Source organism: Bauldia litoralis (genome assembly GCF_900104485.1).
GTDB lineage: Bacteria > Pseudomonadota > Alphaproteobacteria > Rhizobiales > Kaistiaceae > Bauldia > Bauldia litoralis.
Genome location: NZ_FMXQ01000002.1, coordinates 114,912 through 345,597 on the forward strand (window position 1 = coordinate 114,912; position 230,686 = coordinate 345,597).

A 230,686-nucleotide genomic window follows, 5' to 3' on the forward strand; every position below is an offset into this window, starting at 1 on the left:
GGCACGGTCCAGGTTCGCCAGCGGCTGACCGATATCCAGCCGTTCCGGGACGCGGAGGGGATCGGGCGGTGCCGGCTGATGCTCGAGCCGAAACTCGTCGCCACCGAATGGCAGCCGCGCCGTCCGTTCCAGGGGTGGCGCTATCTCGAGGCAAAGGACGCGCCGGCCGACCTGAAGCAGGGCAAGGGCCAGTCGCTGCCGCCCGAACTGGCGGCGGAACTGGCCGAGCTCGGCGTTCGCTAGACGGGCTGCACCCGATTACACCGCAATGTTGTCGATCAGGCGGGTCTTGCCGAGCCTTGCGGCGGCGAGGAGCCGAAGCGGTTCGGCGGCTGGATTGGTCACGACGTCCAGCGTCTCGGCGTTGCGGAGTTCGACATAGTCGACGACGAATCCTGCATCGGCGAGCGCGGCGCGCGCGGCATCGAGCGCTTGCGCCGGGTTTCCGCCGGTTGTGATCGCCTGAGCGGCGGTCTGCAGAGCCCGGTGGAGGACGGGCGCTGTCTCTCTCTCGCCCGGCGTGAGGTAGGCGTTGCGCGAGGAGAGGGCGAGACCGTCGGATTCGCGCACGGTCGCAAAACCGTCGATGCGGACCGGGATGGTCAGGTCGGCGACCATGCGGCGGATCACCATCAGTTGCTGGTAGTCCTTCTCGCCGAAGATGGCGATGTCCGGTTGCGTCGCCAGCAGAAGCTTGGCGACCACGGTGGCGACGCCCTGGAAATGGGTCGGCCGGAAGTCGGTTTCCAGTCCCTCGCCAGGACCGGCAACGGCGATGGTGGTGGCGAAACCCGGCGGATACACCTCCGCGGTTTCCGGCATGAAGACGGCGTCGACGCCGAGGGCCGCAAGTTTCGCGAGGTCGGTGTCATGGTCCCGAGGGTAGCTGGCGAAATCCTCGGTCGGCGCGAACTGGGTCGGGTTGACGAAGATCGAGACGACCACCCGGTCCGCCCGCTCCCTGGCGGCGCGGACAAGCGCCAGATGCCCCTCGTGCAGCGCGCCCATGGTCGGGACGAGGGCGCTGGTCAACCGGTCCATCCGCCAACCCGCGGCGCGCTGCTGCGCGTCGGCGGCCGTCCGGTCGATCCGGGGGGGTGCGGGGGGCGTTTCGGCAGGCTGGCTCATTGCGTCTCAGTCGATGCTGCGGTGCGGCGGGCGAAGCTAACAGAGCCGCCGCGCGACGCCAATTTGCATTTCGGGGGGCCCGGATTGGTGTTTGTTGACAAAATCTTGGCTTTTTCGCCGCATGATCCCCAGTCGCTGAGAATCGATCCTTGTTACGGGGCAAATTGCGATGCGTTTCGAGTCCGCCAGGCAGAGGTCGGCCCACGTCATCGTTCTTGGCAACGAGAAGGGCGGCTCGGGCAAGTCGACCACCGCGATGCACCTGATCGTCGCGCTGCTGAAGGCCGGCCACAAGGTCGCTTCGGTGGACACCGACAGCCGTCAGCGCTCTCTGACCCGGTATATCGAGAACCGGGCCCGCTGGGCCCGCACCCGCAATCTCGACCTCGAAATGCCCGAGCATTTCGTTGCCAGACTGGCGGCCGGCGAGACCGTGCGCGAGATCGAGGCGCAGGAATTCGCGACCTATGCCGACATCGTCGATCGTGTCGAAAACGACTTCGACTACGTGGTCGTCGATACGCCGGCCAACGACTCCTACCTGATGCGGCTCAGCCATGCGCTGGCCGATACGCTGGTGACGCCGGTCAATGACAGCTTCGTCGATCTCGACATCTTCGGTGAGGTCGACCCCGACAATCTCGCGATCACCCGGATGAGCCACTACGCCGACCTGGTGCAGACCGCTCGACAGCAACGGCGCGAGGTCGACGGGGTGACGATGGACTGGATCGTCGTCCGTAACCGGATCTCGATGCTCGCCAGCCGCAACCAGCAGAACCTGCTGGCCGTGCTGAAACGGCTGGCACCGACACTGGGCTTCCGCCTCGGCGACGGAATTTCCGAGCGGGTCGTGTTTCGCGAGTTTTTTCCCAATGGCCTGACCGCGCTCGACGCGCTGGACATCAAGACCCATGGTTCGGAGCCCTCGATGTCCCATGTGTCGGCCCGGAACGAGATTCGGGATCTCGCGGCGCTCCTCAGCCTGCCGGAGCCGAAAAGGCGCGACCCCATGTTCACCGCGCCTGGCGCGAAAGCGCGGCCGGCGCGCCTCCTGGAGCTGGTGACCGAATAGCGGTTGCTTCCGCCCCGATCAGTGCCACATTTCCTGACAGGATCACCGCGTCACGCGGTAGACGCCGCGCGACGATGCGGGGTTGATGGAGAAAGGCACGTTCAGTCATGGTCGCGGACGACAAGACGACGCCGGCGAAGCGCAACCCCGGCAAACAGCCGGCGGAGCGTTCGGCGCCGAACGATATCGACGCTTTTCTCAAACAGGCGCGGATCCTCGGTGGTGCGGGCGAGGGACGTGGACGGCTGATCTTTGCGCTCGACGCGACGATGAGCCGCCAGCCGACCTGGGACACCGCTTGCCGCCTTCAGGCGCAGATGTTCGAGGAAGCCGGCAAGGTCGGCGGCCTCGATGTGCAGCTTCTTTATTATCGCGGCTTCAATGAATGCCGGGCGAGCAAGTGGGTCAGCAACACCACCGCGCTCCGCGACCTGATGACCGGCATCCAGGTCCGCGGCGGGCATACGCAGATCGGCAAGGTGCTCAGCCACGCGCGGCGGGAGAACGGCAAGCGCAAGATCGGCGCCCTGGTTTTCGTCGGCGATGCGATCGAGGAGCCGATCGACACACTGGCCGCCCGCGCCGGCGAACTCGGCCTGCTCGGCGTCAAGGCCTTCGTCTTCCAGGAGGGGCGCGATTCCACCGTCGAGTCCGGCTTCCGCGAGATCGCCCGGTTGACCGGCGGCGCCTATGCGCGGTTTGATACCAACGCGGCGGGCCAGCTCGCGGACCTGCTCAGGGCAGCCGCCATCTACGCCGCGGGCGGGATGAAGGCGCTGGAGACGAGCAGCGGCCGTGGCGGCCAGTTGCTCCTGGAGCAGATGCGAAGCCGCTGATGGTCTATTTCATTACCGGTGTCGGCGCTCTCATCGCGCTTCTCGTGCTCGCACGCGCCTTCGTCGGCGCAAATCCCCGTATGCTGCTCCGGCTGATCCGCTACGCCGTCGGTGGGGTGATGGTGGTGTTCGGGCTTGGCCTGAGCCTGGCGCGCCGGGTCGACATCGGCCTGCCGCTGATCGTCCTCGGCGCCTCGGCGATCTTCATGGGCCGGATCGGGCCGATCGATCTCGGCGGATCGAGTCGGACGCCCGGCTCGACGTCGAAAGTGACGTCGGCCTTTCTCGAGATGGAACTGGACCACGACACCGGCAAGCTTGGCGGGCGGGTGGTCGGCGGCGCCTATGCCGGACGTCGGCTCGACGACCTCGACGTGCCGGACCTGCGGAAGCTCTCGCGCGAACTGGCGATCGACCGCGAGAGCCTGGCGCTATTCGAAGCTTATCTCGACAGCCGAATTCCCGGCTGGCGTGAAGACGTCGAGGGTGATGGCGCAGCGGGGGCGGGCAGCCCGGCGGATGCGGGCCCCATGACTGACGAGCAGGCCTATGAGATCCTTGGCCTTGCGCCCGGCGCCGGTGAGGCGGAAATCAGGCGTGCGCACCGACAGTTGATGAAGGGAGTTCACCCCGACCAGGGCGGCTCGACGTTCCTGGCGGCGAAAATCAACGAAGCTAAGGACAGGCTTTTGAGCGGTCATAGATGAGTCCAATACACGTTACACAAAGGGACCCCGGGACAGGCATTTCACGCCATCGCAGCGCAGATAATCACTCCGAGATGGCGTAGCAGGCGAACTTCTGCTTGGTCAGATAGGCGCAAGCGGCGCGGGCTTCCGACTTGCCGGCGAACCCGGCAAAACGCGCGCGATACAGCGTGAGCGACTCCTTGACCACCGGTTCGGTGTAAGGCGCGGCGCTGGCCAGAACCGTGCCGCCCTTGGACTTGGCGTCGCTGAGCAGTTCCATCGCTGCCGCCTCGGTGGGCGTGGCGGCGATCTGGATCTTCCAGCCGGAGGTCACCACGGGCGCGGGCTGGGCTTCCTCGATGATGACGTCATCGGAAATGTCGCCCTGCGAGCGGAACTCCTGCGGGATAACGGAAGCGGCCGCCGTTACCACCGAGCCGGTCTCGATCTCGATATCGCCGTCCGGACGCGTGCGCGGGGTCGGGACATTGGCGGCAAAGACGGTGGCGCCGGAGGGCAGGATGCGCTTGGCAATCTGGAAGCCGGTCGATGCCTTCGGCACGTAGGTCTTCAGCAGTTCGGCCATCCTCGCGTCGCGCGAACTGCCGCTCGAACCACCGAGGACCACGGCGACGACACGGCGGTTCGACTGGTTGACCGAAGTCACGAGGTTGAAGCCGGAGGCGCGGATATAGCCGGTCTTGATGCCGTCGACGCCGGGATACCGGCCGAGCAGCCGATTATGGTTGCCGATCTTCGTGCCCTTGTAGGTGAAGCTCGAGACCTTGAAATAGGTGAAGTAGTTCGGGAAGCGGTCCTGAACCGCGCGACCGAGGATCGCCATGTCGCGGGCGGTGGTGACCTGGCCGCCATCGGGCAGGCCCGAGGCGTTGCGGAAAGTCGTGCTCTTCATGCCGAGCTGGCGCGCCCGCGTCGTCATCAGGGCGGCGAAGCCGCTCTCTGTTCCGCCGAGATGCTCGCCGATCGCGGCGGCAATGTCGTTGGCCGAGCGGGTGACGAGCGACAGGATCGCGTCCTTGACCGAAATCGACTGGCCGGGCTTCAGGCCGAGCTTCGACGGCGGCTGCGACGCGGCATGCTTCGATACGGTGATCTCCGAGGAGAGGGTGACCCGGCCACTGTCGAGAGCCTCGAACAGCATGTAGAGGGTCATGATCTTGGTCAGCGACGCGGGATAGGTCCGCGTGTCGGCGTTGCTGGAATAGAGGACCTTGCCGGTCTTCGCGTCGACAACGATGGCAGCGCTGACGACAGCCTCGGCGCTGCCCGCACCGATCGCCGCCATCGCGGCGCCCGCCGCAATCAATGTCCGCAGCCAGGTGGCGCCCCGTCGATGAAGCGCCCGAAGTCGCATCGTCATGAATTCCAACTCCGCACCCTGACGACACATACCATGAGTCGTCCGTCCCAAAATCACTCGGCAGTCGGGCGTCGACGCGACACCACAGCAGACTCTTGTTGTCCCCGCACGATTTGCGGGACGCGAACGCTGAGCCGTGGACCTGAACGCCGATCGAATCGCCAGTAAAGTCCCCACGCATACCGGCTGCCGGTCTCGTCAAGGACAGTATGGAGGCGAAGTTACAAATCCGTAAAGCCCCTCCGTCCGCGGCAATCCGTATCGATATTGTGCAATGCACAAAAACGCCTTGACGCGGATGTTGCAGTGCACATATTACGGTGTATCACCATCCGGTCGCCACCAGCGCCGCGCAAACTCAGGGGATGAATGACATGATCAGCGGGTTCGAAGACTTTCAGAAGTTCAGCAAGGGCAACGCCGACGTCGCCATGGAAAGCGCCAACGCCGTGACCAAGGGCATCCAGGCGCTCGCCTCCGAGACTGCCGACTATTCGAAGAATGCCTTCGAAGCCGGTAGCAAGGCTTTCGAGCAGATGGTCTCCGCCGGGACGCTCGACAAGGCGATGGAAGTCCAGACCGACTTCGTTCGCTCCGCCTACGAGGGCTATGTCGGCCAGGCCACCAAGGTCGGTGAGATTTTCACCGGCATGGCCCAGGCAGCCTACAAGCCCTACGAGGGCCTGTTCGGCCAGTTCGGCAAGTAAGCCAACCACAGATGCGAAAGTGGCTCGCGGCATGACCGCGGGCCGGAAGGGCCCGGCTTTGTCGGGCCCTTCTTTTTTGCGCGACGCTGCCCGTTGGAATCGTCCCGGCCGGTACCTAGATAGGGTGGCACCGGGCCGTATCTCCTCCTTCCTTCATCGGACAACCAACATTAAATTTGACGCCGATGGATTGCGCGGTCGAGACTTTGTCGTCAGGATTCGAGAATGCATGGATTGGTGAGCCGACAAGATGAGCAATTCGAACCGGCGACCCGATGATGGCGATTCCGGGACTGGTGTTGTCACAAAGACCAAGCCCAAGACGAAACGCCCGAACCTCTATCGGGTCCTCATTCTCAATGACGACTACACACCGATGGAGTTCGTGGTCCATGTGCTGGAGCGCTTCTTTCAGAAAGGGCGGGAGGACGCGACCCAGATAATGCTGCATGTGCATCAGCACGGCGTTGGGGAATGCGGCGTCTACACGTTTGAAATAGCGGAAACCAAGGTGACGCAGGTAATGGATTTCGCCAGGAAGAACCAGCATCCGTTACAGTGCGTCATGGAAAAGAAATGAGGTCCCCCGTGCCGTCGTTCTCCCGCAACCTCGAAAAAGCGCTCCACCAGGCATTGGCCCTGGCGAGCGAGCGTCATCAGGAATACGCGACGCTCGAGCACCTGCTGCTGGCCCTGGTCGACGACCAGGACGCGGCCGCGGTGATGCGTGCCTGCAACCTCGACCTCGACATCCTGCGGCGCAGCCTTGTCGAATATATCGATACCGAGCTCGCCAACCAGGCGACCGGGTCGGAAGAGGATTCCAAGCCGACCGCCGGATTCCAGCGCGTCATCCAGCGCGCCGTCATCCATGTCCAGTCGTCGGGCCGTGAAGAGGTGACCGGCGCCAATGTGCTGGTCGCGATCTTCGCCGAACGGGAAAGCCACGCTGCCTATTTCCTGCAGGAGCAGGACATGACCCGCTACGACGCGGTCAACTACATCAGCCACGGCATCGCCAAGCGGGCCGGCATGTCGGAGTCGCGCCCGGTGCGTGGCGTCGATGACGACGCCGCGACCTCCGAGGGCCGCGAGGACAGCAAGAAGAAGGCCGACGCGCTCGAGGCCTATTGCGTCAACCTCAACGAGAAGGCGCGCAAGGGACGGATCGATCCGCTGATCGGCCGCGACTCCGAGATCAACCGCACGATCCAGGTGCTGTGCCGGCGGCAGAAGAACAACCCGCTCTTCGTCGGCGATCCGGGCGTCGGCAAGACCGCCATCGCCGAGGGGCTCGCCAAGCGGATCACCGACGGCGACGTGCCGGAGGTGCTGAAGGACTCGACGGTCTTCTCGCTCGACATGGGCACGCTGCTTGCGGGCACGCGCTATCGCGGCGACTTCGAGGAACGCCTCAAGCAGGTGATCAAGGAGATCGAGGACTATCCCGGCGCGATCATGTTCATCGACGAGATCCATACGGTGATTGGCGCCGGCGCGACCTCGGGCGGTGCGATGGATGCGTCGAACCTTTTGAAGCCGGCGCTCGCCTCGGGCACCGTCCGCTGCATCGGCTCGACCACCTACAAGGAATATCGGCAGTTCTTCGAGAAGGACCGGGCGCTGGTCCGTCGCTTCCAGAAGATCGACGTCAACGAGCCGACGATCCCGGACGCGATCGAGATCCTCAAGGGCCTCAAGCCCTATTTCGAGGACTATCACAAGGTCCGCTACACCGGCGACGCGATCAGGACGGCGGTCGAACTGTCGGCCCGCTACATCAACGACCGCAAGCTGCCGGACAAGGCGATCGACGTGATCGACGAGACGGGCGCCTCGCAGATGCTGTTGCCGCCGACCAAGCGGCGCAAGACCATCGGCGTCAAGGAAATCGAGGGAACCATCGCCACGATGGCGCGGATCCCGCCGAAGTCCGTCTCGAAGGACGATGCCGAGGTGCTGCGCAACCTCGACACCGTGCTGCGTCGCGTCGTCTATGGCCAGGACAAGGCGATCGAGCGCGTCGCGTCGGCGATCAAGCTGTCACGCGCCGGATTGCGGGAGCCGGAGAAGCCGATCGGCTGCTACCTGTTCTCGGGCCCGACCGGCGTCGGCAAGACCGAGGTCGCGCGGCAACTGGCCAACTCGCTCGGCGTCGAACTCCTGCGCTTCGACATGTCGGAATATATGGAGCGCCACACGGTCTCGCGCCTGATCGGCGCGCCTCCCGGCTATGTCGGCTTCGACCAGGGTGGGTTGCTGACCGACGGCGTCGACCAGCATCCGCATTGCGTGCTGCTGCTCGACGAGATCGAGAAGGCGCATCCGGACCTGTTCAACATCCTCCTGCAGGTGATGGACCACGGCAAGCTGACCGACCACAACGGCAAGAAGGTCGACTTCCGCAACGTCATCCTGATCATGACGACCAATGCCGGCGCCGCCGAACTCGCGAAGCCGGCGATCGGCTTCGGCAAGTCCGAGCGGGACGCCGACGACCAGGAAGCGATCAACCGGATGTTCACTCCGGAGTTCCGCAACCGGCTCGATGCGGTCGTCCCCTTCGGCAGCCTGCCGCCGGAGGTGGTCAACGAGGTGGTGCGGAAGTTCGTCCTGCAACTCGAGGCCCAGCTGGCCGACCGCGGCGTCACCTTCGACCTGACGGACGGGGCCGTGACGTGGCTTGCCGAGCGGGGCTATGACAGCCGCATGGGTGCGCGGCCGCTCGCGCGGACGATCCAGGAGCACATCAAGCAGCCGTTGGCCGACGAGGTGCTCTTCGGCAAGCTGAAGAAGGGCGGCACCGTCAAGGTATCGGTCAAGGAAGACGGCAGCGGTCTCGATCTCGACGCGATCGAGGACGGTCCGGTCAAGCCCAAGCCGGAGCCGGTTCCGAAGCCGCGGCGTCCGCGCAAGCGAAAAGCCGCGGCCGCCGCGAAAAAGCCGCCAAGCAATGGAAAACCCTCCGGCGGTAGTGGACGCGGCCTTGTGCCGAAGGTGCCGTTGAAGACGAGCTAGTCGCTTCGACACGGCGTTGTCTGGTAATACGGGGCATCGGCATCCTTCGGGATTCCGGTGCCCGCCTACAGGAGGAGGGCGATCGCATCCTGGAGGCAGTCGATGCAGGTTGATTGGAACGGACGGACACGGGCCCTGAAGGTGGCAGGCGTCGCCGCGCTTCTCATGGTGGCGGGCGCTGCAAGCCCGGTCATGGCAGACGAAGCCTGGGACAAGTGCACCTCGCCGGAGCCCGATATAGGGATCGCCGGCTGCACCGAAGTCCTGTCGCGTGGCACCCAGGAAACCCAGCGGGACCGCGCCATCGCCTTCCGCAATCGCGGTCTGTCCTACAAGGACAAGGGCGACTACGACGCCGCCATCATCGACTATGGCGAGGCGATCGCGCTCTATCCCGAATATGTTTCGGCCTATAACGATCTCGGCATCGCGTATCTGGCGAAGAACGACCTCGAGCGGGCGATTGCCGCCTACAGCGCCGCGGTCAGGCTCGATCCGGACTATTCCTATGGCTACAACAATCGCGGCAACGCCTACCGGGACACCGGCGAGACGGCCCTCGCGATTGCTGATTACACGCAGGCCATCCGCATCGATCCCGACTACGTTTACGCCTATAACGGTCGGGGCAACGCCTACCAGGACCAGGCCCAGTACGAGGAGGCCATCGCGGATTACACCGAGGCCGTGCGCATCGATCCGGAATATGCGCCAGCCTATAACGGGCGCGGCAATGCCTATCGCGACCTCGGCGAGAACGACCTGGCAATTGCCGACTATGATCGCGCCATAGCAGCCAGTCCGGATTACGTGCTGCCCTACAACGGGCGTGGCAACGCCTACAAGGACCTCGGCCAGCTGGACCTTGCGATCGCCGACTACAACAAGGCGATCGAACTCGATCCCAACTATTCCTTTGCCTATAACGGCCGGGCCAATGCCTATGCCGAGAAGGGCGACTACGAACTCGCCATAGCCGACTACACGCAGTCGCTTCGCCTCGACCGGAACTATGCCGTCGCCTACCGGAATCGCGGCCTTGCCTATGACGAAATCGGCAACACCGACCTGGCCCTCAGGGACTTCGACATGGCGATCAGGCTCAACCCGAACTACGCCTACGCCTACAACGACCGCGGCATCATCTACGACAGCCAGGGCGACTACGAGAAGGCGATCAAGGACTATACGGCCGCGATCGAGATCGATCCGAACTACACCTTCGCCTACAACAATCGCGGCGTTGCCTACCAGAACATGGGTAATCCGCGGCGCGCCGTCGACGACTACGAGGCAGCCCTCAACATCGAGCCGGGCTATACGCGGGCCAAGGAAAATCTCGATTCCGTGCTGGCAGAACTTGGTGGCACCGGTTCCAAGACGGAGATGGCGTCACCCGAAACAAACCGGTCCCAGGTTCCGTCCGGCGGCAAGAGCGTCCAGCCGGCAAGCAGTGGCCCGAACCGCAGCGGCGAAAGCCTTTTCCAGCTCTAGGGCGTCGGTGAGCCAGCGGGCAGGGCGGCCCTGATTTTCTCGGCCCCGGCCGCCAGCACGTCGTCGGCTTCCATGTCGCCGCTGTGCGGTCTGAGGGCGACGCCCTCGAAGCGCGGGATGACGTGGACGTGGAGATGGAAGACCGACTGTCCGGCCGGCGCTTCATTGAACTGCGTGATCGTCACGCCGTCGGCATCGAAGGCGGCCTTCACCGCCCGGGCCACCGTCTGGACCGCCTGCGCCAGGCCTCCGAGCGAGGCCGTGTCCGCGTCGAGCAGGTTGCGCGACGGCGACTTCGGGATGACCAGCGTGTGGCCGCGACCCTGCGGCATGACATCCATGATCGCGATGGCCGCGTCGTCCTCGTAGACCTTGTGGGCGGGAATCTCGCCGCGCAGGATCCGGGCAAAGATGTTCTGGTCGTCGTAGGCCTGAGCGCTCATTGGTCGGGCTCCCTGGGTTCCTCGTGGCGAAAAGGCAGATACGACGACAGGACCTCGCTGTCACGGTTCACCTGCTGTCGCTCCTGGCGCAGGTAATCCGCGATCGCCTTCCGGAAGCTGGAATTGGCGATCAGATGTGCCGAATAGGTCGTCGTCGGGCGATAGCCCCGCGCCAGCTTGTGCTCGCCCTGCGCTCCGGCCTCGACCCGCCCGAGCCCGTGCGCGATCGCCCAGTCGATCGCCTGGTAGTAGCAGACCTCGAAGTGCAGGAAGGGGTGATCCTCGACCGCTCCCCAGTAGCGTCCATAGAGGGCATCCGAGCCGATGAAGTTGAGCGCGCCGGCGATGGCGCGACCGTCTCGCTTCGCCAACATCAGGAGGATGTGGTCGCCCATGCGCTCGCCGATCAGCGAGAAGAACATCCGGTTGAGATATGGCCGTCCCCATTTGCGCGCGCCGGTGTCCATGTAGAATTCGTAGAAGGTGTCCCAGTCCGCCTCGGTCAGGTCTTTGCCGGTAAGGTGGACGACCTCAATGCCGTCGGCCAGCGCCTCCCGTCGCTCCCGCCGAATGGCCTTGCGCTTGCGGGAGGCGAGGGCCGACAGGAAGTCGTCAAAGGTCCGATAGCCGTCGTTGAAGAAGTGATACTGCTGGTCGGTGCGCTGCAGGAATCCCGCCTCGCCGAGCAGCGTCCATTCGTCTTCGGTGGCGAAGGTCACATGCGCGGACGAAACGCCGAGGTTGGAAGCGAGGCTCGCCAGGCCATGGACGAGGATCGTGCGGTTTCGGTCGGCATCGGGGCCGGGACGGACCAGCAGGCGGCGACCGGTCGCCGGCGTGAAGGGAACCGAGACCTGCAATTTCGGATAATAGCGGCCGCCGGCCTGCTCGAAGGCATTGGCCCAACCGCCGTCGAAGACATATTCGCCCATCGAATGCGACTTGAGATAGCAGGGGAGGACCGCCGTCGGGCTCCCGTCCGCGTCGGCGAGCACGAGGTGCTGGCCGAGCCATCCGGTCTTGCCAGTCGCCGAACCGGATTCTTCCAGCGACCACAGGAAATCGTGGGAGAGGAAGGGATTGTACTCGACGGTGCCACCAGCGGATGTCGCCCCGGCGGGATTGGCGCAGGCATCCCAGTCGTCACGCGAAATCTCGCTGAGCGACGACACGACGGCTACTGTCGCTTCGGATCGGTCACTGTCTGTCACGGGATGGATTCACTCAAGATTCAGGCCATCCCATCATCTAGGTGGGCGGACTGCAAGCTCAACCGTCTGCGTCGGCCAATGGATCGACTTTGATGTCGCAACAGGCGAGTGTTGCCATGGAACGAACGCAAGGAGGCGCCTCGTGAAAACCGCTCTCGGCCTGACAATGGCGGTCGCCCTCGCATCCGCCTGTCCGGCGATGGCCGCCCCTAAAATGGTGACCGGGGCAGTCGTCTACGACCTCACCCTGGAGGACAAGGGCGGCATGCTGAGCGGGGTGACCGGCAGCATGACGGCGCAGATGACTCGCGACTGCGACACCTACTGGACGGAATCGAGCCTCTCCGCCGAGTTCGAGGGACCGACCGGGGCCATGACCATGGAGATGAGTTCGGTTGTCTCGGAGACTGCCGACAGTCTCGGCTTCGATATCCTCGGCAAATTCGCTTCCATCGAAGTCGATCGCGCCGAGGGGACCGCCATTCGGACGGCAGATGGCGTCAGCGTCGCACTCAGCGAGCCGGAAACCGGAACCCATACGGTCGCGGGCGACGTCGTTTTCCCGCTCGGGATGATCACCGGATCGATCGAAGCGGCCAAGGCGGGTGAGTCGCTCGCCAGCTTTGTCGTCTATGACGGGTCGGGGCACGGCCGCGACGTGTGGCTCGTCTCCGTCGTCATCGGGGCGCCGATGGAGCCGGCCAGCGACGAGGACGAGGAGGCATTGTTCGCCGCCGGTCTCGGCTTCGCGGACATGGGCCGCTGGCAGATGGTGTTCAGCTATTTTCCACGCGATGCGAGCGGCGACCAGACGCCGGTCTTCACCTCGATGGCGGTCGTCTACGAGAATGGATTCGTCCAGGCGGCGTCCTACGACTTCGGCGAGTTTGCCATCCGCCTGACGCTGGAGGAATTCAGCCCAATTCCGCCGACGCCCTGTCCGTACGATCGAAATCCTCGAAGATGATCTGGTCGGCATAGCGTGCCGCGGTCGTGCGCTCCGCCGGGGTCCGGACGGTCCAGGTGAGGAGTGGCAGGCCGAGGTGACGGAGAAGGAGCGGGGCGTTGGCCGGCAGCGCGCGGACGCCGTAGGCGATGAAGTCCGGCCGCACCATCGGCGCCCAGGCGAGATGCCGAAGGGCGAGGCGCCGCAGCGGCGACAGCGATTCACTTTCGGCATCGTCGAACCGGTCGGCCACCATGCCGCGCGGCAGGTGCGGGGCGAGCGAGCGCATGGCCCGGACCGAGCGTGGGTCGAAGGACATCACGGCAATCGGGCCGGAATAGCCTTCGAGGATGGACGTTGTCCGCCGTTCCAGGGCATCGCCGCCCGGCTGCGGCTTGAGTTCGATGATCAGCGGGACGCTTCCGGCGATCTCGGCCAGCAGGTCTGCCAGGGTCGGGATGCGGTCGTCGGTTCCCGAAAGGCTGGCGGCCCGGATTTCGGCCAGGCTCCGGTCGCGGACTGGCCCGGTGCTATCGGTCAGGCGGTCAAGGGTATCGTCGTGAAAGACAACCGCCTCGCCATCGGCGGTCAATTGCAGGTCGCACTCGATGGCGAAGCCGCGGTCGACCGCGGCGGCCGCCGCCGAAAGTGTGTTCTCGACCCTTCCGGCGGCAATATCGTGAAAGCCGCGATGGGCGACAGGTCGTTCGGTGAGGAAACGCCCGCGTCCCACGGCCGTGCCTCAGCGGATCTCGGCGATCGCCTCGACCTCGACGGCAACGCCAAGGGGCAGGGTGCCCATGCCGATGGCCGAACGGGCGTGCTTGCCGATGTCGTCGCCGAAGACTTCCGTGATCAAGTCGGAAGCGCCGTTGATGACCTTGTGGACGTCGGTGAAGTCCGGCACGGCGTTGACGAAGCCGAGGACCTTGACGACCCGCGAAATCCGGTCGAGATCGCCGACGGCTGCCTTCAGCATGCCGAGGATGTTGACGGCGCAAAGCCGGGCGGCCTGCTGGCCTTCCTCGATGCCGTATTCCTGGCCGAGCTTGCCGACGAACTTGACGCCATCCGGCGCCAGCGGAACCTGTCCTGAAATGAAGACAAGGTTTCCGGTGATCACAAACGGGACATAATTTGCCCCCGGTTTGCCGGGGGTCGGCAATTCGATGCCGAGCGCTGCAAGCCGCGCCTCGATTTCGCTGGCCATAACATACTCCTCATGGGAACCATTCAAGGCGGGCTTGTGTGGCGTAAATCGCCGATGGCGGCAAGGGCCAATCCCCTTGTTTCCGCCACGCTTGCGAGGCATGGAGTGGTCGAGAGGGATTTGTCTTTGCACAACTGGTTGAAAATTGCGGTCCTGGCCATGGCCGCCGGCGCACCGGCGATTGCCGAGGCTGCTCCGATGAGCCTCGCCGCGCACCGCGCCGTCTACGACATCTCGCTTCTCGACATCGACGATGGCGTTGATATCTCGACGATTTCCGGTCGGCTTGTGCTGGAGTTCACGGGATCGGCCTGCGCCGGCTATTCGTCCAAGCTGCGGTTTGTCACCCAGACCGAGGACCCCGAAGGCGTGCGCCAGATCACCGACGCGCGATCCACCACCTTCGAGTCGGCCGACGGGCGTAGCCTCGACTTCGCCAACGAAACCTATGCCGGCGCGATCCTGGCGGAGCAATCCGAAGGGACGGCGAGTCGCGACGCGGACGGGATTTCGGTCAAGTTGCGGAAGCCCGAGAAAAAGGCTCTCGATATCTCCGGGCCGATGGTGTTTCCGACCGACCAGATGGAGCGCATTCTCGATTCGGCGCAGCGTGGCGACGCCTTCCTGGCGATGGAGGTCTATGACGGGTCGGAAGACGGCGAGACCGTTTTCGAAACCGCCGGCGTCATCGGCCGGGTGTCCACCGCCTCCGACGATATCGGCAAGGAAACCGCGATCTCAGATGCGGGCATCGCGGCGCTCCGCCATTGGCCGCTGACATTGAGCTACTTCGACAAGTCAGTGACCGGCGACGATACGCCGTTCTACACGCTGTCCTTCGTCATCTATGAGAATGGCGTCGGGCGGACGATGAAGATCGACTACGGCGACTTCGCCCTGGCGGGTACGCTGACCGGGCTGGAACTGCTGCCGTCGGCGCCCTGTCCCTGACGGCGCGTCGCCGCGTCGCCGGTTTGCTCCGACATCAGGGCCAGCGTTGCCTCGACCGCGTCGAGATCCTCGTCGGTTTCCGGATTGAGCAGGCGGGTCAAACGCTCATGGAGCAGCTCGCGGCTGGCCGTGAAGCCGTTTCCGGGCACGGCGCAGACATTGTAATTCTCGCCATCGGCCAGCACGTCGAGGCAGAGCGGCACCGGGCCCCATAGCGGCGGGATGCCGAAGGTCGCGCTGACCGAGCGCCCGCCGAGGACCAGCCGGCGCGGCATCGGGATCAGCGTCGCCATCGCATCGAAATTTGTGTACCAGATGCGCATCATCAGCCGGGCAATCGGACGCGGCGCGAGCGCCACCAGCCATTGCGTGATCGGCAGGTCCTGCGCGCGGGCAAGCCCCGGGATGGTGAACCGCTTCTCCTTCGGCTTCTCCTTGGTCGAAACGGTGACCATCTTCAGATGGTTGCCGACGCCGTTCTGCGGGCCCCGGCGACGAACGAAGCGCGTGCGTCCGACATTGCCGCGCAGCGGCTGGGCGTTGGGGAAGAGTGTCGGGTCCGCGACCAGCGTTGCCGCAACGGCAGCCAGGCGTTCGCTCGAATCGCCGTCACGAACCATGCCGCGACGCGGGATCTGGAGCAGCGAAAAACCGGGATCGTGGACGGTGATCGGCGAGGCGAAATCGAGCGGCTCGACGCTCGGTATCCGGGCAGCCAGCGCGCGGTGCGCGGCGGTCGCCTCGTAGCGACCCATCCGGGAGAGAATCTGGAGGCCGCGAATGGCATCCGCCATCCCGTGGCGAACCTGCATGAAAAGCGCGGAAAGCGGCGGCTCTCCATCGATGTCCTTGCCGGGTTCGGCCGGGTTGAGAACGAAGACCCGCCACGGCGGGCCGTCGATCCGGATCGGGCTGCGTCGCTGCTTGTCGAGGCGCGGCACGATCTGCTCAAACCGCGTAATCGACGGGTCGCGGATAACTGAAACGTGCCTGGTCAGGTCGACCTGTCCCGAGGTCCGCTTGGCGAAGGTCCAGAGGCCGATGCGCTTCGACTGCTCGGTGAGGGCGGGCATCGCCTCGATGACGCCTTCCATCTCGGCCAGCAGCACCGCGAGATCGCACGGTCCGTCAAGCACGGCGGCTGCGTTCATGTAGCAGTCGCCGAGATTGTAGAAGATCGTGTCGCTGAGGCTGAGACGCCTCATGGCTCTGCTCCCGCCGACCGAGTTGTGCTGCCCCAGGAAGACGTCAGTTTAGGGCATTTGCCGGACGATTTCCAATACACGGCGCTTGCAAAGGTTCCGCGACCCATCGGCGCGGCTCGTCCAATTGGCGGTTTTCCGGGCTTCCGGGTAGTCGGCCTTTTTTGCGTGGCATCGGCGCACGGACGGACGGTCCCATTCGCCTGAGCCCGTTGCCGACCGCCGACGACGCCGGCTGGCCCCGGTGGTCGGTGAATCGCCTCGATCGCCGCCGCGACCCTGAAGCAATCGACCTGACGCAACGACCATGGCGATGCCGGCGCGCCGTTACAAAGCTGTGATATTCGTCACAGACCAAGCATAAATTCGGTATTATTACATATTTGACGAACATAATTCGGTAATGGCACATCAACGCAGGCCCGATGAGGGCCTCCGCCGAGGCGGCTGCGCTTCGGGACGGGCAAGGACGTCAACCTCGCTCACCCCGCCGCTGACAGACACGCCCGGCCTGACGGAGCGCACTGACAATGGCAAAGCTTACAGGGAACAAGAAAGCCAACAAGCTGAAGGGCACGAACCACGACGACAAGATCTTCGGGCTCGGTGGTCATGACCTGCTCACCGGCAGGGGTGGCAAGGACAAGCTGATCGGCGGGGACGGCAACGATATCCTCGACGGTGGCAAAGGCGCCGACACCTACAACGGTGGCGCGGGAAACGACCTGATGCACACCCGCGACGATGCGGTCGCCGACAAGTTCTTCGGTGGCGCCGGCACCGATACCGTCAGCTACGCGAAGAGCAAGATCGGGGCGGTGGTCGACCTTCTGCTCAACACGGGCAGCGGCGCGGCACAGGCCGACAGATTTTATTTCATCGAGAACATCGACGGTACGGCCCATGCCGACCAGTTGACCGGCGACGCCGGCGCCAACCGCCTCCGTGGCCTTGGCGGCGACGACAAGCTGTTCGGGGGACTCGGCAACGACACCCTCGACGGCGGCGACGGCAATGACTTCATGGAGGGCGGTGCCGGCGCCGACACATTCATCGGCGGCGCCGGTGTCGATACGGTCTCCTACATTCGCGAGACATCGGGGGTGACGGTGTACCTTGCCGGCGGCTCCAGCAGCGGCGCTGCGGCCGGCGACAAGTTCCAGGGCGTCGAGAATGTCGAGGGGACCGCCTACAGCGACTACATCCTGGGCGACGGCGCAGCGAACAAGCTCTCGGGCCTTGGCGGCAAGGACTACCTCTTCGGTGGCGCCGGCAACGATCGTCTCGAGGGCGGCGACGGCAATGACCTGATGGAGGGGGGAAGCGGCGCCGACGCCTTCTTCGGCGGCGCGGGGATCGATATGGTCTCGTATTTCCACGAGAAATCGGGCGTCAACGTCTACCTCTTTGGCGCGCCCAATGGCGGCGCGGCGGCCGGCGATACCTTCAACGGAATCGAGAATATAGAGGGGTCGATCTACAGCGACGTCATCCAGGGTGACGGCCAGGTGAACGCCCTTTATGGGCTGTCCGGCGCGGACGTCATCAATGGCGGCGGCGGCAACGACATCCTCGACGGAGGGGACGGCGCCGACATCCTCGACGGCGGCGCCGGTAACGACCGCATCTATGCGGCGGACGACACCACGTTTTCACCCGACATCATCGTTGGCGGCAGCGGAAACGACACGGTCGACTATTTCGGGTCGATGGGCGGCGTCCACGTCGATCTGACCGCCAACACGGCTTCCGGCGCCGCGATTGGAGACACCTTCACTGCCGTGGAGAACGTCAATGGCTACTATTATGACGACACCCTGAGGCCCGGCGCCAACGGTCATGCCTTCGGCGACAGGGGCAACGACGTGCTCTACGATTCGACCGGAACGGAGGTCCTTCGGGGCGGGCGCGGCACCGATATCCTGTCGGATAACAAGTTCGGCGAAGACGGCCTCAGGGACATCTTTGTCCTGGAGAACGGGTTTGGTTCCGATGTGGTGTTTGGCTTCAACTCGGGCGACACCGCCAACAGCGACCGGTTCTGGTTGCCCGAGGACATGTTTGCCGGTCTGAACCACAACGCCTCCGGCGTTCTTTCCCTTGGCTATTTCGTCAATAAAGACAGCGATCACAACGCCACGGCGGCTCACGCCCAACTCATCTACCAGGGCGATACACATGCCATCTGGTACGACGAGGACGGTACGGGCGGCGGCGCAGCGGTGCAGATCGCGACCCTTGTGCTTGGCCCGGACAAGCTCAAGAGCAGCGATTTCCTGATGGTCGATATCTAGCGCGAAGGACGCGGCTGGCGGCCCGACCGGGCCGTCAGCCTGCCCAGGCTGGCGGATCGGTGGCCAGCGTCGCGGTTTCCTTGGGCGACGAAAGCACGATCAGCGTTTCCGTGCGTTCGATGCCGTCGACGGACTTGATGACCGCGGCGAGGAACGCCTCCAGCATCCGCGTGTTGCGGACGCGGACCTTCAACAGATAGTTCCACGCCCCCGTCACGTGGTGACATTCGAGCACGGCCGGCTCTTCGGCAACCCGGTCGAGAAACCGCTTCTCGACATCGGGCGCGCTCCAGCCGACGAAGACGACGGCAAGGAGGTCGAGCCCGAGGGCCTCGGGCGAGACGCTGGCATGGACGCCGGTGATCACGCCGCGCTCGCCGAGCTTCCGGACGCGCTCATTGACCGAGGAGACGGCGAGCCCGACCACCCTGGCGAGTTCGGCATGCGGAGTTCGGCCATCGGCCTGGAGCAGGGCGAGAAGCCTGCGATCGATCGCATCGGGTTCGGCCATGGGCGGGGAAGACCTCGGTTGGACGCTTGGCGGGAAGGTAGCAAGCCGCCGCGGCCCGGGAAAGCGGACGAAGGCGGGCAACACGGCGTGGGTGACCGCGAAGGCCGCGGGCCGTGACTGCCCGAAGGGGCACGGCCACCGGGAAGACCTGCTCAACCGCATGCAATCGGTTAAGGTCGGGGGAATTCCGGAGGCCCTGCGTTGGACGACAGCGACACCTTCATCCGGCTCGGCCTGGCGTTGGCGATTGGGTTTCTGATCGGCGTCGAGCGCGGTTGGCGTGAACGCGGCGAAGCCGACGGCGAACGGGCCGCCGGATTGCGGACCTTCGCGCTGATCGGGCTGTTCGGAGGCATATGGGGCCTGCTCGCTCGCGAAATCGGCCCAGCGCCGCTGGGGCTCGCCTTCCTGGCGATTGCCGGGGCTTTGACCCTCTTCCGGTGGCGGGAGACGCAGGCCGAGGGCAGCCACGGCATGACGACGCTGGTCGCCGGGCTGATCACCGTCTCGCTCGGCGCTTATGCGGTGCTCGGCAACATGGCGGTCGCCGCCGCCGCGGGTGTCGCCACCGCTGCGCTTCTCGCCGCGAAGGAATGGCTGCACGCCTGGCTGCGGGTGTTGACCTGGCAGGAACTGCGGGCGGCGCTGATCCTGCTTGCCATGACCTTCGTCGCGCTGCCGGTTCTGCCGAACCGTGGCTTCGGGCCGTACGACGCGCTCAACCCCTACGAGATCTGGCTGATGACGGTGGCCGTCGCTGGCGTTTCGTTCATCGGTTACGTCGCGGTCAAGGCGGCGGGCAAGCGCTATGGATCGCTGATTGCCGGATTGGCTGGTGGGCTGGTGTCCTCCACGGCGACGACGCTCGCGCTCGCACGGCGCGTCCGTGCCGAGCCGGCCGGGTGGCGGTTGCCGTTGTCGGGGGCGCTGGCTGCCTCGACGATCATGTTCGTTCGAGTCGTGGTGGTCGTGGCGCTGTTCGGGCCAACGCTGCTTGGCCGGTTGGCCGGTCCGCTGGCCGCCGCGGCCCTGGTCTGCGCGGTCGCATCGCTGGTCTTCAACAAGCCGGGTTCCGAGGCGAAAGGAGAGGGGGTCGAGCCCGTTGACGATCCGCGATTGCAGAACCCCTTCGAACTACGCCAGGTCATCGGCTTCGGCCTGTTGCTGGCTTCCATCTTCATCGTCACCCGTGCCCTGACCGAGGCCTTTGGCGTCGAGAGCAGCGTCGCCCTGGCGGCGGTCGCCGGGCTCGCCGATGTCGACGCGATCACCTTGTCGATGACCAAGCTCACCGGCACCGACACGTATGCCACGGCCACCTTGGCGATCCTGGTCGCCGCGGCCGCCAATTCATTGTCGAAGTCGGCGCTGGCCCTGTTCGCCGGCGGGCGCACCTTCGGCATGGCCTACCTCGCCGTTACCCTCGCGGCGCTGGCTGCCGGCGGTCTGGTCGCGATGGTTCAGCCGTGATCGGCGGGGTCGCCGGAATTGTCCGGTTGCCCGCGCTCGGTAAGCCGGCATAGAAAAGCGTCAGGGGGAAACGCCTTGCCGATGTTCGAAAAAATCCTGATCGCCAACCGCGGCGAGATTGCCGTCCGCGTCATTCGCACCGCGCGACGGCTGGGCATCGCCACGGTCGCCGTCTATTGCGACGCGGATCGCGACGCCTTGCATGTCGAAATGGCCGACGAGGCGATCAATATCGGCCCACCGCCGGCGTCGTCCTCCTATCTCGTCATCGATCATATCCTCGACGCCTGCCGGCAGACCGGCGCCGATGCCGTGCACCCGGGCTACGGTTTCCTCTCCGAGCGCGAGGATTTCGCCATCGCCCTCGAGGGCGCCGGCATCGTCTTCATCGGCCCGAACCGTAGGGCGATCGGCGCGATGGGTGACAAGATCGAGTCCAAGAAGCTCGCCGCCGTGTCGGGCGTCTCGACCATCCCCGGGCATGTCGGGGCGATCGCAACGGCCGAGGAGGCGGTCGCCATCGCTGCCGACGTCGGCTTCCCGGTGATGCTCAAGGCATCGGCCGGCGGCGGTGGCAAGGGCATGCGGATTGCCCGGTCTGTCGACGAAGTCGCGGAAGGCTTCAATGCCTCGCAATCAGAAGCGCGTTCCTCCTTCGGCGACGATCGCATCCTGATCGAGCGCTTCATCGAGTCGCCGCGCCATGTCGAGATCCAGGTGCTTGGCGACAAGCATGGCAACGTCATCCATCTCGGCGAGCGGGAATGTTCGATCCAGCGGCGCAACCAGAAGATCATCGAGGAGGCGCCGTCGGCGGCGGTCGATGACGCGTTGCGCGCCGAGATGGGCGGGCAGGCGGTCGCTCTTGCCGAGGCCGTCGGCTACGATTCCGCCGGCACGGTCGAGTTCATCATGGACCCGGACCGGCGGTTCTATTTCCTCGAAATGAACACGCGGCTCCAGGTCGAGCATCCGGTCACCGAACTGGTGACGGGCATCGACCTCGTCGAGCAGATGATCCGTGTCGCCGCCGGCGAGACGCTGGCAATCCGCCAGGACGATGTCCGCTTCCACGGCTGGGCTGTGGAATCGCGGGTCTATGCAGAGGATCCGCATCGCGGCTTCCTGCCGTCGATCGGCCGGCTCGGCCGCTACCGGCCGCCAGCGGAAGGCGAGGACGGCGGCGCGACGGTGCGGATCGATGGCGGGGTCGCGGAAGGATCGGAAATCTCGATCTACTTCGATCCGCTGATTGCCAAGCTGATTACCTACGGACCTGACCGGCTCGCGGCGGTCGATGCGATGCAGGCGGCCCTCGATCGCTACCTGATTGACGGCATCGCCCACAACGTCCCGTTCCTGGCGGCACTGATGGCGCATCCGCGCTGGCGGGAGGGGCGACTGTCGACCGGCTTCATCGACGAGGAATACCCGGAGGGTTTCGCCGCGGTCGAGCCGGATGATGCAGTTCGTGGCCGGCTGGCGGTCGTCGCGCTGGCGATCGAGCGGGCAAAGAGCGCCCGGATGACGGCGATGCCGGGGCGCCTGAATGGCGAGCATGCCTTCGGGCGGCGCGACTGGGTCGTGCGCGTCGGCAAGGAACAGGTGGCGCTCGGGGTTGCCGAGGCGGCCGAGCCGTCGCCGACACGTTTTTCGGTTACGGTGCACGGCAGCACCGAGGCGCTGTCCGTCGCTTCCGACTGGCGCCCGGGCGATCCGCTCTGGACCGGGACCATCGGCGGGAAGGAGATCACTGTTCAGGTTCGGCAGGCGACGGGCGCGGTCCGTCTCGCGTGGCGCGGTGTCGATGTCGTGGCGCGGGCGATGACGCCCCGGGTCGCCGCGCTCGACGCCCTGATGCCTGAGGAGGCCGCCGGCGACTCCGCCAAGACCCTGAAATGCCCGATGCCCGGGCTGGTGGTGTCCATCCTCGTCGAACCCGGGCAGGCCGTCAGCGCCGGAGCGCCGCTCGCGGTGGTCGAGGCGATGAAGATGGAAAATATCCTGCGCGCCGAACGCAACGTTGTCGTCGCCAGCCTTCATGCTGCCCCGGGCGACGTGCTGGCGGTCGACGCGGTGATCATGGAATTCAAGGTCGAAGACTAGGAACCCGTTGCCGGCTGCCGCGCGGTCAGGGACGAACCGCGGACGATGAGCCTGCCTTTGAACAGCTTGCTGGTCGGCAGGCGGCCGGGGTCGCGCCCCTCGGCGAGCATGATTTCGGCGCCGACGTCGATCATCTCCTCGACAGGCTGGTGGATCGTCGTGAGGTTGTAGCCCGGCCACGCCGCCGGCGGCGCGTCGTCGAAACCGACGATGGAGAGCTGACGCGGTATCTCGAGGCCGAGCTGGTAGCGAGCGGCGTCCATGGCGCCCATTGCCATGACATCGTTGGCGCAGAAGATCGCGGTCAGGTCAGGGGACCGGGCCATCAGATCGATAAGCGCGCCTGCTGCGCCTGTATAGGAATTGTCGCCCCAGCCGACGACCGGCGGATCGATGCCGCGTTCGGCGAGCCTTGTCGAAAAGCCGTCGAAGCGATCGCCGTCCGTTGCCGATCCACGCGCGCCGTGCAGGTAGCCGATCCGGCGATGCCCTTCGCCGGCCAGCAGGTCGGCGACCGTGCGACCGCCGGCGAGATTGTCGGTATAGACGGTGGAGGCCTTGAGGCCGGGAAGGGCGCTGTTGAACAGCAGCACCGTGGCGTCGGAGGTCCCGTATTTTCGCGCGAGATCGCGTGGCAGGTGCGGGCTGATGACGAAGCAGCCATCGACCCGGTATTCGGCGAGCGCTGGCAAGGCAGCGCCGACTTCGTGCTCGTTGTCGACAGTGATCAGGAACGGTTTCAGCCCGGCCGCCCGTAGCCGATGCGACAGCCGTTCGAGGGCATCGGAGAGGAACGGATTGCTCATCTGGGAAATGACGACACCGACGATGCCGGATTTCTGCGTACTCAGGCCCCGGGCCAGCGCGTTGGGCCGGTAGCCGAGCCGCTCCGCGGCGGCGAAGATCCGCCCGCGCGTCTCTTCCGAGACGCCGCTGCGGCCGGCGAAGGCACGAGACACGGCCGATTGCGACACGTCGGCGTCGCGCGCCACCTGCCAGGCGGTAACGCGCATCTTGCCATTTTCCGCGGCTGTCCGTTTTTGCGCCAGAACCCTTGCTCCGCTTGACTAGTCGCGCCGCTCGGTGCGACAGTCACCTTAACGCATACGTATGCGTGCGTTAATGCCTTTTGCGCCGAAAGGTCAACGGGTGGGACGGCTGTGGCATGGCGCTTGGCGGTCGTTCCGGTTCTTTGGGAGGAACAATTATGGAAATGAAGTTTCTGAAGAAGGTCATGCCGGCCGCTGCTGTCGCGGCGCTGCTGAGCACCGGCGTGCAGGCCCAGGATCTGACCATTGCGACATCGGTTCCGAGCCTTGGCTTCCCGTTCTTCGTCCACATGCAGAAGGAACTGGCGGCAGGGGCCGAGGCTCTTGGCGGCATCAGCCTGATTTCGACGGACGGCGAGAACAAGACGCCGAAGCAGACCGCCGACGTCGAGGCCGCCATCATTCAGGGCGTCGACGGCATCGTCATCAGCCCGATCGACGCGGTTGCCATGGCTCCGGCGCTGCAGCAAGCGGTTGACGCCGGCGTGCCGGTCGTCACCATCGACCGTGCGGTCCAGGGCGTGCCCGGTATCCTGGCGCATGTCGGCGCCGACAACGTCAAGGGCGGCGAGGCTCAGGCCAACCTGATCGTCGAGCTGTTCCCGGACGGCGCTAACATCGTCAACCTGCAGGGGCAGCCCGGCGCCAGCCCGGCCATCGACCGCAACAAGGGCGTTCATAACGTCCTCGATGGCATGGCCGACAAGTACAAGTTCGTCGCCGAGCAGACCGCCAACTTCGCCCGCGAAGAGGGCGCGTCGGTCACGGAAGCGATCCTTGCCGGTCTCGACAGCCCGCCGGACGTGATCGTCGCCGCCAACGACGACATGGCCCTCGGTGCCCTTCAGGTCACCAGCGAGCAGGGTCTGGATATCCCGATCATCGGCTTCGATGCGCTTCCCGAGGCTCTCGGCAGCGTGCGCGATGGCGGCCTTGCCGCGACCATCGAGCAGTTCCCCGGCGGCCAGAGCCGTGGGGCGATGGATGCGCTGGTGAAGTACCTTCGTGACGGCACCAAGCCGGAGGCAGTCATCCTCCTGACCCCGATTGCCATTACCAAGGACAACATCAACGACGCCGAGCGTCTTGGCGAGCTCAACTAGACAGCGTTAGATTGAAGCGGGCCGGACGTGAGTCCGGCCCGCTTTTTTCCTTGGGGATGGGCGGCTCCCAGCGGGGTCGATCGGGCGTCTTATGAGCAATCCAGTATTGTCCGACCTGGAAGAGCCGGCGCGGAAGGTCTTTGACCCCGTGCAGACGGCGGCGAAGTATGCCGCGCCGTTGTTCCTGATCTTCCTGATCGTGATCTTCGCGCTCCTCCATCCGAATTTTCTTCACCCGCTCAACATTTTCAACGTCCTGCGGCAGGTCTCGATCTCGGGCCTGATCGCCATCGGCATGACCTTTGTCATCCTGACGGCGGGCATCGATCTTTCGGTCGGTTCGCTGCTGGCGCTGGCCGGTCTGGTCGCCGGCTACGTCGCCAAGGGCGGGCTCGCCGATCGCTTCGCCATCGGCGACAGCGTCGCCTCCGGCAATCCGGTCTACATGGCGGTTGCGGCCGCCGTCGCGGTCGGCGTGGTCGGTGGACTGATCCAGGGGCTGGTGATTACCCGCCTGCGCGTTCCACCTTTCGTGGCGACGCTCGGCGGACTGACGGCCTTTCGCGGCGCTGCGCTGTGGTTCTCGGAAGGCGGCCCGATCAGCGGTTTCACACCCGACTTCACCTGGTGGGGGCAGGGCCGCATCGGCCAGGTCCCGATCCCGGTGATCATCTTTCTCGCCGCCGCCGTGGTCGCGATGTTCATCCTCGCCTACACACGGTTCGGCCGTTACGTCTACGCGATCGGCGACAACGCCAACGCCGCGGCGTTGAACGGCGTGCCGGTCAGGCGCATCACCATCCTGGTCTATGTGATCTCGGGGCTTTCCTGCGGGCTGGCCGGCTTCCTGCTGGCGGCGCGGCTCAATTCGGCGGAAGCGGTTGCGGGTATCAGTCTCGAACTGACGGTCATTGCTTCGGTGGTGATTGGCGGAACCAGCCTGTTCGGCGGCGTCGGCGGCGTCTTCGGCACCGTGATCGGGGCGCTGCTGATCGGCGTGCTGACCAACGGCCTCGTGCTTCTCAATGTCTCGTCCTTCATCCAGCAGATCGTTATCGGCATCATCCTTGTCGCAGCCGTGGCCTTCGACCAGTTCGCGGCGTCGCGCCGTCCCGGGTGAGCCGGCCAGCGGCGTTCGGACATCGCAGCGGCTTCGCGACTTGCGCTAGACTGCCGCCATGCAGTGGACGGATGAAGGCATCATCATCGGCACCCGGCGACATGGCGAGACCAGCCTGATCGTCGAGTTGATGACGGCCGAACACGGCCGGCATCTCGGCATGGTGCGGGGAGGGCGGTCGCGCAAGCAGCAGCCGCTGCTGCAGCCGGGCAATTCGGTCACCGCCACATGGCGCGCCCGGCTCGACGAGCATCTCGGCAATTTCACGCTCGAAGCCACGACCCAGCGCGCTGCGCTGCTGATGGAAAGCCAGTCCGGCCTCTACGGCGTCCAGATCCTCGGCGCCCTGGTTCGCCTTCTGCCCGAGCGCGACCCGCATGCGCAGGTCTATGCAGCGCTCGAGGCGATCCTCGGCTGGCTCGGGAAGCCTGTCGCCGGCGGGGCGCTGATCGTCCGCTTCGAGGTGCTGATGCTGGAGGAACTCGGCTTCGGCCTCGATCTCCACCAATGCGCCGCGACCGGCGTCACCGAGGACCTTGCCTATGTCTCGCCGAAATCGGGACGGGCCGTCAGCCGGAGTGCCGGCGAGCCATGGCGCGACCGCATGCTGCCGTTGCCAGGCTTCCTCCGCGAAACGCCGGTTGAAACGCCAGCCAGTGGCGACATCGTCGACGCGTTCCGGCTGACCGGCTACTTCCTCGACCGCCACGTCTACGGGCCGAGGGGCATGGAGCCGCCGGACGCACGGGAGCGATTCGTCGCGCTGGTGGCGCGCTCCGACGCGGCGCGCCTCGCCGGGGCATGAGCCGCCGGTCGCCGCATGGTCGGCCCAGAGTTCCCATTCCCTAGAGTTGCAAGGACTTACGTAACCGCTTCTTTTGGAATTGATGGTTGTGTGGCGGTCAATCCAGAATCAGAAAAGGTGCCAGATTGGTCAAGATCGTTGCCCACCAGCCGATTAGCCGCGACTTCTTCGAGTGGCTCGGCCCCGCCGTCGACAGTGGTCCGGCGGATATCCACCACAAGTCCTCCGGCGGCTTCACCGTCACCCAGGGCCGGAAGGTGGTTCTCGACTTCATGTTTGAAGGGAAGGGGATCAAGTATATTGCCGGCGTGCCCTTTCAGGGGACCATCGACAAGGTGGTCGTCGATCTCGACGGCAAGCAGGCCTACAAGTTCACCGGCGAGAAATTCTCGGTCGCCAAGGGCCTCGATCTCTACCTGCAGAACGATCCCGAAAAGATCATCAAGGCGCTGACCCGCGGCGACGACAAGATCAAGCTCTCCAACTACGACGACGACATGACGTCCGGGAAGGGCGACGACAAGGTCTTCGGCAAGGGTGGCGACGACGTCATCAAGGGCAGCGGCGGCAAGGACGACCTGCGCGGCGGTGAAGGGGCCGACACCCTCATCGGCGGCGGTGGCAAGGACAAGCTCGACGGCGGCGCCGGCTTCAACCTCCTGTCGGGCGGTGGCGGCAAGGACACCTACGTGTTCAAGGACGCGCCGCTGAGCGGCATGAGCACCATCGCCAGTTTCAAGCACGGCGAGACCATCGCCCTCGACCGGCATGACTTCACCGGCCTCGGTGGCAAGGGAACCCTCAAGGCGGCCTATTTCCACGAGGGCGCCGACGCCGTCGATGCCGACGACCGCTTCCTCTACGACAGCGAGACCGGCGCGATCTATTATGACGCCGACGGAAACGGGGCGACGACCAAGGTCCAGTTCGCCCAGATCGACGCCGGCTTCGCGCTCACCAACGAGCATATCCTGCTGGTCTGATCGCGCCGAACTCCCTCGGGCGGCGGCGCAGCCGTTCCCGAGGGGCATCCCGCCTGCTGCCAGGGGGTGGTCCGCCTGCCGTTTGCGGGGGCTGGCCGTCGAAATCGGCCTGCCCCTTTCACACCGGCAGCGCGTACCATATCTATGGGGCCGGATTCGCGGCGACAGGATTCGTGTCGGCGCACCGCCCTCCTCAATGCAAGCCACCAGAAACAGGTCGGGATTCCCATGAAAGACGCCATCGACACCTACATGAACCTCGTCCCCATGGTGGTCGAGCAGACGAATCGCGGCGAGCGCGCCTACGACATCTATTCGCGGCTCCTCAAGGAGCGGGTGATCTTCATCACCGGTCCGATCGAGGACCACATGGCGACGCTGATCACGGCGCAGCTTCTCTTTCTCGAGTCGGAGAACCCGAAGAAGGAAATTTCGATCTACATCAACTCGCCGGGCGGCGTGGTGACGGCCGGAATGGCCATCTACGACACCATGCAGTTCATCAAGCCGGCGGTTTCGACGCTCTGCATCGGCCTGGCCGCTTCGATGGGCTCGCTGCTCCTGACCGCGGGCGCGAGCGGCATGCGCTTCGCGCTGCCGAATGCACGCATCCTTCTTCACCAGCCGTCGGGCGGCTTCCAGGGGCAGGCGTCCGATATCGAGCGCCACGCCGAGGACATCGTCAAGATGAAGCGCCGGCTCAATGAAATCTACGTCAAGCACACCGGCAAGGACTATGAAACGATCGAGCGGACGCTGGACCGCGACTATTTCCTCACCGCTACCGAATCAGAGGAATTCGGCCTGATCGACAAGGTTCTGACGTCGCGGGATGCGCTTGAGACTGCGGTTAAGCCGGAGGGCAGCTGAAAAAGGCCTGATTCCGGCCGATAATTGGTGCTTGACTACCGCGCGCAGGCGTTAAGTATCTCTTGAACAAATCACGCCTAGCATGATTGGATCGGGCGTGGTGAGTTGCCTCATGAGAGGTGTTGTTTAAAGTCCTGATCGAATCCCCGGGGCGGTGGGGCGATGAGAAGGGCGTAGAGCCGCCCGCATCGGGTGGCGCAAGGAAGACGGATGAGCAAAGTCAACGGCAGCGAAAGCAAGAACACTCTCTACTGCTCCTTCTGCGGCAAGAGCCAGCATGAGGTGCGTAAACTGATCGCCGGCCCAACCGTCTTTATCTGCGACGAGTGTGTCGAACTCTGCATGGACATCATCCGCGAGGAAAACAAATCCTCGCTGGTCAAGTCGCGGGACGGCGTGCCGACTCCGACGGAGATCTGCAATGTCCTCGACGACTATGTGATCGGCCAGTTCCATGCCAAGCGTGTTCTGTCGGTCGCCGTCCACAATCACTACAAGCGCCTGAACCACGCCGCCAAGAGCAACGACGTCGAACTCGCCAAGTCGAACATCCTGCTGATCGGCCCGACGGGTTGCGGCAAGACGCTGCTTGCGCAGACGCTCGCCCGCATCCTCGACGTGCCCTTCACCATGGCCGACGCCACGACCCTGACCGAGGCGGGCTATGTCGGCGAGGATGTCGAAAACATAATCCTCAAGCTGCTCCAGTCGGCCGACTATAATGTCGAGCGCGCCCAGCGCGGCATCGTCTATATCGACGAGGTCGACAAGATCAGCCGTAAGTCGGACAACCCCTCGATCACCCGCGACGTGTCGGGCGAGGGCGTCCAGCAGGCGCTTCTGAAGATCATGGAAGGCACCGTGGCGAGCGTTCCGCCCCAGGGCGGCCGCAAGCATCCGCAGCAGGAATTCCTGCAGGTCGACACGACCAACATCCTGTTCATCTGCGGCGGCGCCTTTTCCGGGCTGGAGAAGATCATCTCCGATCGCGGCCGCAAGACCTCGATCGGTTTCTCGGCCAACGTCTCGGCCGCCGAGGACCGCAAGACCGGCGAACTGTTCCGCGGCGTCGAGCCCGAGGATCTGCTGAAATTCGGCCTGATCCCGGAATTCGTCGGTCGTTTGCCGGTTCTGGCGACGCTGGAGGATCTCGACAACGAGGCGCTGGTCAAGATCCTGACCGAGCCGAAGAACGCGCTGGTGAAGCAGTATCAGCGGCTCTTCGACATGGAGAGTGTCGAGTTGTCGATCCATCCGGATGCGCTCAATGCGATCGCCAAGCGGGCGATCGAGCGCAAGACCGGCGCGCGTGGTCTGCGCTCGATCATGGAAGCCATTCTGCTCGAGACGATGTACGATCTGCCGACCCTCGATGGCGTGCAGGAAGTCGTCATCTCCGCCGATGTCATCGAAGGCAAGTCGCGGCCGCTCTATATCTACGCGGATCGCCAGGAAGAGGTGGGGTCGTCGGCCTGAGCCGGCTGACCGATTTTGCGCCTTCTCTGCCGGAAAGCCGGGCAAAACCGACGTCTGTCATGGATCTACGGCCGCCGCGTGCGGCCGTATCCTTGACACCCCCAGTCGGCGACGCCACCTAATGCACCTCAGGCAAGCGCTGATGTGATTCACACGGGTTGCTCGCGTTCCTCCCTGCCTGACCCTGCCTAGTGAGCCGGGCGAGCGATAATCGCCTGGCGGTCGAAAGGAAAAGAACATGGCCGAGCAATCGGGTCCGATCGGGGTTCAAACCGGCGACGGCGCCTATCCGGTGCTGCCGCTTCGGGACATCGTCGTTTTTCCGCACATGATCGTGCCGCTCTTCGTCGGGCGCGAGAAGTCGATCCGCGCCCTTGAAGAGGTAATGCGCGCCGACAAGCAGATTCTGCTCGCAACCCAGCAGAATCCGAGCGAGGACGAGCCGACCCCGGAAACAATCTACAACGTCGGCACCCTTGCCTCCGTCCTGCAACTGCTGAAGCTGCCGGATGGGACGGTGAAGGTGCTCGTCGAGGGCATCGGCCGCGCCGAGATCCTGCGCTACACCGACAACGAAGCCTATTACGAGGCACAGGCCAGCAAGCTTGGCGACGAGACCGGCGACGAGGTCGAGGTCGAGGCGCTGGCGCGTTCGGTGATCGCAGAGTTCGAGAATTACGTGAAGCTGAACAAGAAGGTCTCGCCCGAGGTTGTCGGCGCGGTGACGCAGCTTGACGACTATTCGAAGGTCGCAGACACGGTCGCCTCGCACCTGGCGATCAAGATCCCGGAGAAGCAGGAATTGCTGGCGCTACCGACCGTGGTCGAGCGGCTGGAGCGTGTCCTTGGCCTGATGGAGAGCGAGATTTCCGTCCTCCAGGTCGAGAAGCGCATCCGTTCGCGCGTCAAGCGGCAGATGGAGAAGACCCAGCGCGAGTACTATCTCAACGAGCAGATGAAGGCGATCCAGAAGGAGCTTGGCGACTCCGAGGACGGACGCGACGAACTTCAGGAGCTCGAGGAGAAGATTGCCAAGACCCGCTTCTCCAAGGAAGCCCGCGAAAAGGCCCAGAACGAGCTGAAGAAGCTGCGCCAGATGTCGCCGATGTCGGCGGAAGCGACGGTCGTGCGGAATTACCTCGACTGGCTGCTCAGCATTCCGTGGGGCAAGAAGACCAAGGTCAAGAACGACCTGAACTTTGCCCAGGAGGTTCTCGACGCGGACCACTTCGGGCTCGAGAAGGTGAAGGACCGGATCGTCGAGTACCTGGCGGTCCAGACCCGGGCCAACAAGCTGCGCGGTCCCATCCTGTGCCTCGTCGGCCCGCCCGGCGTCGGCAAGACCTCGCTCGGCAAGTCGATCGCGCGGGCCACTGGCCGCGAGTTCGTCCGCATGTCGCTCGGCGGCGTGCGCGACGAGGCGGAGATTCGTGGCCACCGGCGGACCTATATCGGCTCGATGCCGGGCAAGGTCATCCAGTCGATGCGCAAGGCCAAGAAGACCAACCCGCTGTTCCTGCTCGACGAGATCGACAAGATCGGCATGGACTTCCGCGGCGACCCGTCGTCGGCGCTCCTCGAGGTGCTGGATCCGGAGCAGAATTCGAGCTTCAACGATCACTATCTCGAGGTCGACTACGACCTGTCGAACGTGATGTTCATCACCACGGCCAACACGCTGAACATTCCCGCGCCGCTGATGGACCGGATGGAGATCATCCGGATCGCCGGCTACACGGAGGATGAGAAGATCGAGATTTCTCGCCGGCACCTGCTGCCCAAGACGATCCGGGAGCATGTGCTGACCGAGAAGGAATTCTCGGTCGACGACGAGGCGTTGAAGCTGGTGATCCGTCGCTATACGCGGGAGGCCGGCGTCCGGAACCTTGAGCGTGAACTGGCGACCCTGGCGCGAAAGAGCGTCAAGGAGCTGATCCTGTCGAAGAAGAAGTCGATCAAGATCACGGTCAAGAACATCGAGGACTTCCTCGGCGTTCCCAAGTACCGCTACGGCGAGGCCGAGCACGAGGATCTGGTCGGTGTCGTGACCGGCCTTGCCTGGACCGAAGTCGGCGGCGAATTACTGACCGTCGAAGGCGTGATGATGCCGGGCAAGGGCAAGATGACCGTGACCGGCAACCTTCGCGACGTGATGAAGGAGTCGATTTCGGCGGCGGCGTCCTACGTCCGCAGCCGGGCCGTCGACTTCGGCATCGAGCCGCCGTTGTTTGACCGGAGGGACATCCACGTCCACGTGCCGGAGGGCGCAACCCCGAAGGACGGTCCTTCGGCCGGCGTTGCGATGATCACCTCGATCGTCTCCATCATGACCGGGATCCCGGTCAGGAAGGATATCGCGATGACGGGCGAGATCACGCTGCGCGGTCGCGTGTTGCCGATCGGCGGGTTGAAGGAGAAGCTCCTGGCGGCGCTTCGCGGCGGCATCAAGACGGTGCTGATTCCCGAGGACAACGCCAAGGACCTCGCCGACATCCCCGAAAACGTGAAGAACGGCCTCGACATCATCCCCGTTTCGCGGATGGACGATGTGATCCGGCAGGCGCTGGTGCGCCCGCCCGAGCCGATCGAGTGGGACGAAAGCAAGGAGCCGGCCCGGCCCTCGGTTTCGGAAGAAGACGCCGCCGCGGCTCTGACGGCCCATTAAGTCACTGGAATAGCAAACGAAACGGCGTCCGCCACAAGGCGGGCGCCGTTGTCTTGTTGAACAGCCTGCTTACATCAAAATCGCGGAAATCCGCCGTTTTTGACTTGCCACGGGCCGGATTTAGCAGGAGTGTCCGGCGTGGAGCCGATGATGCGATTCGCCTTCGGCTCAAATCAATGAAAGGGATGTGACATGAACAAGAATGATCTCATCGCGTCCGTCGCGGAACGCACCGGGATGTCCAAGGCTGGCGCCGGTCAGGCTGTGGATGCGACGTTCGAGGCGATCGAGGGCGCGCTGAAGTCCGGCCAGGAAGTCAAGATCATCGGCTTCGGCAATTTCAGCGTTGCCAATCGTGCAGCCAGCACCGGCCGCAACCCGCGGACCGGCGAGTCGATCAAGATCGCGGCCTCCAAGACGCCGAAGTTCAAGGCCGGCAAGGGCCTGAAGGACGCGGTCAACCGCTGAGGCGGCAACACCGCTCCACCCCGTCGTTCCCACATTCCGGCCAGGCCGCCCCTAACCGGGCGGTTCGGTCGGGCTGGGGTCTTGCAGCACTTGCGCGGCGGAGGCCTACCGCATAAATCGTGTGCGGGACGAGGGGGCGGTTAGCTCAGCTGGTAGAGCGCCACGTTTACACCGTGGATGTCGGGAGTTCGAGCCTCTCACCGCCCACCAGTCCTCATGCTTTTGCTGTTCCTCGCGGGCTTGTCGTAGCCAAGTCCACAGGAAATGGAATTTGATGGGCAGGGAAGTGAAAAGAACCGACGTTGGTTCTTGACTTGATTCCCGCGAACGTCCTAATTGCCGTCCGCACCCGATACCGGGTTTCGGGGGTGTAGCTCAGTTGGTTAGAGCGCTGGCCTGTCACGCCAGAGGTCGCGGGTTCGAGTCCCGTCACTCCCGCCATTCCCCCTGAAATAAATCGCAGACTGCGCCACCCGGTGGATGATCGGGGGAGGGGCCTTTCCGCACTTGCCACCCCGGCTTCGCTCCGTTAAGCCTCGACCCGTTCGGGACATTTTAGAACGTATCGACAATCGTTCCGGATCGCCTTGCGAACGGACACTTGTCGAGCCGTTGCGCTGCAGCATTTATGGGGGTAAGCCGTTGTCGGCCCACAGTCGGGCGGGCGGTTCGAGGACGAGATGGAGCAGCTTCTCAGCGAATATCTGCCGTTGGTTATTTTTGTCGGCGTCGCTCTCGCGCTGGGCCTCATCCTTCTGATTGCGCCCTTCATCGTCGCCTACAAGAATCCCGACCCCGAGAAGCTCTCGGCCTATGAGTGCGGCTTCGCGCCTTTCGACGACGCCCGCATGAAGTTCGACATCCGCTTCTACCTGGTGGCGATCCTCTTCATCATCTTCGATCTCGAGGTCGCCTTCCTGTTCCCCTGGGCGGTGGTCTTCCACGATATCGGCTGGTTCGGCTTCTGGTCGGTGATCATCTTCCTCGGTGTCCTGACCATCGGTTTCATCTACGAATGGCGTAAGGGAGCGCTGGAATGGGATTGAGCGCCCCCAGACAAGGCAGCGCGGCGAGTGTGCAACCGGCCGAGGATCCGTTCTTCCTCGAGGTTAATAACGAACTCGCCGACAAGGGCTTCCTGGTCACCTCGACCGATGACCTGATCACCTGGGCGCGCACTGGCTCGCTGATGTGGATGACCTTCGGTCTTGCCTGCTGCGCCGTCGAGATGATGCAGATGTCGATGCCGCGCTACGACGCCGAACGATTCGGTTTCGCGCCGCGCGCCTCGCCGCGCCAGTCCGACGTGATGATCGTCGCCGGCACGCTGACCAACAAGATGGCGCCGGCCCTGCGCAAGGTCTACGACCAGATGCCGGAGCCGCGCTATGTGATCTCGATGGGATCCTGCGCCAACGGCGGCGGCTACTACCACTATTCCTACTCTGTCGTCCGCGGCTGCGATCGGATCGTGCCGGTGGATATCTATGTGCCAGGCTGTCCGCCGACCGCGGAAGCGCTCCTCTACGGTGTCCTGCTTCTCCAGAAGAAGATCAGGCGCACCGGGACCATCGAGCGCTAAGCCAGGAGCGGACCGAATTCATGGACGAGACGCTGAAGGATCTAGCGGAATACATCGCGTCGGAACGCGCCGAGGCGATCGTCGGTTGGCACGTCCTTCACGGCGAGCTGACGATGACGATCGCGCTCGCCGATATCGAGGCCTTCGTCCAGTTTCTCTATGACGACCCGCGCCTCGGCTTCGTCAACCTGACTGACATCTGCGGCGTCGACTGGCCGAGCCGGGAGAAGCGCTTCGATGTCGTCTACCATCTGCTGTCGCCCCGCCAGAACACGCGGATCCGGCTGAAGGTCCAGACCGACGAGGCGACCGCGGTTCCGTCCTTGTGCGCGATCTTTCCCGCCGCCGACTGGTTCGAGCGCGAGGCTTACGACTTTTACGGGATCCGGTTCACCGGTCATCCCGACCTGCGGCGCATCCTCACCGACTACGGGTTCGAGGGGCATCCCTTGCGCAAGGATTTCCCGTTGACCGGTTTTGTCGAGGTCCGCTACGACGACGAACAGAAGCGCGTGGTCTACGAGCCGGTTCGACTGGCGCAGCAGTTCCGCGATTTCGATTTCGAGTCGCCCTGGGAAGGGACTGAATATGTCCTGCCCGGCGACGAGAAGGCGAATTAGGGCGAACTGAAATGGCTGAAACCGAAGTCCGCACCTTCAACATCAATTTCGGGCCGCAGCATCCGGCCGCGCATGGCGTGCTGCGCCTTGTGCTCGAACTGGACGGCGAGGTCGTCGAGCGCGTCGATCCGCATATCGGCCTCCTGCATCGCGGCACCGAGAAGCTGATCGAGCACAAGACTTACCTCCAGGCGGTGCCCTATTTCGACCGGCTCGACTATGTCGCGCCGATGAACCAGGAACACGCCTTTGCGCTCGCGACCGAGCGGCTGCTCGACATCGAGGTGCCGCGCCGCGGCCAGCTGATCCGGGTGCTCTATTGCGAGATCGGCCGCCTGCTGTCCCATCTCCTCAACGTCACCACCCAGGCGCTGGATGTCGGCGCCCTGACGCCGCCGCTCTGGGGCTTCGAGGAACGCGAAAAGCTCATGGTCTTCTATGAGCGCGCCAGCGGCAGCCGCATGCATGCGGCCTATTTCCGCCCCGGCGGCGTTCACCAGGATCTGCCGCAGAAGCTGGTCGACGACATCGGTGCCTTCTGTGACCCCTTCCTCAAGGTCTGCGACGACATCGAGGGCCTGCTGACCCACAACCGGATCTTCAAGCAGCGCAACGTCGATATCGGTGTCGTTACCCTCGAGGAAGCCTGGAAATGGGGCTTCTCCGGCGTGATGGTCCGCGGCTCGGGCGCCGCCTGGGACCTCCGCAAGTCGCAGCCCTACGAGTGCTACGAGGAAATGGACTTCGACATTCCGATCGGCAAGAACGGCGACTGCTATGACCGCTACCTGATCCGCATGGAGGAGATGCGCCAGTCCATCCGGATCATGAAGCAGTGCGTCGAGAAGCTGAATTCGGCCGATGGCAAGGGACCGGTCAGTTCCCAGGACGGCAAGATCGTGCCGCCGAAGCGGGGTGAGATGAAGCGCTCGATGGAGGGTCTCATCCACCACTTCAAGCTCTACACCGAGGGTTACCACGTGCCGGAAGGCGAAGTTTACGCGGCGGTCGAGGCGCCGAAGGGCGAGTTCGGCGTCTACCTGGTCTCCGACGGCTCCAACAAGCCGTATCGCTGCAAGGTTCGCGCGCCGGGCTTCCCGCATCTCTCGGCGATGGACTTCATGTGCCGCGGCCACATGCTGGCGGATGTCTCGGCCATTCTCGGCTCGCTCGACATCGTGTTCGGGGAGGTCGATCGCTGATGTCCGTTCGCCGCCTCGCAGACGTCCAGCCCGAGAGCTTCGCCTTCAGCGACGCCAACATGGCGTGGGCGAAGAAGGAAATCGCCAAGTATCCCGAGGGCCGGCAGGCCTCGGCCGTGATCTCGCTGCTGTGGCGGGCGCAGGACCAGGAAGGCTGGGTCACTGAGCCGGCGATCGACGCCGTTGCCGCGATGCTCGACATGCCGAAGATCCGCGTTCTCGAGGTCGCGACCTTCTATACCCAGTTCAACCTCGCGCCGGTCGGTGACGTCGCCCATATCCAGGTCTGCGGCACGACGCCTTGCTGGCTGCGCGGCGCCAACGACATCAAGGACGTGTGCAAGCGACGCATCCATGCCGACCAGCATCATCGTTCCTCGGACGGCAAGTTCTCGTGGGAGGAGGTCGAGTGCCTCGGCGCCTGCGTCAACGCGCCGATGGTGCTGATCGGGTCCGATACCTTCGAGGACCTGACTGCCGAGACCTTCGACCGGTTGATCGACGATATGGCCGCGGGCAAGCGGGTCGAGCCCGGGCCACAGGTCGACCGCCAGTTCGCGGCCCCCATGGGCGGCCCGACAACGCTGACCGATCCGTCGCTTTTCAGTCGCGAGGCGCGTGACGACGGCGAGCCACGCGTCGAAGTGGTCGAGCCGCAGAACGATGCAGACGACGCGCCCGTCGCGACGGTCGAGAAGTCCGATACGTCGGAGCTTTCGGACGCCGACCGACCGGAGACGCTGAGCGAAGCGCGGGACGGCAAGCCGGACGATCTCAAGCGGATTTCCGGCGTTGGCCCCAAGATCGAGGGTATTCTCCATTCGCTCGGCATCTACCATTTCGACCAGATCGCGGCATGGCAGCCGCGCGAGGTCGAGTGGGTCGACGCCCAGCTGAAATTCAAGGGACGCATCGCGCGGGAAAACTGGATCGATCAGGCGAAGGCGCTGGGCGGTGGCGAGGCCGCGACATCCGGCGACAAGCCGGAAGTCCTGGCCAATTCTGACCAGGCGCCGATCGCCGCCGGCAAGCCGAACGCGGCCGCGCCGTCTCCGCCCGACCCGGACGGATCGATTTCCCAGGCGGCCGAGAAGAAGATCGACGGCCAGTCGACCGAGGAAAAGCGTCAGGAAAAGATTGAGGATACCGAGGCGCACGAAGCCGCGGACAAGGACTCGGCAGACTGATGAGTCAGGCTGGGGAAATGGCGATGATCGAACCGATGAACGAGTTGACCGACGAAGTCTTGAAGTCGGTGCAAAGGCGGCTCCTCGCGGTCGAGGGCGAAGTCGCCGAAATTCGTGCCGAACTGGCCGATCTCCGGCGCGAGATGGATGCCGCCAGGCTCGGTCAACCTGAAATCAGTGTCCCGCCCACCGGCATCGAAAGCCGGGTCGCGCGCATCGAGCGCTGGCTGGATTCCGTCGATGCAGCGGTGAAATAGCGACATGCTGGACGACAAGGACCGGATCTTCACCAACCTTTACGGCCTCCATGACTGGGGCCTGAAGGGCGCGATGGCGCGCGGCCAGTGGGACAACACCAAGGCGCTGCTCGACAAGGGGCGTGAGTGGATCGTCGACGAGATGAAGGCGTCGGGGCTTCGCGGCCGTGGCGGCGCCGGTTTCCCGACCGGGCTGAAGTGGTCCTTCATGCCGAAGGAATCCGACGGCCGGCCGGCCTATCTGGTTGTCAACGCGGACGAATCCGAGCCAGGCACCTGCAAGGACCGCGAGATCATGCGGCACGACCCGCATACGCTGGTCGAGGGATGTCTCGTCGCCAGCTTCGCGATGGGCGCCCATACCGCGATCATCTATGTGCGCGGCGAATTCATCCGTGAGCGGGAGCGGCTTCAGGCGGCGGTCGATCAGGCCTATGAGGCGAAGCTGATCGGCAAGAACAACAAGAACGGCTGGGACTTCGACATCATCGTCCATCACGGCGCCGGCGCCTATATCTGCGGCGAGGAGACGGCGTTGCTCGAGTCGCTTGAAGGCAAGAAGGGCATGCCGCGCCTGAAGCCGCCATTCCCGGCGAGCGTTGGCGTCTATGGCTGCCCGACGACGGTCAACAATGTCGAGTCGATCGCGGTTGGCCCGACGATCCTGCGTCGCGGCGCCGCCTGGTTCTCTGGCATCGGCCGGCCGAAGAATGTCGGCACCAAGCTGTTCTGCATTTCCGGGCATGTCGAGAAGCCCTGCACCGTCGAGGAGGAGATGGGAATCCCGCTTCGCGAACTCATCGAGCGCCACTGCGGTGGCGTGCGCGGCGGCTGGGACAACCTTCTTGCGGTGATCCCGGGCGGGGCGTCGGTGCCGTGTCTGCCGGCGTCGCAATGCGACGACCTTTTCATGGACTTCGACACCCTGCGCGAACTGAAGTCGGGCCTCGGCACGGCGGCTGTGATCGTCATGGACAAGTCGACCGACATGATCCGGGCGATCGCCCGGCTGGCGTATTTCTACAAGCATGAGAGTTGCGGCCAGTGCACGCCGTGCCGGGAAGGTACCGGCTGGATGTGGCGGGTGCTGGAGCGGATGGCAGAGGGCCGCGCCGAGAAGCGCGAGATCGACATGCTGCTCGAGGTCACCTACCAGGTCGAGGGCCACACGATCTGTGCCCTCGGCGACGCGGCCGCCTGGCCGGTCCAGGGCTTGATCCGCCACTTCCGTCATGTGATCGAGGAGCGGATCGACCAGTATGCGGCGAAACCTGCGGTCGGTGATCCGCTCATGGTAGAGGCGGCCGAATAATGCCCCTGATCAAGGTCGACGGCCAGGAAATCGAAGTACCGGCTGAGTACACGCTGCTGCAGGCATGCGAGGCGGCCGGAGCCGAGATTCCGCGCTTCTGCTACCACGAGCGGCTTTCCATCGCCGGCAATTGCCGCATGTGCCTGATCGAGGTGAAGGGCGGACCGCCCAAGCCCGTCGCGTCCTGCGCGATGAACGTTCGCGACCTCAGGCCCGGCCCGGAAGGCCAGCCGCCGGAGATGTTCACCAAGTCGAAGATGGTGAAGAAGGCGCGCGAAGGCGTGATGGAATTCCTGCTGATCAACCATCCGCTCGACTGCCCGATCTGCGATCAGGGCGGCGAGTGCGACCTGCAGGACCAGGCGATGGCCTATGGCGTCGATGGCAGCCGCTTCAAGGAGAACAAGCGCGCCGTCGAGGACAAGTATATCGGCCCGCTGGTCAAGACGATCATGACGCGCTGCATCCATTGCACGCGCTGCATCCGCTTCTCGGCCGAGGTCGCCGGCGTGCCCGAACTCGGGGCGACCGGCCGCGGCGAGGACATGGAGATCACCACCTATCTCGAAAAGGCGATGAGCTCCGAGCTGCAGGGCAATGTCATCGACCTTTGCCCGGTCGGTGCGCTGACCTCGCGCCCCTATGCCTTCCAGGCGCGGCCCTGGGAACTGACCAAGACCGAATCCGTCGACGTCATGGACGCGGTGGGATCGGCTATCCGCGTCGATACGCGCGGCCGGGCCGTGATGCGGATCATGCCGCGCCTCAACGAATCGGTGAACGCCGAATGGATTTCGGACAAGACCCGGTTCATCTGGGACGGGCTTGGCGCGCAGCGGCTCGACCGCCCCTATATCCGGCGGAATGGCCGGCTTGAGCCCGCGACATGGGCGCAGGCCTTCAGCGCGATTGCCGAGAAGACAGCAAATATCGACCCGAATCGTATCGCGGCGATTGCCGGCGATCTGGCCGGCGTCGAGGAGATGTACGCCCTCAAGGGGCTGATGGATGCCTTCGGCTCGCCGCATATCGACTGCCGCCAGGACGGGGCGAAGCTCGATCCGGCCGCCGGCCGCGCCAGCTACATCTTCAACCCGACGATCGACGGGATCGATACTGCCGACGCCATCCTGATCGTCGGCTCGAACCCGCGCCAGGAGGCTGCCGTCCTCAATGCCCGGATCCGGGATCGCTGGCGGCGCGGCAAGGTCAAGGTCGCGCTGATCGGCGAGCAGGTCGATCTGACCTATTCCTACGACTATCTCGGCGCCGGCCCGGACACCCTGTCGAGCCTGGTTGCAGGCGACCACAGCTTTGCCGAGACGCTTGCCGGCGCCAAGCGGCCGATGGTGATCGTCGGGCAGGGCGCGCTGGCCCGGCCGGATGGCGATGTCGTGCTGAAGCTCGCCGCCAAGCTGGCCGCGGGTGGCGAACACGACGAGGGCTGGAACGGCCTCGCGGTGCTCCATACCGCCGCTTCACGAGTCGGAGGACTCGATCTCGGCTTTGTGCCGGGGGACGATGGCCACGACGTCATCGGCATGGTTGCGGCAGCGGCCGCCGGCGAGATCGACGTGATGTTCCTGCTCGGCGCCGACGAAATCACCGTGAACGCGCTCGGCGAGACCTTTGTCGTCTATATCGGCAGCCACGGCGATGCCGGCGCACACCGCGCCGATGTCATCCTGCCGGCCGCCGCCTATACCGAGAAATCGGCGACCTACGTCAATACCGAAGGCCGCGTGCAGATGGCGGCCCGGGCAGCGTTCCCGCCCGGCGAAGCGCGCGAGGACTGGGCCATCCTGCGGGCGCTTTCCGATGTGCTCGGCCACAAGCTGCCATTCGACTCGCTGGCCGAGTTGCGGGCGGCGCTCTATCGCGACAAGCCGCATTTCCTGCGTGTCGATCAGATCGAGCCCGGCTCGGTGGACGATGTCGCGGCGCTCGGTTCTGACCCCGGCAATCCGTCGTCCGGCGCCTTCCGCAATGCCATTGACGACTTCTACCTGACCAATCCGATCGCCCGCGCCTCGGCAGTGATGGCGGAATGCTCGGCGCTCGCCGCCGACCGGCCGGCAAGCGCGGCGGAGTAGGGCGGATGGGCGAATTCTTCAACGACTACGTGGTGCCGGCCGCGATCATGATCGGCCAGAGCCTGCTGCTGCTGGTCGTGCTGCTGATCTTCGTTGCCTATATCCTCTATGCCGATCGCAAGATCTGGGCGGCGGTCCAGATGCGCCGCGGGCCGAACGTCGTCGGTCCCTGGGGGCTGCTCCAGTCCTTCGCCGACCTGATCAAGTTCGTTCTCAAGGAGCCGGTCATTCCGGCCGGCGCCAACAAGGGCGTCTTCCTTCTCGCGCCGCTGGTGACGACGGTTCTCGCGTTGTCGGCCTGGGCGGTTGTGCCGGTCGCCGCCGGCTGGGTGATCGCCGACATCAACGTCGGCATCCTCTACATTTTCGCGATCTCCTCGCTTGGCGTCTACGGCGTCATCATGGCCGGCTGGTCGTCGAATTCGAAATATCCCTTCCTCAGCGCCTTGCGCTCCGCTGCGCAGATGGTCTCCTACGAGGTCTCGATCGGCTTCGTCATCGTCACCGTGCTGTTGTGCGTGGGGTCGCTCAATCTCACTGACATCGTCCTGGCGCAGGGCAAGGGGCTCGGGACGGAGCTTGGCCTTCCGAGCAGCTTCCTCGACTGGCACTGGCTCGTCCTGCTGCCGATGTTCGTGATCTTCTTCATTTCGGCGCTGGCCGAGACCAACCGCCCGCCCTTCGACCTGGTCGAGGCGGAATCGGAACTCGTCGCCGGCTTCATGGTCGAATATTCGTCCTCCCCCTACATGCTGTTCATGCTCGGGGAATACGTGGCGATCGTGCTGATGTGCGCGCTGACCACGATCCTGTTCCTCGGCGGCTGGCTGCCGCCGGTCGACGTCGTGCCCTTCACCTGGGTGCCGGGCGTGATCTGGTTCATCCTGAAGGTCAGCGCGGTTTTCTTTATGTTTGCCATGGTGAAGGCCTTCGTTCCGCGCTACCGCTTCGACCAGTTGATGCGACTCGGCTGGAAGGTCTTCCTGCCGATCTCGCTGTTCATGGTCGTCGCGGTCGCTTTCGTCCTGCAACTGACCGGTTGGGGAGCCTGAGATGAGACTCGATCAGGCAGCCAAGTCACTCTTCATGACCGAGTTTCTCTCGGCCTTCTGGATGTCGATGGGATATTTCTTCAGCAAGAAGGCGACGCTGAACTATCCATTTGAAAAGGGGCCGGTTTCTCCTCGTTTCCGTGGAGAGCATGCGCTGCGCCGCTATCCCAATGGCGAGGAGCGCTGCATCGCCTGCAAGCTCTGCGAGGCGATTTGCCCGGCCCAGGCGATCACCATCGAGGCCGGTCCGCGGCGCAACGACGGCACCCGCCGGACGACCCGCTACGACATCGATATGGTCAAGTGCATCTATTGCGGCTTCTGCCAGGAGGCATGCCCGGTCGACGCGATCGTCGAGGGCCCGAACTTCGAATTCGCCACCGAGACGCGCGAAGAGTTGTACTACGACAAGGACAAGCTGCTCGCCAACGGCGACCGTTGGGAGCGCGATATCGCCTCCAATCTTGCGGCGGACGCGCAATACCGATGAAGCATTGGACGGGGGCGGACCAAATGTCTAAGACACCGGCGCTTGCAAGCGACGGCCAACGGGTGAAACGCTGACATGGTTCTCGGCGCGATCTTCTTTTATCTCTTTTCCGCCTTGGTCATCGCCTCGGGGGTGATGGTGATCGGTTCGCGGAACCCGGTCCACTCGGTGCTGTTCCTGATCCTTGCCTTCGTCAACGCCGCCGGCCTGTTCGTTCTGCTCGGCGCCGAATTCCTGGCGATGATCCTGATCGTCGTCTATGTCGGCGCGGTGGCGGTGCTCTTCCTGTTCGTTGTCATGATGCTCGACGTCGATTTCGTCGAACTGCGGCAGGGCTTCCTCGACTACCTGCCGATCGGCGCCCTGATCGGCATCGTCCTGCTCGCCGAACTGCTGCTCGTCATCGTCGGCTGGACCTTCGCCAGCGATGCGATGGTGACGGCGCCGCCGCCATCCGGCATGACCAATACGGAAGCGCTCGGCGCGATCCTCTACACGCGCTACGTCTACTTCTTCCAGGCAGCGGGCATGGTGCTGCTGGTCGCGATGGTCGGCGCCATCGTGCTGACGCTGCGCCATCGCGAGAACGTCAAGCGCCAGTCGATTCCCGACCAGGTCGCGCGTTCGCCGGCAACGTCGGTTGAGGTTCGCAAGGTCGAATCGGGGAAGGGAATCTGATGGCGATCGGGCTCGGCCATTACCTCGCGGTCGCCGCGATCCTGTTCACGCTCGGGATCTTCGGCATTTTCATCAACCGCAAGAACGTCATCGTCATCCTGATGTCGATCGAACTGATCCTGCTGGCGGTCAACATCAACCTCGTGGCGTTTTCATCCTTCCTGGGCGACATGGTCGGCCAGGTCTTCGCGCTTCTCGTTCTCACCGTCGCCGCCGCCGAGGCAGCGATCGGACTTGCAATTCTTGTCGTCTTCTATCGCAACCGCGGTTCGATCGCGGTCGAAGACGTAAACCTGATGAAGGGTTGAGGGCGGCATGTACTCGGCCATCGTCTTCCTTCCGCTGATCGGCGCGATCATTGCCGGCGCGATCTCGATCTATGGCGCCCATGGCCGCACCGCGCCGGCCGCCGCCAACGGTCCCGGCCATCGCGCTCCGTCGCGCGGCCACGCCGAGAGCGAGAACGGCGCCGACGACCACGGACACGACCACGAGCCTGCAGCCGTCGGTTCGCGGCCGGCGGAGGTCATCACCTCGGGATTGCTGATCATCACGGCGATCCTTTCGTGGATCGCCTTCTTCTCGGTCGGCCTGAGCGACGACGCGGTCCAGCGTATCCCGGTCTTCACCTGGTTCGATTCCGGCACGCTGGCCGTCGACTGGGCGCTGCGGATCGACACGCTGACCGTCGTGATGATGGCGCTGGTGACCACCGTGTCAGCGGTCGTTCACGTCTATTCCTTCGGCTACATGGCGCACGATCCATACCGGCCGCGCTTCTTCGCCTACCTGTCTCTGTTCACCTTCGCCATGCTGGCGCTGGTGACCTCAGACAATCTCGTTCAGCTCTTCTTCGGCTGGGAGGGCGTCGGTCTCGCCTCCTATCTGCTGATCGGCTTCTGGTACCAGCGGCCGGCGGCCAACGCCGCCGCGATCAAGGCCTTCGTCGTCAACCGGGTCGGCGATTTCGGCTTCGCGCTCGGTATCTTCGGCATTTTCGTCGTGTTCAATTCGGTCGAATACGAGACGATCTTCGCCAACGCGCCGACCATTGCCGGGACGACATTCCACTTCCTGTCGTGGGAACTCGACGCGCTGACCGTCATCTGCCTGCTGCTGTTCATGGGCGCGATGGGCAAGTCGGCGCAGTTCATGCTGCACACCTGGCTGCCGGACGCGATGGAAGGCCCGACCCCGGTCTCGGCGCTGATCCATGCCGCGACCATGGTCACCGCCGGCGTCTTCATGGTGGCGCGGCTGTCGCCGGTGTTCGAGCTCTCGCCGTTCGCGCTGATCTTCGTCACCTTCATCGGCGCCACGACCTGTTTCTTCGCCGCCACGATCGCCATCGTCCAGAACGACATCAAGCGGGTAGTCGCCTATTCGACCTGTTCGCAGCTCGGCTACATGTTCGCCGCCCTCGGGGTTGGCGCCTACTCGGTCGGCATCTTCCACCTCTTCACCCACGGCTTCTTCAAGGCCCTGCTGTTCCTCGCCTGCGGATCGGTGATCCACGCGATGGAAGACGAGCAGGACATGCGGAAGATGGGCGGCCTGCGGAAGCAGATCCCGATCACTTACGCGATGATGGTGATTGGCGGACTGGCGCTGACCGGCTTCCCGTTCACCGCCGGCTATTTCTCGAAGGACGCCATCATCGAGGCGACCGAGGTCGCGACGAATCCGATGGCAGGCTACGCTTACGTCCTGACGCTGGGGGCGGCGCTGCTGACCGCGCTCTATACGTGGCGGCTGATCTTCATGACCTTCCACGGCAAGACCCGGATCGCCGGCGACCTGCTGAAGCGGGTCCATGAGCAGCCCTGGGTGATGCTGGGTCCGATGATGGTGCTGGCCTTCGGTGCATTGTTCGGCGGTCTCATCTTCCATGGCCTGTTCATCGGCGATGAGCACAACGCCTTCTGGAAGAGCGCGCTCGACCTGGTGACCGAGAACCACCTGCTCAAGGAGATGCATCACCTGCCGTTCACGGCGACCATCCTGCCGACGGTGATGATGGTGATCGGATTTGGCCTTGCCTACTACTTCTACATGGTCAACCTGGACGGGCCGAAGCGGCTCGCCGCGCGCCACGACTGGCTCTACCGGTTCCTGCTCAACAAGTGGTATTTCGACGAGCTCTACGACTTCCTCTTCGTGCGGTCGCTGAAGTGGCTCGGCCGCTTCTTGTGGCGCAAGGGCGACGGCTGGCTGATCGACGGCTTCGGGCCGGATGGCGTCTCGTCATGGGTGCTCGGCGCCACGTCACGGATCGTGCGGCTGCAGACCGGCTATCTCTACCATTACGCCTTCGCCATGCTGATCGGTGTCGCGCTGTTGGTCACCTATCTGATGTTCGCGGCGTGAGGACCGACCGATGAGCGAATGGCCGATCCTTTCCACCATCATCTTCCTGCCTCTGGTCGGGGCGTTGTTGGTGCTCGTCATCCGCGGCGACGACGACATCGCGCGCCGCAACATCTTCAATGTCGCGCTGTGGACCACCAGCGTCACCTTCGTGCTGTCGCTGTTCGTCTGGTTCAATTTCGACAGCGCCAATCCCGGCTTCCAGATGGTGGAGCGGGTGGACTGGCTGGGTGCCGGCATCAGCTACCAGATGGGCGTCGACGGCATCTCGATGCTGTTCGTCATCCTCACCACCTTCCTGATGCCGCTGTGCATCCTGGCCAGCAAGCGAACCGTAAAGCACCAGTTCAAGGCCTACATGGTCGCCTTCCTGGTGATGGAAACGCTGATGATCGGCGTTTTCTGCTCCCTCGACCTGGTGCTTTTCTACCTGTTCTTCGAGGGCGGCCTGATTCCGATGTTCCTGATCATCGGCATCTGGGGCGGTCCGCGCCGGGTCTATGCGAGCTTCAAGTTCTTCCTCTACACGCTGCTCGGCTCCGTCCTGATGCTGCTCGCGATTATGGCGATGTACTGGTATTCGGGCACCGTCGTTCCCTGCGACCCGGCGGCCGGCGGCATCGCCGCGACCTGCTCGACGACGGACATCGTCAAGCTGATGGATGTCCAGTTCCCGGCCGGGATGCAGACCTGGCTGTGGATCGGCTTCTTCGCCAGCTTCGCGGTCAAGATGCCGATGTGGCCGGTCCATACCTGGTTGCCGGACGCCCATGTCGAGGCGCCGACGGCCGGTTCCGTCATCCTGGCGGCCATCCTGCTGAAAATGGGCGGCTACGGTTTCCTGCGCTTCTCGCTGCCGATGTTCCCGCTCGCCTCGGCCGACTTCGCGCCCTTCATCTTCACGCTCTCGGTGGTGGCGATCATCTACACCTCGATCGTTGCGCTGATGCAGAAGGACATGAAGAAGCTGATCGCCTATTCGTCCGTCGCCCATATGGGCTTCGTGACCATGGGTATGTTCGCGATGACGACGCAGGGCGTACAGGGCAGCATCTTCCTGATGCTGTCGCACGGCCTGATTTCCGGCGCGCTGTTCCTGTGCGTCGGTGTGGTCTACGACCGCATGCATACCCGCGAGATCGCCGCCTATGGCGGGCTGGTGAACCGCATGCCTCTCTATGCCGCCGCCTTCATGCTCTTCACCATGGCCAATGTCGGTTTGCCGGGGACGATGGGCTTCGTCGGAGAGTTCCTCACCCTGATCGGTACCTACCAGGTCAACACCTGGGCCGCTTTCCTCGCAACGACCGGCATCATCCTTTCGGCCGCCTATGCGTTGTGGCTTTACCGGCGGGTGGTTTTCGGAAAGCTCGAGAAAGGCAGCCTCAAGGACATTCTCGACCTGTCGCCACGGGAACAGTTGATCCTCGGGCCGCTTGTCGTGCTGACGCTGCTCTTCGGTTTCTATCCCGCACCCATTCTGGATGTGACCGCGGCTTCGGTCGATCAGTTGGTCGCGAACTACCAGGCGGCGTTGTCCGCCGCCGGCAAACTCGCCGTGGCCGCGCCATGACGATACTGCGCGGAGAAGTCAGTTGATGATGTTCCCGGACCTCATTCCGGCGCTGCCGGAGATCATCCTCGCGGTCGGGGCGCTCGCGCTGCTGATGATCGGTGTTTTCGTCGGCGAGCGGTCGACCCCGCTGATCAACGGCCTGTCGATCGCGCTGCTCGTCGTTGCCGGCATTGCCCTTGTCGCATCGCCGTCGGAAGGCGTCACCTTCAGCGGCGCCTTCATCCTCGATCCGTTCGCCCACTTCATGAAGCTGCTTGCGCTGCTGGGATCGGCGGTCGCCATCGTCATGTCGATCGGTTACGCGCGGGCCCACAAGTTCGAGCGCTTCGAGTACCCCGTGCTGATCGTCATCGCGACGCTCGGCATGATGATGATGATCTCGGCGAACGACTTGATCGCCGTTTATCTCGGCCTCGAACTGCAGTCGCTCGCGCTTTACGTCATCGCGGCGATCAACCGGGATTCCGTCCGGTCCACCGAGGCCGGCCTGAAATACTTCGTCCTCGGGGCGCTGTCCTCCGGCATGCTCCTCTATGGCGCATCGCTGGTCTATGGCTTCACCGGAACGACGACCTTCCCGGGTATCGCGACCGCGCTGTCGGACGGCACGCCGTCGCTCGGGCTGGTCTTCGGGCTGGTCTTCCTGATCGCCGGCCTGGCGTTCAAGATCTCGGCCGTCCCGTTCCACATGTGGACGCCGGACGTCTACGAAGGTGCGCCGACGCCGGTCACCGCCTTCTTCGCCGCCGCGCCAAAGGTCGCCGCCATGGCGCTGTTCATCCGGGTCGTGGTCAGCCCCTTTGCGCCGATTACCGCCGACTGGCAGCAGATCCTTTCCTTCATCGCCATCGCGTCGATGGTGCTTGGCGCCTTTGCGGCGATCGGCCAGCGCAACATCAAGCGGCTGATGGCCTATTCGTCGATCGGCCATATGGGCTACGCCCTGGTTGGCCTCGCCGCCGGGACCGAGGCCGGCGTGCAGGGCGTCATCATCTACATCACCATCTACCTGGCGATGACCATTGGCGCGTTCGCGGTCATTCTCTCGATGCGGCGGCGTGAGGGGATGGTCTACGAGATCGGTGACCTCGCCGGGCTGTCGAAGACGCATCCGATCATGGCTTTCATGCTGGCGGCGATCATGTTCTCGCTGGCCGGCATTCCGCCGCTCGCCGGCTTCTTCGCCAAGTTCTACGTCTTCCTCGCCGCGATCGAGGCCGGGCTTTACGTCCTTGCCGTCATTGGCGTGGTCGCCAGTGTCGTCGGCGCCTACTACTATCTGCGCATTATCAAGATCATGTATTTCGACGATCCGGCGACCGGCTTCGAGCCTATGCCGACCGAATTGCGAGTCATCCTCGGGGTCAGCACCGCGTTCATCGTCTTCTTCGTGATCGTTGCCGGCCCGGTCGGCAGTGCCGCGGGATTGGCCGCCCAGACCTTCTTCCCGACGGGGTAATGGAAACGACGGGGCTTCCATCCGGGTACCGCCGCGAGGCGCATGACAGTGTTCCATCCACCAGTTCCCTCGCGCTGGAGCGCGCCCGGACTGGCGACCCGGGCAACCTCTGGATCACCGCAGGGGAACAGACCGCGGGACGCGGCCGGCGGGGCAGGGCGTGGACGACGGGGCGCGGCAATCTTGCGGCGTCGCTCCTCCTGGTCGATCCGGCGCCTCAGGCGGTCGCAGCGACGATATCCTTCGTCGCCGGGCTTGCTCTTCACCGCGCGATCATCGACCTCACCGGGCCGGCGCCCTCGGCAGGGCTCAAGCTGAAATGGCCGAATGACCTGCTGCTCGCCGGGCGGAAGGTGTCCGGCATCCTGGTCGAGGGCGAGAAGCTCGCCGACGGGCGGTTCGCGCTCGCGGTCGGTATCGGCGTCAACTGCCGCTCCCACCCGGAGGAAGGCACCGTCCACGCTGCTGGCGATCTCGTCTCGGCCGGCGTCGTCGTCGAGTGCGAGACGTTGTTCGAGCGCTTGGCGCTGAACATGGCGGAGGAAATCCGCCGCTGGGACAGGGGGGCCGGATTCGCGGACATCCGGTCGGCATGGCTCGATCGCGCCTTCGGTGTCGGCGAGCCGATAACAGTCAACCTCGCGGACCGGTCGATCGAGGGGCGTTTCGATACGCTCGACGACGCCGGTCGCCTGGTGCTCGGTCGGCCGGACGGCGGCTGCGAAACAATCAGTGCGGGCGACCTGTTCTTCGCCGGCCGGGGGTAACGAGGCAGCAATTGGCACGCAGACAGGAAGAACTGGTATTTCTGCCCCTCGGCGGCGTCGGCGAGATCGGGATGAATCTCGGCCTCTACGGCTACGGCCCGGAGCACCATCGCACCTGGATCGCCGTCGATTTCGGCATCGGCTTCCCGGGCGAGGAGGCACCGGGCGCCGACGTGATCTTTCCCGATATCTCCTACCTCGAAGAGGAGCGGATCAACCTCGCCGGAATCCTGATCACGCATGCCCATGAGGACCACTACGGCGCGTTGATCGAGCTGTGGCCGCGACTGCGCGTGCCCGTCTTCGCCACCGCCTTCACGGCCGGTCTCCTCAACGCCAAGGCGGCCTCGGAGCCGGGCGCCGAGGTAATCCCGGTGACCATTGTCGCGCCCGGCGGGCGGTTCAAGGCGGGGCCGTTCGAGATCGAATACATCAACGTCGCCCACTCGATTCCCGAGGCGAATGCGCTGGCGATCCGGACGCCGCTTGGCCTCGTGCTGCATAGCGGCGACTGGAAGCTTGACGATACGCCCGTGGTCGGGCTGCCGACCGACGAGGCGCGCCTGCGCGAAATCGGCGAGGAGGGGGTGCTGGCGCTGGTCAGCGACTCGACCAATGCCTATCGCGAGGGGCGCAGTCCGAGCGAGCAGGAAGTCGCCCACGAGATCGCCGATGTCGTCGCCAGCGCCAAGGGGAGGGTGGCCTTCACGACCTTCTCCTCCAATGTCGGGCGGATCCGGTCGATCACGCTGGCCGCGGCCAGGGCGGGGCGCGAGGTCGTGGTCGTCGGACGGTCGCTGCGACGGATGATCGACGTGGCCAGCGAGTTGGGCATTCTGGCGGGCTTGCCGCCGTTTCTCGACGAGGAAGCCTTCCAGCACCTGCCGCGCAACAAGGTGCTTGCGCTGCTGACCGGCAGCCAGGGCGAGGGGCGGGCGGCCCTGGCCCGGATCGCGGCCGACGATCATCGCCAGGTGAGCTTCGACAAGGGTGACCTGGTCGTCTTCTCGTCACGCGCCATTCCCGGCAACGAGGTGCCGATCAACCGCATCGTCAATGCGCTGGTGAAGCGGGGCATCCGGGTGATGACCGATCGCGACCGGCTCGTGCATGTGTCCGGTCACCCCCGGCGCGAGGAAATGCGCCACTTCTATGGCTGGCTCAAGCCGGAGATCGCGGTGCCGGTGCATGGCGAGGCAATGCATCTCGAAGCCCATGCCGAGCTGGCCGAGGAACTTGGCGTCAAGACGGTTCTCAGGATCGAGAATGGCACGATGATCCGGCTGGCGCCGGAGGCCCCGGGCGTCGTCGACGAGATCGCCGCCGGTCGCCTCTACCGCGACGGACGGCTGATCGGAACGATGGAGGGCATGGGGATCGCGGCGCGGCGGCGGCTTGCCTTCGCCGGGCATGTCTCGGTTTCGGTGGTCATGGATGCCAAGGGGGCGATGCTTGGCGATCCGGCCGTGGCGCTGGTTGGGCTGCCGGATGAGGACATGGCTGGTGAGTCACTCGCCGAGAGCGTCCTCGACGCGGCGCTTGGCGCCATCGAGTCGATTCCCCGCCGCCGCAGGCAGGCCGACACCGTCCGCGAGGCGGTTCGCCGCGCCGTGCGCGCCGAGGTCGCGGCGATATGGGGCAAAAAGCCGAATTGCACGGTCTTCCTGACGGTCGTATGACGGGACCGTCATGATCGGTCGCCTCAATCACGTCGCCATCGCGGTGCCGGACCTCGCCGCCGCGACCGCGCTCTATCGCGATCGTCTCGGCGCCCGCGTATCGGAGCCGGCTCCCCAGCCGGAGCACGGCGTCACCACGGTCTTCGTCGAGCTGCCGAACACCAAGATCGAACTGCTCGAACCGCTGGGCGCCGACTCGCCGCTCGCCCGGTTCCTCGAACGGAATCCCGATGGCGGGATCCACCATCTCTGCTACGAGGTCGACGACATCGCAGCTGCGAGCAAACAGCTTGAAGCAGCCGGTACCCGGATCCTGGGATCAGGCCAGCCGCGACCCGGCGCCCATGGCAAGCCGGTGCTGTTTCTTCATCCGAAGGATTTTCTCGGGACGCTGATCGAACTGGAACAGGCATAGGATCGCGATCGTCATGAGTGTCGTCAGTATCATCGCGATCTTTTTCGTCGTCTGGTGGATCGTCCTTTTCGCGGTCCTGCCCTGGGGCATGCGGACGCAGGACGACGAGGGCGAGGTGATTCTGGGGACGGTGTCCAGCGCCCCGCACAACCCAAGAATGTTGCGCAAGGCGATTGCAACGACGGTCGTCGCGGCGATCGTCACGGCGATCATCTGGTATGTGGTGGATCAGCTCGGCTTCGGGGTGGAAGGCATCGCCGATTACTTCCTGCCGCGGCAATAAAAAAAGCAAGGCTTTTCAGCCTTGCTTGCAGAGTTCCGCGTCATAACCCTTATTGCCTAACTCAATGACTCAATTGGCTGATTGAGCCTTTCCTCAGAGTTGGGCGGCAGCAACCGATTGGCGCGCCCAAAGGGATCTTCCTCCCAAGACTTAGACCGCGATGCCTTTTCTTATTCGGGTGAATGAGAGGCTTTTTGATCAGCCTGTTCCCATCTCCCTTTATGTTAAAGACCGTAGCGAAACTCGAACGGCTTGTCATCTATTTGTGCGACGACGGCTCAATTTTTTTGCATACGGACCGGATGCCGGATCTCCCCGCCCGTCAAGGGGGGGGCGCCAGCATCAAGAGCTTTGCCGGCTCAGCACGACTGCCCGGGCGAATCCCGGGGCTTGTCTTTTGGGCAGCGTCTCGATTGACTGCCGCCCGTCAATCCTCCTGAGGAATCGCCATTCGCCATGCGCCTGTCCCGCTACTTTCTCCCGATCCTTCGCGAGACTCCGAAAGAGGCCGAGATCGTCTCACACCGGCTGATGCTGCGCGCCGGCCTGGTCCGCCAGCAAGCCGCCGGAATCTACTCCTGGCTGCCGCTCGGCCAGCGGGTGCTGTCGCGCATCGAGCGCATCGTGCGCGAGGAGCAGGACCGCGCCGGCGCCGTCGAAATCCTGATGCCGACCATCCAGCCGGCCGATCTGTGGCGGGAGAGCGGGCGCTATGACGACTACGGCAAGGAGATGCTGCGGATTGTCGATCGCCACGAGCGCGACATGCTCTACGGCCCGACCAACGAGGAGATGGTGACGGAGATCTTCCGTTCCTACGTCTCGTCCTACAAGGCCCTGCCGCTCAATCTCTATCATATCCAGTGGAAGTTTCGCGACGAGGTCCGGCCGCGCTTCGGCGTCATGCGGGGTCGCGAGTTCCTGATGAAGGATGCCTATTCCTTCGACATCGACGAGGCTGCGGCCCGCATCTCCTACAACAAGATGTTCGTCGCCTACCTGCGCACCTTCGCCCGCATGGGCCTGACCGCCATCCCGATGCGGGCCGAGACCGGGCCAATTGGCGGCGACCTCAGCCACGAGTTCCTGGTGCTGGCGGAAACCGGCGAATCGGGCGTCTATTGCCACAAGGATGTGCTCGACCAGCCGGTGCCCGGCGAGGGTTTCGACTACAGTGGCGATCTCGACGCCGCGATCGCCCCCTGGACCGCCTATTATGCGGCGACGGAAGACGTGCATGACCAGGAGCGGTTCGAGCGCGAGGTACCCGAAGACAAGCGGTTGCACACTCGTGGAATCGAGGTCGGCCAGGTCTTCTACTTCGGCACGAAATACTCGGCGCCGATGAAGGCGACCGTCGCCGGACCGGACGGGGTGGAGCGGCCGGTGCACAGCGGTTCCTACGGTGTCGGCGTTTCGCGACTCGCCGGCGCCATCATCGAGGCCTCGCACGACGACGACGGGATCATCTGGCCGGACAGCGTCGCACCCTTCGCAGTCGGGCTGATCAACCTCAAGCCTGTCGACGAGGCGACCAGCGCCGCCGCCGAGGGAATCTACGAGCGCCTCACGAAAGCCGGAATCGATGTCCTATACGATGATGTCGACAATCGCGCCGGGGCAAAATTCGCGACAATGGATTTGATTGGCCTGCCCTGGCAGGTCATTGTCGGTCCAAAGGGAATCGCTTCGGGTGAGGTCGAGATCAAGCGGCGTGCAACCGGCGAACGAGAGACGCTGACGATTGATGCTGCAATCAACCGACTCGTTGCCGGGTAACCCGACGGACGCTCTTCCCGAGCGGCCGGACAGTCGCAAGACCCGGGCCGCGCGGCCGAAACCGTTGCCGGCCGGGACCGGACCATTTTCGCGCTTCGAGTGGATGCTGGCTGGCCGCTACCTGCGGGCCCGCAGGCGCGAGGCGTTCATATCGGTGATCGCCGGCTTTTCCTTCATCGGCATCATGCTCGGGGTCGCGACCCTGATCATCGTCATGGCGGTGATGAACGGATTCCGCGCCCAGCTGATCGACAAGATCCTTGGCCTGAACGGCCACCTGATCATCCAGGCGATGGATTCGCCACTGACCGATTACGACGCGGTCTCGTCGCGAATCGTGATGGTCGATGGGGTCGCCTCGGCAATTCCGCTCGTCGAGGGACAGGCCCTGGCCAGCGGCACGAACAGTTCCAGCGGCGTGCTGGCGCGCGGCATCCGCGATGTCGACCTGCCGAACGTGCGCGGTGTCGCCGAGAATATCCAGCTTGGCAGCCTCGTCGATTTCGAGGCCGCCGGGGGCGTCGCCATAGGCACGCGCCTTGCGGCGTCGCTCGGGCTGACGATCGGCAGCAACCTGACCCTTGTGTCGCCGAACGGCAACGTGACGCCGCTTGGCGTGACGCCGCGAATCAAGGCCTATCCGGTCACAGCGATCTTCGAGATCGGCATGTCCGAATACGATTCGAGCTTCGTCTTCATGCCGTTTGGAGAGGCCCAGGCCTTCTTCAACCTCGGCGACGAGGCCAGTGCGATCGAGATCTATCTCGACAACGCGGATCTCGTCGGCGAATTGCGGCCGGCGATCGAACGGGCGGCCGACCGGCAGATTCTTTTGACCGACTGGCAGCAGCGCAACGTCACCTTCTTCTCGGCGCTCGAGATCGAACGCAACGTCATGTTCCTGATCCTCAGCCTGATCATCCTCATCGCCGCCCTGAACATCATTTCCGGGCTGACGATGCTGGTGAAGGAGAAGGGTCACGCCATTGCGATCCTCAGGACGATGGGCGCGACGCGCGGGGCGATCATGCGGATCTTCTTCATCATCGGGTCGTCGATCGGCGCCATCGGCACGTTTGCCGGTTTCCTGCTCGGGGTGCTTATCTCGGTCAATATCGAGACCATCCGTGAGTGGATCGCCTCGCTGTTCACCACCGACGTCTTTTCATCCGAGCTCTATTTTCTCAGCCAGCTTCCCGCTGACCTTGATTTCGGCGAGACGGCGTCGGTGATCGTCATGACTCTCGGCCTGTCCTTCCTGGCCACGCTCTATCCGGCCTGGAGCGCGGCGCGGCTCGATCCGGTCGAAGCGCTGCGCTACGAATGAGCACGGTCGCGCCGGCGGATCGGGAGAGGGCGTCGATCCTTCGGTTGCGCGGGGTGGAGCGGCATTTCAACGAAGGTGCCAGCCGCCTGACCGTGCTGTCGGGCGCCGATTTCGACCTTTATCCTGGGGAACTGGTGGCGCTTGCCGCGCCCTCGGGCGCCGGCAAGTCGACGCTTCTCCAGATCGCCGGACTGCTGGAGAAGCCGGACGAGGGCGAAGTCATCATCGCCGGCCGGGCCGCCGGCAAGCTGTCCGACGCGGACCGCACCGCGATCCGACGTGTCCAGATCGGCTTCGTCTACCAGTTCCACCATCTGCTCGGCGAATTCAGTGCGCTCGAAAACGTCGTCATCCCGCAGTTGATCCGTGGCCTGTCCAAGCCTGTCGCTACCCAGCGGGCGATGCAATTGCTGAACTACATGCGGGTCAAGGAGCGCGCCAGCCACCGGCCGTCCGAGCTCTCAGGTGGCGAGCAGCAGCGTGTCGCCATTGCCCGCGCCGTCGCCAACGCGCCGCGGTTGCTGTTGGCCGATGAGCCGACAGGAAACCTCGACCCGACCACCGCCGGCTACGTCTTCGATGGATTGACGCGGCTCGTGCGCGCATCGAAACTCGGCGCATTGATCGCGACCCACAATCACGACCTCGCCGCCCGGATGGATCGGCGCATTACCCTGCAAGGGGGCAAGGTCGTCGAACTGGAGTAGCAGCAATGCTGCGACCGGTACTCGCGGCAATCCTCATCACGTTCGCCTGCCTTGCCGAGGCGGAAGAATCCGCGCCTCCCGTGGCGACCGACGTGCTGGAGGACGCCGCCGCCACCGAAGAAGCGGCCGATGACGATCCGCAGACGATCTGTGCCCTGATCGAGGCAGCCGCCGGGACCCACCGGCTGCCGATTGACTACTTCACCCGGTTGATCTGGAAGGAAAGCAGTTTTCGGGCGGACGCAGTCAGCCCGAAGGGAGCCCAGGGCATTGCCCAGTTCATGCCGGGCACGGCCGCATTGCGCAAGCTGACGGATCCGTTCGATCCGATCGAGGCGATCCCGGCTTCCGCCCATTATCTCCGCGACCTCACCGACAAGTTCGGCAATCTCGGGCTGGCGGCTGCGGCTTACAATTCGGGCGAGCGACGCGTCGAGAACTGGCTCGCCGACTCAGGCGGCCTGCCGTTTGAAACCCGCAGGTATGTCGTCTCGATCACCGGCCGCACGGCCGAGGAGTGGAAGGCGCCCGAGCCCGAAATCCCGGCGAAACCCGGGACAGCGGCGGAAACCGGGGAGGGGTGCCTGGAACTCGCCGCCCGCCTCGCCAGACCCGGCGCCGGCGCTGAACTCGTGGTGCGCGTCGACAAGGCCGATTGGGCGCCCTGGGGTGTCCAGGTCGCCGGCAACTTCTCGCTCAACCGGGCGATGGCCGCCTACAGCCGCCAGCAACAGCGCTTCGCCACGGTACTGGGCGGGCAGGCGCCGATGGTGGTCCGTGACGTCAATCGCAGTCGTGGCAACGCGCCCGTCTTCCAGATTCGCGTTCCCGCGCAGACGCGGGACGAGGCCGCCGGCATCTGCGAGCGCCTGCAACAGGCGGGCGGCGCTTGCCTTGTGCTGAAGACCGGCCGCTGACGGTGGCGGCATCGCGGCGCGGGGCGAACCACTGGATCGAACGCTTGCCGCGGCCCATGCCCTAATGGCCGCTCTACCCACAAGACGGAGGCGAAGATGCTCTATCTGCTGATCAAGGCGCTAGTGTCGGGCGCCATCGTCGCCACCGTCTCGGAGGTCGCCAAGCGTAGCCCCGCACTTGGCGCGCTGGTCGTCTCCCTGCCGCTCACCTCGCTGCTCGCCTTCGTCTGGTTCTATCGCGACGCGGGGGACACCGAGAGCATCGCGGCGTTGTCTCAGTCCACCTTCTGGTTCATCCTGCCAAGCCTGCCGATGTTCCTCGTCCTGCCCGTTCTGCTCCGCGCGGGCCTCGGTTTCTGGCTCGCCCTCGGGCTTTGCTGCCTGCTTACCGTCTCGCTGTATTTCGCCATGTCCTGGGCGCTTGCCCGGTTCGGTATTTCCCTGTGATTTCAAACTGAGACACGACCCCGATACCGGGTGCCTTGACAAGAGAACAAAACAAGAACATAGTGCGATCCCAACAAGAGAGGGATCGGAAAATGACCGCTTTCATCAAGGACATAACCGCTTTGATCGTCGTCACCACCTTCATCGCCTCGATCGGTGTCATGTCGGAGGCTGTTCGCCTCGTGATGTGACGATACTGCCCGGTGAAAACCGGGGAGCGGCGTGGACATGAGGTGGGCCGTCCGCGACACTTGGTGCGAAGAGGATCGCGCCATGAGTCGCATTGCCGAGGATGTCGGCTTCGTCCATCTGCGGGTACATACCGCATGTTCGCTGCTGGAAGGCGCGCTGCCGCTGAAGAAGCTGGCAGCGCTTGCCGTGGCCGACCGCATGCCGGCCCTTGCGATCACCGATACGGGCAACCTGTTCGGCGCGCTCGAATTCTCCGAGAAGATCGCTTCCGAGGGAATCCAGCCGATCGTCGGTTGCCAGATGGCCATCGATTTCGGCGAGGCGGGCGAGGGCGACCGGTTGCCCGGCGGGCCACCGCAACAGAAGCGCCTCTCGGACATCGTACTGATCGCCGCCAGCGAGCAAGGATACTGGAATCTCGTCCGGCTGGTTTCGTCCTCGTTCATGGATGCCGAGCCCGGCGACAAGCCGCACCTGACGCTTGATCGGCTCGCTGCCGATGCCGAAGGACTGGTCGCGCTCACAGGGGGGCCGGGCGGACCGGTCGACCGCGCGATCGCCGCGGGACAGGTCGCGGTTGCCGCCGGCCAGCTCGACCGGTTGAAGGCGATCTTCGCCGATGACCTCTATGTCGAACTCCAGCGCCATGGCCTGTCGAGCGAGCAGTTCGTCGAGCCGCAACTGGTCGAGCTGGCCTATGCCCGCAACCTGCCGCTAGTAGCGACCAACGAATGCTTTTTCCCCGCCCGCGAGGACTATGAGGCGCATGATGCCCTGATCTGCATCGCCGAAGGCGCGGTGATCGGCGAGGACAACCGCCGGCGGCTGACCCCGGAGCACTATTTCAAGAGCCGGGCCGAAATGGTCGAGCTGTTCAGCGACCTGCCGGAGGCGACCGCCAACACGGTCGAGATCGCCATGCGCTCGGCCTACTGGCCGTCGGTGCGTCGACCGATCCTGCCGCGGTTCGCCGGCGCCGGCGCCGACCCCGAGACTGCCGATGCCGCCGAGGCGCAGGCATTGCGGGAGAAGGCGCGGACCGGGTTGGAGAAGCGGCTTGCGGTCCACGGCCTGGCGCCGGGGCTTACCGTCGACGACTACAATGAGCGGCTCGAGTTCGAACTCGGCGTCATCGAGCGGATGAAGTATCCCGGCTACTTCCTGATCGTTGCCGATTTCATCCAGTGGGCGAAGGCCCAGTCGATTCCCGTCGGTCCCGGCCGTGGTTCGGGCGCCGGCTCGCTGGTCGCCTGGGTCCTGACCATCACCGACCTCGACCCGTTGCGGTTCGGGCTGATTTTCGAGCGCTTCCTCAATCCCGACCGCGTCTCGATGCCGGATTTCGACATCGATTTCTGCCAGAACCGGCGCGACGAGGTGATCCACTACGTCCAGCAGAAATACGGCGCCGATCATGTGGCGCAGATCATCACCTTCGGAAGCCTGCAGGCGCGGGCCTGCCTGCGCGACGTCGGGCGCGTCCTGCAGATGCCATACGGGCAGGTCGACCGCATCGCCAAGATGATTCCGTTCAACCCGGCCGCCCCGGTATCGCTGGAAAAGGCGGTCGCCGACGAGCCGCGGCTCCAGGAGATGCGCGAGGAGGAGCCGGTCGTCGACCGGCTACTGACCATCGCCAACAAGCTGGAGGGGCTTTACCGGCACGCCTCGACCCACGCCGCCGGCATCGTCATCGGCGATCGGCCGCTGAACCAGCTTGTTCCCCTCTACCGCGACCCGCGCTCAGGCATGCAGGTCACCCAGTTCAACATGAAGTGGGTGGAGAATGCCGGGCTGGTGAAGTTCGACTTCCTCGGCCTCAAGACGCTGACCGTCCTCGACATCGCGGCGCGCATGGTGCGGGAGCGGGGCATTGAGCTCGATCTCCTGCGCATCCCGCTGGACGACAAGAAGACCTTCGACATGCTGGCGCTCGGCGAGACCGTCGGCGTGTTCCAGGTTGAAAGCGCCGGCATGCGACGGGCGCTGGTCGACATGCGGCCGGATCGCTTCGAGGACCTGATTGCCCTGGTCGCGCTCTACCGGCCGGGCCCGATGGCCAATATCCCGAGCTATTGCGCCCGCAAGCTCGGCGTCGAGCAGGTTGAGTTCTTCCACCCCAAGCTCGAGCCGATTCTGGCGCCGACCTACGGGATCATCACCTATCAGGAGCAGGTTCAGCAGATCGCCCGGGTGCTGGCCGGCTACAGCCTGGCGGAGGCGGATCTTCTCCGCCGCGCCATGGGCAAGAAGATCAAGGCGGAGATGGACGCCCAGCGCGGCCGCTTCCTCGAGGGCGCCACCGAGCGCGGCATCGACCGGAGCCTGGCCAATGTCATCTTCGACGCCTGCGCCAAGTTCGCTGAATACGGTTTCAACAAGTCGCATTCCGCACCTTACGCGTTCATCACCTACCAGACCGCCTATATGAAGGCCAACTACCCGGCCGAGTTCCTGGCCGCCTCGATGACCCTGGACACCGGCAATACCGAGAAGGTGGCTGAATTCCGCCGCGAGGCGATCCGCCTCGACATCGCGGTCGAGGCGCCGTCGGTCAATCGCTCCGGCGTCGAGTTCAACGTCGAGGACGGGCGCATCCTGTATTCGCTTTGCGCCATCAAGGGCGTCGGCGCGCAGGCGGTCGAGCATCTGGTCGACGCGCGCGCCAGCGGCCCGTTCACCGACCTGGCGGATTTCGCCGGGCGCATCAATCCGAAGCTGTTCAACAAGCGGTCGCTGGAAAGCCTTGTCGCCGCAGGCGCTTTTGACGAGATCGAGCCTGACCGGGCTCGCGTCCATGCCGGCGTCGACCGGGTGATGGGGCTCGCCACGCGCCGGCAGGACAGCGCCGCGGTCGGCCAGTCCGAACTGTTCGGCGGCCCCGGCGCGGTGGCCGAGCCGGTGGTCCTGCCGGTTGTCGAGCCATGGCTGGCGGCGGAAGAGCTCAAGCGCGAGCACGATGCGGTCGGCTTTTACCTCTCGGCCCATCCGCTCGACGAGTATGCCTCGGTGCTGGAGCGATTGCGGGTGCAGAACTGGGGGACCTTTGTCGAGTCGGTCCAGCGCGGCGCGACGGCCGGCAGGCTTGCCGGTACCGTCACCTCCAAGCAGGAGCGCCGCACCCGGACCGGCAACCGCATGGGAGTCGTCCAACTCTCGGATCCAAGCGGTTCCTACGAGGCGGTAATCTTCTCGGAAAACCTCGCCAAGTATCGCGAACTACTTGAATCAGGCCGCTCGGTTGTCGTCCTGGTCAGTGCCGAGGACCGGCCGGAAGGGATCAGCCTTCAGATCCAATCCGTTGAGCCGATTGAAAAATTCGTGTCGAGCCTGAAGCAGATCCGGGTCTATATGCGGGACGGGCAGCCGCTGCCGAGTGTCCAGCGGCACCTTGCGCCAACCGGCGACGGCTCGGTCAGTCTGGTTCTCCTTCTGGAGGATGGGCGGCGCGAGATCGAGATGAACCTGCCGGGCCGTTACACCGTCAGCCCGCAAATCGCCAGCGCCCTCAGGGCTGTACAGGGAATTGTTCAAGTAGAGCTTGTGTAAGGCGCGGCAGAAAGCGCCGATCCCGACCGAGCTTTCGCATAGCCTATTGCACCGGGCCGTTGCGATCCCTATAAGACCGCCATCACACACGCGGGGGTTTGGCCCGTTCGTTCGGCTTGTCCGGGCGAAATGGTCCGACCGGTGCCTGATCTCAGGCTTGCGGCATCTGCCGCGTCCCCGCGGAGGCAGAACCGGTGAAGGAGATAGGTAGTCATGGCACTGCCCGATTTTACTATGCGTCAGCTTCTCGAAGCTGGAGTTCACTTCGGCCACCAGAAGCATCGCTGGAATCCGAAAATGGCACCGTTCATTTTCGGTGTCCGCAACAACATTCACGTCATCGATCTCGCGCAGACAGTGCCGATGCTGCATCGGGCCCTGCAGACCGTCAGCGACTCCGTCGCTCAGGGTGGCCGGGTGCTGTTCGTTGGCACCAAGCGCCAGGCGACCGATCCGGTGGCCGCGGCCGCGACGCGATGCGCGCAGTATTACGTCAATTCGCGCTGGCTCGGCGGCATGCTGACCAACTGGAAGACCATGTCGCGGTCGATCCAGCGGCTTCGGGAAGTGGATGAGGTTCTCTCGGGTGAGGCGACCGGCCTGACCAAGAAAGAGCGCCTGACCCTGACCCGCGAGCGGGACAAGCTCGAGAAGGCGCTTGGCGGCATCAAGGACATGGGCGGCGTCCCGGACCTGATCTTTGTCATCGACACCAACAAGGAAGCGATCGCGATCAAGGAAGCGAACCGCCTCGGCATCCCGATCGCCGCGGTCGTCGATTCCAACTGCGATCCGGACAACATCCAGTTCCCGATCCCGGGCAACGACGATGCCGGCCGGGCGATCACCCTCTACTGCGACCTGATCGCGCGCGCCGCGATCGACGGTATTTCGCGGGCGCAGGGCGATTCCGGCCTCGATGTCGGCGCTGCCGAAGAGGTGCTTGAGCCCGTTCTTGCCGAAGCCGCGCCGGTCAATGGCGCCGGCGACGTGACCATGGCCCAGGCCGAAGCGGTCGAACCGCCGACCGTCGAGACGCTTCGCGCCGCCGCGGCCGAGGCCCCGGCAGCAGAACAGCAGGCGGCCGAGGAAGAAGAGCAGACCGGCCCGCTGTTCGTGACGCCGGAAGGCGAGCCCGACGACCTGAAGAAGATCTCCGGTGTCGGTCCCGTCCTCGAGCAGAAGCTCAACAGCCTCGGCATCACCAAGCTCGATCAGGTGGCGAACTTCACCGACGAAGAGATTGAAAAAGTCGACGACGCCCTCAACTTCAAGGGGCGTATTCAGCGCGACGACTGGATCGGTCAGGCCAAGACCCTGATCGGCGAAGCGTAATCCGAAGGCAAGTTTTGATATGGCGATTTCAGCAGCACAGGTGAAAGAACTCCGCGACCAGACCGGTGCGGGGATGATGGACTGCAAGGCGGCCCTCACCGAGACCAATGGCGATATCGAGGCCGCGATCGACTGGCTTCGGACTAAGGGTCTTTCCAAGGCTGCCAAGAAGGCCGACCGCGTGGCCGCTGAGGGACTGATTGGCGTCGCCACCGGCGACGGCAAGGCCGTGATGGTCGAGGTCAATTCCGAGACCGACTTCGTCGCGCGCAATGCCGAGTTCCAGGCCCTGGTGGCCGGGATCGCGGAAGCCGCGCTGTCCACCGATGGCTCCATCGCGGCGATCAACGCCGCGAAGATGCCGTCCGGAGACAAGACGGTCGAGGAAGCGATCAGCAACGCCATCGCCACCATCGGCGAGAACATGACGCTGCGTCGTGCCGCGGAGATCGCGGTCAGCCCGGGCGTCGTGGCGAGCTATGTCCACAATGCGGTTGCGCCGAATCTCGGCAAGATCGGCGTGCTGGTCGGCGTCCAGTCGAGCGGCGACGCGGAGAAGGTCTCGGCCCTCGGTCGCCAGGTAGCGATGCATGTCGCCGCGGCGGCGCCGCTGGCCGTCCGCGAGGACGAGGTCGACCCGGCCGTTGTCGAACGCGAGCGGGCGATCTTCATCGAGCAGGCGCGCGAGTCGGGCAAGCCGGACTCGATCATCGAGAAGATGGTCGAGGGACGGATCCGCAAGTTCCACCAGGAAGTTGTTCTGCTGTCGCAGGCGTTCGTCGTCGACACCGAGAAGACCGTCGCCGAGGCGCTCAAGGCGGCTGAGGACGGCGCGACCATCGAGGTCACCGAGTTTGTCGTCTTCCGGCTGGGCGAGGGCGTCGAGAAGCAGGAAAGCGACTTCGCAGCCGAGGTCGCAGCAGCGGCGGGGAGCTGAAGCCGGCCGGTGTCCTTCAAGTGACATCAAACCGGTCATCGTGTATCGGGGAGGCCCTTGGGCAACCCCTTGCGAATCGAGACGAATGACCGGTCGACCGCTGTACGAGAAAGTCCTCCTCAAGCTCTCCGGCGAAGTTCTCGCCGGAGACGGCGGCACTGGAATTGATCGCGCGGTCGTCGAACGACTGAGTGACGAAATCGCCGAAGCTTCGCGGCGCGGAGTCAAGGTCGGCGTCGTTGCCGGCGGCGGCAATTTCCTTCGCGGCGCTGCCTTCGCGGGCGAGGGCGGTGACCGCGTTGCAGGCGATCAGATGGGCATGCTCGGCACCATCATGAACGCCATCGCCTTTCGCGAGGCCCTGACCCGGCGCGGCATTGCCGCCCGCGTCTTCTCCGCGGTGCCGGTTCCCACCATCTGCGAGACCTTTACCCAGCGCGATGCGGATCGCGCCTTCGAAGCGGGCGAGGTTCTGCTTTTTGCGGGTGGAACCGGCAATCCCTTCTTCACGACCGATACCGGGGCAGCGCTCAGGGCCGCCGAGATGGGCTGCGATGCCCTGTTCAAGGGAACCCAGGTCGACGGAATCTACTCGGCCGACCCCAAGCTCGATCCGGACGCTGTCCGGTTCGACCGGATGACCCACGAAGAGGTCCTCGCAAAGGGCCTCGAGGTGATGGACGCGGCAGCCGTGTCACTTGCCCGCGACAACGGTATTCCGGTAATCGTCTTTTCCATCCTTCAACCCGGCGCAATCGTTGCTATTCTGGACGGCAAGGGAAAGTCGACGATCGTCACCGACACCTGAAGCGGACCGGGAGCGACGCTCCGCCGGATCGTCAGACGATAGGAAATCGAAATGGACCTCAGTGATCTCGACCGCCGCATGAATGGCGCCATCTCCGTCCTCAAGACCGAATTGACGGGTTTGCGGACCGGCCGAGCCTCGGTCAACCTGCTCGAGCCGATTCATGTCGACGTCTATGGCGCGTCGATGCCCCTCAACCAGGTCGCGACGGTCAGCGTGCCGGAATCGCGCATGCTGTCGGTCCAGGTCTGGGACCGGGCCAACGTCCAGGCTGTCGACCGCGCCATCCGGGAGTCAAACCTCGGCCTCAATCCGATCGGCGAGGGGCAGCTCCTGCGCATTCCGATTCCGGAGCTGAACGCTGAGCGGCGCCAGGAACTGGTCAAGATCGCCCACAAATATGCCGAACAGGCCAAGGTCGCGGTACGCCACGTCAGGCGCGACGGTCTCGACACCTTGAAGAAGGAAGAGAAGGACGGCGGCATGGGCGAGGATGAAAGCCACAGCGTCGCCGACCAGATCCAGAAGCTCACCGACGCGGCGATCGCCGAAATCGACGAGATGCTCGTCAAGAAGGAAGCCGAGATCACTCAGGTCTGAGGGTGGTTCGGCTGGGCTCCGCGATGGAACCGCAAGCCAGAAAGCAGACCGTGGTCACGGATTCGAAAGCGACAGGCGGCGGTCCACCGGCGCATGTCGCAATCATCATGGACGGGAATGGCCGCTGGGCTGAAGCGCGTGGCCTGCCGCGCAGCGAAGGTCATAGGCGTGGCGTTGAGGCTGTCCGGCGGACGGTCACCGCCGCTTCCGACCTCGGCATCGGCTACCTGACGCTGTTCAGCTTTTCGTCCGAGAACTGGTCGCGCCCGCCGGCCGAGGTCGAGTTCCTGTTCGGCCTGCTGCGGATGTTCATCCGGCGCGACCTTGCCCGCCTGCATCGCCGGGGTGTCCGCATCCAGGTGATCGGCTCACGCGACTCCCTGCCAGACGATATCGCAGCCCTGATCGGCGAAGCCGAAGCCAAGACCGCCGACAACACCGGCCTGTGCATGGTCGTTGCCTTTAATTATGGCGGCCGGGACGAGATCACCCGGGCTGCCAGGCGCATTGCCCGCAAGGTCGCCGAAGGCGGCGTCGATCCAGACGAGATCGACGAAACCATGATCTCCGCCCATCTCGACACCGCCAACATGCCGGATCCGGAACTGGTGATCCGGACGAGTGGCGAAATGCGATTCAGCAATTTCCTCCTCTGGCAGTCGGCTTATTCCGAGTTCGTCTTCCTGCCGATGCATTGGCCGGACTTCGACGGCGAGGCGCTGCAGTCCGCGCTGGCGCAATTCGCCAGCCGATCGCGCCGCTTCGGCGGAAGCGTGAAGTGATGCTGCCGGTCGCGGAGCGGCCTTCTCCTCGATGATCGGTGGCCGGGACCTCCTGCCGCGCGTCGCCTCCGCCATCGTGCTGGCGGCAATCGCCATTCTTGGCGCCTGGTTGGGCGGTATCGCCACCGCGATCCTGGTCGCCGTCGCGGCCGGGATCGTCCATCTCGAATGGACGGGCGTGACCGAGGGGAGCCAGCGCGCCGCACTTGCCTTTTCAGTGCTGATTGCGGTCGTCATGCTGGTTGCCGGGATCGGCGAGGTCGAAATCGCCGCCGGTATTGCGGTCGCAGCCGTAGTCGCGGCGGGCGTGACAGGCCCGCGCCCCTGGCGGCCGGCGGGCGTCGTCTACGCCGCGGTCTTCGGACTGGCGCTGCTCATCCTGCGCGAAGGGGACCTGGGGCTTGCGGCAATCGCCTTCGTCTTCGCGGTGGTTTGGGCGACGGATATCGGCGCCTATTTTGCCGGCAGGGCGATTGGCGGACCCAAGCTATGGCCGGCAGTCTCACCTAAGAAGACCTGGGCCGGCGCGATCGGCGGGCTTGTCGCCGCCATCATTGCCGGGCTGGCGACCGCCGCCGTCGTCGGCCTTCCGCTCGCCGGCGCGCTGGTTATCGTGATCGTCGTGATGTCCGTCGCGGGGCAGGCGGGCGATTTCTTCGAGTCGTTCATCAAGCGCCGCTTCGGCGTCAAGGATTCCGGCACGATCATTCCCGGCCACGGCGGCATGATGGACCGGGTCGACGGCCTCGTCTTCGCCGCGGCGGTCGCCGTTTTGATCGGCTTCCTGCATAGTGGCGCGACCGATGTGGCAAGAGGTCTGATTTCGTGGTGAGCACTCCCGTTCCTACCCCGTCGGAGGAGACGCCCGAGCCAGTTCGGGATCGTCCGCGTCGCATCTCGATCTTCGGCGCCACCGGCTCCATCGGCACCAGCACGGTGGCCGTGCTCGCCGATCGGCCGGGAGAATTCGAGGTCGAGGCCGTGACGGCCTTCGGAAACGCCGGCAATCTCGCGCGTGTGGCAAAGGAAGTGGGCGCCAAGGTCGCGGTGATCGCGGACCGCAATAGCTTCGAGACCCTCAAGGAGGCGCTGGAGGGAACCGGCATCGAGGCCGCTGCCGGCGACAAGGGGATCGAGGAAGCGGCGTCCCGTCCGGTCGATGTGGTTGTCGCCGGGATCGTCGGTGCCGCCGGCCTGTCGCCGACGCTGGCCGCGATACGGGCCGGGTCGAACATCGCCCTGGCCAACAAGGAATGCCTGGTTTGCGCCGGCGAACTCTTCGTCGCCGAGGCGCGACAGGCCGGTGTCCGTATCCTGCCGATGGATTCGGAACACAACGCCATTTTCCAGGCGCTTGGCGACAACCGGATGGAGGATGTCGACAAGATCATCCTCACCGCCTCCGGTGGCCCGTTTCGCGAATGGACCAAACAGGCGATGGCCGCGGCCGAACCGGCCGAGGCGCTCAAGCACCCGAACTGGTCGATGGGGCCGAAAATTACTATCGATTCGGCGACCCTGATGAACAAGGGCCTCGAACTGATCGAGGCCCATCACCTGTTCGACGTCGGCAACGACCGCCTCGACGTCTTGGTCCATCCGCAATCGATCATTCATGGCATCGTCGCCTTCAAGGACGGCACCATGATCGCGACGATGAGCGCCCCGGACATGCGGATGCCGATTGGCCACTGCCTGTCCTGGCCGAAGCGCGGCGGCGATGTCGGCCTTGGCCTCGACCTCGCCAAGGTCGCCAAGCTGACCTTCACCAAGCCGGATGTCGACCGCTTCCCGGCGTTGCGGGTCGCCCGGGAGGCTCTGGAGGCAGGCGGTTGGGCCACCAATGCGCTGAACGCCGCGAACGAGATTGCCGTGGCGGCTTATCTTGCCGGCAACATCGGGTTCCTCGAAATCGCCCGATTGGTCGAGGATACCATCGCCGACGTCGCGGCTGCCGGATTCGACAGGACGCCAGAGACTATCAAGGACGCGCTTGCTCTTGATAAGGAGGGGCGGCGGATCGCGACCGGGCTTATCGCCCGACACACGGCAAGGCAGCCCTCTCGCTAAAGGACAGTACGGCGTATGGAGTCTCTCGGCTTTCTCGGAAGTTTCGGTTCGACGGCCCTCGGCTATGTCGTGCCGTTCCTGTTTGTCCTGACGATCGTCGTCTTCGTTCACGAACTCGGCCATTTCCTCGCCGCTCGCTGGTGTGGCGTCGGCGTTCGGGTCTTTTCGGTCGGTTTCGGCCCCGAACTCTTCGGCTTCTACGACCGCCGGGGCACCCGGTGGCGCCTGTCGATGATTCCGCTCGGCGGCTACGTCAAGTTCGTCGGTGACGAGAACGAGGCGAGCAAGACAGATGCCGAGGCTCTCGCCCGCATGGACGAAAGCGAGCGTAGCCGCGCGTTTGCCGCCAAGGGCGTGGGCGCGCGGGCAATCATCGTCGCCGCCGGCCCGATCGCCAATTTCGTCCTGGCGATCGCGATTTTCACGGCGATCTTCACGCTTTACGGTCGCCAGGTCACGACGCCGAGGATCGACGACGTCGTCGTCGGCAGCCCGGCGGAACGGGCGGGCTTCCAGGCCGGCGACATCATCATCGAGATCGACGGCGAGCCGATCGGCGACTTTTCGCAGTTGCAGCGGATCGTCAGCGTCAGCGCCGACACGCCGCTGGACTTCGTCGTCACCCGTGGCGACGAGACCGTGGCGCTGACAGCCACCCCGGAGCGCCAGGAGATTACGGATCGCTTCGGCAACAAGCACCGGGTCGGGATCCTTGGCATCCAGCGGAATACGACCGGGGACGATATCACCGTCGAGGACTATTCGCCGCCCCAGGCACTGGGGCTGGCGGTTTCCGAAACCTGGTTCGTGACCGAGCGGACGCTGACCTACCTGTTCGCCGTGATTATCGGCAAGGAATCGGCCGATCAACTCGGAGGGCCACTCAGGGTTGCGGAAGTGTCAGCGCAGGTTGCGACGATCGGCTTCGTGGCGCTGATCAATCTGGCGGCAATCTTGTCCATCTCGATCGGGCTGATCAATCTCTTCCCGATCCCGATGCTCGATGGCGGCCATTTGCTGTTTTTCGCGGTTGAAGCAATTCGCGGGCGCCCCTTGAGCGAGAAAGCCCAGGATGTTGGTTTCCGAATTGGGTTCGCGGCCGTTCTGATGTTAATGATTTTCGCAACATGGAACGATATTATTCATTTGAGTTCCTTGTGAAAAAGGGCTTCGATGCGTGTCGTCGGAGCAACGCTAAGGCAGATTCGGCGGCCAGGCTTGGGGGCAGGGTTGCGTGCGTATCAAAAGGCTGTAAATCTCGCGGCCGAATGTTGGGGCAAGCCGAATCTGGGTAGCGTTCGACGGGACTGGGCGCTGGGAGCACGGGGTTTTTCTAACCAAATGAATTCATTGATGTATTTAGTACGAAAGATGGCCGTTGCCCTGGTCCTTTCGCTGGTTGCGTTGGGGGGCATGAACGCGACCGGGTTGGGGCCGTCGAGCGCCGAGGCCGCGGTCGTGTCCGGCATCACCGTGCGGGGCAATACCCGTGTCGATGCGGAAACCGTCCGCAGCTACGTCCTCATTGTGCCCGGCAAGTCCTTCTCCAATGCCGATATCGACGAATCCGTTAAGGCCCTCTACGGCACTGGGCTCTTTTCGGACGTCAACATCTCGATTGGCGGCAGTCAGTTGGTCGTCGTCGTTGTCGAGAACCAGGTGGTGAATTCGGTCATCATCAAGGGCAACAAGAAGATCAAGAATGACGAACTCCTCCGATTGCTGCAGACGGAAACGCGCGGCGTCGTGACGGAGGCCAAGCTGCAGGGCGATGTGCAGCGGATGATGGACTACTATTCCAGCCAGGGACGGAGTGCCGCTTCGATCGATTACGAGGTGACGGAACTCGACGGAAATCGGGTGAATGTCGTCTTCATCATCGACGAGGGCGACAGGACCGCCATTGGCCGGATTACCTTTGTCGGTAACGATGCATTCTCCGAGTCGCGCCTGCGCAGCGTCATCAACTCGCGCAAACGCAGTGTCTTCACGCTGCTGAACCGCAAGGATGTATTCAACGAGGCGAAGCTTGCCGCCGATCAGGAAGCCCTGCGTCGCTTCTACATGAGCCACGGCTACGCCGACTTCCGCGTCATCTCTGCAGACTGGGATTTCGACGAGGCCAGCGGTCGCTATTCCGTCGTGTTCACGCTCGATGAGGGCAACCTCTACCGGTATTCGTCGATCGACATCGACTCGACCATCCCGGGCGTCGATACCCGCACCCTGACGCGGCACATCGACACCAAGCCGGGCCGGATTTTCGACTCCAACGATGTCGAGGCGTCGGTCGAGAACCTGACGATTGCCCTTTCGCGCGCCGGCTACACCTTCGTGCAGGTCCGGCCGCGCGGCGACCGTGATTATGCGAACAACACCATCTCGATCACCTACTTGATCGACGAGGGTCCGCGGATCTACGTCGAGCGGATCGAAATTCTCGGCAATACCAAGACCCGCGACTACGTCATTCGTCGGGAATTCGATATCGCCGAAGGTGACCCATACAATCGGGTGCTGATTGATCGGGCCGAGCGGCAACTGCGTGACCTTGGCTTCTTCAAGTCGGTCGAGATCGTGACCGAGCCGGGCTCGGCGCCTGACAAGGTGATCGTGGTCGTCCGCGTTGACGAAGAGTCGACCGGTGAGTTCTCGATCGGTGCCGGTGTGTCGACGACCGGCTTGGTTGCCGAAATCTCGCTGGACGAACGGAACTTCCTTGGTCGCGGGCAACACCTTCGTGTCGCCGTCGGCTTCGGGTCCGATCAGCAGAACTATACGGTTTCCTTCACGGACCCGTACTTCCTTGGCTATAACGTCTCGGCTGGTGTCGACGCCTACAAGACGGTGCAGAACCGGTCGTCCTATCGGCCATACCAGAGTGACGTGATTGGCGGTGGCGTGCGCCTCGGCCTGCCGATTACCGATGACCTGCGGCTGAACCTGAACTACACGCTCAGCCAGCAGACCATCACCCAGACCAAGAAGAGCACGGCCGCCTATTTCCCGAACGGCGTCTACCTGACGTCGGCCGCAGGCTACAATTTCACTTACTCGACGCTCGACAATTTCGGCGATCCGCGTGAGGGGATGTTCCTGAAGGTCGGGCAGGACTTCGCCGGACTGGGTGGCGACGTCCACTACATGAAGTCGTCCGGTGAGGCGCGTTACTACCAGACGCTGCTTCCGAATGCTGATGTGGTCGGCCTGGTGCGTGTCGCCGGTGGCAGCATCACCGGCCTTGGCGAGGACGTCCCGGTCTACGACAACTTCTTCCTTGGCGGCGAGACGATCCGCGGCTTTGCCAACTACGGGTATGGCCCGGTTGACATCGCGACCGGCACGCATGTCGGCGGCAAGAACTACTGGGTTGCCAACGCCGAGATTCAGTTCCCCTTCCCGGGCATTTCGCCAGACTTCGGTTTCCGTGGCGCCGTCTTCGCCGACGCGGGTAACCTTCTGGATGTCGATGTGCCGAAGGGCGCGGGGCCGGTGGGTGAAGCCAACCAGATCCGGTCGTCGGTTGGTGGTTCTATTCTCTGGTCCTCGCCGATCGGAACGCTTCGGGCAGACTTTGCGTATGTCCTGACCAAAGCGGCTACCGACGAGGAACAGTGGTTCCGGTTCAGCGCCGGCAGGAAATTTTGATCCACGGGAATTCGGTTAAGGGGTCGCCGGCTTATCGGCGGCCCCTTTTTCATTTTGGGCACGGGTGAGATGGATCCCGGTTTTTTCGACAAGCCGACACCAATCACCCTTGAGCGCATCGCGGTGGTGACGGGTGCCGTTATCGCGGATCCGACGCAGACCGATCGTCTGGTGCATGGCGTCGCGCCGCTCGATCTCGCTGGTCCCGACGACGTAACCTACCTGGACAATCGCCGCCTCGCCGATGCATTGGCCGGAACCCGTGCCGCTGCCTGCTTCATCGCGGAGCGTGATGTCCTGCTGGCGCCGCAATCGACCGTGGTCCTCGTCACCGCCTCGCCGGACCGGGCGTTCGCGATCCTCACCGGTTATTTCTATCCCGCCTCCCTGCGGCCCATGCCGATCCAGGGCGACGACGGTGTATCGCCCGGGGCTCACATTGCCGACAGTGTCCGGCTCGAGGCCAACGTCACGGTTGAAGCCGGGGCCGTGGTCGGGCCGGGTGCGGAGATCGGCTCCGGAACCCTGATTGCCGCCGGAGCCGTCATCGGCGCCGGTGTGAAAATCGGGCGGGAGTGCTCGATCGGTCCCGGAGCCAGCCTCATCCACGCCCTGATCGGCAACCGGGTCGTGGCTCATCCGGGTGTCAGGGTCGGCCAGGATGGCTTCGGCTATGTGCCGGGCTCGTCAGGCCATCTCAAGATCCCGCAGATCGGTCGGGTGATCATCCAGGACGACGTCGAGATAGGCGCCAATACGACAATCGACCGCGGCAGCAACCGCGACACGATGATCGGCGAGGGGACCAAGATCGACAATCAGGTCCAGATCGGCCACAACGTCGTCATCGGCCGGCACTGTTTGATTGCGGGCAAGGTCGGAATCTCCGGCAGCGTCAGGATGGGAGATTTCGTCATGATCGGCGGGGGCGCCGGGATTCGGGATCACGTCGTTGTCGGCAACGGGGTCAAGATCGCCGCCGCTGCCGCCGTGCATTCGAATGTACCCGACGGCGAGACATGGGCGGGCTATCCTGCGGTACAGATCGATCGGTTCTATCGGCAGATGAGGACATTGCAGCGTCTGGTGCGTGGCGAGAACGCACGTGGCTCCGCTGGCGCGAAGGATCGTGAAAATGACGAATGATGCGAACGCGCTGGTGAACCTGGACATTCAGCAGATTTTCGAACTGCTGCCCCATCGGTATCCCTTCCTGATGGTCGACAGGATCATCGATATCGATGGCGACAACTCGGCCATTGGCATCAAGAACGTGACGGTCAACGAGCCGCATTTCGCTGGCCATTTTCCCGAGAAGCCGATCATGCCGGGGGTCCTGTTGATCGAGGGAATGGCGCAGACTGCCGGGGCGATCTGCATCCTCTCCCGAGGCAAGGACAGCCCGAAGGTGGTCTACTTCATGACCATCGATCAGGCGAAGTTTCGTCGGCCGGTCTATCCGGGCGACAAGGTCGAGTATCACGTCAAGAAGATCCGTAACCGCAGCAACATCTGGAAGTTCGCGGCGGAAGCGATCGTCGACGGCAACAAGGTCGCCCAGGCGACGATCAGCGCGCTGATAGCGGACGAGTAACCTCCCATATGGCAGAAATCCACCCCACGGCGATTGTCGCGGACGGTGCCCGTCTTGGCGCGAATGTCAGTATCGGTCCCTTCAGCATCGTTGGCGCCGACGTCGTTCTTGAGGATGACGTCGCTGTCCACGGACATGTCCTGATCGACGGGCACACGACCATCGGCGCGCGGACGACGGTATTCTCCTACGCGGCGATCGGCGGGCCGCCGCAGGACACCAGCTACAGGGGCGAACCGACGCAAGTGATCATCGGCGCGGATTGCATCATCCGCGAACAGGTCACCATCCACCGCGGCACGGCGCGCGGTCGGGGCAAGACTGTTGTCGGCAACAAGTGCTTCCTGATGATCGGCTGCCACGTCGCGCATGATTGCGTCGTGGGCAACGAGGTGGTGATGGTCAACAGCGCGACGCTTGGCGGTCATACTGAGATCGGCGAACACGCGATTCTCGGTGGTCTGTCGGCGATCCAGCAGCATTGCCGGATCGGCGCCCATGCCTTCGTCGGGGGACTGTCCGGCATTACCACCGATGTGATTCCCTTCGTCTCGGCGATCGGCGACCGGGCGGAAATCGGCGGGCTGAACATTGTCGGCCTGAAGCGGCGCGGCTTTGACCGCCCCACCATCCACGCGTTGCGCGCCGCCTACAAGGCGGTCTTCGAGGGTGGCGGTACTCGCGAGGACCGGGTAGCAAGGGTGGCAGACGCCTATGCCGATGTGCCGGCTGTTCTGATGATCGTCGATTTCATCAGGGCCGGGGGCGACAGGCCCCTCTGCATGCCGCGCGATTGAGCGGCAACGCGCCAGGACGAACTGCGATGGCCGCTGATCAGGGCGAACCTATCGGGATCGTGGCCGGCGGCGGCACCGTGCCGCTGCACGTCGCCGAGGCGGCAATTCGCGCCGGACGGCGCCCGTTCATCGTTGCGATCGACGGAGAAGCCGACCCCGGTATCGCCGCTTACCCTCACGAAGTTCTCAAATGGGGCCAGATCGGCCGCATGCAGGCTGTCTTCGTCGAGCATGGCGTCAAGGAACTGGTGATGATCGGCAACATCCGTGTCCGTCCCGATTTCAGCACCTTCAAGCTCGACCTCGGCGCCCTGCGGGTCATTCCAAAGGTTCTCGCGCTGCTCGCCAATGGCGACGCAGACCTGCTGAGTGGTGTCGTCGCGCTGATGGGACAGCTTGGCTTCACGGTCGTCGGTGCGCACGAAGTCGCGCCCGACCTTGTGGCGAACAAGGGCCCGCTCGGCCGCCATACGCCTGACAAGGGCGCGCGGCGGGACATCGCCCGGGCGATGCGGGCGGCGCGCGCGATCGGCGTCATCGATGCGGGGCAGGGCGCCGTGGCGGTCAACGGACGAGTGGTAGCGATGGAAGCGGCCGAGGGCACGGACGGCATGATCGATCGCGTCGGAGCGCTGCGAGCGGCCGGCCGGCTCAAGTGGAGTGGCCGGGCCGGCGTGCTGGCAAAATGCGCCAAGCCGCAGCAGGACTTGCGGGTCGACATGCCGACGATCGGGCCCAAGACGGTGACGGCCGCCGCCTCGGCAGGCCTCGCCGGCATTGCCGTCGAGGCGGGGCGCGTAATGATCGTCGACCGACGCGAAGTCATCGATCTGGCGGATCGATCGGGCATCTTCCTGGTGGGTGAAGTGACGCAACCGGAGCCGGTGGCATGACCGGCAAGGTGTTCACGGCCTTTCTGATTGCCGGGGAAGAATCGGGCGATCACCTTGGCGCGCGACTGATGGAAGCGATGAAGGAGCGGCTCGGAGACGACGTCCGCTTCGTCGGGGTCGGTGGCTCCCGTATGGAAGCGCACGGCATGACATCGCAATTCCCGATGCATGAGATCGCCTATCACGGCGTCTCGGCGATCATCGCCAACGTGCATCGGATCCTGGCCAAGATGCATCGAACGGCCAAGGCCGTGACAACGGCCAATCCCGATGTGCTGGTGATCATCGATTGTCCCGGGTTCAATCTCGGCGTGGCCAGGCGCGTCAGGAAGTGGGCGCCGACGATTCCGATCGTCGAGTATGTGTCTCCCACGGTCTGGGTGTGGCGCCCCGGCCGGGCGCCGTGGATCTCCGGCTTCGTCGATCACCTGCTTGCCATCCTTCCCTTCGAGCCGGCGGTGCATGAACGGCTCGGCGGCCCCGCCTGCACCTATGTCGGCCACCCGCTGACCCAGCGGCTCGACCGGATCCGGCCGGCAAGCGGCGAGCGGATCCCGGTCGCCGAGGCCGAGCGACCGACCCTGATCGTCCTTCCGGGCAGCCGTCATGGCGAGATATCGCGGCTGATGGAGCCCTTTGGCGAGGCGGTGTCGGAACTCGTCGCCAGGCATGGTCCGGTGGAGGTCGTGCTGCCGGCGGTCGCCCGGCTGGCCGATGAGATCAGGACGCGCGCCGAATCATGGAAGGTCAAGCCGACGATCATCGTCGGCGAGGAAGAGAAATATGCCGCCTTCCGGCGGGCCAATCTCGCGCTTGCGGCGTCGGGCACAGTGACGCTCGAACTGGCGCTGTCCGGCGTCCCGATGGTGGTCGCCTACAAGACCGACTTCATCGTCAGGCCGTTCAAGCGCTCGCTGTCGCGGATCAACTCCTTTGTCCTGGCGAATCTGATCACCGGGACCAACGAGATACCGGAATTCCTCGATGGAACCGCTACACCGCGCAATCTGGCCGATGCGCTCGGCAAGCTCACCACGGATTCGCCCGAACGTCAGGCGCAGCTGACGGCCTTTGCCCGGATTGACGACCTGATGCGGCTCGAAAAAGGCACGCCCAGCGGGCTGGCGGCCGATATCGTCATCGAAACCGCCCGCCGGGGACCGACCGCGCGCCGGACCAGGCGCGGCGCGCGGCGTCCGGTTCAGCGGCGCTTGGAGACCGGCACGTAGTCGCGCTGCACTTCGCCGGTATAGAGCTGGCGCGGCCGCCCGATCTTCTGCGACGGATCCTCGACCATCTCCTTCCACTGAGCGATCCAGCCGACCGTACGGGCCAGCGCGAAGAGCACGGTGAACATCGTGGTCGGGAAGCCGAGCGCCTTGAGCGTGATGCCCGAGTAGAAGTCGATATTCGGGTAGAGCTTCTTCTCGATGAAATACTCGTCGGTCAGCGCGATCCGCTCGAGTTCCATGGCGACCTCGAGGAGAGGATCGTCCTGGATGCCGAGCTCGGACAGGACCTCATGCGAGGTCTGCTGCATGATCTTCGCCCGCGGATCGTAGTTCTTGTAGACCCGGTGACCGAAGCCCATCAGCCGGAACGGATCGTCCTTGTCCTTGGCGCGGGCGATGAATTCCGGGATGCGGTCGGCGGTCCCGATTTCCTGCAGCATGTTGAGCGCCGCTTCGTTGGCGCCGCCATGGGCGGGCCCCCACAAACAGGCGATGCCCGCCGCGACGCAGGCGAACGGATTGGCCCCGGACGATCCGGCAAGCCGCACGGTCGATGTCGAGGCGTTCTGCTCGTGGTCGGCATGGAGGATGAAGATCCGGTCCATGGCGCGCGAAAGGACCGGGTTGACCTTGTACTCCTCGCACGGCACCGCGAAGCACATCCGCAGGAAGTTCGACGAATAGTCGAGCGAATTCAGCGGGTAAACGAACGGCTGCCCGACATGATACTTGAACGCCATCGCGGCGATCGTCGGCATCTTGGCGATCATCCGCAGCGAGGCGACCATCCGCTGGTAGGGGTCCGAGATGTCGGTCGAGTCGTGATAGAAGGCCGACATCGCGCCGACGACGCCGCACATGATCGCCATCGGATGGGCGTCACGGCGGAAGCCGGTGAAGAACCGGTTCATCTGCTCGTGGACCATCGTGTGATAGGTCACGCGGTGATCGAAATCCGCCTTCTGCGCGGCCGTCGGCAATTCGCCGTAGAGCAGCAGGTAGCAGGTCTCCAGAAAATCGCCATGCTCGGCAAGTTGCTCGATCGGGTAACCCCGGTAGAGCAACACGCCCTTGTCACCATCGATGAAGGTGATCTTGGACTCGCAGGAAGCGGTCGAGGTGAAGCCCGGATCGTAGGTGAAGCGACCGGTCTCGCGATAGAGCGACGAGATGTCGACGACCTGCGGGCCCAGCGTTCCATCCTTCAGGGTGAAGCCGTAATTTTCCGAATCCACCGTGAGGGTGGCCTGTTTCGATTTGTCCGCTGCCGCGGATTGCTGCGGTGTCGCAGGGGCTTCCATTTCGCTCGCGTTGGCCACGGCAGCCTCCATTTTTTTGGGGTGAGTGGGATTTGCCGGGGATTATATTGCTGCGGCGCGGCAAGTCCATGCAGCGAACGCAAAATCAGCCCGGTCAGGTGGCCGTCTGATCGGCAATCCGGCCGAGAGATTCAACACGGCCAAGCACTTCAAGGACTTCGAAGATCCCCGGTGATGTCGTTGTGCCGGTCAATGCAGCACGCAGAGGTTGGGCAATCTTGCCAAGCTTGAGCGAGATCTCCTCGGCATAGGCTTTCACGACGCTTTCCAGCGTCGGCGCGGACCAGTCGTCGATCGCTTCCAGCCGCGGCAGAAGGTCGCCAAGGGTGGCCCGCGCTTCCTCGGTCAGCAGGGCATCGGCCTTCTCGTCGATGGCCAGCGGCCGCTCGGCAACCAGGAATCCGGCGCGATCGATCAGGTCGATCAGCGTCTTGGCCCGATCCTTCAAGAGCGGCATCGCCTTGCGCAGGCGGCCGAGGCGTTCCTCGTCGAGTGTGGCGCCGAACGCATCGCCATCCGGCAGGTGCGGCAATTCCTGAATCAGCGTCGCCAGCAGGTCCGCGTCATCCTTTTCCCGAATGTACTGGGCGTTGACGTTTTCCAGCTTGGCGAAGTCGAACCGGGCGGCGCCGCGGCCGATGCCGTCGAGATCGAACCAGGCGATCATCTCGTCGGTCGACATGATCTCGTCGTCGCCGTGGCTCCAGCCGAGTCGCACGAGATAATTGCGCAACGCCTCCGGCAGGTATCCCATCGCCCGATACGCCTCGACGCCGAGCGCGCCGTGTCGCTTCGACAGCTTGGCGCCATCGGGGCCGTGGATCAGGGGGATATGCGCAAGCTCGGGCAGGGTCCATCCGAGCGCGTCGTAGAGGATCTTCTGGCGTGCGCCATTGGTCAGGTGGTCGTCGCCGCGAATGATGTGGGTCACGCCCATGTCGTGGTCGTCGACGACGACCGCCAGCATGTAGGTCGGCGTGCCATCCGATCGCAGGATGACGAAGTCGTCGAGATCGGCATTCGGAAAGGCGACGCGGCCCTGGACATGGTCCTGGATGATGGTCTCGCCGTCCTGCGGCGCCCTGATGCGAATCGACGGGGTGACGCCGGCGGGCGCCTCGGAAGGATCGCGATCCCGCCACCGGCCGTCATAGCCGGCCGACCGACCCTCGGTCCGCGCGGTCTCCCGCATTTCCTTCAACTCTTCGGCCGTCGCATAGCAGCGGTAGGCCATCCCCCGGGCGACCAGATCCTCGGCGACTTCGCGATGCCGGGCCGCGCCGGCGAACTGGTGGACCGGCTCTCCCGACCAATCCAGCCCGAGCCAGGTCATGCCCTCCAGGATCGCGGCAATCGCGGCGTCGGTGGAGCGCTCGCGATCCGTATCCTCGATGCGAAGGAGCATCTTGCCGCCGGTGTGCCTCGCGTAAAGCCAGTTGAACAAAGCCGTTCTGGCGCCACCGATATGCAGGTAACCGGTGGGTGAGGGAGCGAAACGGGTAACGACGGGGGTGGTCATGGTCTGTTCATCTGGCCTTTGAAATCCGCGGCCCGTGTAGCACATGCCGCCCTGCCGTTGTCAGGACAATTCCGGTCAAGGTCGTGCATTTGGCCCATTCCGACAGGAAAACTTGGCGTTTGCGCGGGGATTTGGCACATAGGCCGCAGCACACGGCCGGGCGTCTCGTCGGGCCGGAACAGGAACGCATCAATGTCATCGACCGAAACGCCACCGGAAGCCGGACACGACTTCATTCGCGACATCGTTCGTCGCGACGTCGAAGCCGGCAGGACCCGCGAAATCGTCACCCGGTTTCCGCCGGAGCCCAATGGCTACCTCCACATCGGCCACGCCAAGTCGATCTGCCTCAATTTCGGGGTCGCGGCGGAATTTGGCGGCCGATGCAACCTGCGCTTCGACGACACCAACCCGACCAAGGAAGAGCAGGAATACATCGACGGTATCCAGCGCGACGTCCGTTGGCTGGGTTTCGACTGGGGCGACAGCGTCCGCTACGCGTCGGACTATTTCGAGCAGCTTTATGCCTGGGCGATCGAACTCATCCGCGCCGGCAAGGCCTATGTCGACGACCAGACCCAGGAAGAGATGCGCGCGGCCCGCGGCACGCTGACCGAGCCCGGCACCGCCAGCCCGTGGCGCGACCGGCCGGTTGACGAGAATCTCGACCTGTTGGCCCGGATGCGCGCGGGCGAATTCCCCAACGGCGCCCGTGTGTTGCGCGCTAGGATCGACATGGCCTCCGGCAATATCAACCTTCGCGACCCGGTCCTCTACCGGATCCTCCACGCCAGCCACCCACGCACCGGGACCGACTGGTGCATCTACCCGAGCTACGATTTCGCCCACGGCCAGTCCGACGCCATCGAGGGCGTCACGCACTCGCTCTGCACCCTGGAATTCGCCGATCACCGGCCGTTGTATGAGTGGCTGCTGGCGAACCTGCCGGTGCCGTCGGAGCCGCATCAGTACGAGTTCGCTCGGCTGAACCTCACCCACACGCTGCTGTCGAAGCGCGTCCTCACCGAGTTGGTGCGCGGCGGGCATGTCAACGGTTGGGACGATCCGCGCATGCCGACGCTCGCCGGCTATCGCCGTCGCGGCGTACCGCCCGAGGCGATCCGTGACTTCATCCAGAGGATCGGCGTCGCCCGTGCCGACAGCATGGTCGATGTCGCCATGTTCGAAGCCGCCATCCGCGACGCGCTCAACGCGAGCGCGCCGCGTCGCATGGCCGTTCTGAACCCGCTGAAGATCGTCATCGAGAACTATCCCGAAGGTGAGACCGAGGAACTTGAGGCGGTGAACAACCCCTCGGACCCTGCGGCGGGGTCCCGCCCGGTGACCTTCGGTCGCGAGATCTATGTCGAGCGTGACGACTTCATGGAAGATCCGCCGAAGAAGTTCTTCCGCCTCTCGCCCGGCCGCGAGGTTCGCCTCCGCTACGCCTATTTCGTCACCTGCAAGGAGGTGGTGAAGGACGCCGACGGCGAGGTGGTCGAACTGCGCTGCACCTATGACCCGGAGACCCGGGGCGGCAACACGCCGCCCGACGGCCGCAAGGTCAAGGCGACGCTGCACTGGGTGTCGGCGGTGGATTCCGTGCCGGCCGAGGTCCGTCTCTTCGAGCCGCTCTTCACCGATCCGGAGCCCGACGCCGGGTCCTTCGCGACGGGCCTCAATCCGGACTCGCGCCATGTCCTGCAGGAATGCCGTCTTGAACCGGCAATCGTCGAGGCGAACAGCGACGCACCGGTCCAGTTCGAGCGCCTCGGCTATTTTGTCCGCGATCCCGATTCGACCGCCGACCAGCCGGTATTCAACCGGACCGTCGGCCTGCGCGACAGTTGGGCAAAGGCGGCTGGAAAATAACCTGACGGTGCAATTCTCATGGGCTGCTCGCTGATGTAGCATCCATGGTCGGGGAGGGGGCACCTCCGGCCATGAGCGATCTGCAGCGCGAGACGAGACAATCCGGACGCATTGGGCGCCCGCGCCGTCTCGTCGTGCCCGGCGGAGGGCGATACGCCCATGGGCTCGACGCGTTCCGGCTCTCGCTGGCCGCGACATTCGAGCGCGAGATGGAGGCAGGCCGGGGCTTCCTGTGGCTTCCAGTTCTTTTCGGCGCCGGCATCGTCATCTACTTCGCGCTGCCGGCCGAGCCTTCCGGACTGGCGCTGGCCGTCGTCTCGGCCTTGCTCGCCGTCGCGGCTTGGCGAAGCCGGCAACGCATCGCGGTCTTCAGGCTGCTCGCCGCGCTGACTGCCGTTGCCGCGGGATGCGCCGTGATGAAGGCGCGCACCGATATCGCTGGCGCGCCCGTCATTCCCCGTGAGATGACGACAACTGTCACCGGCTGGGTCGCAGAGCGTGAAGCGGCCGCCCGGGGCGGGGCGCGGGTGCTGCTGCGCGTCGACGGCATCGACAAGGTGGCGAAGAAACAGGCGCCGGAGAATGTCCGGATCACCATCCGCAGCAAGGCCGATACGATCACCGTCGGCGATGCGCTGACCGTCCTTGCCCGGATCAGGCCGCCCAGTGGCCCGACGATTCCCGGCGGCTACGATTTCGCCCGCGCCGACTACTATGCCCGTGTCGGCGCTGTCGGGTTTGCCTACGGAGCCGCGAAACCCGCCGATATCGGCGACCCGCCCTTCGGCATCCGGCTGGCGATGCCCGTTGCCCATGTCCGGCAGGGGATCCGCGACCGTATCGTTGCCGCACTCCCGGGCGACAATGGACAGATCGCCGCCGCGCTGGTGATGGGCGACCGCCGGGGCATATCCGAGAAGACGCAGGAGGCGATGCGCGCCTCCGGACTGGGACATATCCTGGCGATCTCCGGCCTCCACATGGCGCTGGTCGCCGGTTCCGCCTTCTGGGTGATCCGCGCCTTGCTGGCCCTGTCGCCGTCGCTGGCGATCAACCGGCCGATCCGCAAATGGGCGGCGGGCGGTGCGCTTCTGATCGCCGCGGTCTACCTCGGGATCTCCGGGGCCGGCGTCTCGACCCAGCGGGCTTTCGTCATGCTGGCGGTGATGCTTGTCGCGGTGATGATCGACCGCCGGGCGATCTCCCTGCGCAATGTTGCGCTGGCGGCATTGATCGTTCTGCTCATCGAACCGCAGAGCATCCTGACCGCCAGCTTCCAGATGTCCTTTGCCGCAACGCTGGCGCTGGTTGCTGGCTATGAGGCCATTCGCGCCAATGCCGACCGGCGGCTTCGCCTGGCCGGTTTGGCCGACCGGGGGATAGGCGCGCGTCTGGTGGTTTCCGCCCGGGGGCTCTTCCTGACCTCGCTGATCGCCGGCCTTGCGACCACGCCTTTCGCCGTCTACCACTTCCAGCGGGCCGCGCCCTTGACCCTCGTCGCCAACCTGCTGGCGATGCCCGTCGTCGGGCTGATTGTCATGCCGATGGCCTTCTTCTCGGTCCTGCTGATGCCCTTCGGTCTTGAGTCCCTGCCGCTCACCGTCATGGGGTGGGGGCTGGACTGGATCGTGCTGGTCGCGCGAACCACCGCCGACTGGTCGCAGGACTGGGGCGGCATCCCGATGGCGCCAGCCGCCGCGTTGCTGCTGTTGGTTGCTGGCTTTCTGTGGACCTCGCTGTGGCAGGAACGATGGCGCCTGTTCGGCCTGGTGCCGTTGATCGCGGCCATTCCGATCGCCTTCATCGCACCGCGCCCAGCTATCCTGATCGATCCGAACGGCACCACCGCCGCCGTCAGGGGAGCCGACGGTCGCTTCGCAATCATCGGCCTGAAGGCCAACCGCTTCGCCGCCGGGACATGGCTGCGGGCCGATGCCGATCCGCGACCGGCGACAGATGAAGTAACCGAAGGGGTTCCCTGCGATCCGGTCGGCTGTGTCGCGACCCTGTCAAACGGGATGATCGCCGCCGTCAGCCTGAAACCGGCGGCCTTCGCTGACGATTGCCGATTGGCACAGGTCGTCATCAGCCGCTTCGCGACACCGGCGCGCTGCAACGACGTCGCTACCGTCATCGATGGCGACGACCTGAAGCGCGGCGGGGCGCACGCCCTCTACCTCCATTCGGATCAGGGTGGCGAGCCGGCGTTTCGAATAGAAACCGCATACCCCGCAACCCGCCGGGCCTTCATGCCGCCCGCGCCTCAGTAGCGGCGCAGCAGTCCGACCAGCTTGCCCTGGATGCGCACGCGGTCCGGCCCGAAGATCCGGGTCTCATAGGCCGGGTTGGCGGCCTCAAGCGCCACCGACGCGCCTTTGCGCCGCAGGCGCTTCAAGGTTGCTTCCTCGTCGTCGACGAGGGCGACGACGATATCGCCGGTCTCTGCCGTGTCGGACTTGCGGATCAGCACCGTGTCTCCGTCGAGAATGCCGGCCTCGATCATCGAGTCGCCGCGGATGTCGAGGGCGAAATGCTCGCCCGGTGACAGCATGTCTGGCGGGATGGGAATGGAGTGGCTGTGGGTCTGGATCGCCTCGATCGGCGTACCGGCCGCGATCCGGCCCATCACCGGGATCATCACAGGGTCCGTGCCTGTCCCATCGTGACTGACAGGCTTCACCCGGCCGAGGCTTCCCTCGATGACGCTGGGGGAGAAGCCGCGGGGCCTCTGGGCCGCCGGTGTTGACGCTTCCGGCATCCTCACGATTTCGATCGCCCGCGCCCGGTTCGGCAGGCGACGGATGAACCCACGCTCCTCAAGCGCCCGGATCAGACGGTGAATCCCCGACTTGGACCGGAGGTCGAGCGCGTCCTTCATCTCGTCGAACGACGGTGGAACGCCTGATTCCTTCAGGCGTTCGTGGATGAACATCAGGAGTTCATGCTGCTTGCGGGTGAGCATCGGCTTGTCCGGTACATTTCGAGCACAGAAGAATCAAGTACAAAACACGAACAAAGTATCCTGTTCTATATGTGTTCCGCAACACTGAATATTCCGTAAAGCCGGCTCGTTGGAGAATTCCCTCTGAAGTCCGGGTGTTGCCGGCGATGACAGCGCCTTCGGCTTCGCCTGTCGCCGGTTTGTTCCTGCCCGTCATGCGTGCGTCGGACAAGACTGCGCCGGAATCTTGCGAGCCGGTTCAGCGCAACCGAATGATGTGGCAGGCGTCGCCGGCCCTGGCGGCAGTGGCTCCGGGCGCCCGGACCAGCAGGCAGTCAGCCGCCGCCAGTGTGGAGAGCATGGCGCTGTCCTGGATCGGCAAGGGCGCCACGAGCGGCAGGCCGGAATGGCCGGCCGCGATGGTGGCGCGGACGTAGTCCTGGCGACGATCGTTGGCCGGTATGTCGGCGGCCAGAACAGCCGGTTCGCTCTGATCGCCATGGGCATGGCCAAGCAAGGCATGAACGAGAGGCCGAAGGAAAAGCAGGCCGCAAACGAAAGCCGACACCGGGTTGCCGGGGAGTCCCAGGACACGTTGCGCGCCGAGGCGGCCATACATCAGGGGCTTGCCCGGCCGCATGGCGATCCGCCAGAAGTCCAGCGTCATGCCGCTCGTTACGAGTGCTTCCTTGACGAGGTCGTGGTCGCCGACCGAGGCGCCGCCGATGGTGACCAGGATATCGGCGGGGAGGGCCGCGGCACGGGCGATGGCATCCCCGATGGCCTGCCGGTCGTCAGCGACGATGCCGAGATCGATCGCCTCGCCGCCGCAGGAGCGGATCATCGCCGCGAGGCCGACTGCATTGGAGGAGATGATCTGGTCGGGTCCCGGCATGTCGCCGGGCGGCACCAGTTCGTCGCCGGTTGCAATCATTGCCACCCGTGGTCGACGGCGCACCGGGACGGTCCCGTGTCCCATCGCGGCGGCGAGCGACAATTCCCTTGCGCCGAGGCGGGTGCCGACGGCGATCAGCGTATCCCCGGCGGCGAAATCGAGCGCCGCCCGCCGAACATGCCGACCGGCCGACACCGGTTCCCGGACGAGAATAGTGGTCGCGTCGATCCGCTCGGCGTTTTCCTGGATCAGGATCGTGTCGGCGCCGATGGGTACGGGGGCGCCCGTGAAGATGCGCACCGTCTCGCCGGCTGACACCTGGCCGGCAAAGCCATGCCCGGCCGCGGCCGTTCCGATGACGGTCAGCCGCATGCCTTCTGTCGCGTCTTCGGCCCGCAGGGCGTAACCGTCCATGGCCGAGGCGGGGAAGGGCGGTTGCGACCGCTTGGATGCCAGGTCTTCGGCGAGCGTTCGCCCGTCGGCTTCGTCGAGCCGCACCGTCTCGGCCGCCAGCGGCGCGGAGGCGTCCCCGAGAATCCGGGCAATCGCCTCGTCGACCGACAGCAGGCTCATGGCGTCGTCGCCTGCCAGTCGCCGGAGCGTCCACCGCGCTTCTCGACCAGCCGGATGCCTGTGATGACCATGCCGCGATCGACGGCCTTCGCCATGTCGTAGATGGTCAGGCAGGCGACCGAGACGGCCGTCAGCGCTTCCATCTCGACGCCGGTCCGGTCGGCGACCTTCGTCGTCGCCCGGACGCGCACGCCCGGCAAGGCGTCGTCAGCCTCGATGTCGACCGTCACCTTCGACAATCCGATCGGATGGCAAAGGGGGATGAGTTCGTGGGTTTTCTTGGCCGCCATGATCCCGGCTATGCGGGCGGTGCCGATGACGTCGCCCTTCTTGGCGTCGCCGGACCGGATCAGGTCCAGCGTTTCACGGCTCATCACTACCGCGCCTTCGGCGACGGCGGTTCGCTCCGTTACCGGCTTGGCCGATACGTCGACCATGTTCGCCGCGCCGGCCTTGTCGAGGTGACTGAGCCCTTGTTCGCTCATTCAAGATCCAGCCGCATGAAGGCCCGTCGCTCGACCTCCAGTCCGTGCTGCTTTTCGAGCTTGTGCAGGATGTGAAGCGCCGGGGTCCATTCGGCCCGGCTGAGATAGCGGAAGCCGAGTTGCTCGTAGAGCGGGCCGTTCCACGCGACGTTGTGGAAAGTCGACAGGGTCAGGGCATTGACGCCCTCGGCACCGGCGAAGCGCGAAGCCTCCTCGATCAGCATGCGGCCGATACCCTGGCGTCCGTACTCCTCGGCGACCGAGATTTCGTAGATATGCGCGGCCTTGTCGAGCAGCCCGACGAGAATGAAACCGACCGGATAGTCGTCCTCCGGGCGAGCGGCGACAAAGGCTCCACCAAAGGCCGCAACCGTGCCGATGAACTCGGGGTCGGTCGGCTCGGCCTCGGCGATCGACTGCATGCCGATTTCGACAAAGCGCTGTGCCGCGCTCCGCTCGACATCGGCCAGAAGGTCGGCCTCGTCGAAATTGACCGGGCGGATGTTGAATTCCATGGCGTTCAGGCTCCCACCGTCGTGCCAAGCAGGGTGGCCGTGGCGGAGGCCACGTCGTCCTGCCGCATCAGGCTCTCACCGACGAGGAAGGCGCCGATGCCGACTTTCGCCAGGCGGTCGATGTCGGCTGGCGTGAAGATGCCGCTCTCGCCGACGACCAGCCTGTCGTCGGGAATCGTCGGGGCAAGACGCTCGCTGACAGCCAGTGACGTCTCAAAAGTCCGCAGGTCGCGGTTGTTGATGCCGATCAGGGGCGACGCCAGGGTCAACGCGCGCGCCAGTTCGGCGGCATTGTGCACCTCGACGAGGACATCCATCCCCAGTCCGTGCGCGGCGGCTTCGATGGCGCCAGCGTCAGCGTCGCTGACCGCGGCCATGATGATGAGGATGCAATCCGCTCCCATCGCCCGCGATTCATGGACCTGGTACGGCTCGTAGATGAAATCCTTGCGGAGCACCGGAAGGCTGACATTGTCCCGGGCGGCGATCAGAAAGTCCGGCGCACCCTGGAAGAACGGCCCGTCGGTCAGCACCGACAGGCAGGTCGCGCCGCCGATCTCATAGGCCCGGGCCAGCGACGGCGGATCGAAGTCGGCGCGGATCAGTCCCTTCGACGGGCTGGCTTTCTTGATCTCGGCGATCAGCGCCGGCCGGCCAGCGTCGACGGTCTTGCGCAGCGCCGCGGTGAAGCCGCGCGGCGGCGGCGCGGCGCGGGCCCGTCGCTCCATCTCGGCCGGCGCGATCGCGTCCTTGGCGGCGGCGATCTCGGCGCGCTTGCTGGTTTCGATTGTGCGGAGGATGTCGGTCATGGCCCTAGCCGTTCGATGCCGCGACGAGCCGGTCAAGTCGCTCCCGCGCCTTGCCCGTATCGATCGCTTCCGCCGCCTTGGCGACACCGCCAGCGAGATCGTCCGCCAGCCCCGCGACGACAAGCGCCGCGCCGGCATTGAGGAGGACGGTGTCGCGGTAGGCGCCCGTCGCGCCTTCGAGAACCTGCCGCAGCGCCTCGGCGTTATGCGCGGCGTCACCGCCCTTGATCGCCTCGACAGGCGAGGGCGACAGGTCGGCATCCTCCGGGCGGATGGTGAAGACCGTGACCGTGCCGTTTTCCAGCGAGGCGACCTTTGTCTCGCCCGATGGCGAGATTTCGTCGAGCCCGCCATCGCCATGGACGACCCAGGCGCGCTCGGCGCCGAGGCTCCCCAGCACGTTGGCGAGTGGCTCGACCCAATCCGGCGAGTAGACGCCGAGCAGGTAGCGCTTGACGCTCGCCGGGTTCGACAGCGGTCCGATCAGGTTGAAGATGGTCCGGAAGCCGAGTTCGGCGCGCACCGGGCCGACATGCTTCATCGCCGCGTGGTGGGCCGGCGCGAACATGAAGCCGATGCCGGCGTCGCGCACGCATGCCCCGATCTGGTCGGGCGTCAGCTCGATGTTGACGCCAAGCGCCGCCAGCGTGTCGGCGGCGCCGGACTTCGAGGTGAGGGCGCGGTTGCCGTGCTTGGCCACCGGTACCCCTGCGCCCGCCACGACGAAGGCCGCGGTGGTCGAGATGTTGTAGCTGCCCGAGGCGTCGCCGCCGGTGCCGACCACGTCGATCGCATCGGCCGGCGCGGCGACCGGCGTCATCTTGGCCCGCATCGTCGATACCGCGCCGGCGATCTCGTCGACGGTCTCGCCGCGCAGGCGCAACGCGGTGAGGAAGGCGGCGATCTGCGGCGGGCTCGCCTCGCCCGACATGATGATGTCGAAGGCGTCGCGCGACTCCTCGCGGCTGAGCGTTTCGCCCGCCGCGACCTTGCCGATGGTCGCTTTCAGGTCAGGCATCTTTCCTCCTCAGGCGACCGAACGCTCGACACGATGCGTGGCGTTCCACGCCGCCGCGATGTCGAGGAAGTTCTTCAGGATCCGGTGGCCGTGCTCGGAGGCGATCGACTCGGGATGGAACTGCACGCCATGCACCGGGTGGGTCTTGTGCATCGCCCCCATGATGACGCCGTCATCGGCCGTCGCGGTCACCTCCATCACCTCCGGCATGCTCTCCGGCGCGATGGTCAGCGAGTGGTAGCGCGTCGCCTGGAAATCGTCGTTGATGCCGCGAAACACCGACTGGCCGGTGTGGTGGATGGTGCTGAGCTTGCCATGCATCAGGCTCGGCGCCCGTACCACCGTGCCGCCATAGACCTGGCCGATCGCCTGGTGACCGAGACAGACGCCGAAGATCGGCAGCTCCGCCCCGACCCGCTCGATCAGCGAGAGGCAGATACCGGCTTCGTTCGGCGTGCAGGGCCCGGGCGAGATGACGATCGCCTCCGGGTCCATGGCAACCGCCTCGTCGACGGTGATCTTGTCGTTGCGGCGCACGGCGAGCTTCGCCCCCAGCTCGCCGAGAAAATGGACGAGGTTGTAGGTGAAGCTGTCGTAGTTATCGATGACGAGGATGGTCATTGTCCGACCCTCATTGTCCTCTGCCGACGCCGGACGCGAACCTTACCGCTTCTTCGGCCGCGCGGAAAAGGGCGCGCGACTTGGCGACACATTCGGCATGCTCCTTCTCCGGCACGGAGTCGGCGACGATGCCGGCCCCGGCCTGCACATACATCTTGCCGTCCTTGATGATCGAGGTCCTGAGGATGATGCAGGAATCCATGTCGCCATTGGCGGTGAAATAGCCGACGCAGCCGGCATAGATGCTGCGCTTTTCAAGCTCGAGTTCGTCGATGATCTCCATCGCCCGGACCTTGGGCGCGCCGGATACAGTGCCGGCCGGAAACCCTGCCGCGAGCGCCGACAACGCGTCGTGCTCGGGCGACAGCTTGCCCACCACGTTCGAGACGATGTGCATCACGTGGCTGTAGTATTCGGGGAAGAACTGCCCGGTGACCTCGACGCTGCCGATCTCGGCGACGCGGCCGACGTCATTGCGGCCCAGGTCGAGCAGCATCAGGTGCTCGGCCCGTTCCTTGGGGTCGGCGAGAAGTTCCGCCTCCAGCGCCTTGTCCTCTTCCGGATTGCCGCCGCGCGGCCGGGTCCCGGCGATCGGCCGGATCGTCACCTCGCCGTCGCGGACCCGCACGAGGATCTCGGGGCTGGAGCCGGCAACGGCGAAATCGCCGAAGTCGAGGTAGTAGAGATAGGGCGACGGGTTCACCCGGCGGAGCGCCCGGTAGAGCGCAAAGGGGGGCAGCGAGAAGGGGGCCTCGAACCGCTGGGAGAGCACCACCTGGAAGATGTCGCCGGCGGCGATGTAGTCCTTCGCCCGCGCCACCATCTCGAGGTAGCGTTCGGGCGGCGTATTGGAGACGACCGGCATGTCCGGATCGACATCGACGGCCTCGAAGGACTTGTCGAGCGGCATGTCGAGGGCTTCGACGACCTCGGTCAGCCGGTCGATGGCACGGGCGTAGTCGGTGGCGGGACTGACGTCGGTGGACGGTCGGACCGGCGTCACCACGGTGATCTCGTCACGAACGGAATCGAATACGACGATCACCGTCGGCCGCAGGAGGATGGTGTCGGGGAAACCCAGCGGATCCGGGTTCGGCGACGGCAGCTCTTCCATCTGCCGCACCATGTCGTAGCCGAGATACCCGTAGATTCCGGCGGCCATCGGGGGCAGGTCCTCGGGAAGTTCGATCCGGGACTCTTCGATCAGGCCGCGCAGTGCCGTCAGCGGCGGCTCCGGCAGCGGCTCGAAAACATCCGGCGTCGTGCGGGCGTTGCGATTGATCTCGACCCGCTCGCCGAAGGTACGGAAGATGAGGTCTGGTTCGATTCCGATGATCGAGTAGCGGCCGCGCACCGCGCCGCCTTCGACCGATTCAAGCAGGAAGCAGTTGGCCCGCCCGGCCGACAGCTTCAGCATCGCCGAAACCGGGGTTTCGAGATCGGCCACCAGCCGCGTCCAGCAGACCTGCGCCTTGCCGGCGCCGTGGACGCGCGCAAAGTCCGTTTCTGCGGGTTCGACCAGCATCGGCTTTCATGTCCGCCCGGATCAGACGCCGGGATCGGTCGCGCCGATCAACTGCTGCAACGTCGCCTGGTTGACCGAGACGCCCAGCCGATCCTGCAACTGGGCGATATACTGCTGGAGGAGATCGTTGGTGAGGTCGCCGGACAGGCGCTGTTCGGTCTCGGCCATCTCCGGCGCGCCGGAGAAATACGGCGGCACGGTCACGTCCGTGACGACCAGGACGATCTTGGCATCGTCCGCACCCGGGGCGACCCCGGCATAGCCTTTCGGGCCGTTGAAAGCCTCCTGGATCGCCTGGGCGGTCAGGGCGCCCGATGCCTGGGTGGAGCGCTTGATGGCGTCCGCGGTCGCGGGCTCGACACCGATCTCGGTCGCCACGTCATCGATGGCGTCGCCACGGGCGAGCCGGTCACGGTTCTGCTCGGCAAGTTCGGTCAGCTTTTCGTCGACCTTGGCCGTCTTGAAGGCGGTGATGACCTTCTCGCGGACCTCCGACAATTCGCGGTCGCGGTCGGCGCTGACCGCCGTGACGTCATACCAGACGTATCCGCCCTCGATCGGGATCGCGTTGTTCTCGAGGCCGACATCCGACTCGAAAACCGCCGAAACCAGCTCGTTTCCGCCCGGAAGATCGGCAATCGCGACGCCGTCGACGTTGTTGCCGGTCGCGTCGATACCCGGATAGGTGACCAGCTTGAGGCCATAATTCGAGGCGATTTCCTGGAGCGTCGCGCCGCCGGCACGGGCATCCTCGATCACGTCGAACTGGTCGGTGATCTCCTGCGCGGCGCGGGCCGCGGCCAGTTCCTGCTTGATCTCGGCCTTGGCGTCTTCGAAGCTGGTGACGACCTCGGGCTCGATGGCGGTCACCCGCACGATGACCGGTCCGAACCGCCCTTCGACGATGCCGCTGACGCTGCCCTCGGTCAGCGAGAAGGCGGCCTCGGCGACGTCCGGGTCGGAGATCTTGTCGCGGGTGATCAGGCCGAGGTCGACATCCGCGTCCGTCAGGCCGCGATCGGCCTTCAACGCGTCGAAGGTCTTGCCATCGGCAAGCGCCGATGCGGCTTCGGTGGCGTCCGCCATGTCCTTGAAGACGATCTGCTCGACCTGCCGGCGTTCCGGCTCGGTAAAGCGCGTCGCCAGTTGGGAGTCATAGACCTTCTGGGCTTCTTCGTCGGACACATCGCCGGTATTGGCCATGTCCTCCGGCGTCATCCGGACGACGCTGACCGAACGAAGCTCAGGCGTCCGCCAGTCGCTCTTGTTCTCGTTGAAGAAGGTGGTGAGTTCGGTCTCCGTCGGATCGGCGACCGCGCCGACCTGATCGGGCGTCAGCACCAGATAGGCGATGCTCCGCTCTTCGTTGAGATAGTCGTGGAAGGCCCGCAGATAGGCATCCGGCGGCTCCATCGCGCCGACGACGGCCGATGCAAGCTGCTGGCGAACGTAGCTTTTCTGGAGCTCGGCAACGAACTGATCCTCCGTCATCCCGGCATTGTTGATCACCTGGATGAAGCGGTTGCGATCGAAGCTGCCGGTCGGACCCTGGAACGTCGGGTCGTCCTTGATCTGCGTGGCCAGTGTCTCTCCCGAGACGCCGAGGCCCAGCGTGTCGGCTTCGTCATTGAGGGTTGCTTCGGTGACCAGTCGGCCGAGGACCTGGCCCGGGATTCCGAAGAGCCGCGCCTGCTCGTCAGTGACCGCCTGGCCGATCTGCTGGCCAAGCCGGCGCTTGGCGAGATCGTATTCGCGGAAGAATTGCTGGGCCGAAACATCGGTCTTGCCGACCGTGGCGACGGTGTCGCCCTGGAAACCGGTCAGGAAACCCGAGACCCCCCAGACGGCGAAACTGACCACCAGAAGGGCGATGAACAACTGGGCGATCCAGCCCCCGGCGCCTTTGCGCAGCGCATTAAGCATCGGTATTCCTTACAAATCGGCGGCACACGATCCTCGCGCGCCGCCCCCACGAATTCGGCCGGATAATAGGCAGGGCTCCGATCCGCCGCAAGGCGAGCGCACTTTGAATTCCCGCCGGATTTTGATACCGCTCCCGTCATTCCGAAAAGGGGAGCTTCGAAATGGCCGTCAACAGGCCGCTGATCGCGGGCAACTGGAAGATGAACGGGGTGAGGGCAAACCTCGCTGAAATCGATGCGTTGGTTGCCGGAATCGCCGGTGCGGACTGCGATGTCGCCATCTGTCCGCCAGCCACGCTGATCTCGGAGGCAGCCGGGAGGGCCGGGGATTCGGGCCTGATGATCGGCGGTCAGGACTGCCATACCGCCGCCAATGGCGCCCATACCGGCGATACCGCCGCCGAAATGATCGCCGATGCCGGCGGCAAGCTGGTCATCGTCGGCCACTCGGAGCGCCGCGCCGACCATGGCGAAGGCGACGCCCTGGTGCGCGCCAAGGCGGAAGCCGGCTGGCGGGCCGGGCTGCTGGTCATCCTGTGTGTCGGCGAGACCGAAGCGCACCGGCGTGCCGACCAGACCCTCGACGTGCTTTCCCAGCAGCTTGCCGGCTCGGTGCCGGACGGCGCCACGGCCGACAAGCTGGTCGTTGCCTATGAGCCGGTCTGGGCGATCGGAACCGGGCTGACGCCATCAAATGATGACATCCAGGCGGCCCATGCCCATATACGCGGCGAACTGGTTGCTCGCCTCGGCCCGGAAGCGGCTGGAATCCGACTTCTCTACGGTGGTTCGGTCAAGCCGGGCAATGCTTCGGAAATCCTGCCGTTGCCGGATGTCGATGGTGCATTGGTTGGCGGAGCAAGCCTCAAAGCCGCCGATTTCCTAGGTATTATCGCGGCGGCCGGATAACGCAGGCAAGCGGGTGGCAAGGCAGAGCGGCTTCGTGTACAAGGCGCTGACTTCAAGGACAGTTTGATCAATGGAAACCGTAATCATCGTCATTCACCTGATGGTGATCGTGGCGCTTATCGCAGTGGTCCTCCTTCAGCGCTCCGAAGGTGGTGCGCTGGGAATTGGTGGTGGTGGCGGCGGCAACTTCATGTCGACCCGCGGCCAGACCAACGTTCTGACGCGCACGACCGCAATCCTTGCCGCCGCGTTCTTCGCGACCTCGATCGCGTTGACGATCCTGTCGCGGTACCAGGCAGGCCCCGCCTCGATTCTCGACAACGTCGAGTCGACCCCGGCGCCGATCAGCACCGAGGACACCGGCGGCGGTTCCGACGGTTCCGGCAGCGGCACGTCAGGACCGGGCATTCTCGACGAATTGCAGGCGATCACGCCGGTTCCGACCGGGGAATCCGACGCTCCGGCCGCGGATCCTGCCAGTCCGCAGGTCCCGACCGACTAGTGTCGACACGCGAATGCGGCCGACCTGGCGTGAAGCTTTCCGCCGGGTCGACCGCTTTTTTTCATCAATGGCCGTTTTCGACTCTGCGAATCAGCCCCTGACCGATTAGGGTAGTCGCCCATGGCGCGGTACGTTTTCATCACCGGCGGCGTGGTCTCATCCCTCGGCAAAGGTATCGCTTCGGCGGCCCTGGCCGCGCTCCTGCAGGCGCGCGGCTACAAGGTGCGGCTGCGCAAGCTCGACCCCTATCTGAACGTCGATCCCGGGACGATGAGCCCGTATCAGCACGGCGAGGTCTTCGTCACCGACGACGGGGCCGAGACCGATCTCGACCTCGGCCACTACGAGCGGTTCACCGGCCGGCCGGCGACGCAGGCCGACAACATCACCACCGGCCGCATCTACCAGAACATCATCACCAAGGAGCGCCGCGGCGATTATCTCGGCGCCACCGTCCAGGTGATTCCCCACGTCACCGACGCGATCAAGCAGTTCGTCCTCGACGGCAACGAGGACGAGGATTTCGTTCTTTGCGAGATCGGCGGGACGGTGGGCGATATCGAGGGACTGCCGTTCTTCGAGGCGATCCGCCAGCTTGGCAACGATCTGCCGCGCGGCCATGCCGTCTATATCCACCTGACCCTGATGCCGTGGATCGCCTCTGCCGGCGAATTGAAGACCAAGCCGACCCAGCACTCGGTCCGCGACCTGCGCGAAATCGGTATCCAGCCGGACATCCTGTTGGTCCGCGCCGACCGGCCGATCCCGAGCGAGGAACGGCGCAAGCTCTCGCTGTTCTGCAACGTTCGCCCGAGCGCCGTCATCCAGGCGCTTGACGTCGCCGACATCTACGACGTGCCGATCGCCTATCACTCGGAAGGCCTCGACGACGAGGTCCTGGCGGCGTTCGGGATCACCGACGCGCCGATGCCGGAACTGACGCGCTGGCACGATATCGGCCGGGCCCTGCGGGAGCACGAGGGCGAGGTCACCATCGCCATCGTCGGCAAGTATACGGGCCTCCAGGACGCCTACAAATCGCTGGTCCAGGCGCTCCACCACGGCGGCATCGCCAACACGGTCAAGGTCAACATTGACTGGATCGAGTCCGAGACCCTGGAGGAGGACGGCGCCATGCTCCGCCGGCTTGAGGATGTCGACGGAATCCTTGTACCAGGCGGCTTTGGCAAGCGTGGTTCGGAAGGCATGATCGCGGCGACGCGGTTTGCCCGCGAGCGGAAATTACCCTTTCTCGGCATATGCTTCGGCATGCAGCTGGCAATGGTCGAGGCCGCCCGCAATGTCGCCGGTCTGACAGACGCCAGTTCGAGCGAGTTCGGGCCGACGCCGGAGCCGATCGTCGGGTTGATGACCGAATGGGTGCGCGGCAACCAGCTCGAAAAGCGTGGCGACGACAGCGATCTCGGCGGCACCATGCGGCTCGGGACCTATCCGGCGACCCTGCGGCCGGGGTCGCGGATCGCCGAGATCTATGGCGCCACGGAGATCACCGAGCGCCATCGGCACCGCTACGAGATCAACATCGCCTACCGCGAACCCCTTGAAGAAAAAGGGCTTTGCTTCGCCGGCCTGTCGCCGGACGGGGTGCTGCCGGAGACCATCGAATACGCCGACCACCCCTGGTTCATCGGCGTTCAGTTCCATCCGGAGCTGAAGTCGCGGCCATTCGCGCCGCATCCGCTCTTCGCCTCTTTCATCGCCGCGGCGCTGGAGAAATCCCGGCTGGTCTAGGAACGTCGGCGGTGTCCCGGGCTGCCCCGGAGACGCGTTCGGACGGCCACGGGCGGTGTCAGAAACGCTGCGCGGCAGGCGAGGGCGGCGGCGAATCACGGCACGGGACGGGCTGAATCAGCCGCGCCCCATCGAGACGCTGTCTCGCTGCCGTCGCAAACCGTGTCCCAACCGCCACAGCTTTCGGTTGCCTTCGGCTGATCATTTTCCGGCCCAGTTCCCGCCGGATTGGCGGGTCACGTTCCGCGTCGTGCCGGGGGGCACACCGGAGGGATTGATCACCATGCGACGCCAGCTCCCCGCTCAGACAAAAACGATTCTCGCCCTTTCGCTGCTCCTGTCCGCGACCGCGCTGACCGCGGCAAGGGTCACCGCCGCCGATCGGGTCAGGCCGCAGCACGATGGCCTGCCGACGGCGGCGACCTGCGCCGAGCTCGGCTTCCCGCAGCAACGCGCCGACGAGGACGGTGCGACCGGGAAGATCCAGGGTCTTTTCCAGAAGAGGGTCCGGTCGTCCGTCGCGCCGCTTGCGCCGTCACCCGCGCCGACGATGGAGATGGAGGCGATGGCGCCGGTGGGTGGCGCGGTCGCGGCCGCCGACGCGATCGGCGGCGAACTGCCTTACGACACGGAGAAATATCCCGACGCGACGTCCAACCCGATCAAGCAGGTCGATGCCGAGCCGGTCTCGACCTTCTCGATCGACGTCGACACCGCCTCCTATGCCAATGTCCGCCGCTTCCTCAACGACGGCACGCTGCCGCCACGCGACGCGGTGCGGGTCGAGGAGATGGTCAACTATTTCGACTACGGCTACGCGCCGCCGACCGACCCGGCCGTGCCGTTTGCCATCCACACCTCGGTGGTGCCGTCGCCCTGGGCGGACGGCAAGGAGATCGTCCATATCGGCCTGCAGGGCTACGACCTCGCCGAAGACAACCGGCCGCCGCTCAATCTCGTCTTCCTGATGGACGTCTCGGGCTCGATGAACGACCCGACCAAGCTGCCGCTGGTCCAGAAGGCGCTGAACCTGCTGATCGACGAATTGCGGCCGGAGGATCACGTCTCGATCGCCGTCTATGCGGGGGCGGCCGGCGCCGTGCTCCAGCCGACGCCCGGCGACCAGAAACTCAAGATCCGCTGCGCCGTCGACGCGATGCGGGCCGGCGGCTCGACCGCCGGCGGCGAGGGGCTGGCGCTGGCCTATCAGATGGCCGAGCAGTCGCACCAGAAGGATTCGGTCACCCGCGTCATCCTGATGACCGACGGCGACTTCAACGTCGGCATCGCCGATCCCGAGAAGCTCGAGGACTTCGTCGCCGAGAAGCGCGACACCGGTGTCTACCTCTCGGTCTACGGCTTCGGCCGCGGCAACTACAACGACGTGATGATGCAGACCCTGTCGCAGACCGGCAACGGCACGGCCGCCTATATCGACACGCTGCAGGAGGCCCGCAAGCTCTTCCGCGACGACTTCTCAGGCTCGCTCTTCCCGATCGCCGACGACGTCAAGATCCAGGTCGAGTTCAATCCCGACCGCGTCGCCGAATACCGCTTGATCGGCTACGAGACCCGGCTGCTCAACCGCGAGGACTTCAACAACGACCAGGTCGACGCCGGCGAGGTCGGCGCAGGGGCTTCTGTTACAGCGCTCTACGAGATCACGCCGGCCGGCGGCAAGCTGTCGGTCGACCCGCTGCGCTACGAGGACGCGCCGAAAAAGGTCAGCTACGAGCCGGACGCGGAACTCGCCTACGTCAAGGTCCGCTACAAGCTGCCGGGCGCCGACACCTCGGAACTGATCGAACAGCCGATCGCCGACGCCGACCGGCCGGCAGCACTTGCGGAAGCCCCGGAAGCGACCCGCTGGGCGCTTGCCGTCGCCGCCTATGGCCAGAAACTCCGCGGCGACCCGTGGATGGACCGGTCCTTCGACTGGACGGCGATCGGCGACCTCGCACAAGGCGCGCGTGGGCAGGACCCGTTCGGGATCAGGGCGGAGTTCGTCCAGCTGGTGCGGGCGGCGGACCGGGCGAAGTCGGTGAACGAGTAGGGGGCGCGTTTGCCGAGCAACTGCCTTCGGCGAGGCGGGTGCACCACCGCCGCCTCCATCACAGCGTCATGCCCGGGCTTGACCCGGGCATCCATGCCAGTGCGTTTGCCGGCCGCTCATCGGGTTGGACCGAACCGCATGGCCATGGCGTGGATGGCCGAGGCAAGCCCGGCCATGACGGTGAGGGGAGGCGGACGGGAGGAGCGCGGGCGAACGTCCATGATGGGCGGTGGAGCGAGCACCGTGAGGTGGCTTCGTGCATGTTTCAGATTGGCGGCGCGCCGCAGCCCGCCGGGGTTAGCCGGCGTAGGCGACCCAGCCCCTGAGGCTCAAACCTGCGTAGAAGAGGCTGGCAACCGGGAATCCCGCCTGGCCGAGCATCGCGACCTCGTCCTCGGGGGAGAGGATGGTGAGCCGGCTTGCGATTGCCTGGCGGGCGCTTTCGGCGTGGGCGGGGTCGGTGCCGTTCGACAGGCCGAAGGCGACGTGGCGGGCGATCCATGTCGACCGATCGGGCTCGGTCTGCGGGAAGCTCAGGTGGACAAGGACGAGCGGGGCGCCGGTCTTCAGGCGGCGGTGGAGGTGCCGCAAGGTAGCGAGGCGCTCATCGGCCGGGATGAAATGGAAAGTGAGGATCGACGTGGCGGCGTCGAAGGGGCCGGCCGGAGCGGCGTCTATGGTGCCTTCATGGAGTCGGATGCGTTCGCGATGCGGCGCCGCCACCTCATCGGCGAGGCGAAGCATGTCGACGGACGGGTCGACGCCGTCGAATAACCATCCCGAATGAGCCTCCGCCAGCGCCTTCAGTTCCTGTCCGCCGCCGGCTCCGAGGACAAGCACGCGGCCGTCCGACGGAGTGCGCTCGGCGAGGAGCAGCGACACCATGCGGTGCAGGCTGGCATAGCCCGGGACCTGTCGCGGCGGGCCTTCCGCATAGGAACGGGCCGAGGCGGTGTCGAAGGCGTGCGGGTTCATACGGCGCCGCCGTGAAGGCTTGCATCGTCGAGCGCGCCGGGACGACGGCCGGACGTGGGCAGGTCCGCGGCGAGATCGGCGAGGGTGATCGCGCCCAGCCGGTCGACAAGCAGGTCCTCGGCCGCACGCACAGTCCGGTCCAGACGCGCGTTGACGGCCTTCTCGACCAGGCAGTCCGGGGCGTCGGACCGGTTGCCGATCGCGAACAGGGTCGGACTGCCGAGCGCCACGTAGATGTTGCGCATCGTCACCTCGGAGAGATCGCAGGACAGCGTCCAGCCGCCGCCATGGCCCTTGCCGGAGCGGACGTATCCGTGCTCGCGCAGGCCAGCCATGGTCCGGCGAACGACCGCAGGGTTGGTACGAAGCACCTTCGCCAGGCCCGCGGAGGTGACCGGACCCGACTGGTGGGCCATGTGGAGAAGGACGTGGAGCACGTCCGACAGGCGATGATCGGATTTCATGTAACATTCAATGATGCATGAGAGGAAATGTGTCAAGCGGGGAGCCGCGATGGGCAGGAGTGGCGCCGGGCGGGCTGCTCCGCGGGCTTTCCTTCACCAACGCCAGCGTCAAGCCCGGGCTTGACCCGGGGCATCCATGCCAGTGCGTTTGCCGGTCGCTCGTCGGGTTGGTTTGAACCGCAGGGTCATGGCGTGGATGGCCGGGACAGGCCCGGCCATGACGGTGAGGGGGGACGGCGGGACGGTGGGCGGACGGCCCCGTTGACGAACCCGCGACAGGCTGATGGACCCACCGGGGACGCGCGGTCAGTCCCACACGCCAGCGTCATGCCCGGGCCTGAAGGTGGAGGGCGCCCCGCGGCCAGTGCCCGCGCTGCCGGTGGCACACCACCGCCATCGACGCCGGACGGGGACTCGGCCATGATCGGGTGGGGGAGAGACCAATGTCCAAGGGCACAGGCGCACCCGCGGCTCCCGAAGCCGCGGCGACCGGGCGGGTGACGAAGTGGCTTGTCGGCATCGCGGCCGTGGCGATGCTGGCCGGGCTTCTGTTCGGCTACGACCAGGGCATCATCGCCGGGGCGCTGGCGGGCATCGAAAAGGACTTTCATCCGAGCACTCTGGTCATCGAGATCATCACCAGCTGGGTGACGCTCGGCGCGCTGGCGGGGGCGCTCGTCGCCGGGACGCTGGCCGACGAACTCGGGCGGCGGCAAACGATCATCCTGGCGGCGGTGCTGTTCGCCGGCGGGGCGGTGATCGAGGCCGCGGCGCCGGGGTCCTGGGTGCTGCTTGTCGGGCGTCTGGTGGTCGGCTTCGGCGTCGGCGTCGCCTCGGTGGCGGCGCCGCTCTATGCCTCGGAGATGGCGCCGCCCCGGCTGCGCGGCGCCTTCGTCTCGATGTACCAGCTGGCGATCACGCTGGGCATCTTCGTCGCCTATCTCGGGACGCAGGAGCTTGCCGCCGCCGACTTCTCCTGGCGGCTGATGCTCGGCCTGTCGATCGTCCCGGGGATCCTGCTGGCGGTGGCGATGTTCCCCCTGCCGGACTCGCCGGTCTGGTACATAAAGGAAGGACGGCGGAAGGAGGCGGCGAAGACGGTCCACGACATGCGCCCGCATGCGGATGTCGACGCGGACCTGCGCGCCATCACCGATGGCCTCGGGACGAAACAGGTCTCCTGGGGCGAGGTGTTCACCCGGAACTGGCGCAAGCCCCTAATGCTGGGCGTCGGACTCGCCATCCTCCAGCAGCTCACCGGCATCAACGCGGTGATCTATTACGCCGACCGGATATTCGCCGCCGCGGGATTCCAGAGCGCCGCGGCGCAACTGACGGCAACGACCGGGTCGATCGGCGCGGTCAACGTGCTCCTGACCTTCGTCGCAGTCGCCTTCGTCGACCGGCTGGGACGCCGGCCGCTGCTGCTATGGGGCCTTGTCGGCATGGGCATTTCGCTGGTGGCGATGGGCGCCAGCTTCCAGTGGCTCGACGACGGGGCGGTGGCCAACGCCACGGCGGCCGGCCAGCCGACGACGACGGCGATCGTGCTGCTGGTGGCGATGATGGTGTTCATCGGCAGCTTCGCCTTCTCGCTCGGCCCGGTGGTCTGGACGGTGATCAACGAGATCTACCCGAGCACCGTGCGGGGCCGCGGCGTCGCCGTCGCCACCGCCGCCAACTGGGGGGCGGCCTGGATCGTCGCCCAGTTCTTCCTCAGCCTCACCACGTGGATCGGCGAAGGGCCGACCTTCTACCTGTTTGCCGCCATGTGCGTGGTCAGCTTCGCCTTCGTCTGGTTCCTGCTGCCGGAGACCAAGGGCAAGACCCTCGACCAGATCCAGCAGATGTGGCTGGGTCGCGTCGAGGGAGGCGCAGACGCGGCGCCAACCAACTAAAGGTGGGAAGCGCCCGCCGCCGCCCGTCGACGAAGCGCGATGCGGTCAAGGCGTGACGGCGAGCCGGTCCTTGAACGAGACGAGCTTTCGGGCCTTCTCGTCCCAAAGGGCGAGGGTTGCGCAGCGCAGGCTCTGCAGGAAGGTGAGGCGGCCGACGCCGGCCAGCGTCGGGTGGTCGCGGAGGACCTCGGGCAGGCGGTAGAACGGAATGCGGCTGGCCAGGTGGTGGACATGGTGGACGCCGATATTGCCGGTGAACCAAGCGAGGACCCGCGGCAGGTCGTAGTGCGAACTGCCGTTGAGGGCCGCCTCGTGGAAGCTCCATTCGCCGTCATGCGTCCACAAGGTGTCCTCGAACTGGTGCTGGACGTAGAAGAACCAGACTGCGAGCGTCGCGCTGACGAAAATGACCGGTCCTTCGACGAGAAGGAAGGGGCCGACGCCCATCACCGCCATGAGGCCGCCGACGACGATGACGATCGCGGCGTTGGTGCCCATCGTGCTCAACCAGGGCTGCCGGCCGGCCTTCATGAGTCCGAAAGGCAAACGGTAATGAAAGACGAAAAGATAGGTCGGGATCACGCCGAACATGACGATCGGGCTTCGATAAAGCCGATAGAGGGCCCGACGGACCGGGCCAAGCGCGGCATACTCATCCGTGGTGAGAGTGGTGATGTCGCCCATGCCGCGATGATCGAGATTGCCGGCATTGGCGTGGTGAGCCGCATGGGTGCGCAGCCACAGGCCGTATGGGGTCAATGTCACCACGCCGAGACTCCGCCCGACCCAGTCGTTCGCCCGGCGGCCGGGAAACAGGGCGCCATGGCCGCAGTCGTGCTGGATCATGAACAGGCGCATCATGAAGCAGGCGGTCGGAATGGCGAGGAGGAGGACGAGTGCGTAGTGGACCTGAAGCGCCGCGACCATCAGCACCCAGAACACGACGAAACCCATAACGGTGATCAGAAGTTCGACGACGCTGCGGGACACGGTCGGGACGCGGTAGCCCGCGAGGATGGCGTTGAGGGCGCGGGGCTTGCTCTTCGACGGATCGGTCAGAATGTCCTGCATTGTCGTGGCGCCTCGCTCGCGTGCGCGGCCGACCATCGCTGATGGACCACGGGAGTCCCGGTTGGTTTCACGACTGGCCGATGGGGCGGCTGAGTTCACGGTGAGCGCGGAAGCTCCGGAACAAGGCAGGTTTCATGTAACCGCTGCGGCCATGAATAATCTGCGGCCGTGAATAATCGCAGAACACTCAAATAATAAACCTGAAAAATATTACAAGTGCGGCCGATTGTTTCTGCGGTTTTACTTGCCGGACGGCTACGTCACGCCGGCAAGCTCGCGGCGCCCGACGGACGTCGTCGCCGGGTCAGGCCGGCGATCCGTGTGCGTCACGCCGGGAGGACCACCACCGGGGCGCCGACCTTGACGCGGCCGTAGAGGTCGATGACCTGCTCGTTGGTCATGCGGATGCAGCCGTTGGAGGCCGCCTGGCCGATCGAGTCGGGCTCGTTGGTGCCGTGGATGCGGTAGCGGGTGTCCTTGCCGTCGCGATAGAGGTAGAGGGCGCGGGCGCCGAGCGGGTTGCCGGGGCCGCCGCGGATGCCCTTGGCGAGGCCGGCGAAGCGATCGGGGTTGCGCTTGATCATGTTGGCGCTCGGACGCCAGCGCGGCCATTCCGCCTTGCGGCCGACGATCGCCGTGCCGGTGAAGCCGAGACCCTCCTGGCCGACGCCGACGCCGTAGCGGATCGCAGTACTGTTCGCGGTGACGTAGTAGAGAAAGAAGTTGCGCGGATCGACGACGATGGTGCCGCCCGGATAATCCGTATAGCGCACGCCCTGTCGCTCGAATTGCGAGTCGAGCGCGGCCGCGACGGTGGGCTTTGCCAGGAGTAGGGCGGTCGCACCGGACAGGAGGCTTCGGCGATTGAGCATGGTTCACGAATCCCGGTTTCGAGGCCTGTCCCGTAAGTCCGGCCTGGCGGCGGGCGACGACAGCCATTGGGCCGCTTCGCCCCGAGGCGCGGGGAACGGCGGACGATGGCGCTGCAGTGCAGCACGCGAAGGCGCGAGTGTCTCCCAATCCCCGGAAGCGGTCAACATCGCGGGCATTGGGCCGGCGCCGCGGCCGGTCGGCCGGTGCGGCGCGGTGCGGCGGCGTCGTCCACCGCCGACCCCGTCGCGGGCCGGCGGTGGGACCGTCGGCTACTGGCCGGTGTCGCGATCCTCGTCCGGGTCGAGGTTGGTGTTGGCTTCATCGCAGGCGGCGATCGCCTTCATCTCCTCGGTGGCTTCCGCCTCGCTGGCGTAGCCCTTGCTGACCGCGTCCTCGCCCGCGCTTTTCTGATCGGTGACGAAGCAGCCGTCGGCGCCGCGAATGACGAACCATTCGGCCGCGAAGCCGGGCGCCGTCATCGCCACGGTGAAACCGGCGACCAACATGATGTTCCTGAGCATTTTTTTGAGTCTCCTTCCCTGATCCGCCTTTCGGTCCGGGGCGGTCATGCTGCGGGCGAAATCGATCGAAATTGCGACGGGCGGGTGGCAGCGTTCAAGTCACCGGCGGGCAGAGAAGGACGTCACAGGCAGCGCTTCGGGGAGTGTGATAGAGACCGCGTGGCCGGCGACTCGTGGGTGAAGCGCCCGGCGAAGCAGGGCGCGACATGTCATTGCCATTGATCGGGCTGTTTCTGGCAGCTTTCGCCGTCGGAACCGCCGAATTTATCGTTGCCGGGCTGCTCCCGGCGCTCGCCGCCGACCTCGGCGTCGACATCCCGACGGCCGGGCTGCTGATCACCGGCTATGCGATCGGCGTGGCGATCGGCGGGCCGTTGCTCGCCATCTTCACCGGATCGGTGCCGCGGCGGCCGCTGCTGCTGGCGCTGATGGTCACCTTCATCTTCGGCAACATGCTTTGCGCGCTGGCAACCGACTACTGGCTGCTGCTCGGCGCGCGGCTGGTGGTCGCCTGCGCCCACGGGCTGTTCTTCGGCACCGCGATGGTCGTCGCGACGCGACTTGTGCCGCGCGGGCGCCAGTCGACGGCGGTGTCGATTGTCATCGCCGGCATCACCGTCGCCAACGTGCTGGGCGCGCCGGCCGGCGCCGCGATCGGCTACCGTTTCGGCTGGCAGATGAGCTTCTGGGCAATTGCCGCGCTCGGCATCGTGGCGACGGGGGCGCTGGCCGTGCTGCTGCCGAAAAGCGCGCCGGAGGGCGAGCCGAAGCAGGCCAGCCTGTGGTCGGAGGTGCGGGTTCTCGGCCGGCCGGTGGTCTTGCTGTCCTATGCGATGATCGCGCTGGCGATGACCGCCTTCTTCGTGCCCTTCTCCTACATCGTGCCGATCCTGACCGAGGTCACCGGCATCTCGACGGCCAACGTGCCGTGGCTACTGTTCATCTCGGGCGTCGGCGGCATCTTCGGCAACCTGATCGGCGGGCGGCTCGGCGACTGGAAGCCGATGCCGGCGCTGGTGGTGATCTTCACGCTCGGGCTGGCGCTCTACCTTGCGGGGCTGCTCGCGGTCCACGATCCGGTGGCGATGACCATTGTCTTCTTCTTCTGGGCGCTGGTCGGATTCTCGTTTGCCGCGCCGGTGCAGACCCGCATCCTGACCGCCGCCAGCGACGCGCCGAACCTGGCCTCGACGCTGATCTCGACGGCTTTCAATATCGGCATCGCGGCCGGCGCCTGGCTTGGTGGCATGGCGCTGACCTTCGGCTGGGACTATGCCGAACTGCCATGGATCAGCGCCGGATTCCTGGCCATCACGCTGGTCGTCGCGCTGCTGTCCTGGAGCCTCGAACGGCGGGGCGCGGCGGGATCGGCAGTCGCCGCCGGGCAGGCCGGGACCGGCGGGTAGCGGAGCGGCGCCTCAGAGGTCCTGGTTCTGCGGCAACAGGACGAGGTCGCGGACCGTGGCATTCGGCGGACGGCTCAGCATGAAGTGCAGGGCGTCGGCGACATCCTCGCTGCGCAGGCCGGTATGGGCGGCGACGCGCGCCTCGATCTCGGCCGGGTCGGTCAGGCCCCAGAGCTCGTTGAGCACCATGCCCGGCGCCAGCGAGCCGATCCGCACATTATGCGGTGCGACCTGGCGGCGGACGCCGTGGACGAAGCTCTGCACCGCGTGCTTGGTTGCGCTGTAGATCGGCTCCCAGTGAATCGCCTGGTGGCCGGAGATCGAACTGGTAACGACGACGTCGCCGCTGCGGGCCTCGATCATCGCCGGCAGCACGCCGCGCACGAGGCGGAAGACGCTGTTGACGTTGAGCAGGATCATCGCGTCCCAGTCGTCGGGATTGTCCTCGACGATCTCGCCGGAGATGTAGGTGCCGGCATTGGCGAAGAGGATATCGACGCGGCCGAAGCGGTCGAGCGTGCGGGCGGCGATGGCGTCGACCTCGGCAGGTTTCGTCATGTCGGCGGGAATGACGAACGCGCCGCCGCCGATCTCGCCGGCCAGCGCCTCGAGCTTGTCGGTCGAGCGGGCGGTCAGCACGAGCTGCGCGCCGAGCCCGGCGAACTGCCGCGCTACGGCGCGCCCGATGCCGGAACTCGCCCCGGTGACGATCATCACCTTGCCCTTGAAATCGTTGGTCATTCTTGTCTCCGCCCGATTTTCCGGCCATTCCGCGTCGTCGAGGATCGCAACGACGCAGCCTGGACACTATTGTTGTTGCCGCACCATCTCCCGGCAGCCGCCCGGACGCAACATGACCGCCGAAACATTCATCGCAAGACAAGTCCGGAAGCCCGCCTGATGGCACCGATCGTCGTCGATCCCGACAAGGTCCGTGAATTCGCGGACGCCGCGAGCTTCTACGCGTGGCTTGCCGCGAACCATGACACCGCCGACGAGGTGTGGATCAAGCTCCACAAGGTCGGGTCCGGGCTGCCGTCGATCACGCCGAAGGAGGCGATCGACGCTGCGCTGTGCTGGGGATGGATCGACGCGGTGCGCAAGCGCTTCGACGACAGGAGCTACCTTCAGCGCTACACGCCGCGCGGGCGCAAGAGCGTGTGGAGCAAGATCAACGTCGACAACGTCGCGCGGCTGGTCGAGGAGGGCCGGATGACCGAGCACGGGCAACGGCACGTCGCGGCGGCCAAGGCCGACGGGCGCTGGGACCGGGCCTATGGCGGCGCCGCTGAGATGACGATCCCCGACGACCTGCAAGCCGCGATCGATGCGGTGCCGGAAGCGAAGGCGATGCTGGCGACGCTGAGCGCCCAGAACCGCTTCGCGCTGGCTTTCCGTGTGCACAACCTGAAGACCGAGGCCGGCCGGAAGAAGCGCATCGCCGCCTTTCTCGAAATGCTGAAGCGTGGCGAGACGATTTACCCGCAGGGCGGCAAGCGGGGAAAGCCAGGCAAAAGGACAGGGCGGTAGACGATGCGACCGGGCGGATCGGTTCGGCAAGTTCTGCGGTGCAGGGAAGGAAGCGGGTGGAACCGACCCGGGGGCGATGGTACCAATCGGGCGTAGTCGCCACGATTGCCCGAGGAGGCCCTTCGATGCCGACGCCGCTCGACGTCCTGTTCGCCGATCCCGACAACCTCCCCGATGACGGTCCGCTGCCGCAGGCGGTGATCGACGAGATGGCCGCCTATGCGGACTATCTCGACGCCACCGTGCCGCCGAAGCGGGTGGTCGATCGCAACCTGCTGATCGCCACCTGGAACGCCTGCCACTTCAATTCGCTGACCAAGAAATGGAGCCTTCCCAAGAAGACCAGGGTGAGCCCGAAGCGCGACTACCGCTGCCTCTGGGCAATGACCGAGGTGATCTCGCGCTTCGATGTGGTGGCGCTGCAGGAGGTGGGTGGCGACCTGCGGGCGCTGCGCTATGCGATGAAGGTGCTCGGCCCGAACTGGAGCTTCCTGATGACCGATGTCGCCGCCGGGGCTGGCGGCAACCACGAGCGGATCGCCTTCATTTTCGATACCAGCCGCGTTTCGCTGTCGGGGCTCGCCTGCGAACTCGTCATCCCGGACGAGGCGGAGGAATTCGGCTTCACCGAAGGGGCGTTCAAGAAGCAGTTCGCCCGCAATCTCTATGCGGTGAGCTTCGCAACGCCGGACACGACCTTCATCCTCGTCACCACCCATATCGACTTCGGCAACGAGGATACCGAGCGGCTGCCGGAACTGCGCGGCATCGCCAAGTGGATGCAGGACTGGGCGGCCGACGCCAATCGCTGGCACCACAATTTTCTCGTCCTTGGCGACTTCAACCTCGACCGGGTCGGCAACAAGCTCTACGACGCCTTCGTCGAGACCGGGCTCGAGGTGCCCTTTGTCCTGCAGGCCCATCCGCGGACGATCTACGGCCGCAACGACAACCCGACGGGGTCGAGTTATCACGACCAGATCGCCTGGTTCTCCAAGGGCAAGTCGAAGCTGATGGACCTCGAACTGGCCGGCGGCGGGATCTGCGAGATCTGGGGACGGCTGTTGACCGATGTCGGCCTGACCAAGGGGAGTTTCGCCGCCCGCATCTCCGACCATAACCCGCTCTGGGTCGAATTCCGCCTGCCGGCCTGACGCCCGTCGAAATCTGCCGCCGAAGGTGGTTAGATTGGAAAATGTCGAAACAAGCCCTCTCTCCGATTCGCCCGATCGACCATCTGGTCATCGCCGTCCACGACCTCGATGCGGCGCGCGCCGTCTATGACCGGCTCGGCTTCACGCTGACCCCGGAAGCCCGCCACCCGTTCGGCACGGTGAATTCGCTGGTCCAGCTCAATGGCGGGTTCCTCGAACTGCTGGCCGTGGCCGACGAGGCGGCGACGACCAAGCCGGAGGAGGAGGTCTTTGTCGGCTTCAACATGAACTATCTCGACGACCGCGAGGGGCTGTCAATGCTGGCGCTCAGGAGCGACGATCCGGCCGCCGACCGCGCCGATTTCGCCCGCCATGGCCTGCCGGTCTTCGCGCCGTTCCGCTTCGAGCGGACGGGGCGTGGGCCGGACGGGGCGGAGCGGGACCTTGCCTTCGCGCTGACCTTCACCCGCAACGCCCGCATCCGCGACGCGATGTTCTTCACCTGCCACAACGAGCGGCCGGAGAATTTCTGGTCGCCGGTCTACCAGACCCACGCCAATGGCGCATCGCGGATCGAGGCGGTGACGATGGTCGCCCGCGACCCGGCGGATTTCCATGAGTTCTTCTATTACTTCACGGGCCAGCACGACATGCGTTCGGACAGCCTGACCGTTACCTTCGACCTCGGCGGCGGCAAGCTCGAACTGATGTCGCCGGTCGGCGTGCGCGGCTTCTTCGGCGAGGCAATCGAACGGGACCCCAATCCTCGTTTCGTTGCGCTGCGGGTCGCCGTGCCGAGTCTCGACCGGGTGCGGGCGGTGCTCGGCGAGAATGGCGTCGCGTTCAGCGAATTGCTCGGCCGGGTCGTCGTGCCGGCGAGCGAGGCCTGCGGCGTGGCGGTGGCGTTCAGCGAGGCAGAGTAGCCCCGGGGGCGCAGTGCCCGCTCCCTTGGGTCAGGCGAGACAAACCCTTGCTTCATTGAGGCCGGACGTGGCGGACCAACCGCCACGCCGCCACGTCCGTGTATTGTCAACGCGTCCGGTCAGAGAACGAAATCGTTGTCGTGAAGCGTGTGGATCCCATCAAGTTTGATCGCCAGATCAGTCTTGCCGTCGCCGTTCTTGTCGACGTAAACGGCGGTAAAATCCTTCTTGGCTTTTGTCTTGTACCGAACTTCCGGGTCGCCGTCGTCGTGGAATTTCTTCTTTCCGATGAAATCGAATTTGGTTTTTGACAGTTTGCTTATGTCGATCTTGTCCTTCTTGTCCCAGTCTCCGATAACGTCGGCGTCCTTCAATTTCTTTGAAGAGGAACTGTTCTTGGCAAAAACGAACTTGTCCCGCGATATGGAAACCGCAAGGAGGCCGGTATCGGTCCCGTCCTGATCGCCGAACAGGATATCGAATCCGTTATTCGCGATCAGCTTATCCTTGCCGGCGGATCCGAACAGGATGTTGTCGGCGTTCTTCAGCGCCTTGAGCGTGTCCTTTCCCTCGGTCCCGAGGACCTCGTTGACAATCCCGGTAAGGCTCAGGGAACTCCCCTTGATGTTCGAGACGAAGATACCGGAATCGTAGAGGGAATCCCCGGTGTCAGCGATAGCGATCTTGATGTCGTTCACGCCTGGCTTGACTTCGGCGATAACCTTCAGCTTCTTGCTGAGACCATCATATTCAATCGTGATCCCACCCCCCGTATTGTCCTGGAAGTAAGCGACGTTGTTGTCGAGGACACTGAGCGGGCTGTCGGCGTTTCCACCAAACAGCGCAACGTTCTTGCCGTTCACGAAGATTGCGGCGATATCGACGAATGTGGAGCTTGAGAATTCCGGATACTCGTCCGATCCGAACACCACTTCGAACGAAACTGACTTGACCCCGGCTGCGGCCATGATCTGGAATTCGAGAATCGATGCGTCGCGGGTCGACCCTGCGCCCGGAAACGCATTCTGGACTTCCGTGTTCAACTGCGTATCGCCGTTTTCTCCGGTCGAGAGCGTGTAGCTACTTGAAGTATTGATCAATGCCGGCGAGCCATCGCCACTGGTCAACAGGATTCCCTTGTTGCTGACGACCGCTTGTCCGAGGTTAAGGTTGTCGAAGAAGGACGATGATTGCGGCCTCCCCGTATATTTTGCCGAGCCGTTGACGTAGCTGATCCCGGAGGGCGAAACAAAAAGCGCCTTCGCCAGCAAGTCATCGTTGCCACCGGTATATTCAGTGAACGCGTTGGTCATCGTCCAAGCCTCCCTGTTGATGCACCGTTCCGGCGATGGATCAAGATCGGCCAAATGGCAGCGGCACCGCCGAATTGCGTTGGAACCCAACACCGGACCAAAAAAAGGCGATCTCGGGTGTTTCAGTTATTCTATTTTTACACAACTTTTTAATCACTATGGCGCTTAAGACAACTTGAATCAAGCTGGGGTCCCTCTGGGTACCCCCCACTAGTATCAATCAGGAGTGCGCAGGCGGCCGCACCGCCGGAGAATGATTATCTCCGGGCCGTCTGGCTTCGCTCAAGCACCCGGCGCATCAGGTAGAGGCTGAGGCAGGCGATGGCCGTGCAGACGACGCTGAGGAGGATGGCGGCCTGCAGGAAGTCCGCCGTTTCCGCGGGGCCGGCGACCTTGAAATAGGCGTAGAGCCCGGCGCCGGCGACGGCGAGCACCGCGAGCGGCAGGAAGAAGCGATCGACGAAGCGGTGGAGCGGCGAGGCCAGCACCAGCGCGGCGGCCAGGAAGGGCAGGGAGGCGAAGAAGGCGATCGGCAGCAGCACCATGCCGAAGGCGCCACCCAACGCGGCGACGAGAAGATGCCCGCCGAACAGGCCGATGCCCCAGGCCACAAGGATCTGGGCCGCCATGACGATGATCTGGAGCATTGCAGTCGATCCGTAAGCGGCGCCGGCGGGAGGGGCCGGTTGGCGCGTTACGTCCGGCCGGCGGCATTCTCGTCAAGATACTCGAAGGCGCCGATATTGCGCAGCGCTTTGTACGAATAGCAGATAAGCGGAACGCCGATGCCCGTCGCCACCACCGAAAACAGGAAGCCGCTGATCGAAACGACGGCGAGGTACGTCTGGAGCGCGTCGCCTGCCGACCGGAACGGATCATCGGAGGCGGCGGCCCACTCGTCGACGCCGGCAAGGTAGAAGCGCGTGAAAAGAAGGGTCGCGACGCCGCCGACAATCATCACGGGCAGCATTCCGAGCGTCCCGACCGCGACGAGGCGCCAGAAGTTCCCCTTCGAGAGCGCGAAGGCCTCACGGAAGCTGAACCGGCCCTCGACCACGATGATCGGATAGATCGGCCAAAGGCGCACGACGAGATATGCGCCGATGCCGAGGAGAGTGACGCCGATCAGGATCCCTGCGGCGCTGGCGCCGGTGTTGGCGGCCAGAACGGCTGGAATGGCGACTGCGACGATCGCCACGAGGCCAATGAGGAAGGAAAGCCCGATGAAAAGGCGCTCCGGCCGCTTCAGCGAAAACAGCAGCCAGGTTCCCGGCAGGCGGTCGTTGAAGAGGATGACGCGGTGCAGCGCGACGGCGGTCATCGCAAAGGCGACGATCGAAACGATCTGGACCAGGAGATTGAAGATCGCGGCGCTTGGCGGTTCGTAAGTGAAATCGGCAGCCGCCACTTTCGCCTCGATGCCGAGGTAGCCCTGGGCAAAGCCGAGGAGGGCGACAATCGCCAGCGGAAACCACACCAGCCGGAAGATGGTGCCGAATTCATGAAAGAGGAACAGGTACGCGAACTTGACGACCTCGAGGACCGGTACTCTTCGCATGGCGTTCCCCTGCGTTGACCGACTCGCGAGCCAGCAACCTTCGACCCCTCGGTACAGGCGCGAACCCGCCCGGGCAATCGCAGGATGGGCGCGTGGTGAAGACCGAAGGGGTTGGCGGTCAGCCGGCCGGCGCCCGCATCGCCGCTGCCACCACCGCCGGGGGCGGCAGCGTTGCGTAGCGCTGAAGATACTGGTGGACGAAGGCGATGGCCATGCTGCCTTCGCCGACCGCGGCGGCGACGCGCTTGACGGGTCCGAGCCGGACGTCGCCGCAGGCGAAGAAGCCGGGGACACTGGTTTCCAGCAGGTATGGGTCGCGGTCCTGCGACCAGCGGCCCGCCTTGACCAGGTCCTCGCCGGTCAGCACGAAGCCGCGCGGATCGCGCGCGATTTCCGCCGGAAGCCAGCCGGTCTCGGCATCGGCGCCGATGAAGACGAAGAGACCGCCACACGCCTCGCGGCGAACGTCGCCGGTGGCGCGGTCGACTAGATCGATGCTCGTCAGGTGGTCGTCGCCATCGACGCCCCGGACCTCGGTTTGCAGGGCGACCCGGATGTTGGTCTTTCCCTGGATCTGGTCGATCAGGTAGCGCGACATGCTCTTTTCGAGGGAGTCGCCCCGGACCACCAGAGTTACGGTCGCGGCGTGGTTGGCGAAGAACATGGCGGCCTGGCCGGCCGAGTTGCCGGCGCCGATCAGGTGGATGTCGAGGCCCTGGGTGACGCCGGCCTCGCTGCGGGCGGCGCCGTAGTAGATGCCCTTGCCGATCAGCCGGTCGAAACCGTCGATGGTCATCCGGCGCCAACTGACGCCGGTGGCGAGGATGACGGTACGGCCGTGGATGACGTCGCCGCCGTCGAGCGTGATGGAACGCGCGTCGGTATCGATGGCATCGATCGTCCGGGTGATCAGGATCTCGGCGCCCAGCCGCCTTGCCTGGCGGAGGGCGCGGCTCGCCAGTTCATGGCCGGAAATTCCGCTCGGGAAGCCGAGGTAGTTCTCGATCCGCGACGAGGTGCCGGCCTGTCCGCCCGGCGCTTCGCGCTCGACCACCAGCGTGCGCAGGCCCTCGGAGGCGCCGTAGACGGCGGCGGCGAGGCCGGCGGGGCCACCGCCGACGATGACGGTGTCGTATTCCTCCAAACGCGGGTTTGTCGTCAGGCCGAGGCGGGTGGCGACCTCGCGCGGCCGTGGCTTGACCAGCAACGAACCATCGGTGAGGCGCAGCACCGGCAGGTCTTCCTCCGCCACGGGCGGACCCTGCCAGCGGGCGGCGAAATCGGGCGCGTCCGAGGGGAGGGAATCGAAGACGATCTGGTTGCTGGCAAGGAAATGGCGCAGCGCAAGGCAGGCAGCGTCCCAGCGGTGGCCGACGATGGTTACCTGAGCCGGATGCGGTTCGGCGGCGATGCCGCGGAGGCCGCCAAGCCGCTCGCGGGCGAGGTCGCCGACCGCCTTCGTGATCTCCGGCGACGTGTCCGCGATGGCATGGAACTGGCGGGAACTGACCTTCATCACCCGCGTCGGCCCCGCGGCGCGACCGCCGGCCTGGAAGGGACTGCCATACATCAGCGGGATCTCGCCGTGCATCTTGCCGGCCGCGCGCTCGCCGATCTTGCGCTCGATGCCGTCGACCAGCTTCATCACGTCGAGCGTGCCTGAGAGCACAAGCAGGAACGACGGTTCCTCGCCTTCGTGGACGACATATTCGCCGTCGCCGAGGCGAATATCGGCGGCAACCTGCGCGAGTTGGGCGAGATCGGACGGCTGGAGCGTCGCGAAAAGGGGAATGGCGGCGAGTTCTTCAACCGTGATCATGGCCTTGCGATCCGCCCTCAAGCGGTCGACGCGCCACCGGCAGGCCGCAATCGACCGAACCTCGCTTCATCAGATCGCGCGCAAAGTGCACCTGTTTCGCGAAATTGGCGACAGGAATCTGCTGGCGCGAGCCCGGCCTAGGAAGGAGGCGACAAGGCGCTTTCCCTTTGCCCGGCGATCCGTATGATCCCGCCATCATGACAAAGCCCAACCCCCATGTTTCGGCCGGCGCCGCCACTTTTGGCAACGACCTGCCGCTCGCCCTGATCGCCGGCCCCTGCCAGCTCGAATCCCGCGACCACGCCTTCGACATGGCGGGGCGGCTGAAGGAGATGACGGCGGGGCTGGGGATCGGCTTCGTCTACAAGACCTCCTACGACAAGGCCAACCGCACCAGCCTCGGCGGCAAGCGCGGCGTCGGGCTGGACGATGCGCTGCCGATCTTCGCCGACCTGCGGGCCGAGCTTGGCGTGCCGATCCTCACCGACGTCCACGAGCGCGAGCACTGCGCGCGGGTGGCGGAGAGCGTCGATATCCTGCAGATCCCGGCCTTCCTTTGCCGGCAAACCGACCTGCTGATCGCCGCCGCCGCGACCGGCAAGGTGGTCAACGTCAAGAAGGGGCAATTCCTCGCGCCCTGGGACATGAAGAACGTGCTGGCCAAGATCGTCGACAGCGGCAACCCGAACGTCATGCTGACCGAGCGCGGGGCCAGCTTCGGCTACAACACGCTGGTCTCGGACATGCGGGCGCTGCCGATCATGGCGGCGATGGGCGCGCCGGTGATCTTCGACGCCACCCATTCGGTGCAGCAGCCGGGCGGGCAGGGGACCGCCAGCGGCGGCGACCGGCGGATGGTGCCGGTGCTGGCCCGGGCCGCCGTCGCGGTCGGTGTCGCCGGCGTCTTCATCGAGACCCACCAGGACCCGGACAACGCACCGTCCGACGGGCCCAACATGATCCAGATTGACCAGTTGCCGGCGCTGCTCGAGACGCTGATGGCGCTCGACCGGGTGGCGAAGGGCTGAGGGGAGAATCTAGCCCCGGCCCCGGTAGGGCGGGATGCCCTGGTCGGTGATCCAGGCGTCGGCGGGCGGGGCGCCGGTCTGCCAGAAGACGTCGATCGGCATGCCGCCGCGCGGGTTGAAATAGCCGCCGATGCGCAGCCATTGCGGCTTGAGCAGGTCGACGATGGCGGCGCCGATCGCCACCGTGCAGTCCTCGTGGAAGGCACCGTGGTTGCGGAAGGACTGGAGGTAGAGCTTCAGCGATTTCGATTCCACGAGCCATTTGTCCGGCACGTAGTCGATCATCAGGATGCCGAAATCCGGCTGGCCGGTGACCGGGCAGATCGAGGTGAATTCCGGGAAGGTGAAGCGCGCGACATAGGTCTTGTCGGCGTGCGGATTGGGGACGCGGTCGAGGGTCGCGTGCTCGGGATCCGGCGGAATCGGGACGGAACGGCCGAGTTGCGGCTTCTTGCTAGCCATGGAGCTGGAGTCCGGTGCTGGGGGGGAGGAGCGTGGTCGAGGCCCGCTCATAGCGCCAGACGTCCCGGCCTTTCAAGCGCGTTCCCGCCCACCAGCGGTCGAGGCCGTTCAACGCGACATGGTCGGCCTCGCCGGCAAGCACCGCCCGGCCGGCCTCCGTCAACGTCAGTGTAGGCAACGCAAGGGTCTCGCGGGGATCGTCGACGCCGGTGACGGGCGTGTAGCCGGCAATCAGCGGGGTATCGGCGAAGGCGAGGGCGCCGAGCATGGCGAAGAAACTCGCGTCGCCCATGAAAGCCGCTTGCTCCTTGGCGAGAACCGCGCCGAACAGGCGACCCGGCGCGGCGGTGCCGGCAGCGATGGCGGCCAGCGCGGCTTCCTCGGTCCGGGACAGGCCGTTCGGCCCCGGCAGTTCCTCGAGGAAGCGCAGCAGCGCCGGTGCGACGAAGGGAAGACGGTTGAGCGGCTGCCCAAGGCGGCGGACGACATAGTCCGGCGTCGGCATGGCGAGATCGGCCCAGACGAGGTCGCCGATCTCGAGCTCAGCCTCGCCAATGGCGCGAGCCCGCTCGGCGAAGCGCAGGATGGTCTGCGGCCGCTGGTGGCCGAGGAAATCGTCGGCCTGGACGAGCACGACGCCGGCGCTGCGGTCCTCGTCGGCGAGGAAGGAAAGGATCTGGACGAGCTGGAGCTGATCGTAAAGATCGTGCTCGAACCACAGCTCGATCCGGTCGAAGGCGGCGTGGCGGCGCATCACCGCGTCCCGCTCGGCAAACGTCGCGGCGACCTCCTCCACCGGAAGATCGAACTGGCCGGCAAGGAAGGCGGCCCGTTCGGCGGAATTTTCCTCCAGCGTGCCGGCGCGGATGCGGCCTTCATGCAGCACATCGCGCCACGGCAGGATTTCGCCGTCGCGTCCAGCCGCGGCAAGCAGGTCGGCGGCGCTGTCGCCGTTGGTGATGATCAGAGTGGCCATGACCGGAAAACATGGCGATCCTTCATCGGAATGTCACGTCAATTCCCCTTCCGCAGCCGGGCCTGCTCGGGTAGAAGCGGGCACAAACACCGCTTAGGAGAGCATGACATGACCGCGATCATCGACATCATCGCCCGGGAAATTCTCGACAGCCGTGGCAATCCAACAGTCGAGGTCGACGTCATTCTCGAAGACGGTTCGCTCGGCCGGGCGGCCGTGCCCTCCGGCGCTTCGACCGGCGCCCATGAGGCAGTCGAACTGCGCGACGGCGATGAAGGCCGCTACCTCGGCAAGGGCGTCCAGAAGGCGGTCGACGCGGTCAACAACGAGATCTTCGACGCCATCGGCGGGATGGAGGCCGAAGGCCAGATCCATATCGACCGGACGCTGATCGAACTCGACGGCACGCCGAACAAGGCGCGCCTCGGCGCCAACGCCATTCTCGGCGTGTCGCTGGCGGTCGCCAAGGCGGCGGCCGACGCGGCCGGTTTCCCGCTCTACCGCTATGTCGGCGGCGTCAACGCCCATGTCCTGCCGGTGCCGATGATGAACATCATCAATGGCGGCATGCATGCCGATAACCCGATCGACTTCCAGGAATTCATGATCCTGCCGGTCGGCGCGGAGAACTTCGCAGAAGCGGTGCGGATGGGCGCCGAGGTCTTCCACACGCTGAAGAAGGCGCTGAAGGCCGAGGGTCACAACACCAATGTCGGCGACGAGGGCGGCTTCGCCCCCAACCTGCCGTCGGCGGAAGCCGCGCTCGACTTCGCTCTTCAGGCGATCGAGAAGGCCGGCTATACGCCCGGCGACGACATCTGCCTCGGCCTCGACTGCGCCGCGACCGAGTTCTTCAAGGACGGCAACTACGTCTATTCCGGCGAAGGCGTCACCCGCGACCGGGCAGCCCAGGTCGATTATCTCGCAGCGCTTGCCGCCAAGTACCCGATCATCAGCATCGAGGACGGCATGGCAGAGGACGACTGGGAGGGCTGGAAGGCGCTGACCGACAAGATCGGCGACACCTGCCAACTCGTCGGCGACGATCTCTTCGTCACCAACACCGAACGGCTCGGCCGCGGCATCGAGGGCGGCATCGCCAACTCAGTCCTCGTCAAGGTCAACCAGATCGGCTCGCTGAGCGAGACGCTCGACGCGGTCGGCATGGCGCTCGGCGCCGGCTATACGGCGGTGATGTCGCATCGTTCGGGCGAGACCGAGGATACGACGATCGCCGACCTAGCGGTGGCGACCGGCTGCGGCCAGATCAAGACCGGTTCGCTGGCCCGCTCCGACCGGCTGGCCAAGTACAACCAGCTCATCCGCATCGAGGAAGAGCTCGGCACCCAGGCGGTCTACGCCGGACGGAGTGCTTTCAAGCGCTGATCCCTGGCTTCGGACGCCTCTCCGAAACCATCCATTAAGCCTATTTCGGCAAGGTGCTCCCGGACCAGGGCCCGGGAGACTCATTCGTGTATACGCGCCAGCGCCGCCAGTCTCCGCTTCGGCTCTTGTGGTTGCCGCTCGCGACGGCGGCTTTCGTCGGCTATTTCGGCTACCACGCCTATAGCGGTGTCTACGGCGTGCCGGCGCTCAAGCGCATGCAGGGCGAGGTCGTCGAATTGAAGACGCGTCTTGACAACCTGCGCGAGCAACGCGCCGTGCTTGAAAAGCGTGTTTCGTACCTTAAGCCCGACAGTCTCGACGCGGATATTCTGGATATCGAGGCCCGTACGTCGCTTAATCTGGTTCGACCAGATGAAGTCGTGATCTCGTTTGGTGCAGTGCAGCATTCGCGTGACAAATCACTCGACTGAGCGATCCATACCATTTCAGCATACTTGCAATGCGGGAAAGACAGGCCTCCAGTTCTTGGATTGCCTCTCGCCTTCGGCTAGTCTCGCCCCAAATTAACAAGCAGCACCCCAAGGGGAGGAGTCCTGCATGCCAAAAGCCGCACGGAAGGCCGACAAATCGGCTCCGGTATCCGAGCCGCCGAAAAAGACACGGCCGACCGTCGTCTCGAATCGCAGCGACAAGCTCGCCAAGCTGACCAACGAACAGGAAGTCACGGCATTCGAGCAGATGCTGATGATCCGGCGGTTCGAGGAACGCGCCGGCCAGATGTACGGCATGGGACTGATCGGCGGCTTCTGCCACCTCTATATCGGCCAGGAAGCGGTCGTCGTCGGCATGCAGATGGCGATCGAGGACGGTGACCAGGTCATCACCGGCTACCGCGACCACGGCCACATGTTGGCCTGCGGCATGGACCCGAAGGGCGTGATGGCCGAACTGACCGGCCGCAGCACGGGCTATTCCGAGGGCAAGGGCGGCTCGATGCACATGTTTTCCCGCGAGAAGAATTTCTTCGGCGGGCACGGCATCGTCGCCGCACAGGTACCGCTTGGCACCGGCATCGCCTTCGCCAATCGCTATCGCCGCAACAACCGGGTCTGCCTGACCTATTTCGGCGACGGCGCGGCCAACCAGGGCCAGGTCTACGAGAGCTTCAACATGGCGGAGCTGTGGAAGCTCCCCGTGGTCTACATCATCGAGAACAACCGCTACGCCATGGGCACCTCGGTCGCCCGGTCGTCGGCACAGACCGACTTCTCCAAGCGCGGCGCCTCGTTCGGCATTCCCGGCGAGCAGGTCGACGGCATGGACGTGCGGGCGGTCAAGGCGGCGGGCGACAAGGCGGTGGCCTGGTGCCGCGCCGGCAAGGGCCCCTTCATCCTTGAGATGATGACGTATCGCTATCGCGGCCACTCGATGTCGGACCCGGCCAAGTACCGGTCCCGCGACGAGGTGAACAAGATCCGTGAAGAGAGCGACCCGATCGAGATGGCCCGCAAGCGGATCGTCGACGGCGGCATCATGGACGAGGACGCCCTCAAGAAGATCGAGAAGAGCGTGCGGGATACGGTGACCGAGGCCGCGGAATTCGCCCAGGCAGGCCCGGAACCGGATCCGGCCGAACTCTGGACCGATATCTACCGCTGAGCCGGCGCGTGACCATGTTCATGCCCCGCCTCCCGCTTTCGACAAACACGCCGCTCAGCTTCGACCGGTGCGCGGATCGCCGCCGCCCGGTCGCGCCGCGCCGCCTGACCGCCAAGGGACGTATCTGACCATGCCGATCGACATCCTGATGCCGGCGCTTTCGCCAACGATGGAAGAGGGCACGCTGGCCAAGTGGCTGAAAAAGGAAGGTGATTCCGTTCAGCCCGGCGACGTCATCGCCGAAATCGAGACCGACAAGGCGACCATGGAGGTCGAGGCGATCGACGAGGGATCGCTGGCCCGCATCCTGGTCGCCGAGGGCACCGAGAACGTCAAGGTCAACACGCCGATCGCGATGCTGACGGTCGAGGGCGAGGACGATGTCGGCGAAGCGCCGCCGGCCGCCGACAAGACGGCGGAGAACGGCGCGGCCAAGGCCGAGGCGCCTGCCGTGGACGAGGATGAGGCGGACGCCTCCGTGCCGGCCCGGCCGAAGACCGCCGTCCCGGCCGAGACCGACGTGCCGGAGGGCACCGAGATGGTGACGATGAGCGTCCGCGAGGCGCTTCGCGACGCGATGGCCGAGGAAATGCGCCGCGACGACGAAGTCTTCGTCATGGGCGAGGAAGTCGCCGAATACCAGGGCGCCTACAAGGTCACCCAGGGGCTGCTCGCCGAATTCGGCGCCGACCGGGTGGTCGATACGCCGATCACCGAGCACGGTTTTGCCGGCCTCGGCGTTGGCGCGGCACTCGCCGGCCTGCGGCCGATCGTCGAGTTCATGACCTGGAACTTCGCCATGCAGGCGATGGACCAGATCGTCAATTCCGCCGCCAAGACGCTTTATATGTCCGGTGGCCAGATGGGCTGCCCGATCGTCTTCCGCGGACCGAATGGCGCCGCCGCCCGCGTCGCCGCCCAGCACAGCCAGGATTACTCGGCCTGGTACAGCCAGGTGCCGGGCCTCAAGGTGGTGCAGCCCTATTCGGCCGCCGACGCCAAGGGGCTGCTCAAGTCGGCGATCCGCGATGCCAATCCGGTCGTCTTCCTCGAGAACGAGATTCTCTACGGCCAGTCCTTCGAGGTGCCCAAACTCGACGATTTCACCGTGCCGATCGGCAAGGCCAAGGTTGCCCGGGCCGGCAAGGACGTGACGATCGTCTCCTTCGGCATCGGCATGTCCTATGCGCTGAAGGCGGCCGCTGAACTGGAAGGCGAGGGGATCGACGCCGAGGTCATCGACCTGCGGACGCTCCGCCCGCTCGACATGGAAACGGTGATCGAGTCGATCAAGAAGACCAACCGCTGCATCACGGTCGAGGAGGGCTGGCCGGTTGCCTCGATCGGCAGCTACGTCGCGTCCGAAATCACGATGCAGGCCTTCGACTATCTCGACGCGCCGGTGATCAAGGTCTCCGGCAAGGACGTGCCGATGCCTTATGCGGCCAACCTGGAAAAGCTTGCCTTGCCGACGGTGGCCGACGCCATCGCCGCGGCCAAGGCGGCCACCTACAGGACCTGAACGACACGCGTCGCCCAGACTAGAAGCGGAACAGAGCCATGCCGATCAACATCCTGATGCCCGCGCTGTCGCCGACGATGGAAGTCGGCAACCTTGCCAAGTGGCTCAAGAAGGAGGGCGACACGGTCAAGGCCGGCGACGTCATCGCCGAGATCGAGACCGACAAGGCGACGATGGAAGTCGAGGCGGTCGACGAGGGGACGATCGGCAAGATCCTCGTCGCCGAGGGCGCCCAGGACGTCCCGGTCAACGAGACCATCGCGGTGCTCTTGGAAGAGGGCGAGGACGCCAGCGCGATCAAGGATGGCGGCGCCGCCGCTCCGGCCGCGAAGAAAGCCGAAGCGAAGAAGGACGATGCGCCGGCGAAGGAAGCCGCGCCCGCGGCGAAAAGCGAAAGCAAGCCGGCTAAGGAAGAGGCGCCCGCCAAGGCGACGCAGCCCAGCCAGCCGGCGAAGGGCGCCAATGGCAGCGGCGGCCGCGTCTTCGCTTCACCGCTGGCGCGACGGCTCGCCAGGGACGGCGGAATCGACCTGTCGCAGGTCAAGGGATCCGGCCCGCATGGTCGCGTCATCCAGGCCGATATCGAGGCGGTGAAGTCGGGCAAGACGCCGCTCGCCGCGCCGGCCTCCGCCGGTGGCGCGCCGGCCGCGGCGCCGAGCATGACCGATGCCCAGGTGATGAAGCTCTTCGAAGAGGGCTCCTACGACATCGTTCCGCACGACAACGTCCGCAAGATCATCGCGCGGCGACTGGTCGAGGCCAAGACCACGATCCCGCATTTCTACCTGACCGTCGATACCGAGATCGACGAGTTGCTGAAGCTGCGGGCCGAGATCAATTCCGCCGCGCCGATGGGCGACGACGATAAGCCGGCCTGGAAGGTTTCGGTCAACGACATGGTGATCAAGGCGATGGCGATGGCGCTGCAGCGCGTGCCGGACGCCAATGTGACCTGGACCGAAGGCGGCATGCTGCGCCATACCCGCTCGGACATCGGCGTCGCCGTGTCGATCCCGGGCGGCCTGATCACGCCGGTGGTGCGTCACGCCGAAGAAAAGCGCCTCTCGGAAATTTCCAACGAAATGAAGGACCTGGCGGCACGGGCCCGGACCCGCAAGCTGGCGCCGCAGGAATACCAGGGCGGCTCGACGGCGATCTCCAACCTCGGCATGTTCGGGATCAAGGACTTCGCCGCCGTCATCAACCCGCCCCATGCCTCCATTCTCGCGGTCGGCGCCGGAATCGAGACCGCGGTCGTTCGCGACGGCAAGGTCGAGGCGCGGACGATCATGTCGATCACGCTCTCGACCGACCACCGCGCCGTCGATGGTGCGCTCGGCGCCAAGCTGATCAACGCCGTCAAGACGCTGATCGAGAAGCCGGCGGGCATGCTGGCCTAGGTTCAGGGTTGGGTGCGGCGGCGGACGGCGTCCTGGCGGACGCTGTACGGCGACGATTGGCGATCCATTCGCGACTTCGGGCCAGGCGACCTTTGTTTCAAGGACGAGTGAATGACGGTCACACGGCAGGAAGAACTCGACGCGTTGAAGGAGATCGGGCGGATCGTCGCCGACACCATGCACGCCATGGCGAAGGCGATGCAGCCCGGCATGACGACGCGGGAACTGGACGCGATCGGCGCCGCGTTGCTGGAGCGTGAGGGCGCGGTGTCCGCGCCGCAGTCCAGTTACGATTTCCCCGGGGCGACCTGCATTAGCGTCAACGAAGAGATCGCCCACGGCATCCCGGGCGACCGCGTGATCGCGCGGGGTGACCTCGTCAACATCGACGTCTCGGCATCGAAGAACGGCTTTTTCGCTGATACCGGGGCGACGTTCCGTGTCTCGCCCGTGCACCCCTCGCTGGATCGTCTCTGCCGCGACGGCAAGCGCGCCATGTGGACGGGAATTGCACAAGTCGGCAGCGAAAACCCGCTTGCAGGCATCGGAAACGCAATCGGGCGGTTCGCCGCGGGTCGGGGCTACACCCTGATCCAGAACCTCGCCAGCCACGGAGTCGGCCGGTCGTTGCACGAGGAGCCCGAGCAGATCGCGACCTGGCCGACGCGAAATGACAAGCGGCGCATCACCAAGGGACTTGTGTTCACCGTCGAGCCCTTCCTGTCGAAGGGCGGTCAATGGGCCGCAGACGGCGACGACGGATGGACCCTCTACAGCGAACCGCGCGCGCCCGTCGTGCAGTACGAACATACGGTCGTCGCCACGGATGGCGGGGCCATCGTCGTCACGCTGCCGAGCTAGCCACCCGCATTCGCTCGAACAGTCTGGTGGGAGCACCATGTCGGCACCCTCGATACGATCAGCGACGATCCGGGACGCGACTCATCTCGCCGCGCTGGTCGATATCGCCGGGGAGGGGTTCGCCTCGTATTTCTGGGGGCAGATGGCCGGGCCGGGCCAGTCGCCCTTCGAGATCGGACGGATGCGCGCCCGGCGCGACGAAGGCTCCTTCACCTGGCGGAATGCGGTGATTGCCGAAGCTGACGGCGACGTTGCCGGTGCGCTGGTCGGCTACCGGATAGCGGACAGCACCGATCCCGCCGATATCGCCGAAGCGCCGGCGATCGTCCGGCCGATGGTCGAACTCGAGGCCGAGGCGCCGGGCCACTGGTATGTCAACGTGCTGGCGGTCTTCCCGGAGTATCGCGGCAAGGGGATCGGCGGCGCCTTGCTCGCCCGCGCCGACGACATCGGCAGGGCGGTGGCGCCGGCCGGTATGGCGATCATCGTTGCCTCGGAGAATGAGGGCGCGGTGCGGCTCTACGAGCGCTGCGGCTATCGCGAGGTGGCCCGGCGGCCGATCGTCGGGTTTCCGGGCTATCTGCGTGAAGGCGACTGGGTTCTGTTGACCCGGCCGCATTCCTGAATTGCGCCAGCCGACTAGGGGGGGCGGGCGCATCATGCTAAGGAAAAGCGACAAGAACGACCGCTACGGGAAGCGGCCTTGGGGAAGGGAACGATCGTGCAAAGACCGATCCTGGCGAACATAACCGCGCTTGCCGCAGCGCTGGTCGTCATCATCGCCGTCAGCGCATTGTGGATCGTCAACCTGCGGATGGGGCCGCCGCTCGAGGCCTTCACCGGCGGCGCGATGGTCATCTACCTGCCGGCGATGCTCCTGATCCTCACGGTGCTGTGGGTCGTGCTGCGCGCCCTGTTTGTCGGCGGCCGCGCGCTGGCGGTGTGGATGCCCTTTGTCGGCGGCGCGGTACTGGCGCTGATCGTCGTGGTCGCCAATTGCGGACCGACCAGATGTTTCGTGCCGGGCAACGAGCGCCTGCTTGGCTGGTTCGCGGTCGGTGGCGCAGGGCTGGCGGCGCTGACCCATCACCTTGTGCTTCGGCGTTTCGCGGGAGAGGCCAATGCGACGTAAGCGGACCGCCGTCGTTGTCGGGCTCGGAATGGCAGCCATGCTGGCCGGCATTTGCTCGGCAAGCGCCGCGCTCCCACCTTATTGGCAGCGCGCCAGGGAAATCGAGCGGATCGTCGGCGACCAGGGCGTCAACGAAGCGCTGAATTCCTCGCCGATCGTCTCTATCGCCGTGACCGGCGACGACGTCTACGAGGTGCGCAGCGAGACCTGCCGGCTGACGGTGACGATCGTCGACGTACCGCAGGATGAAGGGATGATGGGGCCGCGCAAGTTCGATCTCGAACTCGGCCAGGCCGAATGCCAGTGACAGCAACACCCCAAGACAACGGATAGACTGATTATGGCGAATGCATACGACATTATCGTGATCGGCGCCGGACCCGGCGGCTACGTGGCGGCCATTCGTGCGGCGCAGCTCGGCCTCAAGGTGGCGGTCGTCGAGAAGAACCACCTCGGCGGCATCTGTCTCAACTGGGGCTGCATCCCGACCAAGGCGCTGCTGCGTTCGGCCGAGATTTACCACTATCTCGAGAATGCCGATGCCTATGGCGTGTCGGCCAAGGGCGTCAGCTTCGACCCGGCCGCCGTGGTCAAGCGCTCGCGCGGCGTCGCCTCGCAGCTCGCCACCGGGGTCGGCTTCCTGCTCAAGAAGAACAAGGTCGACGTGATCTGGGGCGAGGCGACGGTGACGGCGCCCGGCAAGCTTACCGTCAAGGCGGCCGACAACGCGCCCAAGGGCGCGCTCGGCGGCGGCGACTACCAGGCAAAGAACATCATCGTCGCCACCGGCGCACGGCCGCGGCCGTTGCCCGGCATGGAACCGGACAAGAAGCTGATCTGGACCTATTTCGAGGCGATGGTGCCGGAGAAGATGCCGAAGTCGCTGCTGGTCGTCGGCTCCGGGGCGATCGGCATCGAATTCGCGTCCTTCTACCACACCATGGGCGTCGACGTGACGGTGGTCGAGATCCTCCCGCAGATCCTGCCGGTCGAGGACGAGGAGATCGCGGCCCACGCCCGCAAGCGCTTCGAGAAGCAGGGGATCAAGATCCTCACCGACGCCAAGGTCGCCTCGCTCAAGAAGGGCAAGGATTCGATCACCGCGACGATCGAGACCAAGGATGGCAAGAAGCAGGAGATCACCGCCGACCGGATGATCTCGGCCGCCGGCGTCGTCGGCAATATCGAGAATCTCGGCCTCGAGAAGCTCGGCGTGAAAACCGACCGCGGCTGCATCGTCATCGACGCGATGGGCAAGACCAACGTCCCGGGCATCTACGCCATCGGCGATGTCGCCGGGCCGCCGATGCTCGCCCACAAGGCCGAGCATGAAGGCGTCATCTGCGTCGAGGGCATCGCCGGCAAGCATCCGCATGCCATGGACAAGCTGAAGATCCCGGGCTGCACCTACTGCAACCCGCAGATCGCCTCCGTCGGCCTGACCGAGAAGAAGGCCAAGGAAGCCGGCTACGACATCAAAGTCGGCCGCTTCCCCTTCATCGGCAACGGCAAGGCGATCGCGCTCGGCGAGCCGGAGGGCATGGTCAAGACGATCTTCGACAAGAAGACCGGCCAGTTGCTCGGCGCCCATATGGTTGGCGCCGAGGTGACCGAACTGATCCAGGGCTTCGTCATCGCGATGAACCTCGAAACGACGGAGGAAGACCTGATCAACTCGGTCTTCCCGCATCCCACCTTGTCCGAAATGATGCATGAGAGCGTCATGGCGGCCTATGGACGCGTGATCCACGCCTGAGCAGGCCGGCCGGGCACCCCGCCCGGCCGCTCGCACGCGCATCCTGCAATCAGTTTCCGGAAGGCAGCAAACGATGGCGAAAGTCGTTCAGGTCGGGCTCGGCCGGTGGGGATTCGACTGGACGAAGGAGATCCTGCCGACGGTGCCGCAGGCCGAGATGGTCGGCTATGTCGACACCTCGGCCGAGGCGCTGGCCCGCGTCCAGGGCGAACTCGGCATTCCGGTCGACAAGTGCTTCACCAGCCTCGACGCGGCCCTGGCGGCGGTCGACTGCGACCTCGTGCTGGGAACGCTGCGCACCGAAGCGCACTTTCCCGTGGCGAAACAGGTACTTGAGGCCGGGATCAATGTCATGGTCGAGAAGCCCTTCGCCTCGACGATCAGCGAGGCCAAGGCGCTGATCGCGATCGCCCGGGCGCAAGGCAAGCTGCTCGCGGTCAGCCAGAATTACCGCTTCTTTCCCGCGCCGATCCTCGCCGCACGGCTTCTGGCCGAACAGGCGCTCGGCCCGAGCGATATCGTCCGGCTGGAATTCCGGCAGCACGGGCCGACCGTCGGCCACAACTACATGGAAATGCCCGATCCGCTGCTCGCCGACATGTCGATCCACCATTTCGACCTGATGCGCATGGTGCTCAATTCCGAGCCGGCGCGGCTGAGTTGCCGGACCTGGAACCCGGTCGAGAGCCCGTTCCACTCGGATCCGGCCGGCGTGGCGCTGATCGAGTTCGAGAATGGCACCATGGTCAACTACCAGGCGTCCTGGATGAGTGGCGGCCCGCGGACGGCCTGGGCCGGCGCGTGGACGATGGATTGCGCCGAGGGCGACATCTGGTGGACCTCGCGCGATCATTTCGGCCCGGAAAAGGCAGAAGATCGCCTGATCGTCAGGCGTCGCGGCGCGGAACCGGTGGTGCCGGACCTGCCGGCGGTGCCCTTCATCGACCGCGCCGGGTCGCTTGCCGCGGCCGTCGAGGCAGTCGATACCGGCAAGCTGCCGCCGCGCTTTCCGTCGGGCGAGGACAATCTCAAAAGCCTCGCACTGGTCGCCGCGGCCATTCTTTCCGCCAAGCGCGACGGCGCCTGGGTGGAAATTGACGAGGTACTGGAGTAAGCCCGAAGGGCTGGCAGACGCCTGACGGCCATTCGCGGCCAACAGTGCAGGCGCATCCGAGGAGTCTACCATGAGCGTCGCGACGGGTTTGCGGTTTCGGTCGAGGCTTGCGGTTGGCGGCGTGCTCGCCGCGGCCGTGATCGGTCTCGGGCTGCTGGCCTCCGGGCCATCCGCCACGGACGCCCTGGCGGCATCCGGCAAGACAAGCAAGACCGGTGCTGCGGTCCAGATCACCGGCAATGGCGAGAAGGTCGACGCCTCCGGGGCCAGCGTCGTCATCCGCGGCACCGCGAGCAAGATCAGCGCCGGCGGCGCGCTCGTCGATATCCAGGCCAAGGTTGACGGCGACGTCGAGGCCGGCGGCGCCCAGGTGTCGATCGATGGCGATATCGGCGGCGACCTCCATGTTGGTGGCGGTCTTGTCGAGATCAGCGGCTCCGTCGGCGGCGAGGCCTATGTCGGTGGCGCGGTCGTCCGCTTCAACGCGACGGCCGCCAAGGACGTCAAGGCCGGCGCCGCAACGCTGGAGATCGGCTCCGACGCCAAGATCGCCGGCGCTCTGTACGGTGGGGGCGCCAGCGTTACCCTCGACGGGGCGGTCGACGGGGTCGTCGACGTGTGGGGCGCGGCCGTCATCATCAACGGCAAGGCCGGCGGCGACGTCACCGTCAGCGCCGACCAGGTCATCGTCGCGTCGACCGCGACGATTGCCGGCGACCTGATCGTCCGCTCGAAGAACGATCCCGTCATCGAGGACGGCGCGTCGATCACCGGGCAGGTGCGGATCGAGGAGCCGCGGCCGTGGTTCGTCGTGCCGGACTGGCTGCTCGCCGTCGGTGCTGCGCTGATCGCCATTGCCGGTGCGATCCTTGCCGGCGCGATCCTGCTGCTGATCGGCCGCGGGGCATTCGAGGAGGGCCTCGGCAAGGCCGCTTTCCGGCCGGTTTCCAGCGGGCTGATCGGGCTGGCGCTGCTGATCATCCTGCCGATCATCGCGGTCATCCTGATGACGACCGTCATCGGCCTTTCCTTCGGCGTCGCGCTGCTGATGGTCCTGCCATTCCTGCTGGTCGCCGGCCACGCGGTAGCCGCCGGCTGCATCGGCATGTGGATCCTTGACCGCTCGGGCGGCCCACGGAGCGCCGGGCGGCTGATCGTCTTCATCATCCTCGGGGCGGTGATTCTCGGCGTGATCTGGCTGATCCCGGTCGCCGGGCCGATCGTCGCCTTCCTGGCGATGCTGATCGGCACCGGCGCCTACCTGCGCACGCTCCTCCACCGGATGCGGCATGGTGCGGGGTTGCCGCCGGTCTGAAGGCACACCTTGGGCTGAGGCAGATCAGCGGCTAAACTGACGGGATGCCGCCCTGCGAGTCGGTTTCCGGGCGGCGAGAGGGGAACGGATCATGAGCGAGCAAACCAAATCGATCATCGCCTGGGTCGTCATAGGCCTGATCGCCGGCCTCGTTGCCAGCCTGATCGTCGGCGGCGCCGGAGGGATCATCGGATGGCTGATCGCCGGCCTGATCGGCTCGGTCGTCGGCGGCTTCCTGGCCCGCCAGCTCAATATCAAGCTAAACACCGGCAACGCCTTTCTCGATCAGGTCGTCATCGCCATCGTCGGCGCGATCATCGTCCTGATCATCGCCCGCATCATCACCTGACGGGATCGCCCGTCAGGACACACATCTGGCGACCGTTTGTGCGCCGTCCATTCCGGTGGCACGTCGACGGTTTCCAGATCATCTACCCGTGATTTTCGCGCCAGGATAACAAGAGGAGACGGCCATGACGCCGGCAAAGAAGGCTTTTCGTTGGGTTTTCGGGATTTGCCTGGGGCTTGGCGTGCTGCTCGGCCTGGTCAAGCTGGTCGCCCCGGATGCCGCCAGCGTTACCTGGAACGGCGCCGAGATGACCGGTCTCGGGGCAATCGCCGTGGCGGGCGGCATCGGTGCGTTTTTCGGCCTGATCTTCGGGCTGATCATTGCCGGGATCGTCAAGCTCGCCACCCGCGGTTCGGCCAAGGCCTGACCGGCGGGCGGCTGCCTTGCACGTCGGGCATTGGTCCTCGCCGCATCATTCAACTATATGATGGGCAACGACAAGATCGGGCAGGCAATCGGCCCGGCGTGGAGGCACAGGGATAATTCATGGTCGTCGTACTCGACACGGTAGGCAGTGCGCCGCAGCGCCCCCGGCATCCGGAAAAGGCGCACCGGCCGGATTCGGCTATCGCCCGCAAGCCGGACTGGATCCGGGTCAAGGCGCCGAATTCGCCGGTCTTCAAGGAAACCACCGCGATCGTCCGCGAGCACGGCCTCGTGACCGTGTGCGAGGAGGCCGGCTGCCCGAATATCGGCGAATGCTGGTCGAAGAAGCACGCGACCTTCATGATCATGGGCGATACCTGCACCCGCGCCTGCGCCTTCTGCAACGTCCGCACCGGCCAGCCGGGCCCGCTCGACCCCGACGAACCCGAGAAGGTCGCCGATGCGACCGCCAAGCTCGGCCTGCAGCATGTCGTCATCACCTCGGTCGACCGTGACGACCTCGCCGACGGCGGCGCCGAGCATTTCGCCCGGACCATCGCCGCCATCCGCCGCGCCTGCCCGACGACCATCGAGGTGCTGACCCCCGACTTCCTGCGCAAGGACGGCGCGATCGAGACCGTGGTCGCCGCCAAGCCGGACGTCTTCAACCACAACCTCGAGACGGTTCCCTCCAAGTATCTCAAGGTCCGGCCGGGCGCGCGCTACTTCGCCTCGCTGCGGCTGCTCCAGAAGGTCAAGGAGCAGGACCCGACGATGTTCACCAAGTCCGGCATCATGGTCGGGCTCGGCGAGGAGCGGAACGAGGTGCTCCAGCTGATGGACGACCTGCGCTCGGCCGATGTCGATTTCCTGACCATCGGCCAGTATCTGCAGCCGACCCGCAAGCATCATCCGGTGATGGGCTTCGTCAGCCCGGAGGAATTCCGCGCCTACGAGACCATCGCCTATGCCAAGGGCTTCCTGATGGTCTCGGCGACCCCGCTGACCCGCTCGTCGCACCATGCCGGCGAGGATTTCGCCAAGCTGCGCGCGGCGCGGGCGGCGAAGCAGGGCAACTGAGGCCAGCCGGCGGCGATGCCGCAATTCACCACGACGCGGCGGATCCCGCATAGCGCCACCGACATGTTCGACCTGGTGGCGAATGTCGAAGCCTATCCGCAATTCCTGCCGCTCTGCGAAAGCCTGGTCGTGCGTTCGCGCCGGCAGGACGGATCGCGCGAAACTCTCGTCGCGACGATGACCATCGCCTACAAGCTGATCCGCGAATCCTTCACCACCAAGGTGGTGCTCGACCGGGAGGCGATGACGATCCGCGCCGAGTATCTCGACGGGCCGTTCAGCCACCTGGAGAATGTCTGGCGCTTCGAGCCGCACGGGCGCGGCGACTGCATCGTCTATTTCGACATCGACTACGCGTTCCGCTCAAGAATGCTCGGCGTGGTGATGGGTGCGGTGTTCGACCGGGCGTTTCGCAAGTTCACCGAGGCGTTCGAGGAACGCGCCGACGAAGTCTACGGCGCACCGGCCTGACGCCATGGTTCAGATCAGGTCGCGCAGCATCCTGAGCGCCTGGTCGACCGAAGCGAGGCGGACGCCGGAGCGGTCGAGCCCCGCGTAGACGTGGGTAAAGTGGCCCGCGGGCATGCCGCGGCGACCCGACGCGAAATGGACCAGCCCCACTGGCTTGTCGGCGCTGCCGCCGCCGGGACCGGCGATGCCGGTGATCGAGACGGCAAGGTCGGCGCGGGAGTGATCGAGGGCGCCCGTCACCATAGCGCGGGCGACCTCCTCGCTGACGGCACCGAGTCGGTCGATCAGATCGGCCGGCACACCCAGCACCTCATTCTTGGCCGCGTTCGAATAGGTGACGAAGCCGCGATCGACCACCACCGAGGAGCCGGCGATTTCGGTCAGCGTGCCGGCGACCAGTCCACCGGTGCAGGATTCCGCCGTGGCGACCATGAGGTTCGCCGCCGAGCAGCGTTCGACGATTTCACGGGCGAGTGGGAGGAGAGGCGTGAGGTCGGTCATGGCGCGGCCCTGAAAGGAAGGCGGATGGTGGCGGTCGCCGTGGCGGTGATCCCCTCGCCACGGCCGATGAAGCCGAGCCGTTCGCTGGTCGTCGCCTTGATCGCGACCCGATCGGTGGAGAGCCCGCAGATCGCGGCGATCCGGGTCCGCATCGCCTCGCGATGGGTCGATATGCGCGGCGCCTCGGTGATGATGGTGACGTCGAGATTGGCGATCGCACCACCGCGCGCGACGACCCGCTCGACCGCGAAGCGCAGGAAGATGTCGGAGGACGCATGCCGCCATTGCGGGTCCGACGGCGGGAAGTGGTCGCCGATATCGCCGTCGGCAAGCGCGCCGAGGATGGCGTCGGTCAGGGCATGAAGCGCGACATCGCCATCCGAATGGGCAACGATGCCGTGGCTGTGAGGGATAACGATGCCGCCGATGGCGACGGTGTCGCCGGGTCCGAAGGCGTGAACGTCGTAACCGGTGCCGACCCGCACGTCGCCGAGCGCCAGCGCCGCCTCGGCCTGGAGGCGGTGGTCGGCGGCGGCGATCTCGTCAGCCGTTGTCAGCTTGATGTTGCCGGTCTCGCCCTCGGCGACCCGGACCGGAATGCCCGCCCATTCGGCAACGGCCGCGTCGTCGGTGAAGGAGAGGCCGGAATCGGCGGCGAGGTTGTGCGCCTTGAGGATGGCGTCGAAGCGGAAGCCCTGGGGCGTCTCGGCGGCGCGCAGGCGTTCGCGCGGCACGGTACCGGTGACCAGTCCGCTATCGTCGACCGACTTGAGCGTCGCGGTAACGGGGGAGGCGGGCAAGACCGCATCGGCGTGGTCGAGGCCGGCGATCACCCTGTCGATCAGCGCGTTCGACGCGAAGGGGCGCACGGCGTCGTGGATCAGGATCCGCTCCGGCGGATCGTCGGCGAGCCGGAGCAGGCCGCGTCGAACCGAGTCCTGACGGTTGTCGCCGCCGATGACCCAGGGCAGAAGCCTGTCGTCGGACGGCGCCACGGCATCGAACATCTCTGCGTCTCCAGCGCCGATGACGACGAGCACGGTCATGCGGCTCGGATGGGAGAGGAACCGATCGAGCGTAAGTCGTATGACAGGAATGCCACCGATCTGTCTGTATTGCTTGGGATAATCGCCGCCACCCGCCCGGACGCCGCGTCCCCCGGCGACGATCAGTACGGTTGTGTCGCCTGTTGTCACGCCCTATTCCCGTGAGTCTGGTTATTGGGCGGGCAGATCATAACAGCCATGTTGCGGCGCAAAGCGATTCTCCTTGCGGCCTGAGGTGAGTTGATTACAATATATGCAAACATCGGTGTGCCTAACGAATATGCAGTTGCGTCATTCCATCAAGTCTCTGGCCGAGCCCCTGGCGATTGGACCAGTCGTCGTGCCGAACCGGGTGTTCCTGGCGCCGATGTCGGGGATATCCGATCGGCCGTTCCGCCAGCTTGCCCTCGGTTTCGGCGCGGGACTCGTCGTGTCGGAAATGACGGTGGGCGAAAAACTGGCGCAGGGCAATGCCGAGGCATGTCTGCGGGCGGAAAGGGCCGGGCAGGGGCCGCATGTGATCCAGCTTGCCGGCCGCGAGGCCCACTGGATGGCCGAAGGCGCTCGCGCGGCCGAGGACGCCGGCGCCGACATCGTCGACATCAACATGGGCTGCCCGGCCAAGAAGGTGACGGGCGGCTATTCGGGCTCGGCGCTGATGCGCGACCTCGATCACGCCCTCGGCCTGATCGAGGCGACGGTCGGTGCCACCACGCGGCCGGTGACGCTGAAGATGCGGCTTGGCTGGGACGACTCGTCGATCAACGCGCCGGAACTGGCGCGCCGCGCCGAGGCGGCCGGCGTGCGGATGGTCACCGTCCACGGTCGCACCCGCTGCCAGTTCTATACCGGCAGCGCCGACTGGTCCGGAATCCGCGCTGTGAAGGACGCGGTGTCGATCCCGGTCGTGGCGAATGGCGACCTGGTGCGACCGGGGGACCTCGGCCGCATGCTCGAACTGTCCGGCGCCGACGCGGTGATGGTCGGCCGCGGCGCTTACGGGCGGCCGTGGTTTCCCGGCTTCGTCGCGTCCTATGCCGCGACCGGCACGATGCCGGTGGCGCCGGGCGGACGGGCGCTGGCGGACCTGGTGGTCGGTCACTATGAGGCGATGATCGGCCACTACGGCGAGCGCAACGGCTCCCGCGCCGCGCGAAAGCACCTCGGCTGGTATCTCGACGGTCTCGACGGAGCGGCGCCGGCTACCATGCGACGGGCGATCCTGACCGAGAAGCGACCTGACGCAGTCATCACGATGCTGCGCGCCGTCCTCGACGACGGGCCGGTGAGGAGGGCTGCGTGACAGCTGAAGCGATGACCGAATCGCGTCCGGCGGGCGACGTCAACGCATGGGCCTTGCTCAATGCGCTGCCTCACCCGGTGGTTCTGGTGGAGGGCGACGACCGTATCGGCGCGGCCAATAATGCCGCCGAACTGTTTTTCCAGGCGTCGGTGAGCGTTCTCAAACGCCACCGGCTTGAGGACTTCATCCCCTTCGGCAGTCCGCTGCTCTCGCTGATGGAGCAGGTCCGCGAACGCGGTTCCGCGGTTGCCGAGTATCGCGTCGATGTCGGCACGCCGCGCAACGGCGCCGAGCGGGTGGTCGACATCTACGCCTCACCAGTCGGCGACGACCAACGCAGCATCGTCCTCCTCCTTCAGGAACGGACGATGACCGACAAGATCGATCGCCAGTTGACCCATCGCGGCGCGGCGCGTTCGGTGACCGGCCTTGCCGCGATGCTCGCCCACGAGATCAAGAACCCGCTTTCCGGCATCCGCGGCGCAGCGCAGCTTCTGGAAACCTCCGTCGAGAATGACGACCGGGCCCTGACCCGCCTGATCCGCGACGAGGCCGACCGGATCGTCAAGCTGGTCGACCGGATGGAGGTCTTTTCCGACGAGCGGCCGATCGAGCGCGAGCCGGTCAATATCCACGTCGTCCTCGACCGGGTGCGTGGCGTCGCCCGCTCCGGCTTCGCCCGCAACATCAAGATCGTCGACGAATACGACCCGTCGCTGCCGCCCGTGTATGCCAACCATGACCAGCTCGTTCAGGTCTTCCTCAACCTGGTCAAGAACGCCGCCGAGGCGATCGGCAACCAGCCGGATGGCGAGATCGTGTTGTCCACCGCCTTCCGGCCGGGCGTTCGCCTCTCCGTCGCCGGCAACAGCGACAAGGTCAGCCTGCCGCTCGAATTCTGCGTGCGCGACAACGGCGGCGGGGTCCCGCCCGACATGATCCCGCATCTCTTCGATCCCTTCGTTACCTCGAAGGCGAATGGAACCGGGCTTGGTCTGGCGCTGGTGGCGAAGATCGTCGGCGATCATGGCGGCGTGATCGAATGCGAATCCCAGGGTCGGAAGACCGTTTTCCGGGTGCTGATGCCGGCCTTTCCCAGCCGGTCGGCGCCAGTGAAGGATCAATAGAATGCCGCTTGGAAATATCCTGGTCGCCGACGACGACGCCGCGATCCGCACCGTGCTCAACCAGGCACTGTCGCGGGCCGGCTACTCGGTCCGGCTGACATCGAACGCTGCCACCCTGTGGCGCTGGATCAGCGCCGGGGAGGGCGACCTCGTCATCACCGACGTGGTGATGCCCGACGAGAACGCCTTCGACCTCCTGCCGCGGATCAAGCGCATCCGGCCCGACCTGCCGGTCGTCGTGATGAGCGCCCAGAACACCTTCATGACCGCGATCCGCGCCTCCGAGCGCGGCGCGTACGAATACCTGCCGAAACCGTTCGACCTCAAGGAACTGACGACGATCGTCGGTCGCGCCCTCGCCGAGCCCAAGGCGCGTCGCCTCGAGCCGGAAGGCGGCGATCCGGGGGAGAATATCCCGCTGGTCGGTCGCTCGCCGGCGATGCAGGACATCTACCGCGTTCTCGCCCGGTTGATGCAGACCGACCTGACGGTGATGATTGCCGGCGAGTCCGGCACCGGCAAGGAACTCGTCGCCCGCGCCCTGCACGATTACGGCAAGCGGCGCACCGGTCCCTTTGTCGCGATCAACATGGCGGCAATTCCGCGCGACCTGATCGAAGCCGAGCTTTTCGGGCATGAGAAGGGGGCCTTCACTGGTGCCCAGGCGCGAAGCTCCGGCCGCTTCGAGCAGGCGGAGAGCGGCACGCTGTTCCTCGACGAGATCGGCGACATGCCGATGGAGGCGCAGACCCGTTTGCTCCGGGTGCTGCAGCAGGGCGAATACACCACCGTCGGCGGCCGGACCTCAATCAAGACCGACGTGCGGATCATCGCAGCGACCAACAAGGACCTGCGGATCCTGATCAATCAGGGGCTGTTCCGCGAGGACCTCTTCTTCCGTCTCAACGTCGTACCGATACGCCTGCCGCCGCTGCGCGAGCGGAGCGAGGACGTCCCGGACCTGGTTCGCCACTTCTTCGCGATCGTCGAGAAGGAGGGCCTGCCGACCAAGCGCGTCGAGGTCGCGGCGATGGAGCGGATGAAGCGTTATCGCTGGCCGGGCAATGTCCGCGAACTGGAGAACCTGGTTCGCCGGCTGGCGGCGCTCTATCCGCAGGAGACGATTACCGACAACATCATCGAGGCCGAGGTCGACCAGCCGGCGGCGTCCGTTTCCGGAGGCGACGGCGAGGAGGACGAGAGCCTGTCGGTATCGGTCGAGCGGCACCTGGCGACCTACTTCCAGGGATTCGGCGAGACATTGCCGCCGCCGGGCCTCTACCACCGTATCCTGCGCGAGGTGGAAAATCCGCTGATCAGCGTCGCGCTGGCCGCGACCCGCGGCAACCAGATCAAGGCAGCCGAACTTCTCGGTGTGAACCGCAATACGCTGCGCAAGAAGATTCGCGACCTCGACATCCAGATCATCAGGGGCGGACGCTAGGGGGCGTCGAGCCCGGGTTTTCCCCTGTTGTTTTTCAATCACAATGTTGTTGCAATTTAACCGCAGGCTGCCGTAGTTCGATCCTCTTGAGCCGGCGGCCTCAGCCCGTCGGCGGTGTGGCCCAAGGGTGCAATGACGGCCGAAACCCCATTTCCTCTCAGCACGCCGCTGAACCGCCGGACATTCGAGATGTCTCGTCTCGTCAGGGCCAGCGGCTATGTCGGCGTTGTCTCGGCCTTGATTGTCGCGGCCGCGACCTTCTTCATCCTGATGGGCCTGACGCCCATCGAGCCGACCCAGTATGTCGTCCTGACGGTCTTGATCGTCAACGGCGCGCTGGCGGTCTTCCTGGTGCTTGTCATCGGCTGGGAGATTGCGGCGCTGGTTCTCGCCCGGCGACGGCGGCGGGCGGCGGCCCGGCTGCATATCCGGATCGTGGCGCTGTTCAGCATCGTCGCAGCGACGCCCGCGATCCTCGTTGCCGTCGTTGCCAGCGTCACGCTCGACCGCGGCCTCGACAACTGGTTCTCGACCAGTACCCGCGCCATCGTCGAAAACTCGGCCGCCATCGCCCAGTCCTTCATCGATCAGCAGGTCGACCTGCTCGACCGTGACATCCTCGGCCTCGAGTCGGAGCTCGAACGGGCCCGGTCCCTCCTGATCGACGACCCTGACCGCTTCCAGACATTCCTTGCCGCCAACGCCCAGGAGCGGAACCTGCCCGGCGCGTTTCTGGTCAAGGGCGACGGGAGCATCGTCGCGGAGGCGCGTGTCGGTTCGCAGGCCCAGTTCCCGCCGCCGCCACCTTCGGCAATCGCCCGCGCCGCGGCAGAACCGAGCCAGCCGGCGCTGATCACCCCGGGGTCGACCAACATGGTTGGCGGTGTCGCCAAGCTGGACGACTACGACGACGTCTTCATCTACGCGCTGCGCCCGATCGCCCCCGAGGCCCTCCACCAGGTGACGCTGGCGAGCGAGAACGTCACCCAGTACCGGGCGCTCGAGGCGACGCGGTTCGGCATCCAGCTTGCCTTCGGCATTCTCTATCTCGGCGTCGCGCTGGTCGTCCTGCTCTCGGCCATCTGGCTGGGCATCAGCTTTGCCAACCGCCTGGTGGCGCCGATCCGCCGCCTGATCGACGCTGCCAAGCAGGTCTCGGCCGGCAACCTGGCGGTACGGGTGCCGTCCAAGAAATCCGAGGGCGACCTCGGCGACCTGAGCGATACCTTCAACACGATGACCGCCCAGCTGCGCGGCCAGCGCGAGGAACTGCTGTCCGCCAACGAACAGATCGACAGCCGGCGCCGCTTCACCGAGGCGGTGCTCTCCGGCGTGACGGCGGGCGTCATCGGCATCGACGGGGAAGGGCGGATTACCATCGCCAACCGGACGGCCCTGCGGATGCTCAACGTCAACAAGGGCTCGGTCGAGCGGCGGCCGATCACCGAGATCATGCCGGAACTCGGCCCGGTGGTCGCCGCGGCGCTGCGCGGCGAACGGCCGGAGCAGCGCGACCAGATTTCGGTCAACACCGTCAACCGTGAGCGGACAATCAACGTGCGGGTGACGACCGAGGGCTCCAGCGAGCGCGCCCACGGCTACGTCATTACCCTCGACGACATCACCGACCTTGTTTCGGCCCAGCGCAGCTCTGCCTGGGCCGACGTTGCCCGGCGCATCGCCCACGAGATCAAGAACCCGCTGACGCCGATCCAGCTTTCGGCCGAACGGCTGCGCCGCAAGTTCGGCAAGGTCGTCCAGGAAGACCGCGAGATCTTCGAGCAGTGCACCGACACCATCATTCGCCAGGTCGGCGACATCGGTCGGATGGTCGACGAGTTCTCCTCCTTCGCAAGGATGCCGAAGCCGACGATCGAGCGGAAGAATCTCGCCGAATCGATCCGTGAGGCGGTGTTCCTGCTCGAGGTCGCCCATCCGGAGATAACTTTCGCCCTCGACCTTCCGGCGGAGCCTCTGCTTGGCGATTTCGACGCCCGGCTGATGTCCCAGGCTTTCACCAACATCGTCAAGAACGGCACCGAAGCGATCGCCGGGCTGCCGGCCGACGAGAAGACCGGCGCCAAGCTGACGGTGTCCGGACGGATCGAAGACAACTGGATCGTCGTTGACGTGGTCGATACGGGCATCGGCCTTCCGGCGGAAAACCGGCATCGGCTTCTTGAGCCCTACATGACGACTCGCGAGAAAGGCACGGGACTTGGACTGGCGATAGTGACCAAGATCATTGCCGAACACGGCGGACGCATAGAACTGATGGACTCCCCGGAGGTCGCGCATGGCGGGCATGGAGCGCTCGTCCGGGTGCGGCTGCCGGGCGCTCGCGGCGGCGCGGAGGAATCGGCAACGGCCGAGTCCGAAGAGTCGATGGCCGAGTAGGGGCGAAACAGGACAAGCATGGCTTCAGACATTCTCATCATCGACGACGAGGCGGATATCCGGGACATCGTTTCCGGCATCCTGTCGGACGAAGGACACGGAACGCGGACGGCCGCCGACGCCGATACGGCGATTGCCGAAATCGCCAAGCGCCGGCCGTCGCTGATCTTTCTCGACATCTGGCTGCAGGGTAGCCGCATGGACGGCCTGCAACTGCTCGACGAAATCAAGCGCGACCATCCGGACCTGCCGGTGGTGATGATTTCCGGCCATGGCAACATCGAGACCGCCGTTTCGGCGATCAAGCGCGGCGCTTACGATTATATCGAGAAACCGTTCAAGGCCGACCGGCTGGTGCTGATCGCCGAACGCGCACTCGAAGCCTCGCAACTGCGCAAGGAAGTCCAGTCGCTGCGCGAGCGCTCCGGCGAGGCGGTGGAACTGGTCGGCCATTCGGCCGCGATGAACCATCTTCGTCAGTTGATCGAGAAGGTTGCGCCCGCCAACAGCCGCGTGATGATTTCCGGCCCGTCCGGTTCCGGCAAGGAACTCGTGGCGCGCGCGATCCATCGCCTGTCCGGCCGCGCCTCCGGCCCCTTCGTGGTGATCAACGCGGCGGCGATCACGCCGGATCGCATGGAAGAGGCGCTGTTTGGCAACGAGTCGCTGAACGGCGCCGGCCACCGCGTCGGTGCGCTGGAGGAAGCGCATGGCGGCACGCTGTATCTCGACGAAGTCGGCGACATGCCGCGGGAGACGCAGAACAAGATCCTGCGGGTGCTGGTCGACCAGACTTTTCAGCGGGTTGGCGGCTCGACCAGGGTGAATGTCGATGTCCGCATCGTCTCTTCGACCGCCCGCGACCTGGAGCGGGAGACCCAGGAAGGGCAGTTCCGCGAGGATCTGTTTCATCGGCTGGCCGTGGTGCCGATGCGGGTGCCGGCGCTGGCCGAGCGGCGCGAGGATATCCCGGAGCTGGTCCAGAATTTCGTGGCGCTGATCTCGCGCGCCACGGGGCTTCCCGAACGCGAGATCGGCTCCGACGCAATGGCCGTGCTTCAGGCCCATGACTGGCCGGGCAACCTTCGCCAGTTGCGCAACAATGTCGAACGCCTGCTGATTCTCGCCCGCGGCGACGCCGCCGAGGCGATCACCGCTGAAATGCTGCCGGCCGAGATCGGCGAGATGCTGCCGACGACACCGGGCCGGGCAGGGGGCGAACACCTGATGTCGCTGCCCTTGCGCGACGCCCGCGAGATCTTCGAGCGCGAATATCTCAAGGCCCAGGTCGACCGTTTCGGCGGAAACATCTCGCGGACGGCCGAATTTGTTGGCATGGAGAGGTCGGCCTTGCATCGCAAGCTCAAATCGCTTGGTGTCGGCTAGCCACCGCGACAACGGCAGGGGGTTGCCACAATGCGGGTTGTGATTTGCGGTGCCGGCCAGGTCGGCTTCGGTATCGCCGAGCGTCTTTCGGCGGAAGAGAACGACGTCTCGGTCATCGACACGTCGCATGAGCTGATCCAGGCGATCCGGGATTCGCTGGACGTCCGGGGCTTCATCGGCCACGGCGCCCATCCCGACGTGCTGGCGCAGGCCGGTGTCGACCAGGCCGACATGATCATCGCGGTGACGCTCTATGACGAGGTGAACATGGTCGCCTGCCAGGTGGCCCATTCGCTGTTCAACGTGCCGACCAAGATCGCCCGCATTCGCTCGCAGAGCTACCTGCAGCCGCACTGGGCGGACCTCTTTTCCTCGAACCACCTGCCGATCGACGTCATCATTTCGCCGGAGGTTGAGGTTGGCGAACTGGTGCTGCGCCGGCTGGAAGCGCCGGGCGCCGTCGATGCCGTGCGTTTTGCCGACGGCCAGGTGGTGACCATCGGCATCGACCTCGGCGAGAACTGCCCGGTCGTCGATACGCCGCTGTCGCAACTGACCGAGCTCTTTCCCGACCTGCAGGCGGTGGTGGTCGGCGTCCTGCGCGAGGGCAGGCTGTTCGTGCCGCGATCGTCCGATGCGATGCTGGTCGGCGACCGGGTCTATGTTGTCTGCAAGGTCGACCAGGTGCGCCGGACGCTGGGCATCTTCGGCCATGAGGAGCCGGAGGCGCATCGCGTCGTGATCGCCGGCGGCGGCAACATCGGCCTTTATGTCGCCGAGGCGCTCGAGGCGCGCGGCTCGCGCGCCCGCGTCAAGATCATCGAGATGTCGCGCGACCGGGCGATCGCCATTGCCGACCGCCTCAAGCGGACCGTGGTGCTCCATGGCGACGCGCTCGACCAGGACCTGCTTCAGGAGGCCGACGTCCAGGACGCCGACACCCTGGTCGCGGTGACCAATGACGACGAGGTCAATATCCTCGCCTGTGTCATGGCCAAGCGGCTCGGCGCGGCCAGCAACATGGCGCTGATCAACAATCGGTCCTATCCGGCTTTCGCCGGAACGCTGGGCATCGACGCAACCGTCAGTCCCCGGTCGGTGACGATCTCGAAGATCCTGCAGCATGTGCGGCGCGGCCGTATCCGCGGGGTGCACACCATCGAGAACGGGCTCGCCGAGGTCATAGAGGCCGAGGCGCTCGACACCTCGCCGCTGGTCGGCAAGGCATTGCGCGACCTCAACCTGCCCGACGGCATTCGCATCGGCGCCGTGTTCAGGGACGGCAAGGTGATCGTCCCGCACGGGTCGACCAAGATCGCGGCGAAGGACCGGGTCATCATCTTCGCCACTGCCGACAAGGTGCGGCAGGTCGAGCAGATGTTCCGCGTGAGCCTCGAATTCTTCTGATCGCCGCGAAAAGATGATCGGCGTCTTCCACCTTCTTGCCCAGGCCCTCGCGGGATTTGCGGGCGCCATGCTGCTGCCGGCGGCCATCGCGCTGGCGACGGGGGAACGCCATTCGGCAGCCGTCTTCCTGGTCGTGGCGGGACTGATCGGCTTCCTGGCGGGCGCGGCGCATTTCGCCCTGCGCGGACGTCGCCGGAACCTGGACCGCGTCGCCGGTTACGTGCTGGTCGTGGCGATCTGGGTCGTGCCGCCGCTGCTGGCCGCCATTCCCATCATGCGGATCGCCGATGTCGGCTACGTCACGGCGCTGTTCGAGGCCGTGTCGGGCTATACGACGACCGGGGCGAGCGCCCTCAAGGCGATTGCGCCGCTCGGTTTCAGCGGCATCTTCTTCCGCGCCGAACTGCAATGGATCGGCGGGCTGATCACGCTGCTGACCGTCGTCGCCATCATTTCGCCGAGCGGCCTCGGCGGCATTCCGCGCGTTCCGATCGGAACCAGCGTCGACAGTCGCTTCAACCGGCTGGGCGACACCCTGCGGCGGGTCACGATCGCCTATATGACGATTACCGTCGCCTGCGCGGGCTTTCTCCTCGCCACAGACATTCCGCCCTTCGACGCCGTCTGCCTGGCCCTGTCGACCGTCTCGACCGGCGGCTTCATGCCGATGGAAGGAAACCTTTCCGCCTACGACTCGAGCTTCGCGGAGGTCATCATCGCGGTGTTCATGCTGATCGGCGCGACGAGCATCATCTGGCACCGGATGGTGCTCGAGGGGCGCTGGTCGATGGCGGCGAAGCACCGGGAGAGCTACTGGATGATCGGCATGGCGCTGCTCGCGACCCTGCTCTACACGGTGGCCTTCGCCGTCGGCCGGTCGGACGCGCCGGCCTTCTCCTTCTTCGACTCGCTGCGCGACGGCTTCGTCAGCGGCGCATCGCTCGTCAGCACGACCGGGTTCGAGGCGCATACCGGGGGAATTGCCGCGCTGCCGCTGCCGATCGTCCTGCTGTTCGCCGTCATCGGCGGTTGCGCGCTATCGACGGCGGGGGGCATCAAATACTACCGGATCGGCGGGATGCTGACGCTTTCACTTCAGGAACTGCGCCGCCTCGTCTATCCGCACAGCATTCGCACGGCCCGGCTCGGCAGTGCCTTTTATGACATTGCCCAGATGAAATCGATCTGGAGCAGCATCATCGTCGGGCTGTTCGTCATCATGGCCGCCACCCTGCTGATCGCCGCCTCGGAGCCGAATTTCGATGGCGCCCTGACCGCGGCGATCGCTGCCTTCTCCAACATGGGCCCGCTCTATTCGACCGACTGGCCCGCGCCCGACGTCTGGCCCGCCTACGCGGATTTCAGCGTTTTCGCCAAACTGGTGATGATCGTCACCATGGTTCTTGGCCGGATCGAAGTCCTGGTGCTGCTCGGCGCCCTCAACATCGCATATTGGCGTTCCTGAATGTCCCGAATTGCTTATGTAAACGGTCGGTACCTGCCGCATGGCCAGGCAGGGGTTCATATCGAGGATCGCGGCTTCCAGTTTGCCGATGCGGTCTACGAGGTCTGCGAGGTCAAGGACGGACTTCTGGTCGACGAAGGCCGGCATTTGCAGCGCCTGACGCGCTCGCTTTCCGAAATTCGCATGGCTGAGCCGCGACATCCGGCTGCACTTGGCGCCATCCTTCGCGAAGTCGTGCGGCGCAACCGGGTGCGAAACGGCATCGTGTACCTTCAGGTGACCCGCGGCGTTGCGCCCCGCAATCACCCCTTTCCGAACCCGGAGGTGGCGCCGGGCCTCATCGTCACTGCGCGGTCGATCAACCCGGCCGAGGGCCGGGAAAGGGCGAGGACGGGCATCGCCGTCATCACCACCCCCGATAATCGATGGGAACGGGTCGACATCAAGAGCGTCGGGCTGCTCCCCAACGTCCTGGCCAAGCAGAAGGCGCGGGAGGCCGGCGCTTTCGAGGCATGGTTCATCGACGAAAACGATTACATTACAGAGGGTTCGTCGACCAATGCATGGATCGTGACCGGGGAGGGCGTGCTCGTCACCCGGCCAGCGGATCACAGTATCCTGCGCGGCGTCACGCGGATGGTCGTGCTTGAGACCGCCGAGGACCTGGGCATGACGGTCGAGGAACGGCCCTTCACCCTGGCCGAGGTCCGGGCCGGCAGGGAGGCCTTCATCACGGCGTCGTCGACCCTCGTGATGCCGGTGGTCAAGGTCGACGGGGAGACCCTCGGCGACGGTCTTCCCGGTCCGGTTGCAATCCGGCTTCGGTCCGTATTCCACGATCACGCCGATTACGGGCGCAACTGGGCGTCCTTGACGAAGTGAAATTCATAGGTGACGCAAGGGTCAACACCGTTCAAACTGATGGCGCTCATTGGTGGTGGGCCGATGGCGGCGACTGGCGCTCCTCCCAGACAGCCAAAAAAAGACGAGACGGATAATGGCGGACCGCGCACAAAACCTACAGGACACGTTCCTCAACTACGTTCGCAAGAACAAGACACCGCTGACAATCTTCCTTGTCAACGGCGTGAAACTTCAGGGCATCGTCACCTGGTTCGATAATTTCTGCGTGCTGCTGCGGCGGGACGGGCACTCGCAATTGGTATACAAGCACGCCATATCGACGATCATGCCTGGTGCCCCTCTGCAACTCTTCGAGCCCCCCGAGGAAGGGGCGGCGGCGAAACAGGAGTCCGATTGAGCGAGACTGAAGACGCGACGGACGACCACGACCTCCGGCGACCGCCCGAGCGGACGCTGGTTCTCGTGCCGATTGTCCGGACCAAGGCGGATGCCCAGGGTGGCCGCGACAGTGCCGCCCGGGTGGAGGAGGCCGTCGGCCTCGCCGCGGCGATCGATCTCGACGTGATCGAGGGGGTGGCGGTGCCGTTGGCCAGTTACCGGCCGGGCACGCTGTTCGGCACCGGCAAGGTAGACGAGATCGCAGCAAGGCTCGACGCCGAGAAGATCGGCCTCGTCATCGTCGATCATCCGCTGTCGCCGGTCCAACAGCGCAACCTCGAAAAAGCGTGGAAAGCCAAGGTCATCGACCGGACCGGGCTGATCCTCGAGATCTTCGGCGAGCGGGCCCGGACGCGGGAAGGGCGGCTGCAGGTGGAACTCGCCCATCTGACCTACCAGAAGAGCCGCCTGGTCCGGAGTTGGACCCATCTGGAACGGCAGCGCGGCGGCTTCGGCTTCCTCGGCGGCCCGGGCGAGACCCAGATCGAGGCGGACCGGCGGGCACTGTCGGAGCGCATCGAGCGGATCAAGGTCGAACTGGCCTCGGTCGCGACGCGCCGCCGGCTTCAGCGCCGTACGCGCAAGCGGTCCGGCCAGGCCATCGCCGCGCTGGTCGGCTATACCAACGCTGGAAAATCGACGCTTTTCAATGCGTTGACCCAGTCCGGCGTGTTTGCCGATGACCGGCTTTTCGCGACGCTCGACCCGACGCTCCGCCGGGTGGAGCTGCCAAACGGCACGGCGATCGTCCTGTCCGATACCGTCGGTTTCGTTTCCGACCTGCCGACGTCACTGGTCGCGGCCTTCCGCGGCACGCTGGAGGAGGTCGCCGAGGCGGATTTGATCCTCCATGTCCGCGACATTGCCGACCCGGATACGGAAGAGCAGGCCAGGGACGTCGCCGCCGTGATGGGGGAACTCGACATCGATGCGAGCGATCCCGACCATGTCATCGAGGTCTGGAACAAGATCGACCTGATTCCGCCGGATCAGCGGCCGCCGGCACGCCGGGCGCCGACCAAGACCGGGAAACCGGCGGGTCCGACCGTCATTCCGGTATCGGCGCTGACCGGCGAAGGGCTGGAGACACTGTTGACGGCCATAGAGGACCACCTGGCGATCGACCGGCCGATCTACCGGGTCGAATTGACGGCAGACGGCCTGACGCGCCTGCACAGGCTCTACGAGATGGGCGAAGTCCTCGACCGCGAAGACAGCAGCGAAGGAACGGTGACGGCCCATGTCCGGGTTGCGGAAGGGGCCCTGGACCGGTTTCGCAAGGCGTTTCCCGAGGCGCGGCTGGTCACCAAGCAACCCCCGGCGCCGGAAGCCGACGCGGCGGCCTGAGGCCGTCCGGCGGCTATTCGGCCAGCTTTGCCTGCTGCCACAGCGCTTCCATCTCTTCGAGACTGGCATCCTTGGGCGAGCGCTCCTCAGCCGCCAGCGCCGCCTCGATCATGGCGAAGCGCCGGGCGAATTTGACGTTGGCGTCCGCCGTCGCCTGATCCGGGTCGACATCGAGGTGTCGCGCGAGATTGGCGACCGCGAACAACAGGTCGCCGACCTCCGCCGAAACCCGCTCAGGCTCGCGTGGCGACGTGTCGAGTTCGGCCTCGATCTCGTCGATCTCCTCGCGAAGCTTGGCGAGCACGGCGCGCGGGTCGTTCCAGTCGAAGCCGACCGTCGACGCCTTGGCCTGGAGCCTGACGGCACGGGCGAGGGGCGGCAAACCTTTCGCGACATCGTCGAGCAGCCCTGGCGGCCCCTCGGCGTCTTCACCGCGCCTGAGCCGGCGCTGGCGCTTCTCCTCGGCCTTGATCCGCTCCCAGACGCCCTTGGCCTGGCCGGCGGCGCGCGCATCCTCGTCGCCGAAGACGTGCGGATGGCGGCGGATCATCTTCGTGGTGATCGCCTCCACGACATCGGCAAAGGCAAAGGCGTCGACTTCCTCGGCCATGCGCGCGTGGTAGACGACCTGCAGCAGCAGATCGCCGAGTTCCTCGCGGAGGTCGGCCATGTCGTCGCGGGCGATCGCCTCGGCAACCTCATGGGCTTCCTCGACCGTGTATGGGGCGATCGAGGCGAAGGATTGCTCCTTGTCCCAGGGGCAGCCGGTCACCGGATCGCGCAGCGCCGCCATGATCTCGATCAGCCGGCCGATATCCCGGGAGGGCTTCATTCTCGACGTCTCCGATGCGCTAATCCGCGCCTATCAATGAAAGTCGCATAAGATATATTATGGAACTTTTTGGTATAGGCGGAAATGGGCAGGACGGTCACAGCGTGATCTGCATCCCGTCAAAGGCCGGCTCGACATGCGCCGGCAGCGACGCCTTCAATGTCGCATAATCGAGATCGTTGTGCATGTGAGTCAGGATCGCGCGCCGCGGCCGCAGCCTCTCGATCCATGCGAGCGCCTCGTCGACGCTGAGATGGCTCGGATGCGGCTCGTAGCGCAGCGCACCGACCACCCAGGTATCGAGGTCATGGAGCAGCGCCGCGGTCTCGTCAGGTATTGCGCTGACGTCGCAGGAATATGCGAAGCCGCCGATCCGGTAGCCGGTCGACGTTCCGCCGCCATGGATCTGTCGGTACGGCATGATTTCGACCGGTCCGCCGGCGCCGTCGATCACCAGTGGCTCATACGGCTGGACGCGATTGAGCGCGATGATCGGCGGATACGAGCCGCCGGGCGCCGTTTTCAGGCAGTATGAGAAGCCTTGCTCGATGCGATCGGCGGTATCGTCGTCGGCATGGACTGGCACCACGCGGCGGGTGTTGAGCCAGAACGCCCGGAGGTCGTCGATGCCGTGGAGATGGTCGGCGTGGGCGTGCGTGTAGAGTACGGCGTCGATCGCATCGACATTGGCTGCGAGAAGCTGCGTGCGCATGTCCGGACCGGTGTCGACCAGGATGCGCGTCGGGATCGGGCCATCGCCGAATTGCTCGATCAGCAAGGCGCAGCGACTGCGCCGGTTCTTCGGCTCGAGCGGATTGCATGCACCCCAGTCGTTGCCGATGCGCGGGACGCCAGGCGACGAGCCGCAGCCGAGGATCGTGAGGCGCAGGCTCATCGCTTCACGGTCGCTCTATCTTACTGAAAAGACGATAGAAATTGTCGGTGGTCGCCGCCGCGAGCGCGGCTGGCTCCAGTCCCCTGGTTTCGGCGAGAACCTTTGCGGTTTCAACCACATAGGACGGCTCGTTGCGCTGGCCGCGATGCGGAACGGGCGCCAGATAAGGTGCGTCCGTCTCGACCAGCAGACGGTCGAGCGGCAGTCCGGCGGCGATCGCCCGAAGATCCTCGGAGCGCTTGAAGGTCAGGATGCCGGAGAACGACACGTGCAGGCCGAGTTCGATGCCGGCGAGCGCCAGGTCGCGGCCGGACGAGAAGCAATGAAGGATGGCCGGGAAGGCACCCTTCCCCATTTCCTCCCTGAGGATTGCCGCCATGTCGTCATCGGCCGACCGGGCATGGATGACCAACGGCAGGCCGGTTTCGCGCGCCGCCGCGATATGGCGGATGAACGATGTCCGCTGGGCGTCGCGCGGCGCGTTGTCATAGTGATAGTCGAGGCCCGCTTCGCCGATCGCCACGACCTTCGGGTCGGCGGCCAGGGCGATCAGGTCGGCCGTGGTGACGTCCGGCTCCTCGGCGGCATTGTGCGGATGGGTGCCGATCGAGCAGTAGACGTTGTCATAGCGTTCGACGATCGCCTTAAGGCCGGCATATTTCGCGACCCGGGTCGAGATCGTCACCATGGTCTCGACGCCGGCCGCCCGCGCCCGCTCGACCAGCGCGTCACGGTCGGTGTCGAAATCCGGGAAGTCGAGATGGCAGTGGCTATCGACGATCATCAAACCAGCGCCAGATCAGGACCGCTCGTCCGCGGGTTCCACATAGCGCGGAAAGATGCCGCTCGGCGTCGGAAGCGTCGTGCCGGCCGTCAGGCGACCGCCCTCCCCGAGCGCCGCGAAGTCGCGCCGATCCTCGGGAACGCCAAGAAGATCAAGCAGTTGTGCCGCGGAATCCGGCATGATCGGCTGGACAAGGATTGCCACCTGGCGCACCGCCTCGGCGGTGACGTAGAGAACCGTGCCCATCCGCGCGACGTCGGTCTTGCGCAAGGCCCATGGCTCGGAGCCGGCGAAATAGCGGTTCGCCTCGGCGACCAGCGCCCAGAGCGTATTGAGCGCGGCGTGGACCTGCTGTCCGGCCATCGCCGTCCGGCATCTGGCCAGCAGATCATCGGCCTGGTCGAGCAGCGCCTTGTCCTCCGGCGTGAAATCGCCGGGCTGCGGCAGGACGCCGTCGCAATTCTTGGCGATCATCGACAGCGAGCGCTGGGCGAGATTGCCGAGGTCGTTGGCAAGGTCCGAGTTGATCCGCTGGACGATGGCGTCGTGGCTGTAGTTGCCGTCCTGGCCGAACGGCACCTCGCGCAGGAAGAAGTAGCGGACCGCGTCGACGCCGTAGGCATCGATCATCGTGAACGGGTCGACGACGTTGCCGACCGACTTCGACATCTTCTCACCGCGGTTGAACAGGAAGCCGTGGGCATAGACCCGCTTCGGCGGCTCGAGGCCGGCCGACAGCAGGAATGCCGGCCAGTAGACCGCGTGGAACCGGACGATGTCCTTGCCGATGACGTGGAGGTCGGCCGGCCAGTAGCGGGCAAAGGTCTCCGTGTCGTCGGGAAAGCCGACGCCGGTGATGTAGTTGGTCAGCGCGTCGACCCAGACATACATGACATGCGCCGGGTTCTCCGGTACCGGGATGCCCCAGTCGAAGGTCGTGCGCGAGATCGACAGGTCGCGGAGCCCGCCCTTGACGAAGCTGACCACCTCGTTGCGGCGCTCGTCGGGGCCGATGAACTCGGGATGGGCGGCGTAATGGTCGAGCAGCCGGTCCTGATAGGCGGAGAGGCGGAAGAAGTAGCTCTCCTCCTCGACCCATTCGACCGGCGTTCCCTGCGGTCCGTAGCGGACGCCGTCCGGCCGTTCCTCGGTCTCGGACTCGGCGTAATAGGCCTCGTCGCGCACCGAATACCAGCCGGCGTAGGAATCCTTGTAGATGTCGCCCGTCTCCACCATCCGCCGCCAGATCTCCTGCGAGGCCGCGTAGTGTCGCGGCTCGGTGGTGCGGATGAAGTCGTTATGCGAGCAGTTCAGCTCCCGGACCATCTTCTGGAAGAGCGGCGTGTTGCGGTCGGCGAGCTCGCGCGGCGTCAGCCCATCGCGGAGCGCCGTCTGTTTCATCTTGATGCCGTGCTCGTCCGTCCCCGTCAGGAAATAGACGTCGCGGCCGTCGAGGCGCATGAAGCGCGCCAAGGCGTCGGTCGCCAAGGCCTCATAGGCGTGGCCGATATGCGGCGCGCCGTTCGGATAGGAGATCGCAGTGGTGATGTAGTATTTCTGATCGCTCATAATCGTCTCGCCAAATGCCTCGACATCGGGAAGGGCTTACAGCGGCCGGAAGACGGTCGCCGTGGCGAAAATCACATTCGTGTGGCTTGAGCGAATGACATGAGAATGGACAGAACGACTTGCTTTCGGTCGAGATTGAGTGCTTCGGCTTCCGCCGCAGTTTCGTTGACCTTCTCCCATACCTCCGCCCATCTGGCAAGCGGCAGGCCGGCGCTGGCGGTTGACGGCGCGGGGCCACCGGCCGGCTCCCCCTCGCCCCGGACCCGGCGTCCGAGCCAGCCCCGGACGACGTCGAGAAAGCCGTCATAGGCATCATCGGCGCCGCGTTTGGAGACGCTGTCGGCCAGCGCATGCATGCCGCCAATGTCGGCACTGGGCAGCCTTGCCGCGAATTCGGCGAAGCGGCGATAGACCGCGAGCCCGCCGTCCTGGAGGAGCAGGATCGCGCGGCGGAGACTGCCTTCCGAGAGCGCCGCGGCGAGAGCGATGTCATTGTCGCTGAAATCGCCGCCCTCGTTGGCCTGGATTGCCTGGACGATCGCCTGGGTCGACAGCGGCGCCAGGTCGATGCGGCGGCAGCGGGAGCGGATGGTCGGCAGCAAACGTCCCGGCGAATGGCAGATGACGAAGAACAGCGATCGCGACGGCGGCTCCTCCAGCACCTTGAGCAGCGCGTTGGCGGCACTGGCATTCATCTCGTCGGCTGGGTCGACGATGGCGATCCGCCAGCCGGATTCACCGCTGGTCGAGCCGAAGAAGGCGACGGTGCGCCGGATCTGGTCGACGCTGAGTTCGGTCAGGAAGCGCTTGCGGTCCTCGCGATACGGCCGCTCGAGCGTCAGGAGGTTGGGGTGCCCTCGCCCCGCGACGCGGCGAAAGGCCGGGTCGTCGGGATCGATGGCGAGGCTGGTCGCCGCCGCCACCGCCTCGGAGCGCGGGTCGGGATGGGCGAAGGCGAAGCGGGCGAAGCGATAGGCGAGCGTCGCCTTGCCGATGCCCTTCGGTCCGCCGACCAGCCAGGCATGGTGCATCCGCCCGCCGCGATAGGCGTCGAGCAGCGTCGTCTCGGCGGCAGGGTCGCCATACCAGTCGGCCTGGCTGTCCGGCAGCGGCCAGCCGTCGAGAAGGTCGAGGCGCGGGATGTCCTTGGCTTCGTTCCGGGGCGCCATCAGGCGGCCTGCTTGATCAGCCGGCTTTCCACCGCCCGCCAGATGTCTTCGGCGACGGCCGCCTCGTCCCGGTTGGCGTCGATGATCACGCAGCGTCCCGGATTGGCGGCGGCGATATCGAGAAACGCCTGGCGACGGCGCTGCTGCAAGTCGATCTCGTCGCTCTCGAAGCGGTCGGGCACGCCGCCCGATTCCTCGAGGCGCGCCTTGACCCGGCTGAGGCCGACCTCGGCTGGAACATCGAGCATCAGCGTCAGGTCCGGTCGGCTGCGGCCGACGGCGACCCGTTCCAGCGCGTCCAGCTGGCCGGCATCGACGCCGCCGATCGCGCCCTGGTAGACCCGGGTGGAATCGAAGAAACGGTCGCACAGCACCCATTCGCCGGCGGCAAGCGCCGGCCGGATCAGCCGGTCGACATGATCGGCGCGGGCGGCGGCGAAGAGCAGCGCTTCGGCCTCTGCGCCAAGCGACTTGACCCTGCCCGACAGGAGGACCTTGCGGATCGTCTCCGCCGTGGGCGTACCGCCCGGTTCACGGGTGACGACAGCGGCGATGCCCTCCCCGGCCAGACGCGCGACGAGCAGGCGAAGCTGCGTCGACTTCCCTGCGCCGTCGCCGCCTTCAAAGGTGATGAACTTGCCGGCCATGCGGACGGATATAGACAAACGCACCGGCTACCACCAGCCGAGAAGCAGTTCCTCGAGCCCGTCGAGAGCTCGCTGCGGCATCGAGCCGATGCCGACGGCGGCGGCCGTATAGACCGGCTGCTGCTTGCTGAGGCCCTCGGCGGTGGTGAAGCTGACATAGCCGACCTCGACACCAGCCTGGACCGGCGCCGGTATGGGCCCGCGATAGATGACCTCCGCCTTAATCAGGTCGGTCAGGCCGACCGGCAGGAGGAGGTTGACCGGACCGTGGCTCACGACGCCGACCGTGCGGGTCTCTCCGCCGAAAACCCGCGCCTGGGTGATGACCTCGCGGTCGGCGAACAACTCGACCATCTCGAAGGCCCTGTAGCCCCAGTCGAGAAGCTTGCGGGCTTCCTGTTCACGCTCCTTGTCGGTCTCAAGGCCCGCGACCACAGCGACGAGCCGCTGGCCGTCTCGGACGGCCGAGGCAGTGATGCCGTAGCCCGACTGCTCGGTGAAGCCCGTCTTGAGGCCGTCAGCGCCGATGTTCATCTTGAGGAGCGGGTTGCGGTTCCGCTGGAAGATGCGGTTCCACTCGAACGCCTCCTCGGCGAAGATCGTGTAATATTGCGGATAATCGGAGATCAGGTGGCTTGCGAGGGTCGCCAGGTCGCGGGCCGAGACATAGTGCTCGGTGTTCGGCAATCCGGTCGCGTTGGCGAAATGGGAATTGGTCATCCCCAGCCGTTCGGCCTCCTGGTTCATCAATTCCGCGAAGGCATCCTCGGTGCCCGCCATTCCCTCGGCGAGGATGATGCAGGAATCGTTGCCGGACTGGATGATCGCGCCGCGGATCAGGTCCATCACCCGGATCGAGGATCCGAGCTCAGCGAACATGGTGGAGCCGCCGGCAACCGCGCCGCCGGTCCGCCACGCATTCTCCGAAACCTGGAATTCCTGGTCGGGGCTGAGCTGCTTCTCGTCGAGCGCCTTGAAGACCACCGCCATGGTCATCAGCTTGGCCATGCTGGCGGGCGGAAAACGGGTGTCGGCCTCCTTCTCGAACAGCACCGTTCCGGTGTCATAGTCGATCAGGAAGGCCTGTTTGGCGGCCGTCTCGAACAACTGGGCGGCAGCAGGCCCGGCCAGGGCAGCGAGGCAGACCAGGCCGGCAAGCGCCGCCACGGCGGCGTCGCGCAGGCGGTTCGAAATCGTAGAGCCACGATGGCGCACGGTCATCGACGCTTCCTCAAGACAGGAACGGGAAAGCCGGCCCGGGAGCCGACAAAGCCGCAAGGACTCAGCGATGATTTTAGCGGGAAACGACGAAAGCGCCAGAAAGGCCAGCGGCCGAAGCGGCTTTGATCACAGCTTCCGGGGCGATCGCGGTATCGCGGATCACCACCTGAACGATGCGAAGCGTCCGTCCGTCGCGCGCCTGATCCGTTGTGACCACCTCACCGAAGCGGGCAAAATCGTCGCCGACCCGGGCCGCGTTGCGCTGATCGAGGAAAACGCCGAGCTGGATGGTTGTCGCGGCCAAAAGCGTCCGTGCTGCATCGCGCTTGGTAAAGGTCGACAGCCGGGCCGGCGTTGACTCCGCCGCCAATTCCGCCGCGGCCGCATGGGCCGGGGTGAATCGGTTGGTCTCGGCATAGGAATTGACGAAGCCGGACTTGAGGATCAGCGGCCCGATCTGGTCGTTGAAGCCGGTCGACACCTCGGTCGGCACGACGGCCAGCGGCTCAGTGCGCGGCGTGGCGGCGACGACAATTGGCTGCTGCGCAATCGTCAAATGGCGAGTCGGCTTCCGCGAAGCGAACAGCGACCGGCTCTTGGTCGGCGCGGTGCCGGGCGGCCCCTGGTAGGTCGCCATCAGCATGTCGCGATCGCGACCGTCCATCTCGGCCCTGCCGACATACTCGACCTGGACCTTGGCGACCCCTGCCCGCTTGAAGTCGAGCAGCGCGGCCGTGGTGGCCGACACGTCAATCACCCGGTTGCGCGAGAACGGTCCGCGATCGTTGACGCGAACCACCACCGATCGGTTGTTGGACAGGTTGGTGACGCGGACATAGCTCGGCAGCGGCAATGTCGGATGCGCGGCGGTCAGGTCGTTCATGTCGAAGACTTCGCCATTGGCGGTCTTGCGGCCATGGAAATTCGGCCCGTACCACGACGCGAGCCCGGTCGCCTTGTAGTCGGGATCGTCTTGCGGAACGTAGGTCTTGCCGGCGACACGGTAGGGTTTTCCGACCATCTCGCGGCCGCCGCCCTTCGGCACAGACTTGCCAGAAGCGACGCGCGGACTGGCCTTCACGCCATATTCGGCTTCTGAGAACTTGGTGGCGGGCCCTGAGGACGAACAGGAAGCGAGAAACACCAGGCCGACAGCGATCAGGGCTCCGCGCATCAGCAGCGGCGCCCGATCAGGCATGAAACGGCCGGATTTCAGCATGCCAACGGTCCCGAACCAGAGGTTTCGGAACGCGCAAATGCCCCAATCAGCCGTAATCCGGCTGTCTCGCTTCGCTTTGGCAGAATCACATCGCCCCTTGGTCCACCCACCACAGCCGAATCTTATTAAACAGGCGAGGGAATGAATCAACCTTAAAGGCCTGGATGCGGGCGCGACCATTCGCCCGTTTTCCGGCCAATTTGGCCGCTGGTGGCTATTTCTCGGTGGCGGTAAAGACGCCGTCCCAGTCGGTTGGCGGCGGATTCTGGCGCCAGACGGCGATTCGCGAGGCGTAAAGCTCGTAATATTTGTCGAGCGCCGGCACCTCGACCGAGCGGCAGGTGGCGATCGCCGCGTCGGCGCCATCCCAGTCCCGCGCACGGTAGGCGGCCAGCATCGCTTCGTGGCTCGGCTGAAGGCGGGCAAACTGCTCGTCGGAGACGCCCAAAGCGCCCTGGAGGGTGTAGAGCCGGCTCGGCTGCGAGCGGCCCTTGACCCGGATCAGGTCGAGTTCGAGGGCCGGCTCCCCTACCCCGGCGAAGGTCGATTCCCCGATGACGATGGTCAGTCCGTAGACTTTCGACAGCCCTTCGACGCGCGAGGCGAGGTTCACGTCGTCGCCGATCGCCGAATAGTCGAAGCGGATTGTCGATCCGAGGTTACCGACGCAGCAATTGCCGGTGTTGATGCCGATGCCGATGGCCACCGGATGGTAGGGCCTCCCGGCCGCCTCCGCCTCGGCCTGCCAGTCGCGGTTCAACTCGGCCATTTTCGTCGCCATCTCCATCGCCGCCAGAGAAGCGTTCCGGGCATGGGCCGGATCGTCGATCGGGGCGTTCCAGAAGGCCATGATGGCGTCGCCCATATACTTGTCGATGGTGCCGCGGTGCTTGAGGATGATCTCGCTGAGCGGGCTGAGCAGCCCGTTGATGAATTGCGTCAGTTCGTGCGCCGTCATGCGTTCCGAGATCGACGTGAAGTTGCGCACGTCGCAGAATAGCAGGGTGAGTTCGCGCACCTCGCCGCCGAGTTCGAGGCGATCGGGGTTGGCGATGAGCTCGTCGACGACATCCGGCGAGACGTAATGGCCGAAGGCGCGGCGGACCTCGCCGCGCTGCTGCTCGACACGGCGGTAGATGTAGAGCGTCGCCGACCCGACCAGGGCGAAGATCGCCAGCGCCGGATAGGTCGGATCGAGCAGAAGCCCGGCGTAGAGATAGGATGCCCAGCCGCCGATGAAGACCCCGGCGATGGCGACCGCGCCGATCAGCGCCGACGCGCCGGCCGAGATCCGGGGCAGGAAGAATGCCAGGATGACGCCGGCGACCAGCACGAAGAGCAGTTCCAGCGCCAGCGCGTGATCCGGCCGTGTCAGGCTGCGGCCGGCGATCAGGTGCTCGATCGCCTGTGCCTGGACCTCGACGCCGGGCAGCGCCGCGTCGATCGGGGTGGCCTGCAGGTCGTTGAGGCCGGCCGCGCTCGACCCGACCAGGACGATCCGCCCCGCGACCGCATTCGGATCGAAATCGCCGGAGACCACAGACCTGGCCGGAATGAAGGCGGCCGGGTTGGACGGACGGAACTGCAGCAGCAGTCCGCCGTCGGCATTGGTCGGAATCTCCAGGTCGCCGACCTTGATGTTGTTGAGCCCGGTCGATGCGCCGAAGGCCGTCTCGCCGCTGGCGTTCGATGCCTTGAGGATATAGGTGCTGGCGCCCTGCGCGACGCGTAGGGTCTCCATCGCCAGCGTCGGCACCAGCTGGTCGCCTTGTCGGTAGACCAGCGGCAACCGCCGCACCACCTGATCGCGATCGGGAATCCAGTTGATCGAGCCGATCCCGGAGGCGGCTTCCTCAAGGCCGGGCAGGTTGTTGACGTTGCCCGAGAAGGCCGGAATGAAGGGCAGCGGGTCGTCGCCGGCAATCGCGAAGCCGGCCTTGGACGGCGGCCTCCCCGTCTCGCCGCCATTCAGCACCGTCGCCAGCACCGTCGGACCCAGTCCGATGGCTTGCGCCAGCATGGCGTCATGGCCCGGCCGATTGACCAGGATCGGTTCCAGCAGCGCCGCCTCTTCCGGGGTCAGGCGCTTGACCACCTGCTCCGGCGACGTCTGGTCCGGTTCGGTGAAGAGTACGTCGAAAGCGACCGTCACCGCGCCGGCGGCAAACAGGTTCTGGAGCATGCCGGCGATCGTCGACCGCGACCACGGCCACTGGCCGACCTCCGCCAGCGACGCCTCATCGATATCGACAATGCGGACCGGCAGGTCCGGGTCATAGGCCTGCGGTTCGAGGCGCTGGTAGGAGTCGAAGGCCACCAGCCGCAGCGCCTGGAGAAAGAAGGGATCGGCGACCCGGAGCGCCGTCGCCCCGAGGAGAACCGCGGCTACCAGGAAGACATAGGCCCAGCCAGCCTTGACGCTCACCGCGCGGCTCCCGGGTGTATCGGCGCCCTCGCCTGCCCGGCTGCCGCCCGGATCGCCCCTCGTCGCACATGGCTACGGAGCCGCGACCGGCGGTCCGATGCGCCTGATCCCGATAACACGTCGCGCGGCGGTTCCGGTGGGGATAGCAGCGGTCCCGCTCCCTAGACGATGAGGAAATCCGATTGCAGCAGGGTCGCTCCGCTGATCCGGGCAAAGGCAATGGCATCGCTGCTGGAGCCGCCGTTGGCGTCCCAGTAGATCGTCCCCAGATCGGCGCCGGATGTGTCGAAGAGGAAGACGCCGGCACCTCCCCCATGGGTGTAGCCGGTAATGTCGGCGAGGCCGACAAGCGGCGCCGCGCCGCCGGCGACAAGCCCGCCGCCAAAGCCGGAGGCGGAGACCTGGATTGTGTCGCTGCCAGAGACGAAGTCGGTGATGGTGTCGAGCCCGCCGAATGCCGACTTGAAGGCAAAGGTGTCGCTGCCCCCACCACCGGTCAGGGTGTCGAGCCCGGCACCGCCGTCCAGCATGTCCGCGCCGGCGTTGCCTTTCAGGGTGTCGTCCCCGGCCCCGCCCTTCAAGGTGTCGGGACCGCCGCCGCCGACCAGTTTGTCGTCGCCCGAGCCACCGATGAGCTTGTCGCCTCCGCCGCCGCCCTTCAACAGGTCGTCGCCGCCCTTGCCCTTGAGCTTGTCCTTGCCGCCGAGACCGAAGATCCGGTCGTCCTTGCCGCCGCCGGACAGCTTGTCGTTCTTGCTCGTGCCCCGGATCGCGGCCGCGGCGAAGATGAAGTCGTCCTTGGTAAGGGCGCCGGAATTGACCACATCGAGGATGATCTTGTTCCCCGGTCCGAGGCCACCGATCGTGGTGTCGTTGCCGGATTGCTTGATCTTCAGGTCGCCGAACGAGACGCCGTTGAAAGCGGTCAGGTCGATCTTGTCGCTCTTGCTGCCGGTGGCCAGGAAGTCCTTGATCGTGTCCTTGCCGAAGCCCTTCTCGAAGACGAAGACATCGCGGGCGTCGCCGCCCCACGCCTTGTCTTTGGCGCCGTCGCCCTCGAAATGCAGGGTGTCGCGGCCGTCGCCGCCGGCATACTGGTCGGACCCTGCCCCGCCAAAGAGCTCGTCGCGGCCGTCTTCACCGTAGAGCTCGTCATTCCCCTCGTCGCCGAACAAGATGTCGTTGCCGGACGCCTGCCCCGAGTCGCCACCGAAACCACCGACGAGGATGTCGTTGCCGGTCCCGCCGCGGACGGTGTCGTTGCCGCCGCGCGCCCAGATCTTGTCGTTGCCGCCGCTGCCCTCGAGGATATTGGTGACCGCGCTGCCGAGAATGGTGTCGGCGCCGGAACTGCCGATGGCATTCTCGATGCCGATCAGCGCATCGGTCCCGGTATCCGCCCCTTCGGCATATCCGACCGGCGTCGTGGCGCCGAAGCCGCCGGCCGCCAGCAACGCGCCGAACGATCCGGGGGCGCCGCTGACCGACTCGCTCGACCGGTCTTCGGGTGTCAGGTCGATCTTCAGCCCGCTGCTTGTCAGTGAATAGTCGACCGTGTCGGTGCCGCTGCCGCCGTTATAGAGGTCGTTGCCGTCGCCGATCCCGGCGACGATCCGGTCGTCATTTGCGCCGGCGTCGATCGCATCGAAACCGGCGCGGCCGGTGATGATGTCCTTGCCGGCGCCTGAATTGATCGTGTCGTCGCCGGTCGATCCGGTGATCGTGTCGTTCCACGCGCTGCCGGTGACGAGGAAGCCGTCGCTCTGCAGGTGAAGGTCGATGACGACCGGTGCCGCGGCAAGCGCCGCCGAGATTGCCTCGACATTGACGATCCGGGCGTCGGAGGCGGCGTTGAGGTCGCTCGAGGTCGCGGCGAGGATGATCGTGTCGGTGTCTGCGCCGCCATCGACCGTATCGGCCCCGACAAAGCCGACAATGGTGTCGTCGCCGGCCTCGCCATTGATGACGTCGGCGCCAAGACCGCCTTCGATGCTGTCCTTGCCGGAACCGGCGTTGATCGTGTCGATGCCGCTCGACCCGATGATCTTGTCGTTGGACGCGCTGCCGGTGACCAGGAAGCCGTCGCTCTGCAGATGCAGGTCGATGACTACTCCGGCGGCTGCGAGCGCCGCCGAGATCGCCTCGACGTTGACGATCCGCGCATTGCTCGCGGCGTTGAGGTCGGTCGAGGTCGCGGCGAGGACGATCGTGTCGGTGTCTGCGCCGCCATTGACCGTGTCCGCGCCGACAAAGCCGACAATGGTGTCGTTCCCGGCGCCGGCGTTGATCGTGTCGGCGCCGCTCGACCCGGTGATCGTATCGCCGTTCGCGCTGCCGGTGATGAGGAAGCCATCGCTCTGCAGGTGAAGGTCGATGACGACCGCCGCCGCTGCCAGAGCCGCCGAAACGGCCTCGACGTTGATGATACGCCCGTTGGTCGCGGCGTTGAGGTCGGTCGAAGTCGCTGCCAGCACGATCGTGTCGGTGTCGTCGCCGCCGTCGACCGTATCGGCGCCCAAGAATCCGACGAATGTGTCGTTGCCAGCCCCGCCGAACAGCATGTCGTCGCCGGCCAGGCCGGTCAGCGTATCGTCACCCGCGCCGCCGGTGATGGTGTCGTTCTGGCTGGTGCCGGTGAGGACCTGGTTCTTGGTGTCGTCGACCACCGCCGAGCCGTCGATGACGATCAGGTCGCTGTCGGCGACCGGCAGCCAGTCGACGAAGGTCCATCCCGACAGGTCGACGGTAAGGTCGCCGCCGGTTGCCGCCGCCAGCACCTTGACCGTCACCGTGTCGGTGTTGCCGTTGGTGCCGGTGACCTCCAGCGTCGACGACAGGCCCGCGCCGAGCTGGTCCGAGGTGAAGGTCGCGCTCGACCCCATCGCCAGCTTCTCGATCGAGGTGATCGTCGAACCGGTGAAGTCGGCCGTGCCGCTGACCGACAGCGTGTCGGTATCGGCGCCGCCGTCATAGGTCTCGCCGGCTACCGCGTCAGCCCCGTCGACGACCAGGATATCGTCGCCAGCACCGCCATAGACCGTGTCGACCCCAAGGCCGCCGGTCAGCGTGTCGGCGCCGGCGCCGCCGGTGATCGTGTCGTTCTGGCTGGTGCCGGTGAGAACCTGGTCCTTGGTGTCGTCGACGATCGCCGAGCCATCGATGACGATCAGGTCGCTGTCGGCAACCGGCAGCCAGTCGACGAAGGTCCATCCGGACAGGTCGACGGTCAGCGCCGTGTCGACGACGTTGATCGTCACTGTATCGGTGTTGCCGTTGGTGCCGGTAACCTCCAGCGTCGACGACAGGCCCGCGCCAAGCTGGTCGGAGGTGAAGGTCGCACTCGACCCCATCGCCAGCTTCTCGATCGAGGTGATCGTCGAGCCGGTGAAGTCGGCCGTGCCGCTGACCGACAGCGTGTCGGTGTCGGCGCCGCCGTCATAGGTCTCGCCGGCCACCGCGTCGGCCCCGTCGACGACCAGGATGTCGTCGCCAGCGCCGCCATAGACCGTGTCGGCCCCGAGGCCGCCGGTCAGCGTGTCGGCGCTGCCGCCGCCGGTCAGCGTGTCGTCTCCGGCGCCACCGACGATCGTATCCTCGCCGGCGCCGCCGGTGATGGTGTCGTTCTGGCTGGTGCCGGTGAGAACCTGGTCCTTGGTGTCGTCGACCACCGCCGAGCCGTCGATGACGATCAGGTCGCTGTCGGCAACCGGCAGCCAGTCGACGAAGGTCCATCCCGACAGGTCGACGGTAAGGTCGCCGCCGGTTGCCGCCGCCAGCACCTTGACCGTCACCGTATCGGTATTGCCGTTGGTGCCAGTGACCTCCAGCGTCGACGACAGGCCCGCGCCGAGCTGGTCGGAGGTGAAGGTCGCGCTCGACCCCATCGCCAGCTTCTCGATCGAGGTGATCGTCGAACCGGTGAAGTCGGCCGTGCCGCTGATCGACAGCGTGTCGGTGTCGGCGCCGCCGTCATAGGTCTCGCCGGCTACCGCGTCCGCCCCATCGACAACCAAGATGTCGTCGCCAGCACCGCCATAGACCGTGTCGATCCCAAGGCCGCCGGTCAGCGTGTCGGCGCTGCCGCCACCGGTCAGCGTGTCGTCTCCGGCGCCGCCGACGATCGTATCCTCGCCGGCGCCGCCGGTGATCGTGTCGTTCTGGCTGGTACCGGTGAGAACCTGGTCCTTGGTGTCGTCAACGATCGCCGAGCCGTCGATGACGATCAGGTCGCTGTCGGCAACCGGCAGCCAGTCGACGAAGGTCCATCCGGACAGGTCGACGGTCAGCGCCGTGTCGACCACATCGATGGTCACCGTGTCGGTGTTGCCGTTGGTGCCGGTCACCTCCAGGGTCGACGAGAGGCCGGCGCCAAGCTGGTCGGAGGTGAAGGTCGCGCTCGACCCCATCGCCAGCTTCTCGATCGAAACGATCGTCGAGCCGGTGAAATCGGCGCTGCCGCTGACCTTAAGGGTGTCGCCAACCGTCTCGCCGGTGTTGCCACCGTCGTAGGTTTCGCCAGCGACCGCGTCGGCACCATCGACCACGAGGATATCGTCGCCGCCGCCGCCATAGATTGTGTCGGCCCCCGCCCCGCCGGACAGCCTGTCGGCACCGCTGGTCCCGGTCATCGTATCGTCCAGGGCCGTGCCGTCGATGCCGGCAAAGGCTCCTGACAGCAATTGCAGGCTCAGGCCCGAGGCGATCCCCTGGGCAACTGTCGATCCGAGATCGATGGTGATCCCCGAACCGGTGAAATCCCCGAAATCGAGGATCGCGCCGTCACTGGTTTCGAAAACCAGCGTACCGTCGACCGCGCCATTGAAATAGAAGGTGTCGGCACCGGCTCCAGACTTGAGGTGGTAGTTCACGGTGCCGCTGATGTCGAAATAATCATCCCCCAACCCCGTGAGGATGACTTCGAAATCATTGAGCGTATCGCTGCCCAAACCGGTAGCAGCGACCGTGGCCTGGTTGGCGACAATCGTCACGGTGATCGGCGTCGTCTGCGACGAATAATCGGCGGTGTCCGTGCCGCCATGACCGCTCAGGACGTTGTCATCGGAGTCGGTGACGATGAACAGGTCGTCGCCAGAACCCGTCTCGACATTCTCCACGTTGTCGACGGCGTCGATTTCGCCGCTGACGGTATCCTCGATGGAGCCGTCGCCGGGGGTATCGGAGAGGATGACGATCAGCTTGTTGGTGCTGGTGCTCAGATCGATTAGGTCGACGCCGTCGCCGCCATCAATGTCATCGTTACCGCCGCCGCCATAGAGGGTATCCCCGCCATCGCCGCCATTGAGGATGTCGGCTTCGTCGCCGCCATACAGGATATCCGCCGCGCTCGTCCCGGTGATGTCGTCAATGCCTGCCGTGCCGACGATGCTGGTGAAGTTCCCGGCGAGGGTGACATCGAGTCCGGTCGCTATGGTCTGCGCTGTCGCCAAGCCGAGATCGATCGTGATCCCAGAACCGGAGAAGCCTGCGAAATCGAGGGTCGCGCCGTCGCTTGTCTCGAGCGTCAGCGCGCCGGTCACCGAACCATTGAAGTCGAAGATGTCGGCCCCGGCGCCGGAGTCGAGGTGGTAGGCTACGGCGCCGCTGATATCGAAGGTGTCGCCGTCCGAGCCGGTTACGATCTTGTCGATGTCATCAAGGGTGTCGGTGCCGATCCCCGTTCCGGTGACGGTTGCCTGTTCGCCAACGATGGTGACGAGAATCGGCGTCGACAGCGATGCGTAGCTGACCGTGTCGGCGCCGCCCATGCCGTTCAGCGTGTTGTCGCCAGCGTCACTTATGACGAAGGTGTCGTCCGTACCGCTTCCATCGACATCGATCTGGGCGACGCTGTTATACTGGTCGGTGCCGATGCCACCGCCGGTATCGGAGACATCAACGTCGTCCCCGTCGCGAGTGATGGTGATCGTGCCGCTGCCGCCAAGGACCTTGGCCGTGTCGATGCCGGCGCCGGCATTGATGATGTTGTCGCTCGAGTCGCTGACGGTGAACTGATCGGCACCCGACCCGGTGTCGACATTCTCGACGTTGTCGACCGTATCCGTTTCGCCGGTAAGAGTGTCTTCGATGTAGCCGGCGCCTGGTGTGTCCGACAGCACGACGATCAGGTCGTTGCTGCTGGCGCCCCAGTTTATGTAGTCGATACCGGCTCCGCCATCGATGTCGTCATTGCCTGCGCCGCCGTCGATGGTGTCGTTGCCATCATCGCCATTGATGACGTCGGCAAGCGAACCGCCCTTGATGATGTCGTTCTGTATCGTGCCGGTGATGTTCTGGGCTTCAGCCAGCCCCGACCCATCGATGTCGACGACATCAAAATCCGTCGCACCGGAAATCCAGTCGGCAAACGTCCAGCCGCTCAGGTCGAACGTCGTATAGCCACTGACCACGACAACCGACTCGGTGTCGGTGATACCGTTGGTGCCGGTGACCTCATAGGGAAGAGCCGGAAGGTTGTCGGTGGTGATCGGGGGCACGGTGAACGCCTTGTTTTATCTGAACTCTGGTCGACGCCGCCCGGCTATGACCACCCTCCGCTACGGTGGTGGCGGTGGCGGCGGTTCGGGCGACTGCTCGATGATCGTCCGATCGATCGTCGACTTGCCGGTGAACTTGGCTGAATCGCCCTTGGTCCGGCCGACCACGATGCCACCGGATCCGCCCTTCGCGACGTCGTTGAGCGTCACCGACGAGACGTTGAACTCCACCGCGCCGAGCCCGCCGACCTCGACCGCCTGGTTGATCCGGAGCTGGAAGGTTCGCGAATTGATCCGGGACTTCACCGAGCATGCGCCGCCGGTGCAGACCACCTTGGTGCAGCTCTTGCGGCTGGCCGTGGACTTCGCCTGGCAGGCGGAGTCGTGCGAAACCAGCGCGGCGCCGCCGCGAATGACCAGGGTCGCCACCGGCGTATTGATGGTCGCGCCGGTGGTATGGCTAATCTGGCCACCGACGAAACGCAGCGCGCCCTTCGTCAGACTCGCAGCGAAATTGCCGCCGCTGGCCTTGGGGTTATAGACGAACTTGTCGATGACGAGGTCGCTGTTCGGCCCGATCGTCATCGTCGACTTGTCGTTGAACATCACCTGCAGCGAGCCGCCGCCGGTCGTCTTGATGCGCTCCTGCGAGACGATCTTGGTGCCGGCCTGGAGCGTGCGGGAACTACCGCCGGGCGGTGTCCCCGTCGATGATGGGCGGACTGCCGCGGCCGCACCGACAACCTCTGCCTGGACGGTGTGAACCGGCAAGATCAGGGACGTTGCCAATGCCATGCCGCCCAGACCGAGGGCGAAGAAACGCATCATCGTCATGGCCTCCGCTAGAATCTGCCCTGAGGGCCAAAGATGACGCTCAGGTTTTCATAGTCGTCGCGATCGAGGTTCGAGACGTTCTTCGAATACTCCACCGCGACGCCGAAAGCGATGTTTTCCCGCAAGGGGATCTCAAGGTTCGCGCCTACCGACCAGAGATTGTCGCGGCGCTTGGTATCGAGCGCGGCATACGCCTCAGTCGGAGCGATTCCCTTGAAACTTGTATAGGAATAGCGGGCGAATGGCGACAGGGACCAATCTTCGACGCCGAGAAGGTCGAAGCCGATCAGCATGGCGAGGCTGACCGTGTACTGGTCATAGCTCTGGTAGTCGGCCGCGGCCTGATTGTTGTAGTAGGCAAGCCGCGACACGACGGCGATGTTGTCCGTGACTTCCGCGTTCAGATCCACCGCATAGGTGAAGAAGTCGCCGGTCTGGTCGGTCGCGTCCGGGTAATCGTCGGAGTTGTAGTAGGACCGGTTCTTGTATTCGAATGTCGGCTCGACCCACCAGCCCTCTTCGAAGGTCAGGCGCGTGACGACGCCGCCGCCATAGGCCGACTGGTACGGCTCGTCGCCGAGCAGAATTCCCTGGACGATCGCGAAGGGCTTGATCGACAGCCCGCCGTCCTCGGTCGTCAGGCGCGGCCCCACCGTCGCCTCGGCGAAACCGAGGTCCAGCCGGTTGATCTTGGCCTGGTCGGCGTAATACCCGGAAACCGTCGCCTCGATCGACAGATTGTCGGTGACAGGTTCAGCCAGGCCGAGCGTTCCCAGTGCAAAGCTGTTCCAGTCCGCCTCCGGCTTCTCGAAGGGCAACGGCTCGCTGAGGCCGAGCGCAACGGAACCGTGGTTGGCGTTGGTCTGGTAGCGGGCGCCGATCTGACCAAAACCGCTCCATGGCGAGGGCTCGGTCTCGCGTCTGGCTTGCGCCAGCAACGTCGCGACCTCGCTTCGCTGGGCCGCATCGAGGTCGGGCAGCGCCTGGGCGTCCTTGAGATAGCCCGCGGCGGCCGCATAGGACTCGATCTGCATGTAGAACCGCGCCGCCTCCAGCTGGAGTGCCGCGTTGCTCGGGTCATAGAAGATGAGCCGCTCGACCGCCCCGATGGCCGCATCATAGTCGTTGAGCTGGACGGCGATATCGATCATCCGCCGGTTGAGGGCGCGATCCGAGGGATCGACGAGAAGCTGCTGATAGACGGAGTCGATTTCCGCGCGCAGGGCCGCCGGATCGCCGGTCGCGCCCTGCGCCAGCGACGGCGCAGCGGCAAGCATGACTGCTCCCAGGAGCAGAGACCGCCTCATCGACATGGGACCCCGTCTTGAACTCAAAATGACACTCTCTTCGTCCCGATCATAACCTCAGGGGACGGCTCGCGACCATCCGCTAATTAAATCTTCATAGATTGTTGTCTGAGAAGCACACCCGAGGAAAGGCCATTTCTTAGGCACAATAGCCCGGCGGCACCGTGAGTCGCGCGACGGTGGCCCCTTTCGGGTCGGAATAGGCCATGTGAAACGCAACCCCGTTGTCGTTGAGGAAGCGGATTTCCCTGGCCGACTGGCCGCAGAAGAGCGATTTGACGGTCCGCATGATGTAGGCGTCGAACGCGTGGATCTCGACCTCCCCCAGTTCCCGGCCGACGGCGTAACCAAGGCTGAGCGTCATGCCTTCCGACTCGACGCTGATCAGCGAGAGTTCCGGCCCCGCCTCGCGCGGCAGGCTTTCCTTGAGCTTGCCGGCGAACGCCGCCATGCGCTTCCCGACATCGCCGGCACGTTCATCGACGGTCGGGTCGCCCGGCTTCGGCACGGAAACCGCCGGCAACGGCGGCGGGTCGTCGGCCGCGAACTCGGTACCGAGCGCGGTGTCGGCATCGGCTGCTTTCTGGCCCGCGTCTGACGGGCTGGCCGGGATCAGCGCCGTCAGCATCTCGACCGCCGGACCAAATCGGTCGCTCATATAGAACGCGAGTGTGCCGACGCCGACGACCATGCCGAGGAGAAATGAGAGGGTGACCGCCCCCGCTCCGAAACGGCGGCGGTGGCGCGGCGCGTCGAGGATGCGCTCGTCGACCGGCGGGGCGACGGAGTCCGGAGGTTCCAGAACGTCGACAGGGGCCGGCTCGAATATCGGTTCGTGCCGCGCCGCGACCGGCGGTCGCTCCTGTGGTCCCCTCGCCCGCCAGCTCGATATCAGGGCGGCCGCGACCAGGAAGACGAAGACGGCCAGGACCGCGCCAAGGATCGCGGCAAGCAAGGGGCTTTCGCCGATGATCGACCCTATCATCGTCCCAGTCCGGTCCCGTTCATCAGCCCCATCATCATGGTACCGCAGGAGCGCGCTTCCGACCAGCGCTTGCGCGACCGCCGATCCATCGCCGACGGCTTGAGGTCCATGGCAACGAGGGATCGGAAACTTGCATCCACGCGATCCTGCTCGTCCGCGTGCGCCAGGCCTTTTGGCGGGCGCGGGAGCCAATGGCAAGGACTCGCCAATTCCCCCTTTCGTCGATAGGCCGCAGCCGCTATCTGGTTAGCCACAGGTCAGGATGGGTGGCCGAGTGGTCGAAGGCAGCGGTCTTGAAAACCGCCAGGCGGGCAACCGTCTCGTGGGTTCGAATCCCACCCCATCCGCCAATTGTCGACATAAGCATTTGAAAACAGTGCCTTGTCGACAATTCGCAGGGTCCTGCACAAGAATTTGCCCACGCGACGGCAGGTCCGACGTATCACAGTCCGCAAATGGCGGTAGTATACGCACGATGAGAGCTGTCATCCGGTGGATGTCGAACGACCAACCGGAGAACATCGATGGTGCTTCCCGACCAGGCCACCCTGAATACCCTGATGTATTTCTCGGTGCTCGCCTACAGCTCGGACGTCCCGGTCTCGATCACGCCGTCCGTGAAGGCGCCGACCGGCCAGGAAGCCAACTGGTCGACCTGGACGGCCCTCAACGGGACGGATCTCGATACACCCGTGATCCCGACGCACATTTTCTTTGGAAAGAACAACTTCTACAAATTCGCGAACGCGCAGGCCATCGTCGCCGTCAATGACACGGACGATGCCCTGATCCTCGCGTTCAAGGGCACCGACATAAAGTCTCTGGCCGATTGGCTCGAGGATATCTTCTATATTAATACCTATTACTACCAGTTCACCCCACTACTGAAATCGATTGAATACTATCTTTCGCAGAATCCCAACATCAAGAACGTCTATGTGACGGGCGACAGCCTCGGCGCCGGCGCGGCCGAGCAGTACATGTACAATCACCCGGACACGGCGTCCGTGTCGTTTGAGGCCATCACCTTCGGGTCTCCCGGATTCGTCCTCAAGGGCGACGCTCCGCACGACGAGCGCGTCACGAACGTCATGCATGCGGGCGATCCTGTCCCGTGGCTGGGTCATGTGGTGAGAGGCTACAAGAGCATTGGCACCGACATGCCGATGACCCTTTTCGACTTCGATGACGGCTCCCCTCCGCCAACGAATTTCAACGAACATTTCAAGGGTCTCTACCAGCTGAACCTGTTCTATCTGACGAACTCGGCGCTCTATCGGCTTGCCGATAGCGACGATGAAATCGTGCTGGGCGTGGGCCCTGCCGGCGATCCGCCACCCGGCACGAGTCTCCCGGCCATTTCGTACGACGACGTCATCGACAAGAGCGGGCTCGATACTTCGTTCTTCCTGCTCGGTCTTGCCGGCGACGACGATCTGACGGGCGGAACCGGGCCGGATCTCCTCGACGCCGGGGCCGGAAAGGATGTGCTGCAAGGCAACGCAGGAGATGACGCTCTGGCCGGCGGAAAAGGTCGGGACCTGCTGCACGGCGGGCCTGACAACGACACGTTCGTCTTCATCGCCCGGGATGGCGTCGATACGATCGATGAACAGGAACGCGGCGGTCTCGACGTTCTCGAGATTCACTCCAGCGCTCTTCGCAACATCGATCCCGACGATATTTCCTACTGGCTCTCCGGCGGCAAGCACGATCTCGCCATCGGGCTTGTCGGTGGAGACCAGGGAACGATCACGATAAAGCAAATGGATGTGGCATTGTCTCAGGTCGAGACGCTGCGCCTGTTCGACGCGGACGGTAACCAGGTCGGCCCGGATGTCGATCTGGTCCAGAAGTTCCACGATGCCGGCTCCGGCCTCGACGACGTGATCCTGCTCAACAAGGGTCATCAGGAAGTCTTCGCGGGCGGCGGTCACGACATCATGGAAGGCGGCGTGGGCAACGACAGGCTCCACGGTGGCCGCGGCCGGGATACCATCGACGGCGGCAAGGGCAACGACAAGCTCTGGGGCGGCAATGGCCACGACGTCATGGGAGGCGGAAACGGCGATGACACGCTCCGCGGTGGCTCCGGTCAGGATACCATCAATGGCGGCAAGGGCAACGACAAGCTCTCGGGCGGCAAAGCCGGCGACAATTTCGTCTTCGATCAGGCACCGGGCGGCCGCCATGCCGACAAGATCAAGGATTTCGCCGACGGCGCGGACCTGATCGTCCTCGATGCTTCGTCGTTCGACGGGCTGACCGCGGGCGAGATGACGCCACAGCAGTTCAAGCTGCACATTGCGTACGACTCAAATGGCTGGCTGAGCTTTGATAGCCAGAAATTCGCCAAGCTCCAGTCCGGCGGGATCGACATGGATCACACGGATTTCCTGGTGATCTGAACGTCGGCGCCGCGCCGGTCTGGCTCACCCGGCCGTCGGCTACCAGATACCCAGCAGCACGCCCCATCCGTGGATGACGCCGACGGGGAAGATGATCGCTCCGACGAACAGGAATGCCCACTGATCGAGCGTGAAACAGGCGTAGAGATGGGCGATCCAGCCGCCGAAAGCGGCAAAGAAGGCCACAATGGCGATCGTCTTGGTCATCGTTCTCGCTCAAGCCCGGCCTCCAAGCTCGAGACCGGATCCTGCCCAGTTAGCCAGATGACGAGGGCCACCGCTTACGCTGGCGAGACAGATTCTTATGATTTGCCGCCACGGGTCGTGTTTGGACGTTGCGTGGCGGGCCAAGTGTCGTGATCAGTGGCGGCGGAGTTCGCTTGGCGATTGCCCCGACCAGCGCCGGAAGGCCGTGCTGAATGCCGGCTGGTTGGCATAGCCGAGCAGGAAGGCGACCTGGGTGAGGCTCAGGTTGGAACTGGTGACGTATTTCACTGCCAGCTGATGGCGCAACCGGTCGAGCACGGCATCGAAGCTGGTGCCTTCCATCGCAAGCTTGCGGGTCAGGGTGCGGTCGCTCATGCCGAGATCCACCGCGATGACCTTGGCCTTCGCTGCGCCGGTAGGCAGCAGTTCGATGATGCGGCGCTCGACCGCCTGCAAGAGGCCCGGCTCGCGCGTCCCGTGTTCTTTCAGGGTCGCCTCGCAATGGGTGCGCAGGATCTTGAGGAGCCGGTCGTCGGCCGTGGCGATGGGATCGGCCATGTCGCTGGCCTTGAGGACGATCCGCACGTGATCCTCGCCGAAAACGATCGGGCATCCCAGGCACCGCGCCACCTCGCCGCGCCGGGCATTGCGGCCATGGACGAAGGATGCTTCGAGCGGCCTGATGTCCCGCCCGACGACAAGCCGCCAGTAATTGAGCAGGAGTCCGGCGCCGAATTCCGCCTGCTGGCTGTATTGCAGGTAGCTCGGGTCAACCGGATTCATGGTCACGATGACGGTGTCGTCAGCCCTGGAAACACCGAGCTGGATCGCTTCGGTGAAGACCTGCAGGTAGCGGGCGAGATTGTCGAGCGCGTCCCCGAAGGTGCGTGATGCCAGCCCGAGATAGGCAAGCGCGTCGGCGTCCCGCACGTCGACCCGCGTCGACAGGCGAACGCCATAACAATCGTCGTCGAGTTCGCGGGCGGCGATCTCCATCAACCGCGCCTGCGCCGGCCAGGAAATGCGCGCCCCGTCGCGATTGACGGCCCGGAGGTCGAGACCAGCCTCGTCAAAGATCGCGTCGACGTCCCTGCCGGCGTTCCGCAGATCGCCGAGGATGGCCTTCGGCCACACCGACAGCACTCTTGGAGTCCCGTTCACCGGCAAATGACGACGCTCCCCGAAAGCCCGAGCGTTGATCCTGGCGCGTTCCCCGCAATCTCTCCGGGTGCGGCAGCTCAATTGGGTCACAATAGCTGCACTCTGGCTGCAAGTCGTAGGGATTCCGTTGACCTCATCGCAGGCGCGGGTTGGGCGTGACCCGATCGCCCAGCAGGTCGCGGATGGGATCGGCATCCTCGGTCGAGTAGCCGAAATGCAGGTGGCGCTGCCAGCCCTCGGCGACCTCGAACCGCCCGGACAGGGTGCCCATCCGGCGGCTGAATTCCTCCATCTGGTCGAGGTAGGAGCCCATGCCCTGGCTTTCGCTCAGCCAGTCGCCTTGCGAGGTGTGATTGGCCAGCATCGATCGCTTTCGCGCCAGCGTCGTACCAATGTCGACAAACGACTCCGGCTCGACGGGCTGACGCATGCCCGTCATCAGCCCGACGGGCATGGCGTGGTAGATCACCGTCTCCCCCTTGTAGTGGGGCTCCGGCGGCAGCGTCCCGTAGTTGGGGATTTCGCGGGCGAACGCGCCGGTGACCGCCAGTCGGCAGGCGTTCATGTGGTCTTCCATATAATCCAGCGGCGGCTGCGTCAGGATGATGTCCGGCTTGACCCGGCGGATCACCGCCGCGACCCTTGCAATCGACGGGGCGTCATAGAACAGCGTCAGGTCATCGGCGATCGGCGGGTGGATCTCCGCGCCAATCTCGCGCGCCGCGGCCTGGGCTTCCTCCCAACGCCGCCGCTTGATCTCCTCGTAGCCATATTGCACCGAGCCGTAGCATCCGTTGCAAAGGTTCCAGAGGTGGATGGCGACCCCGGCATCCTTCAACAGAAGCAGTGTACCGGCCATCATGAATTCGATGTCATCAGGGTGCGCGACGATTGCGAACGCGGTCTTTTGTCCGGAGACGCTGGTGCTCGACATGAACGGGTTTCCTCGGTTTTTTTCGTTGCGGCACCATCGCGCGGGCCTCAACCGAGCGCCACGATTTTGTTTCCTCCGATCGACAGATTGGCGGCTTCTCTCGACATGATCCGACCGGACCAACGCCGTAAGCCGCCTGTTGGCCGACCCTCACCCAGCCGCTGGTGCCGACGGGTTGAGGGGCGGCAGGGGATGGCCGCCTTCGGGGTGGGTAGAGCAGCGGTCGCGACGCGATGACTTGAGCGCCGCAAGGGCTGCGCTCCAGGCCTCCGTGCCCGGCACCCCGCCCGACCCGCTGGCGACGCCATAGATCGATCGTCCCAGGCGCGCCATTGCGGCGTCTAGTGCCGCATCCGCGCCCCCTTCCCGGCCGGACGCCCGCCGGCGCCAAAGGGCGATGGCGGCGGTTGCGTCGCTGAAGCGCCGGCCGCGGATCGCCGCTTCGGCTTTCCCGTAGGCAAAGGACTCCGACGCCAGCCATTCGGCGTGGCGACGGTTGCGCCAGGCGGCGATCCTTGGCCAGGCGAGATAGACGCCCCAGGACACCAGCCCCAGGACGACCGCGCCGGCCAGCACCAGCAGCGCCAGCCTGGTCCAGTCGAATGGGTCGACAGATGGCGGCGGTCCACTGATCCTGAGGGCAATGCCGGGAACCGACCCGCTCTCGACCTTGCCGCTGTCCAGGTTGAACCAGCGGATGGAGATCTCCGGGAGGTCGACCTGCCCGCCGGCTTGCGCGATGTAGGTGACCCGATCGACCCGCGTCCCGGAAAGGGCGCCCCGGTCGTCGGTCTCGGCGATCGCGGGTTCGGCCGGATACGACGCGATGACGTTCGACTCGAGCGGCGCGATCAATGGCGGAATGAACAGCGGCGACACGCCGTCGATGCGGACGGTCACCTCGCGGACGATGGAGTCGCCCGGCGCCAGCGCTGCGGGGTCGCCCGAGACCGTCTGTTCGATCTCGATGTTCTCGGCGGCGATGAAGGGATCGAGGTCTTCTGTCCCCGGCGGCCGGGCGGCGACAAAGGAGAGCGGCTCGGTCCGGAGATTGACCACGACCGGCGCGCTTGTTTCCGGGTCGGCGTAGGTGACCTTGATGACGCCCGCCGGAATCGTGAACCGTCCCGGCACCATCGGCGTCAGCCGGTAGGAGCGGCCGACGCCCGCCCAGGTCTCCCGCTCGATCGACTCGCTGATCGGCCCGGAGGCGCGCTCGGGAAGCCGCACCATGACATCGGGCACCTCGAAGCTCGGGAAGATCGGCGGCTTGGGCAGGAAGGTCGGGGTCAGGATCTCGATTCTATAGATCAGCGCCTGCCCCGGAATCGCGCTTGTCTCTTCGAGGCTGGTGCGCAGGAACGGCTTCTTGCTGGCGATGGCCTGCTCTTCCGCGCTCTGCTCCTGGCCGGCGGCCGCGCCCGCCAGGCCGAGCAGCAATCCCAGGGCGAGCCAGACCCTCATGGCGTCGGCCGCGCGGCTTCAAGGGCGAAGCGGGTCCGCAGGAAGACCGAGGCGTTGGTGTCGACGGAGCGCATCCATTCGTCGACCGTCTGCATCTCCTTGGTCGCTTCGTCACCGGTGATCCGGGTTTCGGTTCCGCGACCCGACTCGTTGTCGAAGCGCACCTCGTCGGCGCCGATGCCGGCTTCCTCGCCGGTATCGCTCTGCTCCTGGACGCGTTCGATATAGGTGACGATCTGCTGCGCGACCTCGAGATTGTGGGCGGCGGTCGCGTTGTCGGGATCGCGCTCCAGCGCCTTCTCGAACGCCGCGACGCCGGCCCGGTACTCCCGGTTCCTCAGTCGCGCCATCCCCTCGGTGATCGCGGCATCGGCGGTGTCGAGCCGGGAAGCGGTCTCGGCCGCCTCCGGATACTTGCCGGCGCGATAGAGCGCATAGCTCTGCCAGGTCGGATCGGTGAACAGGTCTGCCGCTTCGGCAAAGCGGTTGTTGTTATAGGCGATCTGGCCTTGCTGGTCGGGCGTCAGGAACCAGCCGGCGACGGTACCGCCGAACCAGTCGGTAAGGCCCTCGGCGCGCGCACCGTCGCCGGCGAAGACGAGGAGGACCGCAACGGCGACGCTCCAGCGCATCGTCCAGCCGCGACGGAACCAGATCAGCGCGAGCAAGGCCGCGGGAATGGCGAAGATCCAGCCGCGATCCGCCCATTGCTGCCGGTCGTCGCGGGCCAGTGCCTCCCGCCAGGCCGAGGCGACCCGTCGCTCGATCTCGGCGACATCGCTTCCGTCTGCCGTCACCTCGACCACGGTGGAGCCCGATGGCACGCGCAGGTCGGACGATCCGCCGACCTTGAGATAGACGACGACGGGACCGTCTTCCGCTGCATTGGCATCGAAGGCCGGAAGGTCCACGGCATCGAGACCGTCGAGGACGAAGAGGATCGCGCCCTGGAATTCCTGTCCGGCGAGAGCGCCGCGGGCCAGTTCCAGCGCGGCGGTCGCGTTGGCCCCGTCGGAAGGCATCACCTCGGGCGACAGCGCTTCGAGGAAGGGTTTCAGCACCTCCGGATCCTCGGTCAGCGGGGCGACGCTATGTGCCGAGCCCGCATAGGCGATCAGCGCGGTTCTGGCGCCGGCCCGGGTGGCGACGAGGTCGAGGATCTTGTGCTTGGCGCGATCGAGACGGGTCGGCTGGATGTCGGTCGCCATCATGCTTTCGGAGACCTCCAGCGCGATGGCGAGCGGCGCCGTCTGCGACACGAAGGGGCTGGGCACGCGGGTCCAGGCGGGGCCGGCCGCGCCGAGCGAAGCGAAGACCACCGCGGCCATGACGCCGTCGATCGGCAGGAGCCGGCGGCGCCCGGCCTCGCCCACCGTCAGCGCCGCGGCGAGGTGCGGCGCGACGCCCCTTGGCGGGGCCGGTCGTGCCGTGGCGCGTGAGCGGATACGCCACCAGAGGAGCAGCACCAGCGGCACCGCGACGAGCCAGACCGGCCGGATGAAATGGAAGTCGCTGAGGAAATCGACGAGACCGGTCATGCGACGGCCCTCCGGCCGGTTTGCCATTCGAGCCAGCCGGTTGCCGCGAGGGCGATCAGGGCGGCCAGCCCGAGCAGCCAGTGGGCCAGGGGCTGGCGCGGGCGCCACGTCAGCGTCTCGACATCGCGCGGCGTCAGTTCGTCGATCCGCTCGTAGATGGCGGCAAGGCCCTCCTGATCGTCGGCGAAGAAGAACTCCCCGCCCGCCCGCGTCGCAATGTCCTCGAGCGATGCCGGGTCCACCCGGTTCTCGCCCTCGCCGTCCGGGTCGCCGACGCCGATGGTGAAGATCTGCACGCCCTTGCTGGCAGCGATCTCGGCGGCGTTGACCGGGGTCATCTTGCTGCCGGTGTCCTGGCCATCGCTGAGCAGCACCAGCAGGCGCTGGTCGATTTCGCTCGACTCGAAGGCGCGGATGGCCAGGCCGATGGCGTCGCCGATGACGGTATGCGGCCCGGCCATGCCGACCTCGGTCTGGTCCAGCAGGTCACGCACCGTCTGCAGGTCCTCGGTGAACGGCGCCTGCATGAAGGCCTGCGACCCGAACACGATGAGCGAGACGCGGTCCCCTTCCCGCTCGTCGATGAAGCGGCCGACGACGTCTTTCACGCCCTGCAGGCGTTGGATGCGGGACCCGTCCGCGGTTACGAAGTCGCGCTGGTCCATCGAACCGGAGATGTCGACGGCCAGCGCCAGGTCGCGGGCGGCCTTGTCGAGTTCGATCGGTTCGCCGACCCGTTCCGGCCAGGAGAGCGCCAGCACGAGAAGTACCCAGACGATGATTGCCGCCGCCATCTGGAACCGTAGCCGCGCCCGGATCACCGAGCCGGCCTTGGGTTCGACGCCGGCCGCACTGGTGATGCGGTGGAAGAAGGGAAACCGCAGCGCCGGCGCCTGCTCCCGCCACGGCGGCGCGAAGCGGGCGACCAGCCACGGCGCCGGCAGCAGAAGCAAGGCCCAGGGAAAGGCGAGTTCGATCATGGCGATGCCTGTTCCGCCGGCGGGCGATGGCGGCGAATCCAGTCCGTTGCAAGCGCGGCCAGCCCCGGAGCGTCCGCCGTCGGTGCGTAAGGCGCGCGGGCAATGACCGCGCCGGGGCCGTCGCAGAAGCCGCTCCCGGGGTATGACGCGTCGAGAAAGGCAAGCCAGGCGTCGCCCTGCAGACCGGCAATATCGTGGCGCGGGAAGGCCGCGAGCGCCGTCCGGCGCAGGATGGTTGCGATCGCCGCGGCATCGTCCGGCGCGGCGGCGACTTCGCGGAGCGCCTGACGGCGATAGAGCGATTGCCGCCGGCGACGGCGCCAGCGCAGGACGCCCCAGGCGACCAGCGCCAGGAGAGCGAGCCCGAGCCAGATCCATCCCCCCGTCTGTGGCCAGAGCGAGACCGGCGCAGGCGCCGGCGGCTGCTCGAGCATGTCGAGGTAGTCGACCAGGTTCAGGGGGACGTCGTCGCTCATCGGCGCGCCACCGCCAGTCCCATGAGCCGGCGCATCTGCGGCAGGGTCTCTTGGCCGGCGCTGAGCGGCAGGACGGGCAAGCCGAGCTCGTGCTCCCAGGCCAGGATCTGAGCCAGCCGGCCGGAGGCCATCTCCGTCAGCGCCTTGTGGACCCGCCCGTCCCGCGTATCGATCTCGGCCTGCAGGGTGCCGTCCGAGATGACGATCTGCGACGGATCGGGAAGCTCCTCGGCCATCGGATCGGTCACCAGGCAGAGCAGCACATCGTTGTGGCGCGACAACCCGCCAAGCAGGGTCTTCGTCCGGTCGTCGATGCCGTCGAAATCGCTGATGATGATCACCAGGTGGTCGCGCCGGACCATCTTGGCGACCGCCTCGAGCGGCCGGTTGAGCGGCATCGGCTCGACCGCCGGCGCGTCGGCCCGCAGCAGCGCATTGGCATCGGCGATCGCCGTCAACAACAGGTCCGCGGCCCGGCGGCTGCGCATCGGACGGATCTCGGCGACCAGATCGTCGCCAAAGACCACGCCACCGACCCGGTCCCCCTGGTCGAGGATGCGGAAGGCGGCGAGCATAGCGGTCTCGGCCGCGGTCACCGATTTCATGTTGAGCTTCGAGCCGAAGAACATCGACATCCGCTGATCGACGACGACCAGCGCCGGTCGGTCGCGTTCTTCCGTATAGACCCGCACATGCGGTTCGCCGGTTCGCGCCGTCACCTTCCAGTCAATGGCGCGGACATCGTCGCCCGGAAGGTAGGCGCGGAGTTCCTCGAAGTTCAGCCCGCGGCCGCGCAGACGCGAATTGTGGCGGCCATGGAGGACGCTGCCGGCCGGTTGGCGCGGCAGGAAGCTGATCCCGCGCGCCCTGCCCTCCAGCCGGCGCAGATGCGCCCGGTCGACCCGGATACGCGGATCGAAGGCCTCGCCGGTTTCGCCTGACAGGTCGCGGTCCAGTCCCGCCCGCGTCCGTGCCGCCGTGTCGCGCATGGACTCCTCCTACGGCAGCGACACCTGCGCCACGATCTCGTCGATGACCTGATCGGGCGACTTGCCCTCGCCCTGGGCCTCGTAGCTGAGGGTCAGGCGGTGGCGCAGGACATCGTTGACGATGGCGCGAACGTCCTGCGGGTCGACATAGTCGCGGCCGCTAAGCCAGGCGTGGGTCCGGCCGCACTTGTCGAGGGCCAGGGACGCGCGCGGGCTGGCGCCGATCTCGATCCATCGGGCCAGATCGGGCGAATAGACCTCTGGCGTCCGGGTCGCGTAGACGAGGTCCGCCATGTAGCGCTCCATCGCCTCGGAGACATGGATCGCCGAAATCTCGCGCCGCGCGGAGAAGATCGCTTCCTGCGGAATGACTGGCGGTGGCTCGGTCTTCTGTTTGGTTTCTCCCGCCGCCGCGGCCGCCGTCTCCTCGCCGCGGACCAGCTTGATCACCTCGACTTCGTCCTCGACCGAGGGATAGGTGATGAGGACGTGCATCAGGAAGCGGTCCATCTGCGCCTCCGGCAGCGCGTAGGTGCCTTCCTGCTCGACCGGGTTCTGCGTCGCCATCACCATGAACAGCGGCTCCATGCGATGGGTCTTGCCGGCGACGGTGACCTGTCGCTCCTCCATAGCCTCGAGCAGCGCCGCCTGAACCTTGGCCGGTGCGCGGTTGATCTCGTCGGCGAGCACGATATTGGCGAAGATCGGCCCGGGCTGGAACTGGAACTCCCCCTTGCCGCCTTCCTGGTGATAGATCTCCGACCCGGTCACATCCGCCGGAAGCAGGTCCGGCGTGAACTGGACCCGGCTGAACTGGCTTCGAGATTCCTGGCCAGCGCCTTGATGGCGCGGGTTTTGGCCAGGCCCGGCAGCCCCTCGACCAGCAGGTTGCCGTTGGCGAGCAGGCCGATGATCAGGCGCTCGACCACGTCCTCCTGGCCGACGATCGATTCCTGCATGCGCGCGCGCAGCGCCGTGATGCTTTCAGCGGGTGTCACTATCGGAACCTCGCATTCGGTTGGTGAACGGCGTCCTTGAAATATTAGGTCGGTCGCGCCCCGCTATCCGGGCGCGACCGCTTGCATGTCCGGTCAGTGCGTCGGTCGGCCGGTCAGCCGCCGCTACCAACCTGGCTCGTCACGGCCTCCATCACCCGATCGAGGTTGAAGCTTCCCGGCTTCTGGCGCGGCGGGAATTCCTTGAAGCTCTGGAGCCACTGGCCGACAAAGGCGCCTGCTGGCGCGATGGCGAACATGTGCTCGAGGTACCAGCGCTGGAAGCCCATCGCATTTTCCTCTTCCGCACGCTCGAAGGGGTCCATCCGCAGGTTCGTCAGGGTCGGCGCCCGCAGTACCTCGAACGGCTTCTGCCAGACCTCAAGTCCTTCTCCATTCTGGCGAAGGAAGGTGACCTTCCAGTTGCCGAAACGCAGGGCCGCGACGGACCCGTCGTCCGTCCAGTAGATGAACTCCTTGCGCGGCCATTCGGCTTCGCCCTTGAGCGCCGGGGCAAGGTCGTAGCCGTCGAGATGCACCTTGTATTCCCGGCCGATCGCCTGCACCCCGCCTTCCAGGAGCTTCTCCTTGATGTCCGGCTCGCCTGCCGCCGCCAGCAGGGTCGGCAGCATGTCCTCGTGCGCGGTCACTTCGTTGACGACCGAGCCCGGCTCGGTCACCCCCGGCCACCGGATGATGGTCGGGACCCGGTAGCCGCCCTCCCACTGCGTGTTCTTCTCGCCACGGAACATGGTGGTTCCGCCGTCGGGCCAGGTGAAGGTCTCGGCGCCGTTGTCGGTCGAATACATCACGATGGTGTTGTCGGCGATGCCAAGCTCGTCGAGCTTGTCGAGGAGCTGACCGACCATTCCGTCGTGCTCGACCATGCCGTCGGCGTAGACCCCCAGTCCCGTGACGCCCTGCGATTCCGGCTTGAGGTGGGTGAAGATGTGCATCCGGGTGGAATTCCACCACAGGAAGAAAGGCTTGTCCTGGTCGACCGCCCGCTGCATGAAATCGAGCGCCGAGGCCGTGACCTCCTCGTCGACCGTTTCCATGCGCTTGCGGGTCAGCGGGCCGGTGTCCTCGATCTCGCCGTCCGCCGAGGATTTGATGACGCCACGCGGTCCGAAATTCTCCTTGAACTCGGCGTTCTGCGGATAATCCGGGTTCTCCGGCTCTTCCTCGGCATTCAGGTGGTAGAGGTTGCCGAAGAACTCGTCGAAGCCGTTGTTGGTCGGCAGCATCTCGTCGCGGTCGCCAAGGTGGTTCTTGCCGAACTGCCCGGTCATGTAGCCGAGCGGCTTGAGCAGGCCGGCGATGGTCGGGTCTTCGATCTTCATGCCTTCGGGCGCGCCCGGCAGGCCGACCTTGGTCAGGCCGGTCCGGATCGGCGACTGCCCGGTGATGAAGGCGGCGCGTCCTGCCGTGCAGCTCTGCTGTCCGTACCAGTCGGTGAACAGCGTGCCTTCGGTGGCCAGCCGATCGATGTTCGGCGTCCTGTAGCCCATCATCCCGCGGTTATAGGCACTGATGTTGAAGCCGCCGATGTCGTCGCCCCAGATCACCAGGATGTTGGGCTTTTCCGGCGTCTGGGCGGATGCCCCGGACAGGACTGCCGCCGTCAGGAACGTCGCGGCAGCGAGTTTCGCGATGGTCTGTTTCATTGGTTCTTCCTACATTGCCGATGGATGGTCGGTGGGACTCAACGTGGCAAGGCTTCGATGAGGGGTACGCCGCGCGATCCGGTCGGCGGCTTGATCCGCAGATACGATGCGATCGTCGGTGCAACGTCAACTGTCTCGACCGGACGCGCGATGCGCTGTGACAGGATTCGCGGACCGGCGACGATCAGTGGGACGTAGGTATCGTAGGTCCAGGGCGAACCATGGGCCGAGGCGACGCTGAGCCCATCGAAATCCGCGACGAACCAGTGCGGTTCGAAAACGACGTAGATGTCGCCGGAGCGTTCCGCGTTGAAATTGGCGAGCACGGCCTCGCTCACCGCGGTCGATGCGATATTGCCGGAGCGCAGCGCGATGCTCGAAAAGGCGAACGCGATCCCGGGCATCTTGCGCAATTCCTCGGCGAGGAAGCTCTCGACCTCGGCCTTGTCGAGGCCCCGCGCGTCGATCACCGCGTCATTCAGGTAAACGTAGGGCTGCGAGAAGTCGGCGACGAGATCCTCGGCGATGCCGAATTCGTCCTTCAGCGCCTTCACCGCGGGTTGCTTGTCGACCTCGGCGAAGTCGAAATACGAGGCTTCGATCCCGAGCGTCGCGAGATAGCCGGGAACCTCGGGCGCCCCGTGGTCGGCTGACAGGACGATTAGCGTGCGGTCCAGCCCGACCCGCTCGTCGACGAAGGCGAGGAGATCGGCAATGGTCCGGTCGAGGCGCTTGATGTTGTCCTCGGACTCGAGGCTCGACGGCCCGAAGATGTGGCCGACATAATCCGTCGACGAGAAACTGACCGACAGGTAGTCCGTCACCTCGTCCTGACCGACCTGTTCGGCATCGATCAGCGCCTTGGCAAAATCGAGCGTGATCTCGTCGCCCGCCGGGCTCAGCGTGAGAAGGGTCGTGAAATACTTGCTGTCTGCCGCCCCATAGGGATGCGGGAAGGTACGACCGAAGCCGGGAAAGTCGGTTTCCCAGGGAACGTCATCCGCCGTCCCAAAGGTGTAGAGCGACCGGTCCAGCATCAATTGCCACGAGGTATCGGCATAGGACGCCGGCATGCCCTTCTCGTTCCACGCCACCACCCAGTCGGGATATGTGTCGCGGTAGAAGGTGCTTGTGATGAACGCTCCCTCGCTCTTCGAGAACCAGTAGGCCTTGCCCGCGTGGCCGGCCATGGCGATCGCCCCGCGATCCTTGACCGAGACACCGAAGATCTTGGCGGTCGGGCCCATCGCCAGGGCGATCTCGTCGGAAATGGTCGAGGTCAGGATCGCCGCCGGCGACCGGCCGTCCGTAGTTGCCGCCCTCTGGGTCGGATCGATTTCGGTCGCCGCGTCGACGCCGCCCTCGCCAACCAGCGGGTATCGGTCATCCTGCACGTTGTAGCGCGGAGCGCCTGTCTTCCGGTCGAACCAGACATTGGCGACCATGCCATGGATCGCGGGATCGGTCCCGGTCGCCAGTGTCGTATGGCCGACGATGGTCTCGGTGTTCGCGTGGCGATGATGGGCGTTGGTGAAGACCGACCCGTTATCCAGGAGATAGCGGAATCCGTTGTCGCCGAGACCGGCTGAGTAGCGCTCGATCAGGTCGCCGCGCAGTTGGTCGACCGTGAGTTGGAGCACCAGTTTCGGTCGTGCCTCGGACTCCTGCGCATTCGCTCCCGCCACGTTGGCAAGAGAAATGATGGCAGCAACGGCTGCTACGCGACACATGGCTATCCTCCCGATCGCCTCAAATGCCCATTCTGTCTGTCTCGCCGTGCCGGGTGTTGATTGACATCAACCCCTCCCCGCGCGTCCGGCCCGGCCGTTCGTCGAGTCCTGGTCCTTCGAGCTCCCAAGGAAAGACCGTGCGCCAGGCCATCTCCACAGCCCGTATGAAAAAGGGGCCGCCATTCCTGGCGGCCCCCGTTTGCCGTTGGATCGCGCTACTTGGAGCCGATCTGCGAGAAGATCTTGTCCTTCGCATCGCCGATCGTGAAGCTGCCTGGCTTCTGTCGCGGCGGGAATTCCTCGAACGTCGCGAGGAAGGTCTCGACATATTCCGCCGCCGGCAGCAGCAGGAAGACGTGGTCGAGATACCAGTCCCAGTAGGTGTTCGAGGTGATGTTGGACCGCTCATAGGGGTCGCGCCGCAGGTTGAAGAGCAGCGGGATGCGCAGCTCGGTCCACGGCTCGGCCCACGCCCGCAGCGTCTGGGGATAGCGATGCTCGAGGAAGATCGCCTTCCAGTCGTTGTAGCGCAGCGCGGTCAGATCGCCATCGTCGGAGAAGTAGAAGATCTCGTTACGCGGGCTCTCGTCCTCTTCGCCAAGCAGATATGGCAGCGAGTTGTAGCCGTCGAGATGCACCTTGTACTCGCGGCCGATCGCCTGGACGCCACCTTCGAGCAACTCCTCCTTGATGTCCGGGTTTCCGGCCATCGCGAGGAAGGTCGGCAGCCAGTCCATGTGGTGCATGATCTCGTTCGAGACCGAGCCGGGCTCGATCTTGCCAGGCCAGCGAACCATCGCCGGCACCCGCCAGCCACCTTCCCAGTTGGTGTTCTTCTCACCACGGAACGGCGTCATCGCCGCATCCGGCCAGCTGTTCATGTGCGGGCCGTTGTCGGTCGAGTAGAAGACGAACGTCTTGTCGGCGATGCCGAGTTCGTCGAGAAGCGCCAGGAATTGGCCGATATGCATGTCATGCTCGACCATGCCGTCGGCATACTCGTCCTGGCCGGACACGCCGCGCATCTCCGGCTTGACGTGGGTGCGGAAATGCATCCGCGTCCCGCTCCACCAGACGAACCACGGCACGTTCTCGGCCGTCTTGCGCTTGATGAAGTCGAGGGCGGCGGCAACTGTCTCGTCGTCGACCGTCTCCATGCGCTTCTTGGTCAGCGGGCCGGTGTCCTCGATCTCGCCGTCGGCGAAGGACTTGACCACGCCGCGCGGACCGAAGCGCTCGCGGAATTCCGGATCCTTGGGATAATCCTCAAGCTCCGGCTCTTCCTCGGCATTCAGGTGGTAGAGGTTGCCGAAGAACTCGTCGAAGCCGTTGTTGGTCGGGAGCATCTCGTCCCGGTCGCCAAGATGGTTCTTGCCGAACTGGCCGGTCGCATAGCCCTCGGCCTTGAGCAGGCCCGCGATGGTCGGGTCCTGGATGTTCATGCCTTCCGGCGCACCCGGCATGCCGACCTTGGAAAGGCCAGTACGGAACACGCTCTGACCGGTGATGAAGCTCGACCGACCGGCGGTGCAGGACTGCTCGCCGTAATAGTCGGTGAAGATCATTCCCTGGTCTGCGATAGAGTCGATATTCGGCGTCCGGTAGCCCATCAGGCCCATCGTGTAGGCGCTGATGTTGCTCTGGCCGATATCGTCTCCCCAGATCACGAGAATGTTGGGTTTCTCGGTCTCCTGAGCCTCTGCGAAAGAGACTGTCGCCACCGTCATGACGATGGCCGCGGTTACGCGCATGAGTGTTTGCATTGGGGGCTGATCCTCCTTGTTCCGCCGCTGACACTACGAGCGTCAGTCCATAGGCTAGACGCGCTTGCCTTTTGACGACAAAAAGGGGAACTCAAGTGCGGTTGCGGAGCACCGGTTGTGTCTGACTTAGAATTTACCAGGGTCCCGACACTGCCATTGATCGCGGACGCGGTTGCCGCCGATATCGGCCGCGTTGCCGTTCAAAAATGCTTCGATTCCATAGGAATTAGCAGGGAAACCCTGTCCCGGCCGGGCGCCGTGCTGCCGATGCGCGATCTTTTTGGTCTCTTCGAATTATTCGCACGGAAGCGCGGCGATGACGCTTTCGGCCTCTTCGCCGGCAACGCGCTGCAACCGGCTTCCTTCGGCCTGTTCATTCGCTTTGCCGCGCAAGGACCGACGTTGGCGGCCGCTATCGACCGTGGGAACAGGGGCCTGCGCCTTCATCAGGTCTGCAGCACCTTCGCGCTGACCGCCGATAACGCATTTGTGAAGTGGTCCTACACGGTGGACTTGCCGCTCTCGTTCGGTCGTCACCATCACGCCGTTCACGTCCTCCTGCTGATGCGGTCATTCGTGACGACCTTTCTCGGCCACCTACCCCGGATTATGGAGATCGGCCTCGAGGCGAACGAGTACGGATCCTCTGGCGGTCTGGAAGAGGTCTTTGCCGCGCCCGCCCGCTGGGGACAACGCGCCAATTACCTGTTGTTCCCCCGCGACCTCCTCCTGACCCCGCGGAAGCCGACGCTGGACCCCGAAGAGCCGATCACCTTCGGAGACCTCCGGCGCTATGCGCTTGGCCACCCGCCGAGAACCGCCAGCGAACGGGTGCGGGCAGCGATTCAATTGCGTGGCAATGACGCGCGCACGTCCCTCGACGATGTCGCGCGCTACCTCAATGTCGGCGCACGGACGCTCCAAAGGCAGCTCTCGCGGGAGAGTTCGACGTTCAAGATGATCAGTGAGACGGCGCAGAAAATCCGCGCCCGGGAACTGATCAAGGAAACGGACCTGCCGATGAAGCAGATTTCGCGTTTGATCGGCTACACGGACGCCGCTCATTTCACGAGGGCGTATCGCGGTTGGTACGGGATCGCCCCGAGCCAGGACCGCATCTCCTCGAAAAGCGCTGCGATCTAGATGGCGTCTGATGGGCTGGCGGCCGAGTCAGGCTCGCTGAACGGTTTCGGGGGAGCGGGTCTTGAGTGAACTGCAAGACAGCGGACGGGCCGGCATAAGTCGCCTGACTCCGCCACGATGGCTCAACCGCCGGACGATGACCTGGGCCAGCTACGACTTCGCGGCGTCCACCTATTTCGGCGTGATACCTGTTCTCATCTTCCCGATCTTCTTCGCCACGGTCGTCGCCCCCGGTCCGTCGGGAGACCTCTATTGGGGCTTGTCGGTCGCCGGGGCATATGTGGTCTCCGGCCTTGCCGCTCCGCTTCTCGGCGTCCTTGCCGACCGGACCCGGAGCCGCCTGCCCCTGATGGCGGCCGCCACGCTGGCCTGTTGCCTGGCGACTGCGGCCACCGCGGCCGTCGCCCCGGGACAGGTTGCCGCCGCGGTTGTCATCTGCGCCGTCGCCCAGACCGGCTACTTCCTCGCCATGTCCCTCTACGAATCCTACCTGCCGGGAATCACGACTCCTGCCGACTCCGGCCGCGTGTCCTGTTTCGCCTGGTCGATCGGCTTCGTCGGCGGCGGCGTCGCTCTCCTCGCCGTTCTCTTCATCGTCAGGACCGGGCCTTCGCCGGGGGCGATGACATCCAGCGGTTTCCAGACAAGTTTCATCGTCGTCGCCCTGATGTTCGCCCTTTTCGCGCTGCCGGCGCTTGTCGGCCTGCGACGGATCGCGGTCCCGAGGTCGGCGAGCGAGCCGATCTTGCCGGTCCTGGATCTCATGCGCAGTTGGCGCATGCATCGTCAGGTCTTCACGCTGATCCTCGCCGCGTGTCTCATCAACAGCGGCATCGTCACGGTCCTGGTCTTCTCGACAAAATTCTTCGCGTCGAATTTCGGGGCTTCCATCGATCGATTGCTGGTGCTGCTTCTGGTGTTTCACCTGATCGCGGTGCCCGCCACATGGGGGTTCGGGGAACTCGCCGACCGCTGGTCCCATACCAGGGCGATCATCGCGTCGCTCGTCATCTGGGCCGCGGGGATCCTTCTCATGATCCTCGGCCGTGGCGAATGGGTTCCGGTCATCGTCGTCGTCCTCCTGGCGACGGTCGTCGGCTCGACCCAGGCGCTTCTTCGATCGCTGCTGGCGCGCATGGTGCCGATCGGCCGGGCAGCAGAGTTCTTCGGTTTCAGTACGTTGTCCGGTCGCGCCTCGGCGGCGCTTGGCCCCCTGACCTATGGTGCAATCTCGGCGGCGACGGGCAGCGAGCGGATCGCGCTTGTCTCGGTGTTCGTTTTCATGGCCGCCGGCGCGGTTGTGATCACCCGGCTGCGCTTCGAGGATGCAGCGGCCCCTCATCACGCTTGAGCGGCGGCTTCTGCCGTTCGCAGAAGAGGCCATTGACCGCGCGCCAAATGAACCGCAGGTTCGCCGGGCGCGCTGGTTCTGAGAGAAGCCTCGAAGGACAGCCGCGCGAACCGGAAACGAACAGCGTGGTCTGACGAATGGCGCCCGATACTAACCGTGATGGAGTCCTGTCCGCGGACCACCGCGTGAACGGGATTCTCTCCCGCGGATTCCGACTTCTGGTGCCGCCGCTTGCCGCCCTGATCATCGTCGGCGGCCTTGGCGCGCAGGCCGTCGGACAGACGCTGGACGCCCCCGCCTATGTCGGCTCCGAGACATGCGCCGAGTGTCACGCCGGGCAGATGGAAGCCTGGTCCGATTCGCATCACGGCCTCGCCTGGACGTTGCCGGGCGAGGACACGGTTCTCGCCGATTTCGACGATACCGAGTTCGCTGACCATGGCGTCATGGCCCGCTTCCGTCGCGAAGCCACCCGGTATCTCGCGTCGGTAACCGAGACGGATGGCGTCACCCGGGACTATGAGGTCCACTCGGTGGTCGGCGTCGAGCCCCTTCAGCAGTACCTGTTCGAGACCGAACCGGGACGGCTGCAGAGCTTCGATATCGTCTGGGATACCGAGAAGAAGACCTGGTTCCACCTCTATCCGGACCAGGACCTGCCGCCCGACGACGGGCTGCACTGGACCGGTCCCTACAAGAACTGGAACGGCCGGTGCGCCGAGTGCCATGCCACCGGATACGAGAAGAAATACGACCCGAAGACCAGGATCTACGCCTCGACACAGGCCGAGATTGGGGTGGGCTGCGAGGCCTGCCACGGACCGGGCGAAGCCCATCTTGCCTGGACAGAGGGGCGCGAGCCGGAAGCGAATTCCGTCCCGCTCGACCCGTTCGGTTTCACGATGGCTTTCGATGGCGGGAACACCGAGGCCGAGATTCAGCAATGCGCCGGGTGCCATTCGCTGCGCGAGGCTTACGGCGACGGAAATCCCCTTCCCGGCACGCCGTATCATGACGCCTACAACCTCTCGCTCCTGACGCCGAATGCCTATCACGCCGATGGGCAGATTCTCGGCGAGGTCTATGTCTACGGGTCATTCCTGCAGTCGAAGATGTATGAGCGCGGTGTCGGCTGCATGAACTGCCATGACCCGCACACCACGGAGTTGAAGGCCGAGGGCAACGCCGTCTGCACGCAGTGCCATTCGCCGGCCGGCAATTCCGAATTCCCGACCCTGAAGCTCGCGACCTATGACAGCCCGGAGCATCATTTTCACCCTGACGGCTCGCCGGGTACGGAATGCAAGAGCTGTCACATGACCGAGCGGACCTACATGGGCAACGACCTTCGCGCCGATCACAGTTTCCGCATTCCGCGCCCCGACCTGTCGGCGTTCACCGGCGCGCCCGACGCCTGCACCGGCTGTCACCAGGACCAATCGGCGGACTGGGCCGCCGAACGTATTGCCGAATGGTACCCCAACTCGACCAAGCGAAACTTCCACTACGGCCTGACGCTCGCGCGCGGTCGCGAGAACCCAGCGGCCGCTCGCGACGCCCTCATTGCGTTGGCCGAAGCGACAGACGTTCCGGCGATCGCCCGGGCGACCGCCCTCGGCCTTCTTCAGCCCGTCGCCGACCCCGAACTCGCCGCCCGTTTCGAACCCTTGCTGTCGAACGAAAGCGCCCTGATCCGCACCGAGGCCCTGGAACTGCAGCGCGCCGCCCCTCCTCGCGACCGGGTGCTGCGCGTCATCAACCTCCTCGACGACCCGGCGACCTCGGTCCGCTTCGCCGCCGCGCGCCAGATGCTCGATGCACCGGTCGCGCAGTTTCCCAGGGACGTTGAAGTCAAGCTGGCCGCGGCGATGAAGGAATGGCAGGCCTCCCTCACCACGCGGGCCGACTATCCCGAGACGCAGCTTGCAATCGCCGGGACGGCCCTTGTGACGCGGAATTTCCCGGCGGCAGTGGCCGCCTTCCGTGAAGCCGTCACCCTCGATCCGCAACTGGTCGACGCATGGGTGATGCTCGTCCGCATCCCCGCCGCCCTGGGGGATATCGACGCTGCGCGGAGTGCCCTGGACGAGGCCCTCGCCGTGAACCCGGACGACCCGCGCCTCCAGGCCTTTGCCGCGGAACTCGAAGCGGAACAGCCGTAGCCGGCGGATCGCCGCGGCCGCATCGCCAGAAGGCTCTGTTTGCTCAGTCGCTTTTGCGGTTGATGTTCCTCGGCGTCACCAGCCTGGCAGGTCGCCGCTCCTCCGCCGCCTTGAACAGCGAGAAGGTCTGGTTGACGTAGTTCACGGCGCCGGCGATGTGCTGGAGGTATTCTTGGAGCTCGGGCGTCTTCTCCGCTTCAACGACCTGCACCGCCCGATCGGCCGGCTCGGTCTCGAACATCGCATAGAACAGCGGTTCGCCGCGATGGAGGATGATGTCCTTCGACGGATCGTGCCACTCGAAGGCCCACATCAGCGGGCGCGGCCAGACGTTGATCGGGAAACGGCCGCCGAAGATCGTCCCCGGCAGCGGATCCGCCCGGTAATGCATGAACGGCGCGACTTGGGACAGATAGACCGGCTCGTCGGCGACGAAGACGTATGGCAGCGATATCTGGATGGTCGGGCGGTCCTTGTAACGCCATTCGGCCTCGCCGACGACGTGCAGGTGCTCCGCCAGCTTCTTGGAACGGACCGGGCTCTTCTCGCCCAGCGCGTTGCGCACCAGCGGCTTCCCCTCCGGCGAGCGGACGAACTGCAGGTGGAGATCGAAGGGGCACTTGATGACGAAATAGCGGCTCTCGAGGTTGATCACCGCCGGGCAGCGCGACGCCGATTTCGCGTGGCTCTTGCTCATCTCCACCGAGCGGACACGCTCCGGCGGCTGAAACACCACGCCCGGTTTGTCGTCACCGAGGAACCAGCCGACCCGCACCGGGCCGGAGCCGCGCTCGCCGGCGTCCGGCGGATCGATCGAGACCGAGAAATGCATGGTTCGCCGTCACCTTGTGAAGTCGTTGAAACGACGCCCGCCCCGAAAGGTCCCGTAGCCGGCCCCCCGAGGCAAGCCGTCAATCAGCGGCCGGCGATCCGGCGTCCTGGGACGATCGCCGCGTTTCTATTCGTAGAGCCGCCACAGCGGCGACATCTTCGACTTCTTCTTCGCCGGACTGACCGTGGCATTCGTCGCCACGCGCGCCGAGCCGCCATTGTCCTGGATGACGATCCGGGTGGAATAAATTCCCCGCTGCTGAACCAGACCGAAGAGGATCTTGGCATTCGCCGGCGAGAGCCTGACGCAGCCGTGCGACACCGGACGCCCGAGGTTGCGGGTCGACAGGCTGCCATGGATTGCATGGCCCTGATGGGTGAAGAAGATCGAATGCGGCATCGGCGCATCGTCCCATTCCTCGGAGAAGTGGTCCTCCTCGAGCCGGAACGGCTGATACGAGCCGCTGGGCGTGACGTATCCCTTCGCACCGGTCGAGACCGGCCAGACATATTTCTGCTTGCCGTCCACGGACACCGACATCTTCTGGGCGGTCTTGTCGATCGACACGACGATCCCCGCCGACGCGGCAGAGGCCAGGACTGTCGCCACGGCAAGTGCCATGCCGCCGACCAACCAGCGCCGAAGAACTCCAGACCAAACACCACCAGCCAACTGCATGCTCTCGGCCCTTCTTTGCCAGCCGCCACGATTCTAGGAGAAATTACCGCGGCCGGACTCGAAAGCAAGGAAAGAGATCACACGAAAACTGCCGTTACCCCCGAAGCAGGTGGGGGAGCCAGAGCGACACCGCCGGGAAAGCGACAAGCAGGACGACCCGGACAATCTCGGAGGCGAAGAACGGCATCACGCCCTTGAAGGTCTGCCGCATCGGGATATCCGGCGCCTGGGCGTTGATGATGAAGACGTTGAGGCCGACCGGCGGCGTTATCAAACCCAGTTCGACGACGATCAGGGCGACGATTCCGAACCAGATCTTGAGGTCGTCCACCGGCATGCCGAAGTCGAGATCGACGATCACCGGCCAGAAGAAGGGGATGGCCAGGATGATCATCGACAGGCTGTCCATCAGCATGCCGAGGACGATGAAGATGACGATGACCAGCGCCAGGATGGCGAAGGGGCCGAGCCCGCTTCCCTGAAGCAGTTCGGCCACTGCCTGCGGGACGCCCGCCCGCGACATGAAGATCGAAAGCAGCGCCGCCCCCAGCAGGATGAGGAAGATCATGCCGCTGGTGCGGGCCGTCTCGAGCAGCGCCTCGATCGAGTCGCGAATGGACAGCCGACGTCGGGCGAAGCCGTAGATCGCGACGAGGAAGACGCCGATGGCGCCGGCCGGCGTCGGATTGTAAAGCCCGCCATAGATGCCGCCGACAACGATCGCGAAGATCACGAAGACGGGAAAGACGGCGACCGTCGCCGACACGAACTCTCCCCGGCTGACCGGTTCCCCGCGCGGTCCGGCGCCCGGCGCAACACGCACATAGATCGCCACCGTCAGAAGGAACATGATGACCGCGAGGATGCCCGGCAGCAGCGCCGCGGCAAAAAGCGTGACGACATTCGCCTCGACGATGATCGCATAGACGATCAGCACGACCGACGGCGGGATCAGGATACCCAGTGTGCCGCCGGCGGCGATTGTTCCGGTCGCCAGCGCCGGCGAATAACGGTAGCGGCGGAGTTCCGGCAGCGCGACCTGCCCCATCGTCGACGCCGTGGCGGTCGATGAGCCGCACACCGCTCCGAACCCGCCGCAGGCGGCGACGGCGGCCATCGCCACCCCGCCATTGAACCGCCCGAGCCAGGCATTGGCGGCGCGGAACAGGTCGCGGCTCAATCCGCAGCGCGAGGCAAGCCCGCCCATCAGGATGAACATCGGCAGCACCGACAGGTCGTAGATCGAGAACTGCGCGTAGGCGAGGTCCTTGAGCTGGTAAAGGACGATGCTCGGTCCCGACTGGAGGCTGGTGCCGACCACGCCGACGAGGATCATCGTGTAGGCGATCGGGACGCGGATCGCGATCAGTGTCAGGAGGACGACGAGACCGGCGATACCGGTGGCGAAACTGGCGTCCATGTCCTAGTCAGCCACCGGAGCCGCGTCGCCCGGTCGCCCTCCCCGGAAACCCCGCCAGCCCTCGATCGCGGTGATCACGGCGGCGGCCAGCAGCAGGAGCAGCGAGACGAGCATCGGGGGGAAGGCCGTCCACAACGGCAGGCCCAGCGTCGCTGTCGTCTCGGGATAGCGCAGGTAATCCTCGAAGCCGAGGCTCATCTGCCGAAGCAGCACCAGCGCGAAAACAATCGCGAAGACAGACGCGAAGGCCAGCATCGCCGACCTCGCCCGAAGCCCCATTCCCTCCGTGAAGATGTCGACGGTGACGTTGGCGCCGGTGAGCTGGCAATAGGGAAGAAAGGTGAAGATCGCGATCGCGATGAAGTGCTTGGTCAGTTCGTAGTCGCCCGGGATCGGGCGGTTCCAGATCAGGTTGGAGATCGCACTGCCGGCTGTCAGCAGCACCAGCCCGACGACGATCAGGCCCCCGGCAAGCGCCCAGTATCGGATCGCCGCCCGGACAAGCTGGACATAGCGGTTTGGACGAGGCCGACCGGCCCCGTCCGTGCTGCTGCCAGCCGCGGAGTTCACTTGCTGCTGTGCTTGGCGATCGCCGCCCGTGCCGCTTCGACCAGCGCCAGCGCGTCGATGCCCTCGGCGCTCCGCTCCTCGACCCAGCGGTCGACGACCGGCCCGAGCGCTGCGTCGAATTCGGCCATCTCCTCCGCGGTCAGGACGATATGCTCGTTGCCGGCCTCGACGGCGATCTTGATGCCGGCATTGTCGGAATCGCGCCACACCTTGCCGACCTCGCGAAGCCACTCTTCACCGGAGTTCCTGTCGAAGACCTCCTTGAGGTCGTTGGGAAGCGACTCCCACTTGGCCTTGTTCATCGTCACCTGGAAGGTCGTGGTGCCGAAGCGCTGGTTGTCCGGTCCCTCGATATCGTACTTCGTCACATCCTGGAGCTTCAGCGCCGGGATGATTTCCCAGGGGATCAGCGCGCCGTCGACGACATTGGTGCTCAGCGCCTGCGGCAGGTCCGGCACCGGCATCGTCACCGGCGTCGCGCCAAGCGCCTCGACGACGGCATTGCCCGTCGGCCCCGGCACCCGCAGCTTGAGTCCTTCGAGGTCGGTCGGATGATGCACCGCCTTTTCCGTCATCTGCAGCGCCTGGCCGGCATGAACGTGAAGGAAGAGGACGTGCACGTCCTTGAAATCGTCGGATAGATAGGCGTCGAACATGTCGCGCATCGCGAGGTTGGTCGCGACGATGTCGCCGTTGAAGACGGTCGGCAGCTCGAACACCTCTTCGCGCGGGAAGAGGTTCGGCGTGTAGCCGTTCACGGTCCAGACGATATCGACGACGCCGTCGGCGACCTGCCGGAAAAGCTGCGGCGGCGCTCCGCCGAGCGACATCGACGGGTAGATTTCGATCTTGATCCGACCGCCGGACTCCTCCTCGATACTCTTGATCCACGGCTCCATCATCTTGGTCTGGGCCGGCGCTTTCGGGCCGAGGAAGTGATGCAGCTTGAGCGTGAATTCCGCGTCCTGGGCGAAGGCGCTCGCGGCCAGGGCCACCGATGCAACACCACCCAGCGCGGCCGCGAGAAGGGTTCTGCGATCTAGCATTTGGCTATCCTCCCAAGGTTATCGCCATATGTCGGTTCGCTTTCGATCAAGGCTGATCGCAGCGAATTATGTTTCGTCCAAAGGATACCCCAGTGATCGACGAGCCACCACAGGTATTCATGCCAAAAAGCGCTCTTTCTTGTTCGCCATTCGAACAATTCGCCAAGAATAACTTCATGTCACCGATTATCGAACATCGGGTCACAGAGTCGGCAGCCACACGTCGAGAACCGCCGCCCTTCCCTCTTCGCGGACCGCGCGCAGGCCGGCGGCGATCGCGTCTTCCACCTCTCCGGGCCGCTCGACCTTTCTCGCAAAGGCGCCTCCGGCCGCGGCGGCGATCGCGGAATAGTCGGCGGGCGGGTCGAAGCTGACGCCGATGTCGTCGGCGCGGCTGGCGTGACCGTCGGGATGCACGGCCAGCGTCGAGAATTTCGGTGCCTTCCAGCCACGATTGTTGAAGACGATCTGCAGGAACGGCGTCTTGTAGCGTCGGGCCATCCAGTGAACGGTGGAGGGTACGGAGAACATGTAGCTCCCGTCGCCGGTCATCGACACGACGGTCCGGTCGGGCGCGGCGAGCCTGGCGCCGATCGCGGCGCCGCCGTTCCAGCCAAGCGAACTGCCGCCGCTGGTGAACATCGTGCCGGGCTCTGACCGGCCGAGATGGTCGAAGATCGTGTGATAGTTGGTGATGCCTTCGTTGAGGACGATGGTGTCGTCGTCGATCTGGGCTCGAACGCAGGCGGTCAGGTATTCGGGCGTGATGACCGCGCTATCGGGTTTCTCGGCAAGCGCCAGTCGCGTCGCCCGCTCGGCGTGGCGGCGGCGATAGTGATCGCGCCGTCGCCGCACAGCCTCCTCGTCGATCGACAATCCGTCGACGCGTGCGTTGAGCTGGCGAAGCGCCGTCAGGGAGTCTGCGGCAAAGGACGCCCGCGCCTTGATGTACCAGAGCGGCATCGTCGGCTTCAGCGGGTCGACATCGATGTGGAAGACCGCCGCGGTCTCGGCCGGCCGGTTCATCGCTGGCACCCACGGGATGTCGCTGTCGATGACCAGCACGACATCGGCCTCCGCGAGCGCCGGGTTCTGCACCGGCTGGTTCCAGTAGTTCCCCTGGTAAAGGGCGTCGTGATGAGGGTAGTTGACGTAGCCCGGAGCGGATTCCAGCACGCCGATGCCGAGGCGCTGGCAGAGCCGGGTCAGTTCCCCGACCGCCTCGGTGTTGCGGCCGAGATAGGACGTGACGATGACCGGTCGGTGGGCGGAAGCAAGGCGGTCGGCAAGCATGGTAACGGCGGCGTCCGGCAGCGGGCTCGCCGCGACCGGCCGCCACTCGGCGGGATCGATGACGACCGGCGGCGCTTCGGCGCACAGCACTTCGCGCGCGGCGACCAGATAGACCGGGCCGCGCGGGTCGCTGCCGGCAATCTGGAAGGACCGATGGACGATCTGCCTCGTGTTGGCGGCGGCGCGTATCTCGTGGTCGTACTTGACGTATTGACGGACGATCCCGCGCTGGTCCGGCACGTCCTGCAGCCAGTGGATGAATTCGTTGCGGCTGCCGAACGCCTCGCCTTCCTGGGTGGCCGGCGACAGCCCGGCAAAGATCAGCACCGGCACGCGCGCCCGCGCGACGTTGTGAATGGCGCCGGCCAGCGATTGCGTGCCGCAATCGACGTGGACGATGACCGCCTGGGCCTCGCCGCTGACCTGCGCATAGCCTTGCGCGGCGCTGAGAGCGACCATCTCGTAGGGGCAGGTGACGACCTCGGGGACTTTCATGCCCGTCGCCGCTGCTGCGGCGATCGCCTCGACGAGAGCCGGGTGGTCGCTGCCGAAGTTCGCGAAGATGTAGGATACCCCCGCTTCCTGCATGGACTCGAGCAACGCGGAACTGGCGGTATGGCCCGTCATGGCAGGGCGTCCGCGATCCTGCGCAGGAGCCGCAGAAGCTGAGGCTTCTCATCGCCGACGATTGCGTCAAGCCAGCGATCATGGGCATCGGCGTGCTCCATCAGCGCATCGAGCGTCGCCTCCCCCTCCTCTGTCAGGGTCAGGTGCACGCTGCGGCGGTCGGCCGTCGATCGATCGCGCCGGACGAGGTTTCGGCGCTCCAGGTCCTGGACGAGCGGTGTGACGGTCGACTTGTCGCGGACGATCGCCCGACTGAGAGCAATGGGTGTGATGCCGGGATTGTTTCGGATGACGACCATTGCCGCATAGCGCCCCGGGCGGAGGTCGACGACGCCCGCACGGCCGGCGAAGGCCCGAAAGGACGCATCCTGCGCGAGGCGCAGATGGAAACCGAGGTGGCCCTCAAGGTCCACGAGCGCCAGCGGATCCGGAGCAGACAGCGTCGACCTGCCGGGGTCGACCGAGTTCCGGCGATTGTCACTTTCGGGTTGCGGCATCTTCTGCCCTGATCCTTCCCAAGCGGCAGGCACGCAGCATCGCGCCACGCACGCATCCGGGCAGCATATCGTTGGATGACCGGAACAGGCAATTGGTTGGACCGCAAACCAATTGCCGTGGACATTAAACGTCGCGGAATCGTGAAACCGGCGACCCGACGACCGGGCTGTCGGCGACGATCACCGTCCCGGTCAGCGGATTGGCCTCCAGCTTCGCCGGATCCCTGCCGACCCGCAGGCTGGTGAGAAAGAGCCGGTCGAGTCCCTCGCCCCCGAAACACGGCATCGTCGGCGCCGCGACTGGCACCGGCTGCGAGCTCATCAGCTTTCCATCCGGTGAGAAGCGGTTGAGGTTGCCGGCCGACACTCCTGCGCTCCAGTAGCAGCCCTCGCTGTCGGTCGCGCCGCCATCGGGCCGGCCGACCGTGTCGTCGAGATCGGCGAAGCGGCGCCGGTCCGAGATCGTGCCGGTGTCGGGGTCGAAATCCCAGCAATCGATCCACGGTCCGCGGGAGTCGGAATGGAACATCGTCTTGCCGTCGGGCGAGAAGGCCAGCCCGTTCGAGATCTTGATGCCTTCGATCTTGCGCTCGACATAGCCGGCGGCATCGACACGGTAGAGGGATGCGATCGGTCGCTTCTCGGCCCCCTCGCCGTCGTCCATCGTCCCCACCCAGAACGCACCGTCGGGACCGACCTTGCCATCGTTGAGGCGCGTGTCCGGACGATCCGCCTCGATCGATGCGATCCGCTCGAAGGTGCCATCCTCGGGATCGAACATTCCGACTTCATCGCGCAGGGCGACCACCAGCTTGCCGGAATCCGCCAGGCCCAGCGACCCGACTTCGCTCGCCATCGTCCAGCTCCGCGTGTCTCCGGTCGCCAGGTCGCAGCAATGAATGGCCTTCTGCACGATGTCGCAATACCAGAGCGCATTGCGGCGTTCGTCATAGGCCGGACCCTCGCCGAGCTCGCAGCGGACGGTATTCAGAGGCTTGAAATCGAGCACTGGTGTCTCCGTGTTTGGTCTTCCCGGGCCGCGAACCTGAACGCATCCGCCGCAAAAGGCCAGTCGCAGGCCGACGAATCCGCTAGCGGTTGTTTGCCCCATAGCTGTCGGCCATCGACTCGATGGTTCCTACCAGGGCCTCGACCGCCGTGCCGAGATCCTCGGTCTCGACGAACTCCAGCGGATTGTGGCTGATTCCCGCCCGGCACCGCACGAAGATCATGCCGATATCGGTGAGATGGATCATCGCCTGACCGTCGTGGCCTGCGCCGGACATCAACTCCCGGGCCTTCTTGCCTGTCGCTTTGCCGATCGCATCGGCAATCGCCTTCTTCAGATGCGGCGCACAGGTTGCGACCGGTTTCTCGTGCATGGTCTCGATGCTGACCAGCACGCCGCGCTTCACGCCGATATTGCGAATCCGGTAGCGGATCGCCTCTGCCGCTGTCGCCCGCGCCTCGTCGGTCGCCGCCCGCAGGTCGAGGCTGAATTCGACCAGCCCCGGGATGACGTTACTTGCTCCCGGTGACACCTTGATCTCGCCAACCGTTGCAACGCACGACGCTTTCTGGTGCTTCAACGCGATTTCTTCGGTGATCAGGATGACCTGGGCGGCAGCGGCAAGCGCATCGTGGCGGACATCCATCGGCACGGTCCCGGCATGCCCGGCCTCGCCCTTGATGGCGATCCGGTAGCGCCCCTGGCTGGCGATCGCGCTGACCACGCCGAGCGGCTCGCCCGCCTGCTCGAGAACCGGGCCCTGCTCGATATGGACCTCAAGATAACCGATGACGCTGCCGGGCGCATACGCTTCGTCGGCAAGCGCGTCCGGGTCGCCGCCAAAGGCCAGCAGGGCGTCGCGGATCGTCACGCCGTTGGCGTCGGTCAGGTCGAGCATCGCATCGCCAAGCGCCCCCGAGACGGTCGAGGAGCCGATCAGCGTCTTTGGAAAGCGCACCCCTTCCTCGTCGCCGAAGGCCAGGACTTCGACCTCGAATGGCAGCGCGACGTTACGTCGACGAAGTTCCTCGACCGCCAGGATGCCGGCGATGACGCCGAAGGTGCCATCGAAGCGTCCGGCATCCACCACCGTGTCGATATGCGAGCCGATCAGCAGGCGGCGATTCCCGGATCGCCCTGCCCGGCCCGCCGGCATGACCCCATGCATGGTGCCGGCGGCGTCCATGCGCACCGTCATGCCGGCGCGGCGCATCCATTCGCCGACCAGTTGGGCGGCTGCGCGGTGCTGCTCCGTCAGATACAGCCGGGTCAGCTTGTCGGGATCGGCGCTGATCGTCGCCAGGGCATCGATCATGCCCTGCGCGCGTTGGGCCAGCGACCGTGCGTCTTCGCTCATTCCGCGACCCGGTCCTCGAGCCGGAAACGCACAATGCGGCAGACCTGCTCCAGCGCGGCCACCAGTTCAACATCGGGCGCATTCTCGATCCGGCTTTCGAAAGCGGCAAGGATGTCGTCCTTCGTCGCGCCGCGCACGGCGAGGATGAACGGGATCCCGTTCCGGCTGCGATAGCGCTCATTCAGCGCCGTGAACCGGGCAAATTCCTCCCGCGTCAGCCTGTCGAGCCCGGCGCCGGCCTGCTCGCGCGTCGAATCCTCGGTCAGGTCGCCCGCCACCGCCGCCAGCCCGGCAAGGTCGGGGTGGGCCCGCAGGAGCTCGTGCTGGCGGTCGACACCCGCCTCGCCGATCGCCGCCTGGAACGCCGCGATCATTGCATCGCGGCTGACGAAGGGCCGGCGCGCCGCCGCCTCTTCGGCCACCCATGGCGAATGCTCGGCGATGTCCCCGAAGGTCGCGACAAAGTCGTCGCTCTCCATGAGATTGACGGTTTCCAGCGGCAGGGGCTCGGCGGCCATGGTCCCTCGGTGGTTCGAGAAGACCGAGTTTTACCGGCTCTCGAGGAAAGCGCCAAGTTTGCGCCGCTCCTCCTCGCTCATCGCTGTCTCGTTGCCGAGCGGCATGGCGTCGCCGTGCACCGCCTGGACCAGGATCTGCTCGCGGTGCTTCTCGATGTCCGCCACCGAAAGCAGGATCACCTCCTTGGGCGGCGCGTCGAAGCCTTCGTGGCTGGGCCGGCTGGAGTGGCACATGACGCAGTGCCGGGCGACGATGGTCAGGACCTCGCCCTCGCTGACCTCGACACCGGTGAGATCAAGGTCGCTGCGCGGCGCCGTCAGGACGATCGCCGCGACCAGGGCGACGCCCGTAACCGGTATCGTCCACCAGATCCTGTGGAACGGGTCGCCGGCGTCATGCCGGTTGAGGAAATGCCGGGCGCCGCCGCCGATGACCAGGATCAGCGCGATCACCAGCCAGGTCTGCCCGGTGCTGGCCAGCATCGGATAATGATTGCTCACCATCATCACCAGCACCGGCAGCGTCAGGTAGTTGTTGTGGACCGAGCGCTGCTTGCTGACCGCGCCGAGCGCCGGGTCCGGCGCCTGGCCGGCGAGCAGCGCCGCCGTCACCTTCTTCTGGTTCGGGATGATCACCCCGAAGACATTGACCGCCATGATCGTGCCGACGAAGGCGCCGATATGGATCAGCGCGCCCCGCCCGGAATAGACGTGGCTGAAGATGTAGGACGCCGCCACGATCAGCGCGAAGACCGCCACCGCGAGCACCGTCGTGTTCCGCCCGATCACCGACCGGCAGAGCCCGTCATAGATGAACCAGCCCGCCGCCAGGCTGAGCATCGAGATGACGATGGCCTGCGACGGCAGCAGCGGCAGGACCGCCGGATTGATCAGGTAGGTGCCGGCGTTCCAGTAATACTGGACCACCAGCAGCGCGAAGCCCGTCACCCAGGTGAGATAGGCCTCCCACTTGTACCAGAGCAGGTCGGGCGGCAGCGTCTTCGGCGCGACTAGGTATTTCTCGACGTGATAGAAGCCGCCGCCGTGCACCTCCCACGCCGTCCCGTAGACCCCCTCGGCCATTGACTCGCGCTTGCGCAGGCTGAGGTCGAGGGCGATGAAATAGAAGGACGTGCCGATCCAGCCGATGCCGACCACGAGGTGGGCCCAGCGGATGATCAGGTTCAGCCAGTCGACAACAAAACCGGACATGCGGCGGAAGTGCCCCCGGGGTCTCGGATCAGAAAAAAGGGCGCGCCCCGGATGTCGGAGCGCGCCCGGCTTGGCTTGAAGGGATCGGCCGGCCCGCCTACTGCGGAATCTCGCCGTCGATGCCCTTGATGTAGTAGTTCATGCCGAGGAGCGCGCCGTCGTCGAGGACCTCGCCCTCGCCGATCACCTCGGTGCCGTCCTGCTTGAAGATCGGACCGGTGAAGGGGTGGAACTCGCCCGCGATGATCGCCGCCTCGGTGGCTTCGGCTTCCGCGGCAACGTCGTCCGGCAGGTTGGTGTAGTCGGACATCAGCACGGTGCCCTCCTTTAACCCGTCCCAGCTCGCCTCGCTCTTCCAGGTGCCGTCGAGGACATCCTGGATGCGCCGGACGTAGTAGGGACCCCAGTTGTCGACGATGGCGGTGTACTGGGCCTTCGGCGCGAAGTCGTACATGTCATGGGCCTGGCCGAAGCCGTGCAGCCCCCGCTCCTGCGCGATCTGCAGCGGCGCCGGCGAGTCGGTGTGCTGGACGATGATGTCGGCGCCCTGGTCGAACAGCGCCTTGGCGGCGTCGCCTTCCTTGCCCGGGTCGAACCACGAGTTGATCCAGACGATCTTCACCTTGAAGTCCGGGTTCACCGACTGGGCGCCGAGCATGAAGGCGTTGATGCCCATGATGACTTCCGGGATCGGGAAGGAAACGATGTAGCCGGCGACGCCGGTCTTCGACATCTTCGCCGCGATCTCGCCGATGATGTAGCGGCCCTCGTAGAAGCGGGCGTTATAGGTCGTCACGTTGTCGGCGGTCTTGAAGCCGGTCGCATGCTCGAACTTCACGTCCGGAAACTTCTCGGCGACCTTCAGCGTCGGGTCCATGAAGCCGAAGGAGGTTGTGAAGATGATGCCGCAGCCGGAACGCGCCAGGCGCTCGATGGCGCGCTCGGCGTCCGGGCCTTCCGGCACGTTCTCGACATAGCTGGTCTCGACCTTGTCGCCGAGCTTCTCGTCGACCATCAGGCGTCCGGTCTCGTGGCCTTCCGACCAGCCGCCGTCATTGTGCGGCCCGACATAGACAAAGCAGGCCTTGAGCTTGTCTTGGGCGCCGGCCGGACCGCTGGCAATCGCCAGGGCAACCGCCGCGCTCGCAGCAATCATCAGTCTTTTCATGGGTTTCTCCCGGTTGTTTGCGTGGCTCGTGAGAGCGTCGTCACGCACAGTAAAAGCAAAATCTGCGCCAGCAAGCGGTCCGGACGCAAGGCCCCTCTCACCGCCGGCTAGCGATCCGGCACGAAAGGCTGGCCGAGGCAGGCCGGGGTATTGATCCGCAGCAACGTCCGGTTTCGCGAGATCAGCACCAGCACGATCACCGTGGTCAGGTACGGCAGCATTGTCAGGAACTGGGACGGAATCGGCACGTTGAAGCCCTGGGCGTGAAGCTGGAGGATGCTGATGCCGCCGAACAGCACCGCCCCGATCATCACCCGGTACGGCAGCCAGCTTGCGAAAACCACCAGCGCCAGCGCGATCCAGCCGCGCCCTGCCGTCATGTTCTGCGTCCATTGCGGCGTGTAGACCAGCGACAGATACGCACCGCCGAGCCCGGCGCAGGCGCCGCCGAACAGCACCGCCATGAACCGTACCCGGACGACGCCATAGCCAAGCGCGTGTGCCGACACGTGGTTGTCGCCGACCGAGCGAAGGATCAGCCCGCCCCGGGTTCGGAACAGGAACCAGCTCACGGCGATGGTGATGGCGACCGCCAGGTAGGTCAGCGGGTCGAGCCCGAAGACGAGGCTGCCGATCACCGGAATGTCGGAGAGGCCGGGAATGTCGATCTTGGGCAGCCCGATCCCCGGGATGCCGACAAATGCATCACCGATCAGCGCCGACAGCCCCAGTCCGAACAGGGTCAGCGCCAGCCCGGATGCTACCTGGTTGGCGACGAAGATCAACGTCACCACGGCGAATAGCGACGCCATGATCATGCCGCCCAGGATTGCCGCGAAGATACCGAGGATCGGCGATCCACTCAGATGGGCGATGGCAAAGCCACACACCGCGCCGACCGCCATCATGCCTTCCACGCCGAGATTGAGAACGCCGGCCCGCTCCGACACCAGTTCGCCGATCGCCACGAAGAGTAGCGGCGTCGCGGCGGTGACGATGGTCAGCAGGATGCCTTCGAACATCGTCATGGCGTTGCCTCGGCGGCAGCGCTGCGCCGCGTCGAGACGAAGCGGACGCGGTAGAAGATGAAGGTGTCGCAGGTCAGCACGAAGAACAGCAGCATCCCCTGGAAGACCCGGGTGATCTGGTCCGAAACACCGAGCACGATCTGGATGCCCTCGCCGCCGATATAGGAAAGCGCCAGCAGCAGCCCCGCGAAGAGGATGCCGACCGGGTTCAGCCGTCCGAGGAAGGCGACGATGATCGCGGTGAAGCCGTAGCCGGGCGACACGGACGTGCGCAGCATCTCGATCGGCCCCGCCACCTCGCAGATGCCGGCAAGCCCCGCCAGCCCGCCGGAGATCAGGAAGGTCATCAGGACCATCCGCTTCTGGCTGAAGCCGGCAAAGGCGGCGGCCCGGGGCGCTTGCCCGAGTACCGATATTTGGAACCCGGTGATGGTTCGCGACAGGACGAACCAGGCGACCGCCACGGCGATCAGGACGAAGATCGCGTTGAGCCGCACGTCGTCGCCGAACACCACCGGCAGCACCTGCCAGCCGTCGAACTCGCGGCTGTCCGGGAAATTGTAGCCCTCGGGATTGCGCCACGGGCCCCGCGCCAGCCAGTCGAGGAAGAGCTGCGCGACATAGACCAGCATCAGGCTGGTCAGGATCTCGTTGGTGCCGAAGCGGATCTTGAGAAGCGCCGGGATCGCGCCGTAGAGCATGCCACCGGCAATGCCCATCAGCAGCATCACCGGCAGGACAAGCGGCCCGTTCCATTCGGGCACCAGGATCGGGAAGACCGATCCGGCGATGGCGCCGGCGACCAGTTGCCCCTCGGCGCCGATATTCCAGTTGTTCGACCGGTAGCAGAGCGACAGGCCGATCGCGATCAGGATGATCGGCGCCGCCTTGATCAGCAGCGCCTCGACCGTCCACCACGCCGTCAGCGGCTCGATGAAATAGATGTAGAGCGCCTCGAGCGGGTCGACGCCGATGGCGAGGAAGATGAAGAAGCCGGTGATCACCGTCAGCACGATGGCGATGATCGGCGACAGCAGCGACATCGCAGAGGACCGCTCGGGTCGGCGGATCAGCTCAATGCGCATGGGCGGCCCCCTGCCCGTCGTCGGAAACCCCGGTCATCAGCAACCCGATCTCCTCGCGCGTGATGCCGCTTGCATCGCGCGGCGTGGAAAGCTTGCCATGCGAAATGACGGCGATGCGGTCCGAGATTTCGAGGATTTCGTCGAGGTCCTGGCTGATCACCAGCACGGCCGAACCTGCGCGGGCGAGATCGACAAGCGCCTGGCGGATGGTCGTGGCCGCGCCCGCATCGACGCCCCAGGTCGGTTGCGAAACGACGAAGACCCCGGGCTTGCGGTCGTATTCCCGGCCGACGACGAACTTCTGGAGATTGCCGCCCGAAAGCGCTGCTGCCTCGGGGTCGGGAGTCCCCTTGCGCACATCGAAGGCCTCCGTCACCCGGCCGACGATCGACCGGGCTCCGAGAAAATTGACCACGCCGGTGCGGACCAGTCCCTCACGCGTTCCGTTGCGCGTCAGGACGACGTTCTGCGACAGCTTGAAACGCGGCACCGCGCCGTGCCCGAGGCGCTCCTCCGGCACGAAGGCGGCATTGAGCCGGCGCCGGGCGTTGACCCCCTGCCTGCGGCAATCGTTCCCGTCGATCTCGATCGTGCCTGATGCCGCCAGCACTTCGCCGGAGAGGACATCGAAGAACTCGTCCTGTCCGTTGCCGGCGACACCGGCGATGGAGACGATCTCGCCGCCGCGCACCTCCAGCGTGATGTTGTCGAGCGCCACGGCGAAGGGATGCGGCCGCGGCTGCGAAACGCCATGCACGGCGATCCGCACCGGCGCGGAGTCTGGAACCGGCTCGGGCGGATTCAACTGCCGCACTTCCTCGCCGACCATCAGGCTGGCGAGCCGCGCCGCGGTTTCCTGCTTCGGATCGCATTCGGCGACCACCTTGCCATGCCTGAGGATGGTCGCGTGGTGGCAGATCGCCCGCACTTCCTCCAGGCGGTGGCTGATATAGAGGACCGAGCAGCCTTCGGACGCCAGCCGCTTGAGGGTGACGAACAGATCGTCCGCCTCCTGCGGTGTCAGCACCGAGGTCGGCTCGTCCATGATGATCAGCTGCGGCTCCTGCAGCAGGCAGCGGACGATCTCGACCCGCTGCCGCTGGCCGACCGACAGGTCGGCGACCACCGAGTCCGGGTTGAGCGGCAGGCCATACTCGGCCGAAACCTTGGTGATCCGGTCCCTGAGCTGGCTCATCGCGCCCGCCCCTTCGATCGCCAGGGCGATATTCTCGGCCACGGTCAGCGCGTCGAAGAGCGAAAAATGCTGGAACACCATGCCGATGCCGAGCCGGCGCGCGGCGGCGGGGTTGAGAATGACAGCCGGCTTGCCTTTCCATCGGATTTCTCCAGCGGTCGGCTGAAGCACGCCGTAGAGCATCTTTACGAGGGTCGACTTGCCGGCGCCGTTCTCGCCGAGAAGCGCATGAATTTCGCCCGGCATGATCGAGAAATCGACGCTGTCATTGGCGCGCAGCGCCCCGAAGTCCTTGGTGATGCCGTGGGCCGACAGCGTCGCGACGCCTTCGAGGCGCTTCGAGAAATCGTCGCCAGCTGGGTTTGGTTGCGTTCCCACGTTAACCCTAGCCTACCCGTCCGGCGGACCGGCGCAAAGCCGGAGATTCGTGGTTTTCCACGACGCGAATGGCCTCGTCCCGGGCAAGGAGCTGGCTCGCGGTAGCAGCCGCGATCACCGCCGGCACCTTGGAGTGGATCCCGTCGATGCCGATCGGACAGACCAGGTCTTCAAGACGCCGGGGCGCTATTCCGGCGGCGGCGAGCCGCTTCTCGAACCGCGCGCGCTTGCTTTTCGAGCCGATGAGACCGACGTAGGGGAAGCGATCGTCGGCAAGGGCCGCCTGAACCAGGGCGAGGTCGAGCTGGTGGCTGTGGCTCATGACAAGGACGAAACTGCCGGCCGGCGCGCCCGTCAGCGCATCCAGCGGATCGTCAAGCCGGCTCAGGACAACGTTCGCCGGCACAAGAGCCGGAAACGCATCGGGACGCGGGTCGAGCCACGTCACGGTGAACGGCAATGGCGCCAGCGCCAGGACGAGCGCCTTGCCGACATGACCGGCGCCGAACAGATAGAGGTGCCGCCGTTCCTCGCCGAAGCCCTCGACCAGCACGTCGTTCGTGAGAACCGCGCTGCCGGGGGCCAAGGATTCGTCCGCGATCGAGCGAACGAGTCGGCCCCCGCCGTCGAACCGCGCGACGGTGGTGAATGGCGCCTCGGCTTCCCGGGCGGCAAAGGCGGCCGCCGTCTCGCGGTCGCCCGTGCCAAACACCTCGATCACCAGGTCGACCTGACCGCCACAGCACTGGCCGAGCTCCGGCCCGAGCGAGAACCGGCGCTTCTCGGCCCCGGCGTTCTTCTCAAGCGCGGCCTGCGCCATTGCGATTGCCCGCCATTCCAGCGTGCCGCCGCCGATGGTGCCCGAAAAGGTGCCGTCCCGGTTGACGATCATTCGCGCGCCTGCTTCGCGCGGGGCCGAGCCCCTGGTCGCCGCCACGGTCACCATCGCCGCCCCGCCGCGACGGTCGATCGCTTCGACGAGGCGGGCCCAGACCAGCATCAGCTATCTCCACCCGTCGTCGCCCGGATGGCGCGCATGATCGCCTCCGGTGTCGCCGGTGCGTCGAGCCGCGGCATCACCGCCGGCTTGAGGCTGGCGATGGCGTTGAGGATCGCCGAGAAGACCGATGTCGCCAGCATCAGCGGTGGTTCGCCGACGGCCTTGGACCGGTAGATCGTGTCCTCGCGGTTGCCGCCGGACTCGTAGAGCGCGACCCGGAAGTCCGCCGGCACGTCGGCGGCGGTCGGGATCTTGTAGGTCGAGGGCGCGTGGGTCGCCAGCCGCCCGGCCGAGTCCCAGACCAGTTCCTCCGTCGTCAGCCACCCCATGCCCTGGACGAAGCCGCCCTCGATCTGGCCGATATCGATCGCCGGATTGAGGGACTTGCCGACGTCGTGAAGGATGTCGACGCGGTCGACTTTCATCTCGCCGGTCATCGTGTCGATGGTGACTTCCGAACAGGCGGCGCCATAGGCGAAGTAGAAGAACGGCTGACCGGAGGCCTTCTCCCGGTCCCAGTGGATCTTCGGCGTCTTGTAGAAGCCCGTCGACGACAGGGACACCCGGGCGCGAAAAGCCTGCTCGACCAGTTCGCCGAATTCCACCGCCTGGTTGCCGATGAACACCTTGCCTTCTCGGAACTGGACCGCATCCCGGCCGACGCTCCACTTCTCGTCGATGAATTCGAAGAGCCGATCCTTGATCGTCCGGCACGCGGCAAGCGCGGCCTGTGCGTTGAGGTCTGTGCCGGCGGAGGCGGCCGTCGGTCCGGTATTCGGCACCTTGGCGGTCGAGGTCGCGGTGATCTTGACCCGGTCGAGCTCCTGGCCGAACTCCTCGGCCACCACCTGGGCGACCTTGACGAAGAGCCCCTGCCCCATCTCGGTGCCGCCGTGGTTCAGGCTGATCGACCCGTCGCGATAGATATGGACCAGCGCGCCGGCCTGGTTGAGGTGGATCAGCGTGAAGGAGATGCCGAACTTGACCGGCGTCAGGGCCAGCCCCTTCTTGAGCACCGGGCTCGACGCGTTGAATTCGGTGATCGCCTTGCGCCGCGCCCAGTAGTCGCTGGTGCGCTCCAGTTCGCCGACGATCTCCGGCAGGATGTTGTCCTCGACCCGCATGTTGTACGGGGTCCGGTCGCGGCCGGCACCGCCGTAGAAATTCGCCTTGCGGACCTCCAGCGGGTCGCGGCCGACCGCATAGGCGATATGGTCGATCATCCGCTCGGCGAAAAGCTTGCCCTGCGGCCCGCCGAAGCCGCGGAAGGCGGTGTTCGACACGGTGTTGGTCCGCATCCGCCGGGCGAGGATGCGCAGCACCGGGTAATAGTAGCCGCTGTCGGCATGGAACATCGTCCGGTCGACGACGCCCATCGACAGGTCTTCCGAATAGCCGCATCGCGCGGCGAAGGTCACGTCGACCCCGCGAATCCCGCCGTCCTTGCCGAAACCGGCGGTGTAATCGACTTTGAAGTCATGCCGCTTGCCGGTCATGATCATGTCGTCGTCGCGGTCGAGGCGCATCTTGCAGGCGCGCCCGGTCTTGCGCGCGCCGAGCGCGGCAAGCACCGCCCATTGCGTCGCCTGGCTCTCCTTGCCGCCGAAACCGCCGCCCATCCGCCGCACTTCGACGGTCACGGCGTTGGAATCGAGGCCGAGGACATGGGCGACGATGTGCTGGACCTCGCTCGGATGCTGGGTCGACGAGCAGACATACATGTCGCCGTCCTCGCCCGGGATCGCCAGCGCCGCCTGCCCCTCCAGGTAGAAATGCTCCTGGCCGCCGATCCGGAACTCGCCGGTGATCTTTCGTGGCGCCGATGCGATTTCGGCCGCCGGATCGCCGCGCTCGAAGGCGTAGTCCGGCAGCACCATCGAATCCGCGACCACCGCGTCATCGACATCGATCATCGGCATGCCCGGCGCCGTGGTGATCCTCGCGAGCTTGGTCGCCCGCCGCGCCTGGTCGCGGGTCTCGGCGAGCACGACGAACAGCACCTGCCCGTAGAACATGATCTTTTCGGGCGTGATCGCCGGCTCGTCGTTGATCCCCTTCGCGCTCACGTCATTCACGCCGGGAATGTCGGCGGCCGTCAGCACGTCGACGACGCCCGGCGCCTTGCGGACCGCGTCGAGATCGAGCTTGGTTACCCGGCCGGCGGCGATCGGCGCGTAGCCAGGCGCCGCGTGAAGCGTGCCGACCGGCGCCTTGATGTCGTCGACATAGATCGCCTCGCCGGTCATGTGCTTGGCCGCGCTGTCATGCGGCCTTGGCTTGTGCACCACCGCCGGTGCCGGGCTGCCCTTGATGATGTCGCCGAGGTCCATGTCAGGCCACCACGCGATGGCCGACGACCCGTGTCCGGGTGGAGGCCGTGCCGGCCGCCTCGATCAGCGCCTTGCCGAGCAGCGCATGCGCCGTCTCGTTGCGGTAGCGGGCGCTGGCCCGGTGGTCGCCGATCGGGGTGAAATCGTCGCGGAGCGCGGCAAAGGCCCGCGACCAGGCCCGCGAGTCGCGCAGCATCGTGCCGGTCAGCGCTTCCTCGGCGTTCTTCGCCCGCTTCGGCGTCGCCGCCATGCCGCCATAGGCAATCCGCGCCTCGGTGATCGCGCCATCCTCGCCAACGGTGAAGCGGAACGCGCCCATCACCGACGAGATGTCCTGGTCGAAGCGCTTGGCGACCTTGTAGCAGCGGAAGATATGGCTGGCGTTCATCTTTGGCACCAGCAGCCCGATCACCAATTCGCCCGGTTCGCGATTCTGCTTGCCATATTCGATGAAGAAGTCCTCCAGCGGCATGCTGCGCACCCGCTTGCCCTTGCGAAGCTCAACCGTCGCCTCCAGGGCGATCAGCGCCGGCGGCGTATCGCCGATCGGCGACCCGTTGGCGACGTTGCCGCCCATCGTGCCGCTGGCCCGCACCTGTTTGGAGCCGAGGCGGCGCAGCAACTCGCCAAGGTCCGGATCGAGCGCCCTGAAGTGGGGTTCGATCTGGGCATAGGTCGCCGCGGCGCCGATCAGCAGTTCGTATCCGGTGTCGCCGATATGATCGAGACCCCGGGCCCGGCCGATATGGATGATCTTCGGCAGGTCGCGGAACTGCTTGGTGATCCACAGCCCGACATCCGTGGCGCCGGCGACAATCGTCGCGTCGGGATGCTGCTCGTAGAGGTCGGCGAGTGTCTCGATGCTCGACGGCGCCGCGAAGAAGCGGTCGCTGTCGCCGATGAAGATGTCGTCGGTGTCGGCGAGGAAGCCGATCAGCCCGGCGGTGTCCGACGCATTGGCGGAGAACCGGTCGGTCGCGGGATCGGCGGTGACCTTGACCGCGGCGTCGACGATCGGGCGATAGCCGGTGCAGCGGCACAGGTTGCCGGCGATCCAGTCATTCGCCTCGGACCGGCTCACCGGGTGCTTTTCGGCGTGGTAAAGCGTGAACAGGCTCATCACGAAGCCCGGCGTGCAGAACCCGCATTGCGACGCATGGGTGTCGTGCATGGCCGCCTGGACCGGGTGGAGTTCCCCGTCGCGATCCGCGAGGTCTTCGACGGCGACCACCTCGCAGCCGTCGACCTGGCCGAGAAGCTGAATGCAGGAATTGACCGGCTCATAGGTCATCTTGCCGTCGCGAACCCGGCCGAGAGCAACCGTGCAGGCGCCGCAGTCGCCCTCCCCGCAGCCTTCCTTGGTGCCGGTCGCCCCCTCGGTCTCGCGAAGGTAGTCGAGCAGCAGGGCCGTCGGCGCGATGTCGCGCAGTTCGACCATGCGGCCATTGCGGATGAATCGGATCGAGTCGCGCATGGTGCCGGTCAGCTTCCGCGATAGGTCGTGTAGCCGAAGGGCGAGAGCAGCAGCGGCACGTGGTAATGGGCCTCGGAGGCGTCGACCGTGAAGCGGATCGGGATCACGTCGAGAAACGTCGGCTCGATATCCTGGGCGCGGAGATACGCCCCGGCATGGAATCGCAGTTCAAACGTTCCGTCGGTCAGCGCCGCGCCCTCGAGAAGCGGCTCGTCGACACGACCGTCGGTATTGGTCGTCGCCACGGCAACCCGTTCCTGTGTGTCGCCAAGTCTATAGAGGTCAATCCGCATGCCGGCCGCCGGGCGGCCGCGCGCTGTATCGAGAACGTGAGTCGTCAAACGCCCCATAGGCCACACCTGCTACTCTACGCGCACCGCGCCACGGGCCGTGGGCGGGCAATTGCTGCACCGCGAACTGCGGGTCACCGCCAACAATGGATTATGCCCAAAACCTGATCAAACGCTAATTTTCATCATCTTGCCGGCAAAAGGGGCATGGACGCAGACCGGGCGATCCCCGTTAAAGACGTTTCGCCGCAGCATCAGGACTGCACCGCCGACTTGCCAGACTCGGTCGCGGCGCGCAATCATGCATGCACCCCCCTGAAGACGTCCGCCTTTCCGGCCGACGAAAGCCCCGATGCATCAGACGCAACCGGACAAAGCCGAGCGACGCGGCCTTGAACTGTTTACCCCGAAACTCGTCACCATTTTGCGAGAGGGCTACAGCTTTGGAACGTTCCGTCACGACTCCGTCGCGGCGCTGACCGTTGCGATCGTCGCATTACCCCTGGCGATGGCGATTGGCATCGCCTCCGGCGCCACGCCGGAAAAGGGTCTCATCACGGCGATTGTCGCGGGCTTTCTGATCTCGGCGCTGGGCGGCAGCCGGTTCCAGATCGGCGGGCCGACCGCAGCTTTCATCGTCGTGGTCTTCCAGACCATCGATCGCCACGGCTATGACGGCCTGCTGATGGCGATGGTGATTGCCGGCGTCATCCTGATCGTCTTCGGCGCCCTCCGGCTCGGGACCTTCATCAAATACATCCCCTATCCCGTGATTACCGGTTTCACCGCCGGCATCGCCGTCTCGATCTTCGCGTCGCAACTCAAGGACCTGCTGGGCCTCGACGCCACCCTTCCGGCAGACTTCATTCCAAAGCTCGGGGTGATCTACGAGGCGCTGCCAAGCATCAACATCCTGGCGGTCGGGATCGCCGTCCTTGCCCTGGCGATCATCATCGGCCTCAAGATGGCTCGGCCGAAATGGCCGGGCTTCCTGATCGCCGTCGTCGCCTGCTCCGCTCTCACCACTCTGGCCGATCTCGATATTGCAACGATCGGATCGGCCTTCGGCGGGGTGCCACGCACGCTTCCGGTTCCCGAACTTCCAACCTTCGACCTTTCGAGGGTCGGGGCCATCCTGCCCGACGCCATGACCATCGCCTTCCTCGCCGGCATCGAGTCGCTGCTGTCGGCCGTCGTCGCCGACGGCATGACCGGGCGGCGGCACCGGTCGAACAGCGAACTGGTGGCGCAGGGCTTCGCCAACCTCGGCTCGGTCCTGTTCGGCGGATTGCCGGCGACCGGCGCGATCGCCCGCACCGCCACCAACATCCGCGCCGGCGGGCGTACCCCTGTCTCGGGGATGCTGCACGCCGTCATCCTCCTCGTCTTCGTCCTCGTTGCAGCGCCCCTGCTTTCCTATATCCCGCTGGCGGCGCTGGCCGCGATCCTCGCATTCGTTGCCTGGAACATCGCGGAATTCGACCACATCCGGGCCATCCTGACCGGCGCCACCACCGGCGACCGGTTTGTGCTGCTCATCACCTTCCTCCTCACCGTCCTGGTCGATCTCACCGTTGCGATCGAAGTCGGCGTCGTCCTCGCCGCCCTCCTTTTCATGCACCGCATGGCGAACGCCGTAGAGATCGAGACGGAGGCTCACCTGATCGAGGAAGACGTGCCGGACTCGACACCGCGATCCGCCGAAACCATCGACGCTTCCCGCAACCATCGCCGCTCCGTCGTCTACCGGATCAACGGTCCCTTCTTCTTCGGCGCGACGCAGAAGTTCTCCAGTGTCCTCGACAGCATCGGCGATGCGCCCGACGTTTACATCCTCGACCTGTCCGGCGTGCCTTTCGTCGACTCAACGGCCGCCGCGGCACTCAAGTCGTTCGTCCGCCACGCCCAGGGCCAGGACGCCGGCATTGTCCTCGCCTCGGCAACACCGAGGGTGCGGCACATGCTCCGCGACTTCGGCATCGGCCATCCCGACGTGCGCTTCTCGCCGGATGTCTCGTCCGCGATGGCGTCAAGTGAGGCTGGAAGTCCCGGCTAACCTGAATGGGCCTGCGAAATGGCGGCCTGCCGCGCCCGGCGCAGGTGTCCGGCAAGCAGCGTCGAGAGGACGACCAGCGGCAGGATCGACGCAAGGCCGATCCTCAGTCCCGCATCCTCCGAGACGAAGCCGACCAGGGTCGGCCCGACCAGCGAACTGGAATAGGCGAAGAAGGCAAGTGCGGCGACATTGGTGGCCGGCGGCCGGTCGGTCCGCGCCGCCGCGGCGCTGATCGCCAGCGGAAACCCCACCGAAACACCGAGCCCCATCGCCACGAAGCCGGCGACGGCCTGGACCATTCCCCCCGCGGTGGCCGTCAGCACGATGCCGGCAATCGCCAGGATCCCGAACCCACGCGCCAGCGGCACGGCGCCGAAGCGGTCCGACAGCGGATCGCCGAGAAACCGACCGATCGCCATGAATAGCGACAAGGCGCCGATCGATAGTCCGATCGCTGCTGGTGACGCGTCGAGAACCTCGTTGAGGAAAACTCCGCCCCAGTTTCGCGCCACCTGTTCGACCATCACTGTGCCGAAGACGTAGAGGCAGAGCCCGATCAGCGTCAGCGACGGCAGCGCGAAGGTTGGCGCCCGCTCGCTCTTGACGATCGGGGCAGCCCTGAACTGCGGCAGGGCGTTCGCCGTGGCGAGTCCGATCGGCAGCAGGATCAGGGCGACCAGCACCAGATGCGGGCCGGTGGCGATGCCGAGTTCCCCGATCCCGCCGCTCATCAGGGCCCCGACCATCGAGCCCAGGCTCCAGAAGCCGTGACAGGTATTCATGATCCGGTGCCCCAGACCGATCTCGATCCGCGCCGCCTCGACATTCATGCCGACATCGGTGAGCGCGAAGGTCACGCCCATCAGAAACAGCGCAATGAAGAGCATCGGAACGTTTGGCGCAAAGCCGGGCAAGGGCATGGCGACACAAAGCGCGACGAATGCCAGCAGGATCGTCCGCCGCGCGGTCAGGCGCTCGATCAACGGTCCGGCAACGCTGATCCCCAGAAACATCCCGAGCGGCAGCCCGATCAGGCCCACGGCCAGCGCCCTGTGGCTCAATTCCAGCGCTTCGGCGACATCGGGGATCCTGGGCAGCCAGTTGGCCAGCGTCAGGGACTGCAGGAAGAACACGGCCATGATCAGCCGCGCAGGCGTCACCAGTCCGCCGCTCGCGCGGACGGCGCCCTGCCCGGCCGCGCCGGAAGGCGCGCCCGGGTTTGCTCGGCTCATTGCTGCTGCTTTCGGCGGTTCTTGCCGGCGACAACGTTGAGGAGTTCGACGATCGCGGAAAAGGCCATCGCCGCGTAAAGGTATCCGCGCGGAATGTGGAAGCCGATGCCGTCAGCGATCAGGGCGACGCCGATCATCATCAGGAAGGCCAGCGCCAGCATTCGGGTGGTCGGATGCCGTTCGATGAACGATGCCACCGGACCCGACGCCAGGTACATGATCGCGATGGCGATAACCACGGCAGCGATCATCACGCCGACGTGGTCGGCCATGCCGATCGCCGTCAGGATCGAGTCGACCGAAAACACCATGTCGATCACGGCGATCTGCGAGACGATCATGCCGAAGCTGGCATAGACCTTGGGTCCCGTCGCCGCTTCCGCGTGCCCCCCGCCTTCCACGTCGCGGTGGATCTCGGTCGTCGCCTTGTAGAGAAGGAAGGCGCCACCGGCGATCAGCACGATGTCCCGCCAGGAGAAGCCCTGACCGAAAAGTTCAAAGACCGATGCGGTCAGCCCGATCAGCCAGAACAGGGAGAAGAGCAGCAACACCCGGAAGACCAGCGCCATGGTCAGGCCGATCTGGCGCGCCCGCTTGGCCTGCTCCGGCGGCAGCTTGCCGACGATCACCGAGATGAAGACGATATTGTCGATGCCGAGGACGATTTCCATCGCCGTCAGCGTCACGAGGCTCGCCCAGATGGCTGGATCGGAGATCCAGTCGAACGCAATCATCCCAAATCTCCAGAGGTGACGTGGCCAGTAGCTTGAAATTGTCCGTCAGGCCGCCAAATGCAAGCGTCGGCCACGCAGAAATCCGCCCGTGGCATAGTATTGTTTGACCGGGTCCGCCAGAGGCTGACAATGGCGCCGGCCTCTGGAGTGACGATTCATGGAAAATTTCACGCCGCTCACCGCTGCCATCGGCGGCGCGCTGATCGGATTGTCGGCCACCCTCTTGTGGATCTTCAATGGCCGCACGGCCGGGGTATCCACCATTTCCGGCGCCATCTTCCCGTTCCATCGCGGCGATATCTGGTGGCGGCTGGCATTCCTCATCGGCCTGCCGCTCGGCGCCGCTTTCGGCTTTGCCTATGGCCCGACGGTCTTCGCTGAGATTCCGGCCCGCTTGCCGACCGTCGGCATTGGCCCGGTCGCCCTTGTCGCGGCGGGACTGCTGGTCGGCATCGGCACCCGGCTGGGCGGCGGCTGCACCTCCGGCCACGGCGTCTGCGGCATTGCCCGCCTCTCCCGCCGATCCTTCGTCGCGGTCGGCACCTTCATGGCGACCGCCATCGTGACGGTCTTCGTCGCAAGGCATGTCCTGTGATGCGCAATAGCCCGTTTGCCATCGCCATGGCGCTCGTCGCCGGCATCGTCTTCGGCGTCGGTCTCGCCATCTCGCAGATGATCGACCCCGAGAAAGTCAAGAATTTCCTCGACCTGGCCGCGATCCCCAGCGGCGGCTGGGATCCGAGCCTCGCCTTCGTCATGGCGGCCGGCTCGGCCGTCGCCTTCGTCGGGCTGCGCTTCAACCGATTCATGCGGAAGCCCGTTGCCGCGCCGGCCTTTCAGGTCAACACGAAGACCCGGATCGACCGCCGGCTGGTCATCGGCTCGGCAATCTTCGGGGTCGGCTGGGGGATTTCCGGCTTCTGCCCGGGTCCGGCCATCGCCAATCTCGGCGTCGTGCCCGACGCCGTCGCGATCTTCGTCGCCGCGATGCTGGCCGGCTCCTGGTTGACGGGAGCGATCGTCGAATGGTCAAACCGCTCGAGCCTCGAGCCCTCGCAAGCGGTCGCCAAGTGATCATGCCCAGCACGGATATCCTCGTCGTCGGATCGGGACCGGTCGGCCTTGCCGCAGCCCTCAAGGTCGCGGCGATGGGGTACCGGGTCGCCATCGTCGCTCCGGCCACCCGCCCTGACGACCACCGAACCGCCGCCCTTTTGGCCGGATCGGTCGATTTCCTCGACTCCCTCGGCGTCTGGCCGCTGGTGAAGGATCAGTCAGCGCCGCTCCGGTCGCTGCGCATCGTCGACGCCACCCGGCGACTGATCCGCGCCCCCGAAGTGCTCTTCCACGCCAGCGAGATCGGCCTCGACGCCTTCGGCTACAACATCGCCAACGCCGCCCTCACCGCCGGCCTCGATCGCCTGTGTCGCGAGCGCGGCATCGAGCGCATCGAGGCAAGCGTCGAGCGAATCGCCGTCACCGGGGACGACGCCGTCGTCGCCCATCTCGACACCGGCGAGACCGTCACCGCCCGCCTCGTCGCCGCGGCCGACGGTCGCCGCTCGCGGGTCCGCGACAGCATTGGCATCGCCGAATGGGACTGGCGCTACGACCAGTCGGCGCTCGTCACCAACATCCGCCACACCCTGCCGCACCACGAGACCTCGACCGAGTTCCACACCGAAGGCGGCCCCTTCACGCTGGTGCCGCTACCCGGGCAACGGTCGAGCCTCGTCTGGGTAGATCGTCCCGCCGAGGCCAAGCGTCGCGCCGCACTCGCCCCCGAGGTGCTGGCGGCCGAGATCGAGGCCCGCGCGCAATCGATGCTCGGCAAGGTCGCGCTGGATGGCCCGGCGCAGGTCTTCCCGCTGTCCGGGATGGGCGTCCGGGCTTTCGCCGCCCAGCGGGCGGTCCTGCTCGGCGAAGCCGCGCATCTCTTCCCGCCCATCGGCGCCCAGGGCCTCAACCTCGGCTACAGCGACGTCGCCACCCTCGGCGAAAGCCTCGCCGGCCATCCCGAAGACCCCGGCGAGGCAAGCCGCCTGGCCGCCTATGACCGCAGCCGTCGCGCCGACATCTACGCCCGCACCGCGGCGGTCGATGCCCTGAACCGCACCCTGCTCACCGGCTTCCTGCCCGTCCAGGCCGTGCGCGGATTGGGGCTGTTCCTGCTCGACCGCATCCCGGCGCTGCGCCGGGCGGTCATGCTGCGCGGCGTTGGATCGCCCGCCAGCCCCCCGGCTAGCGAAACGGATCGACCGGCAGGTCGCCGCTCAACAGGATCGTCAGGGTAACCGTTACCGTGACCACCGAAGCGACGGTCCCGTAGAAGACGGCCGCCGCCGCCCGCCCCTCATAGGTCGCGTATTGGCGCGCCATCGCCAGGACGTTGGCCGCCGGAGGCAGCGCCGCCATCAGCACCGCCGCGGCCACCCAGATCCGGTCGAAGCCGCCGATCCAGCTCAGGAGCAGGTAGACGATCACTGGGTGGACCACCAGCTTGACCAGCAGGATCACCGGCAGTTCCAGCGTGACCGTCCCGCGTGACATCTGCACGAGGCTGGCCCCGATGGCGAACAGCGCCACTGGCGCCGCGGCGGATCGCAACGCCGTCAGCAGGCCATCGATCGGCCCCGGTATCGGCAGGCCGACAAGGGCGAAGATGAAGCCGAGGACGGAGGCGATGATGATCGGATGCGTGCCGACGCGCCTGGCGATCGAGCGCGCCATCGACGCCCCGTTGGCTCGCGTCGTTCCGCCCAGCGCCATCATCAGCGGCACCAGCGCGAAGAGCATGATGCTGTCGAAGGTGAAGATCAGCGCCGTTGGCGCCGCCGCCGTCGCGCCGAATGCCGCGACCGTCAGGGCGGGCGCCATATAGCCGATGTTGGCGTAGGATCCGACCAGCCCCTCGATCGTTGCTTCGGGCACATTGCCGCGGTTGACCAGGGCGCCGAAGGAGAAGGCGAGCGCAAAGGCGCAGTAGGTGGCGAAGGTCGTCGTGATGACGAAGGACCAGTTCTCGAAATCGCCGATCGGCGTTTCGGCCACCAGTTGGAAGAACCACGCCGGCAGTGCGAAATAGTAGACGAAGAGATTGAGGCCCGAGACGCCGTTCGCAGGCAGATTCAGCCACTTGGCTGCGCCGAAACCGGCAGCGATCAGCCCGAGGAAAGGCAGAATGATCGTCGCGATCTGGCTCATGGTCTGTCGGGCTTCCGGATGCCCGTTCTCCGGGCGCGGCTCGGACGCGGTGGCGGCTGAACAGCCCGCTGCCTAACGGTTTCGCAGTATCCGGTCAATCTTCGCGCACCTCGGCGGCGCACCGATCTGGCGGTTGACTTGACCGTCCCGGCATGGCCCATAGCGGAAATGGCCAGCAAATCGATTTCAATGATGGATGGTGCGCGCGAGGCGAAATTCTCGATCGGTCAGATCGTTCGCCACCGCATGTTTCCGTTCCGTGGCGTCATCTTCGACGTCGACCCGGTCTTCGACAACACCGAGGAATGGTGGCTGGCGATCCCCGAGGATATCCGGCCGTCGAAAGACCAGCCCTACTATCACCTGTTCGCCGAGAATGACGAGACCGAATACGTCGCCTATGTCTCGGAACAGAACCTGTTGCCGGACGAGTCGAGCGAGCCGCTCCGGCATCCTCAGATCAGCGAGTTCTTCGCCGCCCGAGACGGCGACATCTACATCGCCCGCGATCGCGATCTCAACTGAGCCGCGACCGCGCGTTGCCGGTGGCGAACGTTATTCGCTCTTTTCCTGTTCCTGCTTCAGCCTGTCGCGCTCGGCGGCTGCACGGTCCCGCAGGGCCTTGTTGAGGTCCTGCTGGCGCTTCGCCAGGCCCTCGGGCTTGAGGCCCTCGCCGTCATAGGCCTTGGTAAAACCGCTGAGCGTCATCGGGAAGCTGACCGGCTTTGCCTGGGCGTTCATCGTCGTGATGACGAGTTGGTTGCCCTGCTTCATCTCCGCCACAAGGCTGGCATCGACATCGAGCTCGGCGTAGCAGGCGTTCGGCAGGCAGATGCCGTAGCCGAGTTCATACTGCTTTCCGTCGTCCACCTGCGCTCGCATTCCGGGTTGCAGAAGCATGCCGGGAGGAACGGCGATGACGAAGGACTTCTTGTCTTCGCCGGTGATCTCACGCACCGCCGCCGAGGCGATGAACTGACCGGTCTCGGCCGTTATCTCCTGGATCGTCAGGCAGAGTTCCTTGCCGTCCTGCGGATTCTCGTTGCAGATCTTGGCCCACGGCGTCTCGGCCGCGTCCTGCGCCACGGCGGCCACCGGCGCCGCGATCGCGAAAACCGCGACCGGGATCAGGCGCTGCCACTTTGTGAATGTCGTCTGGAGGTGTGCGATAGCTTGACGTCCCACGTTGTGTTTCCTCCGGCCCGCTATTGCGCGCCGCCTTCCTTGGCCTGCTGTTCCTTGAGCTTCTCACGCGCAGCGGCGGCGCGATCCTGCAACGCCTTGGTCAGGTCTTCCTGGCGCTTGGCGAGGCCGGCAGGGTTCAGCCCCTCGCTGTCATAGGCCTTGGTGAACCCGGCCAGGGTCATCGGGAAGCTGACCGGCTTCGCCTGGGAGTTCATCGCCGTGATGATCAACTGACCACCCTTCTTCATGGCGGCCACGAACTCGCCATCGACTTCAAGCTCGCCGTAGCAGGCATTCGGGAAGCAGATGCCATAGGTCATTTCATATTGCTTGCCCTGATCGACCTGCGCCCGCATGCCCGGCTGGATGAGCATGCCGGGCGGAACCGCGACCACGAAGGATTTCTTGGCATCGCCGGTGATCTCGCGGACCGTCGCCGAGGCGATGAACTGGCCCGTCTCCGCGGTGACTTCCTGGATCGTCAGGCAGAGTTCCTTGCCGTCCGCCGGATTCTTGTTGCAGATCTTGGCCCAGGGCGCGTCCGGGGTCGGTCCGGTCGGCTGCTCGGCCTCTTCCTGGGCCGCCGCGCCGATCGGCGCGCCGATCGCCAAGAGAACTACCGGCAGCATACGCTGCCATTTTGCGAAATTAACCTGCAGATTTGCCATTGTGCGTCCTTGGCTCGATGTCCCGTCGCGTCATTCGCGGTCGCTTCGGCTCGATGTCCCCTCGCAGGGGTGATTGGTCGTCAAATACGGCGACTTGTTGACTGGCTTCGGCCATTCCATATCCCGCTTGCGAGCCGATTTCCAGCTTTCCCGCCGATATCCGGGCAATTGGCCCGCACCGGTCGCCGGCGGCGGAAGCTATGTTAGGATAATCGTCAGTTTTCAAGCGAATCCCGGCAAGAAACGAATGGCTACCCGACCATGAGCGCCACCGTCATCTCCATCGCCCTGAAACTCCGGCTCGCCGCCGCCGTTGCCGCATCCTTCGGGATCGGCCTTGTGCCGCAACTGGCGGCCGCCGAGGCGTCGCATGGCGTCGCCATGATTGGCGAACCCGCCCTGCCCGCCGACTTCACACATCTGCCCTACGCCAATCCGGACGCCCCCAAGGGCGGCAAGATTACCTATGGCGTGGTTGGCACCTACGACAGCCTCAACTCCTTCATCGTCCAGGGCGGCACGACGTCGTCGCGCGGCCTGCGCGACCCGGTCTTTGGCAACCTCGTCTTCGAGAGCCTGCTGTCGCGGAGTTCCGACGAGGCCTTCACCCTCTACGGGATGCTGGCTGAGAGCGTCGAAACGCCTGAAGACCGGAGCTGGGTGGAATTCACGATGAATCCCGACGCCCGGTTCTCCGACGGTGAACCGGTCACCGTCGATGACGTGATCTTCTCAATGGAGATCCTGCGCGACAAGGGGCGCCCCAACTACCGCTACTACTACGGCAAGATCGACGACTACGAGCGGGTCGGCGAACGCGGGATCCGCTTCAACATCGCCACCGCCAAGGATCGCGAACTTCCGCTGATTCTCGGCCTGATGCCGATCCTGCCGAAGCACGCGATCGATCCCGAGACCTTCGACAAGTCGACGCTGACGCCCCCCGTCGGCAGCGGCCCCTACGTCATCACCGACGTCGGCGCACCGAACTACATCGTGTTCAAGCGCAATCCGGATTACTGGGCCAGCGACCTGCCGATCCAGAAGGGCCTCTATAACTACGACGAGATCCGCATCGACTATTACCGCGACGCAAACGCAATGTTCGAGGCATTCAAGAAGGGCCTCTACCAGGTCAATCCGGAGGGCGATCCGGCCCAGTGGAACAAGGGCTACGATTTCCCCGCCCTCAACCAGGGGCGGGTGGTCAAGGAGACCTTCAGCACCGGTACGCCGAAGGGCATGTCGGGCTTCGTCTTCAACACCCGCCGGCCGATCTTCGCGGATATAGCGGTCCGCCGCGCGCTGGCCAAGCTGTTCGATTTCGGCTGGGTGAACACCAATCTCTATTACGACGCCTTCGACCGCGCCGCCGGCTATTTCAACGATTCCGAGCTCTCGTCGATCGGCATTCCGGCAAGCGACCGGGAGAAGGAGCTGCTCGCGCCCTTCCCGGACGCCGTTGTCGCCGAAGTGATGGATGGCACCTACCGGCCCGCCTCCAGCGATTCGTCCGGCGCCGACCGGACAGTGCTCCGCGAGGCGCTGTCGGAGTTGCAGGCCGCGGGTTACGAACTCAAGGACGGTACGCTGGTCAATACCGCCTCCGGCAAGCCGCTGGCCTTCGAGATGCTGGTGACGACAAAGGAGGATGAACGCCTGGCGCTGGCCTATCAGCGGACCCTCTCCCGCATCGGCATCAAGGCGTCGATCCGCAATGTCGATGCCTCCCAGTATCAGTTGCGGCGCCAGACGTTTGACTTCGACATGATCCGCAATTCGTGGGGAGCTTCGCTGTCGCCCGGCAACGAGCAGAGCTTCCGCTGGAGCCAAGAGGCCGCCGACCAGGACGGGTCCTTCAACTATCCAGGCGCCAGTGAGCCAGCAATCGACGCGATGATCGAGGCCATGCTGGCGGCCCGCACCCGTGACGAGTTCGTCGCGGCCGTCCGCGCCCTCGACCGGGTGCTGGTGTCAGGCTTCTACGTCGTCCCGCTCTTCTATCTTCCGGATCAGTGGATGGCGCGCTGGACGACCGTCGAGCACCCGGAGCAGACGTCGATCAACGGCGCCAAGCTCGAAACCTGGTGGCGTGTGCCTGAATGACCGAAGCAACGTCCCTCCAGCCGCTGCAGATCGACGTCGTTTCCGATGTCGTCTGCCCGTGGTGCTATCTCGGCAAGCGGCGGCTCGACCACGCCCTGGAAATGACAGCTGGCCTCGAGGTAGCGGTCCGCTGGAAGCCGTTCCGGCTCGATCCGACGATCCCGCCGGAGGGCGTCACCCGCAAGGATTATCTGGAGGGCAAGTTCGGCAGCCTTGAAGCGGTCCAGCCGATGCATGACCAGTTGTCCGATCTCGGCCGGATGGAAGGCATCGATTTCCACTTCGATCGGATCACCCGGTCGCCGAGCACCGTCGACGCCCACAGGGTCATCCGCTGGGCCGAGGCGGAGGGTGCGCAGGACCAGATCGTCGAGCGTCTCTTCCTGGCCTATTTCACCGAGGGCCTCGACATCGGCGACCCGAAGGTCCTGTCGGAGGCGGCCGACGAAATCGGCCTCGATGCATCGCTCATATCGGAGCAACTCGCCTCGGACATGGACCGCGCCACCGTCGAGGCTGACATCGAAAACGCCTACCATATCGGCGTCACCGGCGTGCCCTGCTTCATCATCGCGGGAAAATACGCGGTGATGGGCGCTCAGGAAGCGCCGGCCCTGGCGCAGGCTCTGGTCCAGATCGCGACCGGGCAGACCGCGTAGCCGCCCTCGCCCGTCAGTCCTGCGCCGCGCCGACCGTATCGGCGACCACGGCGCCGCGACGCCCGAGCGGGCGGTCGGCTCCAACGGTGGTGTCGCGGGCGGTCTGATGCTCGATCTCGGCATTCAGCTCGGCGCCCAGGAGCACGATGATCGCCGACAGCCACATCCACATCATCAGGCCGATACCCGCCGCCAGCGATCCGTAGGTCGCGTTGTAGTTGGCGAACTGGGACAGGTAGAGCGACAGCAGCGAAGAGCCGACCAGCCAGGCGACAGTGGCAAAGACGCTTCCGACCGTCAGCCACTGCCAGCGCGCCTCCCTCCGGTTCGGGCCGAACCGGTAGAGCACGGCGAGCCCCAGCAGCAGCGCGGCGAACAATACCGGCCAGCGCAACAGGCTGACGATCGTCTCGGCCGCCGAACTGATCCCGAGATAGGACAGCGCGATCGGAAACACCACGACGGAGGCGATGCCGATCAGGCCGGCGGCGATCGCCCCGAGCGTCATGGTCATCGAGATGAGGTTCAGGCGAATGAAGCTGCGACGCTCGGTCTCGTCATAGGCGACATTGAGCGCGTCGATGATCGCCTTCATTCCGGCATTGGCGCTCCAGAAGGCCAGCAACAGGCCGAAGATGAAGGCAATACTCAGCCCGGCATTGCCGGCCGAGACTACCCTCTGCACCTGCTCGGCGATCGGCCCCATCGCGTCGGCGGGCACGACATCGGACAGCAGGACCAGTTGATCCTGGACAGTGCCGATGTCGAACAGCAATCCGTAGACGGACACGAAGGCGGTGATCGCCGGGAACAGCGCCAGCAGGCCATAGAAGACAACGCCGGCGGCGACGGCCAGAAGTCGGTCCTGGGTGATCTGGGCATAGGTGCGCCAGAGGATGTCCTTCCAGCCCGCCCAGGGGATGTGCCAGGGCGCGATGGACTGCCGCCCGCGTCCCGGCTCGGCCGCCCGAAGCGTGTCCACGCCTGTCTCGATCGGGTGTCCGGGGGGTGTCCGGGGTGTTCCGGTGAGCGTCCGGGGTGTTCGGGAACCACCAATCGACGACGCCACGAGCATCCCGATACCGGCAATCGCCAGCGCATCAATGGCATCGAAACGGCGCCGACGCGCCGTCTGCGGTGGTTTATCCGACATCAGCCCCTCTCAACGAGAAAGAACCGCCCCGCCGCCATTCGGTTCCATCGGCGCCGGCGGAAACGCTGTCAGGCAGCCACTTTTTCGCCCTCCCCGGCCAGTTTCGCCAGCAGGATGAGGATGGCGGCCGTTCCTTTCAGCCGGTCGGCGGGATCCTGCCAGTCGCGGATCACCACGACCTTCTGGTCGGGACGCACCTTGGCGAGCGTGCCCTCCCGGGTAATCCACTGCATCAGCCCGGCGGCATTGGCGAAATTGTTGTCGCGGAAGGTAATGACCGCGCCCTTCGGTCCGGAATCGACCTTCTCGACATTGGCCCGGCGGCACAGCGCCTTGATCGTCACCAATTGCAGCAGATGCTCGACTTCCTCCGGCAATGGCCCGAATCGGTCGATGAGTTCGGCGGCGAAGGATTCGATATCCGCATTCTCGCGGAGATCGGCGAGCCGTCGATACAAGCCGAGACGAAGCTGGAGGTCCGGGACATAAGGCTCTGGAATCATGATGGAAGTGCCCACCGTAATTTGCGGCGACCACTCGCCTTCCGTCTCGACCTCCCCGGTCTTCAGCGAGGCGACCGCCTCCTCCAGCATCTGCTGGTAGAGCTCGTAGCCGACCTCCCGGATGTGCCCGGACTGCTCCTCCCCGAGCAGGTTGCCGGCACCACGAATGTCGAGGTCGTGACTGGCCAGCTGGAATCCGGCCCCGAGCGTGTCGAGCGATTGCAGCACCTTCAGCCGTCGCTCGGCGGTGGGTGTCAGCGTCCGCTCCGGCGGCACGGTGAACAGCGCATAGGCCCGCTCCTTCGACCGACCGACGCGGCCGCGCAACTGGTAGAGCTGGGCCAGCCCGAACATGTCGGCGCGGTAGACAATCAGGGTGTTGGCGGTCGGGATATCGAGGCCGGATTCGACGATCGAGGTCGACAGCAGCACGTCATAGGAGCCGTCGTAGAAGGCGGTCATGATGTCTTCGAGTTCGCCCGGCGTCATCTGGCCGTGGGCCACCGCGGTCTTCAGTTCCGGGACGGTGTCGGCCAGGAACGCCGCCTGCTCGGCAAGGTCGCTGATCCGCGGGCAGACGTAAAAGCTCTGTCCGCCACGATAGCGTTCGCGCAGCAGGGCCTCGCGTACCACCAGCCCGTCGAAGGGGGCGATGAAGGTCCTGACCGCCAGCCGGTCGACAGGCGGCGTGGTGATCAGCGAGAGCTCGCGGACGCCGGTCAGCGCCAGTTGCAGGGTGCGCGGGATCGGCGTCGCCGACAGCGTCAGCACGTGCACATTGGCCTTCAGCGCCTTGAGCTGTTCCTTGTGCTTGACACCGAAATGCTGCTCCTCGTCGACGATCAGCAGCCCGAGATCGCGGAATTTGATCGACTTGCCAAGCAGCGCATGGGTGCCGATGACGATGTCGACGCTGCCGTCGGCGATCCCGGTCTTGACCTCGGCCAGTTCCTTGGTGCCGACCAGCCGCGATGCCTGCGCTACCTTGACCGGCAGGCCGGCGAAGCGTTCGGCGAATGTCTTGAAGTGCTGCCGGGCCAGAAGCGTCGTCGGCACCACGACCGCCACCTGCCGCCCGCTCAGCGCCGCGACAAAGGCGCCGCGCAGCGCCACCTCGGTCTTGCCGAAGCCGACATCGCCGCAGATCAACCGGTCCATCGGCGTCCCCGTCCCCAGGTCGTCGATGACCGCGCCGATGGCGTTGTTCTGGTCGTCGGTCTCCTCATAGGGGAAGCGGGCCGCGAATTCGTCATAGGCGCCTTCCGGCGGCGTCATCACCGGCGCGGCCTTCATCGCCCGTTCGGCCGCCACCTTCATCAGCGCCTCGGCCATGTCGCGGATGCGCTTCTTGAGGCGGGCCTTGCGGGCCTGCCACGCCGTCCCGCCGAGCTTGTCGAGCGGCGCGTCGGCCTGGTCGGAGCCATAGCGGGAGAGCAGTTCGATATTCTCGACCGGCAGGTAGACCCGGTCGTTGCCAGCGTAGACGATCTCGAGGCAGTCGTGCGGCGCGCCGGCCGCTTCGATGGTCTTCAGGCCGACGAAGCGGCCGATGCCGTGATCGGCATGGACGACAAGATCGCCGGCCGCCAGGCTGGTGACATCGGTGAGGAAATCCGCCGGCCGCCGCTTGGATTGGGGCCGCACCAACCGGTCGCCAAGGATGTCCTGCTCGCCAATGATGGCGAAATCGCCGGCCTCGAACCCGTCCTCGACACCGAAGACTGCGAGCCCGACGGTGTCGGCCGGGAGCGCCGCCGCCTCGGCCCAGTCGGCTACGGCCTGGAGCCGGGTCAGACCGTGGTCGACCAGCACCTGACCCATCCGGTCGCGCGAACCGTCGCTCCAGCAGGCGACGATCGCCCGCTTGCCAGCGGTCTGCACGACCGCAATATGCTTGATGACCGCGTCGAAGACATTGACGTCCTGGGCTTGCCGTTCGGCGGCGAAGTCCCGTCCGCGCCGGGCTTCAAGATCGATGACGTCGGCGCGTTCCGGCTGGGCGAATGGCGATAGGCGCACCAGCGAATGGCCTGCGATCGCCTGGGTCCAGGTCTCGCGGGTCAGGTAGAGGCAATCGGGCGGCAGCGCGTTGTAGGGAACGCCGGTCGCCTGCCCGGCCTCCATCGCCTCGAGACGGGCGCGGTAGTGGTCTTCGATCTGGGCCAGACGCTCGCCGGTCGCCTCGTCGTCGAGATGATCGAGGACGACCGCCGCACCCTCGACATGGTCGAACAGCGTCTCCATCTCGGTCGCGAAGAGCGGCAGCCAGTGCTCCATGCCGACATAGCGGCGGCCTTCGCTGGCTGACTGGTACAGGAGGTCCTCGCGGCTCGGGGCGCCGAACCGCGCCACATACGCCTGGCGAAACCGGGCAATCGCCTCCGGCGAGAGCTGCATTTCGTTTGCCGGCACGAGGTCGATGCGCTTGCGCGCTGCCACCGTCCGCTGGGACTCGGTGTCGAAGGTACGGATCGATTCCAGCGTGTCGCCGAAGAAGTCGAGGCGGACCGGCTCACCCTGCCCTGCCGCGAACAGGTCGACAATGCCGCCGCGAACCGCGTATTCGCCGGGCTCGCGAACCGTCGGGCTGCGCAGGAAGCCGTTATCCTCCAGCCAACGGACGATCGCATCCATCCGCATCTGGCTGCCGACGCCGAGCGACATCGAGCCGCGCGCCACGAAGTCCCGCGGCGGCACCTTCTGGAGGGCCGCGTTGACGGTGGTCAGGAGGATCGAGGGTTTCTTGCCCGGCGTGGTGAGCTTGGCGAGCGTCGCCATCCGCCGCGCGACGATGGCGGAGTGCGGCGACGCGCGATCGTAGGGGAGACAGTCCCAGGCGGGAAAGTCGAGGATCTCGACCGCGGGCGCGAAGAAGCGGATGACCCGCTCGACTTCGGCCAGTCGCTGTCCGTCGCGGGCGATGAAGACGATCCGCCGCTCGGCGACCGCGGCGATCTCGGCAAGTGCCTTGCCCACCATGCCGTCCGGCACGGATGCGAGGGTCACGACCCCCTTGCTGGATAGGGCAGCCTTGATCGACGGCTTGGCGTAGGGCCGTGAAAGTGTCTCGGACATGCTGGTCAGCGCACCTGGTGATGAAAGGCGATAAGTCGTTCGACGACGGGTGAGACGTCCTCCTTCGGGACGGGCCCGGCCCCCGTCACCCACACGAAGATGTCGGGATCCGGCACGTCGAGCAGTCGTTCGAAGTCGGCCATATCCGCGTCGGAGAATTCCGCCACATGGGCATCGGCAAAACGCCCGAGGATCAGATCGGTTTCGCGGGTGCCGCGATGCCACGCCCGGAAAATCAGTCGCTTCCGGCGCGCATCGAGCCCGGTTTCGGCTTCTGCCACGGATATCGCCCCGCCAATAGAAAAACGGCGCCGAGCCGTTGCGGCCCGTCGCTCCTCGCCAGCATATAGCGTCGCCAGCCCGGAATGTCAGCGGCCACAGCGCATTTCTGACATTTCCCGGTCGTGCCGGGTTAGGCTCAAGGCCGAGCCGCGAGATAAGACCATGGCAACCTTCCTGATCTGTCTGGTTCTGGCCTTCATCCTGGGCTTTGCCGCGCATCGCGCTAGCATCTGCATGGTGCGGGCGGTTGCCGAGATCCAGCACTCGCGCACCGGCTACATGGCGGCGAGCATCGGCAAGACCATCCTGTGGATCGTCCTCGTCACGCTGCCGGTCTTCTGGCTGGCCGAGTCCAGCGGCCCTTACCTCGGAGGCTGGCAACTGACGGCCTGGGCCGTTGCCGGCGGCTTCCTGTTCGGGGCCGGCGCCGGCATCAACGGCGCCTGCGCCTATTCGACGATGACGCGACTGATGGATGGCGAAGGCCGCATGGCGGCGACCGTCATCGGCTTCACCATCGGCATCGTCGTCTTCACCATGCTGATCGACGCCGGCCGGATTGCCGCGCCGATCCCGGCGCAGCCCGATGTCGACCGTCTTGTCGACTGGGCGGCCTTCATCGTCGTCGGACTGGGTGTCCTGGCCGCCTATGAAATGCTGCGCCTTTGGCGATCGCGCCCGAAAGACGCATCCGTGGCAAGCCTCATCCTGGCGCGCCAGTACCGGCTGTCGACCGCCGCTTTGCTGATCGGACTGGCCGGCGCGACCATCTTCCTGCTGTTCGGCTCGGCGGGCTACACCTCGACCTTTGAGGTCGTCATCCAGGGCCTCTTCGGCAAGACGGCCCCCGCTACCGGTCGCTGGCTCCTGCTGTTGGCCGTCCTGGGCGGCATGCTGACCTCCAGCCTCGAAAGACGAAGCTTCAGCCTCGACGTCCGGCCGCGCCCGGACTGGCTTCGCCACATTGGCGGCGGCGTGCTGATGGGCATGGGCACGGCGCTGGCGCCCGGCGGCAACGACGTGCTGGTGCTTTACGCGATCCCCGTCCTGTCGCCCCACGCCCTTCCCGCTTTCGCGGCGATGGCGATCGGCGTCGTCGCCGGGTTGCTAATCATGCGCCGGGCCTTCGGCGTCGAAATGCGCGTGTCCTGCCGCAACGACACCTATGTCAGCGGCTGAAGGCCCGCGGGACCGCCCCTAGTCGTCCCATTCCGGCGCGAGGTGGGCCGGGTTGGCGACGCGCCGCCTCTTTGTTTGGGAAAGCCGGGAAATCGCCGCCATCTCGTCGTCGGACAGCGACAAGCCGAACACGTCGAAATTGCTGGCAATCCGCTCCGGGTTCGAACTCTTCGGAATCGCCACGACGCGATCCTGCTGGACATCCCAGCGCAGGATCACCTGGGCCGGCGTTTTTCCATGCCGGGTCGCGATCTCGCCGATCACCGGATCGGACAGGACGGCCTCGCGGGCCAGCGGCGAGAACGCCGTGAAGAACATCCCCTTGTCGCGGCAGGCCTTCAGAACCTTGTCCTGGTTGAGATACGGATGATACTCGCACTGGTTGGTGACCAGCGGCGCGTCGGTCACCGCCCAGGCCTCCTCAAGGTGCTTCGTGGTGAAGTTCGAGACCCCGATATGCCGGGTCAGGCCACGTTCCTTCGCCTTGTTGAGCGAGCGGATCGTGTCCGCGAGTTTCAACGTCTTGCTCGGCCAATGGATGAGCAGGAGATCGACCTGATCGACGCCAAGCTCCTCGACGCTCTTCTCGGCGGAGCGCTGGAAGTCGTCGTCGGCGAGGTTTTCCGGGGCCACCTTTGTCGTGATGAAGAGTTCTTCACGCGGCACGCCGGACGCCTTGATGGCGCCGCCGACAATATCTTCGTTCTTGTATCCGGCGGCCGCGTCGATGTGGCGGTAGCCCACCTTGAGGGCCTCCTCCACGGCGCGGGCGCAAATATCCCCGCCGATGTTCCAGGTTCCAAATCCGATAACGGGAATCGTCGCGCCATGCGCGGTCACGGTCTCCAAGGCACCGGCTCCAGTTCTAGTTTTGCGTGTGGACGGGCGGCAAGATGACCCGTCATCGGAGCGCGGTCAACCGCGTCCGTCCAACCGCAAAAGCAGAGGGGCAGCCGCTGTGAACGACTGCCCCTCTCCCGGGTCCACGCTGCCGAAGGCTCGGAGCATTGTGGTCCGCCGCATCGGAACCGGTCACCGCCAGGGCGGCCGGCTATTCGGTCCAGCCAATGTCCTTGCGAATGCTCGACGGCAGGGATTGGACAACGCGACGCGTATACCGGCGTCGACGCGCCTCGCCGACCTTGTCGGCAATCCTCCGGATTCTCTGAAAATCGACCATCGTACTCTCCTGTCCATGCGGACCGCGCGCGTTGCTCGCCGGCCCCGGTTAATCGTTGGATAGGTGCTTAGATGGTTCGCGCGTCCTCGGCAGTGAAAGGCGTCACAGTCCGATATCGCGGTGTGGCAATCAGGCGCCCGAGGCGTCCAGGACAGCCTCGATCACCCGGTCGACTTCCGGGTCGGTCAGGTCGGGATGAAGCGGCAGGCTGAGGACCTCGCGGGTCAACTGCTCGGATACCGGGAGTCCGTCCTCGACGAATTCGCGGAAGGCCGGATGCTGATGCAACGCAAGTCGATAGAAAAGGCCGCAGCCAATGCCCGCCGCGTCGAGCGCTTCCTTCAGCGCGTCGCGCTTGTCGACGCGGATCGTGTAGAGCGCATAGGCGCTCTCGGAACCGTCCGGGATGGTCGGCACCGTGACGATGTCCTTCAGTGCCGCATCGTAGCGCGCGGCGATCTCGCGCCGCCGCGCCAGTTCGAGGTCGAAGACGTCGAGCTTGGCAAGCAGTACCGCCGCCTGGATCGTGTCGAGCCTGCCTGTGAGGCCGAGGACAGTCGCCTCGTCGCCGGTTCCCGTCCGCCCGTGCGACCGGATCATCCGGACCGACTCGGCCAGGGTCTCGTCCTCGGTAAGGATTGCGCCGCCGTCGCCATAGCAGCCAAGCGGCTTGGTCGGATAGAAGCTGGTGGCTGAAATCGGGGCCAGTGCGCCGGCACGGCGGCCGCCGAGTTCACCGCCAAAGCTCTGCGCCGCATCGGCGAGGACCGTCAACCCATGCCGGTCGGCAACCGCCTGGATCGCGGGATAGTCCGCCGGCAGGCCATAGAGATCCACCGGCATGATCGCCCGCGGCGTCAGCTTGCCCGCCGCCGCGACCCGGACGACCGCCTCTTCGAGCGCCGCCGGATCCATGTTGAAGCTTGTCGCGTCCACGTCGACGAAGACCGGGCTGGCGCCGACCGAAGCAACCGCGCCGGCCGTCGCCGCGAACGTGAATGCGGGGACGAAAACCGCGTCGCCGGCTTTCACGCCCATCGCCATCAGCGCGATCATCAGCGCGTCGCGCCCGCTCGAAACCGCGATCGCGTTCTTCGCCCCGGCAAAGCGCGCCAGACGTTCCTCAAGCAGCGTCACCTCCGGCCCGAGGATGAACTGGCCATGTGCCAGCACCGTATCGATCCGCGTCTTGATCTCGCCGTCGAGCCGCGCCCGCTGGCGCTGGAGATCGAAAAGCGCGATCCGGTCGTCGTTGGCAGCCGGAAGTGCTGTTGCGGGCCTGACCTGCGCCATTATGCGGGAACTCCATCCGTGAAAGCGGGCGGCAAAACGCGCCCGTTCGAAATTGCGGCCAGGACCGCGTCAGCGACCTTCATGGCCGCGAGGCCGGCGCGCCCATCGACAGGCGGCGGCGCGCCGCTGCCGACGCTCTGCAGGAAGGCGTTCACCTCCGCGGCGAGGTTGTCGGCGTTGGCAAGCTTGATCGTTTCCGTGCTGGCGGCGCCGTCGGCCCCGGTCATGATCGACAGTGTCTGGGCTGAAAGGTCAGCCGTCAGCCGGCGGCCTTCCTCGGTGACGCTGATCGCCCGCTGGGCGTTCGCCGCGACCCGGCTCGCCGCCAGCGTCGCGATCACGCCATTGGCAAACACCAGCCGCGCCTCGGCGACGTCGTTCAACCTCGTCGCCACAGGGGCACCCGCTGCTTCGACCGAGACGATCGGGGAGTCCGCGAGGGTCAGCGCCAGATCGATATCGTGGATCATCAGGTCGAGGACGACGTCGACATCGGTGGCGCGCCCCGTCCAGGTCGCATGCCGCACGCACTCGATCACGCGCGGTGCCTTGACCCGATCACGGAGCGCACGGAAGGCGGGCGCATAGCGCTCTATGTGACCGACTTGCAGGATGACGCCCTTCGCTGTGGCCATGTCGACGAGTTCACTCGCCTGCAAGGCATCGCTGGCGATCGGCTTCTCGACGAAGACATGGATGCCGGCGTCGATCAGGTCACTGGCGACTGCGTGATGGAGCGATGTCGGCACGGTAATGGAGACCGCGTCCACCTTGCCAATCAGCGCGCGATGATCGGCCAGCGGCTCCGCGCCAAACCGGTTCGCCGCCGCTGCCGCGCGCTCCGCGTCCGCGTCGACGACGGCCACGAGCCGCGCCCCCACATGGGCCGCGTAGTGGCGGGCGTGATGGGAACCGAAATAGCCAAGCCCGACCACGCCGACCCTAACCTCATCTGCTGCCGGCATTACCGGTGGCCATCCCTTGCGATTGCAGTGTCAGCTTCGAATCGCTGCGAACTTAGACGCCGGAAAGGCGTTTGCGAATAAACAATTACGAGCCGATGAAACATCGCGCGAGCGGCGCGGACGCCGGAAACGGGCAATCGCCTAGAGGAAACCGAACCACCAGCCGGCGAGCCCGAGAAACACGAAGAATCCGGTGACATCGGTAATCGCCGTCAGGATCACCCCGGACGCGACCGCGGGATCGATCTTCATGGTGTCCAGGGCCAGCGGAATCAGCGCCCCGACCACCCCGGCGACGACGATGTTGAGGATCAGGGCGACGGCGATGACGACGCCCAGAGCCGGCGAGGCGAACCACAGCCCTGCCCCCAGCCCCACGCAGAGAGCGACGGCGACCCCGTTGATCAGACCGACCATCGCTTCGCGCCCGATCACCCGGTAGGCGGACCGCGCCGCAATGTCGCGCGTCGCGATCGCCCGCACCGTGACGGTCATCGCCTGGGTCCCGGCATTGCCGCCCATCGAGGCGACGATCGGCATCAGCACCGCCAGGGCCACCATCTGCTCGATCGTCCCGTCGAACAGGCCGATCACGGCCGCGGCCAGAAAGCCGGTGAGGACATTGATCAGGAGCCATGGAATCCGGCTTCGCGCCACGTAGCCGACCGCGTCGGTCGCTTCCTCGTCGCCGACCCCGCCAAGGCGGCGGATGTCCTCGTCGGCCTCCTCCTCGATGACATCGACGATGTCGTCGACGGTGATGACGCCGACCAGGCGGCCATCCGTGTCGACGACGGGCGCCGTCACCAGGTTGTAGCGCTCGAAGAGTCGCGCCACGTCCTCCTGGTCGTCGACCGCCTTCACCGCCTTGATCTCGGAATCGGTGATGTCGCTGATCAGCACCGGCCGCTTGCTGCGCAGCAGTCTGTCGAGCGCCACCGATCCGACCGGGTGGAAGCCGGCATCGACGACGATCAGCCGGTAGAACTCCGTCGGGAGGTCGTCCTCCTCGCGCATGTAGTCGATCGCCCGCCCGACATCCCAGAAGGGCGGCACGGCGATGAATTCCGTCTGCATCAGACGGCCGGCGGAATCCTCCGGATATTCGAGGCTCCGGGCGACGGCGGTCCGGTCGACCAGCGGCAACTGCCGCAGGATCGCTTCGCGCTCTTCCGTCGGCAGGTCCTCGAGGACTGTGACGGCGTCGTCCGAATCAAGCCGACGAACGCCCTCGACCACCGATGCGACCGGCAGCGCCGCGATCAGCCTTGCCCGCAGCTTGTCGTCGACCTCGGTCAGGACCGCGAAATCGAAGTCGTCGCCAAGCAGCCGGACGAATTCGGTGCGTTCGTCCGGTCCAAGCGCCTCAAGCAGGTCGCCAACATCGGCCGCATGGAGCGGTGCGACCAATCCCTTGAGTCGCGCGACATCGCCCGTTCGGATGGCGGGCCGGACGGAAGCTATGAAATGCAGGGAGAGGTCGCCGCGATTGTCGCGGACGATCGGCGGATCCAGCCGCAATTCCCGTTCGTTCGTGTCAGGAAGCGAGTCGGCCATGGTTTCCCTCGCCGGCAACAAGGACGCTGGTTACCCCGGCGCCCTGCGCCGGTTGACCCTGTGCTGAAAAGACAAACGGCGGCCCACCGGGCCGCCGATCATCTACCAGTCTCGGTAATACTGGTGCGGTCGAGAAGACTCGAACTTCCACGGGTTTTACCCCACAGCGACCTCAACGCTGCGCGTCTACCAATTCCGCCACGACCGCAGGAAAACGCCGGCTCATTTAGCAAATCGATTCCGACCTTACAAGGCACGTTGGGCACCTCTTGGCCGACATTGACGATCAGACCGGCATTCGACGCCGGGAGAACACCGCAACAGCCACCCCCAGCACGCAAACCACGACCACCGGGAATACCGCGAGATTGATCCAGTCCCAACCGAAAGAGCTGAAAATCGAGCCGGAACCGAAGGATGCGGTGGCCACCGTGCCAAAGACCAGAAAGTCGTTCAGCCCCTGGACCTTGCTGCGCTCTTCGGGCCGATAGGTCTGGGTCAGCATCGCCGTCGCGCCGATGAAGCCGAAATTCCAGCCGACGCCAAGCAGGATCAGCGCGATCCAGAAATGGGCAAGGGCGATTCCGCTGAGCGCCACGGCGGCACACCCGGCAAGCAGCGCCATGCCGACGGTAATGATCGCCTCGGCCCCGAATCGGGCAATCAACCGGCCGGTGAAGAAGCTCGGCCCGAACATCGCCAGCACATGCCACTGGATGCCCAGAGCCGCATTGTCCTCGCCGAGGCCACAGGCGACCATCGCCAGCGGCGCGGCGGTCATCACCAGCGCCATCAGGGCGTAGGACCCCATCGCACAGAGCACCGCGACCACGAATCGCGGCTGGCGGGCGATCTCCGCCAGCGAGCGGCCGCCCTTTACCTCCACCCGTTTCGGCGCCTCCCGCGCCGAACCGGAGAGCAGCGTCAGGACACCGAGGCCGATGACCGCGAGGACCGACATGGCAAAGAAGGCGCCGGCAAACGGGATCGGCTGCAACAGGTTTCGGGTGAAGATGACGGTCTGCGGCCCGATGATCGCCGCCGCGATGCCGCCCATCATCACCCAGGAGATCGCCTTGGCGCGAAACGCCTCGTCACCGCTATCGGCGGCCGCGAAGCGGTATTGCTGGACGAAGGAGGTCGCCAGACCGACGCAG

201 protein-coding genes, 4 tRNA genes and 1 pseudogene (2 of these 206 only partly in view) are annotated in these 230,686 nt (G+C 65.4%); 113 read left to right on the forward strand and 93 right to left on the reverse strand.

The annotated features are described in order from the left end of the window. Window positions 1–243, forward strand: partial view of a DUF1489 family protein gene (locus tag BLT60_RS04485; protein ID WP_090875046.1) — the 3' portion only. It extends 189 nt beyond the left edge of the window; 243 of the gene's 432 nt are visible here — the last part of the coding sequence; the start codon falls outside the window, past its left edge; it ends in the stop codon at window positions 241–243. Window positions 244–258: 15 nt separating this feature from the next. Here BLT60_RS04485 and panC read toward each other — a convergent pair whose 3' ends face one another. Then, entirely contained in the window at window positions 259–1,128 is an 870-nt protein-coding gene (panC, locus tag BLT60_RS04490; protein ID WP_090875047.1) for a pantoate--beta-alanine ligase, read from the reverse strand. 169 nt (window positions 1,129–1,297) lie between these two features. Here panC and BLT60_RS04495 point away from each other — a divergent pair, with 169 nt between their 5' ends. The 3 genes from BLT60_RS04495 (at window position 1,298) to BLT60_RS04505 (ending at window position 3,746) form a co-directional block, all read left to right on the forward strand. Continuing rightward, window positions 1,298–2,203: a division plane positioning ATPase MipZ gene (locus BLT60_RS04495; RefSeq protein WP_090875048.1), complete on the forward strand. Its 906-nt coding sequence runs from the start codon at window positions 1,298–1,300 to the stop codon at window positions 2,201–2,203. A gap of 107 nt (window positions 2,204–2,310) precedes the next feature. Further along, window positions 2,311–3,039: a vWA domain-containing protein gene (locus tag BLT60_RS04500; protein ID WP_090875049.1), complete on the forward strand. Its 729-nt coding sequence runs from the start codon at window positions 2,311–2,313 to the stop codon at window positions 3,037–3,039. A gap of 80 nt (window positions 3,040–3,119) precedes the next feature. Further along, a complete protein-coding gene (locus BLT60_RS04505) occupies window positions 3,120–3,746 on the forward strand; it encodes a DnaJ domain-containing protein (RefSeq protein WP_244521146.1) in 627 nt (208 codons plus the stop codon). Between the two features lie 64 nt (window positions 3,747–3,810). On the opposite strand, the gene BLT60_RS04510 is transcribed toward BLT60_RS04505, so the two are convergent. Continuing rightward, window positions 3,811–5,109, reverse strand: a complete 1,299-nt coding sequence (locus BLT60_RS04510; protein ID WP_090875730.1) for a D-alanyl-D-alanine carboxypeptidase — start codon at window positions 5,107–5,109, stop codon at window positions 3,811–3,813. Window positions 5,110–5,483: 374 nt separating this feature from the next. On the opposite strand from BLT60_RS04510, the gene BLT60_RS04515 reads away from it, so the two are divergent. The 4 genes from BLT60_RS04515 (at window position 5,484) to BLT60_RS04530 (ending at window position 10,328) form a co-directional block, all read left to right on the forward strand. Continuing rightward, window positions 5,484–5,816 (forward strand): phasin family protein, encoded by a 333-nt coding sequence (locus BLT60_RS04515; protein WP_090875731.1) that lies wholly within the window; start codon window positions 5,484–5,486, stop codon window positions 5,814–5,816. A gap of 250 nt (window positions 5,817–6,066) precedes the next feature. Continuing rightward, window positions 6,067–6,396, forward strand: a complete 330-nt coding sequence (clpS, locus tag BLT60_RS04520) for an ATP-dependent Clp protease adapter ClpS (protein ID WP_090875051.1) — start codon at window positions 6,067–6,069, stop codon at window positions 6,394–6,396. A gap of 8 nt (window positions 6,397–6,404) precedes the next feature. Next, a complete protein-coding gene (gene clpA, locus BLT60_RS04525) occupies window positions 6,405–8,834 on the forward strand; it encodes an ATP-dependent Clp protease ATP-binding subunit ClpA (protein ID WP_090875052.1) in 2,430 nt (809 codons plus the stop codon). A gap of 102 nt (window positions 8,835–8,936) precedes the next feature. Further along, complete coding sequence (locus BLT60_RS04530; protein ID WP_090875053.1) at window positions 8,937–10,328, forward strand: tetratricopeptide repeat protein; 1,392 nt, start codon at window positions 8,937–8,939, stop codon at window positions 10,326–10,328. On the opposite strand, the gene BLT60_RS04535 is transcribed toward BLT60_RS04530, so the two are convergent. Continuing rightward, entirely contained in the window at window positions 10,325–10,771 is a 447-nt protein-coding gene (locus BLT60_RS04535) for an HIT family protein (protein ID WP_090875054.1), read from the reverse strand. The two genes, BLT60_RS04530 and BLT60_RS04535, sit on opposite strands and share 4 nt — an antisense overlap. Beyond that, window positions 10,768–11,982 (reverse strand): GNAT family N-acetyltransferase, encoded by a 1,215-nt coding sequence (locus BLT60_RS04540; RefSeq protein WP_090875055.1) that lies wholly within the window; start codon window positions 11,980–11,982, stop codon window positions 10,768–10,770. The genes BLT60_RS04535 and BLT60_RS04540 overlap by 4 nt, the downstream gene beginning before the upstream one ends. Before the next feature lie 142 nt (window positions 11,983–12,124). Between BLT60_RS04540 and BLT60_RS04545 the strand changes: the two genes are divergently transcribed. Beyond that, the gene (locus BLT60_RS04545) at window positions 12,125–12,949 is read left to right on the forward strand and encodes an EipB family protein (protein ID WP_090875056.1); all 825 of its coding nucleotides are present in this window, start codon (window positions 12,125–12,127) and stop codon (window positions 12,947–12,949) included. On the opposite strand, the gene BLT60_RS04550 is transcribed toward BLT60_RS04545, so the two are convergent. Continuing rightward, window positions 12,897–13,661 carry a glycerophosphodiester phosphodiesterase family protein gene (locus BLT60_RS04550; RefSeq protein ID WP_090875057.1) on the reverse strand — a complete coding sequence of 255 codons (765 nt, stop codon included), beginning with the start codon at window positions 13,659–13,661 and terminating at the stop codon, window positions 12,897–12,899. The genes BLT60_RS04545 and BLT60_RS04550 overlap by 53 nt on opposite strands. Window positions 13,662–13,670: 9 nt before the next feature. Further along, window positions 13,671–14,138 carry a RidA family protein gene (locus BLT60_RS04555; protein ID WP_090875058.1) on the reverse strand — a complete coding sequence of 156 codons (468 nt, stop codon included), beginning with the start codon at window positions 14,136–14,138 and terminating at the stop codon, window positions 13,671–13,673. A gap of 138 nt (window positions 14,139–14,276) precedes the next feature. On the opposite strand from BLT60_RS04555, the gene BLT60_RS04560 reads away from it, so the two are divergent. Continuing rightward, window positions 14,277–15,089: a cell envelope integrity EipB family protein gene (locus BLT60_RS04560; protein WP_175478292.1), complete on the forward strand. Its 813-nt coding sequence runs from the start codon at window positions 14,277–14,279 to the stop codon at window positions 15,087–15,089. Here the strand turns inward: BLT60_RS04560 and BLT60_RS04565 are convergent. Continuing rightward, window positions 15,020–16,294 carry a hypothetical protein gene (locus tag BLT60_RS04565; RefSeq protein ID WP_090875060.1) on the reverse strand — a complete coding sequence of 425 codons (1,275 nt, stop codon included), beginning with the start codon at window positions 16,292–16,294 and terminating at the stop codon, window positions 15,020–15,022. The two genes, BLT60_RS04560 and BLT60_RS04565, sit on opposite strands and share 70 nt — an antisense overlap. A gap of 527 nt (window positions 16,295–16,821) precedes the next feature. Here BLT60_RS04565 and BLT60_RS04570 point away from each other — a divergent pair. After that, on the forward strand, window positions 16,822–18,585 hold the full coding sequence (locus BLT60_RS04570) for a calcium-binding protein (RefSeq protein WP_090875061.1): 1,764 nt from the start codon (window positions 16,822–16,824) through the stop codon (window positions 18,583–18,585). A gap of 34 nt (window positions 18,586–18,619) precedes the next feature. Here the strand turns inward: BLT60_RS04570 and BLT60_RS04575 are convergent, their stop codons facing one another. Next, window positions 18,620–19,096 (reverse strand): Lrp/AsnC family transcriptional regulator, encoded by a 477-nt coding sequence (locus tag BLT60_RS04575; RefSeq protein ID WP_090875062.1) that lies wholly within the window; start codon window positions 19,094–19,096, stop codon window positions 18,620–18,622. Between the two features lie 201 nt (window positions 19,097–19,297). On the opposite strand from BLT60_RS04575, the gene BLT60_RS04580 reads away from it, so the two are divergent. Both BLT60_RS04580 and BLT60_RS04585 read left to right on the forward strand, forming a co-directional pair. Next, window positions 19,298–20,566 carry an MgtC/SapB family protein gene (locus BLT60_RS04580; RefSeq protein WP_090875063.1) on the forward strand — a complete coding sequence of 423 codons (1,269 nt, stop codon included), beginning with the start codon at window positions 19,298–19,300 and terminating at the stop codon, window positions 20,564–20,566. 81 nt (window positions 20,567–20,647) lie between these two features. Beyond that, window positions 20,648–22,672: an acetyl-CoA carboxylase biotin carboxylase subunit gene (locus BLT60_RS04585; RefSeq protein WP_090875064.1), complete on the forward strand. Its 2,025-nt coding sequence runs from the start codon at window positions 20,648–20,650 to the stop codon at window positions 22,670–22,672. On the opposite strand, the gene BLT60_RS04590 is transcribed toward BLT60_RS04585, so the two are convergent. Continuing rightward, window positions 22,669–23,685 (reverse strand): LacI family DNA-binding transcriptional regulator, encoded by a 1,017-nt coding sequence (locus tag BLT60_RS04590; RefSeq protein ID WP_090875065.1) that lies wholly within the window; start codon window positions 23,683–23,685, stop codon window positions 22,669–22,671. The genes BLT60_RS04585 and BLT60_RS04590 overlap by 4 nt on opposite strands. 194 nt (window positions 23,686–23,879) lie before the next feature. Between BLT60_RS04590 and BLT60_RS04595 the strand changes: the two genes are divergently transcribed. The 49 genes from BLT60_RS04595 to lpxB all read left to right on the forward strand — a co-directional run bounded on the left by BLT60_RS04595 (window position 23,880) and on the right by lpxB (window position 75,841). Beyond that, the gene (locus BLT60_RS04595; protein ID WP_425284965.1) at window positions 23,880–24,824 is read left to right on the forward strand and encodes a substrate-binding domain-containing protein; all 945 of its coding nucleotides are present in this window, start codon (window positions 23,880–23,882) and stop codon (window positions 24,822–24,824) included. Window positions 24,825–24,915: 91 nt separating this feature from the next. After that, window positions 24,916–25,944, forward strand: coding sequence for an ABC transporter permease (locus BLT60_RS04600; RefSeq protein WP_090875066.1), 1,029 nt, complete (start codon window positions 24,916–24,918; stop codon window positions 25,942–25,944). 58 nt (window positions 25,945–26,002) lie between these two features. After that, the gene (gene recO, locus BLT60_RS04605; protein WP_090875067.1) at window positions 26,003–26,749 is read left to right on the forward strand and encodes a DNA repair protein RecO; all 747 of its coding nucleotides are present in this window, start codon (window positions 26,003–26,005) and stop codon (window positions 26,747–26,749) included. A 125-nt stretch (window positions 26,750–26,874) separates the two neighbouring features. Continuing rightward, window positions 26,875–27,732 (forward strand): calcium-binding protein, encoded by an 858-nt coding sequence (locus tag BLT60_RS04610; protein ID WP_090875068.1) that lies wholly within the window; start codon window positions 26,875–26,877, stop codon window positions 27,730–27,732. 228 nt (window positions 27,733–27,960) lie between these two features. Further along, the gene (gene clpP / locus BLT60_RS04615; RefSeq protein ID WP_090875069.1) at window positions 27,961–28,602 is read left to right on the forward strand and encodes an ATP-dependent Clp endopeptidase proteolytic subunit ClpP; all 642 of its coding nucleotides are present in this window, start codon (window positions 27,961–27,963) and stop codon (window positions 28,600–28,602) included. 210 nt (window positions 28,603–28,812) lie between these two features. After that, complete coding sequence (clpX, locus tag BLT60_RS04620) at window positions 28,813–30,078, forward strand: ATP-dependent Clp protease ATP-binding subunit ClpX (RefSeq protein ID WP_090875070.1); 1,266 nt, start codon at window positions 28,813–28,815, stop codon at window positions 30,076–30,078. Window positions 30,079–30,316: 238 nt separating this feature from the next. Beyond that, a complete protein-coding gene (lon, locus tag BLT60_RS04625; protein WP_090875071.1) occupies window positions 30,317–32,743 on the forward strand; it encodes an endopeptidase La in 2,427 nt (808 codons plus the stop codon). A 192-nt stretch (window positions 32,744–32,935) separates the two neighbouring features. Then, window positions 32,936–33,211 carry an HU family DNA-binding protein gene (locus BLT60_RS04630; RefSeq protein WP_090875072.1) on the forward strand — a complete coding sequence of 92 codons (276 nt, stop codon included), beginning with the start codon at window positions 32,936–32,938 and terminating at the stop codon, window positions 33,209–33,211. A gap of 134 nt (window positions 33,212–33,345) precedes the next feature. After that, a tRNA-Val gene (locus BLT60_RS04635) sits at window positions 33,346–33,421 on the forward strand. Between the two features lie 154 nt (window positions 33,422–33,575). Beyond that, a tRNA-Asp gene (locus BLT60_RS04640) sits at window positions 33,576–33,652 on the forward strand. A gap of 239 nt (window positions 33,653–33,891) precedes the next feature. Then, the gene (locus BLT60_RS04645; protein ID WP_090875073.1) at window positions 33,892–34,257 is read left to right on the forward strand and encodes an NADH-quinone oxidoreductase subunit A; all 366 of its coding nucleotides are present in this window, start codon (window positions 33,892–33,894) and stop codon (window positions 34,255–34,257) included. After that, window positions 34,254–34,793, forward strand: coding sequence for a NuoB/complex I 20 kDa subunit family protein (locus BLT60_RS04650; protein ID WP_280138910.1), 540 nt, complete (start codon window positions 34,254–34,256; stop codon window positions 34,791–34,793). The genes BLT60_RS04645 and BLT60_RS04650 overlap by 4 nt, the downstream gene beginning before the upstream one ends. 20 nt (window positions 34,794–34,813) lie before the next feature. After that, the gene (locus BLT60_RS04655; RefSeq protein WP_090875075.1) at window positions 34,814–35,413 is read left to right on the forward strand and encodes an NADH-quinone oxidoreductase subunit C; all 600 of its coding nucleotides are present in this window, start codon (window positions 34,814–34,816) and stop codon (window positions 35,411–35,413) included. Between the two features lie 11 nt (window positions 35,414–35,424). Further along, complete coding sequence (locus BLT60_RS04660; protein ID WP_090875076.1) at window positions 35,425–36,615, forward strand: NADH-quinone oxidoreductase subunit D; 1,191 nt, start codon at window positions 35,425–35,427, stop codon at window positions 36,613–36,615. Next, on the forward strand, window positions 36,615–37,802 hold the full coding sequence (gene nuoE, locus BLT60_RS04665) for an NADH-quinone oxidoreductase subunit NuoE (protein ID WP_090875077.1): 1,188 nt from the start codon (window positions 36,615–36,617) through the stop codon (window positions 37,800–37,802). Before BLT60_RS04660 ends, nuoE begins: the two co-directional genes overlap by 1 nt. Window positions 37,803–37,819: 17 nt before the next feature. Further along, a complete protein-coding gene (locus BLT60_RS04670; RefSeq protein WP_090875078.1) occupies window positions 37,820–38,059 on the forward strand; it encodes a hypothetical protein in 240 nt (79 codons plus the stop codon). Window positions 38,060–38,063: 4 nt separating this feature from the next. After that, a complete protein-coding gene (gene nuoF / locus BLT60_RS04675) occupies window positions 38,064–39,371 on the forward strand; it encodes an NADH-quinone oxidoreductase subunit NuoF (protein WP_090875079.1) in 1,308 nt (435 codons plus the stop codon). Continuing rightward, complete coding sequence (gene nuoG, locus BLT60_RS04680) at window positions 39,371–41,464, forward strand: NADH-quinone oxidoreductase subunit NuoG (RefSeq protein ID WP_090875080.1); 2,094 nt, start codon at window positions 39,371–39,373, stop codon at window positions 41,462–41,464. Before nuoF ends, nuoG begins: the two co-directional genes overlap by 1 nt. 5 nt (window positions 41,465–41,469) lie before the next feature. After that, the gene (gene nuoH / locus BLT60_RS04685) at window positions 41,470–42,516 is read left to right on the forward strand and encodes an NADH-quinone oxidoreductase subunit NuoH (protein ID WP_090875733.1); all 1,047 of its coding nucleotides are present in this window, start codon (window positions 41,470–41,472) and stop codon (window positions 42,514–42,516) included. Between the two features lies 1 nt (window position 42,517). Beyond that, the gene (gene nuoI / locus BLT60_RS04690; protein WP_090875081.1) at window positions 42,518–43,006 is read left to right on the forward strand and encodes an NADH-quinone oxidoreductase subunit NuoI; all 489 of its coding nucleotides are present in this window, start codon (window positions 42,518–42,520) and stop codon (window positions 43,004–43,006) included. A gap of 75 nt (window positions 43,007–43,081) precedes the next feature. Continuing rightward, the gene (locus BLT60_RS04695) at window positions 43,082–43,684 is read left to right on the forward strand and encodes an NADH-quinone oxidoreductase subunit J (RefSeq protein ID WP_090875082.1); all 603 of its coding nucleotides are present in this window, start codon (window positions 43,082–43,084) and stop codon (window positions 43,682–43,684) included. Further along, window positions 43,684–43,992, forward strand: a complete 309-nt coding sequence (gene nuoK, locus BLT60_RS04700) for an NADH-quinone oxidoreductase subunit NuoK (RefSeq protein WP_090875083.1) — start codon at window positions 43,684–43,686, stop codon at window positions 43,990–43,992. The genes BLT60_RS04695 and nuoK overlap by 1 nt, the downstream gene beginning before the upstream one ends. Before the next feature lie 7 nt (window positions 43,993–43,999). After that, window positions 44,000–46,051, forward strand: coding sequence for an NADH-quinone oxidoreductase subunit L (gene nuoL / locus BLT60_RS04705; protein ID WP_090875084.1), 2,052 nt, complete (start codon window positions 44,000–44,002; stop codon window positions 46,049–46,051). A gap of 10 nt (window positions 46,052–46,061) precedes the next feature. Next, window positions 46,062–47,624, forward strand: a complete 1,563-nt coding sequence (locus BLT60_RS04710) for an NADH-quinone oxidoreductase subunit M (RefSeq protein WP_090875085.1) — start codon at window positions 46,062–46,064, stop codon at window positions 47,622–47,624. 28 nt (window positions 47,625–47,652) lie between these two features. Continuing rightward, window positions 47,653–49,086, forward strand: a complete 1,434-nt coding sequence (nuoN, locus tag BLT60_RS04715; RefSeq protein ID WP_090875086.1) for an NADH-quinone oxidoreductase subunit NuoN — start codon at window positions 47,653–47,655, stop codon at window positions 49,084–49,086. Beyond that, the gene (locus BLT60_RS04720; RefSeq protein ID WP_090875087.1) at window positions 49,086–49,853 is read left to right on the forward strand and encodes a biotin--[acetyl-CoA-carboxylase] ligase; all 768 of its coding nucleotides are present in this window, start codon (window positions 49,086–49,088) and stop codon (window positions 49,851–49,853) included. Before nuoN ends, BLT60_RS04720 begins: the two co-directional genes overlap by 1 nt. 71 nt (window positions 49,854–49,924) lie before the next feature. After that, entirely contained in the window at window positions 49,925–51,532 is a 1,608-nt protein-coding gene (locus BLT60_RS04725; RefSeq protein WP_090875734.1) for a ribonuclease J, read from the forward strand. Between the two features lie 10 nt (window positions 51,533–51,542). After that, on the forward strand, window positions 51,543–51,947 hold the full coding sequence (gene mce / locus BLT60_RS04730) for a methylmalonyl-CoA epimerase (RefSeq protein ID WP_090875088.1): 405 nt from the start codon (window positions 51,543–51,545) through the stop codon (window positions 51,945–51,947). 13 nt (window positions 51,948–51,960) lie between these two features. Further along, window positions 51,961–52,230: a DUF1467 family protein gene (locus tag BLT60_RS04735; RefSeq protein ID WP_090875089.1), complete on the forward strand. Its 270-nt coding sequence runs from the start codon at window positions 51,961–51,963 to the stop codon at window positions 52,228–52,230. Window positions 52,231–52,686: 456 nt separating this feature from the next. Then, window positions 52,687–54,009, forward strand: coding sequence for a proline--tRNA ligase (proS, locus tag BLT60_RS04740; protein WP_090875090.1), 1,323 nt, complete (start codon window positions 52,687–52,689; stop codon window positions 54,007–54,009). A gap of 103 nt (window positions 54,010–54,112) precedes the next feature. Next, the gene (locus BLT60_RS04745) at window positions 54,113–55,336 is read left to right on the forward strand and encodes a lipoprotein-releasing ABC transporter permease subunit (protein ID WP_090875091.1); all 1,224 of its coding nucleotides are present in this window, start codon (window positions 54,113–54,115) and stop codon (window positions 55,334–55,336) included. After that, complete coding sequence (locus tag BLT60_RS04750) at window positions 55,333–56,043, forward strand: ABC transporter ATP-binding protein (RefSeq protein WP_090875092.1); 711 nt, start codon at window positions 55,333–55,335, stop codon at window positions 56,041–56,043. Before BLT60_RS04745 ends, BLT60_RS04750 begins: the two co-directional genes overlap by 4 nt. 5 nt (window positions 56,044–56,048) lie before the next feature. Continuing rightward, window positions 56,049–56,960, forward strand: a complete 912-nt coding sequence (locus tag BLT60_RS04755; RefSeq protein ID WP_090875093.1) for a lytic transglycosylase domain-containing protein — start codon at window positions 56,049–56,051, stop codon at window positions 56,958–56,960. Window positions 56,961–57,056: 96 nt separating this feature from the next. Further along, complete coding sequence (locus tag BLT60_RS04760) at window positions 57,057–57,407, forward strand: DUF3147 family protein (RefSeq protein WP_090875094.1); 351 nt, start codon at window positions 57,057–57,059, stop codon at window positions 57,405–57,407. A gap of 273 nt (window positions 57,408–57,680) precedes the next feature. Further along, on the forward strand, window positions 57,681–61,148 hold the full coding sequence (dnaE, locus tag BLT60_RS04765) for a DNA polymerase III subunit alpha (RefSeq protein WP_090875095.1): 3,468 nt from the start codon (window positions 57,681–57,683) through the stop codon (window positions 61,146–61,148). A 213-nt stretch (window positions 61,149–61,361) separates the two neighbouring features. Then, a complete protein-coding gene (locus BLT60_RS04770; protein ID WP_090875096.1) occupies window positions 61,362–62,483 on the forward strand; it encodes a 30S ribosomal protein S2 in 1,122 nt (373 codons plus the stop codon). Between the two features lie 19 nt (window positions 62,484–62,502). Beyond that, complete coding sequence (gene tsf, locus BLT60_RS04775; RefSeq protein ID WP_090875097.1) at window positions 62,503–63,420, forward strand: translation elongation factor Ts; 918 nt, start codon at window positions 62,503–62,505, stop codon at window positions 63,418–63,420. Window positions 63,421–63,505: 85 nt separating this feature from the next. Further along, window positions 63,506–64,228, forward strand: coding sequence for a UMP kinase (pyrH, locus tag BLT60_RS04780; RefSeq protein WP_090875098.1), 723 nt, complete (start codon window positions 63,506–63,508; stop codon window positions 64,226–64,228). Between the two features lie 51 nt (window positions 64,229–64,279). After that, entirely contained in the window at window positions 64,280–64,828 is a 549-nt protein-coding gene (frr, locus tag BLT60_RS04785; RefSeq protein ID WP_090875099.1) for a ribosome recycling factor, read from the forward strand. Window positions 64,829–64,851: 23 nt separating this feature from the next. After that, entirely contained in the window at window positions 64,852–65,610 is a 759-nt protein-coding gene (locus BLT60_RS04790; RefSeq protein ID WP_090875100.1) for an isoprenyl transferase, read from the forward strand. Between the two features lie 31 nt (window positions 65,611–65,641). After that, window positions 65,642–66,442 (forward strand): phosphatidate cytidylyltransferase, encoded by an 801-nt coding sequence (locus BLT60_RS04795; RefSeq protein WP_090875101.1) that lies wholly within the window; start codon window positions 65,642–65,644, stop codon window positions 66,440–66,442. Beyond that, window positions 66,439–67,680 carry a 1-deoxy-D-xylulose-5-phosphate reductoisomerase gene (gene dxr, locus BLT60_RS04800; protein WP_090875102.1) on the forward strand — a complete coding sequence of 414 codons (1,242 nt, stop codon included), beginning with the start codon at window positions 66,439–66,441 and terminating at the stop codon, window positions 67,678–67,680. Before BLT60_RS04795 ends, dxr begins: the two co-directional genes overlap by 4 nt. 15 nt (window positions 67,681–67,695) lie before the next feature. Continuing rightward, window positions 67,696–68,841 carry an RIP metalloprotease RseP gene (gene rseP / locus BLT60_RS04805; RefSeq protein WP_090875103.1) on the forward strand — a complete coding sequence of 382 codons (1,146 nt, stop codon included), beginning with the start codon at window positions 67,696–67,698 and terminating at the stop codon, window positions 68,839–68,841. Between the two features lie 192 nt (window positions 68,842–69,033). Further along, window positions 69,034–71,328, forward strand: coding sequence for an outer membrane protein assembly factor BamA (gene bamA / locus BLT60_RS04810; RefSeq protein ID WP_175478293.1), 2,295 nt, complete (start codon window positions 69,034–69,036; stop codon window positions 71,326–71,328). A 69-nt stretch (window positions 71,329–71,397) separates the two neighbouring features. Next, window positions 71,398–72,474, forward strand: coding sequence for a UDP-3-O-(3-hydroxymyristoyl)glucosamine N-acyltransferase (gene lpxD / locus BLT60_RS04815; RefSeq protein ID WP_090875105.1), 1,077 nt, complete (start codon window positions 71,398–71,400; stop codon window positions 72,472–72,474). Beyond that, window positions 72,464–72,922 carry a 3-hydroxyacyl-ACP dehydratase FabZ gene (gene fabZ / locus BLT60_RS04820; RefSeq protein WP_090875106.1) on the forward strand — a complete coding sequence of 153 codons (459 nt, stop codon included), beginning with the start codon at window positions 72,464–72,466 and terminating at the stop codon, window positions 72,920–72,922. Before lpxD ends, fabZ begins: the two co-directional genes overlap by 11 nt. Window positions 72,923–72,930: 8 nt before the next feature. After that, a complete protein-coding gene (lpxA, locus tag BLT60_RS04825; RefSeq protein ID WP_090875107.1) occupies window positions 72,931–73,719 on the forward strand; it encodes an acyl-ACP--UDP-N-acetylglucosamine O-acyltransferase in 789 nt (262 codons plus the stop codon). 26 nt (window positions 73,720–73,745) lie between these two features. After that, window positions 73,746–74,612, forward strand: coding sequence for an LpxI family protein (locus tag BLT60_RS04830; RefSeq protein ID WP_090875108.1), 867 nt, complete (start codon window positions 73,746–73,748; stop codon window positions 74,610–74,612). Continuing rightward, a complete protein-coding gene (lpxB, locus tag BLT60_RS04835; protein WP_090875109.1) occupies window positions 74,609–75,841 on the forward strand; it encodes a lipid-A-disaccharide synthase in 1,233 nt (410 codons plus the stop codon). Before BLT60_RS04830 ends, lpxB begins: the two co-directional genes overlap by 4 nt. Here the strand turns inward: lpxB and gltA are convergent. Beyond that, window positions 75,814–77,145, reverse strand: coding sequence for a citrate synthase (gene gltA, locus BLT60_RS04840; RefSeq protein ID WP_090875735.1), 1,332 nt, complete (start codon window positions 77,143–77,145; stop codon window positions 75,814–75,816). The genes lpxB and gltA overlap by 28 nt on opposite strands. Window positions 77,146–77,257: 112 nt before the next feature. Next, window positions 77,258–78,682 (reverse strand): glutamate--tRNA ligase, encoded by a 1,425-nt coding sequence (gltX, locus tag BLT60_RS04845; RefSeq protein WP_090875110.1) that lies wholly within the window; start codon window positions 78,680–78,682, stop codon window positions 77,258–77,260. Window positions 78,683–78,874: 192 nt separating this feature from the next. Here gltX and BLT60_RS04850 point away from each other — a divergent pair, with 192 nt between their 5' ends. Beyond that, the gene (locus BLT60_RS04850; RefSeq protein WP_090875111.1) at window positions 78,875–80,554 is read left to right on the forward strand and encodes a glutamine--tRNA ligase/YqeY domain fusion protein; all 1,680 of its coding nucleotides are present in this window, start codon (window positions 78,875–78,877) and stop codon (window positions 80,552–80,554) included. Window positions 80,555–80,625: 71 nt separating this feature from the next. After that, window positions 80,626–82,824 (forward strand): ComEC/Rec2 family competence protein, encoded by a 2,199-nt coding sequence (locus BLT60_RS04855; RefSeq protein WP_175478294.1) that lies wholly within the window; start codon window positions 80,626–80,628, stop codon window positions 82,822–82,824. Here the strand turns inward: BLT60_RS04855 and lexA are convergent. From lexA to BLT60_RS04900, 9 genes are all read right to left on the reverse strand, one after another. Next, the gene (gene lexA, locus BLT60_RS04860; protein WP_090875113.1) at window positions 82,818–83,516 is read right to left on the reverse strand and encodes a transcriptional repressor LexA; all 699 of its coding nucleotides are present in this window, start codon (window positions 83,514–83,516) and stop codon (window positions 82,818–82,820) included. The two genes, BLT60_RS04855 and lexA, sit on opposite strands and share 7 nt — an antisense overlap. A 238-nt stretch (window positions 83,517–83,754) precedes the next feature. After that, the gene (locus tag BLT60_RS04865; protein ID WP_090875115.1) at window positions 83,755–84,963 is read right to left on the reverse strand and encodes a molybdopterin molybdotransferase MoeA; all 1,209 of its coding nucleotides are present in this window, start codon (window positions 84,961–84,963) and stop codon (window positions 83,755–83,757) included. After that, window positions 84,960–85,448 carry a cyclic pyranopterin monophosphate synthase MoaC gene (gene moaC, locus BLT60_RS04870; RefSeq protein WP_090875117.1) on the reverse strand — a complete coding sequence of 163 codons (489 nt, stop codon included), beginning with the start codon at window positions 85,446–85,448 and terminating at the stop codon, window positions 84,960–84,962. Before moaC ends, BLT60_RS04865 begins: the two co-directional genes overlap by 4 nt. After that, entirely contained in the window at window positions 85,445–85,963 is a 519-nt protein-coding gene (locus BLT60_RS04875; RefSeq protein WP_090875119.1) for a GNAT family N-acetyltransferase, read from the reverse strand. The genes moaC and BLT60_RS04875 overlap by 4 nt, the downstream gene beginning before the upstream one ends. A 5-nt stretch (window positions 85,964–85,968) precedes the next feature. Further along, window positions 85,969–86,772, reverse strand: a complete 804-nt coding sequence (gene trpC, locus BLT60_RS04880) for an indole-3-glycerol phosphate synthase TrpC (protein WP_090875120.1) — start codon at window positions 86,770–86,772, stop codon at window positions 85,969–85,971. 4 nt (window positions 86,773–86,776) lie between these two features. After that, the gene (trpD, locus tag BLT60_RS04885) at window positions 86,777–87,790 is read right to left on the reverse strand and encodes an anthranilate phosphoribosyltransferase (protein WP_090875122.1); all 1,014 of its coding nucleotides are present in this window, start codon (window positions 87,788–87,790) and stop codon (window positions 86,777–86,779) included. A 9-nt stretch (window positions 87,791–87,799) separates the two neighbouring features. After that, on the reverse strand, window positions 87,800–88,411 hold the full coding sequence (locus BLT60_RS04890; RefSeq protein WP_090875123.1) for an anthranilate synthase component II: 612 nt from the start codon (window positions 88,409–88,411) through the stop codon (window positions 87,800–87,802). 10 nt (window positions 88,412–88,421) lie between these two features. After that, the gene (gene trpE / locus BLT60_RS04895) at window positions 88,422–89,936 is read right to left on the reverse strand and encodes an anthranilate synthase component I (protein WP_090875125.1); all 1,515 of its coding nucleotides are present in this window, start codon (window positions 89,934–89,936) and stop codon (window positions 88,422–88,424) included. A gap of 21 nt (window positions 89,937–89,957) precedes the next feature. Next, window positions 89,958–91,859, reverse strand: coding sequence for a peptidylprolyl isomerase (locus tag BLT60_RS04900; RefSeq protein WP_090875127.1), 1,902 nt, complete (start codon window positions 91,857–91,859; stop codon window positions 89,958–89,960). A 161-nt stretch (window positions 91,860–92,020) separates the two neighbouring features. Between BLT60_RS04900 and tpiA the strand changes: the two genes are divergently transcribed. From tpiA to BLT60_RS04920, 4 genes are all read left to right on the forward strand, one after another. Continuing rightward, the gene (gene tpiA / locus BLT60_RS04905; RefSeq protein ID WP_090875129.1) at window positions 92,021–92,767 is read left to right on the forward strand and encodes a triose-phosphate isomerase; all 747 of its coding nucleotides are present in this window, start codon (window positions 92,021–92,023) and stop codon (window positions 92,765–92,767) included. Window positions 92,768–92,837: 70 nt separating this feature from the next. Then, window positions 92,838–93,269, forward strand: coding sequence for a preprotein translocase subunit SecG (secG, locus tag BLT60_RS04910; RefSeq protein ID WP_090875131.1), 432 nt, complete (start codon window positions 92,838–92,840; stop codon window positions 93,267–93,269). Window positions 93,270–93,389: 120 nt separating this feature from the next. After that, on the forward strand, window positions 93,390–95,021 hold the full coding sequence (locus BLT60_RS04915; RefSeq protein WP_090875133.1) for a CTP synthase: 1,632 nt from the start codon (window positions 93,390–93,392) through the stop codon (window positions 95,019–95,021). 283 nt (window positions 95,022–95,304) lie between these two features. Next, window positions 95,305–97,074: a vWA domain-containing protein gene (locus BLT60_RS04920; protein WP_090875135.1), complete on the forward strand. Its 1,770-nt coding sequence runs from the start codon at window positions 95,305–95,307 to the stop codon at window positions 97,072–97,074. 297 nt (window positions 97,075–97,371) lie between these two features. Here the strand turns inward: BLT60_RS04920 and BLT60_RS04925 are convergent, their stop codons facing one another. Together BLT60_RS04925 and BLT60_RS04930 are read right to left on the reverse strand one after the other, a co-directional pair. Further along, a complete protein-coding gene (locus tag BLT60_RS04925; protein ID WP_090875137.1) occupies window positions 97,372–98,049 on the reverse strand; it encodes a class I SAM-dependent methyltransferase in 678 nt (225 codons plus the stop codon). Continuing rightward, window positions 98,046–98,513: an Rrf2 family transcriptional regulator gene (locus BLT60_RS04930; protein ID WP_090875139.1), complete on the reverse strand. Its 468-nt coding sequence runs from the start codon at window positions 98,511–98,513 to the stop codon at window positions 98,046–98,048. Before BLT60_RS04930 ends, BLT60_RS04925 begins: the two co-directional genes overlap by 4 nt. 443 nt (window positions 98,514–98,956) lie before the next feature. Between BLT60_RS04930 and BLT60_RS04935 the strand changes: the two genes are divergently transcribed. Beyond that, window positions 98,957–100,411 carry a sugar porter family MFS transporter gene (locus BLT60_RS04935; RefSeq protein WP_090875141.1) on the forward strand — a complete coding sequence of 485 codons (1,455 nt, stop codon included), beginning with the start codon at window positions 98,957–98,959 and terminating at the stop codon, window positions 100,409–100,411. Window positions 100,412–100,456: 45 nt separating this feature from the next. Here BLT60_RS04935 and BLT60_RS04940 read toward each other — a convergent pair whose 3' ends face one another. The 3 genes from BLT60_RS04940 to BLT60_RS04950 all read right to left on the reverse strand — a co-directional run bounded on the left by BLT60_RS04940 (window position 100,457) and on the right by BLT60_RS04950 (window position 102,876). Beyond that, complete coding sequence (locus tag BLT60_RS04940; protein ID WP_090875143.1) at window positions 100,457–101,482, reverse strand: fatty acid desaturase; 1,026 nt, start codon at window positions 101,480–101,482, stop codon at window positions 100,457–100,459. A gap of 326 nt (window positions 101,483–101,808) precedes the next feature. Continuing rightward, the gene (locus tag BLT60_RS04945; protein ID WP_090875145.1) at window positions 101,809–102,354 is read right to left on the reverse strand and encodes a L,D-transpeptidase; all 546 of its coding nucleotides are present in this window, start codon (window positions 102,352–102,354) and stop codon (window positions 101,809–101,811) included. A 270-nt stretch (window positions 102,355–102,624) separates the two neighbouring features. Continuing rightward, on the reverse strand, window positions 102,625–102,876 hold the full coding sequence (locus BLT60_RS04950; RefSeq protein WP_090875146.1) for a hypothetical protein: 252 nt from the start codon (window positions 102,874–102,876) through the stop codon (window positions 102,625–102,627). A gap of 206 nt (window positions 102,877–103,082) precedes the next feature. On the opposite strand from BLT60_RS04950, the gene BLT60_RS04955 reads away from it, so the two are divergent. Further along, on the forward strand, window positions 103,083–104,282 hold the full coding sequence (locus BLT60_RS04955; RefSeq protein ID WP_139167754.1) for an MFS transporter: 1,200 nt from the start codon (window positions 103,083–103,085) through the stop codon (window positions 104,280–104,282). A gap of 12 nt (window positions 104,283–104,294) precedes the next feature. Here the strand turns inward: BLT60_RS04955 and BLT60_RS04960 are convergent, their stop codons facing one another. Continuing rightward, window positions 104,295–105,023, reverse strand: a complete 729-nt coding sequence (locus tag BLT60_RS04960; protein ID WP_090875150.1) for an SDR family oxidoreductase — start codon at window positions 105,021–105,023, stop codon at window positions 104,295–104,297. Between the two features lie 159 nt (window positions 105,024–105,182). Between BLT60_RS04960 and BLT60_RS04965 the strand changes: the two genes are divergently transcribed. From BLT60_RS04965 to BLT60_RS04975, 3 genes are all read left to right on the forward strand, one after another. After that, window positions 105,183–105,812, forward strand: a complete 630-nt coding sequence (locus tag BLT60_RS04965) for a YdeI/OmpD-associated family protein (RefSeq protein WP_090875152.1) — start codon at window positions 105,183–105,185, stop codon at window positions 105,810–105,812. A gap of 125 nt (window positions 105,813–105,937) precedes the next feature. Further along, window positions 105,938–106,966, forward strand: a complete 1,029-nt coding sequence (locus BLT60_RS04970) for an endonuclease/exonuclease/phosphatase family protein (RefSeq protein ID WP_090875154.1) — start codon at window positions 105,938–105,940, stop codon at window positions 106,964–106,966. A gap of 41 nt (window positions 106,967–107,007) precedes the next feature. Then, a complete protein-coding gene (locus tag BLT60_RS04975) occupies window positions 107,008–107,889 on the forward strand; it encodes a VOC family protein (protein WP_090875156.1) in 882 nt (293 codons plus the stop codon). Window positions 107,890–108,008: 119 nt separating this feature from the next. Here the strand turns inward: BLT60_RS04975 and BLT60_RS04980 are convergent, their stop codons facing one another. From BLT60_RS04980 to BLT60_RS04995, 4 genes are all read right to left on the reverse strand, one after another. Continuing rightward, a complete protein-coding gene (locus BLT60_RS04980) occupies window positions 108,009–109,202 on the reverse strand; it encodes a choice-of-anchor L domain-containing protein (protein ID WP_090875158.1) in 1,194 nt (397 codons plus the stop codon). Window positions 109,203–109,459: 257 nt separating this feature from the next. Further along, window positions 109,460–109,849: a hypothetical protein gene (locus BLT60_RS04985; RefSeq protein ID WP_090875160.1), complete on the reverse strand. Its 390-nt coding sequence runs from the start codon at window positions 109,847–109,849 to the stop codon at window positions 109,460–109,462. A 47-nt stretch (window positions 109,850–109,896) separates the two neighbouring features. After that, window positions 109,897–110,760, reverse strand: coding sequence for a hypothetical protein (locus BLT60_RS04990; protein ID WP_090875162.1), 864 nt, complete (start codon window positions 110,758–110,760; stop codon window positions 109,897–109,899). A 118-nt stretch (window positions 110,761–110,878) separates the two neighbouring features. Then, on the reverse strand, window positions 110,879–112,579 hold the full coding sequence (locus tag BLT60_RS04995) for an FAD-dependent oxidoreductase (protein WP_090875736.1): 1,701 nt from the start codon (window positions 112,577–112,579) through the stop codon (window positions 110,879–110,881). A 197-nt stretch (window positions 112,580–112,776) separates the two neighbouring features. Here BLT60_RS04995 and kdsA point away from each other — a divergent pair, with 197 nt between their 5' ends. Continuing rightward, window positions 112,777–113,607, forward strand: coding sequence for a 3-deoxy-8-phosphooctulonate synthase (gene kdsA / locus BLT60_RS05000; protein ID WP_090875737.1), 831 nt, complete (start codon window positions 112,777–112,779; stop codon window positions 113,605–113,607). A 9-nt stretch (window positions 113,608–113,616) separates the two neighbouring features. On the opposite strand, the gene queF is transcribed toward kdsA, so the two are convergent. Together queF and BLT60_RS05010 are read right to left on the reverse strand one after the other, a co-directional pair. After that, window positions 113,617–114,069, reverse strand: coding sequence for a preQ(1) synthase (queF, locus tag BLT60_RS05005; RefSeq protein WP_210185541.1), 453 nt, complete (start codon window positions 114,067–114,069; stop codon window positions 113,617–113,619). Then, window positions 114,062–115,045 carry a DUF1835 domain-containing protein gene (locus BLT60_RS05010; RefSeq protein WP_090875166.1) on the reverse strand — a complete coding sequence of 328 codons (984 nt, stop codon included), beginning with the start codon at window positions 115,043–115,045 and terminating at the stop codon, window positions 114,062–114,064. Before BLT60_RS05010 ends, queF begins: the two co-directional genes overlap by 8 nt. Window positions 115,046–115,153: 108 nt before the next feature. Between BLT60_RS05010 and eno the strand changes: the two genes are divergently transcribed. From eno to BLT60_RS05090, 16 genes are all read left to right on the forward strand, one after another. Next, the gene (gene eno / locus BLT60_RS05015; RefSeq protein WP_090875168.1) at window positions 115,154–116,431 is read left to right on the forward strand and encodes a phosphopyruvate hydratase; all 1,278 of its coding nucleotides are present in this window, start codon (window positions 115,154–115,156) and stop codon (window positions 116,429–116,431) included. Window positions 116,432–116,517: 86 nt separating this feature from the next. Next, window positions 116,518–116,862, forward strand: coding sequence for an FtsB family cell division protein (locus tag BLT60_RS05020; RefSeq protein WP_175478295.1), 345 nt, complete (start codon window positions 116,518–116,520; stop codon window positions 116,860–116,862). A gap of 127 nt (window positions 116,863–116,989) precedes the next feature. Beyond that, window positions 116,990–118,051: a pyruvate dehydrogenase (acetyl-transferring) E1 component subunit alpha gene (gene pdhA / locus BLT60_RS05025; RefSeq protein ID WP_090875172.1), complete on the forward strand. Its 1,062-nt coding sequence runs from the start codon at window positions 116,990–116,992 to the stop codon at window positions 118,049–118,051. A gap of 130 nt (window positions 118,052–118,181) precedes the next feature. Further along, window positions 118,182–119,573 carry a pyruvate dehydrogenase complex E1 component subunit beta gene (locus BLT60_RS05030; RefSeq protein ID WP_090875174.1) on the forward strand — a complete coding sequence of 464 codons (1,392 nt, stop codon included), beginning with the start codon at window positions 118,182–118,184 and terminating at the stop codon, window positions 119,571–119,573. A 38-nt stretch (window positions 119,574–119,611) separates the two neighbouring features. Continuing rightward, a complete protein-coding gene (locus BLT60_RS05035) occupies window positions 119,612–120,973 on the forward strand; it encodes a pyruvate dehydrogenase complex dihydrolipoamide acetyltransferase (protein ID WP_090875176.1) in 1,362 nt (453 codons plus the stop codon). Window positions 120,974–121,084: 111 nt separating this feature from the next. Next, on the forward strand, window positions 121,085–121,834 hold the full coding sequence (gene map, locus BLT60_RS05040; protein WP_090875177.1) for a type I methionyl aminopeptidase: 750 nt from the start codon (window positions 121,085–121,087) through the stop codon (window positions 121,832–121,834). Window positions 121,835–121,871: 37 nt separating this feature from the next. Continuing rightward, on the forward strand, window positions 121,872–122,459 hold the full coding sequence (locus BLT60_RS05045; protein WP_175478296.1) for a GNAT family N-acetyltransferase: 588 nt from the start codon (window positions 121,872–121,874) through the stop codon (window positions 122,457–122,459). A gap of 96 nt (window positions 122,460–122,555) precedes the next feature. Continuing rightward, window positions 122,556–122,966: a hypothetical protein gene (locus BLT60_RS05050; RefSeq protein WP_139167755.1), complete on the forward strand. Its 411-nt coding sequence runs from the start codon at window positions 122,556–122,558 to the stop codon at window positions 122,964–122,966. Beyond that, window positions 122,956–123,273, forward strand: coding sequence for a hypothetical protein (locus BLT60_RS05055; protein ID WP_139167756.1), 318 nt, complete (start codon window positions 122,956–122,958; stop codon window positions 123,271–123,273). The genes BLT60_RS05050 and BLT60_RS05055 overlap by 11 nt, the downstream gene beginning before the upstream one ends. A gap of 33 nt (window positions 123,274–123,306) precedes the next feature. Beyond that, window positions 123,307–124,722 carry a dihydrolipoyl dehydrogenase gene (lpdA, locus tag BLT60_RS05060; RefSeq protein ID WP_090875182.1) on the forward strand — a complete coding sequence of 472 codons (1,416 nt, stop codon included), beginning with the start codon at window positions 123,307–123,309 and terminating at the stop codon, window positions 124,720–124,722. 73 nt (window positions 124,723–124,795) lie between these two features. Continuing rightward, window positions 124,796–125,836 (forward strand): Gfo/Idh/MocA family protein, encoded by a 1,041-nt coding sequence (locus tag BLT60_RS05065; RefSeq protein ID WP_090875184.1) that lies wholly within the window; start codon window positions 124,796–124,798, stop codon window positions 125,834–125,836. 70 nt (window positions 125,837–125,906) lie between these two features. Further along, complete coding sequence (locus BLT60_RS05070) at window positions 125,907–127,151, forward strand: DUF8173 domain-containing protein (RefSeq protein WP_090875185.1); 1,245 nt, start codon at window positions 125,907–125,909, stop codon at window positions 127,149–127,151. A 91-nt stretch (window positions 127,152–127,242) separates the two neighbouring features. Continuing rightward, a complete protein-coding gene (locus tag BLT60_RS05075; RefSeq protein ID WP_090875187.1) occupies window positions 127,243–127,500 on the forward strand; it encodes a GlsB/YeaQ/YmgE family stress response membrane protein in 258 nt (85 codons plus the stop codon). Window positions 127,501–127,624: 124 nt separating this feature from the next. Then, a complete protein-coding gene (locus tag BLT60_RS05080) occupies window positions 127,625–127,867 on the forward strand; it encodes a hypothetical protein (RefSeq protein ID WP_090875189.1) in 243 nt (80 codons plus the stop codon). Between the two features lie 119 nt (window positions 127,868–127,986). Next, the gene (gene lipA, locus BLT60_RS05085) at window positions 127,987–128,946 is read left to right on the forward strand and encodes a lipoyl synthase (protein WP_090875191.1); all 960 of its coding nucleotides are present in this window, start codon (window positions 127,987–127,989) and stop codon (window positions 128,944–128,946) included. A gap of 15 nt (window positions 128,947–128,961) precedes the next feature. Then, the gene (locus BLT60_RS05090; RefSeq protein WP_090875193.1) at window positions 128,962–129,417 is read left to right on the forward strand and encodes a type II toxin-antitoxin system RatA family toxin; all 456 of its coding nucleotides are present in this window, start codon (window positions 128,962–128,964) and stop codon (window positions 129,415–129,417) included. A 9-nt stretch (window positions 129,418–129,426) separates the two neighbouring features. On the opposite strand, the gene BLT60_RS05095 is transcribed toward BLT60_RS05090, so the two are convergent. Continuing rightward, entirely contained in the window at window positions 129,427–129,918 is a 492-nt protein-coding gene (locus BLT60_RS05095) for a CinA family protein (RefSeq protein WP_090875195.1), read from the reverse strand. After that, window positions 129,915–131,114, reverse strand: a complete 1,200-nt coding sequence (locus BLT60_RS05100; RefSeq protein WP_090875197.1) for a bifunctional 2-C-methyl-D-erythritol 4-phosphate cytidylyltransferase/2-C-methyl-D-erythritol 2,4-cyclodiphosphate synthase — start codon at window positions 131,112–131,114, stop codon at window positions 129,915–129,917. The genes BLT60_RS05095 and BLT60_RS05100 overlap by 4 nt, the downstream gene beginning before the upstream one ends. A gap of 130 nt (window positions 131,115–131,244) precedes the next feature. On the opposite strand from BLT60_RS05100, the gene dusB reads away from it, so the two are divergent. The 10 genes from dusB to hflX all read left to right on the forward strand — a co-directional run bounded on the left by dusB (window position 131,245) and on the right by hflX (window position 144,142). Further along, entirely contained in the window at window positions 131,245–132,267 is a 1,023-nt protein-coding gene (gene dusB / locus BLT60_RS05105; protein ID WP_090875199.1) for a tRNA dihydrouridine synthase DusB, read from the forward strand. 11 nt (window positions 132,268–132,278) lie between these two features. Then, the gene (locus BLT60_RS05110) at window positions 132,279–133,394 is read left to right on the forward strand and encodes a two-component system sensor histidine kinase NtrB (protein ID WP_090875738.1); all 1,116 of its coding nucleotides are present in this window, start codon (window positions 132,279–132,281) and stop codon (window positions 133,392–133,394) included. Window position 133,395: 1 nt separating this feature from the next. Further along, the gene (gene ntrC / locus BLT60_RS05115) at window positions 133,396–134,838 is read left to right on the forward strand and encodes a nitrogen regulation protein NR(I) (RefSeq protein WP_090875201.1); all 1,443 of its coding nucleotides are present in this window, start codon (window positions 133,396–133,398) and stop codon (window positions 134,836–134,838) included. A 189-nt stretch (window positions 134,839–135,027) separates the two neighbouring features. Continuing rightward, the gene (locus tag BLT60_RS05120) at window positions 135,028–137,235 is read left to right on the forward strand and encodes a sensor histidine kinase NtrY-like (protein ID WP_244521147.1); all 2,208 of its coding nucleotides are present in this window, start codon (window positions 135,028–135,030) and stop codon (window positions 137,233–137,235) included. Between the two features lie 18 nt (window positions 137,236–137,253). After that, complete coding sequence (gene ntrX / locus BLT60_RS05125; protein ID WP_090875203.1) at window positions 137,254–138,621, forward strand: nitrogen assimilation response regulator NtrX; 1,368 nt, start codon at window positions 137,254–137,256, stop codon at window positions 138,619–138,621. A 30-nt stretch (window positions 138,622–138,651) separates the two neighbouring features. Beyond that, window positions 138,652–140,028, forward strand: a complete 1,377-nt coding sequence (gene trkA / locus BLT60_RS05130) for a Trk system potassium transporter TrkA (protein WP_090875204.1) — start codon at window positions 138,652–138,654, stop codon at window positions 140,026–140,028. 13 nt (window positions 140,029–140,041) lie between these two features. Further along, a complete protein-coding gene (locus BLT60_RS05135) occupies window positions 140,042–141,493 on the forward strand; it encodes a TrkH family potassium uptake protein (protein ID WP_090875206.1) in 1,452 nt (483 codons plus the stop codon). Further along, entirely contained in the window at window positions 141,494–142,375 is an 882-nt protein-coding gene (locus BLT60_RS05140; protein ID WP_090875207.1) for a D-amino-acid transaminase, read from the forward strand. A gap of 112 nt (window positions 142,376–142,487) precedes the next feature. Beyond that, window positions 142,488–142,754, forward strand: a complete 267-nt coding sequence (gene hfq, locus BLT60_RS05145; protein WP_090875739.1) for an RNA chaperone Hfq — start codon at window positions 142,488–142,490, stop codon at window positions 142,752–142,754. After that, on the forward strand, window positions 142,751–144,142 hold the full coding sequence (gene hflX / locus BLT60_RS05150; protein ID WP_090875210.1) for a GTPase HflX: 1,392 nt from the start codon (window positions 142,751–142,753) through the stop codon (window positions 144,140–144,142). The genes hfq and hflX overlap by 4 nt, the downstream gene beginning before the upstream one ends. 13 nt (window positions 144,143–144,155) lie before the next feature. Here hflX and mazG read toward each other — a convergent pair whose 3' ends face one another. The 14 genes from mazG to BLT60_RS24280 form a co-directional block, all read right to left on the reverse strand. Then, window positions 144,156–144,974: a nucleoside triphosphate pyrophosphohydrolase gene (gene mazG, locus BLT60_RS05155; RefSeq protein ID WP_090875212.1), complete on the reverse strand. Its 819-nt coding sequence runs from the start codon at window positions 144,972–144,974 to the stop codon at window positions 144,156–144,158. A gap of 97 nt (window positions 144,975–145,071) precedes the next feature. Beyond that, entirely contained in the window at window positions 145,072–145,869 is a 798-nt protein-coding gene (locus BLT60_RS05160; RefSeq protein ID WP_090875214.1) for an MBL fold metallo-hydrolase, read from the reverse strand. A 4-nt stretch (window positions 145,870–145,873) separates the two neighbouring features. Next, window positions 145,874–146,653 (reverse strand): TatD family hydrolase, encoded by a 780-nt coding sequence (locus tag BLT60_RS05165; protein ID WP_090875216.1) that lies wholly within the window; start codon window positions 146,651–146,653, stop codon window positions 145,874–145,876. A gap of 15 nt (window positions 146,654–146,668) precedes the next feature. Beyond that, window positions 146,669–148,222, reverse strand: a complete 1,554-nt coding sequence (gene metG / locus BLT60_RS05170) for a methionine--tRNA ligase (protein WP_090875218.1) — start codon at window positions 148,220–148,222, stop codon at window positions 146,669–146,671. A gap of 71 nt (window positions 148,223–148,293) precedes the next feature. Further along, window positions 148,294–149,391, reverse strand: coding sequence for a DNA polymerase III subunit delta' (locus BLT60_RS05175; protein ID WP_090875220.1), 1,098 nt, complete (start codon window positions 149,389–149,391; stop codon window positions 148,294–148,296). Next, the gene (tmk, locus tag BLT60_RS05180; RefSeq protein WP_090875222.1) at window positions 149,391–150,038 is read right to left on the reverse strand and encodes a dTMP kinase; all 648 of its coding nucleotides are present in this window, start codon (window positions 150,036–150,038) and stop codon (window positions 149,391–149,393) included. Before tmk ends, BLT60_RS05175 begins: the two co-directional genes overlap by 1 nt. A gap of 27 nt (window positions 150,039–150,065) precedes the next feature. Continuing rightward, window positions 150,066–151,259, reverse strand: a complete 1,194-nt coding sequence (locus BLT60_RS05185; RefSeq protein WP_090875223.1) for a D-alanyl-D-alanine carboxypeptidase family protein — start codon at window positions 151,257–151,259, stop codon at window positions 150,066–150,068. 73 nt (window positions 151,260–151,332) lie between these two features. Beyond that, window positions 151,333–152,478 (reverse strand): septal ring lytic transglycosylase RlpA family protein, encoded by a 1,146-nt coding sequence (locus tag BLT60_RS05190; protein WP_244521148.1) that lies wholly within the window; start codon window positions 152,476–152,478, stop codon window positions 151,333–151,335. 214 nt (window positions 152,479–152,692) lie between these two features. After that, a complete protein-coding gene (locus tag BLT60_RS05195; RefSeq protein WP_090875225.1) occupies window positions 152,693–154,903 on the reverse strand; it encodes a CHASE2 domain-containing protein in 2,211 nt (736 codons plus the stop codon). Window positions 154,904–155,064: 161 nt separating this feature from the next. Continuing rightward, complete coding sequence (locus tag BLT60_RS05200) at window positions 155,065–161,397, reverse strand: calcium-binding protein (protein ID WP_090875228.1); 6,333 nt, start codon at window positions 161,395–161,397, stop codon at window positions 155,065–155,067. 60 nt (window positions 161,398–161,457) lie between these two features. Next, window positions 161,458–162,231, reverse strand: coding sequence for a FecR family protein (locus BLT60_RS05205; RefSeq protein ID WP_090875230.1), 774 nt, complete (start codon window positions 162,229–162,231; stop codon window positions 161,458–161,460). 8 nt (window positions 162,232–162,239) lie between these two features. Beyond that, on the reverse strand, window positions 162,240–163,508 hold the full coding sequence (locus tag BLT60_RS05210; RefSeq protein ID WP_090875232.1) for a tetratricopeptide repeat protein: 1,269 nt from the start codon (window positions 163,506–163,508) through the stop codon (window positions 162,240–162,242). 169 nt (window positions 163,509–163,677) lie between these two features. Next, window positions 163,678–164,523 carry a hypothetical protein gene (locus tag BLT60_RS05215; RefSeq protein ID WP_090875234.1) on the reverse strand — a complete coding sequence of 282 codons (846 nt, stop codon included), beginning with the start codon at window positions 164,521–164,523 and terminating at the stop codon, window positions 163,678–163,680. Continuing rightward, the gene (locus tag BLT60_RS24280) at window positions 164,520–164,663 is read right to left on the reverse strand and encodes a hypothetical protein (protein ID WP_175478297.1); all 144 of its coding nucleotides are present in this window, start codon (window positions 164,661–164,663) and stop codon (window positions 164,520–164,522) included. The genes BLT60_RS05215 and BLT60_RS24280 overlap by 4 nt, the downstream gene beginning before the upstream one ends. Window positions 164,664–164,783: 120 nt before the next feature. Between BLT60_RS24280 and BLT60_RS05220 the strand changes: the two genes are divergently transcribed. Continuing rightward, window positions 164,784–164,873: transfer RNA gene (locus tag BLT60_RS05220), tRNA-Ser, on the forward strand. Window positions 164,874–165,047: 174 nt separating this feature from the next. Beyond that, entirely contained in the window at window positions 165,048–166,931 is a 1,884-nt protein-coding gene (locus tag BLT60_RS24715; protein WP_090875236.1) for a hypothetical protein, read from the forward strand. Window positions 166,932–166,970: 39 nt separating this feature from the next. Here BLT60_RS24715 and BLT60_RS24285 read toward each other — a convergent pair whose 3' ends face one another. From BLT60_RS24285 to BLT60_RS05285, 12 genes and pseudogenes are all read right to left on the reverse strand, one after another. Then, window positions 166,971–167,138: a hypothetical protein gene (locus BLT60_RS24285; protein WP_090875238.1), complete on the reverse strand. Its 168-nt coding sequence runs from the start codon at window positions 167,136–167,138 to the stop codon at window positions 166,971–166,973. A gap of 153 nt (window positions 167,139–167,291) precedes the next feature. Continuing rightward, window positions 167,292–168,281, reverse strand: a complete 990-nt coding sequence (locus BLT60_RS05235) for an AraC family transcriptional regulator (protein ID WP_175478298.1) — start codon at window positions 168,279–168,281, stop codon at window positions 167,292–167,294. A 151-nt stretch (window positions 168,282–168,432) separates the two neighbouring features. Next, a complete protein-coding gene (locus BLT60_RS05240; protein WP_090875242.1) occupies window positions 168,433–169,233 on the reverse strand; it encodes a PIG-L deacetylase family protein in 801 nt (266 codons plus the stop codon). A 150-nt stretch (window positions 169,234–169,383) separates the two neighbouring features. After that, on the reverse strand, window positions 169,384–170,697 hold the full coding sequence (locus BLT60_RS05245; protein ID WP_090875244.1) for a BatD family protein: 1,314 nt from the start codon (window positions 170,695–170,697) through the stop codon (window positions 169,384–169,386). Beyond that, window positions 170,694–172,235, reverse strand: coding sequence for a vWA domain-containing protein (locus tag BLT60_RS05250; protein ID WP_090875741.1), 1,542 nt, complete (start codon window positions 172,233–172,235; stop codon window positions 170,694–170,696). The genes BLT60_RS05245 and BLT60_RS05250 overlap by 4 nt, the downstream gene beginning before the upstream one ends. Beyond that, window positions 172,232–173,215 carry a VWA domain-containing protein gene (locus tag BLT60_RS05255; RefSeq protein ID WP_090875246.1) on the reverse strand — a complete coding sequence of 328 codons (984 nt, stop codon included), beginning with the start codon at window positions 173,213–173,215 and terminating at the stop codon, window positions 172,232–172,234. Before BLT60_RS05255 ends, BLT60_RS05250 begins: the two co-directional genes overlap by 4 nt. After that, the gene (locus tag BLT60_RS05260; protein ID WP_090875247.1) at window positions 173,212–173,691 is read right to left on the reverse strand and encodes a DUF4381 domain-containing protein; all 480 of its coding nucleotides are present in this window, start codon (window positions 173,689–173,691) and stop codon (window positions 173,212–173,214) included. The genes BLT60_RS05255 and BLT60_RS05260 overlap by 4 nt, the downstream gene beginning before the upstream one ends. Then, window positions 173,688–174,680 (reverse strand): DUF58 domain-containing protein, encoded by a 993-nt coding sequence (locus BLT60_RS05265; protein WP_090875249.1) that lies wholly within the window; start codon window positions 174,678–174,680, stop codon window positions 173,688–173,690. Before BLT60_RS05265 ends, BLT60_RS05260 begins: the two co-directional genes overlap by 4 nt. Before the next feature lie 9 nt (window positions 174,681–174,689). Beyond that, a pseudogene (locus tag BLT60_RS05270) lies at window positions 174,690–175,678 on the reverse strand (AAA family ATPase). A 113-nt stretch (window positions 175,679–175,791) separates the two neighbouring features. Then, the gene (locus BLT60_RS05275; protein ID WP_090875252.1) at window positions 175,792–177,342 is read right to left on the reverse strand and encodes an arylsulfatase; all 1,551 of its coding nucleotides are present in this window, start codon (window positions 177,340–177,342) and stop codon (window positions 175,792–175,794) included. Between the two features lie 38 nt (window positions 177,343–177,380). Further along, entirely contained in the window at window positions 177,381–179,072 is a 1,692-nt protein-coding gene (locus tag BLT60_RS05280) for an alkaline phosphatase family protein (RefSeq protein ID WP_090875254.1), read from the reverse strand. Window positions 179,073–179,287: 215 nt separating this feature from the next. Beyond that, window positions 179,288–180,835 (reverse strand): arylsulfatase, encoded by a 1,548-nt coding sequence (locus BLT60_RS05285; RefSeq protein ID WP_090875256.1) that lies wholly within the window; start codon window positions 180,833–180,835, stop codon window positions 179,288–179,290. A 156-nt stretch (window positions 180,836–180,991) separates the two neighbouring features. Between BLT60_RS05285 and BLT60_RS05290 the strand changes: the two genes are divergently transcribed. The 3 genes from BLT60_RS05290 to BLT60_RS05300 all read left to right on the forward strand — a co-directional run bounded on the left by BLT60_RS05290 (window position 180,992) and on the right by BLT60_RS05300 (window position 185,491). After that, entirely contained in the window at window positions 180,992–181,978 is a 987-nt protein-coding gene (locus BLT60_RS05290; RefSeq protein ID WP_175478299.1) for an AraC family transcriptional regulator, read from the forward strand. A 61-nt stretch (window positions 181,979–182,039) separates the two neighbouring features. Beyond that, window positions 182,040–183,329: an MFS transporter gene (locus BLT60_RS05295; protein ID WP_139167758.1), complete on the forward strand. Its 1,290-nt coding sequence runs from the start codon at window positions 182,040–182,042 to the stop codon at window positions 183,327–183,329. A gap of 185 nt (window positions 183,330–183,514) precedes the next feature. Further along, on the forward strand, window positions 183,515–185,491 hold the full coding sequence (locus BLT60_RS05300) for a multiheme c-type cytochrome (RefSeq protein WP_210185542.1): 1,977 nt from the start codon (window positions 183,515–183,517) through the stop codon (window positions 185,489–185,491). 43 nt (window positions 185,492–185,534) lie between these two features. On the opposite strand, the gene BLT60_RS05305 is transcribed toward BLT60_RS05300, so the two are convergent. The 19 genes from BLT60_RS05305 to uraH all read right to left on the reverse strand — a co-directional run bounded on the left by BLT60_RS05305 (window position 185,535) and on the right by uraH (window position 206,558). Then, window positions 185,535–186,323, reverse strand: a complete 789-nt coding sequence (locus BLT60_RS05305; RefSeq protein WP_090875265.1) for a hypothetical protein — start codon at window positions 186,321–186,323, stop codon at window positions 185,535–185,537. A 126-nt stretch (window positions 186,324–186,449) separates the two neighbouring features. After that, on the reverse strand, window positions 186,450–186,932 hold the full coding sequence (locus BLT60_RS05310; protein ID WP_244521149.1) for a L,D-transpeptidase: 483 nt from the start codon (window positions 186,930–186,932) through the stop codon (window positions 186,450–186,452). Window positions 186,933–187,095: 163 nt separating this feature from the next. Further along, window positions 187,096–188,421 carry a TRAP transporter large permease gene (locus BLT60_RS05315; protein ID WP_090875267.1) on the reverse strand — a complete coding sequence of 442 codons (1,326 nt, stop codon included), beginning with the start codon at window positions 188,419–188,421 and terminating at the stop codon, window positions 187,096–187,098. Between the two features lie 3 nt (window positions 188,422–188,424). Continuing rightward, entirely contained in the window at window positions 188,425–188,991 is a 567-nt protein-coding gene (locus BLT60_RS05320; RefSeq protein ID WP_090875269.1) for a TRAP transporter small permease, read from the reverse strand. Beyond that, window positions 188,988–190,037, reverse strand: coding sequence for a TRAP transporter substrate-binding protein (locus BLT60_RS05325; RefSeq protein ID WP_090875271.1), 1,050 nt, complete (start codon window positions 190,035–190,037; stop codon window positions 188,988–188,990). The genes BLT60_RS05320 and BLT60_RS05325 overlap by 4 nt, the downstream gene beginning before the upstream one ends. Before the next feature lie 201 nt (window positions 190,038–190,238). Then, complete coding sequence (locus BLT60_RS05330; protein WP_090875273.1) at window positions 190,239–191,957, reverse strand: thiamine pyrophosphate-requiring protein; 1,719 nt, start codon at window positions 191,955–191,957, stop codon at window positions 190,239–190,241. Continuing rightward, window positions 191,954–192,454 (reverse strand): MarR family winged helix-turn-helix transcriptional regulator, encoded by a 501-nt coding sequence (locus BLT60_RS05335; RefSeq protein WP_090875275.1) that lies wholly within the window; start codon window positions 192,452–192,454, stop codon window positions 191,954–191,956. The genes BLT60_RS05330 and BLT60_RS05335 overlap by 4 nt, the downstream gene beginning before the upstream one ends. A gap of 124 nt (window positions 192,455–192,578) precedes the next feature. After that, the gene (locus BLT60_RS05340) at window positions 192,579–193,463 is read right to left on the reverse strand and encodes an SMP-30/gluconolactonase/LRE family protein (RefSeq protein ID WP_244521150.1); all 885 of its coding nucleotides are present in this window, start codon (window positions 193,461–193,463) and stop codon (window positions 192,579–192,581) included. A gap of 82 nt (window positions 193,464–193,545) precedes the next feature. Further along, complete coding sequence (locus tag BLT60_RS05345; protein WP_090875279.1) at window positions 193,546–194,820, reverse strand: allantoate amidohydrolase; 1,275 nt, start codon at window positions 194,818–194,820, stop codon at window positions 193,546–193,548. Further along, window positions 194,817–195,338, reverse strand: coding sequence for a 2-oxo-4-hydroxy-4-carboxy-5-ureidoimidazoline decarboxylase (gene uraD, locus BLT60_RS05350; protein ID WP_090875281.1), 522 nt, complete (start codon window positions 195,336–195,338; stop codon window positions 194,817–194,819). Before uraD ends, BLT60_RS05345 begins: the two co-directional genes overlap by 4 nt. A 30-nt stretch (window positions 195,339–195,368) precedes the next feature. Next, on the reverse strand, window positions 195,369–196,550 hold the full coding sequence (locus BLT60_RS05355; RefSeq protein ID WP_090875283.1) for a urate hydroxylase PuuD: 1,182 nt from the start codon (window positions 196,548–196,550) through the stop codon (window positions 195,369–195,371). 97 nt (window positions 196,551–196,647) lie between these two features. Next, window positions 196,648–197,718, reverse strand: a complete 1,071-nt coding sequence (locus BLT60_RS05360) for a BMP family ABC transporter substrate-binding protein (RefSeq protein WP_090875285.1) — start codon at window positions 197,716–197,718, stop codon at window positions 196,648–196,650. Window positions 197,719–197,825: 107 nt separating this feature from the next. Further along, window positions 197,826–198,746 (reverse strand): ABC transporter permease, encoded by a 921-nt coding sequence (locus BLT60_RS05365; protein WP_425284967.1) that lies wholly within the window; start codon window positions 198,744–198,746, stop codon window positions 197,826–197,828. After that, entirely contained in the window at window positions 198,743–199,831 is a 1,089-nt protein-coding gene (locus tag BLT60_RS05370; RefSeq protein WP_090875287.1) for an ABC transporter permease, read from the reverse strand. Before BLT60_RS05370 ends, BLT60_RS05365 begins: the two co-directional genes overlap by 4 nt. Beyond that, a complete protein-coding gene (locus BLT60_RS05375) occupies window positions 199,821–201,341 on the reverse strand; it encodes an ABC transporter ATP-binding protein (protein WP_090875744.1) in 1,521 nt (506 codons plus the stop codon). Before BLT60_RS05375 ends, BLT60_RS05370 begins: the two co-directional genes overlap by 11 nt. A gap of 70 nt (window positions 201,342–201,411) precedes the next feature. Then, complete coding sequence (xdhC, locus tag BLT60_RS05380; RefSeq protein ID WP_090875289.1) at window positions 201,412–202,404, reverse strand: xanthine dehydrogenase accessory protein XdhC; 993 nt, start codon at window positions 202,402–202,404, stop codon at window positions 201,412–201,414. Next, on the reverse strand, window positions 202,404–204,734 hold the full coding sequence (gene xdhB / locus BLT60_RS05385) for a xanthine dehydrogenase molybdopterin binding subunit (RefSeq protein WP_090875291.1): 2,331 nt from the start codon (window positions 204,732–204,734) through the stop codon (window positions 202,404–202,406). The genes xdhC and xdhB overlap by 1 nt, the downstream gene beginning before the upstream one ends. A gap of 1 nt (window position 204,735) precedes the next feature. Next, window positions 204,736–206,208: a xanthine dehydrogenase small subunit gene (xdhA, locus tag BLT60_RS05390; protein ID WP_090875293.1), complete on the reverse strand. Its 1,473-nt coding sequence runs from the start codon at window positions 206,206–206,208 to the stop codon at window positions 204,736–204,738. Window positions 206,209–206,216: 8 nt separating this feature from the next. Beyond that, on the reverse strand, window positions 206,217–206,558 hold the full coding sequence (gene uraH / locus BLT60_RS05395) for a hydroxyisourate hydrolase (protein ID WP_090875294.1): 342 nt from the start codon (window positions 206,556–206,558) through the stop codon (window positions 206,217–206,219). 292 nt (window positions 206,559–206,850) lie between these two features. On the opposite strand from uraH, the gene BLT60_RS05400 reads away from it, so the two are divergent. Continuing rightward, entirely contained in the window at window positions 206,851–208,554 is a 1,704-nt protein-coding gene (locus BLT60_RS05400; protein ID WP_090875302.1) for a SulP family inorganic anion transporter, read from the forward strand. On the opposite strand, the gene BLT60_RS05405 is transcribed toward BLT60_RS05400, so the two are convergent. Continuing rightward, window positions 208,551–209,786 (reverse strand): MFS transporter, encoded by a 1,236-nt coding sequence (locus tag BLT60_RS05405; RefSeq protein ID WP_090875304.1) that lies wholly within the window; start codon window positions 209,784–209,786, stop codon window positions 208,551–208,553. The two genes, BLT60_RS05400 and BLT60_RS05405, sit on opposite strands and share 4 nt — an antisense overlap. Then, window positions 209,783–210,520 carry a TerC family protein gene (locus BLT60_RS05410; RefSeq protein WP_090875306.1) on the reverse strand — a complete coding sequence of 246 codons (738 nt, stop codon included), beginning with the start codon at window positions 210,518–210,520 and terminating at the stop codon, window positions 209,783–209,785. The genes BLT60_RS05405 and BLT60_RS05410 overlap by 4 nt, the downstream gene beginning before the upstream one ends. 157 nt (window positions 210,521–210,677) lie before the next feature. Here BLT60_RS05410 and BLT60_RS05415 point away from each other — a divergent pair, with 157 nt between their 5' ends. Genes BLT60_RS05415 through BLT60_RS05425 form a run of 3 tightly spaced genes read left to right on the forward strand, consistent with a single transcriptional unit; the run spans window position 210,678 to window position 212,814 of the window. Continuing rightward, entirely contained in the window at window positions 210,678–211,115 is a 438-nt protein-coding gene (locus BLT60_RS05415; RefSeq protein ID WP_090875307.1) for a YeeE/YedE family protein, read from the forward strand. Then, on the forward strand, window positions 211,115–211,594 hold the full coding sequence (locus tag BLT60_RS05420; RefSeq protein ID WP_210185544.1) for a YeeE/YedE family protein: 480 nt from the start codon (window positions 211,115–211,117) through the stop codon (window positions 211,592–211,594). The genes BLT60_RS05415 and BLT60_RS05420 overlap by 1 nt, the downstream gene beginning before the upstream one ends. Window positions 211,595–211,596: 2 nt before the next feature. Next, on the forward strand, window positions 211,597–212,814 hold the full coding sequence (locus BLT60_RS05425) for a UbiH/UbiF family hydroxylase (RefSeq protein WP_090875745.1): 1,218 nt from the start codon (window positions 211,597–211,599) through the stop codon (window positions 212,812–212,814). On the opposite strand, the gene BLT60_RS05430 is transcribed toward BLT60_RS05425, so the two are convergent. Next, complete coding sequence (locus BLT60_RS05430) at window positions 212,762–213,724, reverse strand: AEC family transporter (protein ID WP_090875309.1); 963 nt, start codon at window positions 213,722–213,724, stop codon at window positions 212,762–212,764. The genes BLT60_RS05425 and BLT60_RS05430 overlap by 53 nt on opposite strands. A 192-nt stretch (window positions 213,725–213,916) precedes the next feature. Here BLT60_RS05430 and hspQ point away from each other — a divergent pair, with 192 nt between their 5' ends. Continuing rightward, a complete protein-coding gene (gene hspQ / locus BLT60_RS05435; RefSeq protein ID WP_090875746.1) occupies window positions 213,917–214,249 on the forward strand; it encodes a heat shock protein HspQ in 333 nt (110 codons plus the stop codon). Between the two features lie 30 nt (window positions 214,250–214,279). Here hspQ and BLT60_RS05440 read toward each other — a convergent pair whose 3' ends face one another. Then, the gene (locus tag BLT60_RS05440) at window positions 214,280–214,909 is read right to left on the reverse strand and encodes an invasion associated locus B family protein (protein WP_210185545.1); all 630 of its coding nucleotides are present in this window, start codon (window positions 214,907–214,909) and stop codon (window positions 214,280–214,282) included. 20 nt (window positions 214,910–214,929) lie between these two features. Next, entirely contained in the window at window positions 214,930–215,577 is a 648-nt protein-coding gene (locus tag BLT60_RS05445) for an invasion associated locus B family protein (protein WP_210185546.1), read from the reverse strand. Between the two features lie 261 nt (window positions 215,578–215,838). On the opposite strand from BLT60_RS05445, the gene BLT60_RS05450 reads away from it, so the two are divergent. Both BLT60_RS05450 and BLT60_RS05455 read left to right on the forward strand, forming a co-directional pair. Next, window positions 215,839–217,683, forward strand: a complete 1,845-nt coding sequence (locus BLT60_RS05450) for an extracellular solute-binding protein (RefSeq protein ID WP_090875312.1) — start codon at window positions 215,839–215,841, stop codon at window positions 217,681–217,683. After that, entirely contained in the window at window positions 217,680–218,342 is a 663-nt protein-coding gene (locus BLT60_RS05455; protein WP_090875313.1) for a DsbA family oxidoreductase, read from the forward strand. The genes BLT60_RS05450 and BLT60_RS05455 overlap by 4 nt, the downstream gene beginning before the upstream one ends. A gap of 13 nt (window positions 218,343–218,355) precedes the next feature. Here BLT60_RS05455 and BLT60_RS05460 read toward each other — a convergent pair whose 3' ends face one another. The 3 genes from BLT60_RS05460 to BLT60_RS05470 all read right to left on the reverse strand — a co-directional run bounded on the left by BLT60_RS05460 (window position 218,356) and on the right by BLT60_RS05470 (window position 223,354). Further along, entirely contained in the window at window positions 218,356–219,324 is a 969-nt protein-coding gene (locus tag BLT60_RS05460) for a YihY/virulence factor BrkB family protein (protein ID WP_244521151.1), read from the reverse strand. A gap of 239 nt (window positions 219,325–219,563) precedes the next feature. Beyond that, window positions 219,564–223,073 carry a transcription-repair coupling factor gene (gene mfd / locus BLT60_RS05465; protein WP_090875315.1) on the reverse strand — a complete coding sequence of 1,170 codons (3,510 nt, stop codon included), beginning with the start codon at window positions 223,071–223,073 and terminating at the stop codon, window positions 219,564–219,566. Between the two features lie 5 nt (window positions 223,074–223,078). After that, on the reverse strand, window positions 223,079–223,354 hold the full coding sequence (locus BLT60_RS05470; protein WP_425284968.1) for an FAD assembly factor SdhE: 276 nt from the start codon (window positions 223,352–223,354) through the stop codon (window positions 223,079–223,081). 163 nt (window positions 223,355–223,517) lie between these two features. Between BLT60_RS05470 and BLT60_RS05475 the strand changes: the two genes are divergently transcribed. Beyond that, entirely contained in the window at window positions 223,518–224,534 is a 1,017-nt protein-coding gene (locus BLT60_RS05475; RefSeq protein WP_090875318.1) for a YeeE/YedE thiosulfate transporter family protein, read from the forward strand. Window positions 224,535–224,552: 18 nt separating this feature from the next. Here the strand turns inward: BLT60_RS05475 and BLT60_RS05480 are convergent, their stop codons facing one another. The 6 genes from BLT60_RS05480 to BLT60_RS05505 form a co-directional block, all read right to left on the reverse strand. Further along, window positions 224,553–225,374: an aldo/keto reductase gene (locus BLT60_RS05480; protein ID WP_342028573.1), complete on the reverse strand. Its 822-nt coding sequence runs from the start codon at window positions 225,372–225,374 to the stop codon at window positions 224,553–224,555. Between the two features lie 469 nt (window positions 225,375–225,843). Continuing rightward, the gene (locus BLT60_RS05485) at window positions 225,844–227,007 is read right to left on the reverse strand and encodes a DegT/DnrJ/EryC1/StrS family aminotransferase (RefSeq protein ID WP_090875322.1); all 1,164 of its coding nucleotides are present in this window, start codon (window positions 227,005–227,007) and stop codon (window positions 225,844–225,846) included. Then, window positions 227,007–227,942 (reverse strand): Gfo/Idh/MocA family protein, encoded by a 936-nt coding sequence (locus BLT60_RS05490; protein ID WP_175478300.1) that lies wholly within the window; start codon window positions 227,940–227,942, stop codon window positions 227,007–227,009. The genes BLT60_RS05485 and BLT60_RS05490 overlap by 1 nt, the downstream gene beginning before the upstream one ends. 171 nt (window positions 227,943–228,113) lie before the next feature. Beyond that, window positions 228,114–229,529 (reverse strand): magnesium transporter, encoded by a 1,416-nt coding sequence (gene mgtE, locus BLT60_RS05495; protein ID WP_090875325.1) that lies wholly within the window; start codon window positions 229,527–229,529, stop codon window positions 228,114–228,116. 121 nt (window positions 229,530–229,650) lie between these two features. Next, window positions 229,651–229,737, reverse strand: a tRNA-Leu gene (locus BLT60_RS05500). Window positions 229,738–229,815: 78 nt separating this feature from the next. After that, on the reverse strand, window positions 229,816–230,686 hold the 3' portion of the coding sequence (locus tag BLT60_RS05505) for an MFS transporter (protein ID WP_090875326.1). Its footprint extends 356 nt past the window's final position; 871 of the gene's 1,227 nt are visible here — the last part of the coding sequence; its start codon lies off the right edge, out of view; the stop codon is at window positions 229,816–229,818.

Excerpts from the sequence above, each read along its gene's own strand:
- BLT60_RS04660 (WP_090875076.1), top strand. The coding sequence starts at position 35,425 with ATGGCTGAAACCGAAGTCCGCACCTTCAACATCAATTTCGGGCCGCAG.
- BLT60_RS04670 (WP_090875078.1), top strand. The coding sequence starts at position 37,820 with ATGGCGATGATCGAACCGATGAACGAGTTGACCGACGAAGTCTTGAAG.
- BLT60_RS04735 (WP_090875089.1), top strand. The coding sequence starts at position 51,961 with ATGAGTGTCGTCAGTATCATCGCGATCTTTTTCGTCGTCTGGTGGATC.
- fabZ (WP_090875106.1), top strand. The coding sequence starts at position 72,464 with ATGACGAATGATGCGAACGCGCTGGTGAACCTGGACATTCAGCAGATT.
- BLT60_RS04795 (WP_090875101.1), top strand. The coding sequence starts at position 65,642 with ATGATCGGTGGCCGGGACCTCCTGCCGCGCGTCGCCTCCGCCATCGTG.
- BLT60_RS04695 (WP_090875082.1), top strand. The coding sequence starts at position 43,082 with ATGGTTCTCGGCGCGATCTTCTTTTATCTCTTTTCCGCCTTGGTCATC.
- nuoG (WP_090875080.1), top strand. The coding sequence starts at position 39,371 with ATGCCCCTGATCAAGGTCGACGGCCAGGAAATCGAAGTACCGGCTGAG.
- BLT60_RS05190 (WP_244521148.1), bottom strand. The coding sequence starts at position 152,478 with ATGCTGAAATCCGGCCGTTTCATGCCTGATCGGGCGCCGCTGCTGATG.
- BLT60_RS04585 (WP_090875064.1), top strand. The coding sequence starts at position 20,648 with ATGTTCGAAAAAATCCTGATCGCCAACCGCGGCGAGATTGCCGTCCGC.
- mazG (WP_090875212.1), bottom strand. The coding sequence starts at position 144,974 with ATGAAGCCCTCCCGGGATATCGGCCGGCTGATCGAGATCATGGCGGCG.
- BLT60_RS05260 (WP_090875247.1), bottom strand. The coding sequence starts at position 173,691 with ATGAGCGACGACGTCCCCCTGAACCTGGTCGACTACCTCGACATGCTC.
- clpS (WP_090875051.1), top strand. The coding sequence starts at position 6,067 with ATGAGCAATTCGAACCGGCGACCCGATGATGGCGATTCCGGGACTGGT.
- BLT60_RS04515 (WP_090875731.1), top strand. The coding sequence starts at position 5,484 with ATGATCAGCGGGTTCGAAGACTTTCAGAAGTTCAGCAAGGGCAACGCC.
- BLT60_RS05335 (WP_090875275.1), bottom strand. The coding sequence starts at position 192,454 with ATGCCGCAACCCGAAAGTGACAATCGCCGGAACTCGGTCGACCCCGGC.
- BLT60_RS05135 (WP_090875206.1), top strand. The coding sequence starts at position 140,042 with ATGATCGGCGTCTTCCACCTTCTTGCCCAGGCCCTCGCGGGATTTGCG.
- BLT60_RS05055 (WP_139167756.1), top strand. The coding sequence starts at position 122,956 with ATGCGACGTAAGCGGACCGCCGTCGTTGTCGGGCTCGGAATGGCAGCC.
- BLT60_RS05265 (WP_090875249.1), bottom strand. The coding sequence starts at position 174,680 with ATGCGCGACACGGCGGCACGGACGCGGGCGGGACTGGACCGCGACCTG.
- tsf (WP_090875097.1), top strand. The coding sequence starts at position 62,503 with ATGGCGATTTCAGCAGCACAGGTGAAAGAACTCCGCGACCAGACCGGT.
- eno (WP_090875168.1), top strand. The coding sequence starts at position 115,154 with ATGACCGCGATCATCGACATCATCGCCCGGGAAATTCTCGACAGCCGT.
- BLT60_RS05405 (WP_090875304.1), bottom strand. The coding sequence starts at position 209,786 with ATGAGCCGAGCAAACCCGGGCGCGCCTTCCGGCGCGGCCGGGCAGGGC.
- BLT60_RS04955 (WP_139167754.1), top strand. The coding sequence starts at position 103,083 with ATGTCATTGCCATTGATCGGGCTGTTTCTGGCAGCTTTCGCCGTCGGA.
- BLT60_RS05445 (WP_210185546.1), bottom strand. The coding sequence starts at position 215,577 with ATGGCAAATCTGCAGGTTAATTTCGCAAAATGGCAGCGTATGCTGCCG.
- BLT60_RS05305 (WP_090875265.1), bottom strand. The coding sequence starts at position 186,323 with ATGCATTTCTCGGTCTCGATCGATCCGCCGGACGCCGGCGAGCGCGGC.
- nuoN (WP_090875086.1), top strand. The coding sequence starts at position 47,653 with ATGTTCCCGGACCTCATTCCGGCGCTGCCGGAGATCATCCTCGCGGTC.
- BLT60_RS04975 (WP_090875156.1), top strand. The coding sequence starts at position 107,008 with ATGTCGAAACAAGCCCTCTCTCCGATTCGCCCGATCGACCATCTGGTC.
- BLT60_RS05450 (WP_090875312.1), top strand. The coding sequence starts at position 215,839 with ATGAGCGCCACCGTCATCTCCATCGCCCTGAAACTCCGGCTCGCCGCC.
- BLT60_RS05430 (WP_090875309.1), bottom strand. The coding sequence starts at position 213,724 with ATGAGCCAGATCGCGACGATCATTCTGCCTTTCCTCGGGCTGATCGCT.
- BLT60_RS04995 (WP_090875736.1), bottom strand. The coding sequence starts at position 112,579 with ATGATCACGGTTGAAGAACTCGCCGCCATTCCCCTTTTCGCGACGCTC.
- lexA (WP_090875113.1), bottom strand. The coding sequence starts at position 83,516 with ATGCTCACCCGCAAGCAGCATGAACTCCTGATGTTCATCCACGAACGC.
- BLT60_RS05090 (WP_090875193.1), top strand. The coding sequence starts at position 128,962 with ATGCCGCAATTCACCACGACGCGGCGGATCCCGCATAGCGCCACCGAC.
- frr (WP_090875099.1), top strand. The coding sequence starts at position 64,280 with ATGGACCTCAGTGATCTCGACCGCCGCATGAATGGCGCCATCTCCGTC.
- mfd (WP_090875315.1), bottom strand. The coding sequence starts at position 223,073 with ATGTCCGAGACACTTTCACGGCCCTACGCCAAGCCGTCGATCAAGGCT.
- BLT60_RS04925 (WP_090875137.1), bottom strand. The coding sequence starts at position 98,049 with ATGAACCCGCACGCCTTCGACACCGCCTCGGCCCGTTCCTATGCGGAA.
- BLT60_RS04930 (WP_090875139.1), bottom strand. The coding sequence starts at position 98,513 with ATGAAATCCGATCATCGCCTGTCGGACGTGCTCCACGTCCTTCTCCAC.
- secG (WP_090875131.1), top strand. The coding sequence starts at position 92,838 with ATGGAAACCGTAATCATCGTCATTCACCTGATGGTGATCGTGGCGCTT.
- BLT60_RS04750 (WP_090875092.1), top strand. The coding sequence starts at position 55,333 with ATGAGCACGGTCGCGCCGGCGGATCGGGAGAGGGCGTCGATCCTTCGG.
- metG (WP_090875218.1), bottom strand. The coding sequence starts at position 148,222 with ATGAGCGATCAGAAATACTACATCACCACTGCGATCTCCTATCCGAAC.
- BLT60_RS04855 (WP_175478294.1), top strand. The coding sequence starts at position 80,626 with ATGAGCGATCTGCAGCGCGAGACGAGACAATCCGGACGCATTGGGCGC.
- lipA (WP_090875191.1), top strand. The coding sequence starts at position 127,987 with ATGGTCGTCGTACTCGACACGGTAGGCAGTGCGCCGCAGCGCCCCCGG.
- BLT60_RS05280 (WP_090875254.1), bottom strand. The coding sequence starts at position 179,072 with ATGTGTCGCGTAGCAGCCGTTGCTGCCATCATTTCTCTTGCCAACGTG.
- BLT60_RS04725 (WP_090875734.1), top strand. The coding sequence starts at position 49,925 with ATGAATCTCGGCCTCTACGGCTACGGCCCGGAGCACCATCGCACCTGG.
- lpdA (WP_090875182.1), top strand. The coding sequence starts at position 123,307 with ATGGCGAATGCATACGACATTATCGTGATCGGCGCCGGACCCGGCGGC.
- BLT60_RS04970 (WP_090875154.1), top strand. The coding sequence starts at position 105,938 with ATGCCGACGCCGCTCGACGTCCTGTTCGCCGATCCCGACAACCTCCCC.
- BLT60_RS04965 (WP_090875152.1), top strand. The coding sequence starts at position 105,183 with ATGGCACCGATCGTCGTCGATCCCGACAAGGTCCGTGAATTCGCGGAC.
- BLT60_RS05120 (WP_244521147.1), top strand. The coding sequence starts at position 135,028 with ATGTCTCGTCTCGTCAGGGCCAGCGGCTATGTCGGCGTTGTCTCGGCC.
- BLT60_RS05045 (WP_175478296.1), top strand. The coding sequence starts at position 121,872 with ATGTCGGCACCCTCGATACGATCAGCGACGATCCGGGACGCGACTCAT.
- BLT60_RS05370 (WP_090875287.1), bottom strand. The coding sequence starts at position 199,831 with ATGCGCATTGAGCTGATCCGCCGACCCGAGCGGTCCTCTGCGATGTCG.
- trkA (WP_090875204.1), top strand. The coding sequence starts at position 138,652 with ATGCGGGTTGTGATTTGCGGTGCCGGCCAGGTCGGCTTCGGTATCGCC.
- BLT60_RS05210 (WP_090875232.1), bottom strand. The coding sequence starts at position 163,508 with ATGCTTGCCGCTGCGCCGTCGCTGGCGCAGGGCGCGACCGGCGATCCG.
- clpP (WP_090875069.1), top strand. The coding sequence starts at position 27,961 with ATGAAAGACGCCATCGACACCTACATGAACCTCGTCCCCATGGTGGTC.
- ntrX (WP_090875203.1), top strand. The coding sequence starts at position 137,254 with ATGGCTTCAGACATTCTCATCATCGACGACGAGGCGGATATCCGGGAC.
- BLT60_RS05185 (WP_090875223.1), bottom strand. The coding sequence starts at position 151,259 with ATGACCGTGCGCCATCGTGGCTCTACGATTTCGAACCGCCTGCGCGAC.
- BLT60_RS05080 (WP_090875189.1), top strand. The coding sequence starts at position 127,625 with ATGACGCCGGCAAAGAAGGCTTTTCGTTGGGTTTTCGGGATTTGCCTG.
- BLT60_RS04655 (WP_090875075.1), top strand. The coding sequence starts at position 34,814 with ATGGACGAGACGCTGAAGGATCTAGCGGAATACATCGCGTCGGAACGC.
- nuoF (WP_090875079.1), top strand. The coding sequence starts at position 38,064 with ATGCTGGACGACAAGGACCGGATCTTCACCAACCTTTACGGCCTCCAT.
- xdhC (WP_090875289.1), bottom strand. The coding sequence starts at position 202,404 with ATGCTGGTCTGGGCCCGCCTCGTCGAAGCGATCGACCGTCGCGGCGGG.
- BLT60_RS24715 (WP_090875236.1), top strand. The coding sequence starts at position 165,048 with ATGGTGCTTCCCGACCAGGCCACCCTGAATACCCTGATGTATTTCTCG.
- BLT60_RS05065 (WP_090875184.1), top strand. The coding sequence starts at position 124,796 with ATGGCGAAAGTCGTTCAGGTCGGGCTCGGCCGGTGGGGATTCGACTGG.
- nuoI (WP_090875081.1), top strand. The coding sequence starts at position 42,518 with ATGAGACTCGATCAGGCAGCCAAGTCACTCTTCATGACCGAGTTTCTC.
- BLT60_RS04790 (WP_090875100.1), top strand. The coding sequence starts at position 64,852 with ATGGAACCGCAAGCCAGAAAGCAGACCGTGGTCACGGATTCGAAAGCG.
- BLT60_RS04830 (WP_090875108.1), top strand. The coding sequence starts at position 73,746 with ATGGCCGCTGATCAGGGCGAACCTATCGGGATCGTGGCCGGCGGCGGC.
- BLT60_RS04535 (WP_090875054.1), bottom strand. The coding sequence starts at position 10,771 with ATGAGCGCTCAGGCCTACGACGACCAGAACATCTTTGCCCGGATCCTG.
- trpE (WP_090875125.1), bottom strand. The coding sequence starts at position 89,936 with ATGCTGGTCGAACCCGCAGAAACGGACTTTGCGCGCGTCCACGGCGCC.
- BLT60_RS05455 (WP_090875313.1), top strand. The coding sequence starts at position 217,680 with ATGACCGAAGCAACGTCCCTCCAGCCGCTGCAGATCGACGTCGTTTCC.
- BLT60_RS05175 (WP_090875220.1), bottom strand. The coding sequence starts at position 149,391 with ATGGCGCCCCGGAACGAAGCCAAGGACATCCCGCGCCTCGACCTTCTC.
- BLT60_RS05035 (WP_090875176.1), top strand. The coding sequence starts at position 119,612 with ATGCCGATCAACATCCTGATGCCCGCGCTGTCGCCGACGATGGAAGTC.
- BLT60_RS05250 (WP_090875741.1), bottom strand. The coding sequence starts at position 172,235 with ATGACCGGTCTCGTCGATTTCCTCAGCGACTTCCATTTCATCCGGCCG.
- BLT60_RS04890 (WP_090875123.1), bottom strand. The coding sequence starts at position 88,411 with ATGACCATCCTCGTCATCGATAACTACGACAGCTTCACCTACAACCTC.
- BLT60_RS05255 (WP_090875246.1), bottom strand. The coding sequence starts at position 173,215 with ATGATCGAACTCGCCTTTCCCTGGGCCTTGCTTCTGCTGCCGGCGCCG.
- BLT60_RS04985 (WP_090875160.1), bottom strand. The coding sequence starts at position 109,849 with ATGCTCCAGATCATCGTCATGGCGGCCCAGATCCTTGTGGCCTGGGGC.
- clpX (WP_090875070.1), top strand. The coding sequence starts at position 28,813 with ATGAGCAAAGTCAACGGCAGCGAAAGCAAGAACACTCTCTACTGCTCC.
- BLT60_RS05330 (WP_090875273.1), bottom strand. The coding sequence starts at position 191,957 with ATGACGGGCCATACCGCCAGTTCCGCGTTGCTCGAGTCCATGCAGGAA.
- BLT60_RS04590 (WP_090875065.1), bottom strand. The coding sequence starts at position 23,685 with ATGCGCGTTACCGCCTGGCAGGTGGCGCGCGACGCCGACGTGTCGCAA.
- BLT60_RS05275 (WP_090875252.1), bottom strand. The coding sequence starts at position 177,342 with ATGAAACAGACCATCGCGAAACTCGCTGCCGCGACGTTCCTGACGGCG.
- BLT60_RS05415 (WP_090875307.1), top strand. The coding sequence starts at position 210,678 with ATGGAAAATTTCACGCCGCTCACCGCTGCCATCGGCGGCGCGCTGATC.
- uraD (WP_090875281.1), bottom strand. The coding sequence starts at position 195,338 with ATGGCCGCCGAGCCCCTGCCGCTGGAAACCGTCAATCTCATGGAGAGC.
- BLT60_RS05325 (WP_090875271.1), bottom strand. The coding sequence starts at position 190,037 with ATGCTAGATCGCAGAACCCTTCTCGCGGCCGCGCTGGGTGGTGTTGCA.
- nuoL (WP_090875084.1), top strand. The coding sequence starts at position 44,000 with ATGTACTCGGCCATCGTCTTCCTTCCGCTGATCGGCGCGATCATTGCC.
- BLT60_RS05345 (WP_090875279.1), bottom strand. The coding sequence starts at position 194,820 with ATGAGCGAAGACGCACGGTCGCTGGCCCAACGCGCGCAGGGCATGATC.
- gltA (WP_090875735.1), bottom strand. The coding sequence starts at position 77,145 with ATGGAAGCCCCTGCGACACCGCAGCAATCCGCGGCAGCGGACAAATCG.
- BLT60_RS05475 (WP_090875318.1), top strand. The coding sequence starts at position 223,518 with ATGGCAACCTTCCTGATCTGTCTGGTTCTGGCCTTCATCCTGGGCTTT.
- BLT60_RS05030 (WP_090875174.1), top strand. The coding sequence starts at position 118,182 with ATGCCGATCGACATCCTGATGCCGGCGCTTTCGCCAACGATGGAAGAG.
- dnaE (WP_090875095.1), top strand. The coding sequence starts at position 57,681 with ATGAGTCGCATTGCCGAGGATGTCGGCTTCGTCCATCTGCGGGTACAT.
- BLT60_RS04530 (WP_090875053.1), top strand. The coding sequence starts at position 8,937 with ATGCAGGTTGATTGGAACGGACGGACACGGGCCCTGAAGGTGGCAGGC.
- BLT60_RS04950 (WP_090875146.1), bottom strand. The coding sequence starts at position 102,876 with ATGCTCAGGAACATCATGTTGGTCGCCGGTTTCACCGTGGCGATGACG.
- BLT60_RS05355 (WP_090875283.1), bottom strand. The coding sequence starts at position 196,550 with ATGTCCGGTTTTGTTGTCGACTGGCTGAACCTGATCATCCGCTGGGCC.
- BLT60_RS05360 (WP_090875285.1), bottom strand. The coding sequence starts at position 197,718 with ATGAAAAGACTGATGATTGCTGCGAGCGCGGCGGTTGCCCTGGCGATT.
- BLT60_RS04865 (WP_090875115.1), bottom strand. The coding sequence starts at position 84,963 with ATGAGCCTGCTGTCGGTCGACGAGGCGATTGCCCGGATTCTCGGGGAC.
- gltX (WP_090875110.1), bottom strand. The coding sequence starts at position 78,682 with ATGACCACCCCCGTCGTTACCCGTTTCGCTCCCTCACCCACCGGTTAC.
- panC (WP_090875047.1), bottom strand. The coding sequence starts at position 1,128 with ATGAGCCAGCCTGCCGAAACGCCCCCCGCACCCCCCCGGATCGACCGG.
- BLT60_RS05205 (WP_090875230.1), bottom strand. The coding sequence starts at position 162,231 with ATGACGATGATGCGTTTCTTCGCCCTCGGTCTGGGCGGCATGGCATTG.
- xdhB (WP_090875291.1), bottom strand. The coding sequence starts at position 204,734 with ATGGACCTCGGCGACATCATCAAGGGCAGCCCGGCACCGGCGGTGGTG.
- BLT60_RS04945 (WP_090875145.1), bottom strand. The coding sequence starts at position 102,354 with ATGCTCAATCGCCGAAGCCTCCTGTCCGGTGCGACCGCCCTACTCCTG.
- mgtE (WP_090875325.1), bottom strand. The coding sequence starts at position 229,529 with ATGGCCGACTCGCTTCCTGACACGAACGAACGGGAATTGCGGCTGGAT.
- BLT60_RS04745 (WP_090875091.1), top strand. The coding sequence starts at position 54,113 with ATGCTGGCTGGCCGCTACCTGCGGGCCCGCAGGCGCGAGGCGTTCATA.
- queF (WP_210185541.1), bottom strand. The coding sequence starts at position 114,069 with ATGGCTAGCAAGAAGCCGCAACTCGGCCGTTCCGTCCCGATTCCGCCG.
- trpD (WP_090875122.1), bottom strand. The coding sequence starts at position 87,790 with ATGCCTGACCTGAAAGCGACCATCGGCAAGGTCGCGGCGGGCGAAACG.
- lpxA (WP_090875107.1), top strand. The coding sequence starts at position 72,931 with ATGGCAGAAATCCACCCCACGGCGATTGTCGCGGACGGTGCCCGTCTT.
- BLT60_RS05410 (WP_090875306.1), bottom strand. The coding sequence starts at position 210,520 with ATGATTGCGTTCGACTGGATCTCCGATCCAGCCATCTGGGCGAGCCTC.
- BLT60_RS04755 (WP_090875093.1), top strand. The coding sequence starts at position 56,049 with ATGCTGCGACCGGTACTCGCGGCAATCCTCATCACGTTCGCCTGCCTT.
- BLT60_RS05110 (WP_090875738.1), top strand. The coding sequence starts at position 132,279 with ATGACCGAATCGCGTCCGGCGGGCGACGTCAACGCATGGGCCTTGCTC.
- dusB (WP_090875199.1), top strand. The coding sequence starts at position 131,245 with ATGCAGTTGCGTCATTCCATCAAGTCTCTGGCCGAGCCCCTGGCGATT.
- BLT60_RS04990 (WP_090875162.1), bottom strand. The coding sequence starts at position 110,760 with ATGCGAAGAGTACCGGTCCTCGAGGTCGTCAAGTTCGCGTACCTGTTC.
- BLT60_RS05245 (WP_090875244.1), bottom strand. The coding sequence starts at position 170,697 with ATGAGGGTCTGGCTCGCCCTGGGATTGCTGCTCGGCCTGGCGGGCGCG.
- proS (WP_090875090.1), top strand. The coding sequence starts at position 52,687 with ATGCGCCTGTCCCGCTACTTTCTCCCGATCCTTCGCGAGACTCCGAAA.
- tmk (WP_090875222.1), bottom strand. The coding sequence starts at position 150,038 with ATGGCCGGCAAGTTCATCACCTTTGAAGGCGGCGACGGCGCAGGGAAG.
- BLT60_RS05485 (WP_090875322.1), bottom strand. The coding sequence starts at position 227,007 with ATGGCGCAGGTCAGGCCCGCAACAGCACTTCCGGCTGCCAACGACGAC.
- BLT60_RS04555 (WP_090875058.1), bottom strand. The coding sequence starts at position 14,138 with ATGGCCAGCGAAATCGAGGCGCGGCTTGCAGCGCTCGGCATCGAATTG.
- uraH (WP_090875294.1), bottom strand. The coding sequence starts at position 206,558 with ATGGGGCGTTTGACGACTCACGTTCTCGATACAGCGCGCGGCCGCCCG.
- BLT60_RS04915 (WP_090875133.1), top strand. The coding sequence starts at position 93,390 with ATGGCGCGGTACGTTTTCATCACCGGCGGCGTGGTCTCATCCCTCGGC.
- BLT60_RS05095 (WP_090875195.1), bottom strand. The coding sequence starts at position 129,918 with ATGACCGACCTCACGCCTCTCCTCCCACTCGCCCGTGAAATCGTCGAA.
- BLT60_RS04600 (WP_090875066.1), top strand. The coding sequence starts at position 24,916 with ATGAGCAATCCAGTATTGTCCGACCTGGAAGAGCCGGCGCGGAAGGTC.
- BLT60_RS04495 (WP_090875048.1), top strand. The coding sequence starts at position 1,298 with ATGCGTTTCGAGTCCGCCAGGCAGAGGTCGGCCCACGTCATCGTTCTT.
- BLT60_RS04710 (WP_090875085.1), top strand. The coding sequence starts at position 46,062 with ATGAGCGAATGGCCGATCCTTTCCACCATCATCTTCCTGCCTCTGGTC.
- BLT60_RS04510 (WP_090875730.1), bottom strand. The coding sequence starts at position 5,109 with ATGACGATGCGACTTCGGGCGCTTCATCGACGGGGCGCCACCTGGCTG.
- BLT60_RS05010 (WP_090875166.1), bottom strand. The coding sequence starts at position 115,045 with ATGGCCACTCTGATCATCACCAACGGCGACAGCGCCGCCGACCTGCTT.
- nuoH (WP_090875733.1), top strand. The coding sequence starts at position 41,470 with ATGGGCGAATTCTTCAACGACTACGTGGTGCCGGCCGCGATCATGATC.
- pdhA (WP_090875172.1), top strand. The coding sequence starts at position 116,990 with ATGCCAAAAGCCGCACGGAAGGCCGACAAATCGGCTCCGGTATCCGAG.
- BLT60_RS04980 (WP_090875158.1), bottom strand. The coding sequence starts at position 109,202 with ATGACCAACGCGTTCACTGAATATACCGGTGGCAACGATGACTTGCTG.
- BLT60_RS04920 (WP_090875135.1), top strand. The coding sequence starts at position 95,305 with ATGCGACGCCAGCTCCCCGCTCAGACAAAAACGATTCTCGCCCTTTCG.
- kdsA (WP_090875737.1), top strand. The coding sequence starts at position 112,777 with ATGACAAAGCCCAACCCCCATGTTTCGGCCGGCGCCGCCACTTTTGGC.
- BLT60_RS04505 (WP_244521146.1), top strand. The coding sequence starts at position 3,120 with ATGCTGCTCCGGCTGATCCGCTACGCCGTCGGTGGGGTGATGGTGGTG.
- BLT60_RS05285 (WP_090875256.1), bottom strand. The coding sequence starts at position 180,835 with ATGCAAACACTCATGCGCGTAACCGCGGCCATCGTCATGACGGTGGCG.
- lpxD (WP_090875105.1), top strand. The coding sequence starts at position 71,398 with ATGGATCCCGGTTTTTTCGACAAGCCGACACCAATCACCCTTGAGCGC.
- trpC (WP_090875120.1), bottom strand. The coding sequence starts at position 86,772 with ATGACCGACATCCTCCGCACAATCGAAACCAGCAAGCGCGCCGAGATC.
- BLT60_RS24285 (WP_090875238.1), bottom strand. The coding sequence starts at position 167,138 with ATGACCAAGACGATCGCCATTGTGGCCTTCTTTGCCGCTTTCGGCGGC.
- tpiA (WP_090875129.1), top strand. The coding sequence starts at position 92,021 with ATGGCCGTCAACAGGCCGCTGATCGCGGGCAACTGGAAGATGAACGGG.
- lpxB (WP_090875109.1), top strand. The coding sequence starts at position 74,609 with ATGACCGGCAAGGTGTTCACGGCCTTTCTGATTGCCGGGGAAGAATCG.
- BLT60_RS05075 (WP_090875187.1), top strand. The coding sequence starts at position 127,243 with ATGAGCGAGCAAACCAAATCGATCATCGCCTGGGTCGTCATAGGCCTG.
- recO (WP_090875067.1), top strand. The coding sequence starts at position 26,003 with ATGCAGTGGACGGATGAAGGCATCATCATCGGCACCCGGCGACATGGC.
- BLT60_RS05425 (WP_090875745.1), top strand. The coding sequence starts at position 211,597 with ATGCCCAGCACGGATATCCTCGTCGTCGGATCGGGACCGGTCGGCCTT.
- xdhA (WP_090875293.1), bottom strand. The coding sequence starts at position 206,208 with ATGCGCGACTCGATCCGATTCATCCGCAATGGCCGCATGGTCGAACTG.
- hspQ (WP_090875746.1), top strand. The coding sequence starts at position 213,917 with ATGGATGGTGCGCGCGAGGCGAAATTCTCGATCGGTCAGATCGTTCGC.
- BLT60_RS04565 (WP_090875060.1), bottom strand. The coding sequence starts at position 16,294 with ATGAGGCGTCTCAGCCTCAGCGACACGATCTTCTACAATCTCGGCGAC.
- BLT60_RS05240 (WP_090875242.1), bottom strand. The coding sequence starts at position 169,233 with ATGTCGAGCACCAGCGTCTCCGGACAAAAGACCGCGTTCGCAATCGTC.
- BLT60_RS05070 (WP_090875185.1), top strand. The coding sequence starts at position 125,907 with ATGAGCGTCGCGACGGGTTTGCGGTTTCGGTCGAGGCTTGCGGTTGGC.
- BLT60_RS05315 (WP_090875267.1), bottom strand. The coding sequence starts at position 188,421 with ATGGACGCCAGTTTCGCCACCGGTATCGCCGGTCTCGTCGTCCTCCTG.
- BLT60_RS04720 (WP_090875087.1), top strand. The coding sequence starts at position 49,086 with ATGGAAACGACGGGGCTTCCATCCGGGTACCGCCGCGAGGCGCATGAC.
- BLT60_RS04940 (WP_090875143.1), bottom strand. The coding sequence starts at position 101,482 with ATGCAGGACATTCTGACCGATCCGTCGAAGAGCAAGCCCCGCGCCCTC.
- pyrH (WP_090875098.1), top strand. The coding sequence starts at position 63,506 with ATGACCGGTCGACCGCTGTACGAGAAAGTCCTCCTCAAGCTCTCCGGC.
- BLT60_RS04500 (WP_090875049.1), top strand. The coding sequence starts at position 2,311 with ATGGTCGCGGACGACAAGACGACGCCGGCGAAGCGCAACCCCGGCAAA.
- nuoE (WP_090875077.1), top strand. The coding sequence starts at position 36,615 with ATGTCCGTTCGCCGCCTCGCAGACGTCCAGCCCGAGAGCTTCGCCTTC.
- BLT60_RS04760 (WP_090875094.1), top strand. The coding sequence starts at position 57,057 with ATGCTCTATCTGCTGATCAAGGCGCTAGTGTCGGGCGCCATCGTCGCC.
- BLT60_RS04935 (WP_090875141.1), top strand. The coding sequence starts at position 98,957 with ATGTCCAAGGGCACAGGCGCACCCGCGGCTCCCGAAGCCGCGGCGACC.
- BLT60_RS04645 (WP_090875073.1), top strand. The coding sequence starts at position 33,892 with ATGGAGCAGCTTCTCAGCGAATATCTGCCGTTGGTTATTTTTGTCGGC.
- mce (WP_090875088.1), top strand. The coding sequence starts at position 51,543 with ATGATCGGTCGCCTCAATCACGTCGCCATCGCGGTGCCGGACCTCGCC.
- BLT60_RS05160 (WP_090875214.1), bottom strand. The coding sequence starts at position 145,869 with ATGAGCCTGCGCCTCACGATCCTCGGCTGCGGCTCGTCGCCTGGCGTC.
- BLT60_RS04595 (WP_425284965.1), top strand. The coding sequence starts at position 23,880 with ATGGAAATGAAGTTTCTGAAGAAGGTCATGCCGGCCGCTGCTGTCGCG.
- moaC (WP_090875117.1), bottom strand. The coding sequence starts at position 85,448 with ATGAGCGAACAAGGGCTCAGTCACCTCGACAAGGCCGGCGCGGCGAAC.
- BLT60_RS04575 (WP_090875062.1), bottom strand. The coding sequence starts at position 19,096 with ATGGCCGAACCCGATGCGATCGATCGCAGGCTTCTCGCCCTGCTCCAG.
- BLT60_RS04770 (WP_090875096.1), top strand. The coding sequence starts at position 61,362 with ATGGCACTGCCCGATTTTACTATGCGTCAGCTTCTCGAAGCTGGAGTT.
- BLT60_RS04875 (WP_090875119.1), bottom strand. The coding sequence starts at position 85,963 with ATGGAATTCAACATCCGCCCGGTCAATTTCGACGAGGCCGACCTTCTG.
- BLT60_RS05365 (WP_425284967.1), bottom strand. The coding sequence starts at position 198,746 with ATGACGATGTTCGAAGGCATCCTGCTGACCATCGTCACCGCCGCGACG.
- BLT60_RS04900 (WP_090875127.1), bottom strand. The coding sequence starts at position 91,859 with ATGCTTAATGCGCTGCGCAAAGGCGCCGGGGGCTGGATCGCCCAGTTG.
- ntrC (WP_090875201.1), top strand. The coding sequence starts at position 133,396 with ATGCCGCTTGGAAATATCCTGGTCGCCGACGACGACGCCGCGATCCGC.
- BLT60_RS05400 (WP_090875302.1), top strand. The coding sequence starts at position 206,851 with ATGCATCAGACGCAACCGGACAAAGCCGAGCGACGCGGCCTTGAACTG.
- lon (WP_090875071.1), top strand. The coding sequence starts at position 30,317 with ATGGCCGAGCAATCGGGTCCGATCGGGGTTCAAACCGGCGACGGCGCC.
- map (WP_090875177.1), top strand. The coding sequence starts at position 121,085 with ATGACGGTCACACGGCAGGAAGAACTCGACGCGTTGAAGGAGATCGGG.
- nuoK (WP_090875083.1), top strand. The coding sequence starts at position 43,684 with ATGGCGATCGGGCTCGGCCATTACCTCGCGGTCGCCGCGATCCTGTTC.
- BLT60_RS04630 (WP_090875072.1), top strand. The coding sequence starts at position 32,936 with ATGAACAAGAATGATCTCATCGCGTCCGTCGCGGAACGCACCGGGATG.
- BLT60_RS05140 (WP_090875207.1), top strand. The coding sequence starts at position 141,494 with ATGTCCCGAATTGCTTATGTAAACGGTCGGTACCTGCCGCATGGCCAG.
- bamA (WP_175478293.1), top strand. The coding sequence starts at position 69,034 with ATGTATTTAGTACGAAAGATGGCCGTTGCCCTGGTCCTTTCGCTGGTT.
- rseP (WP_090875103.1), top strand. The coding sequence starts at position 67,696 with ATGGAGTCTCTCGGCTTTCTCGGAAGTTTCGGTTCGACGGCCCTCGGC.
- BLT60_RS05165 (WP_090875216.1), bottom strand. The coding sequence starts at position 146,653 with ATGATCGTCGATAGCCACTGCCATCTCGACTTCCCGGATTTCGACACC.
- BLT60_RS05420 (WP_210185544.1), top strand. The coding sequence starts at position 211,115 with ATGCGCAATAGCCCGTTTGCCATCGCCATGGCGCTCGTCGCCGGCATC.
- BLT60_RS05215 (WP_090875234.1), bottom strand. The coding sequence starts at position 164,523 with ATGATAGGGTCGATCATCGGCGAAAGCCCCTTGCTTGCCGCGATCCTT.
- BLT60_RS04850 (WP_090875111.1), top strand. The coding sequence starts at position 78,875 with ATGTCATCGACCGAAACGCCACCGGAAGCCGGACACGACTTCATTCGC.
- BLT60_RS04570 (WP_090875061.1), top strand. The coding sequence starts at position 16,822 with ATGGCAAAGCTTACAGGGAACAAGAAAGCCAACAAGCTGAAGGGCACG.
- BLT60_RS04960 (WP_090875150.1), bottom strand. The coding sequence starts at position 105,023 with ATGACCAACGATTTCAAGGGCAAGGTGATGATCGTCACCGGGGCGAGT.